This is a genomic window from Pseudomonas sp. FA-1, assembly GCF_056856075.1.
This window is the reverse complement of the sequence record NZ_JBWXTH010000001.1, coordinates 561,104-784,201: the sequence shown is the minus strand read 5'-3', so window position 1 is coordinate 784,201 and position 223,098 is coordinate 561,104. Positions and strand designations below refer to the sequence as shown.

At 63.1% G+C, this 223,098-nt stretch carries 213 protein-coding genes and 1 pseudogene (2 of these 214 only partly in view); 116 read left to right on the top strand and 98 right to left on the bottom strand.

All coding sequences use genetic code 11. From position 1 onward, the window contains the following. The 3 genes from AC1MHZ_RS03630 to prlC form a co-directional block, all read right to left on the bottom strand. Positions 1-638, bottom strand: partial view of a M3 family metallopeptidase gene (locus tag AC1MHZ_RS03630; RefSeq protein WP_368828701.1) — the start only. The gene continues 1,363 nt to the left of window position 1, outside the view; 638 of the gene's 2,001 nt are visible here — the first part of the coding sequence; the start codon lies at positions 636-638; its stop codon lies off the left edge, out of view. A gap of 129 nt (positions 639-767) precedes the next feature. Beyond that, positions 768-1,049, bottom strand: a complete 282-nt coding sequence (locus AC1MHZ_RS03625) for a YheV family putative zinc ribbon protein (protein ID WP_084855206.1) — start codon at positions 1,047-1,049, stop codon at positions 768-770. Continuing rightward, positions 1,046-3,097 carry an oligopeptidase A gene (gene prlC / locus AC1MHZ_RS03620; protein ID WP_482966019.1) on the bottom strand — a complete coding sequence of 684 codons (2,052 nt, stop codon included), beginning with the start codon at positions 3,095-3,097 and terminating at the stop codon, positions 1,046-1,048. Before prlC ends, AC1MHZ_RS03625 begins: the two co-directional genes overlap by 4 nt. Positions 3,098-3,200: 103 nt before the next feature. Between prlC and AC1MHZ_RS03615 the strand changes: the two genes are divergently transcribed. Continuing rightward, complete coding sequence (locus tag AC1MHZ_RS03615; protein ID WP_084855208.1) at positions 3,201-3,743, top strand: gamma carbonic anhydrase family protein; 543 nt, start codon at positions 3,201-3,203, stop codon at positions 3,741-3,743. Positions 3,744-3,794: 51 nt separating this feature from the next. Then, a complete protein-coding gene (locus tag AC1MHZ_RS03610; RefSeq protein ID WP_084855209.1) occupies positions 3,795-4,445 on the top strand; it encodes an HAD family hydrolase in 651 nt (216 codons plus the stop codon). Positions 4,446-4,614: 169 nt separating this feature from the next. Here AC1MHZ_RS03610 and AC1MHZ_RS03605 read toward each other — a convergent pair whose 3' ends face one another. Further along, positions 4,615-5,688 carry an aminopeptidase gene (locus AC1MHZ_RS03605; RefSeq protein ID WP_482966036.1) on the bottom strand — a complete coding sequence of 358 codons (1,074 nt, stop codon included), beginning with the start codon at positions 5,686-5,688 and terminating at the stop codon, positions 4,615-4,617. An 84-nt stretch (positions 5,689-5,772) separates the two neighbouring features. Here AC1MHZ_RS03605 and AC1MHZ_RS03600 point away from each other — a divergent pair, with 84 nt between their 5' ends. Both AC1MHZ_RS03600 and AC1MHZ_RS03595 read left to right on the top strand, forming a co-directional pair. After that, the gene (locus AC1MHZ_RS03600; RefSeq protein ID WP_324818202.1) at positions 5,773-6,186 is read left to right on the top strand and encodes a PA0061/PA0062 family lipoprotein; all 414 of its coding nucleotides are present in this window, start codon (positions 5,773-5,775) and stop codon (positions 6,184-6,186) included. A 77-nt stretch (positions 6,187-6,263) separates the two neighbouring features. Continuing rightward, entirely contained in the window at positions 6,264-6,677 is a 414-nt protein-coding gene (locus tag AC1MHZ_RS03595) for a PA0061/PA0062 family lipoprotein (RefSeq protein WP_084855211.1), read from the top strand. Positions 6,678-6,753: 76 nt separating this feature from the next. Here AC1MHZ_RS03595 and AC1MHZ_RS03590 read toward each other — a convergent pair whose 3' ends face one another. After that, complete coding sequence (locus tag AC1MHZ_RS03590; RefSeq protein ID WP_084855212.1) at positions 6,754-6,987, bottom strand: DUF1161 domain-containing protein; 234 nt, start codon at positions 6,985-6,987, stop codon at positions 6,754-6,756. A 73-nt stretch (positions 6,988-7,060) separates the two neighbouring features. Continuing rightward, complete coding sequence (locus AC1MHZ_RS03585; RefSeq protein WP_084855213.1) at positions 7,061-7,486, bottom strand: OsmC family protein; 426 nt, start codon at positions 7,484-7,486, stop codon at positions 7,061-7,063. 151 nt (positions 7,487-7,637) lie between these two features. Here AC1MHZ_RS03585 and AC1MHZ_RS03580 point away from each other — a divergent pair, with 151 nt between their 5' ends. After that, complete coding sequence (locus AC1MHZ_RS03580; RefSeq protein ID WP_084855214.1) at positions 7,638-8,642, top strand: LLM class flavin-dependent oxidoreductase; 1,005 nt, start codon at positions 7,638-7,640, stop codon at positions 8,640-8,642. 97 nt (positions 8,643-8,739) lie between these two features. Here the strand turns inward: AC1MHZ_RS03580 and AC1MHZ_RS03575 are convergent, their stop codons facing one another. Both AC1MHZ_RS03575 and AC1MHZ_RS03570 read right to left on the bottom strand, forming a co-directional pair. After that, entirely contained in the window at positions 8,740-8,961 is a 222-nt protein-coding gene (locus tag AC1MHZ_RS03575) for a DUF1161 domain-containing protein (RefSeq protein WP_084855215.1), read from the bottom strand. A gap of 106 nt (positions 8,962-9,067) precedes the next feature. Continuing rightward, on the bottom strand, positions 9,068-9,283 hold the full coding sequence (locus tag AC1MHZ_RS03570) for a dodecin (protein ID WP_042121737.1): 216 nt from the start codon (positions 9,281-9,283) through the stop codon (positions 9,068-9,070). A gap of 153 nt (positions 9,284-9,436) precedes the next feature. Here AC1MHZ_RS03570 and AC1MHZ_RS03565 point away from each other — a divergent pair, with 153 nt between their 5' ends. After that, the gene (locus AC1MHZ_RS03565; RefSeq protein ID WP_482966018.1) at positions 9,437-9,760 is read left to right on the top strand and encodes an ElaB/YgaM/YqjD family protein; all 324 of its coding nucleotides are present in this window, start codon (positions 9,437-9,439) and stop codon (positions 9,758-9,760) included. Positions 9,761-9,842: 82 nt separating this feature from the next. Here AC1MHZ_RS03565 and AC1MHZ_RS03560 read toward each other — a convergent pair whose 3' ends face one another. Further along, positions 9,843-10,739 (bottom strand): LysR family transcriptional regulator, encoded by an 897-nt coding sequence (locus AC1MHZ_RS03560; RefSeq protein WP_084855217.1) that lies wholly within the window; start codon positions 10,737-10,739, stop codon positions 9,843-9,845. Between the two features lie 108 nt (positions 10,740-10,847). Here AC1MHZ_RS03560 and trpB point away from each other — a divergent pair, with 108 nt between their 5' ends. Together trpB and trpA are read left to right on the top strand one after the other, a co-directional pair. Further along, positions 10,848-12,065: a tryptophan synthase subunit beta gene (gene trpB / locus AC1MHZ_RS03555; protein WP_196145174.1), complete on the top strand. Its 1,218-nt coding sequence runs from the start codon at positions 10,848-10,850 to the stop codon at positions 12,063-12,065. After that, positions 12,062-12,871 carry a tryptophan synthase subunit alpha gene (gene trpA, locus AC1MHZ_RS03550; protein ID WP_324818218.1) on the top strand — a complete coding sequence of 270 codons (810 nt, stop codon included), beginning with the start codon at positions 12,062-12,064 and terminating at the stop codon, positions 12,869-12,871. Before trpB ends, trpA begins: the two co-directional genes overlap by 4 nt. A gap of 107 nt (positions 12,872-12,978) precedes the next feature. Here the strand turns inward: trpA and AC1MHZ_RS03545 are convergent, their stop codons facing one another. Next, a complete protein-coding gene (locus AC1MHZ_RS03545) occupies positions 12,979-13,311 on the bottom strand; it encodes a DOPA 4,5-dioxygenase family protein (RefSeq protein ID WP_084855220.1) in 333 nt (110 codons plus the stop codon). A 53-nt stretch (positions 13,312-13,364) separates the two neighbouring features. On the opposite strand from AC1MHZ_RS03545, the gene AC1MHZ_RS03540 reads away from it, so the two are divergent. Continuing rightward, on the top strand, positions 13,365-13,982 hold the full coding sequence (locus AC1MHZ_RS03540; protein ID WP_482966017.1) for an NAD(P)-dependent oxidoreductase: 618 nt from the start codon (positions 13,365-13,367) through the stop codon (positions 13,980-13,982). A gap of 43 nt (positions 13,983-14,025) precedes the next feature. Here the strand turns inward: AC1MHZ_RS03540 and AC1MHZ_RS03535 are convergent, their stop codons facing one another. Continuing rightward, the gene (locus tag AC1MHZ_RS03535) at positions 14,026-14,925 is read right to left on the bottom strand and encodes a choline sulfate utilization transcriptional regulator (protein WP_084855222.1); all 900 of its coding nucleotides are present in this window, start codon (positions 14,923-14,925) and stop codon (positions 14,026-14,028) included. 109 nt (positions 14,926-15,034) lie between these two features. On the opposite strand from AC1MHZ_RS03535, the gene betC reads away from it, so the two are divergent. The 3 genes from betC (at position 15,035) to AC1MHZ_RS03520 (ending at position 19,221) form a co-directional block, all read left to right on the top strand. After that, complete coding sequence (gene betC / locus AC1MHZ_RS03530; protein ID WP_084855223.1) at positions 15,035-16,552, top strand: choline-sulfatase; 1,518 nt, start codon at positions 15,035-15,037, stop codon at positions 16,550-16,552. A gap of 14 nt (positions 16,553-16,566) precedes the next feature. Further along, a complete protein-coding gene (gene choX / locus AC1MHZ_RS03525) occupies positions 16,567-17,493 on the top strand; it encodes a choline ABC transporter substrate-binding protein (RefSeq protein WP_482966016.1) in 927 nt (308 codons plus the stop codon). Positions 17,494-17,655: 162 nt separating this feature from the next. Beyond that, positions 17,656-19,221, top strand: a complete 1,566-nt coding sequence (locus AC1MHZ_RS03520) for a SulP family inorganic anion transporter (protein ID WP_482966015.1) — start codon at positions 17,656-17,658, stop codon at positions 19,219-19,221. A gap of 105 nt (positions 19,222-19,326) precedes the next feature. On the opposite strand, the gene aroE is transcribed toward AC1MHZ_RS03520, so the two are convergent. Beyond that, positions 19,327-20,151, bottom strand: a complete 825-nt coding sequence (gene aroE, locus AC1MHZ_RS03515; RefSeq protein WP_480461586.1) for a shikimate dehydrogenase — start codon at positions 20,149-20,151, stop codon at positions 19,327-19,329. Between the two features lie 26 nt (positions 20,152-20,177). Then, a complete protein-coding gene (hemF, locus tag AC1MHZ_RS03510) occupies positions 20,178-21,089 on the bottom strand; it encodes an oxygen-dependent coproporphyrinogen oxidase (RefSeq protein WP_368828708.1) in 912 nt (303 codons plus the stop codon). 136 nt (positions 21,090-21,225) lie between these two features. On the opposite strand from hemF, the gene AC1MHZ_RS03505 reads away from it, so the two are divergent. Beyond that, the gene (locus AC1MHZ_RS03505) at positions 21,226-22,203 is read left to right on the top strand and encodes an NADPH:quinone reductase (RefSeq protein ID WP_324817668.1); all 978 of its coding nucleotides are present in this window, start codon (positions 21,226-21,228) and stop codon (positions 22,201-22,203) included. A 228-nt stretch (positions 22,204-22,431) separates the two neighbouring features. On the opposite strand, the gene tsaC is transcribed toward AC1MHZ_RS03505, so the two are convergent. Both tsaC and dprA read right to left on the bottom strand, forming a co-directional pair. Beyond that, complete coding sequence (gene tsaC, locus AC1MHZ_RS03500) at positions 22,432-22,989, bottom strand: L-threonylcarbamoyladenylate synthase type 1 TsaC (RefSeq protein ID WP_084855230.1); 558 nt, start codon at positions 22,987-22,989, stop codon at positions 22,432-22,434. A 37-nt stretch (positions 22,990-23,026) separates the two neighbouring features. Then, a complete protein-coding gene (gene dprA / locus AC1MHZ_RS03495) occupies positions 23,027-24,124 on the bottom strand; it encodes a DNA-processing protein DprA (RefSeq protein WP_084855231.1) in 1,098 nt (365 codons plus the stop codon). A gap of 208 nt (positions 24,125-24,332) precedes the next feature. Here dprA and def point away from each other — a divergent pair, with 208 nt between their 5' ends. The 5 genes from def to AC1MHZ_RS03470 are packed head-to-tail and all read left to right on the top strand — an operon-like array spanning position 24,333 to position 28,854. Continuing rightward, positions 24,333-24,839 carry a peptide deformylase gene (gene def / locus AC1MHZ_RS03490; RefSeq protein ID WP_016394290.1) on the top strand — a complete coding sequence of 169 codons (507 nt, stop codon included), beginning with the start codon at positions 24,333-24,335 and terminating at the stop codon, positions 24,837-24,839. A 59-nt stretch (positions 24,840-24,898) separates the two neighbouring features. After that, entirely contained in the window at positions 24,899-25,831 is a 933-nt protein-coding gene (gene fmt / locus AC1MHZ_RS03485; protein ID WP_482966014.1) for a methionyl-tRNA formyltransferase, read from the top strand. Continuing rightward, positions 25,828-27,138 (top strand): 16S rRNA (cytosine(967)-C(5))-methyltransferase RsmB, encoded by a 1,311-nt coding sequence (rsmB, locus tag AC1MHZ_RS03480; RefSeq protein WP_482966013.1) that lies wholly within the window; start codon positions 25,828-25,830, stop codon positions 27,136-27,138. Before fmt ends, rsmB begins: the two co-directional genes overlap by 4 nt. A 21-nt stretch (positions 27,139-27,159) precedes the next feature. Then, positions 27,160-28,533: a Trk system potassium transporter TrkA gene (gene trkA, locus AC1MHZ_RS03475; RefSeq protein ID WP_482966012.1), complete on the top strand. Its 1,374-nt coding sequence runs from the start codon at positions 27,160-27,162 to the stop codon at positions 28,531-28,533. Positions 28,534-28,545: 12 nt separating this feature from the next. Further along, the gene (locus tag AC1MHZ_RS03470; RefSeq protein ID WP_084855235.1) at positions 28,546-28,854 is read left to right on the top strand and encodes a tetratricopeptide repeat protein; all 309 of its coding nucleotides are present in this window, start codon (positions 28,546-28,548) and stop codon (positions 28,852-28,854) included. Positions 28,855-28,970: 116 nt separating this feature from the next. Here the strand turns inward: AC1MHZ_RS03470 and AC1MHZ_RS03465 are convergent, their stop codons facing one another. After that, positions 28,971-29,858 (bottom strand): lysophospholipid acyltransferase, encoded by an 888-nt coding sequence (locus AC1MHZ_RS03465; protein WP_084855236.1) that lies wholly within the window; start codon positions 29,856-29,858, stop codon positions 28,971-28,973. 41 nt (positions 29,859-29,899) lie between these two features. After that, positions 29,900-30,451 carry a DNA-3-methyladenine glycosylase I gene (locus tag AC1MHZ_RS03460; protein ID WP_482966011.1) on the bottom strand — a complete coding sequence of 184 codons (552 nt, stop codon included), beginning with the start codon at positions 30,449-30,451 and terminating at the stop codon, positions 29,900-29,902. An 87-nt stretch (positions 30,452-30,538) separates the two neighbouring features. Between AC1MHZ_RS03460 and glyQ the strand changes: the two genes are divergently transcribed. From glyQ to AC1MHZ_RS03440, 4 genes are all read left to right on the top strand, one after another. Continuing rightward, positions 30,539-31,486: a glycine--tRNA ligase subunit alpha gene (gene glyQ, locus AC1MHZ_RS03455; RefSeq protein WP_084855238.1), complete on the top strand. Its 948-nt coding sequence runs from the start codon at positions 30,539-30,541 to the stop codon at positions 31,484-31,486. Continuing rightward, positions 31,483-33,537, top strand: coding sequence for a glycine--tRNA ligase subunit beta (gene glyS, locus AC1MHZ_RS03450; RefSeq protein ID WP_084855239.1), 2,055 nt, complete (start codon positions 31,483-31,485; stop codon positions 33,535-33,537). Before glyQ ends, glyS begins: the two co-directional genes overlap by 4 nt. A gap of 3 nt (positions 33,538-33,540) precedes the next feature. Further along, complete coding sequence (gmhB, locus tag AC1MHZ_RS03445; protein WP_084855240.1) at positions 33,541-34,068, top strand: D-glycero-beta-D-manno-heptose 1,7-bisphosphate 7-phosphatase; 528 nt, start codon at positions 33,541-33,543, stop codon at positions 34,066-34,068. Positions 34,069-34,132: 64 nt separating this feature from the next. Next, positions 34,133-34,903, top strand: a complete 771-nt coding sequence (locus AC1MHZ_RS03440) for a lysophospholipid acyltransferase family protein (RefSeq protein WP_084855241.1) — start codon at positions 34,133-34,135, stop codon at positions 34,901-34,903. Between the two features lie 194 nt (positions 34,904-35,097). On the opposite strand, the gene AC1MHZ_RS03435 is transcribed toward AC1MHZ_RS03440, so the two are convergent. Next, a complete protein-coding gene (locus AC1MHZ_RS03435; RefSeq protein WP_084855242.1) occupies positions 35,098-36,720 on the bottom strand; it encodes an MFS transporter in 1,623 nt (540 codons plus the stop codon). Between the two features lie 96 nt (positions 36,721-36,816). Continuing rightward, positions 36,817-38,466, bottom strand: a complete 1,650-nt coding sequence (locus tag AC1MHZ_RS03430; protein WP_482966010.1) for a GMC family oxidoreductase — start codon at positions 38,464-38,466, stop codon at positions 36,817-36,819. 176 nt (positions 38,467-38,642) lie between these two features. Between AC1MHZ_RS03430 and AC1MHZ_RS03425 the strand changes: the two genes are divergently transcribed. Further along, on the top strand, positions 38,643-39,530 hold the full coding sequence (locus tag AC1MHZ_RS03425) for a LysR family transcriptional regulator (RefSeq protein ID WP_084855244.1): 888 nt from the start codon (positions 38,643-38,645) through the stop codon (positions 39,528-39,530). On the opposite strand, the gene AC1MHZ_RS03420 is transcribed toward AC1MHZ_RS03425, so the two are convergent. From AC1MHZ_RS03420 to AC1MHZ_RS03410, 3 genes are read right to left on the bottom strand one after another with little or no spacing between them, the layout of a single operon-like run. After that, positions 39,519-40,337 (bottom strand): sulfite exporter TauE/SafE family protein, encoded by an 819-nt coding sequence (locus AC1MHZ_RS03420; RefSeq protein ID WP_084855245.1) that lies wholly within the window; start codon positions 40,335-40,337, stop codon positions 39,519-39,521. The two genes, AC1MHZ_RS03425 and AC1MHZ_RS03420, sit on opposite strands and share 12 nt — an antisense overlap. Next, the gene (locus tag AC1MHZ_RS03415; protein WP_482966009.1) at positions 40,334-41,614 is read right to left on the bottom strand and encodes an NAD(P)/FAD-dependent oxidoreductase; all 1,281 of its coding nucleotides are present in this window, start codon (positions 41,612-41,614) and stop codon (positions 40,334-40,336) included. The genes AC1MHZ_RS03420 and AC1MHZ_RS03415 overlap by 4 nt, the downstream gene beginning before the upstream one ends. Positions 41,615-41,653: 39 nt before the next feature. Continuing rightward, on the bottom strand, positions 41,654-42,538 hold the full coding sequence (locus tag AC1MHZ_RS03410) for an MBL fold metallo-hydrolase (protein WP_084855247.1): 885 nt from the start codon (positions 42,536-42,538) through the stop codon (positions 41,654-41,656). Positions 42,539-42,770: 232 nt separating this feature from the next. Between AC1MHZ_RS03410 and AC1MHZ_RS03405 the strand changes: the two genes are divergently transcribed. Beyond that, positions 42,771-44,069, top strand: a complete 1,299-nt coding sequence (locus AC1MHZ_RS03405; protein ID WP_482966008.1) for a sigma-54 interaction domain-containing protein — start codon at positions 42,771-42,773, stop codon at positions 44,067-44,069. Between the two features lie 79 nt (positions 44,070-44,148). Here the strand turns inward: AC1MHZ_RS03405 and gyrB are convergent, their stop codons facing one another. Genes gyrB through dnaA form a run of 4 tightly spaced genes read right to left on the bottom strand, consistent with a single transcriptional unit; the run spans position 44,149 to position 50,372 of the window. Continuing rightward, positions 44,149-46,569 (bottom strand): DNA topoisomerase (ATP-hydrolyzing) subunit B, encoded by a 2,421-nt coding sequence (gyrB, locus tag AC1MHZ_RS03400; protein WP_324815814.1) that lies wholly within the window; start codon positions 46,567-46,569, stop codon positions 44,149-44,151. A 4-nt stretch (positions 46,570-46,573) separates the two neighbouring features. Beyond that, positions 46,574-47,677: a DNA replication/repair protein RecF gene (gene recF, locus AC1MHZ_RS03395; protein ID WP_084855250.1), complete on the bottom strand. Its 1,104-nt coding sequence runs from the start codon at positions 47,675-47,677 to the stop codon at positions 46,574-46,576. A gap of 15 nt (positions 47,678-47,692) precedes the next feature. Then, the gene (dnaN, locus tag AC1MHZ_RS03390; protein WP_084855251.1) at positions 47,693-48,796 is read right to left on the bottom strand and encodes a DNA polymerase III subunit beta; all 1,104 of its coding nucleotides are present in this window, start codon (positions 48,794-48,796) and stop codon (positions 47,693-47,695) included. 40 nt (positions 48,797-48,836) lie between these two features. Further along, entirely contained in the window at positions 48,837-50,372 is a 1,536-nt protein-coding gene (gene dnaA / locus AC1MHZ_RS03385) for a chromosomal replication initiator protein DnaA (protein ID WP_084855252.1), read from the bottom strand. A 577-nt stretch (positions 50,373-50,949) separates the two neighbouring features. On the opposite strand from dnaA, the gene rpmH reads away from it, so the two are divergent. From rpmH to arsJ, 29 genes are all read left to right on the top strand, one after another. Further along, on the top strand, positions 50,950-51,084 hold the full coding sequence (gene rpmH, locus AC1MHZ_RS03380) for a 50S ribosomal protein L34 (RefSeq protein WP_003253163.1): 135 nt from the start codon (positions 50,950-50,952) through the stop codon (positions 51,082-51,084). 13 nt (positions 51,085-51,097) lie between these two features. Further along, on the top strand, positions 51,098-51,502 hold the full coding sequence (rnpA, locus tag AC1MHZ_RS03375) for a ribonuclease P protein component (RefSeq protein ID WP_084855253.1): 405 nt from the start codon (positions 51,098-51,100) through the stop codon (positions 51,500-51,502). Beyond that, positions 51,495-51,740 (top strand): membrane protein insertion efficiency factor YidD, encoded by a 246-nt coding sequence (gene yidD / locus AC1MHZ_RS03370; protein ID WP_084855254.1) that lies wholly within the window; start codon positions 51,495-51,497, stop codon positions 51,738-51,740. Before rnpA ends, yidD begins: the two co-directional genes overlap by 8 nt. Before the next feature lie 2 nt (positions 51,741-51,742). After that, entirely contained in the window at positions 51,743-53,425 is a 1,683-nt protein-coding gene (gene yidC / locus AC1MHZ_RS03365; RefSeq protein WP_084855255.1) for a membrane protein insertase YidC, read from the top strand. Positions 53,426-53,510: 85 nt separating this feature from the next. After that, positions 53,511-54,881 carry a tRNA uridine-5-carboxymethylaminomethyl(34) synthesis GTPase MnmE gene (mnmE, locus tag AC1MHZ_RS03360; RefSeq protein ID WP_084855256.1) on the top strand — a complete coding sequence of 457 codons (1,371 nt, stop codon included), beginning with the start codon at positions 53,511-53,513 and terminating at the stop codon, positions 54,879-54,881. Between the two features lie 527 nt (positions 54,882-55,408). Beyond that, complete coding sequence (mnmG, locus tag AC1MHZ_RS03355) at positions 55,409-57,301, top strand: tRNA uridine-5-carboxymethylaminomethyl(34) synthesis enzyme MnmG (RefSeq protein WP_482966007.1); 1,893 nt, start codon at positions 55,409-55,411, stop codon at positions 57,299-57,301. Continuing rightward, positions 57,298-57,948 carry a 16S rRNA (guanine(527)-N(7))-methyltransferase RsmG gene (gene rsmG / locus AC1MHZ_RS03350; protein ID WP_084855258.1) on the top strand — a complete coding sequence of 217 codons (651 nt, stop codon included), beginning with the start codon at positions 57,298-57,300 and terminating at the stop codon, positions 57,946-57,948. Before mnmG ends, rsmG begins: the two co-directional genes overlap by 4 nt. Positions 57,949-57,966: 18 nt before the next feature. After that, positions 57,967-58,758: a ParA family protein gene (locus AC1MHZ_RS03345; protein WP_084855259.1), complete on the top strand. Its 792-nt coding sequence runs from the start codon at positions 57,967-57,969 to the stop codon at positions 58,756-58,758. Positions 58,759-58,767: 9 nt separating this feature from the next. Beyond that, positions 58,768-59,640 carry a ParB/RepB/Spo0J family partition protein gene (locus AC1MHZ_RS03340; RefSeq protein ID WP_084855260.1) on the top strand — a complete coding sequence of 291 codons (873 nt, stop codon included), beginning with the start codon at positions 58,768-58,770 and terminating at the stop codon, positions 59,638-59,640. 148 nt (positions 59,641-59,788) lie between these two features. Further along, positions 59,789-60,196, top strand: coding sequence for a F0F1 ATP synthase subunit I (locus AC1MHZ_RS03335; RefSeq protein WP_084855261.1), 408 nt, complete (start codon positions 59,789-59,791; stop codon positions 60,194-60,196). 16 nt (positions 60,197-60,212) lie between these two features. Further along, complete coding sequence (gene atpB, locus AC1MHZ_RS03330) at positions 60,213-61,082, top strand: F0F1 ATP synthase subunit A (protein WP_023383137.1); 870 nt, start codon at positions 60,213-60,215, stop codon at positions 61,080-61,082. 143 nt (positions 61,083-61,225) lie between these two features. Continuing rightward, a complete protein-coding gene (atpE, locus tag AC1MHZ_RS03325) occupies positions 61,226-61,483 on the top strand; it encodes a F0F1 ATP synthase subunit C (protein ID WP_003097235.1) in 258 nt (85 codons plus the stop codon). Between the two features lie 57 nt (positions 61,484-61,540). Beyond that, a complete protein-coding gene (locus tag AC1MHZ_RS03320) occupies positions 61,541-62,011 on the top strand; it encodes a F0F1 ATP synthase subunit B (RefSeq protein ID WP_023383136.1) in 471 nt (156 codons plus the stop codon). A 12-nt stretch (positions 62,012-62,023) separates the two neighbouring features. Continuing rightward, on the top strand, positions 62,024-62,560 hold the full coding sequence (locus AC1MHZ_RS03315; RefSeq protein ID WP_043214190.1) for a F0F1 ATP synthase subunit delta: 537 nt from the start codon (positions 62,024-62,026) through the stop codon (positions 62,558-62,560). 21 nt (positions 62,561-62,581) lie between these two features. Then, positions 62,582-64,126, top strand: a complete 1,545-nt coding sequence (gene atpA / locus AC1MHZ_RS03310; RefSeq protein WP_084855262.1) for a F0F1 ATP synthase subunit alpha — start codon at positions 62,582-62,584, stop codon at positions 64,124-64,126. A 48-nt stretch (positions 64,127-64,174) separates the two neighbouring features. Further along, positions 64,175-65,035 carry a F0F1 ATP synthase subunit gamma gene (gene atpG, locus AC1MHZ_RS03305; protein WP_084855263.1) on the top strand — a complete coding sequence of 287 codons (861 nt, stop codon included), beginning with the start codon at positions 64,175-64,177 and terminating at the stop codon, positions 65,033-65,035. A 27-nt stretch (positions 65,036-65,062) separates the two neighbouring features. Next, positions 65,063-66,439: a F0F1 ATP synthase subunit beta gene (gene atpD / locus AC1MHZ_RS03300; protein WP_023383132.1), complete on the top strand. Its 1,377-nt coding sequence runs from the start codon at positions 65,063-65,065 to the stop codon at positions 66,437-66,439. Positions 66,440-66,483: 44 nt separating this feature from the next. Then, positions 66,484-66,909: a F0F1 ATP synthase subunit epsilon gene (locus AC1MHZ_RS03295; RefSeq protein WP_084855264.1), complete on the top strand. Its 426-nt coding sequence runs from the start codon at positions 66,484-66,486 to the stop codon at positions 66,907-66,909. A gap of 113 nt (positions 66,910-67,022) precedes the next feature. After that, positions 67,023-68,390, top strand: coding sequence for a bifunctional UDP-N-acetylglucosamine diphosphorylase/glucosamine-1-phosphate N-acetyltransferase GlmU (gene glmU / locus AC1MHZ_RS03290; RefSeq protein WP_368828722.1), 1,368 nt, complete (start codon positions 67,023-67,025; stop codon positions 68,388-68,390). Positions 68,391-68,565: 175 nt separating this feature from the next. Next, positions 68,566-69,342 (top strand): DeoR/GlpR family DNA-binding transcription regulator, encoded by a 777-nt coding sequence (locus AC1MHZ_RS03285; RefSeq protein WP_084855266.1) that lies wholly within the window; start codon positions 68,566-68,568, stop codon positions 69,340-69,342. 2 nt (positions 69,343-69,344) lie between these two features. Then, a complete protein-coding gene (gene glmS / locus AC1MHZ_RS03280) occupies positions 69,345-71,180 on the top strand; it encodes a glutamine--fructose-6-phosphate transaminase (isomerizing) (RefSeq protein WP_324816325.1) in 1,836 nt (611 codons plus the stop codon). A 714-nt stretch (positions 71,181-71,894) separates the two neighbouring features. Next, complete coding sequence (locus tag AC1MHZ_RS03275) at positions 71,895-73,148, top strand: TolC family protein (RefSeq protein WP_482966006.1); 1,254 nt, start codon at positions 71,895-71,897, stop codon at positions 73,146-73,148. Further along, a complete protein-coding gene (locus tag AC1MHZ_RS03270) occupies positions 73,145-74,608 on the top strand; it encodes an efflux RND transporter periplasmic adaptor subunit (protein WP_084855270.1) in 1,464 nt (487 codons plus the stop codon). The genes AC1MHZ_RS03275 and AC1MHZ_RS03270 overlap by 4 nt, the downstream gene beginning before the upstream one ends. Beyond that, positions 74,605-77,763 carry an efflux RND transporter permease subunit gene (locus AC1MHZ_RS03265; protein WP_084855271.1) on the top strand — a complete coding sequence of 1,053 codons (3,159 nt, stop codon included), beginning with the start codon at positions 74,605-74,607 and terminating at the stop codon, positions 77,761-77,763. Before AC1MHZ_RS03270 ends, AC1MHZ_RS03265 begins: the two co-directional genes overlap by 4 nt. Beyond that, the gene (locus tag AC1MHZ_RS03260) at positions 77,760-78,116 is read left to right on the top strand and encodes a copper-binding protein (protein WP_084855272.1); all 357 of its coding nucleotides are present in this window, start codon (positions 77,760-77,762) and stop codon (positions 78,114-78,116) included. The genes AC1MHZ_RS03265 and AC1MHZ_RS03260 overlap by 4 nt, the downstream gene beginning before the upstream one ends. A 190-nt stretch (positions 78,117-78,306) precedes the next feature. Further along, complete coding sequence (locus tag AC1MHZ_RS03255; protein WP_084855273.1) at positions 78,307-78,663, top strand: metalloregulator ArsR/SmtB family transcription factor; 357 nt, start codon at positions 78,307-78,309, stop codon at positions 78,661-78,663. 138 nt (positions 78,664-78,801) lie between these two features. Next, the gene (gene arsH / locus AC1MHZ_RS03250; protein WP_324816314.1) at positions 78,802-79,518 is read left to right on the top strand and encodes an arsenical resistance protein ArsH; all 717 of its coding nucleotides are present in this window, start codon (positions 78,802-78,804) and stop codon (positions 79,516-79,518) included. A 32-nt stretch (positions 79,519-79,550) separates the two neighbouring features. Further along, the gene (locus AC1MHZ_RS03245) at positions 79,551-80,555 is read left to right on the top strand and encodes an ArsJ-associated glyceraldehyde-3-phosphate dehydrogenase (RefSeq protein ID WP_465001596.1); all 1,005 of its coding nucleotides are present in this window, start codon (positions 79,551-79,553) and stop codon (positions 80,553-80,555) included. A gap of 9 nt (positions 80,556-80,564) precedes the next feature. Then, on the top strand, positions 80,565-81,791 hold the full coding sequence (arsJ, locus tag AC1MHZ_RS03240) for an organoarsenical effux MFS transporter ArsJ (protein ID WP_084855276.1): 1,227 nt from the start codon (positions 80,565-80,567) through the stop codon (positions 81,789-81,791). Between the two features lie 66 nt (positions 81,792-81,857). Here the strand turns inward: arsJ and AC1MHZ_RS03235 are convergent, their stop codons facing one another. The 3 genes from AC1MHZ_RS03235 to lpdA all read right to left on the bottom strand — a co-directional run bounded on the left by AC1MHZ_RS03235 (position 81,858) and on the right by lpdA (position 85,325). Further along, complete coding sequence (locus AC1MHZ_RS03235) at positions 81,858-82,778, bottom strand: alpha/beta hydrolase (RefSeq protein ID WP_324816310.1); 921 nt, start codon at positions 82,776-82,778, stop codon at positions 81,858-81,860. Then, the gene (gene choX, locus AC1MHZ_RS03230; protein ID WP_368828725.1) at positions 82,775-83,713 is read right to left on the bottom strand and encodes a choline ABC transporter substrate-binding protein; all 939 of its coding nucleotides are present in this window, start codon (positions 83,711-83,713) and stop codon (positions 82,775-82,777) included. Before choX (AC1MHZ_RS03230) ends, AC1MHZ_RS03235 begins: the two co-directional genes overlap by 4 nt. 211 nt (positions 83,714-83,924) lie before the next feature. Continuing rightward, complete coding sequence (gene lpdA, locus AC1MHZ_RS03225; RefSeq protein ID WP_084855279.1) at positions 83,925-85,325, bottom strand: dihydrolipoyl dehydrogenase; 1,401 nt, start codon at positions 85,323-85,325, stop codon at positions 83,925-83,927. Between the two features lie 209 nt (positions 85,326-85,534). On the opposite strand from lpdA, the gene cfaB reads away from it, so the two are divergent. After that, positions 85,535-86,719 (top strand): C17 cyclopropane fatty acid synthase CfaB, encoded by a 1,185-nt coding sequence (cfaB, locus tag AC1MHZ_RS03220; protein WP_084855280.1) that lies wholly within the window; start codon positions 85,535-85,537, stop codon positions 86,717-86,719. Position 86,720: 1 nt separating this feature from the next. On the opposite strand, the gene cls is transcribed toward cfaB, so the two are convergent. Further along, positions 86,721-88,160 carry a cardiolipin synthase gene (cls, locus tag AC1MHZ_RS03215; protein WP_324818324.1) on the bottom strand — a complete coding sequence of 480 codons (1,440 nt, stop codon included), beginning with the start codon at positions 88,158-88,160 and terminating at the stop codon, positions 86,721-86,723. A 127-nt stretch (positions 88,161-88,287) separates the two neighbouring features. Here cls and AC1MHZ_RS03210 point away from each other — a divergent pair, with 127 nt between their 5' ends. Further along, positions 88,288-88,815, top strand: coding sequence for a DUF3617 domain-containing protein (locus AC1MHZ_RS03210; RefSeq protein WP_224457461.1), 528 nt, complete (start codon positions 88,288-88,290; stop codon positions 88,813-88,815). Between the two features lie 3 nt (positions 88,816-88,818). Here the strand turns inward: AC1MHZ_RS03210 and folE2 are convergent, their stop codons facing one another. After that, positions 88,819-89,706 carry a GTP cyclohydrolase FolE2 gene (gene folE2, locus AC1MHZ_RS03205; RefSeq protein WP_482966005.1) on the bottom strand — a complete coding sequence of 296 codons (888 nt, stop codon included), beginning with the start codon at positions 89,704-89,706 and terminating at the stop codon, positions 88,819-88,821. Positions 89,707-89,818: 112 nt separating this feature from the next. Between folE2 and zigA the strand changes: the two genes are divergently transcribed. Further along, positions 89,819-91,021 carry a zinc metallochaperone GTPase ZigA gene (gene zigA / locus AC1MHZ_RS03200; protein WP_084855284.1) on the top strand — a complete coding sequence of 401 codons (1,203 nt, stop codon included), beginning with the start codon at positions 89,819-89,821 and terminating at the stop codon, positions 91,019-91,021. Between the two features lie 79 nt (positions 91,022-91,100). Beyond that, complete coding sequence (locus AC1MHZ_RS03195; RefSeq protein ID WP_482966004.1) at positions 91,101-92,069, top strand: CobW family GTP-binding protein; 969 nt, start codon at positions 91,101-91,103, stop codon at positions 92,067-92,069. Here the strand turns inward: AC1MHZ_RS03195 and AC1MHZ_RS03190 are convergent, their stop codons facing one another. Further along, on the bottom strand, positions 92,070-92,462 hold the full coding sequence (locus AC1MHZ_RS03190; protein ID WP_416767482.1) for a DUF3301 domain-containing protein: 393 nt from the start codon (positions 92,460-92,462) through the stop codon (positions 92,070-92,072). 117 nt (positions 92,463-92,579) lie between these two features. On the opposite strand from AC1MHZ_RS03190, the gene pdxY reads away from it, so the two are divergent. Next, the gene (pdxY, locus tag AC1MHZ_RS03185) at positions 92,580-93,452 is read left to right on the top strand and encodes a pyridoxal kinase PdxY (protein ID WP_084855287.1); all 873 of its coding nucleotides are present in this window, start codon (positions 92,580-92,582) and stop codon (positions 93,450-93,452) included. Positions 93,453-93,493: 41 nt separating this feature from the next. Here the strand turns inward: pdxY and AC1MHZ_RS03180 are convergent, their stop codons facing one another. Next, a complete protein-coding gene (locus tag AC1MHZ_RS03180) occupies positions 93,494-93,979 on the bottom strand; it encodes an acyl-CoA thioesterase (RefSeq protein WP_084855288.1) in 486 nt (161 codons plus the stop codon). Between the two features lie 322 nt (positions 93,980-94,301). On the opposite strand from AC1MHZ_RS03180, the gene AC1MHZ_RS03175 reads away from it, so the two are divergent. Beyond that, positions 94,302-96,062, top strand: coding sequence for a cation:proton antiporter (locus AC1MHZ_RS03175; RefSeq protein ID WP_084855289.1), 1,761 nt, complete (start codon positions 94,302-94,304; stop codon positions 96,060-96,062). A 178-nt stretch (positions 96,063-96,240) separates the two neighbouring features. Here AC1MHZ_RS03175 and AC1MHZ_RS03170 read toward each other — a convergent pair whose 3' ends face one another. The 4 genes from AC1MHZ_RS03170 to zwf form a co-directional block, all read right to left on the bottom strand. Continuing rightward, on the bottom strand, positions 96,241-96,648 hold the full coding sequence (locus AC1MHZ_RS03170) for an SMI1/KNR4 family protein (RefSeq protein WP_084855290.1): 408 nt from the start codon (positions 96,646-96,648) through the stop codon (positions 96,241-96,243). A 230-nt stretch (positions 96,649-96,878) separates the two neighbouring features. Further along, positions 96,879-97,727, bottom strand: a complete 849-nt coding sequence (locus AC1MHZ_RS03165) for a Tim44 domain-containing protein (protein ID WP_084855291.1) — start codon at positions 97,725-97,727, stop codon at positions 96,879-96,881. Positions 97,728-97,917: 190 nt separating this feature from the next. After that, positions 97,918-100,104 (bottom strand): DNA helicase II, encoded by a 2,187-nt coding sequence (gene uvrD, locus AC1MHZ_RS03160; protein ID WP_416767480.1) that lies wholly within the window; start codon positions 100,102-100,104, stop codon positions 97,918-97,920. Between the two features lie 86 nt (positions 100,105-100,190). After that, positions 100,191-101,657 (bottom strand): glucose-6-phosphate dehydrogenase, encoded by a 1,467-nt coding sequence (gene zwf / locus AC1MHZ_RS03155; RefSeq protein ID WP_084855419.1) that lies wholly within the window; start codon positions 101,655-101,657, stop codon positions 100,191-100,193. 104 nt (positions 101,658-101,761) lie between these two features. On the opposite strand from zwf, the gene hexR reads away from it, so the two are divergent. Both hexR and AC1MHZ_RS03145 read left to right on the top strand, forming a co-directional pair. After that, positions 101,762-102,628, top strand: coding sequence for a transcriptional regulator HexR (hexR, locus tag AC1MHZ_RS03150; protein ID WP_043209971.1), 867 nt, complete (start codon positions 101,762-101,764; stop codon positions 102,626-102,628). Positions 102,629-102,779: 151 nt separating this feature from the next. Beyond that, positions 102,780-102,998, top strand: coding sequence for a PA3496 family putative envelope integrity protein (locus AC1MHZ_RS03145; RefSeq protein ID WP_084855293.1), 219 nt, complete (start codon positions 102,780-102,782; stop codon positions 102,996-102,998). Here the strand turns inward: AC1MHZ_RS03145 and AC1MHZ_RS03140 are convergent. Then, on the bottom strand, positions 102,940-103,902 hold the full coding sequence (locus tag AC1MHZ_RS03140) for a LysR family transcriptional regulator (RefSeq protein WP_084855294.1): 963 nt from the start codon (positions 103,900-103,902) through the stop codon (positions 102,940-102,942). The genes AC1MHZ_RS03145 and AC1MHZ_RS03140 overlap by 59 nt on opposite strands. 187 nt (positions 103,903-104,089) lie before the next feature. Between AC1MHZ_RS03140 and AC1MHZ_RS03135 the strand changes: the two genes are divergently transcribed. Further along, the gene (locus AC1MHZ_RS03135; RefSeq protein ID WP_070093419.1) at positions 104,090-105,505 is read left to right on the top strand and encodes an acetyl-CoA carboxylase biotin carboxylase subunit; all 1,416 of its coding nucleotides are present in this window, start codon (positions 104,090-104,092) and stop codon (positions 105,503-105,505) included. A gap of 11 nt (positions 105,506-105,516) precedes the next feature. After that, positions 105,517-107,325, top strand: coding sequence for a sodium-extruding oxaloacetate decarboxylase subunit alpha (gene oadA, locus AC1MHZ_RS03130; RefSeq protein WP_482966003.1), 1,809 nt, complete (start codon positions 105,517-105,519; stop codon positions 107,323-107,325). A gap of 189 nt (positions 107,326-107,514) precedes the next feature. Here the strand turns inward: oadA and AC1MHZ_RS03125 are convergent, their stop codons facing one another. From AC1MHZ_RS03125 to AC1MHZ_RS03115, 3 genes are read right to left on the bottom strand one after another with little or no spacing between them, the layout of a single operon-like run. Next, positions 107,515-108,186, bottom strand: a complete 672-nt coding sequence (locus tag AC1MHZ_RS03125) for a GNAT family N-acetyltransferase (RefSeq protein WP_482966002.1) — start codon at positions 108,184-108,186, stop codon at positions 107,515-107,517. Positions 108,187-108,193: 7 nt separating this feature from the next. Next, the gene (locus tag AC1MHZ_RS03120) at positions 108,194-108,640 is read right to left on the bottom strand and encodes a GNAT family N-acetyltransferase (RefSeq protein ID WP_324813466.1); all 447 of its coding nucleotides are present in this window, start codon (positions 108,638-108,640) and stop codon (positions 108,194-108,196) included. Between the two features lie 18 nt (positions 108,641-108,658). Next, the gene (locus AC1MHZ_RS03115) at positions 108,659-109,288 is read right to left on the bottom strand and encodes an FMN-binding negative transcriptional regulator (protein ID WP_324813463.1); all 630 of its coding nucleotides are present in this window, start codon (positions 109,286-109,288) and stop codon (positions 108,659-108,661) included. A gap of 90 nt (positions 109,289-109,378) precedes the next feature. On the opposite strand from AC1MHZ_RS03115, the gene pdxR reads away from it, so the two are divergent. Next, positions 109,379-110,908: a MocR-like pyridoxine biosynthesis transcription factor PdxR gene (gene pdxR / locus AC1MHZ_RS03110; protein WP_368828734.1), complete on the top strand. Its 1,530-nt coding sequence runs from the start codon at positions 109,379-109,381 to the stop codon at positions 110,906-110,908. Positions 110,909-111,009: 101 nt separating this feature from the next. Here the strand turns inward: pdxR and AC1MHZ_RS03105 are convergent, their stop codons facing one another. The 4 genes from AC1MHZ_RS03105 to aspA form a co-directional block, all read right to left on the bottom strand. Beyond that, the gene (locus tag AC1MHZ_RS03105) at positions 111,010-112,113 is read right to left on the bottom strand and encodes a polyamine ABC transporter substrate-binding protein (protein WP_084855300.1); all 1,104 of its coding nucleotides are present in this window, start codon (positions 112,111-112,113) and stop codon (positions 111,010-111,012) included. A gap of 2 nt (positions 112,114-112,115) precedes the next feature. Then, complete coding sequence (locus tag AC1MHZ_RS03100) at positions 112,116-113,156, bottom strand: histone deacetylase family protein (protein WP_084855301.1); 1,041 nt, start codon at positions 113,154-113,156, stop codon at positions 112,116-112,118. Between the two features lie 201 nt (positions 113,157-113,357). Beyond that, complete coding sequence (locus AC1MHZ_RS03095) at positions 113,358-114,350, bottom strand: AraC family transcriptional regulator (RefSeq protein ID WP_482966001.1); 993 nt, start codon at positions 114,348-114,350, stop codon at positions 113,358-113,360. Between the two features lie 176 nt (positions 114,351-114,526). After that, complete coding sequence (gene aspA, locus AC1MHZ_RS03090) at positions 114,527-115,951, bottom strand: aspartate ammonia-lyase (RefSeq protein WP_084855303.1); 1,425 nt, start codon at positions 115,949-115,951, stop codon at positions 114,527-114,529. Positions 115,952-116,131: 180 nt separating this feature from the next. On the opposite strand from aspA, the gene AC1MHZ_RS03085 reads away from it, so the two are divergent. The 5 genes from AC1MHZ_RS03085 (at position 116,132) to AC1MHZ_RS03065 (ending at position 119,753) form a co-directional block, all read left to right on the top strand. Then, a complete protein-coding gene (locus AC1MHZ_RS03085) occupies positions 116,132-117,073 on the top strand; it encodes a LysR substrate-binding domain-containing protein (RefSeq protein WP_224457443.1) in 942 nt (313 codons plus the stop codon). A gap of 171 nt (positions 117,074-117,244) precedes the next feature. Then, positions 117,245-117,736 carry a 5-(carboxyamino)imidazole ribonucleotide mutase gene (gene purE / locus AC1MHZ_RS03080; protein WP_084855305.1) on the top strand — a complete coding sequence of 164 codons (492 nt, stop codon included), beginning with the start codon at positions 117,245-117,247 and terminating at the stop codon, positions 117,734-117,736. Between the two features lie 10 nt (positions 117,737-117,746). Further along, entirely contained in the window at positions 117,747-118,829 is a 1,083-nt protein-coding gene (locus AC1MHZ_RS03075) for a 5-(carboxyamino)imidazole ribonucleotide synthase (protein WP_324813452.1), read from the top strand. A gap of 94 nt (positions 118,830-118,923) precedes the next feature. Beyond that, entirely contained in the window at positions 118,924-119,172 is a 249-nt protein-coding gene (locus tag AC1MHZ_RS03070; protein ID WP_084855307.1) for a GlsB/YeaQ/YmgE family stress response membrane protein, read from the top strand. 47 nt (positions 119,173-119,219) lie between these two features. Further along, entirely contained in the window at positions 119,220-119,753 is a 534-nt protein-coding gene (locus AC1MHZ_RS03065; protein WP_084855308.1) for a DUF3299 domain-containing protein, read from the top strand. Between the two features lie 56 nt (positions 119,754-119,809). Here AC1MHZ_RS03065 and AC1MHZ_RS03060 read toward each other — a convergent pair whose 3' ends face one another. Beyond that, entirely contained in the window at positions 119,810-120,706 is an 897-nt protein-coding gene (locus AC1MHZ_RS03060) for a D-hexose-6-phosphate mutarotase (RefSeq protein ID WP_482966000.1), read from the bottom strand. Between the two features lie 73 nt (positions 120,707-120,779). Beyond that, on the bottom strand, positions 120,780-121,178 hold the full coding sequence (locus tag AC1MHZ_RS03055; RefSeq protein ID WP_016712731.1) for an acyl-CoA thioesterase: 399 nt from the start codon (positions 121,176-121,178) through the stop codon (positions 120,780-120,782). A 362-nt stretch (positions 121,179-121,540) separates the two neighbouring features. Here AC1MHZ_RS03055 and AC1MHZ_RS03050 point away from each other — a divergent pair, with 362 nt between their 5' ends. The 8 genes from AC1MHZ_RS03050 to AC1MHZ_RS03015 all read left to right on the top strand — a co-directional run bounded on the left by AC1MHZ_RS03050 (position 121,541) and on the right by AC1MHZ_RS03015 (position 132,012). Further along, positions 121,541-122,830, top strand: coding sequence for an MFS transporter (locus AC1MHZ_RS03050; protein ID WP_084855310.1), 1,290 nt, complete (start codon positions 121,541-121,543; stop codon positions 122,828-122,830). A 167-nt stretch (positions 122,831-122,997) separates the two neighbouring features. After that, positions 122,998-123,996 (top strand): phosphate ABC transporter substrate-binding protein PstS, encoded by a 999-nt coding sequence (locus AC1MHZ_RS03045; protein ID WP_084855311.1) that lies wholly within the window; start codon positions 122,998-123,000, stop codon positions 123,994-123,996. A gap of 140 nt (positions 123,997-124,136) precedes the next feature. After that, complete coding sequence (locus AC1MHZ_RS03040) at positions 124,137-126,425, top strand: ABC transporter permease subunit (protein WP_482965999.1); 2,289 nt, start codon at positions 124,137-124,139, stop codon at positions 126,423-126,425. A 17-nt stretch (positions 126,426-126,442) separates the two neighbouring features. Next, positions 126,443-128,113 (top strand): phosphate ABC transporter permease PstA, encoded by a 1,671-nt coding sequence (pstA, locus tag AC1MHZ_RS03035; protein WP_482965998.1) that lies wholly within the window; start codon positions 126,443-126,445, stop codon positions 128,111-128,113. A 72-nt stretch (positions 128,114-128,185) separates the two neighbouring features. Further along, entirely contained in the window at positions 128,186-129,019 is an 834-nt protein-coding gene (pstB, locus tag AC1MHZ_RS03030; RefSeq protein WP_084855420.1) for a phosphate ABC transporter ATP-binding protein PstB, read from the top strand. Between the two features lie 91 nt (positions 129,020-129,110). After that, the gene (gene phoU, locus AC1MHZ_RS03025) at positions 129,111-129,881 is read left to right on the top strand and encodes a phosphate signaling complex protein PhoU (RefSeq protein ID WP_084855314.1); all 771 of its coding nucleotides are present in this window, start codon (positions 129,111-129,113) and stop codon (positions 129,879-129,881) included. 164 nt (positions 129,882-130,045) lie between these two features. After that, a complete protein-coding gene (locus AC1MHZ_RS03020) occupies positions 130,046-130,948 on the top strand; it encodes a response regulator (protein ID WP_084855315.1) in 903 nt (300 codons plus the stop codon). A gap of 167 nt (positions 130,949-131,115) precedes the next feature. Then, a complete protein-coding gene (locus AC1MHZ_RS03015) occupies positions 131,116-132,012 on the top strand; it encodes a peptidoglycan DD-metalloendopeptidase family protein (RefSeq protein WP_416767471.1) in 897 nt (298 codons plus the stop codon). Between the two features lie 151 nt (positions 132,013-132,163). Here AC1MHZ_RS03015 and AC1MHZ_RS03010 read toward each other — a convergent pair whose 3' ends face one another. The 3 genes from AC1MHZ_RS03010 to phoB form a co-directional block, all read right to left on the bottom strand. Beyond that, positions 132,164-133,504, bottom strand: coding sequence for a hemolysin family protein (locus tag AC1MHZ_RS03010; RefSeq protein WP_084855317.1), 1,341 nt, complete (start codon positions 133,502-133,504; stop codon positions 132,164-132,166). 140 nt (positions 133,505-133,644) lie between these two features. Continuing rightward, complete coding sequence (gene phoR / locus AC1MHZ_RS03005) at positions 133,645-134,916, bottom strand: phosphate regulon sensor histidine kinase PhoR (RefSeq protein ID WP_253249311.1); 1,272 nt, start codon at positions 134,914-134,916, stop codon at positions 133,645-133,647. Between the two features lie 81 nt (positions 134,917-134,997). After that, a complete protein-coding gene (phoB, locus tag AC1MHZ_RS03000) occupies positions 134,998-135,687 on the bottom strand; it encodes a phosphate regulon transcriptional regulator PhoB (RefSeq protein WP_003253341.1) in 690 nt (229 codons plus the stop codon). Positions 135,688-135,859: 172 nt separating this feature from the next. On the opposite strand from phoB, the gene AC1MHZ_RS02995 reads away from it, so the two are divergent. Continuing rightward, positions 135,860-136,231: a COG4315 family predicted lipoprotein gene (locus AC1MHZ_RS02995; protein WP_084855319.1), complete on the top strand. Its 372-nt coding sequence runs from the start codon at positions 135,860-135,862 to the stop codon at positions 136,229-136,231. Positions 136,232-136,331: 100 nt separating this feature from the next. On the opposite strand, the gene ubiA is transcribed toward AC1MHZ_RS02995, so the two are convergent. Next, positions 136,332-137,222 (bottom strand): 4-hydroxybenzoate octaprenyltransferase, encoded by an 891-nt coding sequence (gene ubiA / locus AC1MHZ_RS02990; RefSeq protein ID WP_084855320.1) that lies wholly within the window; start codon positions 137,220-137,222, stop codon positions 136,332-136,334. Further along, positions 137,222-137,779, bottom strand: coding sequence for a chorismate--pyruvate lyase family protein (locus tag AC1MHZ_RS02985; RefSeq protein WP_084855321.1), 558 nt, complete (start codon positions 137,777-137,779; stop codon positions 137,222-137,224). The genes ubiA and AC1MHZ_RS02985 overlap by 1 nt, the downstream gene beginning before the upstream one ends. A gap of 120 nt (positions 137,780-137,899) precedes the next feature. Between AC1MHZ_RS02985 and AC1MHZ_RS02980 the strand changes: the two genes are divergently transcribed. From AC1MHZ_RS02980 to AC1MHZ_RS02965, 4 genes are all read left to right on the top strand, one after another. After that, the gene (locus tag AC1MHZ_RS02980; protein ID WP_011536423.1) at positions 137,900-138,067 is read left to right on the top strand and encodes a rubredoxin; all 168 of its coding nucleotides are present in this window, start codon (positions 137,900-137,902) and stop codon (positions 138,065-138,067) included. A 31-nt stretch (positions 138,068-138,098) separates the two neighbouring features. After that, positions 138,099-139,247, top strand: a complete 1,149-nt coding sequence (locus AC1MHZ_RS02975; RefSeq protein WP_084855322.1) for an NAD(P)/FAD-dependent oxidoreductase — start codon at positions 138,099-138,101, stop codon at positions 139,245-139,247. Positions 139,248-139,437: 190 nt separating this feature from the next. Continuing rightward, on the top strand, positions 139,438-139,737 hold the full coding sequence (locus tag AC1MHZ_RS02970; protein ID WP_043209915.1) for an HU family DNA-binding protein: 300 nt from the start codon (positions 139,438-139,440) through the stop codon (positions 139,735-139,737). Positions 139,738-139,890: 153 nt separating this feature from the next. Then, entirely contained in the window at positions 139,891-140,268 is a 378-nt protein-coding gene (locus tag AC1MHZ_RS02965; protein WP_084855323.1) for a helicase, read from the top strand. 136 nt (positions 140,269-140,404) lie between these two features. On the opposite strand, the gene AC1MHZ_RS02960 is transcribed toward AC1MHZ_RS02965, so the two are convergent. The 6 genes from AC1MHZ_RS02960 to exbB form a co-directional block, all read right to left on the bottom strand. Further along, positions 140,405-141,808 (bottom strand): aminoacyl-tRNA deacylase and HDOD domain-containing protein, encoded by a 1,404-nt coding sequence (locus AC1MHZ_RS02960; RefSeq protein WP_084855324.1) that lies wholly within the window; start codon positions 141,806-141,808, stop codon positions 140,405-140,407. Between the two features lie 201 nt (positions 141,809-142,009). Then, on the bottom strand, positions 142,010-144,088 hold the full coding sequence (gene recG, locus AC1MHZ_RS02955; protein WP_084855325.1) for an ATP-dependent DNA helicase RecG: 2,079 nt from the start codon (positions 144,086-144,088) through the stop codon (positions 142,010-142,012). Positions 144,089-144,092: 4 nt separating this feature from the next. Then, a complete protein-coding gene (locus AC1MHZ_RS02950; protein WP_084855326.1) occupies positions 144,093-145,019 on the bottom strand; it encodes a hydrogen peroxide-inducible genes activator in 927 nt (308 codons plus the stop codon). Positions 145,020-145,113: 94 nt separating this feature from the next. Continuing rightward, positions 145,114-145,848, bottom strand: a complete 735-nt coding sequence (locus AC1MHZ_RS02945) for an energy transducer TonB (protein WP_084855327.1) — start codon at positions 145,846-145,848, stop codon at positions 145,114-145,116. After that, positions 145,845-146,273, bottom strand: a complete 429-nt coding sequence (gene exbD, locus AC1MHZ_RS02940) for a TonB system transport protein ExbD (RefSeq protein WP_084855328.1) — start codon at positions 146,271-146,273, stop codon at positions 145,845-145,847. The genes AC1MHZ_RS02945 and exbD overlap by 4 nt, the downstream gene beginning before the upstream one ends. Before the next feature lie 3 nt (positions 146,274-146,276). Then, positions 146,277-147,266, bottom strand: a complete 990-nt coding sequence (gene exbB, locus AC1MHZ_RS02935; protein ID WP_482965997.1) for a tonB-system energizer ExbB — start codon at positions 147,264-147,266, stop codon at positions 146,277-146,279. A gap of 190 nt (positions 147,267-147,456) precedes the next feature. On the opposite strand from exbB, the gene AC1MHZ_RS02930 reads away from it, so the two are divergent. Continuing rightward, on the top strand, positions 147,457-148,308 hold the full coding sequence (locus AC1MHZ_RS02930) for an SDR family oxidoreductase (RefSeq protein WP_084855330.1): 852 nt from the start codon (positions 147,457-147,459) through the stop codon (positions 148,306-148,308). Between the two features lie 104 nt (positions 148,309-148,412). Here AC1MHZ_RS02930 and AC1MHZ_RS02925 read toward each other — a convergent pair whose 3' ends face one another. The 5 genes from AC1MHZ_RS02925 to AC1MHZ_RS02905 all read right to left on the bottom strand — a co-directional run bounded on the left by AC1MHZ_RS02925 (position 148,413) and on the right by AC1MHZ_RS02905 (position 153,161). Next, positions 148,413-149,138: a hypothetical protein gene (locus AC1MHZ_RS02925; protein ID WP_084855331.1), complete on the bottom strand. Its 726-nt coding sequence runs from the start codon at positions 149,136-149,138 to the stop codon at positions 148,413-148,415. A gap of 57 nt (positions 149,139-149,195) precedes the next feature. After that, positions 149,196-149,576 carry a RidA family protein gene (locus tag AC1MHZ_RS02920; RefSeq protein WP_043209898.1) on the bottom strand — a complete coding sequence of 127 codons (381 nt, stop codon included), beginning with the start codon at positions 149,574-149,576 and terminating at the stop codon, positions 149,196-149,198. A gap of 21 nt (positions 149,577-149,597) precedes the next feature. After that, a complete protein-coding gene (gene spoT / locus AC1MHZ_RS02915) occupies positions 149,598-151,706 on the bottom strand; it encodes a bifunctional GTP diphosphokinase/guanosine-3',5'-bis pyrophosphate 3'-pyrophosphohydrolase (RefSeq protein ID WP_084855332.1) in 2,109 nt (702 codons plus the stop codon). Positions 151,707-151,765: 59 nt separating this feature from the next. After that, complete coding sequence (gene rpoZ, locus AC1MHZ_RS02910) at positions 151,766-152,029, bottom strand: DNA-directed RNA polymerase subunit omega (RefSeq protein ID WP_008091595.1); 264 nt, start codon at positions 152,027-152,029, stop codon at positions 151,766-151,768. 259 nt (positions 152,030-152,288) lie between these two features. Then, positions 152,289-153,161: a LysR family transcriptional regulator gene (locus AC1MHZ_RS02905; protein WP_084855333.1), complete on the bottom strand. Its 873-nt coding sequence runs from the start codon at positions 153,159-153,161 to the stop codon at positions 152,289-152,291. Between the two features lie 206 nt (positions 153,162-153,367). On the opposite strand from AC1MHZ_RS02905, the gene AC1MHZ_RS02900 reads away from it, so the two are divergent. From AC1MHZ_RS02900 to AC1MHZ_RS02890, 3 genes are all read left to right on the top strand, one after another. Further along, positions 153,368-154,750 carry a glutamine synthetase family protein gene (locus AC1MHZ_RS02900; RefSeq protein WP_084855334.1) on the top strand — a complete coding sequence of 461 codons (1,383 nt, stop codon included), beginning with the start codon at positions 153,368-153,370 and terminating at the stop codon, positions 154,748-154,750. Positions 154,751-154,754: 4 nt separating this feature from the next. After that, entirely contained in the window at positions 154,755-155,510 is a 756-nt protein-coding gene (locus AC1MHZ_RS02895) for a gamma-glutamyl-gamma-aminobutyrate hydrolase family protein (protein WP_482965996.1), read from the top strand. Positions 155,511-155,644: 134 nt separating this feature from the next. Continuing rightward, entirely contained in the window at positions 155,645-157,189 is a 1,545-nt protein-coding gene (locus AC1MHZ_RS02890; RefSeq protein WP_084855336.1) for an APC family permease, read from the top strand. A 119-nt stretch (positions 157,190-157,308) separates the two neighbouring features. On the opposite strand, the gene gmk is transcribed toward AC1MHZ_RS02890, so the two are convergent. Further along, positions 157,309-157,929 carry a guanylate kinase gene (gmk, locus tag AC1MHZ_RS02885; protein WP_084855337.1) on the bottom strand — a complete coding sequence of 207 codons (621 nt, stop codon included), beginning with the start codon at positions 157,927-157,929 and terminating at the stop codon, positions 157,309-157,311. A 13-nt stretch (positions 157,930-157,942) separates the two neighbouring features. Further along, entirely contained in the window at positions 157,943-158,806 is an 864-nt protein-coding gene (locus tag AC1MHZ_RS02880; RefSeq protein WP_084855338.1) for a YicC/YloC family endoribonuclease, read from the bottom strand. A 226-nt stretch (positions 158,807-159,032) separates the two neighbouring features. On the opposite strand from AC1MHZ_RS02880, the gene rph reads away from it, so the two are divergent. Further along, positions 159,033-159,755 carry a ribonuclease PH gene (gene rph / locus AC1MHZ_RS02875; RefSeq protein WP_084855339.1) on the top strand — a complete coding sequence of 241 codons (723 nt, stop codon included), beginning with the start codon at positions 159,033-159,035 and terminating at the stop codon, positions 159,753-159,755. A gap of 25 nt (positions 159,756-159,780) precedes the next feature. Beyond that, the gene (locus tag AC1MHZ_RS02870) at positions 159,781-160,149 is read left to right on the top strand and encodes a DUF4870 domain-containing protein (RefSeq protein ID WP_084855340.1); all 369 of its coding nucleotides are present in this window, start codon (positions 159,781-159,783) and stop codon (positions 160,147-160,149) included. A 102-nt stretch (positions 160,150-160,251) separates the two neighbouring features. Here AC1MHZ_RS02870 and AC1MHZ_RS02865 read toward each other — a convergent pair whose 3' ends face one another. Continuing rightward, positions 160,252-161,031: an exodeoxyribonuclease III gene (locus tag AC1MHZ_RS02865; RefSeq protein ID WP_084855341.1), complete on the bottom strand. Its 780-nt coding sequence runs from the start codon at positions 161,029-161,031 to the stop codon at positions 160,252-160,254. Between the two features lie 80 nt (positions 161,032-161,111). Between AC1MHZ_RS02865 and pyrE the strand changes: the two genes are divergently transcribed. Next, positions 161,112-161,753: an orotate phosphoribosyltransferase gene (pyrE, locus tag AC1MHZ_RS02860; RefSeq protein WP_011536401.1), complete on the top strand. Its 642-nt coding sequence runs from the start codon at positions 161,112-161,114 to the stop codon at positions 161,751-161,753. Positions 161,754-161,906: 153 nt separating this feature from the next. On the opposite strand, the gene argB is transcribed toward pyrE, so the two are convergent. The 4 genes and pseudogenes from argB to coaBC all read right to left on the bottom strand — a co-directional run bounded on the left by argB (position 161,907) and on the right by coaBC (position 166,025). Then, the gene (argB, locus tag AC1MHZ_RS02855; RefSeq protein WP_084855342.1) at positions 161,907-162,812 is read right to left on the bottom strand and encodes an acetylglutamate kinase; all 906 of its coding nucleotides are present in this window, start codon (positions 162,810-162,812) and stop codon (positions 161,907-161,909) included. A gap of 30 nt (positions 162,813-162,842) precedes the next feature. Next, a pseudogene (locus AC1MHZ_RS02850) lies at positions 162,843-164,216 on the bottom strand (phosphomannomutase/phosphoglucomutase); the annotation flags it as partial. 136 nt (positions 164,217-164,352) lie between these two features. Beyond that, positions 164,353-164,808, bottom strand: coding sequence for a dUTP diphosphatase (gene dut / locus AC1MHZ_RS02845; protein ID WP_084855344.1), 456 nt, complete (start codon positions 164,806-164,808; stop codon positions 164,353-164,355). A 5-nt stretch (positions 164,809-164,813) separates the two neighbouring features. Beyond that, on the bottom strand, positions 164,814-166,025 hold the full coding sequence (coaBC, locus tag AC1MHZ_RS02840; RefSeq protein ID WP_482965995.1) for a bifunctional phosphopantothenoylcysteine decarboxylase/phosphopantothenate--cysteine ligase CoaBC: 1,212 nt from the start codon (positions 166,023-166,025) through the stop codon (positions 164,814-164,816). A 125-nt stretch (positions 166,026-166,150) separates the two neighbouring features. On the opposite strand from coaBC, the gene radC reads away from it, so the two are divergent. Continuing rightward, entirely contained in the window at positions 166,151-166,831 is a 681-nt protein-coding gene (radC, locus tag AC1MHZ_RS02835) for a RadC family protein (protein WP_324813896.1), read from the top strand. Positions 166,832-166,924: 93 nt separating this feature from the next. Here the strand turns inward: radC and AC1MHZ_RS02830 are convergent, their stop codons facing one another. Continuing rightward, complete coding sequence (locus AC1MHZ_RS02830) at positions 166,925-168,514, bottom strand: ABC transporter substrate-binding protein (protein WP_084855421.1); 1,590 nt, start codon at positions 168,512-168,514, stop codon at positions 166,925-166,927. 366 nt (positions 168,515-168,880) lie between these two features. Here AC1MHZ_RS02830 and rpmB point away from each other — a divergent pair, with 366 nt between their 5' ends. Both rpmB and rpmG read left to right on the top strand, forming a co-directional pair. Beyond that, on the top strand, positions 168,881-169,117 hold the full coding sequence (gene rpmB, locus AC1MHZ_RS02825; RefSeq protein WP_043212989.1) for a 50S ribosomal protein L28: 237 nt from the start codon (positions 168,881-168,883) through the stop codon (positions 169,115-169,117). Positions 169,118-169,128: 11 nt separating this feature from the next. After that, a complete protein-coding gene (gene rpmG, locus AC1MHZ_RS02820; protein ID WP_003253507.1) occupies positions 169,129-169,284 on the top strand; it encodes a 50S ribosomal protein L33 in 156 nt (51 codons plus the stop codon). A gap of 67 nt (positions 169,285-169,351) precedes the next feature. Here the strand turns inward: rpmG and AC1MHZ_RS02815 are convergent, their stop codons facing one another. After that, on the bottom strand, positions 169,352-169,555 hold the full coding sequence (locus AC1MHZ_RS02815; RefSeq protein WP_084855347.1) for an I78 family peptidase inhibitor: 204 nt from the start codon (positions 169,553-169,555) through the stop codon (positions 169,352-169,354). A gap of 80 nt (positions 169,556-169,635) precedes the next feature. Further along, the gene (locus AC1MHZ_RS02810; protein ID WP_084855348.1) at positions 169,636-169,995 is read right to left on the bottom strand and encodes a cupin domain-containing protein; all 360 of its coding nucleotides are present in this window, start codon (positions 169,993-169,995) and stop codon (positions 169,636-169,638) included. A gap of 196 nt (positions 169,996-170,191) precedes the next feature. On the opposite strand from AC1MHZ_RS02810, the gene AC1MHZ_RS02805 reads away from it, so the two are divergent. Together AC1MHZ_RS02805 and AC1MHZ_RS02800 are read left to right on the top strand one after the other, a co-directional pair. Next, complete coding sequence (locus tag AC1MHZ_RS02805) at positions 170,192-171,685, top strand: aldehyde dehydrogenase (protein ID WP_084855349.1); 1,494 nt, start codon at positions 170,192-170,194, stop codon at positions 171,683-171,685. Positions 171,686-171,815: 130 nt separating this feature from the next. Then, positions 171,816-172,955 carry an MFS transporter gene (locus AC1MHZ_RS02800; protein WP_368828743.1) on the top strand — a complete coding sequence of 380 codons (1,140 nt, stop codon included), beginning with the start codon at positions 171,816-171,818 and terminating at the stop codon, positions 172,953-172,955. Between the two features lie 109 nt (positions 172,956-173,064). Here AC1MHZ_RS02800 and AC1MHZ_RS02795 read toward each other — a convergent pair whose 3' ends face one another. Together AC1MHZ_RS02795 and AC1MHZ_RS02790 are read right to left on the bottom strand one after the other, a co-directional pair. Next, positions 173,065-174,621 carry a phospholipase D family protein gene (locus tag AC1MHZ_RS02795; protein ID WP_084855351.1) on the bottom strand — a complete coding sequence of 519 codons (1,557 nt, stop codon included), beginning with the start codon at positions 174,619-174,621 and terminating at the stop codon, positions 173,065-173,067. Positions 174,622-174,680: 59 nt separating this feature from the next. Beyond that, on the bottom strand, positions 174,681-176,111 hold the full coding sequence (locus AC1MHZ_RS02790) for an aminotransferase-like domain-containing protein (RefSeq protein ID WP_172402958.1): 1,431 nt from the start codon (positions 176,109-176,111) through the stop codon (positions 174,681-174,683). Positions 176,112-176,289: 178 nt separating this feature from the next. Between AC1MHZ_RS02790 and AC1MHZ_RS02785 the strand changes: the two genes are divergently transcribed. Then, on the top strand, positions 176,290-176,520 hold the full coding sequence (locus tag AC1MHZ_RS02785) for a DUF1127 domain-containing protein (RefSeq protein WP_084855353.1): 231 nt from the start codon (positions 176,290-176,292) through the stop codon (positions 176,518-176,520). A gap of 48 nt (positions 176,521-176,568) precedes the next feature. Here AC1MHZ_RS02785 and AC1MHZ_RS02780 read toward each other — a convergent pair whose 3' ends face one another. Continuing rightward, a complete protein-coding gene (locus AC1MHZ_RS02780; protein WP_482965994.1) occupies positions 176,569-177,861 on the bottom strand; it encodes an NAD(P)/FAD-dependent oxidoreductase in 1,293 nt (430 codons plus the stop codon). A gap of 155 nt (positions 177,862-178,016) precedes the next feature. On the opposite strand from AC1MHZ_RS02780, the gene AC1MHZ_RS02775 reads away from it, so the two are divergent. Next, positions 178,017-178,370 carry a YkgJ family cysteine cluster protein gene (locus tag AC1MHZ_RS02775; protein WP_084855422.1) on the top strand — a complete coding sequence of 118 codons (354 nt, stop codon included), beginning with the start codon at positions 178,017-178,019 and terminating at the stop codon, positions 178,368-178,370. 3 nt (positions 178,371-178,373) lie between these two features. Here AC1MHZ_RS02775 and AC1MHZ_RS02770 read toward each other — a convergent pair whose 3' ends face one another. Then, positions 178,374-178,862, bottom strand: a complete 489-nt coding sequence (locus AC1MHZ_RS02770) for an Lrp/AsnC ligand binding domain-containing protein (RefSeq protein WP_084855355.1) — start codon at positions 178,860-178,862, stop codon at positions 178,374-178,376. Positions 178,863-179,016: 154 nt separating this feature from the next. Between AC1MHZ_RS02770 and dadA the strand changes: the two genes are divergently transcribed. The 5 genes from dadA to AC1MHZ_RS02745 all read left to right on the top strand — a co-directional run bounded on the left by dadA (position 179,017) and on the right by AC1MHZ_RS02745 (position 184,753). Then, positions 179,017-180,318, top strand: a complete 1,302-nt coding sequence (gene dadA / locus AC1MHZ_RS02765; RefSeq protein ID WP_084855356.1) for a D-amino acid dehydrogenase — start codon at positions 179,017-179,019, stop codon at positions 180,316-180,318. Positions 180,319-180,439: 121 nt separating this feature from the next. Next, positions 180,440-181,513: an alanine racemase gene (gene alr, locus AC1MHZ_RS02760; RefSeq protein WP_084855357.1), complete on the top strand. Its 1,074-nt coding sequence runs from the start codon at positions 180,440-180,442 to the stop codon at positions 181,511-181,513. A 110-nt stretch (positions 181,514-181,623) separates the two neighbouring features. After that, positions 181,624-182,172, top strand: a complete 549-nt coding sequence (locus tag AC1MHZ_RS02755; RefSeq protein WP_084855358.1) for a cupin domain-containing protein — start codon at positions 181,624-181,626, stop codon at positions 182,170-182,172. A 154-nt stretch (positions 182,173-182,326) separates the two neighbouring features. Then, a complete protein-coding gene (locus tag AC1MHZ_RS02750; protein WP_084855423.1) occupies positions 182,327-182,731 on the top strand; it encodes a c-type cytochrome in 405 nt (134 codons plus the stop codon). Between the two features lie 162 nt (positions 182,732-182,893). Continuing rightward, positions 182,894-184,753: an acetyl-CoA hydrolase/transferase C-terminal domain-containing protein gene (locus tag AC1MHZ_RS02745; RefSeq protein WP_482965993.1), complete on the top strand. Its 1,860-nt coding sequence runs from the start codon at positions 182,894-182,896 to the stop codon at positions 184,751-184,753. A 120-nt stretch (positions 184,754-184,873) separates the two neighbouring features. On the opposite strand, the gene xpt is transcribed toward AC1MHZ_RS02745, so the two are convergent. Together xpt and rep are read right to left on the bottom strand one after the other, a co-directional pair. Next, a complete protein-coding gene (xpt, locus tag AC1MHZ_RS02740; RefSeq protein ID WP_084855360.1) occupies positions 184,874-185,446 on the bottom strand; it encodes a xanthine phosphoribosyltransferase in 573 nt (190 codons plus the stop codon). Positions 185,447-185,518: 72 nt separating this feature from the next. Continuing rightward, positions 185,519-187,528 (bottom strand): DNA helicase Rep, encoded by a 2,010-nt coding sequence (gene rep / locus AC1MHZ_RS02735; protein WP_084855361.1) that lies wholly within the window; start codon positions 187,526-187,528, stop codon positions 185,519-185,521. A gap of 251 nt (positions 187,529-187,779) precedes the next feature. Between rep and AC1MHZ_RS02730 the strand changes: the two genes are divergently transcribed. Beyond that, entirely contained in the window at positions 187,780-189,450 is a 1,671-nt protein-coding gene (locus AC1MHZ_RS02730) for a putative bifunctional diguanylate cyclase/phosphodiesterase (protein WP_368828749.1), read from the top strand. A 57-nt stretch (positions 189,451-189,507) separates the two neighbouring features. Here AC1MHZ_RS02730 and AC1MHZ_RS02725 read toward each other — a convergent pair whose 3' ends face one another. After that, positions 189,508-190,896, bottom strand: a complete 1,389-nt coding sequence (locus AC1MHZ_RS02725) for a NorM family multidrug efflux MATE transporter (protein WP_084855363.1) — start codon at positions 190,894-190,896, stop codon at positions 189,508-189,510. 157 nt (positions 190,897-191,053) lie between these two features. On the opposite strand from AC1MHZ_RS02725, the gene AC1MHZ_RS02720 reads away from it, so the two are divergent. Further along, complete coding sequence (locus AC1MHZ_RS02720) at positions 191,054-192,001, top strand: LysR substrate-binding domain-containing protein (RefSeq protein WP_084855364.1); 948 nt, start codon at positions 191,054-191,056, stop codon at positions 191,999-192,001. A gap of 122 nt (positions 192,002-192,123) precedes the next feature. On the opposite strand, the gene hglS is transcribed toward AC1MHZ_RS02720, so the two are convergent. Then, a complete protein-coding gene (gene hglS, locus AC1MHZ_RS02715; protein WP_465001575.1) occupies positions 192,124-193,509 on the bottom strand; it encodes a 2-oxoadipate dioxygenase/decarboxylase HglS in 1,386 nt (461 codons plus the stop codon). Between the two features lie 177 nt (positions 193,510-193,686). After that, positions 193,687-194,577: a LysR family transcriptional regulator gene (locus AC1MHZ_RS02710; RefSeq protein WP_084855366.1), complete on the bottom strand. Its 891-nt coding sequence runs from the start codon at positions 194,575-194,577 to the stop codon at positions 193,687-193,689. Between the two features lie 136 nt (positions 194,578-194,713). Between AC1MHZ_RS02710 and amaB the strand changes: the two genes are divergently transcribed. Both amaB and amaA read left to right on the top strand, forming a co-directional pair. Next, the gene (amaB, locus tag AC1MHZ_RS02705; protein ID WP_084855367.1) at positions 194,714-196,204 is read left to right on the top strand and encodes an L-piperidine-6-carboxylate dehydrogenase; all 1,491 of its coding nucleotides are present in this window, start codon (positions 194,714-194,716) and stop codon (positions 196,202-196,204) included. Between the two features lie 141 nt (positions 196,205-196,345). Further along, positions 196,346-197,632 carry an L-pipecolate oxidase gene (gene amaA / locus AC1MHZ_RS02700; protein WP_084855368.1) on the top strand — a complete coding sequence of 429 codons (1,287 nt, stop codon included), beginning with the start codon at positions 196,346-196,348 and terminating at the stop codon, positions 197,630-197,632. Between the two features lie 12 nt (positions 197,633-197,644). Here amaA and AC1MHZ_RS02695 read toward each other — a convergent pair whose 3' ends face one another. Next, positions 197,645-199,072, bottom strand: coding sequence for a mechanosensitive ion channel family protein (locus AC1MHZ_RS02695; RefSeq protein ID WP_324818022.1), 1,428 nt, complete (start codon positions 199,070-199,072; stop codon positions 197,645-197,647). 237 nt (positions 199,073-199,309) lie between these two features. On the opposite strand from AC1MHZ_RS02695, the gene ycaC reads away from it, so the two are divergent. From ycaC to AC1MHZ_RS02680, 3 genes are all read left to right on the top strand, one after another. Next, on the top strand, positions 199,310-199,939 hold the full coding sequence (gene ycaC / locus AC1MHZ_RS02690) for an isochorismate family cysteine hydrolase YcaC (protein WP_084855370.1): 630 nt from the start codon (positions 199,310-199,312) through the stop codon (positions 199,937-199,939). Positions 199,940-199,998: 59 nt separating this feature from the next. Then, on the top strand, positions 199,999-200,550 hold the full coding sequence (locus tag AC1MHZ_RS02685; protein WP_084855371.1) for an antibiotic biosynthesis monooxygenase: 552 nt from the start codon (positions 199,999-200,001) through the stop codon (positions 200,548-200,550). A 173-nt stretch (positions 200,551-200,723) separates the two neighbouring features. Then, positions 200,724-202,706, top strand: coding sequence for an amidohydrolase (locus AC1MHZ_RS02680; RefSeq protein ID WP_465001573.1), 1,983 nt, complete (start codon positions 200,724-200,726; stop codon positions 202,704-202,706). A gap of 100 nt (positions 202,707-202,806) precedes the next feature. Here the strand turns inward: AC1MHZ_RS02680 and AC1MHZ_RS02675 are convergent, their stop codons facing one another. Together AC1MHZ_RS02675 and AC1MHZ_RS02670 are read right to left on the bottom strand one after the other, a co-directional pair. Beyond that, the gene (locus AC1MHZ_RS02675; RefSeq protein WP_084855373.1) at positions 202,807-203,718 is read right to left on the bottom strand and encodes a LysR substrate-binding domain-containing protein; all 912 of its coding nucleotides are present in this window, start codon (positions 203,716-203,718) and stop codon (positions 202,807-202,809) included. 203 nt (positions 203,719-203,921) lie between these two features. After that, entirely contained in the window at positions 203,922-204,215 is a 294-nt protein-coding gene (locus tag AC1MHZ_RS02670; RefSeq protein ID WP_084855374.1) for a DUF3077 domain-containing protein, read from the bottom strand. 533 nt (positions 204,216-204,748) lie between these two features. Here AC1MHZ_RS02670 and AC1MHZ_RS02665 point away from each other — a divergent pair. Further along, on the top strand, positions 204,749-205,045 hold the full coding sequence (locus AC1MHZ_RS02665) for a HigA family addiction module antitoxin (RefSeq protein ID WP_216356225.1): 297 nt from the start codon (positions 204,749-204,751) through the stop codon (positions 205,043-205,045). 4 nt (positions 205,046-205,049) lie between these two features. On the opposite strand, the gene AC1MHZ_RS02660 is transcribed toward AC1MHZ_RS02665, so the two are convergent. The 3 genes from AC1MHZ_RS02660 to AC1MHZ_RS02650 form a co-directional block, all read right to left on the bottom strand. Next, a complete protein-coding gene (locus AC1MHZ_RS02660; protein ID WP_084855375.1) occupies positions 205,050-206,834 on the bottom strand; it encodes a monovalent cation:proton antiporter-2 (CPA2) family protein in 1,785 nt (594 codons plus the stop codon). Between the two features lie 395 nt (positions 206,835-207,229). Continuing rightward, entirely contained in the window at positions 207,230-208,717 is a 1,488-nt protein-coding gene (locus AC1MHZ_RS02655) for a YifB family Mg chelatase-like AAA ATPase (RefSeq protein WP_084855376.1), read from the bottom strand. Positions 208,718-208,893: 176 nt separating this feature from the next. Then, on the bottom strand, positions 208,894-209,157 hold the full coding sequence (locus AC1MHZ_RS02650) for an accessory factor UbiK family protein (protein WP_084855377.1): 264 nt from the start codon (positions 209,155-209,157) through the stop codon (positions 208,894-208,896). Positions 209,158-209,523: 366 nt separating this feature from the next. Here AC1MHZ_RS02650 and glnK point away from each other — a divergent pair, with 366 nt between their 5' ends. The 3 genes from glnK (at position 209,524) to sutA (ending at position 212,019) form a co-directional block, all read left to right on the top strand. Next, entirely contained in the window at positions 209,524-209,862 is a 339-nt protein-coding gene (gene glnK, locus AC1MHZ_RS02645) for a P-II family nitrogen regulator (protein WP_002555808.1), read from the top strand. Between the two features lie 43 nt (positions 209,863-209,905). Next, positions 209,906-211,237 carry an ammonium transporter gene (locus AC1MHZ_RS02640; RefSeq protein ID WP_084855378.1) on the top strand — a complete coding sequence of 444 codons (1,332 nt, stop codon included), beginning with the start codon at positions 209,906-209,908 and terminating at the stop codon, positions 211,235-211,237. Positions 211,238-211,692: 455 nt separating this feature from the next. Further along, the gene (gene sutA / locus AC1MHZ_RS02635) at positions 211,693-212,019 is read left to right on the top strand and encodes a transcriptional regulator SutA (RefSeq protein WP_084855379.1); all 327 of its coding nucleotides are present in this window, start codon (positions 211,693-211,695) and stop codon (positions 212,017-212,019) included. Positions 212,020-212,264: 245 nt separating this feature from the next. On the opposite strand, the gene AC1MHZ_RS02630 is transcribed toward sutA, so the two are convergent. The 6 genes from AC1MHZ_RS02630 to lptM are packed head-to-tail and all read right to left on the bottom strand — an operon-like array spanning position 212,265 to position 216,878. Further along, entirely contained in the window at positions 212,265-212,960 is a 696-nt protein-coding gene (locus tag AC1MHZ_RS02630; protein WP_084855380.1) for an HAD family hydrolase, read from the bottom strand. Continuing rightward, positions 212,957-213,856, bottom strand: coding sequence for a tyrosine recombinase XerC (xerC, locus tag AC1MHZ_RS02625; protein WP_084855381.1), 900 nt, complete (start codon positions 213,854-213,856; stop codon positions 212,957-212,959). Before xerC ends, AC1MHZ_RS02630 begins: the two co-directional genes overlap by 4 nt. Then, on the bottom strand, positions 213,856-214,566 hold the full coding sequence (locus AC1MHZ_RS02620; RefSeq protein ID WP_084855382.1) for a DUF484 family protein: 711 nt from the start codon (positions 214,564-214,566) through the stop codon (positions 213,856-213,858). Before AC1MHZ_RS02620 ends, xerC begins: the two co-directional genes overlap by 1 nt. A 13-nt stretch (positions 214,567-214,579) precedes the next feature. Continuing rightward, entirely contained in the window at positions 214,580-215,410 is an 831-nt protein-coding gene (gene dapF, locus AC1MHZ_RS02615; protein ID WP_084855383.1) for a diaminopimelate epimerase, read from the bottom strand. Between the two features lie 4 nt (positions 215,411-215,414). Continuing rightward, positions 215,415-216,662 carry a diaminopimelate decarboxylase gene (gene lysA, locus AC1MHZ_RS02610; protein ID WP_084855384.1) on the bottom strand — a complete coding sequence of 416 codons (1,248 nt, stop codon included), beginning with the start codon at positions 216,660-216,662 and terminating at the stop codon, positions 215,415-215,417. A 9-nt stretch (positions 216,663-216,671) separates the two neighbouring features. Next, positions 216,672-216,878: an LPS translocon maturation chaperone LptM gene (gene lptM, locus AC1MHZ_RS02605; RefSeq protein WP_084855385.1), complete on the bottom strand. Its 207-nt coding sequence runs from the start codon at positions 216,876-216,878 to the stop codon at positions 216,672-216,674. Between the two features lie 269 nt (positions 216,879-217,147). Between lptM and cyaY the strand changes: the two genes are divergently transcribed. The 3 genes from cyaY to rnk all read left to right on the top strand — a co-directional run bounded on the left by cyaY (position 217,148) and on the right by rnk (position 218,247). Next, positions 217,148-217,480: an iron donor protein CyaY gene (gene cyaY / locus AC1MHZ_RS02600; RefSeq protein WP_043213409.1), complete on the top strand. Its 333-nt coding sequence runs from the start codon at positions 217,148-217,150 to the stop codon at positions 217,478-217,480. 1 nt (position 217,481) lies between these two features. Beyond that, positions 217,482-217,703 (top strand): DUF1289 domain-containing protein, encoded by a 222-nt coding sequence (locus AC1MHZ_RS02595; protein WP_084855386.1) that lies wholly within the window; start codon positions 217,482-217,484, stop codon positions 217,701-217,703. A 133-nt stretch (positions 217,704-217,836) separates the two neighbouring features. Next, positions 217,837-218,247 carry a nucleoside diphosphate kinase regulator gene (gene rnk, locus AC1MHZ_RS02590; RefSeq protein WP_084855387.1) on the top strand — a complete coding sequence of 137 codons (411 nt, stop codon included), beginning with the start codon at positions 217,837-217,839 and terminating at the stop codon, positions 218,245-218,247. Positions 218,248-218,280: 33 nt separating this feature from the next. Here rnk and AC1MHZ_RS02585 read toward each other — a convergent pair whose 3' ends face one another. The 3 genes from AC1MHZ_RS02585 to AC1MHZ_RS02575 all read right to left on the bottom strand — a co-directional run bounded on the left by AC1MHZ_RS02585 (position 218,281) and on the right by AC1MHZ_RS02575 (position 222,007). Beyond that, positions 218,281-221,145, bottom strand: a complete 2,865-nt coding sequence (locus tag AC1MHZ_RS02585; RefSeq protein WP_368828753.1) for a class I adenylate cyclase — start codon at positions 221,143-221,145, stop codon at positions 218,281-218,283. 243 nt (positions 221,146-221,388) lie between these two features. Further along, on the bottom strand, positions 221,389-221,634 hold the full coding sequence (locus AC1MHZ_RS02580; RefSeq protein ID WP_084855389.1) for a TIGR02647 family protein: 246 nt from the start codon (positions 221,632-221,634) through the stop codon (positions 221,389-221,391). 64 nt (positions 221,635-221,698) lie between these two features. Next, positions 221,699-222,007, bottom strand: a complete 309-nt coding sequence (locus tag AC1MHZ_RS02575; RefSeq protein ID WP_084855390.1) for a hypothetical protein — start codon at positions 222,005-222,007, stop codon at positions 221,699-221,701. Between the two features lie 147 nt (positions 222,008-222,154). On the opposite strand from AC1MHZ_RS02575, the gene AC1MHZ_RS02570 reads away from it, so the two are divergent. Further along, positions 222,155-222,814, top strand: coding sequence for a glutathione S-transferase (locus AC1MHZ_RS02570; RefSeq protein WP_465001564.1), 660 nt, complete (start codon positions 222,155-222,157; stop codon positions 222,812-222,814). A 37-nt stretch (positions 222,815-222,851) separates the two neighbouring features. On the opposite strand, the gene argH is transcribed toward AC1MHZ_RS02570, so the two are convergent. Then, positions 222,852-223,098 carry the 3' end of an argininosuccinate lyase gene (argH, locus tag AC1MHZ_RS02565; protein WP_482965992.1) on the bottom strand. Its footprint extends 1,148 nt past the window's final position, so the window shows 247 of its 1,395 coding nt (coding positions 1,149-1,395); its start codon lies off the right edge, out of view; its stop codon occupies positions 222,852-222,854.

The following is a 223,098-nucleotide window of genomic DNA, read 5'->3' as shown; positions in this document are numbered from 1 at the left end:
AGAATCTTCCAGCCCTTCAGGCCGGCATCCTTGGCTTGCTGGGCCATGAGGTTGCGCAGTCGCTGGGGCACCCCCTCCAGGCGCGCCTCGTCCTTGATCTGAATGCTCGATCGCTCACTCGTTTCATCGAGCGTCTGATAGAAGCCACCGACTTGTTCGTTGATGTCATCTTCCAGCTGCGCCAGCGTGGCGTTTTGCTGCGCATCCAGATGCACACCGGCCAGGCGGTACTCCAGAAGGATCCTGCGCAGCGTAGCTTTTTCATAGACATCCAGGCTGGGCTGGTCCGTGGCCAAGCGTTCATAGAGCGCATGCAGCGGCTTGTTCCGGCGGTTGTCGATGAACAGACGCTGCGCCTGACCATACCCTTCGCCAAAGGCCGCACTCCACGCATCGCCTTTTACGGTCAATGGCAAAGTGGCAAAGACGACCGCCTGCAGATCGGCTATGACGTTGTCCATCGCCAAGACCAATCCATACCAGCTGGGCTGCTGTTGTTGGCTATCCAGTACGTGCGCCAGACCGGTTTCGTAGGCATCAATCACCGTATCGAGCGCCGACTTCACATGTTCGAGCGTCACGCTGTCGTAATCGATGGGCGAGCGGTTTTCGTTCAACAGGGGGTTGCGGGCTTGCATAGGAGGTTCCTGTTCGGCTGATAGTCAACGCGAGCATGGAACGCAAAGCCCAGAGCAGGTGGCCGCATAACTACCACCTGCCTGTGCAGATACGCGCCACCGCAGCCCAGGCCGGGTGGCGCGACGGCCTCATTCGGCCGGTTTCTTCAGCTTCGGATTGGGGAAGAACTGCACGGTCTGCACCTTGGCCGGTGCCGCCTTGGGCGCCAGGTGGTTGACCCGGGTGCCCAGCTCGGTGGGCACCGACAGGCCCTGTTCGTTCAGGGTGTCGGTGAAGCCGCAGGCCACGCACTCGCGGTGCGGTACGCCGTCCTCGTTCCACATCATCAGCTTGTCGGGTTCGCTGCACGCCGGGCACACAGCCCCGGCGATGAAGCGCTTCTTGGTCTTGGTCACAGGTACCTCGCTCATGCCGCCGCGTCCTCGGTCAGGCCGCTATGGCGCAGCAATGCATCGATGGAAGGCTCGCGACCGCGGAAATCGACGAACAGCACCATCGGCTCGCGGGAACCGCCACGAGCCAGGATCGCCTCGCGGAAGGCGCGGCCGGTCTCGGCGTTGAGCACGCCTTCTTCCTCGAAGCGCGAGAAAGCATCGGCCGAGAGTACTTCGGCCCACTTGTAGCTATAGTAGCCCGCCGCATAACCGCCGGCGAAGATATGGGCGAAGCTGTTGGGGAAACGATTGTAGGCCGGCGGGCGCATCACCGAAACCTCGTCACGCACCCCTTCGAGTACCTGCAGCACGCTGCGGCCGTCGCCATGGTTGGCATGCAGTTCGAAGTCGAACAGCGAGAACTCCAGCTGGCGCACCATCATCATGCCCGACTGGAAGTTCTTGGCCGCCAGCATCTTGTCCAACACGTCCTGGGGCAAAGGCTCGCCGGTCTCGTAGTGGCCGGAAATCAACGCCAGGCCTTCAGGCTCCCAGCACCAGTTCTCCATGAACTGGCTCGGCAGCTCCACTGCATCCCAGGCCACACCGTTGATGCCGGAAACGCCGGCATGCTCGATGCGAGTGAGCAGGTGGTGCAGGCCGTGCCCGAACTCGTGGAACAGGGTGGTGACTTCATCGTGGGTCAGCAGCGCAGGCTTACCGGGTGCGGCTGGGGTGAAGTTGCACACCAGGTTCGCCACCGGGCTTTGCAGGGTGCCGGCTGCCGTGCGCCGACGATCGCGGGCCCCGTCCATCCACGCACCGCCGCGCTTGTTGGCGCGGGCATACAGGTCGAAGAAGAAGCGGCCCACGTGCTGGCCGTTTTCCTTGATCTCGAACAGGCGCACGTCCGGGTGCCAGGTGTCGAAGCCCTTGAGTTCGGCAATCTCGATGCCGTACAGGCGCTGGACGATGGAGAACAGCCCCGACAACACCTTGTCGATCGGGAAGTAGGCCCGCAGGGCCTCTTGCGACACGCTGTAGCGCTGCTCGCGTAGTTTCTCGCCGTAGAAGCCGGCATCCCAGCTCGACAACTGGGGGCAGCCTTGTTCTGCGGCATAGGCCTTGAGCTGCTCCAGGTCCTGGGCGGCGAACGGCTTGCTGCGCTTGGCCAGGTCACGCAGGAAGCTCAACACCTGGTCGCTGGACTCGGCCATCTTGGTAGCCAGGCTCAGTTCGGCGTAGTTCGGGTACCCCAGCAGCTCGGCCAGCTCCTGGCGCAGGTCGAGGATCTCGCTCATCACCGGGCCGTTGTCGAACTGGCCGGCATTCGGGCCCTGGTCCGAGGCGCGGGTGCAGTAGGCGGCGTAGAGCTCTTCGCGCAGGGCGCGGTCGGTGGCGTAGGTCATCACCGCGTAGTAGCTGGGGAATTCCAGGGTGATCAGCCAGCCATCCAGGCCCTTGGCCTGGGCGGCGACGGCCATCTGCGCCTTGGCCGAGTCGGGCAGGCCGTCGAGCTGCGCCTCGTCGCTGACATGCTTGGTCCAGGCCTGGGTGGCATCCAACAACTGGTTGGAGAAACGGCTCCCCAGCTCACTGAGGCGGCTTTGCACCTCGGCGTAGCGTTGTTGCTTCTCGGCCGGCAGGTCGATACCCGACAGGCGGAAGTCACGCAGGGCATGGTCGATGATGGTCTTCTGGGCCGCGTCGAAGCCGGCGGCTTCCGGGCTGTTGGCCAGGGCCTGGTAGGCTTCGAACAGCTGGCGGTTCTGCCCCAGTTCGGTGGAATAGGCGCTCAGGGCCGGCAGGCAGGACTCGTAGGCCTCGCGCAGCTCTTTGCTGTTGCACACCGCATTGAGGTGGCTGACCGGGCTCCAGGCCGCGCCCAGGCGATCGTTGAGTTCATCCATGGCCAGCACCAGGCCGGCCCAAGTCGGATTCTTGCCTTGCTGTTCGAGGATCGTTGCAATGGCTTTGCGGTTGTCGGCCAGGATCTGCTCGATCGCCGGCAGCACATGTTCGGCTCGGATCGCCGAGAAGGGCGGCAGATCGTAGGACTGCAGAAGCGGGTTGTTCGCACTCACGGTTTAGATACCTTGGCAGGAGGAAACACGGGACCATCTTAATTACAATCGACGCCGACCGCAGCAGGCAGCCCGCCTATCGGCATTCAAGAGGGGCGCTATCATGGCCATTCGAAGCTTTCAGCAACACACTCCCAAAGTTGGACCACGGGTTTTCGTCGACCGTTCGGCAGTGGTGCTGGGTGACGTCGAGATCGGCGAGGACAGCTCGGTCTGGCCGCTGACTGTGGTGCGCGGCGACATGCACCGGATCCGCATCGGCGCACGCACCAGCGTGCAGGATGGCAGCGTGCTGCACATCACCCATGCCGGGCCGTTCAACCCGGAGGGCTTCCCGTTGCTGATCGGCGACGACGTGACCATCGGTCACAAAGTCATGTTGCACGGCTGTACACTGGGCAACCGCATTCTGGTCGGCATGGGCAGCATCATCATGGATGGCGCGGTGGTCGAGGACGAAGTGATCATCGGCGCTGGCAGCCTGGTACCGCCGGGCAAGCGCCTGAACAGCGGCTACCTGTACGTGGGCAGCCCAGTGAAGCAGGCACGCCCGCTGACCGACAAGGAACGTGCGTTTTTCCCCTATAGCGCAACCAACTACGTCAAGCTCAAGGACCAGCACCTGGCCGAAGGCTACGACCGATAGCCACACCACGCGCTTGCAGGAGCGCAACGGCTCATAGATACCGAGAACACCATGCACCAGCAGAACATCCTCTTCGACCTCGACGGCACCCTGACCGACCCGCGCCTGGGTATCACCCGTTCGATCCAGTACGCCCTGGCCAAACTGGGTATCGACGAGCCGGACCTGGCCCGCCTCGAGCACTTCATCGGCCCACCCTTGCTGCAGGCCTTCATGCAGTTCTACCACTTCAACGAGGCCAAGGCCTGGGACGCGGTGAACTTCTACCGCGAACGCTTCAGGGTCACCGGCCTGTACGAGAACCTGGTGTTCGACGGTGTGCCGGAGCTGCTCGAGGCTCTGAATGGTCAAGGCCGCACGCTGTACATCGCCACCTCCAAACCCTGGGAGTTCGCCCGCGAGATCGCCCGGCACTTCGCGTTCGATCACCATTTCAAGGTGATCTACGGCAGCGAACTGGATGGCACCCGTACCAATAAGGTCGAGTTGATTCGCCACCTGCTGGACGAGGAAGGACTGGACCCAGCGCAGACCCTGATGATCGGTGATCGCAAGCATGACCTGATCGGCGCGCGCAGCAATGGGCTGCAAGCAGTGGCGGTGGGCTATGGCTTTGGCAGCCGCGAAGAGCTGATGGCCGAGGCGCCGGCATTCCATTTCGACACGTTGGCGCAGTTGCACCAGGCGTTTTTCCAGGCCTGACTCCTGCGCAACCCATCGCTGGCATGCCAGAGACGAGAGCAACTGTCTTGAGTTGCTTGCCCGGTCCTATCGCCGGCAAGCCGGCTCCCACAGGGATTTCGCAAGTCTTGAGCGCGGCGCAATCCTGTGGGAGCCGGCTTGCCGGCGATGGGCCGCAAAGCGGCCCCCTTCACCCCCGACCAGCCAACCGCGCCAACTCAGCCTTGCGCGCCGTAGTCGGCAACCGCCCCAACGCCTCGACCCGCTGATAGAACTCGCCCCAATCGCCGTTCACATCCTCGAACAACGCCGCAAACCCCGGCACCCATTGGTCATACAGGCCGAACGGCAGCAGCTTGGCATTGTTCATAGGCCCATACATCCACGCATCGTAACGCCCATCCCCCTTCCAAGGCCCATCACGCCACTGCCGATACTCACGCCGCAAGCGCTCGAATTCCGCCTGCTTGGCCGCCCGCTTGCCAGCCTCGTTCAACGGTCCGGCATAGATCGCCTGCAAGCGCGAACGGCTGTCCAGCACCAGCCGAACGAACTGCTCGCGCTGGCGCGCCGCGTCATCCCGAATCGCTGGAAGCCCGCGCGCCACGCGCCATTGCCGCGATCCTTCCTGTTCCACGAAGGTGGCGAACGACTCATTGAACTCAGTGTCGTCCTTTACATAGACGCGCTGGTGCGCCAGCTCGTGGAAGATCACCGCGGCCAGGCGTTCATCGCCCCAGGCAACCATCGAGGAAAGGATCGGATCGTCGAACCAGCCCAGAGTCGAATAGGCCTCCACACCCCCGATATACACGTCCATCCCGTCCTGGCGCATCAACGCTGCCGCGCCGCGGGCGGCGCCTTGCCGGTAATAGCCCCGGTAGGCCACGCAACCGGCGATCGGGAAGCAATGGGTGGCCGGCTGCAACGAGAGCTCAGGTGTCGCAAAGACATTCCATACCACGTAGGGCCGCCCTAGATCGGCATAGACCCGATAGCTGCGGTTGTCCGGCAGCTTCAACCGTTCGCTGGCGAACTGCCGGGCCTGTTCGGCATGCTCCAGACGCTGGCGCAATGGACCGCCTAGGGAAGGGTCGTCCAGCAACTGCGCCACAGGCTGTCGCGCCCGCAACAGTTGCCATTGCCCCTCGGCCAACTGACCGTAGTAGCCGAAGCTGGAGCAACCGTTCAGCAGGAAGGCCGCCAGCACGGGAACCAAACGCCAGAAAATGCGGTCGAGAGGCCCATGGCTTGAGCGCTGCAAAAGAAAAAGTCGAAACATCAGGGCTGTCTATCTCGCTCACGGCCAGTGCGGTCCAAGACTATCTCGCCAGGGGGGAGTTTCGCCATGCGTTCACTGATTGCCGTCGGCACGCTCGTGCTGCTGTCCGGTTGCTCCACGCTGCCCGACCCGGACCCCAACCAGGCCTGGATCGACCTTGCCCCCTACGACAACACCTCGCTGCATGCCGTGCAGGTGGACGAACGCGACTGGGCCGACAAGCGCTATTTCGAAGTCCAGCCTGGCAACCATGAGCTCACCGTGCGCTACCAGTTCGCGGTGGCGCCGAGCAATATCGGCCCAGTGGACGAACCGCTGTGGCGCGACTGCCAGCTGAACCTGACGTTCAAGGACTTCAGTGCCGGCCAACGCTACCAGCTGCAGGCCGGCAGCATCGGTTTCCGCCCCTGGGTCAAACTCTATGACCAGCAGCAGAAGCTGGTGGGGCAGGGGATGCCAGCCGGTTGCCAGCGCACCTGAAACCCAAGAGTTTCACGACAACGCGGGCCTGACGGCGCTATGCTTAAAGCCTGTAAACCGCGAGCGGGAGTTTCGCCATGCGCCAGCCCATGATGCTGATCGCCCTCAGTGCACTGGGGGCTTGCGCCAGCCCCTTGCCGCCCGTCGATCCCAAGCAGGCCTGGGTCGACCTCTACACCATCACGCCTGGCAGGACCATCATGGCCGACCGCCTGGACGGCCAGCGGCTGGAGGATGGCCGCTACTTCCAGGTCACCCCAGGTCGGCACGAGCTGGTGGTACGCTTCGACTACGAAGTGTATTCGGGCGGCTTCAGCACCGACCCTACCGAGCGCACTTGCTACCTCACCGTACGCTTCGATGACTTCAAGGCAGGCGAGCGCTATCGCCTGGAGGCGCGGGCACCGGTGATGCAGCCGCAGGTGTTGCTGTTCGATGGCAGCCGCAAGGTGGTGGTGAACGAGCCGAGCCAGGTGTTCTGCATTCCGTGAGCGGCAGCCTTCATGGCCATACCCACTCCCACGAACCAATGGGAGCGGGGTCTACCGCCGATAAAACGGGCTCGGGTCACTGGTCGTTCTTCTGGTAGATGATCTTCTTGGTGCCACCATCGCAGCTGCCGACGATCATGTTCTGATCGCGGACTTCACTGTTGGGCACGATCTCCAGGGTATAGGACGTGACCCCCGCAGCCTGGATCTTCGCCTCGATTTCGGCCTTGAGTTCCTCGCACGGCTTGGGCGCGGCCATGGCTGCCGTAGCCAGCAAGGAGACCAGCACGGCGGTTGCAACGCGGATCATGGAACGGCTCCTGAAAAGGCAGTCGGGCTGCCAACGCCCATTAGACTACAGGAAACCGCTCCTGTTGCGCCGCCTAGGAAAGCAGGGTGGCGTCCAGGGTAATCGTCGCGTTCAGCACCTTCGACACCGGGCAGCCGGCCTTGGCTTTGTTGGCGATTTCCTGGAACTGCGCATCGCTCGCCCCAGGCACTTTGGCCTTGAGGGTCAGGTGCACGGCCGTAATGGCGAAACCGTCCGGCTGCTTGTCCAGGCTGACCTCGGCAATGGTGTCGATACGCTCGGGGGTGAAGCCCGCCTCGCCGAGCATCATCGACAGTGCCATGGAAAAGCAGCCGGCATGGGCCGCGCCGATCAGCTCTTCCGGATTTGTGCCTGGCGAGCCTTCGAAACGGGTGTTGAAGCCATAGGGGTTCTGCTTGAGTGCACCGCTTTCCGTGGAGAGCGATCCCTTGCCATCCTTCAACCCGCCTTGCCAGATCGCCGATGCTGTCTTTTTCATGTTGCCTCCTGTCGTAGGGTGGGTACCTATGGGTTCTGAGGTTCAGGCTTACAGCAAGTTCAGCTGAATCTGACGCCTAGCATTGAAACCCCGAAAAGTGCCCATACAGAGAACCCAAGGCCCCACGGCCAATCTTTCTGCGGAGGCACCCATGACGCACCTGCGTGACCTGAAGATATCCACTCTCGACCTGGTACCGGTACGCGCCGATGGCGGCCCTGCCCAGGCCCTGCGCAACTCCCTGGACCTGGCCCGACATGCCGAGCGGTTCGGCTACAACCGTTTCTGGGTGGCCGAGCACCACAACATGGACGGCATCGCCAGCTCGGCCACGTCCGTACTGATCGGGTACCTGGCAGGTGGCACCTCGCGCATCCGCATCGGCGCCGGCGGTGTGATGCTGCCCAACCATGCGCCCCTGGTGATCGCCGAGCAGTTCGGCACACTGGCAAGCCTCTACCCTGGGCGTATCGACCTGGGCCTGGGTCGCGCACCGGGCTCTGACCAGATGACGGCCCGCGCCTTGCGTCGCGAACGCTCCGGCAGCGCCGACGACTTCCCGGACGACGTCGAAGAGCTGTCCCGCTACCTGGGCCCACGCACGCCGGACCAGAAGGTCATTGCGGTGCCGGGCCACGACACCGACGTGCCGCTCTGGCTGCTCGGCTCCAGCCTGTTCAGCGCCCAGCTGGCGGGCATGCGCGGGTTGCCCTATGCCTTCGCCTCGCATTTCGCCCCGCGCTATATGCACGAGGCGATCCGCATCTACCGCGACCACTTCAAGCCTTCCACGGTACTGGACAAGCCCTACGTGATGCTCGGCGTGCCCATGGTCGTAGCCGAGACCGACGAAAAGGCCGAATACCTGGCGACGTCGGTGTACCAGCGCATCCTGGCATTGATTCGTGGCCAGAGCCTGATGCAGCGCCCACCGGTGCCGAGCATGGACGGCCTGTGGCTGCCCCATGAACGCGATGCGGTGGGCAGCTTCCTGGGCTTGGCGATGATCGGCAGCCCGCAGAAGGTACGGGCCAAGGTCGAGGTGCTGCTGGAGCAGACCGGGGCGGATGAACTGATATTCACCTGCGACCTGTACGAACATGCGGACCGGGTACGGTCGTATGAGCTGTTGGCGCAGGCCTTGAAACACGAGTAGACGGCTGCGCCGTCGATCGCTGGGCAAGCCCGCTCCCAGGGGTCGTATCCTCGAGGAAGCGGGCTTGCCCAGCGATTGGGGCCCCAAGCGCCACCGATCACTCGCGGCGGTACACGATCTCCTTGGTACCGCCCTCGCAACTGCCGATCACCTTTCCACCTCCGGCGCCCTTGTCGACGATCTCCAGCACATAGCCGGTAACGCCCTTGGCCTGGAGCTTGGCATCGATCTCGGCCTTGAGCTCCTCGCACGGCTTGCCCGCCGCCTGCGCGCTGCCCGCCAGCGCCACCAGGCCCATCGCCCACAGCAGTTTCTTCATCGATCGCTTTCCTTGTTCAGATCAAAAAAGTACAGGGCGCCAATCCAGGACTGGCACCCACAAACCTTTACCCCATCTCGCCGGGCCAGGCCAGCCCGGCCTTGTTTCAACTGTTGGCGATACGGAAGCCGACCTTCAGCGTGACCTGGAAGTGCGCCGCCTTGTTGTCGCGGATATGCCCACGGGTATCGACCACCTCGAACCATTCCAGGTGCTTGATGCTCTTGCCGGCTTCGGCCAGGGCATTGTTGATTGCGTCCTCGATGCTGGTGGGCGAGGAACCGACCAGCTCGATCTTCTTGTAGGTGTGGTGATCGGACATGAGCGCTCTCCTTGGTTGGCGTGTGAGATTGAGCCTAGCAGCGCAGGCCCGGTTTACCTGCGAACCATCGCCATGCAGGAAAGTTCGATCGCACTTTCGCTTCGCTGCACAGTCGCACCCCTTACAGCCCAACCACCGCGAAGGAGAGTCATCATGGCCTATAACTCGCTGCGTAAAGCGTCGCTGGAAAGCATGGAAGCGGAGATCGAAAGCCTGCTCAAGACCCTCGAACACCTCAAGCACGATGCTTCGGAAGAGTCGCAGAAATCCATGAAGGCGATTCGCAGCAACGCCGAGAATGCGCTCAAGCATTCGCGCACGCTGCTCGGCGATGCCTATGAGGAAGTGAAGACCCGCACCCGCCAGACCGGCATCGCCACCCGCGACTATGCCCAGGAACCCCCCTGGACCACCGCCGGCGTCGCCATCGGCGCCCTTGGCCTGCTGGCCGCCTGGTTGATGTGCAAGCGCAACTAGTGTCCAGTCTCGGAAATAAGCTGTTCACTTTTGACGGCGTCCTGGGCACCACCAAAAGAGAACGCATTTCCGAGACAGGACACTAGACCGTTTGTCGTTCCAGCTCGTTGCGCAGCCACTGCGCCAACTGCTCGGCGCGCCCGTCCGCGGCGCGCCTGGGCACCCATAGGGCCAATGCCGCGTGCGTCGGCGAGAAGCCCCAGGGTGCGCTCAGGCGCCCGGCCCGCAGGTCGTCCGCCACCAGCGGCTGCGGGGCGATGGCCACGCCCAGGCCAGCCACCGCCGCCTCCAACAAGTAATACAAATGCTCGAACGCCTGACCGAAGGCCAACGCCGCCGGGTCGAGCCCCTGTTGCGCAGCCCAGGTAGGCCAGGCCTGCGGGCGCGAGGTGGTATGCAGCAAGGCCTCGTCGAGCAGGGCCTTGGCCGGCGCCTCGCGCAGCCGTTCGAACCCCGGAAAGTGCGGGCTCAACACCGGGCCGATACGTTCTTCGACCAGCACATGCACCTGCATATCCGCAGGCCACGGCGGCTCGGCGTACACCAGCAATGCATCCAGCCCCGGACGGCGCGGGTCCAAGTCGCCTTCGCCTGCCGACAGGTGCAGGCGCAGCTCCGGCAGGTCCGCCTTCAATCGCCCGAGCCGAGGGATGAACCAGCGCGCCAGCAGGCTGCCGGAACACCCCAGGACGAAGGGCGCCTCGCTGACATCGCGGCTGAGCTCGGCGCACACGCTGCGCAGGCGATCGAACGCATCGGTGCTGGCCTCGCGCAGGCGTACACCGGCATCTGTGAGTTTGACGCCGCGTCCATCTTTGACGAACAGCGCCACGCCAAGGTGCTCTTCGAGCACCTTCAACTGCCGGCTCACGGCCCCGTGAGTCACGTGCAGAAGTTCAGCCGCCTGGCTGACACTGTTGAGCCGGGCAGTGGCCTCGAAGGCACGCAGAGCGTTGAGGGGTGGAAGGTCTTGGCGCATGACGTGTGAGTTTTTCTGACGAGTTGTCGCAATCTTATCGGTTTTCAGCTGGCCGTGTCGTGGTTAGAGTAAAGCCCATCGACCATAGATCACGCCTTGGAGCGCCCCATGACCCAGACCCAATACCGCGCCGGCCCTGATGCCAACGGCCTGTTCGGCTCGTTCGGCGGCCGCTACGTGGCCGAAACCCTGATGCCGCTGGTCCTGGACCTGGCCCGTGAATACGAGGCCGCCAAGGCCGACCCGAAATTCCTCGAAGAGCTGGCCTACTTCCAACGCGACTACATCGGCCGCCCCAACCCGCTGTACTTCGCCGAACGCCTGACCGAACACTGCGGCGGCGCCAAGATCTTCTTCAAGCGTGAAGAGCTCAACCATACCGGCGCGCACAAGGTGAACAACTGCATCGGCCAGGTGCTGCTGGCCAAGCGCATGGGCAAGAAACGCCTGATCGCCGAAACCGGCGCCGGCATGCACGGCGTGGCCACCGCCACCGTCGCGGCGCGCTTCGGTCTGCCCTGCGTGATCTACATGGGCGCCACCGACATCGAGCGCCAGCAGGCCAACGTATTCCGCATGAAGCTGCTGGGCGCCGAGATCGTCCCGGTCACCGCCGGCACCGGCACCCTCAAGGACGCCATGAACGAGGCCCTGCGCGACTGGGTCACCAACGTCGAAGACACCTTCTACCTGATCGGCACCGTGGCCGGCCCGCACCCTTATCCGGCGATGGTCCGCGACTTCCAGTCGATCATCGGCAAGGAAACCCGCGCCCAGCTGCAGGAAAAGGAAGGCCGCCTGCCGGACAGCCTGATTGCCTGCGTCGGCGGTGGCTCCAATGCCATGGGCCTGTTCCACGACTTCCTCGATGACCAGAGCGTCAAGATCATCGGCGTCGAGGCCGGTGGCCACGGCGTGCACACCGACAAACACGCCGCCAGCCTCAACGGTGGCGTGCCGGGCGTACTGCACGGCAACCGCACCTACCTGCTGCAGGACGAGGACGGCCAGATCACCGACGCCCACTCGATCTCGGCAGGCCTGGACTACCCGGGCATCGGCCCGGAGCACGCCTACCTGCACGAAGTGAAGCGCGTCGAGTACGTCAGCATCACCGACGACGAAGCCCTCGAAGCGTTCCACACCAGCTGCCGCCTGGAAGGCATCATCCCGGCACTGGAGAGTTCCCATGCCCTGGCCGAGGCGATCAAGCGCGCACCGAACCTGCCCAAGGACCACCTGATGGTCGTGTGCCTGTCCGGCCGTGGCGACAAGGACATGCAAACCGTGATGAACCATATGGCTGCCCAGGAGAAACAGGCATGAGCCGTCTTGAACAACGTTTCGCCGAACTGAAGGCCGAAGGCCGCTCGGCACTGGTCACCTTCATCACCGCGGGCGACCCGGGCTATGACGCCTCGTTGCAGATCCTCAAAGGCTTGCCGGCAGCCGGTGCCGACGTCATCGAGCTGGGCATGCCATTCACCGACCCGATGGCCGACGGCGTGGCCATCCAGCTGGCGACCCTGCGTGCCCTGGACGCTGGCCAGACGTTGGCCAAGACCCTGCAGATGGTTCGCGAATTCCGTGTAGATAACCAGACCACGCCGATCGTACTGATGGGCTACTACAACCCGATCCACCGCTTCGGCGTGGAGCCGTTCGTGGCACAGGCCAAGGAAGCAGGCGTCGATGGCCTGATCATCGTCGACCTGCCGCCGGAGCATGACGCCGAGCTGGCCACCCCGGCCCAGGCCGCCGGCATTGACTTCATCCGCCTGACCACCCCGACCACCGACGACGCCCGCCTGCCGCGCGTGCTCGAGCGTAGCTCCGGCTTCGTCTACTACGTCTCGGTGGCGGGTGTGACCGGCGCCGGCTCCGCCACCACCGAGCACGTCCAGCAGGCCATCGCCCGCCTGCGTCGCCACACCGACCTGCCGATCAGCGTGGGCTTCGGTATTCGCACGCCTGAACAGGCAGCAGCCATCGCCAAGCTCTCAGATGGTGTGGTGGTGGGCTCGGCGCTGGTGGACAAGATCGCCCAGGCCAAGGATGCCGGGCAGGCCGTGAACGATGTGCTGAGCCTGTGCTCGGCGCTGGCCGAAGGTGTGCGTTCGGCGCGCAGCTGATTGCGAGGGCTACGCCCTCGATCGCGGCACAAGGCCGCTCCTACAGGCGATCACCGCTTCCTGTAGGAACGGCCTTGCGCAGCGAAAGGGCCCGCAAAGCGGCCCCACTATCCCCCAAAGATCGACAGGTCCAAAGGCCGCACGGCCCCCATCCAGATCGCGTGGTCCCGGTGATCCGCCAGCTCATCCCCCGTCAGCGGATGCAGGAACACCACCAACCCCTTGCGGTACAGCGCCAGCCACGGCAACAACACCCCCACCACTTCCGGCCCGAAGGCCAGCTGGCAGCTCCAGTCCGGGTGCGGTCCGACCGGCTTCTGGTGCATGCGCCCCATGGTCACGGGAAACAACCGGGCCGCTTCTTCGCACAACTGCCGGGCCTGCGCCATGGTCGATGCGTCGTAGTACACGTGGGCATGGTAGCCCTTGATCCGTTGCACGATTACTCCTGAAAGGGGTCAAACGATCACTTGCCAGCAGAGGGAGTGATCTGGTGAAAAATGCCGAAACCCCAGTGTTCAAACTGGTCCTGTTCGGGATCGAAAGCAGCCTGGGCAGTGCCTTGGCTGTGGAGCTGCTGTCGCGCCAGCACGAAGTCACGGCCGTGGTCGACGATCTCAACCGCCATGCCCCACGCCCGGGCCTGCATTTCAAGATAGGTGGGCTGGGCAATACCTACCAGGCCGAGCAGAGCACGGCCGGCGGTTCGGCGGTGATCGCCCTGCTGTCGGCGCTGGCCCCTGGCGACCTGCCGGCCCAGCGGCAGATGACCGAGGCCCTGGTGGCCGGCCTGCAGCGCACGACTATACGCCGGCTGATGCTGGTGGGCGATTTCAACGTACTGGATGAGCCAGCCAGGCACAGCGATGAAGCGCGTGAATGCATGGACCACATCGTCGACCTGCTGCAACGCAGTGCACTGCGCTGGACACTGGTGAATGCACCCGACGAGGTGCCAGGGCTGGGCATCGAGCACTTTCGCAACCTCGACGGAACCCTGGAGCCCGGGCTGGCCGGGCCTTTGCAACGATTGGCGCGGGTTGCGGCGGGGATGGTGGATGCGTTGGAGCTGAACCTGCACCAGGGGGAACACCTTAACTTCGTGCCTTGATCTCATCGCCGGCTTGCCGGTGATAGGCTGCACAGCAGCCCAGTCACGCTCCCCGCTCAGCCTCCAGCCAATCCACGAACCGCTGGATCAACGCCCCGCGCCGCTTGCGTGGCGGCAACACCACGTAATACCCGCGCTCAGAGCGCAGGCTGCCTTCCAGCGGTCGACACAGCAATCCCTGGTCCACCAATCCATCCACCAGATGCCGCCAGCCGATCGCCACCCCTTGCCCGGCAATCGCCGCCTGGATCAACAAGGTGTAGTTGTCGAACCGCAACTGCCCAGGCGGAGGCGGGCTGGTCACGCCCAGGCCACGGAACACCCCCGCCCAATCGAACCAACGGCTGGCCTGCTCGCCACGCAGATGGAGCAGGGGCAATCGTTGCAAAGCCACGGCTGACGTGGGTTTGCCATGAATCAGCTTGGGGCTGCAGACCGGAAAAACCTCCTCATCGAACAACCATCTGCTCTCGCCCTGGTGGAAGCGCCCATCGCCAAACAGCACCGCCACGTCGATATCCGGTCGCAGCATGGCCTGGCTGCGCTCGCCCGTCACCAGGCTCACGTCCACCTGGGGGTAGGCCTGGTGGAACCGAGGCAAGCGCGGCATCAGCCAGAAGGCAGCGAAGGCAAAGTCGGTGGCCACCTGCAATACCTCGCGTTGGGCACGCCCACTGGCCTGCCCGATGCCCTCTTCCATGGCCTGCAAGCCTTGATGGACCTGCTCGAACAGCAACTGGCCGGCGTCGGTCAGCTCGATACCCCGGTAGATCCGGTCGAACAAGCGCGTGCCCAACTGCGCCTCCAGGCGCTTGACCTGCTGGCTCACCGCCGGCTGGGTGGTGCCCAGCTCCAGCGCGGCCGCGGTGAAGCTGCGCTGGCGCGCTGCGGCCTCGAAGACACGCAGCGTGTCCAGGGACAGGTCGGCAAGGTGTTCAAACATAAGCGCAACTAATCCCACTCATTGCCCGCCATGGGCTTTACCCATGTTATCCACGGTCGCATCCTGATTCGCAAGCGGTTCCCATAACCTTCAACGATGGAACGCAACCATGAAGCGACCCAACATCCTGTTCATCATGGCCGACCAGATGGCCGCGCCCTTGCTGCCGATCTACAACCCATCACCGATCAGGATGCCGCACCTGAGCCGCCTGGCCGAACAGGCGGTGGTATTCGATGCCGCCTACTGCAACAGCCCGCTGTGCGCACCGTCGCGCTTCACCCTGGTCAGTGGCCAGTTGCCCAGCCGCATCGGCGCCTACGACAACGCGGCGGACTTCCCAGCCGATGTGCCGACCTACGCCCATTACCTGCGCCGCCTGGGCTATCGCACCGCGCTGTCGGGCAAGATGCACTTCTGCGGCCCCGACCAGTTGCATGGCTATGAAGAGCGGCTGACCAGCGACATCTACCCGGCCGACTACGGCTGGGCGGTGAACTGGGACGCACCCGACCAGCGCCCCAGCTGGTACCACAACATGTCGTCGGTGCTGCAGGCAGGCCCTTGCGTGCGTACCAACCAGCTGGATTTCGACGAGGAGGTGGTGTTCAAGGCCCGCCAGTACCTCTACGACCATGTGCGCGAAGGCGATGGCCGGCCATTCTGCCTGACCGTGTCCATGACCCACCCCCACGACCCCTACACCATTCCCAAGCCCTACTGGGATCTCTACGAAGGCGTGGATATTCCCCTGCCGGGCGAGGTCCTGGCCCAGGATGAACAGGACCCCCACTCGCAACGCCTGCTCAAGGTCTACGACCTATGGGACAAACCGCTGCCCGCGCACAAGATCCGCGACGCTCGCCGTGCCTACTTCGGCGCCTGCAGCTATATCGACGACAACATCGGCAAGCTGCTGCAGACCCTCGAGGAATGCGACCTGGCCGACGACACCCTGATCGTCTTCTCGGGCGACCATGGCGACATGCTTGGCGAGCGCGGGCTCTGGTACAAGATGCACTGGTTCGAGATGTCGGCCCGGGTGCCGCTGCTGGTCCACGCGCCCAAGCGCTTCGCCCCGGCACGGGTGAGCGCGGCCGTGTCCACCTGCGACCTGCTGCCGACCCTGGTGGAACTGGCCGGCGGCGAAGTGGAAAAAGACCTGCACCTCGATGGCCGTTCGCTGCTCGGCCACCTGCAGGGGCAGGGCGGGCACGACGAGGTGATCGGGGAGTACATGGCCGAAGGCACGGTCGGCCCGTTGATGATGATCCGCCGTGGCCCCTACAAGTTTGTGTACAGCGAAGACGACCCCTGTTTACTCTATGACCTGAGCCGCGACCCGCATGAGCGGGAGAACCTCACCGGCAGCCCGGACCACCAGGCGCTGCTGCAGGCATTTGTCGATCAAGCCCGCCAACGCTGGGACATTCCCGCCCTGCGCGAGCAAGTACTGGCCAGCCAACGGCGCCGTCGCCTGGTGGCCGAGGCACTGGCCATCGGCAAGCTGAAGAGCTGGGACCACCAACCATGGGTGGATGCCAGCCAACAGTACATGCGCAACCACATCGATCTCGACGACCTCGAGCGCAAGGCACGTTATCCACAGCCCGCACCCCTGGATTGAGTAGAGAGGCCGCCATGAAGAAGTTCTCCACAACCGTGATCGCCCTGGCCTTGGGCCTGGCCGCCATCACGGCCCACGCCGACAGCGATGCCCAATGCACCACCGTGAAGATGGCCGACCCTGGCTGGAGCGATATCGCCACTACCAACGCCATCGCCCGCCTGCTCCTGGAAGGGCTCGGCTACCGAGTGAAGATCGACAACCTGGCCGTGCCGATCATCTATGGTGGCCTCAAGGATGGCCGGGTGGACGCCTTCCTCGGCAACTGGATGCCCGCCCAGCAAGGCTTCCATGACAAGTTCGTCGCCAGCGGCGATGTCCAGCGCCTGGCCCGCAACCTGCAGGGCACCGAGTTCACCCTGGCAGTGCCTGACTACGTCTGGAACGCCGGTGTAAAGGATTTCGCCGATCTGCAGAAACATGCCGACCAGTTCGACCAGAAGCTCTATGGCATCGGCTCAGGCGCGCCGGCCAACCTGTCACTCAAAGAGATCATCGACAAGAATGAGTTCGGCCTGGGTGACTGGAAGCTGGTGGAGTCCAGCGAACAGGCGATGCTCACCCAGGTGCAGCGGGCCACACAGAAACAACAGTTCATCACCTTCCTCGGTTGGACCCCGCACCCGATGAACGTGAAGCTGAAAATGCATTACCTGACCGGCGGGGAGAAGTGGTTCGGCAGCAAAGGTGACGTGTATACCCTGGTGCGCAACGGTTACCCACAGACCTGCCCGAATGCAGCGAAGCTGCTGGGCAACCTGAGCTTCAGCCTGGACATGGAGAACAGCATCATGGCCGAGGTGGTGGATAGAAAGGTCAGCTTCGACGAAGCGGCCAAGGCCTGGGTGAAGGCACATCCGCACGTGCTGGAGGGTTGGTTGGCTGGGGTCACGACCAAGGCGGGAGGAGACGCTTCCCAAGCTGTGAAGGCCAAACTCTGAGGTTCGTCTGTTAGGCTGTGGGGCCGCTTTGCGGCCCTTTCGCGGCGCAAGACCGCTCCTACAGAAACGTACGATCCCCTGTAGGAGCGGCCTTGTGCCGCGAAACGAGGGCACGGCCCTCGCCTGTGATCTCGAATGTCGACCGGACACCAGGAACCACGCATGCCTCGCATCCTCCACCTGCTGCCCTTCCTCTCCTGGCTCCCCCGCCAATCGGGCCGTAGCCTGCGCCAGGACCTGCTGGTCGGCCTGAGCGGCGCGATCCTCGCCTTGCCACAATCGATCGCCTACGCCCTGATCGCCGGCCTGCCGGCCGAGTACGGCCTATATGCCGCCATCGTCCCGGTACTGGTGGCATGCCTGTGGGGTTCCTCCTGGCACCTGATCTGTGGCCCGACCGCCGCCATCTCCATCGTGCTCTACGCCAGCGTCAGTTCGCTGGCCCTGGCCGGCAGCGACGACTACATCACCCTGGTCCTGCTACTGACCTTCCTCGGTGGAGTGTTCCAGTTGCTGCTGGGCCTGCTGCGCTTCGGCGCACTGGTCAATTTCGTCTCCCACTCGGTGGTACTCGGCTTCACGCTGGGCGCTGCGGTGGTCATTGCCCTGGGCCAATTGCCGAACCTGCTGGGCATGGACCTGCCGAGCCAGGCCACGGCGCTGCGCACCCTGCAGGACCTGCTCGCGCACGCCGGCGAGGTCGACTTGCCGTCACTGGCCCTAGGCCTGGCTACATTGCTGGGCGGGATCGCGCTCAAGCTCTGGCGCCCGCGCTGGCCCAGCCTGTTGATCAGCCTGGTGCTGGTGAGCCTGGTCGCCTGGCTGCTGCCCGGCATCTTCGGCCATGTACAGCGGGTACCGGCGTTCATCGGCCAGCTGCCGCCGCTGAGCCCCTTGCCGCTGCTGGACCTCGAATTGATCCTGCGCCTGCTGCCCAGTGCCGTGGCGGTGGGCATGCTGGGGCTGGTCACCAGCCTGTCGATCGCCCGTTCGTTGTCGGCACGCTCCGAACAACTGATCGACGCCGACCAGGAAATCCGCGCCCAGGGCCTGTCGAACATGGTTGGGGCGTTTTTCTCCGGCTACCTGTCCTCAGGCTCCTTCACCCGCTCGGGGCTGAGCTATGACGCCGGCGCCCGCTCACCACTGGCTGGGGTGTTCTCGGCGCTGTGGGTGGCCCTGTTCGCCGTGGCCGGGGCCGGGCTGATCGCCCATCTGCCCATCCCGGCCATGGCCGGCAGCATCCTGCTGATCTGCTGGGGGCTGGTGGACCATCGGGCCATCCGCTCGCTGTTCAGGGTCAGCCGTTCGGAATTCCTGGTCATGGCGCTGACCGCCGCCGCCACGCTGCTGTTGGAGTTGCAGACAGCAATCTACGCCGGCGTGCTGGCCTCGCTGTTCTTCTACCTGAAACGCACCTCGCGGCCGCGGGTGCAACAGAGCCGGGAAGGGGAGACGGATGTACTGAAGGTAGGCGGCTCGATCTTCTTCGGCGCCGCGCATTACCTGCAGGTGCGCCTGCAACGCTGCCAAGGGCCGAATGTGGTCGTCGATGCGCGGCAAATCAACTTCATCGACTATTCCGGGGTGGACATGCTGCACCGGGAGGCGCGACGGCTGAAGCGCAATGGGGGAAGCCTGACCCTGCACCGTGCCCGACCGCAGGTGATCGAAGAGCTGCAGAAACTGGAAGGAGCAACCTTGTGCCCGATCCGGTTCGAGGAGTGAACCCATCACGGGGCAAACCCACTCTCACCAGTAAAAAAGCGGGGCTCCTTGTGGGAGCGGGCTTGTCCCGCGATTGGGCCGCAAGGCGGCCCCCAGTTATCGCCCTCAGCCCCGTGCCAACTGCCGACGCAGCTCATCCAATACCGGCCCAGTATCAGGCCGTACCCCACGCCAGATGAAGAACGCCTCGGCTGCCTGTTCGGCCAGCATGCCCAACCCATCCAGCACCTTGGCCGCACCCAGCTTGCTCGCCCACTGGCAGAACGGTGTCGGCTCTTTGCCATACATCATGTCGTAGCACACGGTGCGCCCGGCCTCGACCAAGCTCTCGGCAATCGGCGGCAACTCGCCGGCCAGGCTCGCCGACGTGGCGTTGATGATCACATCCACCGGCTCTTGCAACCAGGCAAAGCCACTGGCGACCACCGGCCCCAGCTCATCGAATTCACGCGCCAGTTGTTCGGCCTTCTCCACGGTGCGATTGGCGATTACCAGCGATTGCGGCTTGTGCGCCAGGATCGGCTCCAACACGCCTCGCACGGCGCCACCGGCGCCAAGGATGAGGACACGCTTGCCGGCCAGCTCGACCCCGGCGTTGACCGTCAAGTCGCGCACCAGGCCAGCGCCGTCGGTGTTGTCACCCTGCAGAGTACCGTCGGCGAGCTTGGTCAGGGTGTTGACCGCGCCGGCACGCCGGGCCCGTGGCGTCAGGCTGTCGCACAGGCGGTAGGCCTCTTCCTTGAACGGCACGGTCACGTTGGCACCGCTGCCTTGCTTGAAGAACCCACGGGCGCAATCGCTGAAATCATCCAGCGGCGCCAGCAGAGTGCTGTACTCCAAGGCCTGACCGGTCTGGTCGGCGAACAGACGGTGGATCAATGGCGACTTGCTGTGGCCGATGGGGTTGCCGAATACGACGTACTGGTCCATGGGGGTTCCTCGGGGTGGCACAGGGCTTACTGGCCGAGCCAGTCGCGGTCTTGCAGGAAGTACTCGGTCAGGCGCGCTTCCTCGCTGCCCGGCTCGGGCTTCCAATCGTAGCCCCAACGCACCTGCGGTGGCAGCGACATAAGGATCGACTCGGTGCGGCCGCCCGATTGCAGGCCGAACAGGGTGCCACGGTCGTAGACCAGGTTGAACTCCACGTAGCGCCCGCGGCGGAACTCCTGGAATTCACGCTGCTGGGCAGTGTACGGCGTGTCCTTGCGGCGCTGGACGATGGGCAGGTAGGCCTCGATGTAGGCATCGCCGATCGCACGGATGAAGGCGAAGCAGGTGTCGAAGTCCCACTCGTTCAGGTCGTCGAAGAACAACCCGCCGATGCCACGGGGTTCGCCACGGTGCTTGAGGTGGAAGTAGCGGTCGCACCAGGCCTTGTAGCGTGGATAGACGTCGGCACCGAACGGCGCACAAGCCTGCTCGGCGACACGGTGCCAGTGGATGCAATCTTCTTCGTTGCCGTAGTAAGGGGTCAGGTCGAAGCCGCCACCGAACCACCACACCGGCTCCTCGCCTTCCTTCTCGGCGATGAAGAAACGCACGTTGGCATGGGAGGTCGGCACGTGCGGGTTGTGCGGGTGAATCACCAGCGACACGCCCAGGGCCTCGAAGCCACGGCCCGCCAGCTCCGGGCGGTGGGCACTGGCAGACGGCGGCAGGCCGGCACCAAATACGTGGGAGAAGTTGACGCCGCCTTTCTCGATCACCTTGCCTTCGCCGATCACTCGTGTGCGGCCACCGCCACCGGCTTCGCGCACCCACGCGTCCTCGACGAAGCGGGCGCCGCCGTCTTCCGTTTCGAGGGCAGAGCAGATGCGGTCTTGCAGGTCGAGCAGGTAGGCTTTCACGGCCTCGGTGCGGCTGGTCATCGGGTCACCTGGAAGGAACGGAGGAAAATTCGCCGGCTAGCATACCACCGGCAGCCGCCACGCCGCAGTTGACGGCGATCAAGCAAAGGCGTCCGATAAAAGGCCTTTTCCGATCCCGACGACAACGGAGTGTGAGATGGCCAAGCGTATCCAGTTCAGCCAGCACGGCGGCCCGGAAGTCCTGCAACTGGTCGAGTTCGACCCGGCCCCGCCCGGCCCAGGGCAAGTGCGCGTGCGCAACCACGCGATCGGCCTGAACTTCATCGACACCTACTACCGCAGCGGGCTGTATCCGCCACCCTCACTACCCTCGGGCCTGGGTACCGAAGGCGCCGGCGTGGTCGAAGCGGTCGGGAAAGGCGTCGGCCGGCTCAAGGTCGGGGACCGCGTAGCCTATGCCGGCGGCCCACTGGGGGCCTACAGCGACGTGCACACCCTGCCCGAGGCCAACCTGGTCAAGCTGCCGGAGGCGATCAGCTTCGAACAAGCCGCTGCGGTGATGCTCAAGGGCCTGACCACCCAGTACCTGCTCAAGCAGACCTATGCCGTGCAACCCGGTGATTTCGTCCTGTTCCATGCCGCGGCAGGTGGCGTCGGCTCCCTGGCCTGCCAATGGGCCAAGGCCCTCGGCGCCAGGCTGATCGGTACCGTGAGCTCGGCCGAAAAGGCCCAGCGAGCCAAGGCGCTGGGCGCCTGGGCGACCATCGATTACAGCCATGAAGACGTAGCCAAGCGCGTGTTGGAGCTGACCGACGGCCAGAAGTGCGCAGTGGTCTATGACGGCGTGGGCGCCGACACCTGGCTGACCTCGCTGGATTGCCTGCGTCCACGGGGGCTGATGGTGAGCTTCGGCAATGCGTCGGGTGCAGTGACCGGGGTGAACCTGGGCATTCTTTCGCAGAAGGGTTCGCTGTACGTCACCCGGCCTACGCTGGGGACGTATGCCAACAATGCCGAAAACACCCAGGCCATGGCCGACGATCTGTTCGGCATGATCGCCAGCGGCAAGCTGGTTGTGGATATCCAGCAGCGCTATCCGCTGGGCGAAGCGGCCAAGGCACAGGCGGAGCTGTCAGCGCGGCGCACCGTGGGCTCGACGATTCTACTGCCCTGAACCCCGGGGGCCGCTGCCCGGCCCATCGCGGGACAAGCCCACTCCCACAGGGATTTGCGCCAATCCTGCGGATTGCACAGTACCTGTGGGAGACTCTATGGTGCTGGACAAGCTCAAATTGCCTTCGGTTGGAGCGCAGCTCGCGATGCGCCGCGCGGGCGGCGCGCGATCTCACAGGCAGCGAATCAGCTCCAGCGAATGCTTTAAGCCCTCGCCGGGCCTACCGCGTCAACCCGGCCGAACCACTTCTCCGGTGATCAGGTTGCGAATCACACTCGGGTTCTTCCGCCCGCCCAATGCCCCACCGAGCACCAGGTCCAGCTCGCCATGGAAATATTGCTCCACCCGCAACCGGCTCTTGGCCGCCGGGCGCCCCCCGGGGTTGGCAGAGGTGGAGATCAGCGGCCCGACCAGCGCGCACAGCTCGCGTACCAATGGGTGGTCACTGACGCGCAAGGCCACGGTATCGTGCTGGCCCGTCACCCACTCAGGCAACAAGTCCTGGTGCGGCACCAGCCAGGTGTTCGGGCCAGGCCAGGTGCTGCCCATGCGGTCGATCCAGTCCTCGGGGAAGTCCTCGAACAGGAAATCGAACTGGCGGATATTGTCGGCAATCAGGATCAACCCTTTATCCACAGGCCGCGACTTGAGCGCCAGCAGGCGATACACCGCGTCCTCGTTCCAAGGGTCGCAGCCCAGGCCCCAGACCGCTTCCGTCGGGTAGGCAATGACTGCACCCGCCCGAATTTCACGCGCGGCTTGTTGCACACGCCAACTGCTCACCATTTTATCTCTCCGCATTAACGCCTGCTGCGCAGTGTACTTAGCTGCACCTGGCAAACCAACGCCCGGCTTCGTTGCTGACACGCCCTTCGAGTTCCAGTTGCGTAAGACTGGCCAGCACCTGGGCCAGTGGCAGGCCGCTGCTGCTGGCCAGGCCTTCGCTGGTCTGGGGTGCGGCATGGAGCAAGGCGAGCAGGGGATGGACGGGGTTTTCCACAGGTGCCGGTGGCAGATTCTGCCAGCCGCGCAGGCTTTCGAGGATCTGCTCGAGGCTTTCCACCAGCAAGGCACCCTCGCGGATCAACTGGTGGCAGCCTTTGGCGCCTGGGTGATGGATCGACCCCGGTACCGCATACACCTCGCGGCCTTGCTCGGCCGCCAGCCGGGCTGTGATCAACGAACCGCTGGCCAGGCTCGCCTCCACCACCAGCACGCCCAGCGACATGCCGCTGATGATCCGGTTGCGCCGGGGGAAGTTCGCAGGTTGTGGTGCAGCGTCCAGGGGAAATTCGGAAACCACCGCGCTACCTCGGTCGATCATGGCCTTCGCCAACTCCCGGTGACGCTGTGGATAAAGTTTCTGCAGGCCCGTGCCGAGCACGCCAATGGTGTGCCCACCCGCCTCCAGCGCCGCCCGATGAGCGGCACCGTCTATACCCAGCGCGAGCCCGCTGGTGATGGTGAAACCGGCTTGGGCCAGGCAACGGGAGAAGGCCCTGGCCGTGTCCAGCGCCGACGGTGAAGCACGTCTACTGCCCACCACGGCGAGCTGGGGACGCTCCAGCACGGCAGGGTCTCCGGCCACGAAAAGCAGCGGCGGGGCATCGTCCGTTTCGCCAAGCAAGGCGGGGTATCCAGGTGCGTCCCACATCAGCAAATGCTGGCCTGGCCGCTCTAGCCAGGCGATTGCGGCGCTGGCGCCATCGCGCACCTCGGGGCTGCGCCGGGCCTCGGCACACCTGGCGGGCAGCCCCAGCGCGCGCCAGGCACTGGCCGGTGCGCTCAAGGCCGAAGACGCACTGCCGAAGGCTTCGATCAAGGTCTGGAATCGTCGGGGGCCGATGTCGGGAAGCCGATGCAGGCGCAGACGCGCTTCCAGTTCGGCAGGGGAGCAAGGGGCTTGGAACAGGTCGCACATGGCGGATCATCCTTGATCGACGAGGGGTCATCCCAGGCACACAGCCTGTGGATAACTTTGTGAATAATACTTTGACAAGCTGTCCATGAAATGGCGTTCCAGCCGTCCTTTCACACCCTAGCCGAGCTTTGCCAGGTGCCGAATCCCCCGATTCCCTTTATTATGTGTGCTCAGTTTTCAACCGAACGCACAGTGACTGCCTGACCTTATGGCCATCTTGAACATTCTCGAATTCCCGGACCCGCGCCTGCGCACCATCGCCAAACCGGTGACAGAGTTCGACGACGCCCTGCGCCAGTTGATCGACGACATGTTTGAAACCATGTACGAAGCCCCGGGCATCGGCCTGGCCGCCACCCAGGTCAACGTGCACAAGCAGGTCGTGGTCATGGACCTGAGCGAAGACCGCAGCGAGCCGCGCGTCTTCATCAACCCCTCGGTCGAGGAACTGACCCACGACATGGGCCAGTACCAGGAAGGCTGCCTGTCGGTACCGGGCTTCTACGAGAACGTCGATCGCCCGCTGCGTGTGCGGGTCAAGGCCCAGGACCGCGACGGCAAGCCGTTCGAACTGGAATGCGAAGGCCTGCTGGCCGTATGCGTGCAGCACGAATTCGACCACCTCAACGGCAAGCTCTTCGTGGACTACCTGTCCCAGCTCAAACGCGACCGGATCAAGAAGAAGCTGGAAAAGCAGCACCGCCAGCAAGCCTGATCCCTACCTTCCAGAAGGCTTGCCCCGGCAAGCCTTTTTCTTTTTCAAGCGAGAACTCCATGCGCATCGTCTTCGCAGGCACCCCAGAGTTTGCCGCCGAACACCTCAAAGCCCTGCTCGACAGCCCCTATGAGATCGTGGCCGTCTACACCCAACCCGACCGCCCGGCCGGGCGCGGCCAGAAGCTCATGCCGAGCCCGGTCAAGCAATTGGCGGTGGCCCACGATATCCCGGTGTTCCAGCCGCCGACCCTGCGCAATGCCGAGGCCCAGGCCGAGCTCGCCGCACTCGCGCCAGACTTGATGGTGGTGGTCGCCTATGGCCTGATCCTGCCGCAAGCGGTGCTGGATATCCCGCGCCTGGGCTGCATCAACAGCCACGCCTCCCTGCTGCCGCGTTGGCGCGGTGCGGCGCCGATCCAGCGCGCCGTCGAAGCGGGCGACGCCGAAAGCGGCGTGACCGTGATGCGCATGGAGGCGGGCCTGGACACCGGCCCCATGCTGCTCAAAGTGGTCACACCGATCAACGCCGAAGACACCGGTGGCACCCTGCACGACCGCCTCGCCCAGATGGGCCCGGGCGCAGTGGTGCAGGCCATCGCAGGCCTTGCCGACGGCAGCCTGCAAGGCGAAGTGCAGGACGACGCCCTGGCCACCTACGCACACAAGCTCAACAAGGATGAAGCCTGCATCGACTGGAGCCGTCCGGCGGTCGAGCTGGAACGCCTGGTCCGCGCCTTCAACCCGTGGCCGGTGTGCCACAGCACCCTCGATGGGGAAAGTGTGAAGGTCCTGGCTGCGAACTTGTCCACAGGCAAGGGCGCGCCCGGCGAAATCCTCAGCGCCAGCAAGGACGGCCTGGTCGTCGCATGCGGTGAAGGCGCCCTGAGCCTGACCCGTCTGCAATTGCCCGGCGGCAAGGCCCTGGCCTTCAGCGACCTGTTCAACAGCCGCCGCGAGAAATTCGCAAGCCACAAGGTACTCGGCCAATGAACCCACGCCTGGCCGCCGCCCGCGCCCTGGCCGCCGTGCTCAGCGGCAAGGCCTCGCTGAACAGCTCGTTGCCGGCGCAACTGGACAAGGTCGAGGAACGCGACCGTGGCCTGGTCCAGGACCTGGCCTTCGGCACTGCCCGCTGGCAGCCACGTCTGGAGCTGCTGGCCGCCCAGCTACTGCAAAAGCCCTTCAAGGCAGCCGACGCAGACGTGCAGGCGTTGCTGCTGGTCGGCCTGTACCAGCTGTTCTACACCCGTATTCCGGCCCACGCCGCCATCGGCGAAACCGTTGGTTGCGCCGACAAGCTGAAGAAGCCGTGGGCCAAGGGCCTGCTCAATGCCGTGCTGCGCCGCGCCCAACGTGAAGGCGAGCAGATACTCGCGGGCCTCGAACGTGACCCGGTAGTGCGCACCGCCCACCCGCGCTGGCTGCAGAAGTCGCTCAAAGCCTTCTGGCCTGAGCAGTGGGAGGCCATCTGTGCCGCCAACAACGCCCACCCGCCGATGATCCTGCGGGTCAACCGTCGCCACCACAGCCGCGACGCCTACCTGGCACTGCTGGCTGAGGCGGGCGTTGAAGCCAGCGCCTGCCCGTACAGCCGCGACGGTATCCTGCTGGCTGACGCCTGCGACGTGCGTGGTCTGCCAGGCTTCGCCGAAGGCTGGGTCAGCGTCCAGGACGAGGCCGCGCAGCTGGCCGCCGACCTGATGGAGCTAGCGCCCGGCCAACGCGTGCTCGATGCCTGCTGCGCCCCCGGCGGCAAGACCTGCCACCTGCTGGAAGCCGAGGCGAACCTGGGCGAAGTGGTGGCCATCGACCTGGAGGCCAAGCGCCTGGTGCGGGTACGCGCGAACCTCGACCGCCTGCAACTGAACGCCAAGCTGATCGCCTGCGATGCCCGTGACACCGCCAGCTGGTGGGACGGCAAGCCGTTCCAGCGCATCCTGCTCGACGCGCCGTGCTCGGCCACCGGGGTGATCCGCCGTCACCCGGACATCAAGCTGACCCGCCAGGCCGAGGACATCCCGGCCCTGGCCACGCTGCAAGGCGAGCTGCTCGATGCCCTGTGGCCGACGCTGGAAGTGGGCGGCATGCTGCTGTACGCCACCTGTTCCAGCCTGCCGACCGAGAACACCGAAGTGATCGATGCTTTCCTCGCCCGCACCCCGGGCGCCCGTGAGCTGGACCTGGCCACCGAAGCCGGCCTGCGCCAGCCCCACGGCCGCCAGCTGTTGGCTCAGGAAGGCGGCCACGACGGTTTCTACTATGCCAAGCTGATCAAGATCGCCGCCTCGCGCGGATAAAAACAGGTTAGGAGTGAGCGGATGAAGATCATCATCCTCGGAGCAGGGCAGGTAGGCGGCACGCTGGCGGAACACCTCGCCAGCGAAGCCAACGACATCACCGTGGTCGACACCGATGGCGACCGCCTGCGCGACCTGGGCGACCGCCTGGATATCCGCACCGTGCAAGGCCGCGGCTCGCTGCCCACGGTGCTGCGCCAGGCCGGTGCCGACGATGCCGACATGCTGGTGGCGGTGACCAACAGCGACGAGACCAACATGGTCGCCTGCCAGGTGGCCTACTCGCTGTTCCATACCCCGACCAAGATCGCCCGGGTACGTGAATCGGCCTACCTCACCCGCGAAGAGCTGTTCGACAACGACCACATCCCGGTGGACGTGCTGATCAGCCCCGAGCAGGTGGTAACCAACTACATCAAGCGCCTGATCGAGCACCCAGGCTCGCTGCAGGTGATCGACTTCGCCGAAGGCAAGGCACAGCTGGTGGCGGTCAAGGCCTACTACGGCGGCCCGCTGGTGGGCCAGCAGTTGCGCCAGATCCGCGCCCACATGCCCAACGTCGATACCCGCGTGGCGGCGATCTTTCGCCGCGACCGCCCGATCACGCCACGTGGCGACACGGTGATCGAAGCCGACGACGAAGTCTTCTTCATCGCCGCACGCAAGGACATCCGTGCGGTCATGGGTGAGCTACGGCGCATCGACGAAACCAACAAGCGTGTGGTGATCGCCGGTGGTGGACAGATCGGCGAGCGCCTGGCCGAGGCCATCGAGAGCCGCTACCAGGTCAAGATCATCGAGATGAGCCCGGCCCGCTGCCGCCAGCTCTCCGACACCCTGGAAAGCACCGTGGTGCTGCAGGGCAGCGCCTCGGACAAGGACCTGATGCTCGAGGAGAACATCGCCGACGCCGACATCTTCCTGGCCCTGACCAACGACGACGAGGCCAACATCATGTCCTCGCTGCTGGCCAAGCGCCTGGGTGCGCGCAAGGTGATGACCATCATCAACAACCCGGCCTACGTGGACTTGGTCCAGGGTGGCGACATCGACATCGCCATCAGCCCGCAGTTGGCCACCATCGGCACGCTATTGGCACACGTGCGCCGTGGCGATATCGTCAGCGTGCACTCCTTGCGCCGTGGCGCGGCCGAAGCGATCGAGGCGGTGGCCCACGGTGATGCCAAGTCGAGCAAGGTGATCGGCAAGGCGATCGAGAACATCGCCCTGCCACCAGGTACCACCATCGGCGCGATCATCCGCGACGAAGAGGTGCTGATCGCCCACGACGACACGGTGATCGAAGCGGGCGACCATGTGATCCTGTTCGTTGTGGATAAAAAGCATATCCGTGACGTGGAGAAGCTGTTCCACGTGGGCCTGAGCTTCTTCTAAGGAGAAAGCGACATGCGCGAATCACTGGAAAAGATGCTGGCCAAGGGTGTGGATAACGCCCTGCTGCGCTTCGGCCTGGGCAAGGCCTGGCTCGACGAAGGCAACGGTGCCGAGGCGGCGGTGCACCTGGCGCGCTGTGTGGAACACGACCCCAAGTATTCCGCGGCGTGGAAGCTGCTGGGCAAGGCCTATCAGCTGCAGGGTGACCTGGCGGCGGCGCGCAAGGCCTGGGAGGAGGGGATCGTGGCGGCGCAGGCCCACGGGGACAAGCAGGCCGAGAAAGAGATGGCCGTGTTCCTGAAGAAGTTGGACAAGGCCTGAGATTGCCGGGGCTGCGTTGCAGCCCTTTCGCGGCACAAGGCCGCTCTACAGGGGCCCGCGGTTTGCTGTAGGAGCGGCCTTGTGCCGCGAAAGGGGCGCACAGCGCCCCCAAACTCTCAATACCAGCGCGCTTCGCCCGCAGGGCGCTTCTTGAAGCGCTTCATGCTCCACATGTACTGGCTCGGGTACTCGCGCACATAACGCTCCACCACCTTGCTCATGGCCGCCGCCGACACGGTCACATCCTCGCTGTACATCTCCTCGGGCGCCGCCTCCAGGAACACCTTGAAACCCGACCCGTCCGGCAGGCGCAGGGCATGCAGGAACACGCCGACAGCCTTGCCGCCGGCAAGCATGTTCGGCACGAACTTGCTGGTCAGCGCCTGGGTGCCGAGGAACGGCACGAACACGCCCGCCGACTCGGCCGGCTCCGGGTCGGCCGGGATCCCCACCTGGCCGCCACGACGCACTTCCTTGATCACGCTGAGGATGCCTTCCTTGGTCGAAGGCGCCACGCGGTTGCCCATCTGCACCCGCTGCTCGCGCAGCAGGTCATCCACAGCCTTGAGCTTGGGCGGGCGGTAGAAGATGATCGGCTTGCACTGGCTGCAATAGAAGTGGTTCAGCACTTCCCAGTTACCCAGGTGGCTGGTGATCCCCACCACGCCCTTGCCCGAGGCCAGGGCCTGTTCCAGCACCTCCAGACCATGCACTTCCTTGACCAGATCCAGCGAACGCTGCGGCGGCCAGATCCAGGCGCAGGCGCTTTCCACGAAGGACTTGCCGATGTCCATCAGCGCACGGCCCACGAGCTTTTCACGCTCGGCAGCGTCCATCTCCGGGAAGCACTTGGCCAGGTTGATGCGCACCACGTTGCGCGAACCGTTGGGGACCTTCCACATGAGCCAGCCGATCCCCGCGCCGACGCGCTGCACAGCACCCCAAGGCAGCTTGGCGAACAGTCGCAGCACCCCGACCATCAGGGCGCCTTTGAATTTTTCCACAGGCCGATTCCTTATTTCTGCAAGGCGGGCATTGTAACGCTTCAGCGCACCAGAGCGGCGTAGCGATCGCAGTCGGTGGTGTGGTCCATGACCATGCCGGTGGCCTGCATGAAAGCGTAGCAGATGGTGGGGCCCACGAAGGTGAAGCCGGCCTTCTGCAAGGCCTTGCTCATGGCCTTGGCCTCGTCGGTGACCGCCGGCACTTCGCTGCGGCTGGTGAAGTGGTTGACCTTCGGCTCACCGCCCACGAACGACCACAGCCACTGGCTGGGGTTATCCACAGCCAGCCAGGCCTGGGCATTGCGCCGGGCGGCCTTGAGCTTGAGGCGGTTGCGGATGATGCCGGCATCGAGCATCAGCTCCTCGATCCGTTCGTCGCTCATCCGGGCCAGTTGCACCGGGTCGAAGCCGTGCAACACCTGGCGGTAGCGCTCGCGCTTCTTCAATACGGTGATCCATGAGAGCCCGGCCTGGAACCCTTCGAGCAAAAGCACCTCGAAGAGCAACGCCGGGTCTCGCTGCGGCGTTCCCCACTCCTGGTCATGATAGGCCTGGTACAACGGATCGTCGGTACACCAGAAGCAGCGTGGCATAAGGCTCCATTCCATGAGTAGAGGGCGAGGCGAATCAGGTTATACTCCCGCTCTTTACATCCGCATCCCCAGATACAGGTGAATTTCGTGAGCCAGCCTACGCCAGCCGTGCGTACCTTCCAAGACCTGATCCTCGCCCTGCAGCAGTACTGGGCCGAGCAAGGTTGTGTGGTGCTTCAGCCCTACGATATGGAAGTAGGCGCCGGCACTTTCCACACCGCCACTTTCCTGCGTGCCGTCGGCCCGGAAACCTGGAACGCTGCCTATGTGCAGCCCAGCCGTCGCCCAACCGACGGGCGGTATGGCGAAAACCCCAACCGCCTGCAGCACTACTACCAGTTCCAGGTGGTGCTCAAGCCGAACCCGGCCAATTTCCAGGAGCTGTACCTCGGCTCGCTGAAGGCGATCGGCCTGGACCCGCTGGTCCATGACATCCGCTTCGTCGAAGACAACTGGGAATCGCCGACCCTCGGCGCCTGGGGCCTGGGTTGGGAAATCTGGCTCAATGGCATGGAAGTGACCCAGTTCACCTACTTCCAGCAGGTCGGCGGCATCGAGTGCTTCCCGGTCACCGGCGAAATCACCTATGGCCTCGAGCGCCTGGCCATGTACATCCAAGGCGTGGACTCGGTCTATGACCTGGTCTGGGCCGACGGCCCGTTCGGCAAGGTCACCTATGGCGACGTGTTCCACCAGAACGAAGTGGAGCAGTCGACCTACAACTTCGAACACGCCAACGTCGAGAAGCTGTTCGAACTGTTCGATTTCTACGAAAGCGAAGCCAACCGCCTGATCAAGCTGGAGCTGCCGCTGCCGACCTACGAAATGGTCCTGAAGGCATCGCACACCTTCAACCTGCTCGACGCCCGCCGCGCCATCTCGGTGACCGAGCGTCAGCGCTACATCCTGCGCGTGCGTACCCTGGCCCGGGACGTGGCGCAAAGCTACCTGCAAGCCCGCGCACGCCTGGGCTTCCCGATGGCTACCCCTGAACTGCGTGACGAAGTGTTGGCTAAGCTGGAGGCTGCACAATGAGTGCTCAAGATTTCCTGGTTGAACTGGGCACCGAAGAGCTGCCACCCAAGGCCCTCGCCAGCCTCGGCGACGCCTTCCTGGCCGGCATCGAGAAAGGCCTGCAGGCCGCTGGCCTGAACTACACCGGCAAGCAGGTGTATGCCGCTCCCCGCCGCCTGGCCGTGCTGATCCGCCAGCTGGACGTGCAGCAGCCCGATCGCAGCATCAACATCGACGGCCCACCCCGCCAGGCGGCCTTCGACGCCGAAGGCAACCCGACCCAGGCCGCCCTGGGCTTCGCCAAGAAGTGCGGCGTGGAGCTGGCCGAGATCGACCAGAGCGGCGCCAAGCTGCGCTTCTCCCAGCACATCCCAGGCAAGGCCACCGCCAGCCTGCTGCCGACCATCGTCGAAGACTCGCTCAACGACCTGCCGATCCCCAAGCGCATGCACTGGGGCGCCAGCCGTGAAGAGTTCGTGCGCCCGACCCAGTGGCTGGTGATGCTGCTCGGCGACCAGGTCGTCGACTGCACCATCCTGGCCCAGCAGGCCGGTCGCGAATCCCGCGGCCACCGTTTCCACCACCCGGAAAACGTGCTCATCACCACCCCGGCCAACTACGTCGAAGACCTGCGCAAGGCCTACGTCCTGGCTGACTTCGCCGAGCGTCGCGAGCTGATCGCCAAGCGCACCGCGGAACTGGCCATGCAACAGGAAGGCTCGGCCATCGTGCCGCCTGCACTGCTGGATGAAGTGACTGCCCTGGTCGAATGGCCGGTGCCGTTGGTGTGCTCGTTCGAGGAACGTTTCCTGGAGGTACCGCAGGAAGCCCTGATCACCACCATGCAGGACAACCAGAAATACTTCTGCCTGCTGGACAGCGAAGGCAAGCTGCTGCCGCGCTTCATTACCGTGGCCAACGTCGAGAGCCGCGACCCGAAGCAGATCGTGCAGGGCAACGAGAAGGTCGTGCGCCCACGCCTGACAGACGCCGAGTTCTTCTTCAAGCAAGACAAGAAGCAACCGCTGGAAACCTTCAACGAGCGCTTGAAGAACGTGGTGTTCCAGGCCCAGCTGGGTACTGTCTACGACAAGGCCGAGCGGGTTTCCAAGCTGGCTGCGTTCATCGCCCCGCTGATCGGCGGCGACGCCCAGCGCGCCGGTCGTGCCGGCCTGCTGTCCAAGTGCGACCTGGCCACCGAGATGGTCGGCGAGTTCCCTGAGATGCAGGGTGTGGCCGGCTACTACTACGCACTCAACGATGGCGAGCCCGAAGACGTCGCCCTGGCGCTGAACGAGCAGTACATGCCGCGCGGTGCTGGCGCCGAGCTGCCGCAGACCCTGACCGGTGCTGCCGTGGCCATCGCCGACAAGCTCGACACCCTGGTCGGCATCTTCGGCATCGGCATGCTGCCCACCGGCAGCAAGGACCCGTACGCGTTGCGTCGCGCCGCCCTGGGCGTGCTGCGCATCCTGATCGAGAAGCAGCTGGACCTGGACCTGACCACTGCAGTCGAGTTCGCGGTCAAGCAGTACGGCAGCAAGGTCAAGGCCGCGGGCCTGTCCGAGCAGGTACTGGAGTTCGTCTTCGACCGCCTGCGCGCGCGCTACGAGGATGAAGGCATCGACGTCGCCACCTACCTGTCGGTACGTGCCCTGAAACCGGGCTCGGCCCTGGACTTCGACCAGCGCGTACAGGCCGTGCAGGCCTTCCGCAAGCTGCCGGAAGCCGAGGCCCTGGCGGCGGTGAACAAGCGCGTGTCGAACCTGCTGAGCAAGGCCGAAGGCGCGATCGCCGAGCAGGTCGAGCCGAAGTACTTCGACAACGCCAACGAGTTCTCGCTGTATTCGGCCATCCAGCAGGCCGACCAGGCCGTGCAGCCGATGGCCGCCGCGCGCCAGTACAGCGAGTCGCTGGCCCGCCTGGCTGCCCTGCGTGACCCGGTCGACGCCTTCTTCGAGGCGGTGATGGTCAACGCCGAGGATGCCAAGGTACGCGCCAACCGTTATGCCCTGCTCAGCCGCCTGCGCGGCCTGTTCCTGGGCGTGGCCGACATTTCGCTGCTGGGGTAAGCCTTGAAACTGCTGATTCTTGATCGGGACGGCGTGATCAACTACGACTCGGACGCCTATATCAAGTCGCTGGAGGAGTGGGTGCCCATTCCCGGCTCGATCGAGGCCATCGCGCAGTTGAGCAAGGCGGGCTGGACGGTGGCCGTGGCCACCAACCAGTCCGGCATTGCCCGCGGCTACTACCCGCTGGCAACCCTCGAGGCCATGCACGCGCGCCTGCGCGCGCTGGTGGCCGAGCAGGGCGGCGAGGTGGGTTACATCGTGCATTGCCCGCACGGGCCGGATGACGGTTGCGATTGCCGCAAGCCCAAGCCTGGCATGCTGCGGGCGATCGCCGAGCATTACCAGGTGGCCCTGGCCGGCGTGTGGTTTGTCGGCGATAGTAAAGGTGACCTGGAGGCCGCCCTGGCCGTCGATGCACAACCTGTGCTGGTGAAGACCGGCAAAGGTGAGCGAACGCTGGAGAAAGGCGTTCCTCAAGGTACTTTGATTTTCGACGATCTGGCAGCCATCGCCAGAGCCCTAATTTAAGCAGTGCGCCCACCGTGGCGCACTTTTCCTTAGGCGGGCACGCCCCGCAACGGTACATGCCACTATGTCGATCCTGCAGGCGATCAGAATCTTTCTTTTTTACCTGCTGTTGGGCACCAGTTCGCTGCTGTGGTGCTCGCTGAGCTTCTTCGTCGCGCCGTTCCTGCCGTTCCACAAGCGCTATCGGTTCATCAACGTGTACTGGTGCCGCTGCGCCGTGTTCCTGGCGCGAGTGATTCTGGGGATTCGCTACAAGGTCACCGGGGCCGAAAACGTGCCCAAGGAACCCTGCGTGATCCTGTCGAACCATCAGAGCACCTGGGAAACATTCTTCCTGTCGGCCTACTTCTCGCCATTGAGCCAGGTGCTCAAGCGCGAGCTGCTGTACGTGCCGTTCTTCGGTTGGGCCATGGCCATGCTGCGGCCCATCGCCATCGACCGGAAGAACCCCAAGGAAGCCCTGCGCCAAGTCGCCAGCAAGGGCGACGAGCTGCTCAAGCAGGGCGTGTGGGTGCTGATCTTCCCGGAAGGCACCCGCGTACCCCATGGCCAGGTCGGCAAGTTCTCTCGCGGCGGCACCGCACTGGCGGTGAATGCGGGCTTGCCGGTATTGCCGATTGCCCATAACGCCGGCAAGTTCTGGCCACGGGAAGGCTGGGGCAAGCGTCCAGGCACCATCGAGGTGGTGATCGGCGAGCCGATGTACCCGGTCGGTACCGGCCCACGTGCCATCGCCGAGCTCAACGACCGCGCCCAGGCCTGGAACGAAGCAGCCCAGCGGGCCATGGGTTCGCTGCCACCGGTGGCAGAAAATCCTGCACAGCAGAGCGCCTGACGATCTGTGGATAACGTGTGAGCAAGTTTTGGATCAATACCTTGAAAAGTGAGCTAAGTAATTGATTTAGCTGTTTATTTCTTTGTATGACCTTTTTCTGAAAATCGTGCATAAGTTTTTTCGCGGCATAAAAAAACCGGCTTTTACGCCGGTTTTTTTGTACCTGGGATTCAAGCGCCCACACGCGTCAGCTTTCAAACCTTGTCGATATCCACATCCTTGGTCTCCTTCAGGCAGAAGATCCCCACCACCAGGCTCACTCCGGTGATCAAAACTGGATACCACAGCCCATAGAAGATATCCCCGGTATACACCACCAGTGCGAACGACACGGTAGGCAGGAAGCCGCCGAACCAGCCATTGCCGATGTGATACGGCAGCGACATGGAGGTGTAGCGGATGCGGGTCGGGAACAGCTCGACCATCACCGCCGCCAAAGGCCCGTAGGTCATCGTGGCGATAAGGATCATGGCGACGATCAGCACCACCACCATCACTTGGTTGACGCTCGCCGGGTCCGCCTTGGCCGGGTACCCTGCTTCTTCGATGGCCATGCGCATGGCCGCTTCGTCGAAACCATCGATGTGCTGCTCGCCGATACTCACCACCACCGGGTCGCCCGCAGGAGCATCCACCGAGCTGTAGGGCAGGCCCTGCTTGACCAGGAATGTCTTGACCTTGTCGCAGGGGCTGTCGAAGCGTGCCTTGCCGACCGGGTCGAACTGGAAGGTGCAGCCTTGCGGGTCAGCTGTCACGACGATCGGAGCCTGCTGGCTGGCCGCAGCGATCTGCGGGTTGGCGTAATGGCTCAGGGCCTTGAACATCGGGAAATACAGTACGGTGGCCAGCAGCAGGCCGATCATCAGGATCGGCTTGCGGCCCACCCGGTCGGACAACCAACCGAAGAACACGAAGAACGGCGCGCCGATCACCACGCTGATGATCAACAGCGTGTTCGCCTGGGCCGGGTCCATCTTGAGCATCTGGGTCAGGAAGAACAGCACGTAGAACTGCGCGGTATAGAAGGTCACGGCCTGGCCGGCATTGATGCTGAACAGGGCGGTGAGCACCACCTTGAGGTTGGGCCAGGAGGTGAAGGACTCGCGAATCGGCGACTTGCTGACCTTACCCTGGGCCTTCATTTTCACGAAGGCTGGTGACTCTTCCATGCTCATGCGGATCCAGGTGGAGATGGCCAGCAGGACGATCGACAGCAGGAACGGCAAGCGCCAGCCCCAGGTCTCGAACTGGTCGCCACTGACATAGCGGCTGCCCAGCACGACCACCAACGAAAGCAGCAAGCCAAGGGTGGCGGTGGACTGAATGAAACCGGTATGGAAACCCCGCTTGCCGGGCGGGGCGTGCTCGGCCACATAGGTCGCCGCGCCACCGTATTCGCCTCCCAGGGCCAGGCCTTGGAGCATGCGCAGCAGCACCAGGATGATCGGCGCGGCGATGCCGATGCTGGCGTAGGTCGGCAGCAAACCCACGGCGAAGGTAGAAAGCCCCATCAACACGATGGTCACCAGGAAGGTGTACTTGCGCCCGATCATGTCACCCAGCCGACCGAACACCAGCGCACCGAATGGCCGCACCAAAAAGCCTGCGGCGAATGCCATCAAGGCGAAGATGAACGCCGTGGTGTCGTTCACTCCAGCAAAGAACTGCTTGCTGATGACCGCAGCCAGGGCGCCATAGAGAAAAAAGTCATACCACTCGAACACCGTCCCGAGGGATGACGCGAAAATGATCTTGCGTTCCTCACGTCGGCTGACCGTGCTGGCTGCCGTGCCTTGCTCTTGGATGTAATCCGACATCGTTGCTGTCCTCGGCCCGCAGGCCACAGTGATTATTGTTGTTTTCCACTGTCGGCGGCTTCTGACCGCGAGCCGCCGGTGTTGCACGCACCCGGGTCAGGGCGTCGGTATCGCGTTCAGGTCGTTGAGGTTGGTCTGTGTGGGGCTCCCGTTTCGGATCAGTTGCGCCGCCTTCTCGGCGATCATCAGTGTGGGTGAACAGGTATTGCCCGAGACGATCTGCGGCATGATCGAGGCGTCGGCTATGCGCAAGCCCGGGATTCCATGGACGCGCAGCTGGTTATCCACAACGTCCAGCGGGCCTGAGCCCATGCGGCAGGTGCCGACCGGGTGGAAGATGGTGGTGCCGATCCTGCCGGCGGCCTCGTGCAATTGCGCCTCGGTCTGCAGGGCAGGACCTGGCAGGTATTCACGAGGGTCGAACGCCGCCAGGGCAGGGGCCTGTACGATACGCCGCGTGAGGCGGATGGCATCGGCGGCCACACGCAGGTCCTCGGGGTCGCTCAGGTAGTTGGGGTCGATCAGGGGCGCGGCGAGCATGTCGGCAGAGCGGATGTCCACACGGCCACGGCTCGCGGGGCGTAGATTGCACACTGACGCGGTAAACGCGGCAAAACGATGCAACGGCTCGCCGAAGCGCTCCAGCGACAGGGGCTGGACGTGATACTGCAGGTTGGCGGTGGTCTGCTCCGGCCCGGAGCGAACGAACGCACCCAGCTGGCTTGGCGCCATGGCCAACGGGCCACTGCGGTCATAGAGATAGCGCAGGCCCATCTCCATCTTGCCCCACAGGCTGTTGGCCATCTGGTTGAGCGTACGGGTGTTGCGCACCTGGTAGATCAGGCGCAATTGCAGGTGATCCTGCAGGTTGCCACCCACACCGGGCAGCTCATGACGCACGCCGATTCCAAGACCCTCGAGCAGCTTGCGCGGGCCGATGCCTGAACGCTGGAGAATCCCGGGCGAACCCACGGAGCCTGCGCAAAGAATGATCTCCCGCTGCGCCTTGAACGCATGCCAGGCGCCTTGCCAGTGCGCCTTCACGGCCTTGGCGCGGGTGTTGTCCAGGATCACCTGGTCGACCTGCACGCCGGTGAGCACCGTCAGGTTGGGGCGCGCCTGCACTGGCCGCAGGAAGGCCTTGGAAGCATTCCAACGCACGCCACTGCGCTGGTTGACCTGGAAATATCCACAGCCAGCATTGTCACCGGTGTTGAAGTCCGTCACCTTGGCAATGCCGCTCTGCTCGGCGGCGTCGCGGAAGGCATCCAGGATCGGCCAGCTGTAGCGTTGCTGCTCGACCCGCCATTCCCCCTCGCCACCATGGCTGTCGCTGGCGCCGGCGAAATGGCGCTCGCTGGCCTTGAACAATGGCAGTACGTCCTTCCACGCCCAGCCATCGTTGCCTTGCTCGGCCCAGCGGTCGTAGTCGGCGGCCTGGCCGCGCATGTAGATCATGCCGTTGATCGAAGAGCAGCCGCCCAGCACCTTGCCCCGCGGGTAGCCCAGGCTGCGCCCGCCCAGGCCTGGCTGCGCCTCGGTGTTGAAGCACCAGTCGGTACGTGGGTTGCCGATGCAGCGCAGGTAGCCGACGGGAATGTGAATCCAAGGGTAATTGTCAGACCCACCCGCTTCGAGCAGCAGGACGCGACAGGAGGGGTCGGCAGACAAGCGGTTGGCCAGCAGGCAGCCGGCGGGGCCGGCACCGACGACCACATAGTCGAAGACAGAATCGGCTGATGGCATGTGAAACCTCGCGCCTGATTTTTAATCTTGTCGAGGACCATCTTATTGATTAATTTCGCTGACGAAACACGAAATTTCGCGCAGCCGCTGTGCGTTTTAGCGCAACGCCTACCGGAGCCGTAATACCGCCCGCTCACACAGGGGGGCAGTGAAGCCCCAAATTCACAGGGAACAGCATGTTCGACTGGAATGATCTGCGGTACTTCCTCGAGTTGCAGCGCAGCGGCCGGCTGCTGACCGCCGCCAAACGCCTCAACACCACCCACAGCACGGTCGCCCGGCATATCGAGAACATCGAGCAGAGCCTGGGCACCGCGCTGTTCGTCCAGCACGCTCAGGGCTACGAACTCACACCCTCCGGCCAGGCCCTGCTCAAGCATGCCGAAGCCATGGAAAACGTGGCCCTGCTCGCCCAGGAGGAAATCACCCAGGCCATCACGCCGCTGGGCAAGATCCGCCTCGGCGTCACCGAAGGCATCGGCATCATGTTCTTCACCCCGCGCATGAATGCGCTGTTCGAACGCTACCCGGGGCTCGAGGTTGAGTTGGTGGCGGTGCCGCGCTTCGTCAGCATTCTCAACCGGGAGGCGGAAATCAGCATCCACCTGGAACGGCCCAGCGCCGACCTGTTGATCACGCGCAAGCTCACCGACTACCGCCTGGCCCTGTATGCCAGCCAGGCGTACCTGGACCGGGCACCGCCGCTGCGTAACCGTGAAGACCTGGCCCGGCACAGCTGGATCGGTTACGTCGATGACCTGCTGTTCAGCCAGGAACTGCTGTTTCTCAACAGCTTCTGCCGTGCGCCCAACGTGGTATTCCGCAGCACCAGCGTGATCGCCCAGCAACAAGCCGCCCGTGCCGGGCTGGGCATTGCCGTGCTGCCCAACTACATGGCGCGGCATGATCCTGCGCTGGTTCGCGTATTACCCAGCGAAACCATCCAGCGCAGCTACTGGATCTGTACGCGCCGGGAACTGCACAAGTCGGTACGTCTGCGGGTGGTCTGGGACTACCTGCTGGCGCTGTGCAACGCGCAGCAGGCCGAGCTGCTAGCCGACTAGCGCCTTGCCCGCCAGCAACAGCGCCGCGCCGATGCCGGTCACGGCGAACAATTGCTGCAGGCGCGGCCCGGCCAGCTTGCTCGCCAAGGGGCGCGCCAGCAGCAGACCGAGCACGGCACCCACGGCGAACGGCGCGCCTACTGCCCAATGCATGACGCCAGCCAGGCTGGCGCTGGCTACGCTGCCCACGGAGACCAGGGCGATCACGGCCAGCGATGTGGCGACGATGCTCTTCATGTCCAAGTTGGTGTAGCGGTTCAAGGCCGGGATGATGACGAAGCCACCGCCAACACCCAGCAAGCCGGACAGCAGCCCCGCCAGCACGCCAGTGAACGCCAGTGCGCGGGCGCAGGGGAGGGTCCAGCGCAACCGCCCCTGCAGAGGGTTTAGCACGCAGGGCATGATCTGCCGCTCACCGCAGGCTGGTTCGCCGCGCAACTCACGGTTCGCCTTGCGCCAAATACGCAGGCAGGCATAGACCAGCACCCCGGCGAACACGAGCGCGAGCGGGGTGTTCGGCAAGCGATGGGCCAACATCAAGCCGAACGGCGCTGCGACCACGCCGATAGCCGCGATGAACATTGCCGCGCGGTAGCGCACCAGGCCCTGGCGCAACCCCAACACCGCTCCGACCGCCGCCGCCAAACCCACGGCGAGCAAGCCGATGGGAGCCGCTTCGACCATCGACAGCCCCAGGCCGAACACCAGCAAGGGCACGGCGAGGATGCCACCACCGGCTCCCGTCAAGGCCAGTACAGCGCCAATAGAAGCCCCCAACACAGCACCAACAAGTTGCTGTTCGATCACTGCCCAGCCTCGACTACCAAGGGTTGTGGCCGCGCCAACCACTCGCGGCCCTTGAGCATTCCCTTCCAGTACAACGGCGGCAGTATCCGTGCCTTGAGCAACCAGGCCAGGCGCGTGGGCTCGCGCCCGTCAAGCAACCAGCGAGGAAAACTCGGCGCCACCTTGCCGCCGTAGGTGAATTCGGCAAGCACGATCTTGCCTCGCTCGACCGTCAACGGGCAGGAGCCGTAGCCATCGTATTGGGCCAGCGTAGCCAAGCGCCCAAGGGCCACCAGCACGTTATTGGCGACTACCGGTGCCTGCTTGCGCGCGGCCGCGGCGGTCTTGGCGTTGCTGGTATTGGTGACGTCCCCCAGCGCGTGGATATTGGCGAATCGGCGGTGGCGCAAGGTCGCCGGGTCCACCTCCACCCAACCGGCGGCGTCGGCCAGCGGGCTTTGCCGAATGAAGTCCGGCGCGACCTGTGGCGGCACCACATGGAGCATGTCGAAGGCCTCGACCCGGGTTTCGCTGCTACCGTCTGCCAGCGTGCGCACGAAGGTAGCGCGCTTGTTCGGCCCATCCACCGCCACCAGGCGATGGGAATAGTTGAGGTCGACACTGTACTTGTCGATATAGGCCATGAGCGCGGGCACATAGTCGGCAACACCGAACAACACCGCACCAGCGTTGAAGAAGCTGGGCTTGATTGCGCCCAGGTGCCCTTGGCGCAACCAGTGGTCACACGACAAGTACAGCGCCTTCTGTGGCGCACCCGCGCACTTGATTGGCATCGGCGGCTGGGTGAACAGCGCACGGCCTTGCTTGAGCGTTTGCACCAATTGCCAGGTATAAGGCGCCAGGTCGTAGCGGTAATTGGACGTCACGCCGTTGCGGCCCAGGGTTTCGTTCAGCCCTTCGATGGCGCTCCAATCCAGCTTGAGGCCTGAGCAAACCACCAATTGCTCATAGCTGATGGCACGACCATCTTCCAAGGTGACCAACTGCGCGTGGGGGTCGAAGCCTTCGACCCGCGCCTTGATCCAGCGCACCCCACGGGGAATGGTCGAGGCCATGGTGCGAGCCGTGCTCGGCGCCGTGAACACACCGGCACCGACCATGGTCCAGCCAGGCTGGTAATAGTGCACATCGGCTGGATCGACCAGGGCGACGTCCAGGGAAGGGTCACGGGCGATCAGGCTCGAGGCGGTGGCGATACCGGCAGCACCGGCACCGACGATCACCACTTTGTGATGGTCGGCACGGGACGTATCGGCAGGGGACAGCAGGGCAGGCATGGCGGTTTCCTTGAATCTCGTTATGGGTGCAGCGCGGGCTTACAGCGTGTTCAGCGGGATCTTCAAATAGCTCACGCCATTGGCTTCGGGCTCGGGGAACTGCCCGCTGCGCATGTTGATCTGTACCGAAGGCAGGATCAGCACAGGCATGTCGAGGGTCGCGTCACGGGCTTCGCGCATGGAGACGAAACTGTCCTCGCTGACCCCTTCATGGATATGAATATTGCCGGCACGCTGCTCGGCGACAGTGGTCACGTAACGCAGCTCGCGGCCACCTGGCAGGTAGTCGTGGCACATGAACAGGTAGGTCTGGTCGGGGAAGGCCAACAGACGACGGATCGACCGATACAAGGTGCGGGCGCTGGCGCCAGGGAAATCGCAGCGGGCAGTGCCGTAGTCAGGCGTGAACAAGGTATCGCCGACGAACACAGCCGTTTCGCCTGCATCCTCGACCCTATAGCTCAAGCAGGCCGGGGTATGCCCAGGTGTGTGCAGTGCGCGGGCATGCAGGTTGCCGATGCGAAAGCCTTCTTCGTCCTCGAACAACACATCGAACTGGCTGCCGTCACGGGCGAAACCGGGCTCGGCATTGAACAGCGTGCCGAAGGTCTTCTGCACCTGGGTGATCTGCGCACCGATAGCGGTGGTGCCACCGAGCCGGCGCTTCAGGTAGGCCGCGGCAGACAAGTGATCGGCGTGAACGTGCGTTTCAAGAATCCATTGCACCTTGGCCTCGTGCGACTCGACCAGAGCGATCAGGCGGTCGGCCGACTCGGTGCTGGTGCGTCCGGATTTTGGGTCGTAGTCCAGCACGCTGTCGATCAGTGCGCACTGGCGCGTCTCGCCATCCATGACCAGGTAACTGATGGTCGAGGTTGCCTTGTCGAACAAGGCTTCCACATGAAGGTTGTTGCCGATGATCATTTCACTCTCCCATTATCCACCGGGCCTTCTTGAAGGCTTAGGCAGTGCAAAGTGCTTTATCAAGATGCATGCCACAGTTTTCGGTACCTCTTCCCTCCATAAATGCGGGCTTGCCCTGTGATAGAGCCCTATGTGCCTGTCAGACGTGACAGCATCTGGCAGTCGACTGACAGCCAATGGCAGTGTTTGGCAGTCCTTGCTACGCTCGCTTGGTCCTTTATCTGGTGCCGTCATGCAAGCCGCTTCCCATCCCGCGATCCTCGCGCTGGTGTCCTACCTCGAACACGATGTACTACCCAGCATCGTGCTGGACACCGACTACAACATCCTGGCCGCCAATGCCGCATATCGTCGTCAGTTCGCCAGCCAGGACCACGCACCCATCGGCCAGAAATGCCACCGGGTCTCGCACCACTATGCTGTGCCTTGTGATCAGGCTGGCGAGCATTGCCCGTTGCGCAAGTCACTGGACAGCAAGATGCCAGAGCGCGTGCTGCATATTCATCACACCCCCCGAGGCCCTGAGCATGTGGATGTAGAACTGCGCCCGATCCTCGATGACGAGGGCAGGGTGGTGGCGTTCGTCGAGCGTCTGACCCGCGTGACCCTGGCCTCCGCCCAGCCACAAGAGCAAGGGCTGGTCGGTCGGGCTCCTGCGTTCAAATCGGCGGTCGCCAGCCTGCAGCGGGCCGCACCGGCACAGATCCCGGTGCTGCTGCAGGGTGAGTCCGGTACTGGCAAGGAATTGTTCGCACGTGCCTTGCACTTGGGCAGCCCTCGGGCTAATGGTCCACTGGTGGTAGTGGACTGCACCGGTCTGACCGAGTCGTTGTTCGAGAGCGAGCTGTTCGGCTACGAGAAAGGCGCATTTACCGGTGCGACCCAACGCAAGATTGGCTTGGCCGAAGCCGCCCACGGGGGCACGCTGTTTCTCGACGAAATCGGTGAAGTGCCCTTGGCCATGCAGGTCAAACTGTTGCGTCTGATCGAGTCGGGCAGTTTCCGCCCGGTGGGCAGCACGCGAACGGTCCATTCGGATTTCCGCCTGGTTTCGGCGACTCACAAGCCCTTGAAGCAGATGGCTGCGGAAGGCTCCTTCCGTGAAGACCTGTATTACCGCATCAGCGGTTTTCCGATCCGCCTGCCTGCCTTGCGTGAGCGGGTAGAAGATCTGCCCCTGCTGTGTGAAAGCCTGTTGCAACGGATGGCGGGCAAACAGTCGCCACAGATGACCGCCGAAGCCCTGGATCGGCTTAGCCTGCATACCTTTCCGGGGAATATTCGCGAACTGCGCAACATTCTTGAGCGGGCCAGGTTATTTGCCGATGACGGGCTGATCCGCCCGGAGCACCTTCCGGAGGATATCTACCCTATGGTCGAGCCGACCGTTTCACGCGGACGTGGCCGTAAAGAGATGGCCGACCTGATACACGCATTGGAGACCTTCAAAGGGTCTCGAAGTGAACTGGCCGAGCATTTGGGGATGAGTGAACGGACCTTGTACAGGCGCCTGAAAGCGTTGGGTTTATAGAACGTTCCACGTGAAACACTTTCCTCCAGACGAAAAAAAGCCAACCCATAAGGATTGGCTTCTAATTGCTGCTTGCTAATCAGAAGTCCAGGTTGGACACCGACAGCGCATTGCTTTCAATGAAGTCGCGGCGCGGCTCGACCGCATCACCCATCAAGGTGTTGAACAGCTGGTCGGCAGCGATGGCATCTTCGATGGTCACCTTGAGCATACGACGCACGGTTGGGTCCATCGTGGTCTCCCACAGCTGGTCAGGGTTCATCTCGCCCAGACCTTTGTATCGCTGGATGGTGTGACGCTTGGTGGTTTCGTTCATCAGCCAGTCGAGAGCTTCCTTGAACTCGGTGACCGCCTTGCGACGCTCGCCACGCTGAACATAGGCGCCCTCACCCAGCAGGGTCGCCAGCTTGGCGCCCACCGCGACGACCGAGCGGTAGTCGTTGCTTCCGAAGAAGTCGCGGTTGAAGGTGACGTAGCTAGCCAGGCCGTGGGAGGTGACTTCCACTTCCGGCAGCCAGATGTTGCGCTCCTTGTCTTCGCGCAGGCTGGCCTGGTAAGTCAGGCCGGACTTCTGGCTGTTGTTCAGGCGCTCCTGGAATTTGCCCAGCCATGCCTGCATGCCTGCATGATCTGCCAGATGATCGAGGGTCACTTCCGGCAGGTAGATGAAGTGCTCGGTCAGCTCCTCCGGATATAGGCGCGACAGACGCTTGAGCGTTTTCATCACACCACGGAACTCGTTCACCAGCGCTTCGAGTTGCACGCCGGAAACGGCTGGCGCCGACTCGTCCAGGTGCAGACTGGCATCCTCCAAGGCCGATTGGGTCATGTATTCTTCCATGGCCTCGTCGTCCTTGATGTACTGCTCCTGCTTGCCTTTCTTCACCTTGTACAGCGGCGGCTGAGCGATATAGATGTAGCCACGCTCGACCAGCTCCGGCAGCTGACGGAAGAAGAAGGTCAGCAGCAGGGTACGGATGTGCGAACCGTCAACGTCAGCATCGGTCATGATGATGATGTTGTGATAACGCAGCTTGTCGATGTTGTACTCTTCGCGACCGATGCCACAGCCCAGCGCGGTGATCAGCGTGCCCACTTCCTGGGAGGAGATCATCTTGTCGAAACGTGCTTTCTCGACGTTGAGAATCTTGCCCTTGAGCGGCAGGATCGCCTGGGTGCGACGGTTACGGCCTTGCTTGGCCGAGCCACCCGCGGAGTCACCCTCCACCAGGTAGAGTTCGGAAAGGGCAGGGTCCTTTTCCTGGCAATCAGCGAGTTTGCCTGGCAGGCCGGCGATGTCCAACGCACCTTTGCGGCGGGTCATCTCACGTGCCTTTCGCGCCGCTTCACGGGCACGGGCAGCATCGATCATCTTGCCGACCACCGCCTTGGCTTCGTTGGGATTTTCCAACAGGAAGTCGGCGAAGTACTTGTTCATCTCCTGTTCCACGGCGGTCTTCACCTCCGAGGAAACCAGCTTGTCCTTGGTCTGGGAGCTGAACTTCGGATCCGGCACCTTGACCGAAATGATTGCGGTCAGGCCTTCGCGGGCATCGTCACCGGTGGTCGCAACCTTGTTCTTCTTCGCCAGGCCTTCTTGCTCGATGTAGTTGTTCAGGCTACGCGTCAGCGAAGAACGGAAACCGACCAGGTGGGTACCGCCATCGCGCTGCGGAATGTTGTTGGTGAAGCACAGCAGGTTTTCGTTGAAACTGTCGTTCCACTGTAGGGCAACTTCGACACCCACGCCGTCATCACGCTGAACATTGAAGTGGAACACCTGGGAGTTGACCGGGGTCTTGTTGGTATTCAGGTATTCAACGAATGCACGCAGACCACCTTCGTACTTGAAGAACTCTTCCTTGCCGGTGCGTTCGTCCTTGAGCAGGATGCCGACGCCCGAGTTCAAGAATGACAGCTCGCGAATCCGCTTGGCCAGGATGTCCCAGCTGAAGTGGATGTTCTTGAAGGTTTCAGCCGAAGGCTTGAAGTGGATATGGGTGCCGGTGGTTTCGCTATCACCGACAACGGCCATAGGTGCCTGTGGAACTCCATGGACGTAGGTCTGCTCCCAGATCTTGCCGCTGCGGCGTACGGTCAGTACCAGCTTCTCGGACAGCGCGTTCACCACGGATACACCCACACCGTGCAGGCCACCGGAAACCTTGTAGGAGTTGTCATCGAATTTACCGCCTGCGTGCAGGACGGTCATGATGACCTCGGCAGCCGATACGCCTTCTTCCTTGTGAACATCAACAGGAATGCCGCGACCGTTGTCGCGAACACTGATGGATTCGTCTGGGTGAATGATGACAGTGATGTCGTCGCAGTGACCGGCGAGCGCTTCGTCGATCGAGTTATCGACCACTTCGAAGACCATGTGGTGCAGGCCGCTGCCATCATCGGTGTCGCCAATGTACATGCCGGGACGCTTGCGCACGGCATCCAGCCCTTTCAGCACCTTGATGCTGGAGGAGTCGTACGTTTGATTTTCGCTCATGCCTTCACTCCCGATGGTCGTGGGTCTGGGTGATACGGCCTTGTTCCACGTGGAACAAAGCAACTGGCGTTTCCGTCTGCCAGCCTTCCCTCAGTAATTCGTGATCTACACAGGTGATAAAAACCTGGCAGTGTAATTCTTCCAGCAAGCGGCATAGCGCACGGCGATGCTGCTCATCCAACTCGGACGGCAAGTCATCCACGAGATAAATACAATGACCGCGGCGAGCCTGGCTGACGAGGTGGCCTTGGGCAATCCGCAAGGCACACACCACGAGCTTCTGCTGGCCCCGTGAGAGGATGTCGGCGGCGTTGTTCGCACCCAGTCGAAGGCGCAAATCTGCACGCTGTGGGCCGGCCTGGGTATGGCCCATCTGCTGATCCCGAAGAAGAGAAGAGGCGAGTACTTCGTTGAGTTCCCGGTCCTTGTCCCAGCCTCGGTAGTAGCTCAGGGTCAACCCGTCTAGCTCCACCAGTTCGCTCAGGGTTCGCTCGAAGACAGGCTTCAAGGCCTTGATGTAGTTGCGACGGTATTCATCTATCTCCGCGCTGGCCAGGCACAATTCCCGGTCCCAGGCAGCTTGCGAAGCAGCGTCAAGTGTACCATGACGCAACCATGAGTTCCGCTGCCGCAGTGCCTTCTGCAGGCGCTGCCAGGCAGCCATGAACCGAGGTTCCACGTGGAACACTCCCCAATCCAGGAACTGCCGTCGAATCTTAGGGGCGCCTTCAAGCAGACGAAAACTGTCCGGGTTGATCAGCTGCAGCGGCAGCAACTCGGCTAACTGGGCCGTACTGCGCGCATTCTGCCCATCAATACGGATAGTGAATTCTCCCTGGCGATCCCTGGCAATGCCCAGGCTGCTGGTACCACCTTCGACAAGCTGAACCTCTCCAAATACCGTGCAGGTTGGCTGCTCGTATTGAATGACCGGGTTCAAGCGTGTACTGCGGAAGGACCGAGCCAACCCCAACAGGTGCACCGCCTCCAGCACACTGGTCTTGCCGCTGCCGTTGGCGCCGTAGAGGATATTGATGCGAGGAGAGGGAGAGAGAGTCACCGGGTGCAGGTTGCGCACCGCGGTGACCATGATACGTCGAAGGGACATTTGACCTGCTACAGGTTACAGGCGCATCGGCATGACGACGTACGAGGAATCATCGTTGCCGGCTTCCTGGAGCAGGGCGCTGCTGTTGGAGTCGGACAGGATCAGGCGCACCTGCTCCGTGGTCATGACCCCCAGCACGTCCAGCAGGTAGCTGACGTTGAACCCGATCTCCAGCGAACTGCCGGTGTAGTCGACGCTGATTTCTTCTTCCGCTTCTTCCTGCTCAGGGTTGTTGGCCTGGATCTTCAATTGGCCGGAAGCCAGCTGCAGGCGAATGCCCCGGTACTTTTCGTTGGACAGGATCGCGGTGCGGCTGAACGCTTCGCGCAGCGCCTGACGATCACCGATCACCAGCTTGTCGCCACCTTTAGGCAGGACACGCTCGTAGTCCGGGAACTTGCCATCGACCAGCTTCGACGTGAAGGTGAACTCACCGGTAGTCGCGCGAATGTGGTGCTGGCCCAAAACGATGCTGACCATGCCTTCCGGGTCAGTCAGCAGACGCGCCAGTTCCAAGATACCTTTGCGTGGAACGATGACCTGGTGACGTTCGGCCTGGCCGATCGCTGCCTGCATGGAGCACAGCGCCAAGCGGTGACCATCGGTGGCAACGGCGCGCAGAGTGTCGGTCGACACCTCCAGCAGCATACCATTGAGGTAATAGCGCACGTCCTGTTGGGCCATGGCGAAGCTGGTGCGCTCGATCAAGCGGCGCAGCTTGCTTTGCTCCAGGTTGCAGGTCAGCGAGCCAGGGCCTTCCTCGACAGTCGGGAAGTCATTGGCCGGCAGGGTCGACAGTGTAAAACGGCTGCGGCCTGCTTTTACCAACAGCTTCTGCTCGTCGACCTTGATATCGATCAGGACATCGTTGGGCAGGCTCTTGCAGATGTCCATCAGCTTGCGGGCCGGGACAGTGATCTCGCCAGGCTCCGCCGGCTCTTCCAGTTGCACGCGGCCAACCAGTTCGACTTCCAGGTCGGTACCGGTCAACGACAGTTGCTGGCCTTGTACGACCAGCAGCACGTTGGACAGGACCGGCAAGGTCTGGCGGCGCTCGACGACGCCTGCGACCAGTTGCAGGGGTTTCAACAGGGCTTCGCGTTGAATGGTGAAATGCATGGTCTAGTCCCTTGCCTTCAATTAGCTGCTCCGACGCCCATCAGGTCGTCAGCGTACGCAGCAGGTTCTTGTAGTCCTCGCGGATGTCCGCGTCGGATTCCTTCAATTCGTTGATCTTGCGGCAGGCGTGCAACACCGTGGTGTGGTCCCTACCGCCGAACATGTCGCCGATTTCCGGCAAGCTGTGGTTGGTCAGCTCCTTGGACAAGGCCATGGCGACCTGACGTGGGCGAGCGACGGACCGCGAACGCCGCTTGGACAACAGGTCGGCGATCTTGATCTTGTAGTACTCGGCCACGGTACGCTGGATGTTATCCACACTGACCAGCTTGTCCTGAAGCGCCAGCAGGTCCTTGAGCGATTCACGAATCAGCTCGATGGTGATGTCCCGGCCCATGAAGTGCGAATGAGCGATCACCCGTTTCAGTGCGCCTTCCAGCTCACGTACGTTGGAGCGAATGCGCTGGGCGATGAAGAACGCAGCGTCGTGGGGCAGCTCGACCTTGGCTTGGTCGGCCTTCTTCATGAGGATCGCCACGCGGGTTTCCAGCTCGGGAGGCTCGACGGCAACCGTCAGGCCCCAGCCGAAACGTGACTTCAGGCGCTCTTCCAGCCCTTCGATTTCCTTCGGATAGCGGTCACTGGTGAGGATCACCTGCTGACCACCTTCGAGCAGGGCGTTGAAGGTGTGGAAAAACTCTTCCTGGGAGCGCTCCTTGCGGGCAAAGAACTGGATATCGTCGATCAGCAGCGCATCGACGGAGCGATAGAAACGCTTGAACTCGTTGATTGCATTGAGCTGCAGCGCCTTGACCATGTCTGCCACGAACCGCTCGGAATGCAGGTAGACAACCTTGGCATTGGGGTTCTTCTTGAGCAGATGGTTACCCACAGCATGCATGAGGTGGGTTTTACCCAGGCCCACGCCACCATAAAGGAAGAGCGGGTTGTAGCCATGCTTAGGGTTGTCGGCGACCTGCCATGCAGCGGCACGGGCCAGTTGGTTCGATTTACCTTCGACAAAGGTCTCGAAGGTGAAGGTGCGGTTCAGGTAGCTGGTGTGCTTGAGGGCGCCTTCGACCTGAACGGTGCGCTGCTCGGTACGACCGGTGGTAGCCGGCGCCGAGGCGGAATCGCCCATGGCGTCGAAATTGTCACGCGAAGACGGCTCTTCGATCTCGAGGGCAGGGGCAAGCTCCAGCGCAGGCTCGACGACCGGTTCGCTGGCTGCGACGACCTGGGCTGGCTGTTGCACCTGGGTCTGCTGGGCCATGGATGCCGCCACGGCAGCACTGACCGGCGCATTGGGCGCGGCACGCGGCGCGGAGCTGCGGCGGCTACCTATTAATAAGGAAAGGGCAGGCGCGATGCCGCTGCCATGCTCGCCCAACAGTTCGAGCAGGCGGCCCAGGTATTTTTCATTGACCCAATCGAGAACGAAACGGTTGGGCGCATACACGCGCAACTCGTCGCCTTCGGCTTCGACCTGTAGCGGACGGATCCAGGTGTTGAATTGCTGGGCAGGCAGTTCATCGCGTAGAAGCTCCACGCACTGCTGCCAAAGTTCCACTGACACGGATATCCCCTGAGTTGAAAGCCGGATGAGGCAAAAACAAACCGCCATTGTACCGGGAGGTCAGCCACTTATCCACATGTGGCAACGACTTGGGCCCGGACCAACCTCCCAAAACGTCACCCAAATGACCTTCTGCCATGTGAATAAGACCTGTGGATAACCGCGCCTGAGGCCTATGCACAACCCCACCCTCAAGGCTGTTGATAACTTGGCTGTGGGTAACCATGCATTTAATCCACAGCTTTTCCGCGGGCACAGCACAGCGGGAGCACGCCTTACCGACAGGGTTTTGAATCTCTGTACAACGCATGAATTAAGGCCTTGCGGAGGTTATCCACAGCAGGTTATCCACCTAAGCTTTATAAGTTCTTCAGAAAAGCTTTTTATATGTCCTTCTTTTTTCATGTTGTCTTCCCGTGAGGCGTTCGATCAAGCCAAAGGCACGAGCGCCGGGTCGCGCCTTCCATAAGCAAACGTTGGTTGGAAATTGACCTATGGGCTTGCTTTCTCTAGAATCGCCGATCTCTTAAAAAGGGGGCCATTCCGGCCCGTTGTCGACAAACCCAGGTAACACGCCATGAAACGTACTTTCCAACCAAGCACCATCAAGCGCGCCCGCACCCACGGCTTCCGTGCCCGTATGGCTACCAAGAACGGCCGCGCTGTTCTGTCGCGTCGTCGTGCCAAAGGCCGTAAGCGTCTGGCAATTTGATTTTTCGGCACAGGTGGTGAGTCAGGACTTCAGTCGGGACAAGCGACTGCTTACACCCCGGCATTTCAAAGCGGTCTTCGACTCCCCAACCGGCAAGGTTCCAGGGAAAAACCTGCTTATCCTTGCTCGCGAGAACGGCCTCGATCATCCACGCCTTGGCCTGGTGATCGGCAAGAAGAGCGTCAAGCTCGCCGTTCAACGCAATCGCCTCAAGCGCTTGATGCGCGATTCGTTCCGTCTGAACCAGCAAATGCTCGCTGGGCTGGACATCGTGATCGTCGCGCGCAAGGGATTGGGCGAGATTGAAAACCCAGAATTGCACCAACACTTTGGCAAGCTCTGGAAGCGACTGGTACGCAGTCGGCCCTCTCCAGCGGTTAATGCCGATTCCGCAGGGGTAGACAGTCACGATGCGTAAACTGGCACTCGTTCCGATCCAGTTTTACCGTTATGCCATTAGTCCACTGATGGCCAGCCACTGTCGTTTCTACCCCAGTTGCTCCTGTTACGCCTATGAAGCCATTGAAAACCATGGCCTCATGCGTGGTGGGTGGCTGGCCGTTCGTCGCCTGGGGCGTTGTCATCCGTGGAACGACGGTGGTTTCGATCCCGTTCCACCCGCTCCTTCCTCCCGAACTTCTTCGATAGCCGAGTAATCATGGATATTAAACGCACGATCCTGATCGTCGCCCTGGCAATCGTGTCCTACGTCATGGTCCTGAAATGGAACCAGGACTACGGCCAGGCTGCCTTGCCGACTCAGAATACTGCTGCCAGCAATGTTGCCCCGGCGTTGCCGGACACCGTGCCGGCCGGCAATAACGGCGCCAGTGCCGATGTGCCGAGCGCCAATGCTGAATCCAGCCCAGCCGAATTGGCGCCAGTTGCGGTCAGCAAGGACCTGGTACGGATCAAGACCGATGTCCTGGACCTGGCTATCGACCCGGTGGGTGGTGACATCGTCCAGCTGACCCTGCCCAAGTACCCGCGTCGTCAGGACCATCCGGACATTCCGTTCCAGCTGTTCGATAACGGCGGCGAGCGTGTTTACCTGGCACAGAGCGGCCTGACCGGCGCCAACGGCCCGGATGCCCGTGCCACCGGTCGCCCGCTATATGCCTCCGAACGCAAGAGTTACCAGCTGGCCGATGGCCAGGATCAGCTGGTGGTCGACCTGAAGTTCAGCGAGAACGGTGTCAACTACATCAAGCGCTTCAGCTTCAAGCGCGGTGAGTACGACCTGACCGTCAGCTACCTGATCGACAACCAGAGCGCCCAGGCCTGGACCGGCAACCTGTTTGCCCAGCTCAAGCGTGACGCCAGTTCCGACCCTTCGTCGAGCACCGCCACCGGCACCGCCACCTACCTGGGTGCTGCCCTGTGGACAGCTTCGGAGCCGTACAAGAAAGTGTCGATGAAGGACATCGACAAGGGCAGTTTGAAAGAAAATGTGTCCGGCGGCTGGGTTGCCTGGCTGCAGCACTACTTCGTAACCGCCTGGATCCCGAGCAAGTCGGACAACAACGTCGTCCAGACCCGCAAGGACAGCCAGGGCAACTACATCATCGGCTACACCGGCCCGGCATTGAACGTACCTGCCGGCGCCAAGGCCGAAACCAGCGCCATGCTGTACGCCGGTCCGAAGATCCAGTCCAAGCTCAAGGAACTCTCCCCAGGCCTGGAACTGACCGTCGACTATGGCTTCCTGTGGTTTATCGCCCAGCCGATCTTCTGGCTGCTACAACATATCCACAGCCTGCTGGGCAACTGGGGCTGGTCGATCATCGTCCTGACCATGCTGATCAAGGGCCTGTTCTTCCCGCTGTCCGCCGCCAGCTACCGTTCGATGGCGCGCATGCGTGCCGTTGCGCCAAAACTGGCCCAGCTCAAGGAACGCTTCGGTGACGATCGCCAGAAGATGTCCCAGGCGATGATGGAGCTGTACAAGAAAGAGAAGATCAACCCGCTGGGCGGCTGCCTGCCGATCCTGGTGCAGATGCCAGTATTCCTGGCCCTGTACTGGGTGCTGCTGGAAAGCGTCGAGATGCGCCAGGCTCCGTGGATGCTGTGGATCACCGACCTGTCGATCAAGGATCCGTTCTTCATCCTGCCGATCATCATGGGCGCCACCATGTTCATCCAGCAGCGCCTGAACCCGACGCCGCCGGATCCAATGCAGGCGAAGGTCATGAAAATGATGCCGATCATCTTCACCTTCTTCTTCCTGTGGTTCCCTGCAGGCCTAGTGCTGTACTGGGTTGTGAACAACTGCCTGTCCATCGCGCAGCAGTGGTACATCACCCGTAGCATCGAGGCCGCGACCAAGAAAGCCGCTGCTTGACGGACGGCTACGCTGGTCTGTGAATAAAACGCCCCCTTGTGGGGCGTTTTTGCTATCTGTGTATTTTTCCTAGAGGTTTTCGAGCATGAACACTGTGCGTGAAACCATCGCGGCCATCGCCACCGCCCAAGGGCGAGGTGGGGTTGGCATCGTCAGGTTGTCGGGCCCGTTGGCCAGCCAGGCTGGACAGGCCATCACCGGCCGCACGCTGGCGCCACGTCATGCCCATTACGGACCGTTCCGCGACAGCGACGGGCTGGTACTGGACGAAGGCATCGCCTTGTTCTTCCCGGGGCCGAACTCCTTCACCGGCGAGGACGTCCTGGAGCTGCAAGGCCATGGCGGCCCGGTGGTCATGGACATGCTGCTGCAGCGCTGCCTGCAGTTGGGTTGCCGCCTGGCGCGCCCGGGCGAATTCAGCGAGCGGGCATTTCTCAACGACAAGCTCGACCTGGCCCAGGCCGAGGCGATCGCAGACCTGATCGAGGCCAGTTCCACCCAGGCGGCGCGCAATGCATTGCGATCGTTACAGGGCGCATTCTCCAAGCGCGTGCATGCGCTCACCGAAGCCCTGATCGCCCTGCGCATCTACGTAGAGGCGGCTATCGACTTTCCTGAGGAAGAAATCGACTTTCTTGCCGATGGCAATGTGTTGTCCATGCTGGATGCGGTTCGCGGTGAGTTGTCCACAGTCGAGCGCGAAGCTGGGCAGGGCGCCTTGTTGCGCGACGGCATGACCGTAGTCATCGCTGGGCGACCGAATGCTGGCAAATCGAGCCTGCTCAACCAGCTGGCGGGGCGTGAGGCGGCAATCGTCACCGATATCGCCGGCACCACCCGGGATATCCTGCGCGAACATATCCACATTGATGGCATGCCGCTTCATGTGGTCGACACGGCAGGCCTGCGCGACACCGACGACCATGTGGAAAAGATTGGCGTGGAACGGGCGCTCAAGGCCATAGGCGAGGCCGATCGTGTGCTTCTGGTGGTGGACTCCACGGCACCCGAGGCCAGCGATCCATTCGCCCTATGGCCGGAATTCCTCGACCAACGGCCGGATGTCGCCAAGGTGACCCTGATTCGCAACAAGGCCGACCTCAGTGGCGAGCAGGTCGGCTTGGAGCAGTGCGACGATGGCCATGTGACCATCACCTTGAGCGCCCGCGATACTGGCTTGGGGCTGGACTTGCTGCGCGATCACCTCAAGGCCTGCATGGGTTATGAGCAGACCGCCGAAAGCAGCTTCAGCGCCCGACGTCGGCATCTGGAAGCCCTGCGCCAGGCTGGCGCTCACCTCGAGCATGGCCGTGCCCAGCTGACACTGGCGGGCGCCGGGGAACTGCTGGCCGAGGACCTGCGCCAGGCGCAGCAGGCTCTGGGCGAAATCACCGGGGCCTTCAGCTCGGACGACCTGCTGGGGCGGATTTTCTCGAGTTTCTGCATCGGTAAATGATCCACAGCCCGGCAAGGCCCAAGGCCGCTCCTTCTGGAGCGGCTTTTTTTTGCCTGCGATTTGACCATGTGGGCGCTAGGTTCCCCGCGAATCAGCTCAAGGAGACCTTGCTCAATTTCATTCACAGGCCGAATGCTGCCCGCAGGAGCTCTGTGGAAAACTCGCCTTCAGCTCCGTTGATAACCGGCTTTTTTTGCTGAGGACAAACCGGCCTGTGGGTAATCGGCACTTTAATCCACAGGTTAAACGCCGTTATCCAGAACCCTCACCCCCTGTCCAACACAGGGTTATGAATCGTTCTAGGCCTTGCCTCTACTGGGCTACATCAAGTTATCCACATGTGAGTGGCTGCCTAAGAATAAACATAAAAACAAAGCTTTTTTAAATTTTTCCTCTTTGTTTTCTTTTGCCCGCCACTCATCCACAGCCTGGTCAAAATTTGCGCAAAAGGTTTCTTTAAGCGGGGGGAAGTCCCTATACTTGTCCGCTTACCTTCTCTATTCGCAAAAACAGGCACGAGGTGCGTGGTGGATTTCCCTTCCCGTTTTGAAGTGATCGTCATCGGCGGCGGCCATGCCGGTACCGAGGCTGCGCTTGCGTCCGCACGCATGGGTGTGAAAACCCTGCTGCTGACCCATAACGTGGAAACCCTCGGTCACATGAGCTGCAACCCGGCCATCGGTGGCATCGGCAAAAGCCATCTGGTCAAGGAAATCGATGCGCTCGGCGGCGCGATGGCGCTGGCCACCGACAAGAGCGGCATTCAGTTCCGCATCCTGAACAACCGCAAGGGCCCGGCCGTGCGTGCCACCCGTGCACAGGCAGACCGCGCCATCTACAAGGCAGTGGTCCGCGAGATCCTGGAAAACCAGCCGAACCTGTGGATATTCCAGCAGTCCTGTGATGACCTGATCGTCGAGCAGGACCAGGTCAAGGGCGTAGTCACCCAGATGGGCCTGCGTTTCTTCGCCGACGCCGTGGTACTGACCACCGGCACCTTCCTCGGTGGGCTTATCCACATCGGCTTGCAGAACCATTCCGGTGGCCGTGCCGGCGACCCGCCCTCGATTGCCCTGGCCCACCGCATGCGTGAACTTCCGCTGCGCGTCGGTCGCTTGAAAACCGGTACCCCACCGCGTATCGACGGGCGTTCGGTGGATTTCTCGGTAATGAGCGAACAGCCGGGCGACACGCCGATCCCAGTGATGTCGTTCATGGGCAATGCCCAGATGCACCCGCGCCAGGTGAGCTGCTGGATCACCCATACCAACGCGCGCACCCACGAAATCATTGCCTCGAACCTCGACCGCTCGCCCATGTACTCGGGCGTGATCGAAGGTGTCGGGCCGCGCTATTGCCCGTCGATCGAGGACAAGATCCACCGTTTCGCCGACAAGGAAAGCCACCAGGTGTTCATCGAGCCGGAAGGCCTGACCACCCACGAGCTGTACCCCAACGGCATTTCCACGTCGCTGCCGTTCGATGTGCAGCTGGAGCTGGTGCGTTCGATCCGCGGTATGGAAAACGCCCATATCGTGCGCCCGGGCTATGCCATCGAGTACGACTACTTCGACCCGCGTGACCTCAAGTACAACCTGGAGACCAAGGTCATCGGCGGCTTGTTCTTCGCCGGGCAGATCAACGGCACCACCGGTTACGAAGAAGCCGGCGCCCAAGGCCTGCTGGCCGGCACCAACGCTGCCTTGCGCGCGCAGGGGCGCGAAAGCTGGTGCCCACGCCGTGACGAGGCATACATCGGTGTGCTGGTCGACGACCTGATCACCCTGGGTACCCAGGAGCCGTACCGCATGTTCACCTCGCGCGCCGAATATCGGCTGATCCTGCGCGAGGACAACGCCGACCTGCGCCTGACCGAGAAAGGCCGCGAACTCGGGTTGATCGACGATGTGCGCTGGGCAGCCTTCTGCGCCAAGCGCGAAGGCATCGAGCGTGAGGAACAGCGGTTGAAGTCGACCTGGGTGCGCCCGAACACCGAACAAGGCCAGGCCATTGTGGATAAGTTCGGCACGCCGCTGAGCCATGAATACAGCCTGCTCAACCTGCTGGCTCGCCCGGAAATCGACTACGCTGGGCTGGTCGAAGTGACCGGTGGGGAACAAATCGATCCACAGGTGGCCGAACAGGTCGAGATCAAGACCAAGTACGCCGGCTACATCGATCGCCAGCAGGAAGAGATTGCCCGTCTGCGTGCCAGCGAAGACACCCGCCTGCCTGTGGATATCGACTACACCACGATCTCCGGCCTGTCCAAGGAGATCCAGAGCAAGCTCGGCCAGACCCGTCCGCAAACCCTGGGCCAGGCGTCGCGCATCCCTGGCGTGACCCCGGCGGCAATTTCCCTGTTGCTGATTCATCTGAAGAAACGCGGCGCCGGCCGCGAATTGGAGCAAAGCGCTTGAGTTCCCTGGTCACCCCGCAACACGCAGAAGAGTTGTCCACAGGTGCGCGCCAGCTCGGTGTCGAGCTGAGCCCGCAGCAGCACGAGCAGCTGCTGGGTTACCTGGCCCTGCTGATCAAGTGGAACAAGGCCTACAACCTCACCGCCGTACGCGACCCCGACGAGATGGTGTCGCGCCACCTGCTCGACAGCCTGAGCGTGATGTCGTTTATCCACAGCGACACGCAACGTTGGCTCGATGTCGGCAGCGGTGGTGGCATGCCTGGCATCCCGCTGGCGATCCTGCATCCACACAAGCAGGTGACACTGCTCGACAGCAACGGCAAGAAAACCCGCTTCCTCACTCAGGTGAAAATGGAGCTGAAGCTGGACAACCTGGAGGTTATCCACAGCCGGGTCGAGGCGTTCCAGCCCCCGCAGCCGTTCTGCGGGATCATTTCGCGGGCCTTCAGCAGCATGGAGAATTTCACCAACTGGACGCGCCACCTGGGCGACGCGCGGACGCAATGGCTTGCAATGAAGGGGCTGCATCCTGCCGATGAACTGGTAGCATTGCCCGCAGACTTCACAGTGGAAAGCGAGCAGGCCCTGACCGTTCCGGGTTGCCAGGGCCAGCGCCATCTGCTGATACTGCGCCGCAAGGCATGACTGGGAACACACGCAACAATGGCTAAGGTATTCGCAATCGCGAACCAGAAGGGTGGTGTGGGCAAGACCACCACCTGTATCAATCTCGCCGCATCGCTGGCCGCGACCAAGCGCCGCGTGCTGCTGATCGACCTCGATCCGCAGGGCAACGCCACCATGGGCAGCGGTGTGGACAAGCACGAGCTCGAGCATTCGGTCTATGACCTGCTGATCGGGGAGTGCGACCTGGCCCAGGCGATGCATTTCTCCGAGCATGGCGGTTTCCAGCTGTTGCCGGCCAACCGCGACCTGACTGCCGCGGAAGTGGTACTGCTCGAGATGCAGATGAAGGAGAGCCGCCTGCGCAATGCGTTGGCGCCGATTCGCGACAACTACGATTTCATTCTCATCGACTGCCCGCCTTCGCTGTCGATGCTGACCCTCAATGCCCTGGTCGCCTCCGATGGCGTGATCATCCCGATGCAGTGCGAGTACTACGCACTGGAAGGTCTCAGCGACCTTGTGGATAACATCAAGCGTATCGCTGCCCGCCTGAACCCGGAGCTGAAGATCGAGGGCTTGTTGCGGACCATGTACGACCCGCGCCTGAGTCTGAACAACGACGTTTCGGCCCAGCTCAAGGAACATTTCGGCAGCCAGCTGTACGACACGGTCATCCCGCGCAACATCCGCCTGGCCGAGGCGCCGAGTTTCGGCATGCCGGCCCTGGCCTACGACAAACAATCGCGTGGCGCGCTGGCCTACCTGGCCCTGGCCGGGGAACTGGTTCGCCGTCAACGCCGTCAATCACGCACTGCACAAACAACTTAAGGAATCCGCATGGCCGTTAAGAAACGGGGTCTCGGACGTGGGTTGGATGCACTGCTCAGTGGTCCCTCCGTCAGCACGCTCGAAGAGCAGGCTGTGAAGGTCGACCAGAAGGAACTGCAACACCTGCCGGTCGAGCTGATCCAGCGTGGCAAGTACCAGCCACGCCGTGACATGGACCCCGAAGCGCTGGAAGAACTGGCGCACTCCATTCGCAACCAGGGCGTGATGCAACCGATCGTGGTCCGCCCGATCGGCGAGAACCGCTACGAGATCATCGCCGGTGAACGCCGTTGGCGTGCCACCCAGCAGGCTGGCCTGGACACCATCCCGGCCATGGTCCGCGAGGTGCCCGACGAAGCGGCCATCGCCATGGCGCTGATCGAAAACATCCAGCGCGAGGACCTCAACCCTCTGGAAGAGGCCCTGGCGTTGCAGCGCCTGCAGCAGGAGTTCGAGCTGACCCAGCAACAGGTCGCCGATGCCGTGGGCAAGTCGCGGGTCACCGTGGCCAACCTGCTGCGGCTGATCTCGCTGCCCGAGGCGATCAAGACCATGCTCGCCCATGGCGACCTGGAGATGGGCCACGCCCGTGCACTGCTTGGGCTGGAGGAAGATCGCCAGGAAGAGGGGGCGCGGCATGTTGTCGCACGTGGCCTGACCGTACGCCAAACCGAAGCGCTGGTACGCCAGTGGCTCAACGGCAAATCTGATCCGGTCGAACAGGCCAAACCTGATCCGGATATCGCGCGCCTCGAACAGCGTCTGGCAGAGCGCCTGGGCTCGGCCGTGCAGATACGCCATGGCAACAAGGGCAAGGGCCAACTTGTAATTCGCTACAACTCCCTCGATGAGCTGCAAGGCGTGCTTGCTCACATCCGCTGAAACAATTCCCGTTGTAGCGCGCAGTCGGAAATCACTACGAAGAGTTGAATAGGGGTTAAACCACCCCTATACTCTGCGCGCATTTTGTCGGCACAAATTATGCCAAGTCATTGCTGACTTGACGGTCGACTTTCGAGGAGCAGTTGTGATGGAAATCCGCACGCCAAACCGCTTGCCTTTCCATCGCTGGGCGGTTTTTCCGGTGCTGCTGGCTCAATGTATCGTGTTTCTGCTGGCAACTCTGGTGTTGTGGCAGTGGCAAGGCGCGGTCAGCGGTTATTCAGGCCTCTGCGGAGGGTTGATCGCCTGGCTGCCCAATGTGTATTTCGCCTGGAAGGCATTTCGCTATAGCGGGGCCAGGGCAGCGCAGGCCATCGTCAAGTCGTTCTACGCGGGCGAGGCAGGCAAATTGATTTTGACGGCAGTGCTTTTTGCACTGACCTTCGCAGGAGTGAAGCCATTGGCGCCGTTAGCAGTATTCGGCGTCTTCCTGCTGACCCTACTGGTCAGCTGGTTCGCGCCCCTGCTGATGAATAAAAGACTTTCGAGACCTTAGGGCGTTTGAGGCAACCATGGCAGCAGAAACCGCTTCGGGCTATATCCAGCACCACTTGCAGAACCTGACCTACGGTCAACTACCAGACGGCAGCTGGGGCTTCGCCCATTCGGCTGCAGAAGCCAAGGCAATGGGCTTCTGGGCGTTCCACCTGGACACCCTGGGTTGGTCCGTCGCGCTGGGTCTGATCTTCCTGTTCATCTTCCGCATGGCGGCCAAGAAGGCGACTTCCGGCCAGCCTGGCGGCCTGCAGAACTTCGTCGAAGTGCTGGTGGACTTCGTCAACGGCAGCGTGAAGGACTCCTTCCACGGCCGCAGCCCGGTGATCGCCCCGCTGGCGCTGACCATCTTCGTCTGGGTATTCCTGATGAACGCCATCGACCTGGTACCGGTCGACTGGATTCCTCAGCTGGCCATCCTGATCTCCGGCGACCCGCACATCCCGTTCCGTGCCGTATCGACCACCGACCCGAACGCGACCCTGGCCATGGCCTTCTGCGTGTTCGCGCTGATCATCTTCTACAGCATCAAGGTCAAGGGCCTGGGCGGCTTCATCGGTGAGCTGACCCTGCACCCGTTCGGCAGCAAGAACATCTTCGTGCAGATCCTGCTGATCCCGGTGAACTTCCTGCTGGAATTCGTCACCCTGATCGCCAAGCCGATCTCCCTGGCACTGCGTCTGTTCGGCAACATGTACGCCGGCGAGCTGGTGTTCATCCTGATCGCCGTGATGTTCGGCGCCGGCATCCTGTGGCTCAGCGGCCTGGGTGTGGTGCTGCAGTGGGCGTGGGCTGTGTTCCACATCCTGATCATCACCCTGCAAGCCTTCATCTTCATGATGCTTACCATCGTCTACTTGTCGATGGCTCACGAAGATAACCATTAAGACCGCCTCGCGTGTCTGATAGCCTTCCCCGCCTGTTTGGGGGGAAGGCCAAAAACGTCCGCAAGGGCAGCTGTACCAAACGATTTGTTTTACCGCTTCAAACTAAAAACCTAACCAATACGACGTAAAAGTCGGGAGGAAAGATGGAAACTGTAGTTGGTCTGACCGCTATCGCTGTTGCTCTGCTGATCGGCCTGGGTGCTCTGGGTACCGCCATTGGTTTCGGCCTGCTGGGCGGCAAGTTCCTGGAAGGCGCTGCTCGTCAGCCTGAGATGGTTCCGATGCTGCAGGTCAAGATGTTCATCGTCGCCGGTCTGCTCGACGCCGTAACCATGATCGGTGTTGGTATCGCTCTGTTCTTCACCTTCGCGAACCCCTTCGTTGGTCAGATCGCCGGCTAATCACTCGTTCCCACGAGTTGATTGGTGTGATGGACAAAGACCGAGCGAGGTGTTGGCGTGAACATTAATGCAACCCTGATTGGCCAATCCGTTGCTTTCCTGATTTTTGTGCTCTTCTGCATGAAGTACGTATGGCCTCCGGTCATCACTGCCCTGCAAGAGCGCCAAAAGAAGATTGCCGACGGCTTGGACGCTGCCAACCGCGCAGCTCGCGACCTGGAGCTGGCCCAAGAGAAAGCGGGTCAGCAACTGCGTGAAGCAAAGGCACAGGCAGCCGAAATCATTGAGCAAAGCAAGAAACGCGCTGCTCAGCTTGTCGAGGAAGCCCGTGAACAGGCTCGCGTCGAAGCTGACCGTGTGAAGGCTCAGGCTCAAGCCGAGATCGAACAGGAACTCAACAGCGTCAAAGACGCCCTGCGTGCCCAAGTGGGTGCCCTGGCCGTTGGCGGTGCTGAAAAGATCCTTGGCGCCACAATCGATCAAAACGCGCATGCGGAGCTGGTTAACAAACTGGCCGCTGAAATTTAAGCGAGGGCGATCATGGCAGAACTGACCACGTTGGCCCGACCTTACGCTAAGGCTGCCTTTGAGCATGCCCAGGCCCATCAGCAACTGGCCAATTGGTCAGCCATGCTCGGCCTGGCTGCTGCGGTGTCGGAAGACGACACCATGCAGCGCCTGCTCAAGGCCCCGCGACTGACAAGCGCAGAAAAGGCCGCCGCATTCATTGAAGTCTGCGGTGACAAGTTCGATGCACAGGCACAGAATTTCATTCATGTTGCCGCGGAAAACGACCGTCTCCTGCTTCTGCCGGAGATTGCGGCTCTGTTCGACCTGTACAAGGCCGAGCAAGAGAAGTCCGTGGACGTGGAAGTCACCAGTGCTTTTGCGTTGAACCAAGAACAGCAAGACAAACTCGCCAAGGTTCTCAGTGCACGGCTCAGCCGGGAAGTGCGCCTGCACGCGTCGGAGGATGCCAGCCTGATCGGCGGCGTCGTCATCCGCGCCGGCGACCTGGTAATCGATGGCTCGGTTCGCGGCAAGATCGCGAAACTGGCCGAAGCATTGAAATCTTGAGTTTGAAGGGGCAGCAGAGCAATGCAGCAACTCAATCCTTCCGAAATTAGTGAAATCATCAAGGGTCGCATCGAGAAGCTCGATGTCGGCTCCCAAGCCCGTAACGAAGGTACCGTCGTAAGCGTTTCCGACGGTATCGTGCGGATCCACGGTCTGGCCGACGTCATGTACGGCGAAATGATCGAGTTCCCGGGCGGCGTATACGGTATGGCACTGAACCTGGAGCAAGACTCCGTAGGTGCGGTGGTACTGGGTGCGTACACCTCCCTCGCCGAGGGCATGAGCGCCAAGTGCACCGGTCGCATCCTCGAAGTGCCGGTCGGCAAGGGCCTGCTGGGCCGCGTTGTTGACGCGCTGGGCAACCCGATCGATGGTAAAGGTCCTCTGACCACCACCGAAACCGACGCGGTCGAAAAGGTCGCTCCGGGCGTTATCTGGCGTAAGTCGGTAGACCAGCCTGTACAGACCGGCTACAAGTCGGTCGACGCCATGATCCCGGTTGGCCGTGGCCAGCGCGAGCTGATCATCGGTGACCGTCAGATCGGTAAGACCGCCATGGCGGTCGACGCGATCATCAACCAGAAAGACAGCGGCATCTTCTGCGTCTACGTGGCCGTCGGCCAGAAGCAGTCGACCATCGCCAACGTCGTTCGCAAGCTGGAAGAAGCCGGCGCCCTGGCCAACACCATCGTTGTTGCCGCCAGCGCCTCGGAATCCGCCGCACTGCAGTTCCTGGCTCCGTACGCCGGCTGCACCATGGGCGAATACTTCCGTGACCGCGGTGAAGACGCACTGATCGTTTACGATGACCTGTCCAAGCAGGCCGTTGCCTACCGTCAGATCTCCCTGCTGCTGCGCCGTCCTCCAGGACGTGAAGCTTATCCAGGCGACGTGTTCTATCTCCACTCCCGTCTGCTGGAGCGTGCATCGCGCGTTTCCGAAGAGTACGTCGAGAAGTTCACCAACGGTGCCGTAACTGGCAAGACCGGTTCCCTGACCGCTCTGCCGATCATCGAAACCCAGGCTGGCGACGTTTCCGCGTTCGTTCCGACCAACGTGATCTCGATCACCGACGGTCAGATCTTCCTGGAATCGGCCATGTTCAACTCGGGCATCCGCCCTGCAGTGAACGCCGGTGTTTCGGTATCCCGCGTAGGTGGTGCCGCTCAGACCAAGATCATCAAGAAGCTGTCCGGTGGTATCCGTACCGCTCTGGCTCAGTACCGTGAACTGGCGGCATTCGCCCAGTTCGCTTCTGACTTGGACGAGGCTACCCGCAAGCAGCTGGAGCATGGTCAGCGCGTTACCGAGCTGATGAAGCAGAAGCAGTACGCTCCGATGTCCATCGCGGACATGGCGCTGTCGCTGTACGCCGCTGAGCGTGGCTTCCTGACCGACGTAGAAGTCTCCAAGGTCGGTAGCTTCGAGCAAGCACTGATCGCCTACTTCCACCGTGATCACGCCGAACTGATGGCGAAGATCAACGTGAAGGGTGACTTCAACGACGAAATCGACGCTGGTATCAAAGCCGGTATCGAGAAGTTCAAGGCCACCCAGACCTGGTAAGCCGCAGCGGGGGCCCTGGCCCCCGCTTGCTAACCTGATAGGTGATACATGGCAGGCGCAAAAGAGATTCGCAGTAAGATTGCGAGCATCAAAAGCACGCAAAAAATTACCAGCGCCATGGAGAAAGTGGCGGTCAGCAAGATGCGCAAGGCTCAACTGCGCATGGCTGCTAGCCGTCCTTACGCGGAGCGTATCCGCCAGGTGATCGGTCATCTGGCCAACGCCAACCCGGAATACCGCCACCCGTTCATGATCGAGCGCCCTGTAAAGCGTGCCGGTTATATCGTGGTGAGCAGTGACCGTGGTCTGTGCGGTGGCTTGAACACCAACCTGTTCAAGGCCCTGGTCAAGGACATGAACGAAAACCGCGAACAGGGCGTGGAAATCGACCTGTGCGTGATCGGCAGCAAGGGTGCGGCTTTCTTCCGCAACTTTGGCGGCAACGTCGTAGCCGCGATCAGCCACTTGGGCGAAGAGCCATCGATCAACGATCTGATCGGCTCCGTCAAGGTGATGCTGGACGCCTACCTGGACGGCCGTATCGATCGCCTTTCGGTGGTTTCGAACAAGTTCATCAACACCATGACCCAAAAGCCGACGGTCGAGCAATTGGTACCGTTGGTGGCAACCCCGGATCAGGAACTCAAGCATCACTGGGACTACCTGTACGAACCCGACGCAAAAGAGCTGCTGGACGGCTTGATGGTGCGTTACGTGGAGTCGCAGGTGTACCAGGCGGTGGTCGAGAACAACGCTGCTGAACAAGCGGCCCGGATGATCGCCATGAAGAACGCCACAGACAACGCCGGTGACCTGATCAGCGAACTCCAGCTGATCTACAACAAGGCGCGTCAGGCTGCGATCACCCAGGAGATCTCGGAAATCGTCGGCGGCGCTGCCGCGGTTTAACGGTTCAAATATTCAGAGGATCCAGCTATGAGTAGCGGACGTATCGTTCAAATCATCGGCGCCGTCATCGACGTGGAATTCCCACGTGACGTCGTGCCGAGTGTTTACAACGCGCTGAAAGTACAAGGCGCGGAAACCACCCTGGAAGTTCAGCAGCAGCTGGGCGACGGCGTGGTTCGTACCATTGCGATGGGCTCCACCGAAGGCCTGAAGCGCGGTCTGGATGTCGTCGACACCGGCGCTGCCATTTCCGTTCCGGTTGGTAAGGCCACTCTGGGCCGTATCATGGACGTTCTGGGCAACCCGATCGACGAAGCTGGCCCGATCGGCGAAGAAGAGCGTCGTGGCATCCACCAGAAAGCCCCTTCGTTCGCTGACCAGGCAGGCGGCAACGACCTGCTGGAAACCGGCATCAAGGTTATCGACCTGGTCTGCCCGTTCGCCAAGGGTGGTAAGGTTGGTCTGTTCGGTGGCGCCGGCGTCGGCAAGACCGTGAACATGATGGAACTGATCCGTAACATCGCCATCGAGCACAGCGGTTACTCCGTGTTCGCCGGTGTGGGTGAGCGTACTCGTGAGGGTAACGACTTCTACCACGAGATGAAGGACTCCAACGTTCTCGACAAGGTAGCGCTGGTCTACGGTCAGATGAACGAGCCACCAGGAAACCGTCTGCGCGTAGCGCTGACCGGCCTGACCATGGCTGAGAAGTTCCGTGACGAAGGTAACGACGTTCTGCTGTTCGTCGACAACATCTATCGTTACACCCTGGCCGGTACCGAAGTATCCGCACTGCTGGGCCGTATGCCTTCGGCAGTAGGTTACCAGCCGACCCTGGCCGAAGAGATGGGCGTTCTGCAAGAGCGTATTACTTCGACCAAAGAAGGTTCGATCACCTCGATCCAGGCCGTTTACGTTCCTGCGGACGACTTGACCGACCCATCGCCTGCCACCACCTTCGCCCACCTGGACGCCACCGTCGTTCTGTCCCGTGACATCGCCTCCCTGGGTATCTACCCAGCGGTCGATCCACTGGACTCGACTTCGCGCCAGCTGGACCCGAACGTGATCGGCAACGAGCACTACGAAACTGCCCGTCAGGTCCAGTATGTTCTGCAGCGCTACAAAGAGCTGAAGGACATCATCGCGATCCTGGGTATGGACGAACTGTCCGAAGCCGACAAGCAACTGGTAGCCCGTGCTCGTAAGATCCAGCGCTTCCTGTCGCAGCCGTTCTTCGTGGCCGAAGTCTTCACCGGTTCGCCAGGCAAGTACGTTTCCCTGAAAGACACCATCGCTGGCTTCAGCGGCATCCTCAAAGGTGACTACGACCACCTGCCAGAACAAGCGTTCTACATGGTCGGCAGCATCGACGAAGCGATCGAGAAAGCCAAGAAACTGTAATCCCGGCGCCCCGCAAGGGGCGCTAATCAGGTTGAGGCAAGCAGATGGCTATGACAGTCCATTGCGATATCGTCAGCGCGGAAGGAGAAATCTTCTCCGGTCTGGTCGAGATGGTGGTTGCGCACGGCAACCTGGGCGATCTGGGTATCGCTCCAGGCCACGCGCCGCTGATCACCAATCTGAAGCCAGGTCCGATCACGCTGACCAAGCAGGGTGGCGATCGCGAGGTGTTCTACATCTCCGGTGGTTTCCTGGAAGTGCAGCCGAACATGGTCAAGGTACTCGCCGACACCGTGCAGCGTGCAGCCGACCTGGACGAAGCCTCCGCTCAGGAAGCCGTCAAGGCTGCTGAGAAGGCCCTGCATGAGAAAGGCGCGGATTTCGACTACAGTGCCGCATCCGCACGTCTGGCCGAGGCCGCAGCCCAGCTGCGTACCGTCCAGCAGATCCGCAAGAAGTTCGGCGGCTGATACCGCAGGCTTCATGCAGATTGAGAAAAAGGGTAGCCATCGGCTACCCTTTTTCTTTTTTAATCCCCATTACACGGTCATGCCACTGACCGCCCAGGATTGGTAGCCAGTCAATGTCTCTCGATATCGTTATTCTCGCCGCCGGCCAAGGCACCCGCATGCGCTCGGCGTTGCCCAAGGTACTGCACCCGGTCGCCGGCAACTCCATGCTGGGCCATGTTATCCACAGCGCTCGCCAGCTGCAGCCCAAGGGTATCCATGTGGTCATCGGCCATGGGGCGGAACAGGTACGCGAGCGCCTGGCTGCAGACGATCTGAACTTCGTCATGCAGGACAAACAATTGGGTACCGGCCATGCTGTGGCCCAGGCGCTGCCGGCGATTACCGCAGACACCGTGCTGGTGCTCTACGGTGATGTACCGCTGATCGAGGTAGAAACCCTGCAGCGCTTGCTGGCCAAGGTCAGCGACAGCCAATTGGGCTTGTTGACCGTCAACCTCGAGGACCCGACGGGTTACGGCCGTATCGTTCGCGATGAGCAGGGCCAGGTAGCGGCGATCGTCGAGCACAAGGATGCCAGCGAGGCGCAAAGGGCGATCAAGGAAGGCAACACTGGCATCCTCGCCATGCCGGCGGCGCGCCTGGCTGACTGGATGGGGCGCCTGTCCAACAACAATGCCCAGGGCGAGTACTACCTCACCGACGTGATCGCGATGGCCGTGGCCGATGGCCTGGTGGTCGCCACCGAGCAGCCCCATGACCCGATGGAAGTGCAGGGCGCCAACGACCGTCGCCAGCTGTCCGAACTGGAACGGCACTATCAACTGCGCGAAGGCCGTCGCCTGATGGCCCAGGGCGTGACCTTGCGTGACCCGTCGCGCTTCGATGTGCGGGGTGAAGTGACCGTTGGGCGCGATGTGTTGATCGATATCAACGTGATCCTCGAAGGCAAGGTGGTGATCGAGGACGACGTCCAGATCGGCCCGAACTGCGTCATCAAGAACAGCACCCTGCGCAAGGGTGCGATCATCAAGGCCAACAGCCACCTTGAAGGCGCTGTGATGGGTGAGGGCAGCGATGCCGGCCCATTCGCCCGGTTGCGCCCTGGCAGCGTGCTGGAGGCCAAGGCCCATGTGGGTAACTTTGTCGAACTGAAGAACGCCCACCTGGGCGAGGGCGCCAAGGCTGGTCATCTGACTTATCTGGGCGACGCTGAGGTCGGCGCGCGCACCAACATCGGCGCAGGCACCATTACCTGCAACTACGATGGCGCCAACAAGTTCAAGACCGTGATGGGCGACGACGTGTTCATCGGTTCGAACAATTCGCTGGTCGCGCCTGTGGAAATACAGGCCGGCGCCACCACGGCTGCCGGTTCGACCATCACCCAGGCCGTTGAAGCCGGTCAGTTGGCAGTCGGCCGGGCACGGCAGCGCAACATCGACGGCTGGAAGCGACCGGAGAAAATCAAGAAGGACTGATTTATCCACAATCGGTTATGCACAGGCCGGCTTATGTGAATAAGCCGGCTTTTTTGTACCTGTGCATACAGCTTGTGGGTGTGGGTTACCCACGAAGAACACAACGGCTTGACGAAATGTCTGTCTTAGGTTTTGATTGCAACCATTATCTTTCGAATCGAAACTTAAGCCCGAAATGTCGAAACGAAACACCCCCCAGCGGCGACACAACATCCTGGCTTTGCTCAACGAGCAGGGCGAGGTGAGCGTGGACGCCTTGGCCAAGCGTTTCGAAACCTCAGAGGTGACCATCCGCAAGGACCTGGCCGCGCTCGAAGCCAACGGCCTGCTGCTACGCCGCTATGGCGGCGCCATCCCCGTCCCCCAGGAGATGTTGGTGGAAACAGTGCAGCCGGTGTCGAGCCACAAGCAGGCGATCGCCAAGGCAGCGGTAGGGCGCATCCGCGAACACGCGCGCATCATCATCGACAGCGGCAGCACCACGGCCGCCATGATTCCCCAACTGGGCCGCCAGCCCGGCCTGGTGGTGATGACCAACTCCCTGAACGTCGCCCGCGCCATCAGCGAACTCGAGCACGAACCGGTGCTGCTGATGACCGGCGGCACCTGGGATCCCCATTCCGAATCCTTCCAGGGCCAGGTCGCCGAGCAGGTACTACGCTCTTACGACTTCGACCAACTGTTCATCGGTGCCGACGGCATCGACCTGGCCCGTGGTACCACCACCTTCAACGAGTTGCTCGGCCTGAGCCGGGTGATGGCAGAGGTGGCCCGGGAAGTGATCGTCATGGTCGAGTCGGACAAGGTAGGGCGCAAGATTCCCAACCTCGAGCTGCCCTGGGGCAGCATCAACACCCTCATTACAGACGATCGCCTGCCGATGGAGGCACGCGAACAGATTCAAGCCCGCGGCATCAACCTGATCTGCGCCGCGATCAGCCAGGAGCAATAATCATGTGTGGAATCGTCGGGGCCGTAGCCGAACGTAATATCACCGCCATCCTCATTGAAGGCCTCAAGCGCCTTGAATACCGTGGATATGACAGCGCTGGCCTGGCGGTCTTCACCCAGGCCGGTGAGCTCGAACGCCGTCGTCGCATTGGCAAGGTCAGCGAACTGGAGGCCGCCGTGGCAGCCGAGCCACTGGCCGGCCAGTTGGGCATCGCCCACACCCGTTGGGCCACTCACGGTGCGCCAAGCGAAACCAACGCCCACCCGCACTTCTCCAGCGATGATGTGGCGGTGGTGCACAACGGCATCATCGAGAACCACGAAGCCCTGCGTGAAGAGCTCAAGGACCTGGGTTATGTCTTCGCTTCGCAAACCGACACCGAAGTCATCGTCCACCTGATCCACCATACCCTCAAGACCGTCCCCGACCTCACCGACGCCCTCAAGGCCGCCGTCAAGCGCCTGCATGGCGCCTACGGCCTAGCGCTGATCAGCAAGCAGCAGCCGGACCGCCTGGTCGCCGCGCGCAGCGGCAGCCCGCTGGTGATCGGCTTGGGCCTGGGCGAAAACTTCCTGGCGTCCGATCAGCTGGCGTTGCGCCAGGTCACCGACCGCTTCATGTACCTCGAGGAAGGCGACATCGCCGAGATCCGCCGTGACCAGGTGAGCATCTGGGACCAAGCCGGGCACAAGGTGCAGCGCGAGGCCGTGCAGTACCACGAAGGCGCCGAAGCAGCCGACAAAGGCGCCTATCGCCACTTCATGCTCAAGGAGATCCACGAGCAGCCGAACGTGGTCCAACGCACCCTGGAAGGCCGTCTGGGCAAGGACCATGTCATGGTCCAGGCCTTCGGCCCACAGGCTGCCGAGCTGTTCGCCAAGGTGCGTAACGTGCAGATCGTCGCCTGCGGCACCAGCTATCACGCCGGCATGGTCGCCCGTTACTGGCTGGAAGAACTGGCCGGCATTCCTTGCCAGGTGGAAGTGGCCAGCGAATTCCGCTACCGCAAGGTGGTGGTGCAGCCGGACACTCTGTTCGTCTCCATCTCCCAGTCCGGCGAAACCGCCGACACCCTGGCGGCGCTGCGCAACGCCAAGGAGCTGGGCTTCCTGGGCAGCCTTGCCATCTGCAACGTGGGTATCAGTTCGCTGGTGCGCGAATCCGACCTGACCCTGCTGACCCTGGCGGGCCCTGAAATTGGCGTGGCCTCGACCAAAGCCTTCACCACTCAGCTGGTTTCGCTGATGTTGCTGACCCTGGCCTTGGGCCAGGTGCGCGGTACCCTGCAAGCCGGGGTCGAGGCCGAACTGGTGGAAGAACTGCGCCGCCTGCCGACCCGCCTGGGCGAAGCCCTGGCGATGGACGGCATCGTCGAGAAAACCGCCGAACTGTTCGCCGACAAGCACCACACCCTGTTCCTCGGCCGTGGCGCCCAGTACCCGGTGGCCATGGAAGGTGCGCTCAAGCTCAAGGAGATCTCCTACATCCACGCCGAATCCTATCCGGCCGGCGAGCTCAAGCACGGCCCGTTGGCCCTGGTGGACAGCGATATGCCGGTGGTCACCGTGGCGCCGAACAACGAACTGCTGGAGAAGCTCAAGTCCAACCTGCAGGAGGTGCGTGCCCGTGGTGGCGAGCTGGTGGTGTTCGCCGACGAACAGGCCGGCATGACCAACGGCGAAGGCACCCATGTGATCAAGGTGCCGCACATCATCGACGCGCTGGCGCCGATCCTGTACACCATCCCGTTGCAGCTGCTGTCGTACTACGTGGCGGTGCTCAAGGGCACTGACGTCGACCAGCCGCGTAACCTGGCGAAATCGGTGACGGTGGAGTAAGGCGGTTTCATATTCATGGGGCTGGATTGAGACAATAACGTCTGTCACTGAACAACAAGAACTGTCACAGCAGCCACGGGAGCCCTCAGGGGCTCCCTGTCCCCCTATTTGCGTATCCTGTGCTTCTGCAAATTCAACCAGATGATTCGCTTAGCTCTTTGTCTGATCCCAGCTGAAGAGGCCCACCCTGGCGCAGAGCGCTTAGGCTCGATCGGATCTGCCTCGACCCAGTGTTAATGCTGTTCTAACCAAATTCACCTACACTCGCTCACATGACTCGCATGCTGAGACTACTCACCGTCCTGATGCTCATTTTGGCGCTTCCCCTCAACGGGATGGCGGGGGTCGAGTCGTCCATCGAGCCTTGCCCGATGGAGGCCATTGGCATGGATATGATGGCGGGTATGGACCATGACTGCTGTCAGGACCAGGAGCTGGAGACGTCCAAACCACACGCATCCAAAGCGTGCAAGGTCGGCCAGGAATGTAGAACGGCGAGCGCACTGCAAGTCAGTCTTCTGGAGCCCGCGCTAACTTTTTCCACGCCACGACCAGCAGATACCTACGCCGTTAGCCTGGTAACACGGGCGCCCCCTGATCATTGGCGTCCTCCCCGCACCTGATTTCTTCGTAAACCTCACACACCATTGTTCTGCCCGGGCGGGTGGATGATGGCATGCGCGTGTGCGCTGGTTTTTTCGAGGAATCATGTTCATGACTCCCCTCCATTTCCATCCAGGACGAACGCTAACGGTCGCCCTGGTAAGCCTGCTGCCGACGCTATCGGGGCAGGCAGCTCCGCTTTCGCTGGACGATGCGCTGCAACTGGCCGAGCGAAATGCCCCCTCATTGCAAGCACGTCAGGAGCAGGTATCGGCGGCCCGCAGCGCGGTCGTTCCAGCGGGTGAACTGCCCGACCCGCGGCTTAATCTCGGGGTGCAGAACCTACCGGTAGACGGCAGTGATCGCTGGAGTACCAGCCGGGACTTCATGACCATGCAAACGGTCGGTCTTTCCCAGGACGTGCCTAACCGTGACAAACGCAAGGCGCGGGTTGAGACAGCCAGAGCTGCAGTTGAGCGAGCTGATGCCCAAGCAGTCTTCGAGCGACAGAAAGTCCGCGCGGCGACGGCGTTGGCATGGATCTCGGCCTATACAGTGCAACGGAAGCTGGAGCAGTTCGACGCGTTATATAAAGAAAATCGCCTGTTAGCTTCAGCTGTGAAGGCTCGATTGGCCGCAGGAGGAGGAGCGGCAGCCGATGCGCTTGCACCGAACCAGGAGGCAGCGCAGCTGGACGAACGTAGAGACTTGCTGCTGAGCCAGGCAGCCCAGGCGCGGGCTGCCCTTAAACGCTGGATTGGACAGGACGGGGATGTGCAAGCACCGGCATTTCCTCAATGGACAGTGAATGCTTCTGAGTACCTTCATGCGCTCCATGCCCATCCGGAACTGGCAACTTACGGAGCCATGACACGGGAAGCGCAAGCCCAGGTACAGCAGGCACTGGCCGAGAAAAAGACGGACTGGGGGTGGCAGGTGGATTATCAGCGCCGTGGGCCGGACTTCAGCAACATGGTGAGTGTGCAATTCAGTTTCCAGTTGCCGTTGTTCGCAGGTTCGCGACAGGACCCGATGATCGCCGCGCGGCGAGCGCAAGTGCGCCAGTTGGAGGATGAGCAGGATGCAGCCCTACGTGAACATACCGCGCAGCTGGAAGCGGACCTGGCGGAGTATCAGCGCCTGCAGCGAGCGGTGGTGCGCAGTCGCGAAACGCTGCTGCCGTTAGCCGAAGAGCGTGTGCGCTTGGCGCTGTCCGATTATCGGGCCGGCAAATCGGCGTTGAGTGAAGTGCTCGCCGCACGGCGTCAGCGGCTGGAAGCACGGTTACAGGAAATTGACTTGCAAGGGCAGTTGGCCGCGACAGCAGCGCGGTTGCACTTCGCATATGGAGAGGTGCAAGCATGAAAAACACGTCTGTCGGCCTGGCAGTGGTAGTCGCACTGGCCGTCGGTGGCGGTGCGGGCTATTGGTTGGCGCAACGGGGCCAGGGCACCACGACTCCGACCGTAGGAGAGCAGAAGGTTCTCTACTGGTATGACCCGATGTATCCACAGCAGCACTTTTCTGCGCCGGGCAAGTCGCCGTTCATGGATATGCCGCTGGTGGCGAAATACGCTGATAGTGCTGCGGACGACGCCGTGCCTGCTGTGCAGATCGCACCGGGCATACAGCAGAACCTTGGTGTACGGTTGGCAACAGTCACTCCAGGTCGGCTCGAGCGTACGCTGCAGGTCAGTGGTGTGTTGGCCTTCGATGAACGCGACTTCAGCGTGCTGCAGGCGCGCACTGCAGGATTCGTCGAACGTACCTATGGGCGAGCCACAGGTGATGTCGTGCCCAAAGGGGCCCCACTGGCGGATGTGCTGGCACCGGAATGGGCAGGCCTACAGGAAGAATTTCTGGCGCTGTACCGCTCGGGTGATAGGCAGCTGCAGGCCGCAGCCCATCAGCGCCTGTTGTTGGCAGGGATGCCTGCCGAACTGATTGACCGGGTATCACGAAGTGGCAAGGTGCAGAGCCTGGTGACGCTGGTTGCGCCTAGCGCTGGTGTGATCCAAGCGCTGGATCTGCGTCCTGGCATGACCGTGACACCAGGCGCGACCCTGGCACGGATCAATGGTGTGGCCAATGTCTGGCTTGAGGCTGCCGTACCCGAGGCGCAGGCACAAGGCTTGCGCGAGGGGCAGACAGTGCAGGCATACCTGGCGGCCTATCCCGGTCAAGCGGTGCCGGGCAAGCTGACGGCGGTGTTGGCTGACGCCGATGTGCAGAGCCGTACTCTGCGCTTACGCATCGAGCTTCCCAATACCGATGGGCGGCTGCGTCCAGGTATGACTGCGCAAGTCGCCTTGTACCTGGCCGGGCAAACCGATGACAGTCTGTTGCTGCCTGCCGAGGCCGTGATCCACACCGGCAAACGTGATCTGGTAATGCTTGCCGAAGATCAAGGCCGCTTTCGTCCGGTGGAAGTGGTGCTAGGCCAGGAGAGCGGTGGCCAGGTTGTTGTGCTGCAAGGGCTGCAGGCAGGTCAGCGGGTGGTAGCGTCCGGTCAGTTCCTGATCGATTCCGAAGCCAGTCTCAAAGGCATCGAAGCCGCGACTGCGCCGGATACCCCGCCTGTTCCGGCCCCGCCGGCATTGCATGAGGCAGATGGGCGTATCGTGCAGATCGAAGGCAATCGGTTGACCATAGCCCATGGTCCCTTCCTCACACTGGGCATGCCTGGAATGACCATGACTTTCCCGGTGGTCGATCCGGCTCTGGTTGGCGGATTGAAAGTGGGTCAGCGCATCCGCTTCGGTATTCGCGAGCGCGACGAGGGCATGGTGATCGAGCAGATCAACGCGCTGGAGAGCCAGCCATGATCGCGAAACTGATTCTCTGGTCGGTGGCCAATCGCATCCTGGTGCTGCTTGCCACGCTGTTTCTGGTGGCCTGGGGCATATTCTCGCTGCGCAGCCTGCCGATCGACGCTTTGCCTGACTTGTCGGACGTGCAGGTGATCATCCGCACCTCCTACCCCGGACAGGCGCCACAGATCGTCGAAAACCAGGTGACCTATCCGCTGACCACTACCATGCTCTCGGTGCCTGGCGCCAAGACCGTCCGCGGCTTTTCCGCCTTTGGTGACAGCTTCGTCTATGTGCTGTTCGAGGACGGTACCGACCTGTATTGGGCGCGGTCCCGGGTCCTTGAGTACCTAAGCCAGGTGCAGTCGCGTCTGCCAGTGTCGGCCAAGCCGGTGCTCGGGCCGGACGCCACTGGGGTGGGCTGGATCTATCAGTACGCGCTGGTCGACCGCACGGGCGGCCATGACCTGGCGCAACTGCGTAGCCTGCAGGACTGGTTCCTGCGCTTCGAGCTCAAGACCCTGCCGGATGTCGCCGAAGTTGCGAGCATTGGTGGCATGGTGAGGCAGTACCAAGTGGTACTTGATCCGTTGCGTATGGCCAGTCGAGGTATCACCCAAGGTGAGGTAACGGACGCAATTGCCAAGGCCAACCAGGAGACCGGTGGTGGCGTGCTTGAACAGGGCGAAGCGGAGTTCATGGTACGTGCGTCGGGCTACCTGCAGTCGCTGAACGATTTCCGCGCCATTCCCCTGCGCCTGGCCGCTAAGGGTGTACCGGTGACACTTGGGGATGTAGCTACAGTGCAGCTTGGCCCTGAAGCTCGTCGTGGTATCGGCGAACTGGATGGCCAGGGCGAGGCCGTGGGTGGGGTTGTGATCCTGCGCAGTGGCAAGAATGCACAAGAGGCCATTGTCCACATCAAGGACAAGCTGGCGACGCTCGAAAAGAGCTTGCCCGCGGGAGTGGATATTGTCACCACCTATGATCGGAGCCAGCTGATCGAGCGTGCTGTGGACAACCTCAGCGACAAGCTGCTCGAGGAATTCATCGTGGTTGCGCTGGTATGCGCGGCCTTCCTCTGGCACCTGCGGTCATCGCTGGTGGCGATCGTCTCGTTGCCGGTGGGGGTATTGATCGCGCTGATCGTCATGCGGCATCAGGGAATCAACGCCAACATCATGTCGCTCGGTGGGATCGCCATCGCCATCGGGGCAATGGTCGATGCAGCCGTGGTGATGATCGAAAACGCACACAAGCGTGTCGAGGCCTGGCATGCACGCAACCCTGGGGTGCCGCTGCGGGGTGAGCAGCATTGGAAAGTCATGACGCAAGCCGCCGTCGAGGTGGGACCAGCGTTGTTCTTCAGCCTGATGATCATCACCTTGTCGTTCGTACCGGTATTTACCTTGCAGGCCCAGGAGGGACGACTGTTCGCACCCTTGGCATTTACCAAGACCTATGCCATGGCTGCTGCAGCAGGGCTGGCGGTGACCTTGGTGCCCGTGCTGATGGGCTACTGGATTCGTGGCCCACTGCCGGCAGAGGCGCGCAACCCGCTCAACCGTGGACTGATCCGTTTGTACCGCCCGGCACTGGAGGTGGTGCTGCGCCGCCCCTGGATGACGTTGATTGGCGCGCTGGCAATCTTGTCCAGCAGCCTGTGGCCGTTCAGTCAGTTGGGTGGGGAGTTCCTCCCACCGCTGGATGAGGGGGACTTGCTGTACATGCCTTCGGCCCTACCGGGCCTGTCTGCACAAAAGGCCGCGCAGTTGCTACACCGCACCGACCGTTTGATCCGAACCGTGCCCGAGGTCGCCAGTGTGTTCGGCAAGGCTGGCCGGGCTGAATCAGCGACCGACCCGGCGCCGTTGGAGATGTTCGAGACCATTGTGCGGCTCAAGCCGAAGGATCAGTGGCGTCCAGGCATGACCACCGACAAATTGATCGAGGTGCTTGACCGTACAGTGCGGGTACCAGGCCTGACCAATATCTGGATTCCACCGATCCGCAACCGTATCGACATGCTGGCCACCGGTATCAAGAGCCCGATCGGCGTGAAAGTCGCTGGCAGTGACCTGGCGCAAATCGACCGCGTAACCCTGGCCATCGAGCGAGCTGCCAAAACCGTGCCCGGTGTGACGTCTGCACTTGCCGAACGTTTGACCGGAGGGCGCTACATCGATCTCGATATCGACCGCCAGGCCGCAGCGCGTTATGGCCTGAACATCGCCGATGTGCAGGCCATCGTTGCAGGTGCCATTGGCGGCGAGACCATCGGCGAGACGGTCGAGGGGCTGGCTCGTTACCCAATCAGCGTGCGCTACCCCCGGGAGTGGCGCGATTCGGTCGATGCCTTGCGCCAATTGCCGATCTACACGGCGCAAGGCGGGCAGATAACCCTCGGTACCGTGGCGCGCGTGCGCATCGCCGATGGCCCTCCGATGCTCAAGAGCGAGAACGCGCGCCCCTCGGGCTGGGTGTACATCGACGTACGTGGTCGTGATCTGTCGTCTGTGGTTACCGACCTACGCCGAATGGTGGATCGCGAAGTGAAGCTCGACCCGGGCATGAGCCTGAGCTACTCCGGCCAGTTCGAATACCTGGAGCGCGCCAATGCCCGCCTGGCATGGGTGGTACCGGCGACCTTGGCGATCATTTTCGTTCTGCTCTATCTGACCTTCGGTCGTCTCGGCGAAGCGCTGCTGATCATGGGCACCTTGCCTTTCGCTCTCACCGGCGGCGTGTGGTTGTTGTACCTGATGGGCTTCAACCTGTCGGTGGCCACCGGCGTTGGCTTCATCGCCTTGGCCGGAGTCGCTGCGGAGTTTGGCGTGATTATGCTGATCTATCTGAACAATGCTTGGGCTGAACGCCAGGCAAATGGCGAGTACACACCTTTGGCGCTGCTAGAGGCGATCCGCGAGGGAGCGGTACAGCGTATCCGCCCCAAGGCGATGACCGTTGCGGTGATCGTCGCGGGGCTTTTACCGATTCTATGGAGTGACGGTACCGGCAGCGAAGTGATGAGCCGCATCGCTGTGCCAATGGTGGGCGGCATGCTGACGGCCCCCTTGCTCTCTTTGTTCGTTATTCCCGCGGCGTACTGGCTGATCCGACGCCGAAATCTCGCAATAACCCATGATCCCAAACCAGGAGAAACCCGATGAAAAACGTCTACCTCAGCGCTGCGCTGCTATTTGCTTTCGCGGCTGGCGCGCAGGCCCAGAACGGTATGGCCGGCATGGATATGAAGGACATGCCGATGGACGGGATGGATAAGAAGGCCACCCAGGCGGCGCCTGTGGCTCACGCAGAGGGAACGATCAAGGCCATCGATACCGAGCGAGGCACAGTCACCTTGGCACATGGGCCGGTGGCGGCATTGAAATGGCCGGCGATGACCATGGGGTTCAAAGCCTCCGCGCAGCAGCTTGAAGGGTTAGGAGTTGGAGACAAGGTTGGCTTCGACTTCCGCATGGAGGGTAATGCCGTGACGATCGTAGACATCCGCAAGCAGTAACTTCTGCATCAATGGCAGGTTAACGCGACGCGATGGCAGCTCCGTCGTCCCCCAGGACGCCTACCTGGCGGGACGACAGTGCTTTGTCGATCAAATGTGGCATCCGTTGCGCCGCCGATCTTCGCGGGCTTTCCTATACATATGAAAAAACGTATATTCGGGAAAACATATGTATTCAGAGCATCCCGTAATGACTGACTCACTGACACCTACCACGGTCTTCAAATGCCTCGCCGACGAGAACCGCGTGCGGATGATGCTGCTGATTGCGCGCGAGGAAGAGCTGTGCGTCTGTGAATTGATCTGTGCCCTGGAAGAAAGCCAACCCAAGGTTTCCCGCCACCTCGCACAACTTCGCACCTGCGGCTTGCTGGCAGACCGCCGCCAAGGCCAGTGGGTCTACTATCGGCTGCATCCACAGCTGCCCGTCTGGGTTCGGGACGTCCTGACGGTGACGCTGGAGGCCAATCGCGAATGGCTGGGCTCCATCTCCAGGCGATTGGACCTGATGGGGGATCGTCCTCAGCGCGTCGCCACTTGCTGCTGACCATCGTCAAGAAATCAATGTTTGCTGCTGTCACTGCAACACAGGGGGAAGTCTGCGTAAGGATTCCCCTGGTTGCCTGATGGCCCAACCGTCACTGATTCGATCAACCCTATGGAACCCTCCCCCAGGAGTGATTGCATGACCGAACACCACATCCCCAACATCGACAGCAAACTCGTTGACCTGCCGACGGCCGACAAGCTGGCAATTGAACAGGTGTCCACTCACAAGCCACGCATCCTCCTTCTATACGGATCGACCCGCGAACGCTCGTTCAGCCGTCTGCTGACAGAGGAAGCCGCACGCCTGCTGGAGCACTTCGGTGCGCAGACTCGGATCTTCAACCCGTCTGGCCTGCCTTTGGCGGACGACGCTCCGGACGACCATCCGATGGTCAAGGAGCTGCGTGACCTGGTGCTCTGGTCCGAAGGCATGGTCTGGTGTTCACCTGAACGCCACGGCGCAATGACCGGCGTGTTCAAGTCGCAGATCGACTGGATTCCGTTGAGCATGGGCGCCGTGCGGCCGACCCAGGGCAAGACCCTGGCAGTGATGCAGGTGTGCGGCGGTTCGCAGTCGTTCAACGTCGTCAACCAACTACGTGTGCTGGGCCGTTGGATGCGCATGTTCACTATCCCTAACCAGTCGTCAGTGCCCAAGGCCTACCTGGAGTTTGACGAAGCGGGCCGCATGAAGCCGTCTCCGTATTACGACCGCGTCGTCGATGTCATGGAAGAACTCGTGAAATTCACCCTGCTGTTGCGCGACCGCGCCGACTATCTGGTCGACCGATACTCCGAACGCAAGGAATCGGCACAAGAGCTGTCGAAGCGCGTTAATCAACGATCCATATGAACGCTCGCTAATCGCATCTTGAGAACAAGAACATGGCTATCAAAGTAGGTATCAACGGATTTGGGCGTATCGGTCGCTTAGCGCTTCGCGCGTCTTGGGAGTGGCCAGAATTCGAGTTCGTGCAGATCAATGATCCGGCTGGAGATGCCGAGACCCACGCCCACCTGATCAACTTCGACTCGGTCCACGGGCGCTGGCACCGTGAAGCACGTGCGCAAGGCGACTCGGTGGTGATCGACGGCAAGCGCATCAAGATCACCGCGCACAAGATGATCGCTGATACCGACTGGTCGGGTTGTGACCTGGTCATCGAGGCCAGCGGCAAGATGAAATCGGTGGCCGTGCTCCAGGCCTACCTGGACCAGGGCGTTAAACGCGTGGTGGTTTGTGCGCCGGTGAAGGAAAAGGGCGCGTTGAATGTGGTGATGGGGGTCAACCAACACCTGTTCGAGCCGGCGCAGCACCGGATCGTTACCGCTGCGTCCTGCACCACCAACTGCCTGGCGCCAGTGGTCAAGGTCATTCACGAGAATCTGGGCATCCGCCACGGCTCGATCACCACTATCCACGACCTGACCAATACCCAGAGCATTCTGGATACGCCACATAAGGATCTGCGTCGCGCCCGGGCCTCAGGCATGAGCCTGATCCCTACCACCACAGGTTCAGCCACCGCGATCGCCGAGATCTTCCCCGAGCTACGCGGCAAACTGAACGGTCATGCCGTGCGCGTACCGTTGGCCAACGCCTCGCTGACCGACTGCGTGTTCGAAGTGGAGCGCGCGACCACCATCGAAGAGGTCAACGCCCTGCTCAAAGCGGCAGCCGAAGGCCCCTTGAAGAACATCCTGGGCTACGAGGAACGTCCACTGGTGTCCATCGACTATCGCACCGATCCACGGTCCTCCATCATTGATGCGCTGTCGACGCTGGTGGTGAACGGCTCCCAGGTGAAGATCTACGCCTGGTACGACAACGAATGGGGCTATGCCAACCGTGCAGCGGAGTTGGCTCGACTGGTCGGTATGGCGGAGTAAGCAGCGATCATGAAGGCGTTGTCAGCCCTGTCTTCGGAAGTGCGTCAGTACCTGCTCGTTACCGGCAACTATTGGGCCTTCACCCTCACCGACGGTGCATTGCGCATGTTGGTGGTATTGCACTTCCATACCTTGGGCTACACGCCGCTGCAGATCGCGGCGCTGTTCCTGTTCTATGAGATTTTCGGTGTGATCACCAACTTGGTGGGCGGCTACCTCGGCGCCCGCCTGGGGCTAAATCGCACCATGAACATCGGCCTTGGCATGCAGGTCGTCGCCCTACTAATGCTCACGGCACCAGCAGCCTCGCTGACGGTGCCGTGGGTAATGGCCGCCCAGGCGCTGTCCGGTATCGCCAAGGACCTGAACAAGATGAGCGCCAAGAGCTCCATCAAGCTCCTGGTGCCGGACAGCCAGCAAGGCACCCTCTACAAATGGGTAGCCATCCTGACGGGCTCGAAAAACGCGCTCAAAGGCGTGGGCTTCTTCCTCGGGGGAGCACTGCTTGCGCTGCTCGGTTTCACCCAGGCGGTACTGGCCATGGCGGCGGTGCTGGCCCTGATCTGGATCGGCAGTCTGATCCTACTGAAAAAGGACTTGGGCAAGGCCAAGGCCAAGCCGAAGTTCCGCGACATGTTGTCCAAGAGCCGGGCCATTAATATCCTCTCGGCTGCACGGCTGTTTTTGTTCGGTGCGCGGGATGTTTGGTTCGTCGTGGCACTGCCGGTTTACCTGAGCACTGCGTTTGGCTGGGATTTCTGGCTGGTCGGTGGTTTTTTGGCTGTCTGGATCATCGGCTATGGCATTGTGCAGTCGTTTGCCCCTTCTATTACCGGCAAGAAACGTGGCCACGTGCCCGACGGCCGAGCGGCCTTTATGTGGGCGCTCGCCTTGGCTGGTTTGCCTGCGCTGATCGCCTTGGGTCTGATTGCCGGCGGGTCGGCTCCGGTGATACTGCTCGGCGGGCTGATGCTTTTTGGCGTGTTGTTTGCGGTGAACTCATCGCTGCACAGCTATTTGATTGTCAGCTATGCCAAGGAAGATGGGGTGTCGTTGGATGTGGGGTTCTACTATATGTCTAACGCGTTGGGGCGGCTGATCGGCACGCTCCTGTCGGGCTGGGTGTTCCAGGCTCACGGGCTGCTGGCCTGCCTCTGGATCTCCACAGCCTTTGTTCTCCTGGCTGCGCTGATTTCAATCGCATTGCCAAGGCATACCAGCCTGGTCACAGGCTAGCGAGTCAGGTTTCACGGATGTCGAGGCCCCCAATAAATAGTAGGCCACCACTCGGTATCGCGACGGTTAAGTCATCCTACCTGCCAGCATCTCGAACAACGCCTCGTACAAGCGATCCACTTCCGGCAAACCCCTTGCCCGCAAGCACCCATGTACCAGGCCGTGGCCTGGAAAATAATCCACAGCCACCCCATCGCCACGTAGCCGCTCGGCATACAGTCGCCCATCGTCACGCAGTGGATCGAACTCGGCGACGCTGATAAAGGCTGGCGCCACCCCGTGCAAATCGCGCGCGCGCAATGGCAATGCCAGAGAACTCCCGGTGGGTTCGGGCAGGTATGCGTCCAGGCACGCCTGCAGGTCCTCGCTGGACAACAGCGGGGCGTCCGCACACGCATGACGGGAGACGGTGTTTTCGTCTCCTAGGGCCGGGTAGATCAATACCTGGGCGCAGGGCTGCTGCTCATCGGCATCCCGTAACGCCAGGCACAGGGCCGCGGCAAGGTTGCCACCGGCGCTGTCGCCGACCACAGCCATGCGCGCGCAGTCCACAGGCTCGCCGACAAGGCCATTACGCAGTGCATGCCAGGCCGCGAGGCTGTCCTCCAGTGCGGCGGGGAAGGGATGTTCCGGTGCTAGCCGGTAATCCACCGCGACTACGAGCAAACCCAGCCGTGTGACCAGTTCTGCACAGAAGAACGCGTGCGAATCGAGGCCGCCGAGCATCCAGCCGCCTCCATGCAGGAACAGCACGGTGGGCCAACCGCCCGGCGGCGCCGGGCGGGCTGGGTAGAACAACCGCAACGGTGGCAACTGGGCACGCTTCAGGTCGCGTACCTGCACGCCCGCCGGGGCTGGTGGGGTGAAGGCCGCTGCCATGCGCGAATAGGCCGCGCGTTGAGCGGCGAGCGACGAGTCGGCCACGGCGAAGGCGCGGGTGCGCTCGATGAAGGCCGTCATGCCGGCCGACAGGGGGTATGGGGTCATTGCTGGCTGGCGACCAGCGTCGCGTCGGCAGGTTTGCCATCGAAGGTGGTCACCCCGGCGAGCCAGGTCGATACCTGCTCAGGGTGGGCCTTGAGCCAGGCGCGGGCGGCCTCCAGCGGCGCGGTGCGGTCCAGGATGGGTTCCATCACCTGGCTGACGCCCTCGCTGGTGAAGCGCAGATTGTGCAGCAGCTTGGCAACGTTGCCGCACTGCTGCTGGTAGCCGGCGGCGGTCATGATCGAGACCGTGGCGGAACCTTCGTTTGGGCCGAACGCATCGTCGCTGCCGGAGAGGTATTTCATGTCGATCTGCAGGTTCATCGGGTGTGGTTTCCAGCCGGCGAACACCACCCATTTCTGCTGATTGACGGCGCGCTTTACCGCCGTGAGCATGCCGGCCTCGCTGGACTCCACGCCCTGGAAGCCTTTGAGGCCGAACTTGTCCTGGTCGATCATCTGCTGGGTGATGCGGTTCATGCCGCTGCCCGGTTCGATCAGGTAGATCCGGTTGTTCAGCTTGTCACGGAACCTGGCGATATCGGCGAAGGTCTTCAGGCCTGCGTCATAAGCGTAGGCGGGGACGGCATAGGTGGACTGCGCATCGCTCAAGGTGGCTGGGCTGATGACGTCGATCTGCTGCTTGTCGAGGTAGGGCTTGGCTACCGATTGCATGGTCGGCTGCCAATAGCCGAGGAAGATGTCGAGGCGTTTCTCGGCCATGCCGGCGAGGATGATCTGCTGCGAGGCGCTGGTCTGCTTGACCTTGTAGCCCAGGCTGTCGAGCAGGGCCTCGGCCACTGCGCTGCTGGCGACCACATCGGTCCAGTTCACCGAGCCCATGCGCACATTCTGGCAGGCGGCCGGCTCGGCGGCCCAGGTACCGCTGGCAACGCTCAACAACGCAGCGCAGGTGGCCGCTGTGATCGATCGCTTCATGACTTCTCCCTCGGGACGTTATCGTTGTTATGTCGTGGGGCCCCGCGCAGCGGTGGCTGTCGCTCACGTTACGGGCAGCCTGAAATAAAAAATCGCACTGTGGCGACTCGCAGTTGCACGGTGGCGACCCTGGAAACCTTAGCCGAGCAGGAAAAAAAGAAAGGGCGAACACCTGTGTTCGCCCTTTTGATGCAACCTCGTTTCGATGCGATCAGATTTGCATGGCCATGCCATCCACGTTCATCGCAGCCTGGCGCAGTGCCTCGGAGCGGGTCGGGTGAGGGTGGCAGGTGAGGGCGATGTCCTCGGCCGAGGCGGAGAACTCCATGGCCACGCAGAACTCGCCGATCATCTCGCTCACGCTTGGGCCCACCAGGTGCACGCCCAGCACCTCGTCGGTATTGGCATCGGCGATGACCTTGGCGAAACCTTCGGTTTCATGGTTGATCTTGGCGCGGCTGTTGGCGGTGAAGGGGAACTTGCCGACCTTGTAGGCGCGGCCTTCGGCCTTGAGCTGTTCTTCGGTCTTGCCGACGCTGGCCAGTTCCGGGCGGGTATAGATGACGCCTGGGATCAGGTTGTAGTTGACCTCGTGGGCCTTGCCGGCGATACGCTCGATGCAGGAGACCGCCTCGTCCTCGGCCTTGTGCGCCAGCATCGGGCCGGACGTGACATCGCCGATCACCCAGATGCCTGGCACCGAGGAGCGGTGATGCTCGTTGGCCAGCATGCCGCGCTTGTCGGTTTCAAGGCCGACGCTTTCCAGGTTCAGGCCCTTGGTGTAAGGGCGCCGGCCGATAGCCACCAGCACGTAGTCGGCCTGCAGGGTTTCGGCCGCGCCGCCGGCTGCAGGTTCCAGCGTGAGGCTGACGCTGTCGGCCGATGGGGTGGCCTGGGTCACCTTGCTGCCGAGCTTGAAGGCCATGCCTTGCTTGGCCAGGGCTTTTTGCAGCGTCTTGGCGGTTTCCTCGTCGATACCGGGGCAGATACGGTCCAGGTATTCGATCACGGTCACTTCGGCACCCAGGCGGCGCCACACCGAGCCCAGTTCCAGGCCGATCACGCCGGCACCGATCACCACCAGATGCTTGGGTACCTGGGGCAGCGACAGGGCGCCGGTGGAGTCGATGATGCGCTGGTTATCGATGGTCACGCCCGGCAGCGGGGTGGGTTCGGAGCCGGTGGCGATGACGATGTCCTTGGCCTGCAACGTAGTCTCGCTGCCGTCCTCGGCCTTGACGATGACCTTGCCGACGCCGTCGAGGCGGCCCCAGCCCTTGACCCAGTCGACCTTGTTCTTGCGGAACAGGTATTCGATGCCCTTGGTCAGGCCGGTCACGCTTTCGTCCTTCTGCTTCATCATCTGGGCCAGGTTGAGCGTCGGCTTGACCTCGATTCCCAGGTGGGCGAACTCCTCGCCGGTGGCCGCTTCGTAGAGCTCCGACGCATGCAGGAGCGCCTTGGATGGCATGCAGCCGACATTCAAGCAGGTGCCGCCGAGGGTCGAGCGACCCTCCACGCAGGCGACGCTCATGCCCAGCTGACCGGCGCGGATCGCTGCGTTGTAGCCACCGGGGCCGCCGCCAATGATCACCACATCATAGGATTTCATGGGTTTACTCCAGGAGTGAAGAAGCGCAAGAGGGCCACAAGATTAGTCTGCACGAGGAAAGTTGTATACAAAAATGCCTTCAATTTGTTTCGGATGCTTCTAGACCAAGGTCTGCATTCACGGAAACTTCCCACGAATGAACTACCCTGTTCCCGGTGACGTCCCAATTAGAGGCGCGACGTCTGGAAAAATGAAAGGGAGGGTCATTCATGCTTGCGCAACTTCCACCTGCGTTGCAGAGCTTGCACTTGCCTTTGCGTCTGAAGCTGTGGGACGGCAACCAGTTCGACCTGGGGCCGAGCCCGCAGGTCACCATCCTGGTCAAGGAGCCTCAGCTGATCTCCCAGCTGACCCATCCGAGCCTGGATGAACTGGGTGCCGCCTTTGTCGAAGGCAAGCTTGAGCTCGAAGGCGATATCGGGGAAGTCATCCGGGTCTGCGACGAGCTCAGCGAAGCCTTGCTGGAGGACGAAGACGAAACACCCCCTGAGCGTACCGCGCATGACAAGGACACGGACGCTAAAGCCATTTCCTACCACTATGACTTGTCCAACGAGTTCTACCAGCTCTGGCTCGACCAGGACATGGCCTATTCCTGTGCCTACTTCCGCGAACCGGACAACACCCTCGACGAGGCCCAGCAGAACAAGTTCGACCACCTGTGCCGCAAACTGCGCCTGCAGGCCGGTGACTACCTGCTCGACGTGGGCTGCGGTTGGGGTGGGCTGGCACGGTTCGCCGCGCGGGAGTACGGTGCCAAGGTGTTCGGCATCACCCTGAGCAAGGAGCAGCTGAAACTGGGCCGCCAACGGGTCAAGGAAGAAGGGTTGGCCGATCAGGTCGACCTGCAGATCCTCGACTACCGCGACCTGCCCCAGGATGGCCGGTTCGACAAGGTGGTGAGTGTCGGTATGTTTGAGCACGTCGGCCATGCCAACCTCGAGCTGTATTGCCAGAAGCTGTTCGGTGCCGTGCGCGAAGGCGGCCTGGTGATGAACCATGGCATCACGGCCAAGCACGTGGATGGGCGCCCGGTAGGGCGGGGGGCGGGCGAGTTCATCGACCGCTATGTCTTCCCCCATGGCGAGCTGCCGCACGTGTCGATGATCAGTGCGCGTATCTGCGAAGCGGGGCTTGAAATCGTTGACGTGGAAAGCCTGCGCCTGCACTACGCCAAGACCCTCAACCACTGGAGCGAGAACCTGGAGAACCAGCTGCACAAGGCAGCTGCCCTGGTACCGGAGAAGACCTTGCGCATCTGGCGCCTGTACCTGGCCGGCTGTGCCTATGCCTTCTCCAAGGGCTGGATCAACCTGCACCAGATCCTCGCGGTCAAGCCTTATGCAGACGGGCACCACGACCTGCCTTGGACCCGCGAAGACCTCTACCGTTAACTCAAAGGATCGGCGATATCAGCCGCGCGATACGCATCCCGAGCCGTTGCAGGCGATGCGTATCGCGGCTGTCGTCAGCACTGATCTCCCTGGCCTCTTCGAAATCCTTCAGCAACATGGCCTCGACCTGGTCGGCGAAGGTGCGGTCCACGGTCAGCAGTGTGATCTCGAAATTCAACCGGAATGAACGGTTATCCAGGTTGGCACTGCCGATCGCACTGACCTCGTCATCCACCAGCACCACCTTCTGGTGCAGGAACCCTGGCTGGTAGCGGAACATTCTTACACCAGCACGTACCGCCTCGAACGCGAACAGGCTGGAGGCAGCGTAGACGATACGGTGGTCCGGCCGTGCCGGAATGAGGATGCGCACATCGACCCCGCGCAGCACCGCCAGGCGCAGTGCCGCGAATACCGCTTCGTCGGGGATGAAGTAGGGGCTGGTGATCCATACCCGGCGGGTGGCTGAGTGGATAGCTTCGAGGAAGAACAGCGCACAGGTTTCCTGGGCGTCGGCCGGGCCGCTGGCCAATGCCTGACACAGCACGCCGTTTTCCGGGTAGGTGTCGGGCAGGATCAGTGGCGGCAATTCACGCGTGGCCCAATACCAGTCCTCGGCAAACGACTCCTGCAGGCAGGCCAGCACCGGGCCGCTGACCTGGACATGGGTGTCGCGCCAAGGCGATAGCCGGGGATGTTCGCCGAGGTATTCGTCACCGACGTTGTGTCCACCCAGAAAGCCCAGCAAGCCATCGACCACCACGATCTTGCGGTGGTTGCGGAAATTGACCTGGAAGCGGTTGAACCAGCCACGGCGCGTGGCGAAGGCATGGATCTGCACCCCTCCATCGCGCAGGGCCTGGCTATAGCTGGCCGGCAGCGCATGGCTGCCCACCCGGTCGTACAGCACATAGACGCGCACCCCCTCGGCGGCCTTGCGCAGCAATAGCTGTTGCAGCTTTCGGCCGAGGGTGTCGTCATGGATGATGAAGAACTGTACCAGGACCGCCTGGCGTGCCTCGGCAATGGCGGCGAAGATCGCGTCGAAGGTGGCCTTGCCGTTGATCAGCAGCTTCACCTCGTTGTTCGCCAGGCAGGGCATGGGCCCGAGCTTGGGCATCGCGCGTAGGGCGGCATAGCTCAGCGACTCGCGCGCGGTCAGCGCTTCCTCAACCCAGGGCCGCCAATTGAGGTTGGCCATGGCCACGTGCATTTCCTGGTTGGCCTGGCGCCTGGCCTGGATGTAGGCATAGAAGGAGCGAGCACCGAAGACCAGGTAGGGAATCAGCGTGAGGTAAGGGATGAAGAACAGCGACATGGCCCAGGCGATCGCGCCCTGGGCGGTGCGTACGGTGAATACGGCATGCAGCGCGGCGACGATGCCGAGCAGATGAATCAGGCCGAGTACATAGCCGAAGAAATAGGGGCTGTGGTAGTCCATACGCATCCTGCTTGCTGAGAGCACTGGGATAACAGAGCATGTTCCAGGCCCGCCTTGCAACCCGGAAGCCGAAATGGCGTCTAAGGCTCAACCGGCCAGTAGCCGGTCTTTCGAGGAGCATTCATCCATGAAGATTCGTCTGCCATTGTTGGCCCTGGCATTGGGCCTGGGTGCGCCATTGGTGCAAGCGCAGATGCTGCAACCGGGCTTGTGGGAACTGACCACCAGTAACATGCAGGTCGATGGCAAGCCGTTACCCAATATGGAGTTCATGCTCGGGCAGCTGAAGAACTTGCCACCGGAGCAGCGAGCCATGATGGAAGGGGTATTGGCCAAGCAGGGGATCACCCTGGCGGGAAAAGGCGTGCGTTCGTGCCTCACGCCTGAGCAGGTCAAGACTGATGACATCCCCTTGCAGGACCCTCAGTCCGGCTGCACCCAGAAGATCACCGAGCGTACGGGCAACGTATGGAAGTTCCAGTTCAGCTGCCCACGAGCCCAAGGTAACGGTCAGGCAACCTTCCTCAGCGATCGAGAATTCCTGACCCAGGTCAGCGGTACCTTCAATGCCTCAGGTGTACAGCAGCAGGGCAGCATGAACACCCGGGCCGTTTGGCTGGGCAGTGATTGTGGTGCGGTAAAGCCACGCACCTGAGCATCACCAGCGGTATTGGCTGGCAGCAACCGCATCGTGGGCATGCAGGCTTTCTGCATGTTCCACACGCAGGCTGAAGCCAGCCGTCCATTCCACTCCACGCAACGCCTGGTGCAGCCGTCGCGCGGCGTCCTCGCAGAACATCAAGTTCTGGCCATTGGCCAAGGCGAATGCCTGTTCATCGGCGCGCTTTACCGCGGTCTGCACGGCTGTGCCCAAGGCTGCCTCGATGGTGTCGATCAGTTCGGTAATCGGCAGTTGAGCTAGGTTATCCCGTAGTTGAACGCGGACATGTGCTTGGCTGCGCTGGCTGTGTGGCGTGGCGACGATGCCCTGGTTGCTGCCCAGCCATTCCAACATTGCGGCTTGGTCGGGCATTTGCGTGGGGAAGTCGGTGAGAAATTGCTGTTGAATCAGCTGCCGGGAAAGCGCGGCGGAGCAAGGGCAAGTGGATGAATACGGCACCACAACGGATAGTTCCACGTGGAACATTTCATATTCGACCTTCGCATCGAGGGTAACGGGATAGCTCTTCCAACCCGCCAAGGGGCTGACCAAGGCTGGCCGTTTCAGTAGCTGATCGAACCGTAGGCTCACGTAGGCTGCAGAAGACAACCCCTCATGGGTCGAGAGGAAGTCGGCCAGTAATCGGCGTAACGACAACGGATTCAGCTCGGCCTGCTCGAGGGCTTCCAGCGCCAGGTACAGGCGCGACATATGTATCCCCCGTGAAACACCATCTTCCAGATTGACGCCGACGTCTGCTTGCCCGCAGAGAACGCGGCCTTCATAGCGCAACGGCAACGCGATGCCCTGCATGCCGACCCAGTTCAGGGGAAGGGTATGAGGTTGGGTCTGGGTGGCGATATCGGGAAGGGTCAGGCTGGTCATCTTGGCGATCCTGGTGAATGCAGCAGCGGCGCACGGGCTTGGCGAAATTGTATTGTTATAATATAACGTATGCAATGCATCGCTTCGAATGCCTTTGCCCGATGAGGTTCCCATGCCCAACCGTCTCCCTGTCACCGTGCTGTCCGGCTTCCTGGGCGCCGGCAAGAGCACCTTGCTCAACCATGTACTGCGCAATCGCGAAAACCTACGGGTGGCCGTGATCGTCAATGACATGAGCGAAATCAACATCGACGCCAGCGAAGTACAGCGCAACGTCAGCCTCAACCGGGCGCAAGAGAAGCTGGTGGAAATGAGCAATGGCTGTATCTGCTGCACCTTGCGCGAGGACTTGCTCGAGGAAGTGGCGAAGCTGGCGCGGGAAGGGCGTTTCGATTACCTGTTGATTGAGTCCACCGGTATTTCCGAACCCCTCCCGGTGGCCGAAACGTTCACTTTCCGTGACGAGCAGGGGCGCAGCTTGTCCGACATGGCGCGCCTGGACACCATGGTCACGGTCGTCGACGGCCTCAACTTCCTGCGTGACTACCAGGCCGCCGACAGCCTGGCCAGCCGCGGCGAAACCCTGGGCGAGGAGGATGAGCGATCGATCACCGACCTGCTGGTCGAACAGGTGGAATTCGCCGATGTGCTGCTGCTCAGCAAGATCGACCTGATCAGCCAGCATGAACGTGAAGAGCTGATGGCTATCCTGCGCAGCCTCAATGCCCGGGCGCAGATCATCCCCATGGTCATGGGCCAGGTGCCTCTGGAGCGCATCCTCGACACCGGCCTGTTCGACTTCGAACAGGCGGCCCAGGCCTCTGGCTGGCTACAGGAATTGCGTGGCGAGCACGTGCCGGAAACCGAGGAATACGGGATTGCAGCCACCACTTGGCAAGCTCGTCGGCCTTTTCACCCTGAGCGCTTCCACGACTTTATCCACAGGGAGTGGACCAATGGCCGCTTGCTGCGTTCGAAGGGGTTCTTCTGGCTGGCCAGCAAGTTCCAGGAGGCAGGCAGTTGGTCACAGGCCGGTGGCATGATGCGCCATGGCATGGCAGGACGCTGGTGGCGCTTCGTTCCACGAGAGCACTGGCCACAGGACGAGGAGAGTACTGCCGCGATCCTCAAGCATTGGGCAGTCGAAAGCGGTGATTGCCGGCAAGAGCTGGTATTCATCGGGCAGAACGTCGACTTCAAACAGTTATCCACAGAACTGGAAGCGTGTTTGTTGACCGACGAGGAAATGGCGTTGGGCGAAATGGCCTGGCTTCGTTTCAACGACCCTTTCGGGCCTTGGTATGAGGTGGCTTGAGCCTGTGGATATCGAGGACGCTTGACGGGCTTGACCGAAGGGGCATAGTGGGGCGACCGCTTTTTCCAGGCACTTTCCCATGCTGCAGAACATCCCTACCCACGTGATCGCAGGCCCATTGGGCGCGGGCAAGACCAGCCTGATACGTCAGCTGTTGGCCCAGCGCCCGTCGAATGAACGATGGGCGGTCCTGGTCAACGAGTTCGGCCTGGTGGGCCTGGATGCGGCGCTTTTGAGCCGTGACAACGAGGGTATTGCCATTGGTGAAGTCGCCGGTGGCTGCTTGTGTTGCGTCAATGGCATGCCGTTCCAAGTCGGCCTGGGGCGTTTGCTGCGCAAGGCCAGGCCCGACCGCTTGTTCATCGAACCGTCCGGGCTTGGCCACCCGGTGCAGTTGCTTGACCAGCTCCGGCAGGCCCCGTGGTCAGGTGTGCTGGCAGTGCAGCCGCTGCTGATGGTCCTGGATACCCAGGCCTTGGCACGTGGCGAGCCATTGCCGGAAGCACAACAGACGGCCTTGGCGGCAGCCGGAGTGCTGGTCCTCAACAAATCGGCGTCTGTGGATGAACAAAACCGCCTGTTGATAAGTGCTCGACTGCCCCATTTGCCAGCCTATTGGACAGAGCATGGGGCATTTGCGTTGGATCATCTACCGAGCAGCGCTCTTGCACTAACAGAATCTGTGGATAAATCACCGGTGGATGAACCTGCGCCCGCCTTGAACGTGCTTTGGCCCGATCCACGGCAACCTATCTGTCTCGCTCAGGCCGGGGAGGGGGGATGGAGTATTGGTTGGCGCTGGCACCCTACGCAGCGTTTCGACTCGGGCCGCTTGGAGCGGTTTCTGCAAGCCTGGCGGTGGCGACGGGCCAAAGGTGTTATCCACAGCGCGATTGGCTGGCAGTCGTTCAACGCCCTCAACGGCGAGGAACTGAGCTGGCAGGCGAGCGAATGGCGCAAGGACACGCGGCTGGAACTGATCTTCGACCAGCCCCAGCCGCTGGACACCTTGAAGGCCGCGTTGGCTGCCTGCTGCCTGGATGACTGATCAGTTATGCCAGCGGTTGTGTTCCTGGCGCCACTGCTGCATTTCGATGACGTTGTCCGACCTGGGTGGCGACTTGATCTCGAACGGGTAGGGTGCCAGTTCGATCTGCAGGGTGTGGGCGCCGAATTGGGTGACGGTACCCGGATGGCGTTGCTCGCCGGTGACGGTGAATTCGAACCCATAGATACGAGCCAGGCGCTTGCGCCCGTTGGCGTCGCGTACGAACCCGATGCGCTTGAGCGCGACGTTATCGTCGAGCAACTCGAGGTCGAGCTTGGCGCAATGCTGCTTGACCCGCGCGAGCGCCTTCTCGCGTAGCCCGTGGTTGTGCCATAACCAGGCGCCGGCGGCGGCTACCACCATCAGGACGAACAGGTTCTCCAGGGTCAACATTTGCTTATGCTCCAAACAGGTCGGTCCAGCTTAACTGTGTCCCTGGCCTGTCGTACAGGTGGCAATCGGGTTCATACTGCGCGCCGCATACTTTTGAAACAGCTTTGGAAAATTCGCATGAAACGTACACCGCATCTGCTTGCCATCCAGTCCCACGTGGTCTTCGGCCATGCCGGAAACAGCGCGGCGGTGTTCCCCATGCAACGGGTCGGCGTGAATGTCTGGCCACTCAATACCGTGCAGTTCTCCAACCATACCCAGTATGGCCAGTGGGCCGGCGAAGTGCTTGCTCCAGCGCAAATACCTGCGTTGGTGGAAGGCATCTCCAACATCGGCGAGCTGGGCCACTGCGACGCGGTGTTGTCCGGATACTTGGGCAGTGCCGAACAAGGGCGTGCGATCCTGGCGGGTGTGCAGCGGATCAAGGCGGTGAACCCCAGGGCGCTGTACCTGTGTGACCCGGTCATGGGCCATGCGGAAAAAGGCTGCATCGTCCCAGAGGAGGTGAGCGAGTTCCTCCTCGACGAGGCCGCTTCGGTGGCGGACATCCTCTGCCCGAACCAGCTCGAGCTGGACAGCTTCTGTGGCCGCAGGGCCCAGTCCCTGGAAGATTGCGTGGCCATGGCTCGCGGCCTGCTCGAACGTGGGCCGAAGGTGGTGCTGGTCAAGCACCTGGCCTACCCGGGGCGCGCGGAGGATAGCTTCGAGATGCTGCTGGTTACCGGCGAAGGCTGCTGGCATCTGTGCCGCCCGCTGCTGGCCTTTCCGCGCCAGCCGGTAGGCGTGGGTGACCTGACCTCGGGGCTGTTCCTGGCTAGGGTATTGCTGGGCGAGAGCTGGGTCCAGGCCTTCGAGTTCACCGCTGCGGCTGTGCATGAGGTGCTGCTGGAAACCCAGGCCTGCGCCAGCTACGAACTGCAGCTGGTGCGGGCTCAGGATCGTATCGCCCACCCGCGCGTGCGCTTCGAGGCGCAACGTTTGGCGATCTAGGTCTCTCCAGCTGCTGCTTGTCCTTGCAGATTCGGCAGGGATTAGATGGAGTCGGTCTTGAGGTTCTGGTAGCGCTGCTCCAGTTCCTGGCGGATCTGCCGGCGTTGCTGGCCCTGCAGGAAGCGGCGTTTTTCCTCGCTGGTTTGCGGCTGGCGTGGTGGTACCTGTACCGGGCGGCGGTTGTCGTCGACCGCGACCATGGTGAAGAAACAGCTGTTGGAGTGGCGCACGGAGCGCTCGCGGATGTTCTCGGTCACCACCTTGATGCCCACTTCCATCGAGGTATTGCCGGTGTAGTTGACCGAGGCGAGGAACGTCACCAGCTCGCCGACATGCACGGGCTCGCGGAAGATCACCTGGTCTACGGACAACGTCACCACATAGGTGCCGGCATAGCGGCTGGCGCAGGCGTAGGCGACTTCGTCGAGGTACTTGAGCAGAGTGCCGCCATGTACGTTGCCCGAGAAATTGGCCATGTCCGGGGTCATCAGGACAGTCATCGTCAACTGGGCGTTTCCAGGTTCCATAGTGTGCTCACGGGTTGGTTGCGCTGAAACGGGGCGGGTATCTGCAGACACTTCTGTTTCCCCTCAATGTGGTTTCACATTCTGGTACGGGACGTCGGCCGAAGCGCCATCGTCACGCGAATCATGCCATCGCTGGCGACGAAATCGCCGATCTGTTTCTGCATATTGCATTGGCTTTCCGCACACAGGCGCGATGTTAACCTGAGCGAGCCCATGCAACTTGGGCTTTCCTGCATTGAAACAGTATGTACTTGCTGCTCGCTCGGGTTTGCCTCGGCAGAGGAGCGGTCTGCCCCGGCAACGAGAAAAGGAGTCCCTCGCCATGCATGCCATCAGCTTCATTCAGGACCTGGCCGTGATCATGCTGGTGGCCGGGGTAGTCACCATTCTTTTCCACCGTTTCAAGCAACCTGTCGTGTTGGGCTACATCGTCGCCGGCTTCATCATCGGCCCGCACACACCACCTTTCGGCCTGATCCACGATGAAGACACCATCAAGACCCTGGCTGAACTCGGGGTGATTTTCCTGATGTTCTGCCTGGGCCTGGAATTCAGCTTGCGCAAGCTGTTCAAGGTCGGCGCCACGGCGTTCATCGCGGCCTTCCTGGAAATCGTCCTGATGATCTGGATCGGCTTCGAGATCGGCCGCTGGTTTGGCTGGAACACCATGGACTCGCTGTTCCTGGGCGCGATCCTGGCTATTTCCTCGACCACCATCATCGTCAAGGCGCTCAACGACCTGAAGATGAAGCACGAGCGCTTCGCTCAATTGATCTTCGGTGTGCTGATCGTGGAGGACATCCTTGGCATCGGCATCATTGCCCTGCTATCAGGTATCGCGGTCAGCGGCACGGTCAGTTCGGGCGAGGTGTTTTCTACAGTGGGCAAGCTGTCGCTGTTCATGATCGTCGCCCTGGTCATCGGCATCCTGCTGGTGCCACGGCTGCTGGCCTACGTGGCGAAGTTCGAAAGCAACGAGATGCTGCTGATCACCGTGTTGGGCCTGTGCTTCGGCTTCTGCCTGTTGGTGGTCAAGCTCGAGTACAGCATGGTCCTGGGGGCGTTCCTGATCGGCGCGATCATGGCCGAGTCCCGGCAATTGCTGAAGATCGAGCGCCTGATCGAACCGGTACGCGACCTGTTCAGTGCCATCTTCTTCGTGGCCATCGGCCTGATGATCGACCCGCGCGTGCTGGTCGACTACGCCTGGCCGATTGCGGTAATCACCCTGGCGGTGGTGCTGGGCAAAATGCTGTCATGCGGCATGGGTGCTTTTATCGCCGGCAACGACGGGCGAACCTCGTTGCGCGTGGGGATGGGCCTTTCGCAGATCGGCGAATTCTCCTTCATCATCGCGGCCCTGGGCATGACTTTGCAGGTCACCAGTGACTTCCTTTACCCGGTTGCGGTGGCTGTTTCGGCAATTACGACGCTACTCACGCCCTACCTGATTCGCGCCGCCGATCCCTTGTCGCTGAAGCTCGGCAAGGTGGTGCCCGCTCGGCTGGCACGGGTGTTGTCGCTTTACGGTGAATGGCTGCGCAGCATCCAGCCTCATGGGGAAGGCGCCATGGTGGCTGCGATGATCCGGCGCATCCTGTTGCAGGTGGGTGTGAACCTGGCGTTGGTGATCGCGATCTTCTTCAGTGGCGGTTATTTCGCTGAGCGTATCGGCACCTGGCTCATGGAATGGGTCGGTGATATCAGCCGGCAGAAGGCGTTGATCTGGGGCGCCGCGCTGTTGTTGTCGCTGCCGTTCCTGATTGCTGCCTACCGCAAGCTCAAGGCGCTTTCGATGTTGCTGGCCGAACTGGGCGTAAAGCCAGAGATGGCCGGGCGGCATACCCAGCGTGTGAGACGAGTGATTGCCGAGGTGATTCCGTTGTTGTCGCTGTTGGTGATCTTCCTGCTGCTGTCCGCGCTTTCGGCGAGCATCCTGCCGACCAACGAGCTCTTGCTGGTGATCGCAGTGGTAGCGGCAGTCGTGGTGGCGTTGCTGTGGCGTTGGTTCATCCGGGTTCATTCCCGCATGCAGATCGCCCTGCTGGAAACGCTGGACAACAATCGTGACCAAACCCATTGAGGGGGAGGGCTTTCTGCGCTTGATTTGATCGAAGTCCGAGGGGATGGAGCGGTAGCGACGCGGCCAAGCGCAGAAAGCCAGGCGATTCTACGTGGAGTGGTGGCTAAGAGCCATGCTTGGCATGTAGGCAAAGCCTACAAAGACTGTAGGCTTTTGCTGGCCATGTGCAGCGCAGGTGTCAGCTTTCCAGCCAGACATCCCTGGCCCAATGCCAGACAGACTCCCAGTTGTCTTCGGCGATGGCTTCTTCATCGCCATCCCACAGGACCACGGTACCGTCTTCCTCGACACAGTAGTAGTTGTCGCCGTCCTGGCACAGGGGGATCAGGTCTCGGGGCACGCCCGCATCCCAGGCGTTTGCAGCAACGTCAGGCAGGTACGTGTGTGACTGCGGATCGGTGACGGTGACAGGTTCCAGGCTGCCATAGACCACATCGCTGACGGTCAGCAGAAATTCCTTGAACACGAAGGGAATATTGATGAACAGCTGCTCTTCGATCTCTACCAGCAAGTCCTCGTCTGGCAGCTCCAGCGGCACGGGGACTGGCTCATTGGCTTCCCGGAGTTGTTCGATCACTTCTTCCACGGCTTACATCCTCTGACCTTGATGACAACGCTGCGCGTTATACCCTAGTAGGCCAGTCTGCCAAAAGCAAAAACCCCGGGCAGGGGCGGAAACAAAAAGCTTGGGGCCGCTTTGCGGCCCTATCGCGGGACAAGCCCGCTCCTACAAGAACGGTGCAACACCGAACGCCTGGAGCGGGCTTGTCCCGCGATAGGGCTGCAAGGCAGCCCCAATATTTGCCAGACGAAGAATCAGCCGTTCTGGCGGATACCGGCGAGCAGCCAAGGCTGGTTCTCGCCCTGTGCACGCTCCATATGCCAGCTTTCGCTGAACGCTTCGCCCTGGTCGAAGCGCGAGGTCTTCGAAACGCCGTGGAAGGTCAGGGTCGCGATGGTCTTGTCGGCGCGGTCATCGACGCCTTCGAGCTGCACATCGAGGTTGTCGATGTAGGTGGATTGGAAGCCATCACCCAGGTCGGCACGCTCGCGCTTGAGGAACTCGAGCATCTGCGGGGTGACGAACTCGGCAATCTTGTCCATCTCGTTGGCATCCCAGTGCTGCTGCAGCGACATGAAGTGGCTGCGTGCGGCGCTCAGGAAGTTCTGCTCGTTGAACCAGGCCGGTGCGTTGATCACCGGTGCGGCGGCAGGCGCTGCGGCGCCACCGAAGACCGACGGTTGGGCTGGCTGGGCATGGCTTTCACGCTGGTAGGGTGCGTGGCCGGCGGCCGCGTGCTGCGGCTGCTGCTGACGACGACGCGCGGCGATGAAGCGGAACACCAGGAAGGCGATCAGGCCCATGATCAGGAAGTCGAGGATCTGCATGCCCTGGAAGCCGTCGCCCATGAACATGGAGGCCAGCAGGCCGCCCGCGGCGATACCGGCCAATGGGCCCAGCCAGCGCGAAGCACCGCTGGCGGCGGCCGGAGCGCGGCCAGGGGCGGTCGGCGCGGCGGCCGGCGTGGTTGGCGTAGCCTGGCGGGTCTGGTGGATAGGCGCGGAGCCCGAGCTCTTGCCGCCGCCGAAACGCTTGGCGTTGGCATCCAGGCTCAGCGTCAGGCCGACGCACAGCGCCAGTACGATGCTAAGAAAACGTTGCATAGATGGGATTTCCCCTGTGGGTGGATTGCACGCGCGTCATGTTGCACAGGTTGTTGTGCACATGACCAGCGCCATAATGTTTCCATCTTTTGCCTGATGGGCCTGTACCCAAGCCCATTCAGTGCATAGGACCTTTCGTCAGTGGACGAAAGAAAAGTCTACAAGCGACTGGAAGCCCTTGCGTCCGGTATCAGATCGCTTCCAGTTTGGCGTAACCCAGCATCAGCCACTTGCTGCCCTCGACGAAGTTGACCTGCACCCGTGCCTGGGCACCCGAGCCTTCGAAATTGAGGATCACGCCCTCACCGAACACCGAATGCTGCACCCGCTGGCCCAGGGTGAAGGCCGTTTGTGGAATGTTGGCGTTGGCGAACAGGCTGCTTGAGCTGGTCTGGTTACCGCCGAAGGGGCGGCTGACGCTATTGGACAGGCGCACTTCCTGTACCAGCCCTGCCGGAATTTCCCGTACGAAACGCGACACCTTGTTATAGGTTTCGCTGCCATACAGGCGACGAGTTTCGGCGTAGGTCATGATCAGCTGGCGCATGGCCCGTGTGATGCCCACGTAAGCCAGGCGACGTTCCTCTTCCAGGCGGCCGGGCTCTTCCAGGCTCATCTTGTGAGGGAACAGGCCTTCTTCCATGCCTACCAGGAACACATAGGGGAACTCCAGGCCCTTGGCGCTGTGCAGGGTCATCAACTGCACGCTGTCTTCATGTTCGTCCGCCTGGGCATCGCCGGCTTCCAGGGAAGCATGGCCGAGGAAGGCCGACAGCGGCGAAAGGTCGGCATCCTCTTCGCTGGTCTCGAAGTTGCGCGCGGCGCTGACCAGTTCCTCGAGGTTTTCTACCCGGGCCTGGCCTTTTTCGCCTTTTTCTTCCTGGTGATAGATGATCAGGCCGGACTGCTCGATGACGGTCTGGGTCATCAGGTGCAGCGGCATGTCCAGGGTCTTGGCAGCCAGGTTTTCCATCAGTTCGATGAAGGCGCCCAAGGCGCTTGCCGCGCGGCCTTTCAAGGCTTTGGCGGCGAGCAGCTGGCACATCGCCTCCCACATCGAAAGCTGGCTGTGACGAGCGTGGTCACGGATGGCTTCGACGGTTTTCTCGCCGATGCCACGCGGCGGCACGTTGATCACCCGCTCGAGGGCGGCATCGTTGCCGCGGCCCTCGAGCAGGCGCAGGTACGCCATGGCATTCTTGATTTCGGCGCGCTCGAAGAACCGTTGGCCACCGTAGATGCGATAGGGAATGCGTTCGCGCAGCAGGGCTTCTTCCAGTACCCGCGACTGGGCGTTGGAGCGATACAGGATGGCGATGTCGTTGCGCGCATTGCCTTGCCTGATCAGGCTCTCGATCGTCTCGACCACATAGCGTGCTTCGTCGTGTTCGTTATAGGCGGCGTACAAAGTCAGCGGCTCGCCTTCGCCCATGTCGGTCCACAGTTCCTTGCCCAGGCGCCCGCTGTTGTTGGCGATCAGGGCGTTGGCCGCCTTGAGGATGCCACCGGTGGAACGGTAGTTCTGCTCCAGGCGGATCAGCTCGGCATCAGGAAAATCGGCCGTGTACTGGTGAATGTTCTCGATCTTGGCTCCGCGCCAGCCATAGATCGACTGGTCATCGTCGCCCACGGCCATCAAGCTGCCGCCGTTCTGGCCAGCCAGTAGGCGCAGCCAGGCGTACTGCACGGCGTTGGTGTCCTGGAATTCGTCCACCAGCAAGTGGCGGAAGCGTCGTTGGTAGTGCTCGAGCAGCCCAGGGTGGTCGCGCCACAGGTCCAGGGCGCGCAGCAGCAACTCGGAGAAATCGATGACCCCGGCACGTTCACAGGCTTGCTCGTAGGCTTCGTAAATACTGCGCATGGTGCCCAGGAACAGGTCGCCGCCGGCCTGGATATGCTGCGGGCGCAGGCCTTCGTCCTTCTGCCCGTTGATGAACCACTGGGCCTGGCGGGCCGGCCAGCGCTGCTCGTCGAGGCCAAGCTCGCGAATCACCCGCTTGACCAGGCGCTGCTGGTCGTCGCTGTCGAGAATCTGGAAGTTCTGCACCAGGCGCGCTTCCTGCCAATGCGCACGCAACAGGCGGTGCGCAAGGCCGTGGAAGGTCCCGACCCACATGCCCGCGGGGTTGATGCCCAGCAGTTGCTCGATCCGCTGGCGCATTTCGGCGGCGGCCTTGTTGGTGAACGTCACCGACAGGATCGAATGCGGCGAAGCCTGCTCGACCTGGATCAGCCAGGCGATGCGGTGCACCAGCACGCGGGTTTTACCGGAACCGGCGCCAGCAAGCACCAGCTGACGCCCAAGCGTGGCCGCGACGGCCTGGCGTTGGGCATCATTGAGGGAGTTCAACAGGAGGGAGAGGTCGTCTGTGTGCATCCGGCCATTCTAGGGCCAAGCCGGTTAAGGGACAAACACCTACTGTATGAATATTCACCTTCTGGTGTTGTCGCTCATCGGGTCGCTCATGACGCCCGGTCGGCGGTTGGGCTTCGATACCACTGGTTGCCATGCCTGGCCAGCAAACTGTTGGCCTGCTCTGGCCCGTTGCTTCCGGCAGCGTAGTGGCGAGGAGGCTGGAAGTGCTCCTCCCAGCCCTTGAGGATCGGGTCGATCCAGGCCCAGGCGGCTTCCACTTCGTCACGTCGCATGAACAGCGTCGAGTCCCCTTCGAGCACGTCCAGCAACAAACGCTCGTAGGCTTCCCAGCGGCGGGTCTGGCCGAACACCTGGGCCAGGTTCAGGTCCAGCTCGACCGGCGCCAGGCGCATGCCTTTGCCCGGGCTCTTGGTCATCATGCGCAGGCTGATGCGCTCCTCGGGCTGCAGCTGGATCAGCAGCTGGTTGACCTGGCCGCCGTTGAACAACTCGTGTGGCACCGGTTTGAATTGGATGACGATCTGCGATGAGCGCCGCGCCATGCGCTTGCCGGTACGTAGGTAGAAGGGCACGCCGGCCCAGCGCCAGTTGTCGATATGCGCGTGCACGGCGACGAAGGTCTCGGTGTCGCTGTCGTTGTCCACATCCTTTTCGAAGTAGTAGGCCGGCACTTCCTGGCCGCCGATGTGTCCGGCGCCATACTGGCCGCGCACGGTCTTGTCCTGCACGTCCTGGCCGGTTATCGGCTTGAGCGCCCGCAGGATCTTCACCTTTTCATCACGCACCGCCTCGGCGTCGAATTGGGCCGGTGGCTCCATGGCTACCAGGCACAACAGCTGCAACAGGTGGTTCTGCAGCATGTCACGGGTCGCTCCCGCGCGGTCGTAGTAGGCGCCGCGGTTCTCCACGCCCAGGGTTTCGCACACGCTGATTTGTACATGGTCGACCTGGCTATTGCGCCAAACCGGCTCCAGCAGTGCATTGGCAAAACGCAGTGCCATGAGGTTCTGGACTGTTTCCTTGCCCAGGTAGTGGTCGATGCGAAACACCTGGGTCTCGTCGAATACCGCACCAATGGCTTCGTTGATCGCCGTGGCCGACTCCAGCGAGTGGCCGATGGGCTTCTCCAGCACGATGCGTGCTTCGCTGTCGGCAAGGCCGGCGATGCGCAGGTGGTTGGCGATGGGCACGAACAGGTTGGGTGCGGTGGCCAGGTAGTAGATGCGGGCCAGCCCTCCAGGCTCGCCCAGGTAGCGTGCAAGGCGCACGAAATCGGCGCTTTGCAGGGCATCCATGGCGAAGTAGTCCAGGCGCGCACAGAAGCGCCGCCAGACATCTTCCTCGAAATCGTTGCGGGCGATCTGGGCCCGACAGTTACGTTCGGCGAGCTTGAGATACTCGTCCCGTGGCAGGTTGCGCCGGGCCAGGGCGATGATCCTCACGGCGTTGTGCAGGCGGCTCTCGCGATACAGGTGATAGAGCGCCGGCAGCAGTTTGTGCAGGGCCAGGTCGCCCGTACCACCGAATACCAGGATGTCGCAAGGAATAGTCAAAACCACCACTCTCCACGTTCGTTTAGCTGGGCGGGTCGCGGGTCTTGTAGTATAACTACAAGAAAGCTACATCCCGGCCAGCCGATCATAACCGAGTCCAGCCTGTGAATCTGTTGCAACATATCGCCCAATCGCGCCATTTGCTGCGCAAATCGGAACTGAAAGTGGCCGACCATGTGCTGCTCGATCCGGCTGCCGTCATGCACAGCTCCATGGCCGACCTGGCTCACAGCGTTGGGATCAGCGAGCCGACCATCGTACGTTTTTGCCGGGCGATCGGTTGTTCGGGCTTCCAGGACCTCAAGCTCAAGCTGGCGCAGAGCCTGGCTGCTGGCGCCAGTTTCGGGCAGTTCGCGATCCATGAGGACGACTCGGTCGCCGACTACAGCCTGAAGATCTTCGATACCACGCTACATACCTTGATGGAGGTGCGCGAACACCTCAATCCCCAGGCCTTGCAACAGGCGGTAACCGCCATGGCCCAGGCCCAGCGCGTGGAGTTCTATGGCTTTGGTGCATCCGGTGCGGTGGCGGCCGATGCCCAGCACAAGTTCTTCCGCCTGCTGCTCAGTGCCGCGGCCTATTCCGATCCGCACATGCAGGCCATGTCTGCGGTGACGCTCAAGCCTGGCGATGTGGCGGTGTGCATTTCCCAATCGGGCCGCTCCAAGGACCTGCTGATCACGGCCAACCTGGTGCGTGAAAGCGGGGCCAACCTGATCACCCTGTGCCCGAGCCAGACGCCGTTGGCTGAATTGTCCACCGTCAACCTGGCCATCGATGTGCATGAAGATACCGAGATCTACACCCCGCTGACCTCGCGTATCGCTCATCTGGTGGTGATCGACGTGCTGGCGATGGGCGTGGCCATGGCCCGCGGGCCGAGCCTGGTCAACCACCTCAAGAGCGTCAAGCGCAGCCTGCGCAGCCTGCGGCTGTCGCCCAAGTCGATCAAGGCTACCGACGACTGATCGCTGTAGCCTGTGCTGGCGCTTTCGCGGATAAACCCGCGAAAAGGCAGTATAGGCAGTGAAAATTCACGATTCTGTCATCGAACCACCGCAAAACCGTAAACCCGAAAGACCAGTCTGAAACTCCCGCATCCTTTCTGGGAGACAGGCAATGGCACGTGATCATGACGGTTCGTACCAACCCAGCGCCAAGGCTCGCAAGCAGCAGGAAAAGGACCAGCGCCGCATGGAGTTCCGCCGCGCGATCGAAAGCTACTGCGACCAGCGCCAACTGCTTCGCGAGATCACCGATTACCCTGACCTGCAAGACATCACGGTATGGCAGGTATCGGCGGCATCTTCCCCGAAAATCGCTCCACAAGCCCGCTGATCTTCGCCCGTTCATTGCGGATGAACGCCAGGAACGCCAACGCCACCGGCGACTGACGCTTGGCCTTGGACTGCACCACGCACCAGCTGCGATACAGGGGTAGTTCTTCGACCGGCAACTCTTTCAACACGCCGGTGGCCAGCTCCATGTTCACCGCGTGGCGAGTCAGCAGGGCGACGCCCAGGCCTGCGATCACGCACTCGCGCTGGGCGTCGGCGGAGGCGACTTCCAGGGTCTGGGTGAAATGCACACGCTTATCCTTGAAGTATTCTTCGCAGGCCTTGCGCGTGCCCGAGCCCTGCTCGCGAACCAGCAGCGTGTGAGGCTCCAGGTCCTGCAGGCGGAGTTTTTCCAGCTTGCACAGCGGATGGTCCGGCGGTGCCACGGCAACGATAGGGTTGTTCAGGAACGGCATGAATTCCAGGCCCATGTCCTGGGGCACCATCGACATGATGATCAGGTCGTCGCGGTTGTCCGAGAGGCGCCGGATCGCTTGGGCGCGGTTGACCACCGTCAGGGTCAGGTTGACCTCTGGGTGGCGCTGCTTGAACGCGGCGAACAGGTGCGGCACGAAGTACTTGGCGCTGGATTCGATCGCCAGCTTGAGTTGCCCCTGCAGCGAGCCCTGCATGTCCGACAGCTGCATATCGAGGTTTTCCAGGCGCCCGAAGATGTCCCGGCTGGCGCGTTGCAGGGCTTCGGCCGCCTCGGTGAGGTACAGCTTCTTGCCGACATATTCGAACAACGGCTGGCCGACCAGCTCTTCAAGCTGGCGGATCTGTAGACTTACGGCGGGTTGCGTCAACGCCATCTCTTCGGCCGCCCGGCTGTAGGAGCGCAGGTCGCACACTTCGTTGAAGATCTGCAACTGCCTTAAAGTCATGCGCATCAATGACTTACGCATTTTCCCCCGCCTCCGCGCAATACCTTGTTACGGCACTATAAGCTTTTGCTAATGCCGACCCTAACAAATATTGATTTTTGTTTATCAACCTACAGCGCTAGGGTGAATGTGCGACTGGCCAGCAGCGTCTGGTCACGCCGACCGGCAGTACCGGCTCGTGTGTTCCATCGGCTTTGGGAAGACTCCAGTGATAAAAAAAATCCTGATCGCCAACCGGGGTGAAATCGCAGTTCGGATCGTGCGTGCGTGCGCCGAGATGGGCATTCGCTCCGTGGCGATCTATTCCGACGCCGACCGTCATGCCTTGCACGTCAAGCGCGCCGACGAGGCCTACAGCATCGGTGCCGAGCCTTTGGCCGGCTACCTGAACCCGCGCAAGCTGGTGAACCTCGCTGTGGAGACCGGCTGCGACGCCTTGCACCCAGGTTACGGTTTCCTTTCGGAAAATGCTGAGCTGGCGGAAATCTGCGCCGAGCGTGGCATCAAGTTCATCGGGCCTGCCGCTGATGTCATTCGCCGCATGGGCGACAAGACCGAAGCGCGCCGCACCATGATCCAGGCCGGTGTCCCGGTCACCCCGGGTACCGAAGGCAACGTCGCCGATATCCATGAGGCCCTGGCCGAGGGCGACCGCATCGGTTACCCGGTAATGCTCAAGGCTACGTCCGGTGGCGGCGGTCGTGGTATCCGTCGCTGCAACAGCCGCGAGGAACTGGAGCAGGCCTTCCCCCGCGTGATTTCCGAAGCGACCAAGGCTTTCGGTTCGGCGGAAGTGTTCCTGGAGAAGTGCATCGTCAACCCCAAGCACATCGAGGCGCAGATCCTGGGTGACAGCTTCGGCAATGTGGTGCACCTGTTCGAGCGCGACTGCTCGATCCAGCGCCGTAACCAGAAGCTCATCGAGATCGCCCCAAGCCCCCAGCTGACCCCGGAGCAGCGTGCCTACATCGGCGACCTGGCTGTGCGCGCAGCCAAGGCAGTGAACTACGAGAACGCCGGTACCGTGGAGTTCCTGCTCGCCGATGGCGAGGTGTACTTCATGGAGATGAACACCCGTGTGCAGGTGGAACACACCATCACCGAGGAAATCACCGGCATCGACATCGTTCGCGAACAGATCCGCATCGCCTCGGGCCTGCCCCTGTCGGTCAAGCAGGAAGACATCCAGCATCGCGGCTATGCATTGCAGTTCCGTATCAACGCCGAAGACCCGAAGAACAACTTCCTGCCCAGCTTCGGCAAGATCACCCGTTACTACGCGCCCGGCGGCCCAGGCGTGCGTACCGATACCGCGATCTACACCGGCTACACGATCCCGCCGTTCTACGACTCCATGTGCCTGAAACTGGTGGTCTGGGCGCTGACCTGGGAAGAAGCCATGGACCGCGGCCTGCGGGCCCTGGACGACATGCGCGTGCAAGGCGTCAAGACCACCGCCGCGTATTACCAGGAGATCCTGCGCAATCCGGAATTCCGTAGCGGCCAGTTCAACACCAGCTTCGTGGAAAGCCACCCGGAACTGACCAACTACTCGATCAAGCGCAAACCCGAAGAGCTGGCCCTGGCCATCGCCGCCGCCATTGCTGCACACGCAGGCCTGTGAGGAACCGAATAATGTCCAAGAAAATCTTTGTCACCGACACAATCCTGCGCGACGCCCACCAGTCCCTGCTGGCCACCCGCATGCGCACCGAAGACATGCTGCCGATCTGCGACAAGCTCGACAAAGTCGGCTACTGGTCGCTGGAAGTCTGGGGTGGCGCCACTTTCGATGCCTGCGTGCGCTTCCTCAAGGAAGACCCATGGGAACGCCTGCGCAAGCTGCGCGCCGCGCTGCCCAACACCCGCCTGCAGATGCTGCTGCGCGGCCAGAACCTGCTGGGCTACCGTCACTACAGCGATGACGTGGTCAAGGCCTTCGTCGCCAAGGCTGCGGTCAATGGCATCGACGTGTTCCGTATCTTCGACGCCATGAACGATGTGCGTAACCTGCGCGTGGCCATCGAGGCGGTCAAGGCTGCAGGCAAGCACGCCCAGGGCACCATCGCCTACACCACCAGCCCCGTGCACACCATCGATGCCTTCGTGGCCCAGGCCAAGCAGATGGAAGCCATGGGTTGCGACTCGGTGGCGATCAAGGACATGGCCGGCCTGCTGACCCCCTACGCTACCGGCGAGTTGGTCAAGGCGCTGAAGGCCGAGCAGTCGCTGCCGGTGTTCATCCACTCCCACGATACCGCGGGCCTGGCTGCCATGTGCCAGCTCAAGGCGGTGGAAAACGGTGCCGACCACATCGACACCGCTATCTCCAGCTTCGCCTGGGGTACCAGCCACCCGGGCACCGAGTCGATGGTCGCCGCCCTCAAGGGCACCGAGTTCGATACCGGTCTGGACCTGGAGCTGCTGCAGGAAATTGGCCTGTATTTCTATGCCGTACGCAAGAAGTACCACCAGTTCGAAAGCGAGTTCACCGCCGTGGATACCCGCGTGCAGGTCAACCAGGTCCCGGGCGGCATGATTTCCAACCTGGCCAACCAGCTCAAGGAGCAGGGCGCGCTCAACCGCATGAACGAAGTGCTGGCGGAAATTCCGCGGGTGCGCGAAGACCTCGGCTTCCCGCCGCTGGTCACCCCGACCTCGCAGATCGTCGGTACCCAGGCGTTCTTCAACGTGCTCGCCGGCGAGCGCTACAAGACCATCACCAACGAGGTGAAGCTGTACCTGCAAGGTGGCTATGGCAAGGCGCCGGGCGTGGTCAACGAGCAGCTTCGCCGCCAGGCGATCGGTAGCGAAGAGGTGATCGACGTGCGTCCGGCCGACTTGCTCAAGCCGGAGATGGCCAAGCTGCGTGCCGAGATCGGCAACCTGGCCCGCTGCGAGGAAGATGTGCTGACCTTCGCCATGTTCCCGGACATCGGCCGCAAATTCCTCGAGGAGCGTGAAGCCGGCACCTTGGTTCCTGAAGCCCTGCTGCCGATTCCAGAAGCGGGCGCTGTGGCCGACCCGGGCGGCGAAGGTGTGCCGACCGAGTTCGTCATCGACGTGCACGGCGAGACCTACCGCGTCGACATCACCGGCGTGGGTGTCAAGGCCGAGGGTAAGCGCCACTTCTACCTGTCCATCGACGGCATGCCGGAAGAAGTGGTCTTCGAACCGTTGAACGAGTTCGTCAGCGGTGGCGGCAGCAAGCGCAAGCAGGCCAGCGGCCCAGGCCACGTAAGCACCACCATGCCGGGCAACATCGTCGATGTGCTGGTCAAGGAAGGTGACACGGTCAAGGCCGGTCAGCCGGTGCTGATCACCGAAGCCATGAAGATGGAGACCGAGGTCCAGGCGCCGATCGCCGGCAAGGTCACCGCCATCCACGTGGCCAAGGGCGATCGTGTCACGCCGGGCGAGATCCTGATCGAGATCGAAGGCTGATCGAAGCCTTCGACGACAAGCGGTTTACCTCATGGGGAGCGATATGCTCCCCTTTTTTTGTGCTGCCTCTTGTACGCAATCGCGGGGCAAGCCCGCTCCCACAGGCTGGACTGCTCCCGGTACCACTTTCTTGGGGCCGTCGACCTTGTGGGAGCGGGCTTGTCCCGCGATTGCGTCAGTTCTGGCGACTCAGTCCGTGCGGCAAGCCTCCAAAGTCTTCAATTGCCCGCCAGGCCGCTGATTCTCCTCGCTCAACCAGCGCTCGAACCCCGCTGCCACCGCCGGCCATTCCTCGTCGGTAATCGAATACCAGGCAGTATCGCGATTGTGGTCCTTGACCACCATGTGATTGCGGAACACCCCTTCGAAGACGAAGCCGAAACGCTCGGCTGCACGCTTGGAGCGGGCGTTGGCGTTGTTGCATTTCCATTCCAGGCGACGATTGCCCAGGGCGAAGCCGAGCTTGCCCAGCAGGTAGACCGCTTCGGTACCTTTCGGGGTGCGCTGCATGGCAGCGCCGAAGGCGATATGGCCGATCTCGATGCGGCCATGGTCGGGAACGATGGACATCAGGCTGAGAATACCCTGCACCTGGCCGTTGGCCCGGTCGATGACGCTGTAGAACAGCGGGTCGTGGCCTGTTGCATTGCCTTGCAGCCACCGATCGAAGGCCTCGCGTTCGCTGAAGGGGCCATAGGGCAGGTAATCCCACAGGGCAGGGTCGGAGCCTGGGCCCTGCAAGACCGTCCACAGGTCATCGCCATGGCGCGCCGGATCGAGTCTCTCCAGGCGGATGAACCGGCCTTCGATGGGCTCGGCCTTGGGTGTTGCGGCGGGCTTGAAGTTCAGTGCGTCGCGCATGGTCGGCCTACAGTGGTTTACGGAATTGGATGAAACCTGGCCGTTCGGCGACCTGTTCGTACAGGCCGATCGCGGTGGCGTTGGTTTCGTGGGTCAGCCAGTGCACCTTGATGCAGCCGGCGGCCTTGGCGGTGGCATAGACATGCTCGATCAGTTGCCGGCCGATACCCAGGCCGCGCTGCTGGCCCTCCACGTACAGGTCCTGCAGGTAGCATGAGTTTTCGATGCTCCAGTTGGACCGATGATAGATCCAGTTGACCATCCCCACTGCCTTGCCATCGACCCAAGCCAGGGCCGCATGGGTAGGCTCGTTCGGGTCGAGCAAGCGTTGCCAGGTGCTGGCGCTGACGGCTTCCGGCAGTTCGGTTTCATAGAACCGCAGGTAGGCCTGCCACAGGGCGAGCCAGGCAGCATGGTCGGTGGCGCTTACTGGGCGCAGGACAATCTCGGACATGGTGGTTTTCCTTTTCCTTCAGAGTGAATGCATGTGTGCGGCAAGCTGGTTGTCCAGGTGATCCGCGCTGGCGGCCAGGCCTTCGCGTACGCCTCGGATATCCTCGGCCGAGCGGTTCTGGCTGAGCTTGCGCGCGCCTTGCAGGCGGGTGATGGGCACGCGAATGCCGACGATGGCGCGAAGCATGCCGTCTAGGTAGTCGCGCGGGGCATCGCTCACCTTCCAAGGCTCGGCGCGCCCTTGTTCGTGACGATCGCTCAGGCGGCTGACAAGCTCGAGCAGGCGAGGGGCGTCGTGGAACGCCTCGACCGGGCCATAGGCATGGACGGCCAGGTAGTTCCATGTCGGCACCACCTTGTGATGCTCGGCTTTGCTCGGGTAGTAGGACGGGCTGACGTAGGCATCTGCGCCGGCGAATACCAGCAAGGCTTCACCGCCCTGGGCCAAGGCCTGCCATTGAGGGTTGGCCCGGGCCAGGTGGGCATAGACGGTCCCATATTCGCCTTCATGAGGTGCGAGCAAAACCGGCAGGTGGGTCGCCAGCAGGCCTTGTTCGCCATGGCTGACCAGTACGGCGAGGCGGGTGTCGAGCATCTGCTGGTGCAGGCGCTCGAGATCATGTTCCTGATGGGGCTTGGCGTTGTACATGGCGCAGGTCCTTGTTCGATGGCTCCATCCTAGGCAGGCTATTGGTACCAGGTAAGAGCCAATAGCAGCTGTTTTGATAGGTCCAATACCATGCATGAACGCCCCTTTGCGTTGCCCTTCGACCCTGCCGGTATCGTGCTGGACCGCCGTCGTGGGCTCAGCCAACAGCTCTACCAGGCGCTGCGGGCAAGGGTGTTGGATGGTCGCCTGGGCAGCGGTACGCGTCTGCCGGCGACGCGTGACCTGGCTGTGATGCTGTCGCTTTCACGCAACAGTGTGGTGCGTGCCTATGACCAGCTATACGCCGAAGGCTATATCGAAAGCCGGGTCGGCGATGGCACCTATGTCAGCCAGCTTCCGAAACTATCCACACAAATGTCCACAGGGTTATCCCAGGGTTTATCAACAGGTTTATCCACAATTTGCGTATCTGATACTGAGGATTTATCCAGCTCAGGTCGCTCTGGAAGCGCCATGGAGCGCCTGAAAACCCATCATCTTCCGCCGCCACGTACAGGTGCGCCGCGCGCATTTCGCGTTGGAGTTCCGGCGTTCGACCTGTTTCCTTTCCAGCTCTGGGCCAGGCTGCAAGCGGGTTTCTGGCGAAAACCGGATGCCGCACTGTTGGGCTATGGCGACCCTGCGGGTGAACCGCTGCTCAGGGGGCTCATCGCCGCCTACCTACGTCGCTCGCGCGGGCTTGCTTGCACGGCTGAACAAATTGTGATCACCAGTGGTGCGCAAGAAGCCATAAGCCTTTGTGCACAGTTGCTGTTGCAGCCGGGCGACGAGGTAGCTGTGGAAAACCCTGGATACCGCGCGGCAGGTCATACCTTTGCCTTGGCCGGAGCCTGCGTGCGAGGCGTACCTGTGGATGAGGAAGGCCTGGACTGCGAACGCCTGGCGCAGTTGGCCGAGTGCCGGCTGGCCTACGTCACACCGGCGCACCAGTACCCCACCGGTGTCACCATGAGCCTGGCCAGGCGGCTGTCGCTGCTGGACTGGGCCGAGCAGCGCAACGGTTGGGTGATCGAGGATGACTACGATGGCGAGTACCGCTACAGCGGCGCGCCTCTGGCGCCCCTGGCTGCCCTGGACCGGCAGGGGCGGGTTCTATATGTCGGTACCTTTGGCAAGATCGCCTTTCCTGCCCTGCGCCTGGGTTACCTGGTGCTTCCGCAGCGGCTGGTGCAGCCTTTCAGCCAGGGGCGAGCACTGGCGGTGCGGCATTCGGAGATAGGTAACCAGCACGTCATGGCGCAGTTCATGGCCCAAGGGCATTTCCAACGGCACATCCGGCGCATGCGCAAGGCAGCGCTGGCACGGCGCAATGTGCTCAAGGCGGGTTGGCCTACCGGTGTGCCAGGGTTGGGCGATATGCCGGAAGTGGCAGCGGGGCTGCATGTGAGGGTGGCTGTGGATAACTATGCGAGAGAGCAGGAACTGGTGGCGTTGGCCGAGGCGGTTGGCGTGGAGGTCAATCCGCTGAGCAGCTACTGGCTCGAAGACAGCGAGGTGCCTGTGGATAAACGAGCGGGGCTGGTGCTGGGGTTTGCGGCTGTGCCGGAGGCGCAGATCGCGGATGCGTTGATGCGGGTGCGCAAGGCATGGAGAACATGAGCGCCCGAAATCGCCGGCAAGCCGGCTCCCACAGGTCTGGCGGTGTCTCTGAAAACGCGCAGAACAGGTGGGAGCCGGCTTGCCGGCGATCGGGCCTCGGGTCAGGTCCCGGACTTGATCCGTGTCCAGGCCCGGGTCCGTGCCCGCTCGGCGTCGCGCTGCAAGGGCTTCAAGGTATACAGCTTGGCCATTGCCTCGGCGGTCGGGTACAGGTTGGGGTTGTTGCGGATCGCCGGGCTGACCTTGTCGGTGGCGTCCTTGTTCGGGTTGGGGTAGCCGACGAAATCGCTGATCGGTGCGATCACTTCCGGCCTCAGCAGGTAGTTGATGAAGGCATGGGCGTCTTCCGGGTTGGCGGCATTCTTCGGAATGGCCAGCATGTCGAACCAGATCGGCGCGCCTTCCTTGGGCAGGCGCATGTCCACCACCACGCCGTTCTTGGCGTCGCGAGCGCGGTTGGCCGCCTGGGAGAAGCTCCCCGAATAGCCCACGGCCACGCAGATATCGCCGTTGGCGATGTCCGCCATGTACTTGGAGGAGTGGAAGTAGGTGATATGCGGGCGGATCTTGAGCATCAGCGCCTGGGCTTTCTTGTAGTCGGCCGGCTTCTCACTGTTGGGCGGCAGCCCAAGGTACTGCAGGGCCAGCGGCAAGATCTCCGACGGCGAATCGAGCAAGGCCACGCCGCACTGCTTGAGCTTGGCGATGTTCTCTTCCTTGAAGATCAGGTCCCAGCTGTCCACCGGGGCATCGTCACCCAGCGCGGCCTTGACCTTGTCCGGGTTGAAGCCGATCAGTACGGTGCCGTACATGTAGGGCACGGCATGCTTGTTACCGGGGTCGTTGGCCTCGATCAGCTTCATCAGTGCCGGGTCCAGGTGCTGCCAGTTGGGTAGTTTGCTGCGGTCCAGGGGCTGGAACACCCCGGCCTCGATCTGCTTGGCCAGGAACACGTTCGACGGGACCACCACGTCATAGCCGGAGTTGCCCGTGAGCAGCTTGGCTTCCAGGGCTTCGTTGGTGTCGAAGATGTCGTAGATCAGCTTGACGCCGCTGTCCTGCTGAAAGTCCGTCAGGGTTTGCGGCGTGATGTAGTCGAACCAGTTGTACACCCGCAGGGTGCGCTGTTCGGCTTGGGCCGGCAGGCCGCCGGCCAAAAGGCCGGCGGCGATGAGCGGGGCGAGCAGACGCGTGAGACGGGCCATGGTCAGGCTCCTGGCTGGGTGCGCTGGAAGCCTTCCAGCACGTTGACGGCATTGATACCGATTTCTTCCACAGCGTAGCCGCCTTCCATGACGAACAGGGTCGGTTTGCCCAGGCGGCCGATGCGTTCGCCCATGGCCAGGTAGTCGGGGCTGTCGAGCTTGAACTGGGAAATCGGGTCGTCCTTGAAGGTGTCCACGCCCAGGGAAACCACCACCACGTCCGGGGCGTAGGCGGCGATGCGTTGGCAGGCGTCTTCCAGCGCCTGGCTCCAGGCTGCCCAGTCACTGCCGGCGGGCAGGGGGTAGTTGATGTTGCAGCCTTCCCCGGCGCCTTCGCCGGTTTCGTCGGCATAGCCGAGGAAGAACGGGAATTCGTCCTGGGGATCGCCGTGGATCGAGGCGAAGAACACGTCGCTGCGCTGGTAGAAGATGTCCTGGGTGCCGTTGCCATGGTGGTAATCGACGTCCAGGATGGCGACCTTGCGGTGGCCTTGGTCGAGGAATGCCTGGGTCGCGATGGCGGCGTTGTTCAGGTAGCAATAACCGCCCATGACCTCGGCGGCGGCGTGGTGCCCTGGTGGGCGGCACAGGGCGAAGGCCGAGTGTGCCCCTTGCTGGATCGCCGCTTGGGCGGTAAGGGCAACCTGGGCTGCGCTGTAGGCGGCTTGCCAGGTACCGGCGGTGATCGGTGCGCCGGCATCGAAGCTGTAGTAGCCCAGCTCGCCGTGCAGCCCGGTTGGCTTGACCTTGCGCAGTGTGCGCGCCGGCCAGGTGAACGGCAGCAGGTCGCCTTCCTGGCCCAGTTCGGCCCAGCGCGCCCAGGCGCCTTCGAAGAAGTCCAGGTAGTCGGCGCCATGCACCCGCAGCAGCGGGGCGCGGCCGAAGTCGCGTGGGCCTTCGATGGGGCCGAGGTTGCGCTTCTTTACTTGGTCCAGGACATGGTCGGCGCGCGAAGGCATCTCGAAGCAGGGCATCAGCTTGCCGTCGATCAGCTCGCAGCGGCCGTGGTGCAGGCGGTGGTCATCGGAATAGATCGTCAGCACGTTGTTGTTCTCCGGTTTTTACTGGCGTGCCTCATTGTGTGAGGGGGCGTGGCCGGGGAGAACGACGGAAACGGCCAAAAGGGGATCGATGTGGCCAAAGGCGGTGTGCGGTTTTCAAGGCCCAATCGCCAGCAAGCCGACTCCCACCAGTTCTGCGCTGTACCTGTGGGAGCCGGCAAGCCAGCGATTGGGTCAATGCAGTCAGCCGCGAAAATGACTGGGCGCTACGCCGCTCCAGCGTTGGAAGGCATGCCGAAAACTCGCCGTCTCGCTGAACCCCAGGGTTTCGGCGATGCGATAGATCGGCATCTGGTCCTCGGCCAGCAACTGCTTGGCCCGCTCGAAGCGCAACTCATCGAGCAGTTGCTGATAGCTGCACCCCAGCGCCTGCAGGTGCCGGCGCAAGGTGCGCGAAGAGCAGTTCATCTGCCGCGCCAGGCCTTCGAGCCCTGGCGCGGTGTCCAGTTGCTGGACCAGCAGTTGGCGAATGCGCCCCAGCCAGGCCTGGCGCCCGGTGAATTCCAGGTTGAGCTGCCGGCAGCGTTCCGCCATGGCTTTGTGGGTGATGGGGTCAGCCAGCGGCAGGGGCATGTCCAGCCAGCGGCGCTCGAAGGCGAATGCGTTGTCGCTGGCCTCGAAGCCCAGCGGGCACTGGAAGGCGTCTCCATACAGGTGATGGTACCCGGGCCTGGGGTACTCGAAGCGTGCCGCCAGCAGCGGTAGGGGTTTGCCCAGCAGGTCATCGCAGATGACCTTCAAGGAAACCAGGCAGAACTCCACGTTGAAGGCTGCCAGTTCCGGGCTGTCCCGGTAGTCGCTGGCGCTGAACCAGACCCGCTGGCCGTCATCCACCAAGCGCAGCTGGAAGGCTGTGCCCAACAACGCCGGGTAGCGGAGCGCCAGGCGCAGGGCGTCACCCAAAGTGGCACTGGAGAGCAGGGCGTAACCGAGCATCCCGTAGCACGACACATGCATGCGCCGGCCCAGCTCCAGGCCGATCTCCTCGCGCAAGGCCACGGCGTTGGCGCACACCTGCAATTCCTGCTGGGTGGTGATGCGCGCATCGGCATGGCCCAGATCCGCCAGCGCGATGCCGCTGCCGGCCAGCAACCGCGAGGCATCGCAGCCTTCTTCCTGGAAGACCTTGAGAATCAGCGAAACCGCGTTGAGGGTGGTGAGGTGGCTGTGCAGCATGCTCGGTATCCCGTTGGGCTGGGAGGCATTATGGAGCAAGTTGTGTGCCGGGCGGGACGACCCTGCGACCCTGTGAAGGGCGGGCATAAAAAAAAGGGCCCAAAGCGTTGCTCGGGCCCTTGAAAGGTTGAGAGGTGTCTAGTCCCTCGACCTGGTGAGACGTTTCAAGCCGTCGGTTACGCCTTCAGCGGAACCAGACGTGGGGCGATCATGTTCTCTGGACGCAGGATGTCGTTGAGCATCGCTTCGTCCAGCAGCTGTTCCTCGCGCACCAGTTCCAGCACGCCGCGGCCGGTTTCCAGGGCGACGCGGGCGATACGGGTGGCATTTTCGTAGCCGATGTACGGGTTCAGGGCGGTGACCAGGCCGATCGAGTGCTCGACCAGTTCACGGCAGCGCTGTTCGTTGGCAGTGATGCCGACGATGCAGTGCTCGCGCAGCATGTCCATGGCGCGCTGGAGCAGGCGGATGGAGTCGAAGATCTTGTAGGCGATCAGCGGTTCCATGACGTTGAGCTGCAGCTGGCCGCCTTCGGCGGCGACGGTCAGGGCCAGGTCGTTGCCCATGATGGCGAAGGCGACCTGGTTGACGGCTTCCGGGATAACCGGGTTGACCTTGCCTGGCATGATCGAGCTGCCTGGCTGGCGAGCCGGCAGGTTGATCTCGTTGATGCCGGTGCGTGGGCCGCTGGACAGCAGGCGCAGGTCGTTGCAGATCTTCGACAGCTTGACCGCGGTACGCTTGAGCATGCCGGAGAACAGTACGAAGGCGCCCATGTCGGAGGTCGCTTCGATCAGGTCGGCAGCCGGGACCAGTGGCTGGCCACTGATGGTCGCCAGGCGCTGCACGGCCAGGGCTTGGTAGCCTGGGTCGGCGTTGATGCCGGTACCGATCGCGGTACCGCCCAGGTTGATCTCGGTCAAAAGCTCAGGCGCCAGGGAACGCAGACGGTTCAAGTCTTCGGTCATGGTGGTGGCGAAGGCGCGGAATTCCTGGCCCAGGGTCATCGGCACGGCGTCCTGCAGCTGGGTGCGGCCCATCTTCAGTACGTGGTCGAATTCCTTGCCTTTTGCGGCGAAGGCCTGGATCAGGCTGTCGAGGCTGGCCAGCAGGGCATCGTGGCCCAGCAGCAGGCCCAGACGGATGGCCGTCGGGTAGGCGTCGTTGGTCGACTGCGCCATGTTCACGTCGTTGTTCGGGTGCAGGTACTGGTACTCACCCTTCTTGTGGCCCATGGCCTCCAGCGCGACGTTGGCGATGACCTCGTTGGCGTTCATGTTGGTAGAAGTACCAGCACCGCCCTGGATCATGTCCACCACGAACTGGTCGTGGTATTCGCCGCGGATCAGGCGGGCGCAGGCCTCGCTGATGGCAGCGTGCTTGGCATCGCTCAGGTGGCCCAGCTCACGGTTGGCGTCGGCAGCGGCCTGCTTGACCATGGCCAGGGCCACGACCAACTTCGGGTAGTGCGACAGCGGAACGCCGGAGAGGTGGAAGTTGTTGGCAGCGCGCAGGGTCTGGATGCCGTAGTAGGCATCGGCAGGGACTTCAAGGGTACCAAGCAGGTCTTTTTCGACGCGGAACGATGCAGCGGAGGACATGACGGATATCATCTCGATTTAAACCCGGCACCAGCCGGAATGGCGCCAATCCTAGGCCTGGGCGGATTTTGCGGCCAATGCTGTTGCACGCTAACCTATGCACAAACGGCATACCGATTCATGTGACGCCAATTGACAATCGAGCGTGTCCCATTTTGGTGCACGCTGGGAGATCGCTTCATGAACCTCGAAAGCAAGTGGCTGGAGGACTTCAGCGCCCTGGCCGCTACCCGCAGTTTTTCCCAGGCGGCGGAACGCCGTTTCGTGACCCAGCCAGCGTTCAGCCGGCGGATCCGCAGCCTTGAGGCTGCCTTGGGCCTGACCTTGGTGAATCGTTCCCGCACGCCTATCGAACTGACCGAAGCCGGGCAGCTATTTCTCGTCACGGCGCGCACCGTTGTCGACCAGTTGAGCGAAGTTCTGCGGCATTTGCATCACCTGGAAGGTGGGCAGGGCGAAGTGGTGCAGGTGGCGGCGGCACACTCCCTGGCGTCGGGGTTCTTCCCACGCTGGGTCGCCCAGTTGCGCAACGATGGCTTGAACATCGCCACCCGTTTGGTCGCCACCAACGTAGGTGATGCGGTGCATGCATTGCGCGAAGGCGGTTGCGACCTGATGCTGGCCTTCTATGACCCGGACGCCGCCCTGCAGATGGATGCCGAGATCTTCCCGTCGCTGCACATGGGCACCACGGAAATGTTGCCGGTGTGTGCAGTGGGTGCCGACGGCAAGCCGTTGTTCGATCTCGAGGGTGAAAGCAGCGTGCCGTTGCTGGCCTACAGTGCCGGTGCCTTCCTCGGACGTTCGGTGAACCTGCTGCTGCGCCAGCGCAACCTGCGCTATACCACGGTCTATGAAACCGCCATGGCCGACAGTCTCAAGAGCATGGCCCTCGAGGGCATGGGCATCGCCTGGGTACCGCGGCTGTCGATGCGCGGCGAGCTGGAGCGTGGAGAACTGGCGATCTGTGGGGGCAGCCAGTGGCACGTACCACTGGAAATCCGCCTGTACCGCTGCGCCCTGGTGCGCAAGGCCAACGTACGCTTGCTGTGGCGCAAGCTCGAGGGCGGCACGGCAGCTGTGTCAGTTGACTCAAAAGTCAGCCAAACCCCCGAAAAATAAGGCCGACAGTTGGTCGCCGGGGTGCCTTTACGGCACTGCCTTACGGTATACTGCGCGGCCCCTGGACCGGATCGATCCGGTCATTGATCAGCAAACAAGCCACGCCGGTCGTCCCGCGTGGCTTGTTGTTTTTTGACGCGCCCGCGGGCGCACAAGCGAAGAGGCTCGACGATGAGTGCACTGGTTGGCGTGATCATGGGCTCCAAGTCCGATTGGTCCACCCTTAGCCACACCGCCGATATGCTGGAAAAACTCGGCATTCCCTACGAGGTGAAGGTGGTTTCCGCCCACCGTACCCCGGATCTGCTCTTCCAGTACGCCGAGGAGGCCGAAGGCCGCGGCATCGAGGTGATCATCGCCGGTGCCGGTGGCGCTGCCCACCTGCCAGGCATGTGCGCCGCCAAGACCCACCTGCCGGTGCTGGGCGTGCCGGTGCAGTCGTCGATGCTGTCGGGTGTCGATTCGCTGCTGTCGATCGTGCAGATGCCGGCAGGCGTGCCGGTCGCCACCCTGGCCATCGGCAAGGCCGGCGCGATCAACGCGGCATTGCTGTCGGCCAGTATCCTGGGCGCCAAATACCCGCCGTACCACGCGGCACTCAAGCAGTTCCGCACGGAGCAGACCGAAACCGTCCTGGACAACCCGGACCCGCGCCAGGCCTGAGGCTATCAACATGAAGATCGGTGTAATCGGTGGCGGCCAGCTGGGCCGCATGCTGGCCTTGGCGGGAACGCCGCTGGGCATGAACTTCGCTTTCCTCGACCCCGCTCCGGACGCCTGCGCGGCGCCCTTGGGCGAGCACCTGCGTGCCGACTACGGCGACCAGGAGCACTTGCGCCAGCTGGCTGACGAAGTCGACCTGGTGACCTTCGAGTTCGAGAGCGTCCCGGCCGAGACCGTGGCCTTCCTCTCGCAGTTCGTCCCGGTCTACCCGAGCGCCGAAGCGCTGCGCATCGCCCGTGACCGCCTGTTCGAGAAGAGCATGTTCCGCGACCTGGGCATCCCGACGCCGGCCTTCGCCGACATCCTCTCCCAGGAAGACCTGGACGCCGCCGTGGCCAGCATCGGCCTGCCAGCGGTGCTCAAGACCCGTACCCTGGGCTACGACGGCAAGGGCCAGAAGGTCCTGCGCACTGCCGACGACGTGGTGGGCACCTTTGCCGAACTGGGCAGCGTGCCGTGCCTGCTCGAAGGCTTCGTGCCATTCACCGGCGAAGTTTCGCTGGTGGCCGTGCGTGGCCGCGATGGCGAAACCCGCTTCTACCCGCTGGTGCACAACACCCATGAAAGCGGCATCCTGCGCCTGTCGGTGGCCAGCCAGGCGCACCCGCTGCAGGCCCTGGCCGAAGACTATGTCGGGCGCGTGCTGCAGAAGCTGGACTACGTGGGCGTGATGGCCTTCGAGTTCTTCGAGGTCGACGGCGGCCTGAAGGCCAACGAGATCGCGCCACGGGTGCACAACTCCGGGCACTGGACCATCGAAGGCGCCGAGTGCAGCCAGTTCGAGAACCACCTGCGCGCCGTTGCCGGCCTGCCGCTGGGCTCCACCGCCAAGGTTGGCGAGAGCGCCATGCTCAACTTCATCGGTGAAGTGCCGGCGGTGGACAAGGTCGTGGCCATCGAGGGCTGCCACCTGCACCACTACGGCAAGGCGTTCAAGGTCGGTCGCAAGGTTGGCCATGCCACCCTGCGCTGCGCCGACATGGCCACGCTCAAAGGCAAGATCGCCGAAGTCGAAGCGCTGATCGCCGGCTGATTGAACCTCTGCCCCGGCAGACCCTCTGAAATGGCAACAAGCCAAAGCGCTGTCTAGGCTTTGGCTTGTTCCATTTCATTGCAGAGGGATCGCCATGGGTATCATCGGAACCATCTTCATCGGCCTCATCGTCGGCCTGCTGGCCCGCTTCCTCAAGCCTGGGGACGACAGCATGGGCTGGATCATGACCATCCTCCTGGGCATCGCCGGCTCCCTGGTCGCCACCTACGGCGGGCAGGCCCTGGGTATCTACCAGGCGGGCCAGGCCGCCGGTTTCGTTGGCGCCCTGATCGGCGCCATCGTCCTATTGGTGATCTACGGATTCATCAAGAAACGCGGGTGACTGGTTTAGAATGCCCGGCAATTCACCCGAGTTGCCGAGCATTCTCCATGCGTGCGTTTTTCCTTGCTTCCCTGTTATTGGCCAGCACCCTGGCCCATGCCGAATTGCCCGAGACCGACTGGCTGGAACTGATGCCCAAATCGGACCAGAAGGCGCTCGAGCAGATGCCCGAAATCGACCACAACTCCCCCGAGGCCATGGGTACCTTCACCGACAAGGGTGGGCTCAAGCAGGCCAAGGGTTTGCCGGCGGTGATGTACTCGACCAAGACCGTGGCGGCCATGAACGGCAGGCAGATCCGCCTGGGCGGGTATCCGGTTCCGTTGGAGAGCGATGCCAAGGGCAACAGCACACTGTTCTTCCTGGTGCCATACCCCGGCGCCTGCATTCATGTGCCACCGCCGCCACCGAACCAGCTGGTGCTGGTGCGCTATCCCAAGGGGCTGAAGATCGACGACATCTACACGCCGTTGTGGGTCAGTGGGACGCTGAAGGTGGAAAAGGTCAGCAATGATCTGGCGGATGCGGCCTATGCGATGGATGCGGGGAAGGTGAGGGTGGTAGAAGACGCCGACCTCTGATTTTTTTTCCGGCCCAATCGCCGGCAAGCCGGCGATTGGGTAGCGCAGAGGCCCCGCTACAAGGCCTCGCTGCCGATGGTGACGCTCAGCACGTGACTTGCCCCGGGCGCCAGGGTCACCACGTCATCCCACACGTTCGCCGTCTCGATGCACAGCATCCGCTGCCAGCCATCATCCGCCATGTCTGGCAACGCCTTCGCGCGGTCGGCCCAGGGGTTCCAGATCACCGCAGAACGCGAACCGGCGCTGTGCAAGGTGATGCGGCGGTTCCAGTGCGGGTCGACGATCTTCAGCACGGCAGGCACCTGCAGGTAGATGCGGTCGGTTTCCCCGGCAAAATCCAGCGCGCCATGTTGCTGGCGCAGCGCCCAATCGGCCAAGGTTTCGATATAGCCCAGGCTCTCCACGCCTTCGACGCGTGCCTGGCGCACATCGCTCACTGCGAAGTAGCTGTGCAGCGCTTGGCTGAGGGTGACGCTGCCATTGCCCATGTTCTGGCTGCGCAGGGTCATCTTCAGTTGAGTGCCCATTTCGATCAGCAGCTTGAGCTCGACGTCGTGGGGCCAGCCGGGCAGGTCGCCCTGGGCCTCGGGCAGGCTGAACTCGATGCGCAGGCCTTCGTCCGCTTCCTCGATACCCAGCAGCTGCCAGTCACGGGTGCGGGCCAGGCCATGGGCGGGTGCCTGTTCGCCTTGGTACATGGCCTGGACGGCCTGAGGGTTGCGCTGCAGGTTGCCGAACCAGGGCCAGCACACCGGCACGCCGGCGCGTACCGACTTGCCCTGGCGGAAGATGGCCTGGTCGCTGAGCCACAGCAGCGGCGGCTCGCCCATTCGCTGATAGCTCAGGACCTGGGCGCCCTGTTGGGCGATCAGCAGTTCTGCATGCGCGCTGGTGATGCGCCAGCAGTTGAGCTCGCCGTGTTGTTCCGTTTCGACCTGGAAGGTAGCCATTGCGCTTGTCTCGTTGGGATGCAAATGAGGCCTTGGACCTCATGCCTTGCAACGAGTTTAACGCGCCTGTGGCTCAGCGACGAGGGACGGAGCGGGTGCGGCCACTGCCATCGATGGCGACGAACACGAAGACGGCTTCGGTGACCTTGCGCCATTCGCTGGACAGCGGGTCGTCGCTCCACACTTCCACCATCATCCGGATGGAGCTGCGGCCGATTTCCAGGGTCTGGGTATAGAAGGACAGCTGCGCGCCCACGGCGACCGGTACCAGGAACGCCATGCGATCGATGGCCACGGTGGCGACACGGCCACCAGCGACACGGCTGGCCATGGCCGTGCCGGCCAGGTCCATCTGGGCTACCAGCCAGCCGCCGAAGATATCGCCGAAACCGTTGGTTTCGCGCGGCAGGGCGGTAATCTGCAGGGCCAGGTCGCCCTGTGGGATGGGATCTTCTTGTTCGAGCTCAATCATGCGGTGGGGGCCTCGGACCCGTGACGCTTCGTTGGTTGGCGCAAAGAACGGACGCCGGGAAAACGATTCAGCTGAAACCATACTACGCTGATTTCGCTTCGGTGGGCGGCCAAAGGGAAACTCTGCGAAACCGCCTGAAACACTTGACCGGCGTTTTCGCACAACATCCCATTAGAGGCGCAACCTTTTCCTACGAGCGGCCAGTATATAGACCTGAACAGCCAGCGACGACCGTGCATTCATGAATATCTGTATGGATTTTGTACCGCTATGAGTCACCTGCGGCAATTTGTTATCTTCGCCGGCGACATCCTCCAGAAGCCGCATGACAAACGGCCTGCACGACAATAAAGAGAAAAGCCATGACCTCCGTGCCGAGCAGTATCGAGCAGCCTTCGCGGCCGCTGACCCGCAGCGACTATAAAACCCTTTCCCTGTCCGCCCTTGGCGGAGCGTTGGAGTTCTACGACTTCATCATCTTCGTTTTTTTCGCCACGGTGGTCGGCAAACTGTTCTTCCCCGTCGACATGCCTGAGTGGCTGCGCCTGATGCAGACCTTCGGCATCTTCGCCGCCGGCTACCTGGCCCGGCCGCTGGGCGGCATCATCATGGCGCATTTCGGCGACCTGCTCGGGCGCAAGAAGATGTTCACCCTGAGCATCTTCATGATGGCGGTGCCGACCCTGGTCATGGGCTTGCTGCCGACCTATGCACAGATCGGCCTGTGGGCGCCGATCCTGCTGTTGGCGATGCGCGTGGTCCAGGGCGCCGCGATCGGTGGCGAGGTGCCAGGAGCCTGGGTATTCGTGTCCGAGCACGTGCCGGCCCGTAACACCGGCTATGCCTGCGGCACGCTGACTGCCGGCCTGACCTCGGGCATCCTGCTCGGTTCGTTGGTGGCCACTTTGATCAACACCCTCTACAGCCCCGATGAAGTGGCGGCCTACGCTTGGCGTATTCCTTTCCTGTTGGGCGGCGTGTTCGGGCTGGTAGCGGTGTACCTGCGGCGCTGGCTACATGAAACCCCGGTATTCGCCGAGATGCAGCAACGCAAGGCCCTGGCCGAAGAACTGCCGTTGCGCGCGGTGCTGCGCGACCACCGCGGCGCGATCATCCTGTCGATGCTGTTGACCTGGTTGCTGTCGGCGGCCATCGTCGTGATCATCCTCATGACCCCGGCGCTGCTGCAGAGTCTTTACCAGGTCAGCCCCACCGATTCATTGAAAGCCAACAGCCTGGCCATCGTGCTGCTGAGCTTCGGCTGCGTCGCAGCCGGCAGCCTGGCCGACCGTTTCGGTGCCGGGCGGGTGTTCGTGGTGGGCAGCCTGCTGTTGCTCGTGTCTTCGTGGGTGTTCTTCCACAGCCTGCCGAGCCGGCCTGACCTGCTGTTCCCGTTGTATGCGATCACCGGCCTGTGCGTGGGGATCGTCGGCGCGGTGCCCTACGTCATGGTCAAGGCGTTCCCGCCGGTGGTGCGGTTCAGTGGGCTGTCGTTCTCTTACAACCTGGCCTACGCGATCTTTGGCGGGTTGACGCCGATGGTGGTCACGGCGCTGCTGAAGTTCAGCCCGATGGCGCCGGCCTATTATGTGGCCGGGCTGTGCGCCGTTGGCCTGTTGGTGGGGGTGTACTTGTTGGCGACCAAGCGCTGACCGGGCCTGAACAACCGCTCTCTGCAACATCCTGCAAAGGCCATCCCGGTTTCCGGTGATGGCCTTTCATCCAATTGTCACATTCGAGTCATAGAGTGTTCATGCGGCCTGCAGATACTTGGGCCCGTTCCATCTCACACCCCAAATATTCCTGCTAGGAGTTAGGCATGAAACTGAAGCGTTTGATGGCGGCCCTCACGTTCGCCGCCGCTGGCGTCGCTACCGCCAATGCGGTTGCCGCCGTCGATCCTGCAATCCCGACCTACACCAAGACCACTGGCGTATCGGGCAACCTCTCCAGCGTCGGTTCCGATACCCTGGCGAACCTGATGACTCTGTGGGCCGAGGCCTACAAGAAGGAATATCCGAACGTAAACATCCAGATCCAGGCTGCCGGTTCCTCCACTGCGCCACCCGCGCTGACCGAAGGTACCGCCAACCTAGGCCCGATGAGCCGCAAGATGAAGGATGTCGAGCTGCAGGCCTTCGAGCAGAAGTACGGCTACAAGCCGACCGCCATCCCGGTTGCTGTCGACGCCCTGGCCGTGTTCGTGCACAAGGACAACCCGATCAAGGGCCTGACCATGGCCCAGGTCGATGCGATCTTCTCCTCCACCCGTCTGTGCGGCGGCAAGGCCGACGTGAAGACCTGGGGCGACATCGGCGTGACCGGCGACCTGGCCAACAAGCCAATCCAGCTGTTCGGCCGCAACTCGGTATCCGGTACCTACGGCTATTTCAAGGAAGAAGCCCTGTGCAAAGGCGACTTCAAGCCTAACGTCAACGAACAGCCTGGCTCGGCCTCGGTCGTGCAGTCGATCAGCAGCTCGCTGAACGGCATCGGCTACTCGGGTATTGGCTACAAGACCGCCAGCGTCAAGACCGTACCGTTGGCCAAGAAGGAAGGTGGCGCGTTCGTCGAAGATAACGAAGCCAACGCCCTGAACGGCACCTACCCGCTGTCGCGCTTCCTGTACGTCTACGTCAACAAGGCCCCGAACAAGCCTCTGGCCCCGCTGGAAGCCGAGTTCGTCAAGCTGGTGCTGTCGCAGGCTGGCCAGCAGGTCGTGGTGAAGGACGGCTACATCCCGCTGCCAGCCAAGGTGGTCGACAAGACCCTGGCTGACCTGGGCCTGTCCCACGCCGATAACGTTGCAAAAAAGTAAGTAACTGAGGAAGGGGCCGGTGCTTGATGCCCGGCCTTTTCCACGAATTCCCAGTCCGAAGCCAGGGCTCCTGAGCGGCGGGCTTTTTTGCGTCACTGCATTGTCATGTTTTTGTCATACGGGACCGCTAGGGTGTGCGCATGAATGATCTGGCCAACTCCACAATGACCCAAAATTCTCCCCCCGTGCGGATTGACTTCAATACGCCCGAGCTGCAACGCAAGCGGCGCCTGCGTGCGCTGAAGGACCGCCTGACCCGCTGGTACGTACTGGTGGGCGGGCTTGCCGTGCTGGCAGCCATCACCCTGATCTTCTTCTACCTGGCCTATGTGGTGCTGCCACTGTTCCAGGGCGCCACGCTTTCCAGCAAGAAGGCCCTGGAGCCGACCTGGCTGCAACAGGACGCCGGCAAGCCGCTGATGATCGCCCTCGAGGAGCAGAACCTCGTGGGCATGCGCGTTTCCGACAAGGGCCAGGCGCTGTTCTTCGATACCAAGACCGGTGCCGAGGTCAAGCGCATCGACCTGCCGCTGCCGGCGGGTGTCCAGGTAGCCTCGATCAGCGCCGACCAGCCGGGCAGCCCGGTGGTCGTGCTGGGCCTGTCCAATGGCCAGGCGCTGGTGTTCAACCACAGCTACAAGATCACCTACCCGGACAACAAGAAGACCATCACCCCGGCCATCGACTTCCCGTATGGCCAGCAAGCGTTCACACTGGACGACCAAGGCCGTGCCCTCGAACACGTCAGCGTCAACGTCAACGGTGACACCCTGCTGCTGGCCGGTTCTACCGGTTCGCACTTGCAGGTGGTCGAGCTGACTCGCGAAGAGAACATGATGACCGGCGAGGTCACCAGCGAGCAGACCCGCATCGACCTGCCGCAGATGACCGAGACGGTCAAGGCGATCTTCATCGACCCGCGCCAGCAGTGGCTGTACGTGGTCAACGGCCGCGCCATCGCCGATGTCTTCAGCCTGCGCGAGAAGAGCCTGAACGGGCGTTACAAACTGTCCGAGGACGGCGATACCGAAATCACTGCCAGCGCCCAGCTGGTCGGCGGTATCTCGCTGATCTTCGGTGATTCCAAGGGCGGCCTGAGCCAGTGGTTCATGGCCCGTGACCCGGATGGCGAGTCGCGCTTCAAGTTGATCCGCAGCTTCCAGATGGGCAAGGCGCCGGTCGTACAGATCGATGCCGAAGAGCGTCGCAAGGGCTTCATCGCCCTGGACAGCGCAGGTCAGCTGGGCGTGTTCCACAGCACCGCGCACCGTACCCTGCTGGTCGAGCCGGCTGCCGAAGGTGCCGGTATCCTGGCCCTGTCGCCACGCGCCAACCGCATCATCATCGAACAGGGTGGCAAGCTGCTGCCGCTGAGCCTGAAGAACCCGCACCCTGAAGTATCCTTCAGCGCTCTGTGGGGCAAGGTCTGGTACGAAAACTACGACGAGCCGAAGTACGTCTGGCAGTCCACCGCGTCCAATACCGACTTCGAGCCCAAGCTGAGCCTGTCGCCGCTGACCTTCGGTACCCTGAAAGCAGCCTTCTACGCGATGATCCTCGCCGCGCCGCTGGCCATCGCCGCAGCCATCTACACCGCCTACTTCATGGCCCCGGGCATGCGCCGCAAGGTCAAGCCGGTGATCGAACTGATGGAAGCGATGCCGACGGTGATCCTGGGCTTCTTCGCCGGCCTGTTCCTGGCGCCATACCTTGAAGGCCATCTGCCGGGCGTGTTCAGCCTGCTGCTGATCCTGCCGATCGGTATCCTCGTCGCCGGCTTCTCCTGGAGCCGCCTGCCCGAGTCGATCCGCCTGCGCATCCCGGATGGCTGGGAAGCGGCGATCCTGATCCCGGTGATCCTGTTGATCGGCTGGTTCGCCCTGTACATGAGCCCGTTCCTCGAGACCTGGTTCTTCGGCGGCGACATGCGCCTGTGGATCACCAACGATCTGCGTATCACCTACGACCAGCGCAACGCCCTGGTAGTCGGTATCGCCATGGGCTTCGCGGTCATCCCGAACATCTACTCGATCGCCGAGGATGCCGTGTTCAGCGTGCCACGTAGCCTGACCCTGGGGTCCCTGGCCTTGGGCGCGACGCCCTGGCAGACCCTGACCCGCGTGGTCATCCTCACCGCCAGCCCAGGTATCTTCTCGGCGTTGATGATCGGTATGGGCCGTGCGGTGGGCGAGACCATGATCGTGCTCATGGCCACCGGCAACACCCCGGTCATGGAGCTGAACCTGTTCGAAGGCATGCGCACCCTGGCCGCCAACGTGGCCGTGGAAATGCCCGAATCGGAAGTCGGCGGCAGCCACTATCGTGTGCTGTTCCTCGCCGCCCTCGTGCTGCTGATGTTCACCTTCATCATGAACACCTTGGCCGAGCTGATTCGCCAGCGTCTGCGCAAGAAATACTCGTCGCTTTGATAGAAAGGTAGAGATCCGTGAAAAAGGATTCCCTCAAAGGCTGGTTCAAGAGCGGCGCCCCCGGCGTCTGGATCAGCGGTGGCGCGGTCGCCATGGCGGTGATCATGACCGTCGGCCTGCTTGCCGTGATCGCCGTCCGCGGCCTGGGCCACTTCTGGCCGGCCGACCTGATCCAGGCCACCTACAAGGTGCCCGGCCAGGGTGACCATGTGATCATCGGTGAGGTGGTGCAGAAGGAAGAAGTGCCACGCGCCCGCCTCAAGGGTGCCGGCCTGCCGGTGCCGGAGGAAGGCCCGGAGTTCATGACCCGCGAGCTGGTCAAGGTCGGTAACCGCGACCTCAACGGCAGCGACTTCACCTGGCTGGTCGGCGAGTGGCTGGTCGACCAGCAGAAGCCTGGCGACCTGATCGCCCTGGAACGTCGTGAGTGGGGCAATTTCTACGGCTACCTGGTGAGCGTCAAGGAAGAAGGCCGCGTGGTCGCCGAAGGTGCGGGTGCCTGGGCCGAGCTGCAGGCGCGCCTCAAGCGTGCCGACCAGCTGGCCTCCGAGCTGCAGACCCTCGAGAAGAAGGACATCGGCGCCATCAACCATGGCCTGGAGCGCCTGCGCTTGCAGACCCGCAAACTGGAGCTCGACGGCAAGCTGGACGCCGCGGCCCAGGCCGATATCGAAGCCGATCGCGCCGAGCTGAACAACCGCTACAAGGCCATCGAAGAGCGCCTGACCGGCCTGCACCAGGCCTTCTCCCGCGACAGCCTGGTGGCCCGCGACGGCAATGGCCGCGAAGTGGAGATCAACCTGAGCAAGGTGGTCCACGCGTACCAGCCCAACGGCATGTCGGTCATGACCAAGATGGGCGTGTATTTCAGCAAGGTCTGGGAGTTCCTCAGCGACGACCCACGTGAAGCCAACACCGAGGGCGGTATCTTCCCGGCCATCTTCGGCACCGTGATGATGACCCTGATCATGGCCGTGATCGTCACCCCGTTCGGCGTGCTGGCGGCGGTCTACCTGCGCGAATACGCCAAGCAGGGCCCGGTGACGCGCCTGATCCGCATCGCCGTGAACAACCTCGCTGGCGTACCGGCGATCGTCTACGGTGTGTTCGGCCTGGGCTTCTTCGTCTATGTGCTGGGCGGCTCGATCGACCGGCTGTTCTTCCCCGAGGCGCTGCCAGCCCCGACCTTGGGCACCCCGGGCCTGCTGTGGGCCTCGCTGACCCTGGCATTGCTGGCCGTGCCGGTGGTGATCGTGGCTACCGAGGAAGGTCTGGCGCGGATCCCGCGTACCGTGCGCGAAGGCTCCCTGGCCCTGGGGGCGACCAAGGCCGAGACCCTGTGGAAGATCGTCCTGCCGATGGCAAGCCCGGCCATGATGACCGGCATGATCCTCGCCGTGGCCCGTGCCGCGGGGGAAGTGGCACCGCTGATGCTGGTCGGTGTGGTGAAACTGGCACCGTCGTTGCCGGTGGACGGCAACTACCCGTACCTGCACCTGGACCAGAAAATCATGCACCTGGGCTTCCATATCTACGACGTCGGCTTCCAGAGCCCCAACGTCGAGGCCGCGCGGCCGCTGGTGTATGCCACCGCGCTGCTGCTGGTGCTGGTGATCGCCACCCTCAACCTCTCGGCGGTGTGGATCCGTAACCACCTGCGCGAGAAGTACAAGGCCCTCGACAGCTGATCCTGATTGCAAGCGTGCCGCCCGTGAGCCGGGCGGCCCTTTGAAACGAATTGATAGCGTATGGAGTTGACCATGCAGCAAGAATCCCACGCCCACGGCATCGACATGTCCGCCCTGGGCCGCGACAAGCAGAGCCTGCGCCTGGCTGAAGAAACCGTGGCCATCGAAGTACCCGGCCTGTCCCTGTTCTATGGCGACAAGCAAGCCCTGTTCGACGTGCAGATGAACATCCCCAAGCAGCGCGTGACCGCCTTCATCGGCCCGTCCGGCTGCGGCAAGTCGACCCTGCTGCGCACCTTCAACCGCATGAATGACCTGGTCGACGGTTGCCGCGTGGAAGGCGCCATCAACCTGTATGGCCACAACATCTACCGCAAGGGCGAGGATGTGGCCGAGCTGCGCCGCAGGGTCGGTATGGTGTTCCAGAAGCCCAACCCGTTCCCCAAGACCATCTATGAAAACGTGGTCTACGGTCTGCGTATCCAGGGCATCAACAAGAAGCGCGTGCTCGACGAGGCGGTCGAATGGGCCCTGAAGGGCGCCGCGCTGTGGGACGAGGTCAAGGACCGCCTGCACGATTCGGCCCTGGGCCTGTCCGGTGGCCAGCAGCAGCGCCTGGTCATCGCCCGCACCATCGCCGTGGAGCCCGAGGTCCTGCTGCTCGACGAACCATGCTCGGCACTGGACCCGATCTCGACCCTGAAGGTCGAGGAGCTGATCTACGAGCTCAAGTCCAAGTACACCATCGTCATCGTGACCCACAACATGCAGCAGGCGGCGCGTGTCTCGGACTACACCGCGTTCATGTACATGGGCAAGCTGGTCGAATTCGGTGATACCGACACCCTGTTCACCAATCCGGCGAAGAAGCAGACCGAAGACTACATCACCGGTCGCTACGGCTAATCCCCGGCTCCCACAGGATGTGTGCTGCTGTGCGGCACCCGGGAACGATACGAATTACTTGAAGCTTGCAGCTTCTTCGCGGAGCGAAACGATGATCAACAAAGAGAGCCTCACCCATCACATCTCCCAGCAGTTCAACGCCGAGCTCGAAGAGGTGCGCAGCCACCTCCTGGCGATGGGCGGCCTGGTCGAGAAGCAGGTCAACGACGCGGTCACCGCGCTGATCGAGGCCGATTCGGGCCTGGCCCAGCAGGTCCGTGAAGTCGACGAACAGATCAACCAGATGGAGCGCAACATCGACGAGGAATGCGTGCGTATCCTCGCCCGCCGCCAGCCGGCGGCCTCCGACCTGCGCCTGATCATCAGCATCTCCAAGTCGGTGATCGACCTGGAGCGCATCGGCGACGAATCCACCAAGATCGCCCGCCGCGCCATCCAGCTGTGCGAGGAGGGCGAGTCGCCCCGTGGTTATGTCGAGGTGCGCCACATCGGCGACCAGGTGCGCAACATGGTGCGTGATGCACTGGATGCCTTCGCCCGCTTCGATGCCGACCTTGCGCTGTCGGTGGCCCAGTACGACAAGACCATCGACCGCGAATACAAGACCGCGCTGCGCGAGCTGGTCACCTACATGATGGAAGACCCGCGTTCGATCTCCCGCGTACTGAGCGTGATCTGGGCCTTGCGTTCGCTGGAGCGCATCGGCGACCACGCGCGCAACATCTCCGAGCTGGTGATCTACCTCGTGCGCGGCACCGACGTACGCCACATGGGCCTCAAGCGCATGAAGGCCGAAGTGCAGGGCGAAGCGGCGGACGATGCCGAAATCGCTAATGTTCCGGCGCAATCGGACGATAAGTAAGGTTGCTCCCGAGCATCGACGCCCGGCCTAGGCCGGGCGTTTTCGTTTGCGGTCGGGCAGCCGGCAGGCACCCGCGAACGATGAGAGAAGTCCCGGCGTGACCCATGGTTTGGCAAATGGCCATCAGTCGGCGGTAAGCTAGTCGGGGTTCAAGAGGAGTATCGATGAGTAAGGTCAACGTGCTGGTCGTGGATGATGCGCCGTTCATTCGCGACCTGGTGAGGAAGTGTCTGCGCAATGCCTTCCCGGGCATCGCCATCGAGGACGCGGTCAATGGTCGCAAAGCCATGACGCTGCTGGGCAAGGAGCGCTTCGACCTGGTCTTGTGCGACTGGGAAATGCCGGAAATGTCCGGCCTGGAACTGCTCACCTGGTGCCGCCAGCAGGCCGAGCTCAAGGACCTGCAGTTCATCATGGTGACCAGCCGTGGCGACAAGGAGAACGTGATCCAGGCCATCCAGGCCGGTGTATCCGATTTCGTGGGCAAGCCGTTCACCAATGAGCAATTGCTGACCAAGGTGAAGAAGGCCCTGACCAAGCTGGGCAAACTCGAAGGCCTGATGAACAGTGCGCCGGCTCGCATCAACTCGGCATTCGCCAATGATTCGTTGAGCGCACTCACCGGCGGGCGGGCCGAGACGGTCAAGGCCCCCGTGGCGGCAGTCGCGGCGCCCAGCAAGCCGTTGATCAGCGCACCGGCGCCCAAGAGTGCGGCGGCAGCGGCCCAGAGTGGGCGTGGCCAGGGCCAGCTGCGGCTTTCCAGCGGTACCCAGGCTTGCGTGATCAAGGCCTTGAGCCTCAAGGAAGCCTTGCTGGTGGTACGCCGCGGCACGACCTTGCCGCAGGTGCTCGAAGGCGCAGTGCTGGACCTGGAGCAGGGCGAAAATGCCGAGGTGGCACGCCTCAATGGCTACCTGCACGCCGTGGCTGCCCTGGAGCCCAAGCCCGACAGCGACTGGCTGCAACTGACCTTCAAATTCGTCGACCAGGATGCACAGAAGCTCGACTACCTGTCGCGGCTGATCGCCCGCGGCACCGCCCAGAAGCACTTCACCCCTGGCGCCTGAGCTATCGTAATCGCGGGACACACCGCTCTCACAGGCACACTGCGACCCTGTAGGAGCGGGCTTGTCCCGCGATGAAGACAGCCGACCAATTCCCGACCAACTGCAACACCCCGCCTGAAAGTGGCTGCTAGGCTTCGATTCATAACAACTATCAAAAAGCCACTATCATGCCCGCCCGCCTGCTGCTGTTCTGTGCCTTGCTCACGGCCTCAGCGTCGAGCCTGGGCATGACCCTCTACAAAACCACCGATGCCTTTGGCGTGGTGTCCTATTCCGAAAGCCCGCTGCCTGGCGCCAGGCCGTTCGTACTGCGCGAACCCATGATCGAGCGCCTGGACAGCCAGGTACGCTTGCGCGCCGTGGAGGTTGCCGGTGGTACCCGCTTCTTCGCGCGCAACGAGTTGTTCGCCCCGGTGGAGGTCGAGCTTCGCCTGTATCGCCTGGTCGATGCCCAGGGTGGCAATGCGCCCCGGATCATCCGGCGTGTGGTGCCGCCGCGTTCGAGCCAGGCGCTGACCGTGGTGACCGCCGTGCCGGGCGGGCGCCTGCGTTATGAGACGAAATTCCGCCATGCCTTGGGCGACCCGAGCAAGCGACCCCAGGCCTTCCGCTATCCGTTCCCCTGGCGCGGTGGCCCGTTCCGCTTGAGCCAGGGGCCCAACGGGCGTTTCAGCCATTTCGGGCCCAAGGGGCGCTACGCGATGGACATCGCCATGCCCGAAGGCACGCCGATCGTCGCGGCGCGCGAGGGCGTGGTGGTGAAGGTGGAGAACCGCCAGCATGGTCGCGGCAACAACCCGGCGGGCAACTTCGTCAGGATTCTGCATGCGGACGGCACCATGGGGGTGTACTTGCACCTGATGCGCGGGTCGGTGGTGGTCAGCGAAGGGCAGCGGGTGGCCCAGGGCGCGCTGCTGGCCAAGTCGGGAAATACCGGCAACAGCAGCGGGCCGCACCTGCATTTCGTGGTGCAGCGCAATGTGGGGCTGGCGCTGGAGTCGATTCCCTACCGATTCAACCGGCCGATTGGCGGGTTGCCGGATTTCACGGCAGGGAACCCGTGATTCGTATTGCCCGAGCCGATGCCCTGTAGGAGCGGGCTTGTCCCGCGATCAAGGGCGAAGCCCTTGCCATACAACCGCGGCGGCAGGACCGGCCCAATCGCGGGACAAGCCCGCTCCTACAGGGTTCAGTGGTGTACCTGGGACAGAGCGCTCAATCGAGCTTGAGCACCTTGGCCAGCACGATCTTCGGCCCCTTCATTTTCTTGATGATGATGCGCAAGCCTTCGACTTCCAGCACTTCCTCTTCCTCCGGCACGCGCTTGAGCGTTTCGTATACCAGCCCTGCCAGGGTTTCGGCCTCGATGTGGTCCAGGTCAACGCCCAGCAGGCGCTCGACCTTGAACAGCGGCGTATCGCCACGTACCAGCAGCTTGCCGGGCTGATAGGCGAGGATGCCGCGCTCGGTCTTGCGGTGTTCGTCCTGGATGTCGCCCACCAGCACTTCCAGCACGTCCTCCATGGTCAGGTAGCCGATCACCTTGCCGTCGGCCTCCTCGACCAGCACGAAGTGCGCGCCGCCCTTGCGGAACTGCTCCAGCAACTGGGCCAGCGGCATGTGCCGGGACACCCGCTCCAGGGGGCGTGCCAGCTCGTCGAGGTCGATGGTCGCGGGCAGGTGGTCGAGTTCGGCCAGCTCCAGCAGCAGGTCCTTGATGTGCAGCAGGCCGGTGAACTCCTCGCGCTCGGCGTCGTAGACCGGGTAGCGGCTGAACTTGTGGCGGCGCACTAGCGCCAGGATCTCCTTGAGCGGGGCATGGGCATCGATGCTGACCATGTCCTCGCGGGAGTTGGCCCAGTCGACCACTTCCAGCTCGCCCATCTCCACGGCCGAGGCCAGCACACGCATGCCCTGGTCGCTCGGGTCCTGGCCGCGGCTGGAGTGCAGGATCAGCTTGAGCTCTTCGCGGCTGTAGTGGTGCTCATGGTGTGGGCCGGGCTCGCCCTGGCCAGCGATGCGCAGGATGGTGTTGGCGCTGGCGTTGAGCAGGTAGATGGCCGGGTACATGAGCCAGTAGAACAGGTACAGCGGTACGGCCGTCCACAGCGACAGCAGTTCGGGCTTGCGGATCGCCCACGACTTGGGTGCCAGCTCGCCGACCACGATGTGCAGGTAGGAGATCACGAAGAAGGCGACGAAGAAGGAGATCGCCTTGACCAGCTCCGGCGTGTCGACGCCCACAGCGGCCAGCACCGGCTCGAGCAGGTGGGCGAAGGCCGGCTCGCCGACCCAGCCCAGGCCCAGGGACGCCAGGGTGATACCCAGCTGGCAGGCTGACAGATAGGCGTCCAATTGATTGTGGACCTTGCGCAGGATGCTGCCCCGCCAGCCATGCAGCTCGGCGATGGACTCGACGCGGGTAGCGCGCAGCTTGACCATGGCGAACTCGGCGGCCACGAAGAAGCCGTTGAGCAGCACCAGGAGGAAGGCGAAGAGAATCATGCCGAAATCGGCAAAGAGAGAGATGAAGCTGAAACCAGGGGAAGGGTCCATGATGGAGTTTTTACGGGGTCCGTCTTGGTAATGGTGAGAAAAAAAGTGCCAGCGATGGCTGGCACAGGGGATCCAATGTAGCGGCTGGAGCTGCAAAAGCAAAGGGTAGTGGTCTTGTTGGGGCTGCGAGGCAGCCCCTCTCAGTGCTTACCGTTGGCCAATTGCGCCGGCGCGAAATGACACGTGAAGGTACTGCCATGCCCCGGCACGCTGCTGATCTCAAGGCGTGCACGATGGCGCAGCAGCACGTGCTTGACGATGGCCAGGCCCAGCCCGGTGCCGCCGGTGTTGGAGGCGCGGCTGGAGTCGACCCGGTAGAAGCGTTCGGTCAGGCGCGGCAGGTGCTTGGCATCGATGCCGATCCCTGAGTCCTGCACGGACAGGTGGGCGCCTTGGTCGTCGGCCCACCAACGAACCCGGATGGTGCCTTCGTCCTGGGTGTACTTCACTGCGTTGAACACCAGGTTGGAAAAGGCACTGCGCAGTTCCGACTCGCTGCCCTTCAAACGCACCCCAGGCGCGGCGTCCAGCGTGATGCGCTGGTTGCGCGGGCCGGAGAGCGCCTGGGCATCGCTGGTGATCGATTGCAACAGGGCGTCGACCGCCACCGGCTGGTTGTCCGAGGGGTAATCGGTCGCCTCGAGCTTGGCCAGCAGCAACAGGTCGTTGAGCAGCGTCTGCATGCGCGAACCTTGCTGGCTCATCTGCTGCAATGCCCGGTTCCAGCGTGGGTTCACGTCCTCGACGTTGTCGAGCAAGGTCTCCAGGTAACCGGTGATCACCGTCAACGGCGTGCGCAATTCGTGGGAGACGTTGGCGACGAAGTCCTTGCGCATCTGTTCGAGCTGGTGGATACGGGTGACATCGCGTACCAGCATCAGGTGCTCGTTGTTGCCGTAGCGGGTGATGTGCAGTTGCACGCGCAGACGATCATTGATCGGCGACGGGATTTCCAGCGGCTCGAGGTAGTTCTCGGCCTCGAAGTATTCCTTGAAGCGCGGGTGGCGTACCAGGTTGGTGACCGGCTGGCCCCCGTCCTGCGGGGTCTTGAAGCCCAGCAAGGTCTCGGCGGCGCGGTTCCACCATTCCAGGTTGCCTTCGCTGTCGAGCATGATCACCGCGTCGCGCAGCGCCGCGGTGGACTCCTGGACGCGGTCGATCACTGCCTGCAGGCGGCCACGCACGCGCTGGTCGCGGCGCTGCAGGTGGTAGATGCTGTCGAACACTTCGCCCCACAGGCCGTAGCCGTCGGGCGGGGCTTCATCGGGCTGATGGTTGCGCAGCCAATCGTGCAGGCGCAGCAGTTGCTTGAGGGTCCAGCCCAGGTAGAGCGCAAGGCCGATGGCCAGGCTCCACCCGTAGTAGCCGCTGACCAGCCCGCCGACCAGGCAGACGGTGATCAGCAGCAGCATGTGGCGAATCAGGGTCGCGTGCCAGTTCTGGTTCAATTGACGGTCCTTGTACAGCGGCTTGCGGCGTGGCTTCGGGCTGGATCAGCTCTTGGTAGAGAAGCGGTAGCCGGTGCCCCGGACGGTTTGTACCAGATTTTCGTAGGCTTCACCCAATGCCTTGCGCAGGCGACGGATATGCACGTCGACCGTGCGTTCCTCGACATAGACGTTGCCGCCCCAGACCTGGTCGAGCAGTTGGCCGCGGGTATAGGCGCGTTCCTGGTGGGTCATGAAGAACTGCAGCAGGCGGTACTCGGTGGGGCCCATCTCGGCCGGCTTGCCGTCGATGGTGACGCGGTGGCTGATCGGGTCGAGCAGCAGGCCGCCGACTTCGATCGGCGCTTCGCTGTCGCTCGGGCCGGTGCGGCGCAGCACGGCCTTGAGCCGGGCCACCAGTTCGCGCGGCGAGAACGGCTTGGTGATGTAGTCGTCGGCGCCGACTTCAAGGCCTTGGATCTTGTTGTCCTCTTCACCTTTGGCGGTGAGCATGATGATCGGGATATCGCCGGTCAGCTCGTCTCGCTTGAGGCGCCGCGCCAGTTCGATGCCCGAGGTGCCGGGCAGCATCCAGTCGAGCAGGATCAGGTCCGGCTTGCGGTCGACAATGATGGCGTGGGCTTGCTGGGAGTTCTCCGCTTCCAGGCAGTCATAGCCGGCCATTTCCAATGCAACGGCGATCATCTCGCGAATGGGCGCTTCGTCGTCGACGATCAGAATGTTTCTGCCAACCATGCTTGATACCTCTCCCAGGAACTGTGTCTGGCCCGCATTAGATAACGGAATTATTGCAGCTGTGTGACAGGCCATTGGCGTTTATGGCGACATTCCATGACTGGACTAGGCTTGAAAGGGCCGCCGAGGCGGTGTTTCAGCTCCCACTCCCCCCGAAACGATGGTGATTCCAATGACACGATATACGCTGAGCTGGATGGCCCTTTTCGCTGCGCTGGCGCTACCGGGGGTGGCGTCTGCCCACCACGCGATGGAGAAGGATGGCATGTGGGTCGATCATGCCGGCATGACCCTCTACACATTCGACAAGGATGCCGACGGCAAGTCCATGTGCAACGGCGAATGCGCCAAGAACTGGCCGCCGCTGCTGGTCAAGCCCGACGACGAAGCCGCCAAGGACAAATGGACCCAGGTCACCCGTGACGACGGGGCCAAGCAGTGGGCCTATGACGGCAAGCCGCTGTACACCTTCATCAAGGACAAGAAGGCCGGGGACAAGACCGGCGATGGCGTGAAGGACGTCTGGCATATCGCCAAGCCTTGAGGCTGCGCCCAATTGCCGGCGAGCCGGCTCCCACATGTTGTTGGCACTGAGCCCTGGTGGGGGCCGGCGATTGGGCTGCAAGGCAGCCCCCTGAGCCCCTTCAGCGCAACGCGTAATCCAGCACCACGCCGATGAAGATCAGCATCCCCGCCCAGTGATTGTGCAGGAACGCCTTGAAGCACGACTCCCGGTCCAGCCTGCGCGTCGACCAGTACTCCCAGGCAAAGCACGCCGCAGCCGTCAGCAAGCCCAGGTGGAACCAGCCGCCCATGTCGAAATGGCTGCCGGCGAGCAGCAGGCACCCCAGCGAGAGCATCTGCAGTGTCAGGATGATCGTCCGGTCGGCCTCGCCGAACAGGATCGCCGTGGACTTCACGCCGATCTTCAGGTCATCGTCGCGGTCGACCATGGCGTAGTAGGTGTCGTAGCCCACGGTCCACAGCAGGTTGGCGATGTACAGCAGCCAGGCGCTGGCCGGCAGCTCGCCACCTGCGGCGGTGAAGGCCATGGGGATGCCCCAGGAATAAGCAGCGCCCAGCACCACCTGGGGGTAATAGGTGTAGCGCTTCATGAACGGGTAGCAGAATGCCAGGGCTACTGCACCGAACGACAACCACACGGTCCTTGCATTGGTGCACAGCACCAGCAGGAAGCTCACGCCGACCAGGATGGCGAACAGCATCAGCGCTTCGCGGGGCTTCACCCGGCCACTGGCCAGCGGTCGGTCAGCCGTACGCTTGACGTGGCCGTCCACCTTGCGGTCGGCGAAGTCATTGATGCAGCAACCGGCTGCGCGCATCAGCACCACGCCCAGGCCGAAGATCAGTACGTTGGCCAGGGTCGGCGAGCCGTTGCCGGCGATCCATACCGCCGACAAGGTCGGCCACAGCAGCAGGTAGATGCCGATCGGGCGGTCCATGCGGCTGAGCTGGATGAAGTCCCAGGCCCGAGGGTGCAGGCGGTTGAACGACTTGAGCAAGTGCAGGTACATCAGCGGTTTTCCTCCTTGGCCACGCGCCACAGCTCTGGCAGGAACACCTCGGCCACCAGGACGTCGAGGTTGTCACGTTCGAAGCGCGAGCGCCGCCCCCACAAATCGTCATGGACCACGTCGAGCGGCAACCAACCCCGTGGATAGCGGCAAACCTCGATAGGATGACGAATGAACGCCTGGTCGCAGAACAGCAGTTCGCCCAACGAGCGGCTGCCCAGCGTCTCCAGGTCCAGGCCGCCCCGTTCCAGGGCGCTACGGCTGGCCACGCTGCGGGCGAATACCCATGGTTGGCCATGCCCGCGCAGGTACACCTCGCGCACCCAACCTTCGGCACCTGGCGCGAGGCCCAGCGCTTGGCATTCATCATCACGCAGCGGTTGCCAGCCTTCGAACAGCGGGTCGACGGCGAAATGGCTTTGGGACAGATGGATCAGCCGGCGGGTCAGGGAGCCTTCATCGAACAGCCAGCCGAGGGTCGGCTGGTCGACATCGGTTGCCAGCTGTGAATACGGCAGCCACGCGACAGCGGCTGCTTGCGGGGATTCGTACGACACGTCGATATGCTTGTTACAGCCAGAGAGGCCGCGAGCTTAGCATGATTGCCCCGACTGCTTGCATAATGGCGGCCGCCCCTACAGGCAGTCAGCCCATTAAAGACGAGGAAAACCAACCCCATGAAAAAGTGGCAATGTATTGTCTGCGGCCTGATCTACGACGAAGCCGAGGGCTGGCCGGACGACGGCATCGCCCCAGGCACCCGTTGGGAAGACGTGCCGGAAGACTGGCTGTGCCCCGACTGCGGTGTCGGCAAGAGCGACTTCGAAATGATCGCCATCGGCTGATCGCAACCCATTCAACGAGAGGAAGCACGACATGACGTCCCCTGTGGTGATCATTGGTACCGGCCTGGCCGGTTACAACCTGGCCCGCGAGTTTCGCAAGCTCGACGACCAGACGCCGCTGCTGCTGATCACCGCCGACGACGGTCGTTCCTACTCCAAGCCCATGCTCTCCACGGGCTTTGCCAAGCACAAGGATGCCGACGGCCTGTGCATGGCCGAGCCGGGCGCCATGGCCGAGCAGCTCAAGGCCGAGATCCGCACGCACACCCGCATCAGCGGCATCGACCCGGGGCACAAGCGCCTGTGGATTGGCGAGGAAGCGGTCGAGTACCGTGACCTGGTGCTCGCCTGGGGTGCACAGACGGTGCAGGTGCCGATCGAAGGCGATGGCGGCGACCTGGTGTTTCCCATCAATGACCTGGAAGACTACGCGCGCTTTCGTGCCGCAGCGGCAGGCAAGCGCCGTGTGCTGATCCTCGGGGCCGGCCTGATCGGTTGCGAATTCGCCAACGACATGAGCCTGGGCGGCTACGAAATCGATGTGGTCGCGCCTTGCGAACAGGTGATGCCGACCCTGCTGCATCCCGCCGCGGCCAGCGCTGTGCAGGCCGGCCTGGAAGGCCTGGGCGTGCGCTTCCACCTGGGGCCCGTATTGACCCGGCTGCAACATGCTGACGACGGCCTCGAGGCGCATCTGTCCGATGGCAGCGTGATCGCCTGCGACCTGGTGGTGTCGGCCATCGGCCTGCGTCCACGCACCGACCTGGCTGCCGCTGCTGGCCTGCAGGTCAATCGTGGCGTGGTGGTGGATCGCCAGTTGCGTACCTCCCACGGCAATATCTTCGCCCTGGGTGACTGCGCCGAGGTCGATGGGGTCAACCTGCTGTATGTCATGCCGCTGATGACCTGCGCGCGTGCCCTGGCTCAAACCCTGGTCGGCAACCCCACCGCCGTGGCCTACGGGCCCATGCCGGTCACGGTCAAGACCCCGGCCTGCCCGCTGGTGGTTTCGCCGCCACCGCCGGGCCATGAAGGTGTCTGGCAGGTGGAGGGGCAGGGCGCCGACCTCAAGGTGCTCTGCCATGCGGGCGACGGGAAACTGCTGGGTTACGCGTTGACCGGCACGGCGGTGATGGAGAAGCTGGCGCTGAATCGGCAGTTGCCACCCTTGATGGCATAAATAGCGGGTGCTCTGTCGGGTATGGCCTGTCCTTGGCGCGACAATGGCCGCCCTGGCACTGGCGCGCCTTCGGTGGGCGTGCCATCCTCACTTCCGTCTGCCGCAGATTAGAGCCTGCGGTGCCTTTGAACGCTGCTTCACACGGCAGCACGGCAATAACAACAAGAAATCCCGTCCAAGAGGCTTCACTATGCGTAAACCAGAACTCGCCGCTGTTATCGCCGAAAAGGCCGATCTGACCAAGGAAAAGGCCAACCAGGTCTTGAATGCCATCCTCGACAGCATCACCGGTGCGCTGGACAAGGACACCGTCACCCTGGTCGGTTTCGGTACCTTTGAAAAACGTCATCGTGGTGCTCGCACCGGCAAGAACCCGCAGACCGGCCAGCCGGTCAAGATCAAGGCCAGCAATACCGTCGCTTTCAAGCCTGGCAAGAACCTGCGCGACAGCGTCAACCAACCTGCCAAGCCAGCAAAGAAAGGCAAGTGATCGGTTTTCGATAATCACGTTATCCGAACGGGCGCCCTGGGCGCCCGTTGTGCATTCTGGGAAACGGAAAAGCCCGAAACAGCAGAGTTGCATTCCACGTCCGATAAAAGGATAAACTGCGCGGCTCAGTCACTTTTTAGTCGAGGCGTGTAGATGAAGTTTCGCTTCCTGCTCTGGGCCATGGGGCTGCTGATGGCTCGGGCCAGCCGCAACAACCCGGCGTTTCAGCAACAATTGCGGGACAAGGACCTGGTCTTCCAGATGCAGACCCTCGACGGCAAGGTGGGCCGGCACTTCATCGTCAGTGGCGAGCGCATCAGCAGCAAGGGCGGCCTCCATCCCCAGCCGGCCTTCGCCATCGCCTTCAAGGACGCGGCCTACGGCTTCAACACTCTGCAGGCTGGCAACAAGCAGCTGGCCTTCATGCAAGGGATCCAGGACAAGAGCATCCAGATCAAGGGCAACCCGGCACTGGTCATCTGGTTCCAGGGCCTGATGAAATACCTGAAGCCGAAGAAAAAAGGCCGATAGGGCGCCTGCTCGGGCCCAATCTGCCGGCAAGCCGGCTCCCACAGGTAGGCGGCGTCTCTGAAAACAGCGCAGGGCAGGTGGGAGCCGGCTTGCCGGCGATGGGGCGCAGCAGGCGATACAGGTCTACCCGCGCGGCTCAATGCGGCGCGTGGAACTGCGAAGCCAGCTCGCGCAGCAGCGTCTCGGCCTCCAGCACCTTGGTCACTGCATCCTCCGCTTTCTCCCGGGTCAGGCTCAGGCGTTCGAGCAAGGCGTCCGGAATCTCTTCCTGGGGCCCGGTGCCGATGCCACGGGCACGTAACAGGCGTACCGCCAGGCATACCAAGTTGGGGAAGGCTGCATATTCGCCGTCATAGCTCGGGTCGTGCTGGAAGCGCAGCGCGGCGGAGAGCTCTTCCGGCATGTCCCACAGCTTCATCAACCAGGCGCCGATCTGTTCACGACTGATGCCCAGCAGGTGTTGTTCCACGAAGGTGTGGCACAGGTGTGGGTTGACCTCGAGGTGGCGGCAGATCAGTGAAAAGTGCGGCGGGAAGACGTGGGCCAGCAACAGGTAGCCGAAGTTGTGCAGCAGGCCAGCCAGGTAGGTCAGGCCTGCCTCGGGGCGCTCGGCACGGGGCATGGCGCGGGTCAGGCCTTCGATCACCGCGGCGGTGTAGATCGACTGTTGCCAGTACGGCGTGGCTTCCTGCGGGTGGTCCTTGGGCAGGCTCAAGGTCTTGCCCAGCGCCAGGCCCAGGGCCAGGTTGATCACCAGGTCGAAGCCCAGCACACGGACGATGGCGTCTTCCACCGAGCGGATCTTGCCGGGAGACGCGTAGTAGGGCGATGCCGCCCAGCTGACCACCTGGGCCGCCAGGGCCGGGTCGGTTTCCACCACACCGGTGATGTCGTCGATGCTGGCATTGGGGTCGACGCGCAGTTTGATGATCTTCTGCGCCGTGTCGGCCAGCGGCGGGATCTCGATGGTCTGTTCCAGGCGTTGCTGGATACGGCGAGCGGTAAAGGCCTGGACGGCGCGGCTGATTTCCTTGGAGTCGTCGTCGGGGCGGTCCAAATTCGGGCGAATGGCCTCGATCTGTTCCCCGAAATGGCCGGCGCTTGCCTTGGCCAGCATGCGCTTGAAGTCTTCACGTGGGATCTCAAGCAGCAGGCCGCGCTCGCCGGACTGGATCAGCAGGTTGTCGGCCTGCAGCAGGCTGGCTTCGTAGAGGCACGGGTAGCTGGTCAGGGCCGGGATCCCGGGCAGGGTCTTGAGGGCGTGTTTGTCGAGCATATGCTTGAGGCGCGCCACCGGCACGGCTACCAGCTTGCGCCCGGTCAGCTCGGTCAGGCGGTTGAGGTCCAGCAGTTGGTCCTGCGGGAACAGCACCATCAGGGCGCCGACCTCGTCGTCTAGGAGAATCGCCTGGACACGTGCGCTGGCCGGCAGTTGCGTATGCTCGGGTACTTCGCGGTAGGGCACGCCAAGCTTGTCGAGCAGCAGCCGGATGACAGACGGTGCGTGTGGGGTTGCGGTGTCCAGGGCAACTTCAGTCATGGTCTGTGTCCACGGTTTTCTTTAAACGCGAAGTATAACCAGCCTGGGCCGGGGCTGGATCCATTCTGTTTCAGAACGAATAGGGTTCCCCTTGTGGGAGCGGGCTTGTCCCGCGATTGCGATGTTGGCTCACTGCCGCAATCGCGGGGCAAGCCCGCTCCTACAGGAAGGCGGACAACATCAGAACGAGCCGGCTTGCCGTCAAACCTGCCCGTACTGCTGGCCATGGCGCAACCAGCGGTCGAGCAGCGGGCTGACGTGGTCCGGCCAGCGTGCCAGCAGCGCCTGGGCGGCATCGCGCACTGCCGGGAGCAGGTCGGCGTCGCGCATCAGGTCGGCCACCTTGAACTGGAGCAGGCCGGTCTGGCGGGTTCCCAGCATTTCCCCGGGCCCGCGTAACTCCAGGTCTTTTTCGGCAATCACGAATCCGTCGTTGGTTTCGCGCATGATGCCCAGCCGTTCGCGGCCGATCTGCGACAAAGGCGGATGGTAGAGCAGCACGCAATGGCTGACGGCGCTGCCCCGACCCACACGGCCGCGCAACTGGTGCAACTGGGCCAGACCCAGGCGCTCGGGGTTCTCGATGATCATCAGGCTGGCGTTGGGCACGTCCACCCCCACCTCGATGACCGTGGTGGCGACCAGCAGCTGGAGGTTGCCGGCCTTGAATTCAGCCATCACTGCGGCTTTCTCGGCCGGTTTCATGCGCCCGTGGATCAGGCCCACGCGCAGCTCGCCCAGCGCGCTGCCGAGCTCCTCGAAGGTGCTTTCGGCCGCCTGGCAGGTCAGCTCCTCGGACTCCTCGATCAAGGTACACACCCAGTACGCCTGGCGCCCTTCGGCGCAGGCGGCGCGTACCCGCTCGACCACCTCGAAGCGGCGGCTGTCGGCCACCAGCACGGTATTGACCGGGGTACGGCCAGGCGGCAGCTCGTCGAGCACCGAGGTGTCCAGGTCGGCGTAGGCACTCATGGCCAACGTGCGCGGGATCGGCGTGGCGGTCATGATCAACTGGTGTGGGCACAGCTGGCCGGCCACGCCTTTCTGGCGCAGGGCCAGGCGCTGCTGGACGCCGAAACGGTGCTGTTCGTCGATGATCGCCAGGGCCAGGTGGCGGAACTTCACTTCCTCCTGGAACAGGGCATGGGTGCCCACTACCATCGGCACGCCGCTGGCGATCTGCTCCAGGGCGCTGGCGCGGGCCTTGCCCTTGAGCTTGCCGGCCAGCCAGGCCACTTCGATGCCCAGGGGCTCGAGCCAGCGCTTGAAGGTCAGGTAATGCTGTTCGGCGAGGATCTCCGTGGGCGCCATGAGCGCCACCTGGTAGCCGGCCTCCAGGGCCTGGAGCGCGGCGAGGGCGGCGACGACCGTCTTGCCAGCCCCGACATCGCCCTGGACCAGGCGCATCATCGGCTCAGGCTGACTGAGGTCGTAGGCGATCTCGTTGGCGACCCGTTGCTGGGCGCCGGTGGGGTTGAACCCCAGGTTGGCCAGGTACTGAGCCGGCAGGCGACTGGCCTTGGGCAAGACCGGGGCGCGCAGGGTGCGCAGGCTTTCACGCAGGCGTTGCTGAGAAAGCTGGTGGGTCAGCAGCTCTTCGAACGCCAGGCGGTGCTGGGCCCAGTGCTGACCCTCGGCGAGCTCCTCCAGGTCGGCGTCGGCCGGAGGGTTGTGCAGGTAGCGGATGGCATCGTCCAGCGGCGCCAATTGGTAGTCCCGGGCCAGTTCCGCAGGCAGCCAGTCGGGCAGGCTGCGCGGACCGAGCATGGCCAGGCTCTGCTGGCAGAGCAGACGCAGGCGTTGCTGGGTCAGGCCTTCGGTGGTGGGGTAGATCGGCGTCAGGGTCTGCTCCACCGGTGGTGCCGGTTCGCTGCCATTGAGCGCGCGGTATTCCGGGTGGTAGATCTCCAGCCCCGAGGCACCGGGGCGGGCCTCGCCGTAGCAGCGCAGGTGGGTGCCGCGCTTGAGGCCTTCCTTCTGGGCATTGCTGAAATGGTAGAAACGCAGGCTCAGCACGCCGGTGCCGTCACCCAGCCGCACCACCAGGCTGCGGCGCTTGCCCATGGTCACGTCGGCACCGCTGACCACGCCCTCGATCACCGCGTCCTGGCCCGGGCGCAAGGCACCGATGGGCACTACGCGGGTACGGTCCTGGTAGCGCAGGGGCAGGTGGAACAGCAGGTCCTGCAGGTTCTCCAGGCCAACCTTGGCCAGTTTCTCGGCCATGGCATCGCCCACGCCCTTGAGGGCGGTGACCGGGACGTTCGACAGCTCGGTCATGGGCTCAGGCCGATTTGTCCGCGGGCGGCTTGGCGACCGAGCAGAGGCGGATCGAGTCGGCGAGGATCTCGATGGCCTTCGGCCTCGGGAAGCTGGCGCGCCAGGCGATGGCCACGGTGCGGAACGGCGAGGGCGGCGTCAGTGGGCGCACTTCGATCACACCAGGGGCGTAATGGTGGCTATGGACAGCCGATAGCGGCAGGATCGACACACCCAGGCCCGAGGCGACCATGTGGCGGATGGTTTCCAGCGAACTGGACTCGACCGTGGTGTGCTTGGAGCCTTCGCCGCCCTTATTGATGGTTGGGCAGGCCTCGAGCACCTGGTCGCGGAAACAGTGGCCTTCGCCTAGCAGCAGCAGGCTCTTGTCGTTGAGCATGGCCGTGTCGATGGTCTTCTTGGCGGTCCAGGGGTGGTCGGCTGGCATCAGCGCGTAGAAGGGCTCGTCGTACAGTGGCAGGGTCAGCACGTCGGCCTCGTTGAACGGCAGGGCGATGATCACTGCATCCAGTTCGCCGTTGCGCAGTTTCTCGCGCAGTACGTGGGTGAAATTTTCCTCGATGTACAGCGGCATCTGCGGGGCGACCCGGTGCAGCTGGGGAATGAGGTGGGGGAACAGATAGGGGCCGACGGTATAGATGGCCCCGACCTTCAGCGGCGCGGTCAGCTGGTTCTTGCCGGCCTGGGCCAGCTCACGGATGCCCTGGGCCTGTTCCAGCACCTTCTGGGCCTGGGCGACGATGCTTTCGCCGACCGGGGTCAGGCGCACCGCGCTCTTGCTGCGTTCGAAGATCAGTACACCGAGCTCGTCCTCGAGCTTCTTCACCCCGACCGACAGGGTCGGCTGGCTGACATGGCAACGCTCGGCGGCGTGGCCGAAATGCTGCTCCTGGGCGAGTGTGACGATGTAGCGTAATTCTGTGAGGGTCATAACGTGCGTCCATGAAGTTGCGGCCCCAGCATAGCGGCTGCAATCGATAGACGCACGTTATCAGACTTGCCGTTTTGTGACAGAAGCAAACGCCTCAGCGGCGGTCCAGCGAGTAGACGAACGGCGCTACCACCTCGATCTGGCCATTGTTCAGCAGCTCCTTCGGCGGCTTGGGTACAGGCTGCGCCCGGCGGATCATCTCCAGGGTCGCCCGGTCCAGCGCCGCGCTGCCCGAACCACCGGCGAGGGCGAACGACAGTACCTTGCCATCGGCATCGACCACGAAACGCAGCCGGTTGATGCCTTGCAGGCCGCGACGGCGTGCGTCTTCCGGGTAGCGCTTGTACTTGGCCAGGTGGCGCAGCAGGTCGCTCTGCCAGGTCGGCAAGGCTTTGCTGTTGGCCGCGACGCTCGGTGCCGGTGCTGCCGACTTCTGCGGTGGCGTGTTGCTTGGCGGCGTATCGACGACTTCTTCCTTGGCCGGCGGCAGGTCCTTCGGCGGCTCAGGCTTCTTCTCGGGCTTGGGCGGCTGCGGCTTGGCCTTCGGCTTGGGCGGCTTGGGAACGGCGATCTTCGGCTTGGGCGCTTCCACCAGCTTGGGCAGCGGTGGCTCTTCGACCGGGGCCGGAGGCTTCGGCGCAGCCTTGGGCGGTGGCGGTGGGGCTGGCGCAGGAAGTGGCGCCAGCTCGACCATCATGGCTGCCGGCGGCAACTCGATGGCCTGGGGTACCGACCAGTTCAGCATCAGCAGTACCGCCAGGGCGTGCACGCCCAGCACGATCGCCAGGCTGACGCCGTAGCGCGCCAGGTTGGACCGTGTGTTCGTCATTGCTTGGCTGCCGTTTCGAGGCCGACCAGGCCGACCTTGAGGTAGCCGGCCGCGCGCATGGTGTTCATCACATCCATCAGGTCGCCGTAGTCAACACCCTTGTCGGCCTGGAAGAAGATGGTGGTTTCCTTGTCGCCCTTGGTCTTGGCGTCGAGCATCGCACCCAGCTGGTCACGCTGGGCCACCTCGTCATCGCCGACGAACAGCTTCTTGTCGGTCTTGACGCTGACGAACACCGGCTTCTCGGGCCTTGGTGCCGGCTTGGCGCTGGAGGCAGGCAGGTCGACCTTGATATCGACAGTGGCCAGTGGTGCCGCGACCATGAAGATGATCAGCAGCACCAGCATCACGTCGATGAAGGGTGTGACGTTGATTTCGTGGTTTTCGGCGAGGTCGTCGCCACCTTCGTTGAGATGCAGGCCCATGGCTTACCCCACTTTGACCACGTGCGGGGCGACGCGCTCGCTGCCCTGGTGGTCCAGGTCGCGGCTGACCAGCAGCAGGACCTGCGCCGAAGCGTCGGAGACCTGGGCCTTGTAGCCGGCGATGGAGCGGGCGAAGACGTTGTAGATGACCACGGCAGGAATCGCCGCGACCAAGCCCAGGGCAGTGGCCAGCAGGGCTTCGGCGATGCCGGGGGCGACCACGGCCAGGTTGGTGGTCTGGGTCTTGGCGATGCCGATGAAGCTGTTCATGATGCCCCACACGGTGCCGAACAGGCCCACGAAGGGTGCGGTGGAGCCGATGGTGGCAAGCATGCCGGTGCCGCTGCTCATGCTACGGCCGCTGGCGGCGACCAGACGCTCCAGGCGGAAGCTCACGCGTTCCTTGATGCCTTCCTTTTCGCGAGCATTGGCCGACAGGCGCATTTCATCCAGGGCATCATGGACCAGGGTGTGGGCCAGGGTGCCTGGCTTGTTGGCGGCGTCGCTGGCTTCCTTGAGGCTGGCGGCCTTCTTCAGGAGTGCGATTTCACCGCGCAGGCGACGCTTGGCGCCCATCAGCTCGAAGCCCTTGGCGATCCAGATGGTCCAGGTGATCAGCGAGGCGATGGCCAGGCCGATCATCACGGCTTTGACGACCACGTCGGCGTTCTTGTACATGCCCCATGGAGACAGGTCGTGGGCCATGCCCAGGGAGGTGTCCTCGACCAGGGACTGGACGTTCTCGTCGCCTGCAGCTTGGGCGCCGGCCGGTGCGGCAGCGGCGTTGGCGGCGTCGGCTGGCGCCTTGGCATCGGCTGCCGGCGCCTGCATGGGAGCCGCAGGGGCTGCGGCGGCTGCCGGGGCGTTGGTGGCGGGTGCGACAGGCTCATCGGCCATGGCGGTCGGGGCCAGCACCAGGCTGAGCGTCAGCGCGGCGATGGCGCGCCAGGCGCGCGACGTGGTTGGCGAAGCGGAGGGTTGAGTACGTGTCATGCTGGCCGGACCTGATGAAGAAAAAGATTGATGTTCCCCACGGCCTCGAGACAGGCCGAGAACAGACAGGGCGCCATTATTGCAAGTAATTCTTGTTAGCAGAAGTAATAAAGTTGCCTTTTTTAACCAACGTCTAGCCGCCCATCGATTAATCCGGCTAGCCTGAACCTTTGGCCTTGGGAGTTTGGAGATGTCGGAACCATCCGTGTTGATCGTAGGCTGTGGCGATGTAGGTGGCCGTCTGGCGCGACAACTGCTTGCCCAGGGTTGGCAGGTCAGCGGCTTGCGGCGTTCTGTCGAGCACCTTCCGGCTGGCGTATGGCCGATCGCCGCCGACCTGGCCGAGCCGACGATTCCAGCGGCCTGGCCGGCACGGTCGCCGGACTACCTGGTGTATTGCGTGGCGGCCAGCCAGCACGACGAGGCGGGCTACCGACAGGCCTATGTCGAGGGGTTGCGCCATGTGCTGGGTTGGTTGGCGGAGCGTGGACAGCGGCCGCGACGAGTGCTGTTCGTGTCCAGCAGCAGCGTGTATGGCCAGGCCGATGGCGAATGGATCGACGAGCGCGCGGTCACTGAGCCCCAGGGCTATTCGGGGCGGGTAATGCTGGAGGCGGAGCAATTGGCACTGCACAGTGGGCTGCCGGCCTCCATCGTGCGCCTGACCGGCATCTATGGCCCGGGGCGCGAATGGTTGCTCAGTCAGGTACGCCAAGGTTACCGCGTGGCCGAGGAGCCACCACTGTACGGTAATCGCATCCATGCCGAGGATGCCGCAGGGTTGATCGCGTTCCTGCTGCAGGCCGATGCGCAGGGTGTGGCGCTGGATGACTGCTATATCGGCGTGGACGACGACCCGGCGCCGCTGGCCGATGTGGTGGCCTGGTTGCGCCAGTACATGGGGGTCACCGAGTGGTCGGACGAGCAGCGGGTGCGCCGCACCGGCAGCAAGCGGTGCAGCAATGCGCGGGCCAGGGCGTTGGGCTGGATGCCGCAGTACCCGAGCTACAAGGACGGCTATGCGGCCATCCTGAAGGGGTAGGCTTCAGTGCCCAATCGCCGGCAAGCCGGCTCCCACAGAGGTGATGCCTGCCGCACCTGTGGGAGCCGGCTTGCCGGCGATTGGGTCATCGAAACCGATAAAGGTCAGTCGCGCTCCAGCACCCATTGCCGAGCACCTGGCGCCAGTTGCGGCTTCTCGTCAGGTTGCGCGCGGTTGACGGCCTGGAGGATCTCCAGCGTGTCGTCATCGCGCTTGAAAATCCAGGGTGCCCCGCGCCGGTCGCGCTCCAGCCACAGGCTGTCGTTGTCGCCGCCCATGTCGGCGCAATCGCCGGCCAGGCACAGGGCGTAGCGGTCGAGGTTGGGCAGGCCGGTCACCCTGCCGTTCTCGGCAAAGCGCACCACCGCCCCCTTGCCGGGGCCTTCAATGATCTTCCAGTCGCCGCCCAGGTAAGCCTTGTACAGAGCCTTTTCAAAACTGCCGCCCAGCGGGGCGTTGGCGGGTGCGGCCTTGACCCGTACGAACGTTTGCTTTTCGCCGGCCTGCGAGGTGGTGCGCAGGGTATCGCCGTCCAGGTTCAATTGCTCGGTCTGACCGCCAGAGAAGCTGGCTTGCCATTGGTCTTCCTTGGCACTGAGGTAGCCGTCGACCGCCTCGAAGCCATTGCTGTAGCTGGCCTGCTGGTTGGCGACGTCGATCTTCCATTCGAGTACCGGCCCGTGCTCGCTCAGGGCCTGGTGCAGGCTGCCGCCATCGGCGGCATCGATGGCGTCCTGATTGATCCAGGTGCCGTTGTAGTCTTCGGGCTTGTGGCTGGCACAGCCGCCCAGAAGCAGGGCTGCCAGTGCAAGGGAAAGGGCGTGGCGCATGGTGCTGGAACCTTGGGGAAGGGAAGGTGACGGGCGGGCAGCCCGTCACCACGGGCATCACTCGATGACCAGGATCGCGTCCATCTCGACCTGCGAGCCTTTCGGCAGCGCGGCAACGCCGATGGCGGCACGGGCCGGGTAGGGCTGTTCGAAGTAACGGCCCATGATCTCGTTGACCTTGGCGAAGTGGCTCAGGTCGGTGAGGAAGATGTTCAGCTTGACGATGTCCTTGAACGAACCACCGGCAGCCTCGGCCACGGCCTTGAGGTTTTCGAAGACCTGGACGGTCTGGGCTTCGAAGCCTTCGACCAGTTCCATGGTCTTCGGATCCAGCGGGATCTGGCCGGACATGTACACGGTGTTGCCGGCCTTGATCGCCTGGGAGTAGGTGCCGATAGCGGCTGGGGCCTTGTCGCTGTTGATGACGGTCTTGGTCATGATGACTCCTTGGTTGACGGACTACGTACGCATGCGGGTGATGCGGACCACGCCGGTCAGGGTACGCAACTTCTTGATCACGCGGGCCAGGTGCACGCGGTCGCGCACGCTGACCACCAGTTGGACCACGCTGATACGGCCGTCGCGTTCGTCCATGCTGATTTTTTCGATATTGCCGTCGGCGGCGTTGACGCTGCTGGCCAGCAGCGCGATCAGGCCACGCTGGTGCTCCAGCTCGACGCGCAGCTCGACATTGAATTCGCCGGTGATGTCCTTGGCCCAGGAGAGCTGCACGCACTTCTCCGGGTTGTGGCGGATTTCACTGATGTTACGGCAGTTTTCCAGGTGCACGACCATGCCCTTGCCTGCCGAGAGGTGGCCGACGATCGGGTCGCCTGGGATCGGCGTGCAGCACTTGGCGTAGCTGAGCACCAGGCCTTCGGTACCACGGATGGCCAGCGGGCCCTCGGGGGCCGGCAATTGTTCGCCCTCGGCGGACAACAGGCGGCGGGCGACCACATAGGCCATGCGGTTGCCCAGGCCGATGTCTTCGAGCAGGTCTTCGATCAGCTCCAGGCGGTACTCGGCGAGGATGGCCTGGATGCGCTCCGGGGGGATTTGCTCCAGGCTGCTGTCGAAGCCGGTGAGCACCTTGTTCAGCAGGCGCTCGCCCAGGCTGATGGATTCGGAGCGGCGTTGCTGCTTGAGGGCGTGGCGAATGTGCGTGCGTGCCTTGCCGGTGACCACGAAGTTGAGCCAGGCCGGGTTCGGCCGTGCGCCCGGGGCACTGACGATCTCCACGGTCGAGCCGCTCTGCAGCGGCTCGGACAGAGGCGCCAGGCGGCGGTTGATACGGCAGGCGATGCAGCTGTTGCCCACATCAGTATGCACCGCGTAGGCGAAGTCGACGGCGGTGGAGCCTTTGGGCAGCTCCATGATCCGGCCTTTGGGCGTGAAGACGTAGACCTCGTCCGGGAACAGGTCGATCTTCACGCTTTCGATGAACTCCAGGGAGTTGCCGGCGCGTTGCTGCAGCTCGAGGATACCCTTGACCCACTGGCGGGCGCGGGCGTGGTTGCCCTTGGGCTGCTCGTCCTCGTTGGACTTGTACAGCCAATGGGCGGCGATGCCATTGTTGGCCATCTCTTCCATTTCGCGGGTGCGAATCTGGATCTCGATGGGCACGCCATGCATGCCGAACAGCGTGGTGTGCAGCGACTGGTAGCCGTTGGCCTTGGGAATCGCGATGTAGTCCTTGAAGCGACCAGGCAATGGCTTGTACAAGTTGTGCACGGCGCCAAGCACGCGGTAGCAGGTGTCGACCTTGTCGACGATGATGCGGAAGGCGTACACGTCCATGATCTCGTTGAAGGCGCGGCGCTTGCCGCGCATCTTCTTGTAGATGCCATAGAGGTGTTTCTGCCGACCGCTGACCTCACCCTCGATGCCGTCTGCCGCCAGGCAGTTGGCCAGGGAATGCTCGATCTTGGCGACGATTTCCTTGCGGTTGCCACGGGCGCTCTTGACTGCGCGGTGGATCAGCGAGGAGCGCATCGGGTGCATGGCCTTGAAGCCGAGGTCCTCGAACTCCACGCGCACGTTGTGCATGCCCAGGCGGTTGGCGATGGGGGCGTAGATCTCGAGGGTTTCCTTGGCGATGCGTCGGCGTTTTTCGCCCGAAAGCACTTCCAGGGTGCGCATGTTGTGCAAGCGGTCGGCCAGCTTGACCAGGATCACGCGGATGTCGCGGGCCATGGCCATGGCCATCTTCTGGAAGTTCTCGGCCTGGGCCTCGGCCTTGGTCTCGAAGTTCATCTGGGTCAGCTTGCTGACCCCGTCGACCAGCTCGGCGACCGTCTCGCCGAACTGCTGGCAGAGGGCTTCCTTGGCGATGCCGGTGTCTTCGATCACATCGTGCAGCATGGCGGCCATCAGGCTCTGATGGTCCATGTGCATGTCGGCCAGGATACTGGCCACGGCCAGCGGGTGGGTCACGTAGGGCTCGCCGCTGCGGCGGCGTTGGCCATCGTGCGCCTGTTCGGCGTAGAAGTAGGCCCGGCGGACCAGGTTGACCTGGTCGGGGCCGAGATAGGTCGACAGCCGTTCGGCGAGGGCTTCTATACCCGGCATGGGGTCACCTCCTGCCGAGGAAGAATGCCTTGTGCCGCGCGACGTCGACCGGGCATGAATCAGACAGCCTCGTTGTTTTCGTCCTCGAACGCGGCGAAGACCGGATCTTCGGTGACGATCTCTTCGGCGGCGATGAACTCAGGGGTGACGATACCTTCGGCGATTTCGCGCAGGGCGACGACGGTCGGCTTGTCGTTTTCCCATGCTACCCGCGGCTCTTTGCCGCCGGTGGCCAGTTGACGGGCGCGCTTGGTCGAGAGCATGACCAGCTCAAAGCGGTTATCCACGTGTTCCAGGCAGTCTTCAACAGTTACGCGGGCCATGGTCTTCCTCAGTAGCAAATGCGGTAGGCGTGCAGCCCAGATTGGGCAGGCGGACTCGATAGTTTAAAAAATCACCAGCCAATAGGGAAGGGTTGTTTTGTCGAGTGGTCACCTTCAAGCCCTGTGTTGCCTTCATTCGCGGCTGAAGCCCACACAGGGGCAGCATTGTCCTCAGGCTCATCACTGCACCCAGTGGGAGCGGCTTCAGCCGCGAAAGGGCCGGAACAGACACCCTCGATACCTGAGCCCGACGATAACCTCAGAGCATCGCGTCACGCAATCGTGGGGTCAGCTCCTCGAACAGCGTCTGCACCGAGCGTAGCGCCCGGCAATCCGGGCGGGTCAGCAGCCACAGCTGGGTATCGCAGCCCGGCAGGGGGCCGCTCAAGGCCTCGACTTCCGGCAGGGCGTCGACCATGTAGTCGGGCAGCGCCGCCACGCCCAGGCCGGTGCTCACCAGTTGGGCGATGGTCGACATGCTGCTGCACTGGTAGCGCGGGTTAAGCCCCGGATATTGCTGGTTGCGCCAGACCACCGTGGGGTGATCCTGCATGGAGTCGTCCGGGGCGATCCACGGCACGTTGTTGTGCGACTCGGCCAGGCGTTCGCGCCACTGCGGCTGGCCGCAGACCACATAGGACGTGGAGCCCAGGCAGCGGCCGACCAGGTGTTCCGGCGGCGTGTTGGTCAGGCGCAGGGCGATGTCGGCATCGCGCCGGCTGAGGTTGGCGAAGGTATTGGAGGTGCCCATCTCCAGTGACAGGGCCGGGTAGTTCGACATGAAGTCGGCCAGCGCCGGCAGCAGCAGGCTGTGCATCACCGCCTCGGTACAGGTCAGGCGGACGGTGCCGCTGACCACCTGTTCACCGCTGGTCAGGGCGATACGCGCGGCATCGAGGGCCTGTTCGGCACGCTCGGCCTGTTCGGCCAGGGCCTGGGCGGTATCGGTAGGCAGGTAGCCTTTGCGGCTCTTGACGAACAGCGCCGTGCCCAGCGCCGACTCCAGCCGGCGGATGGAGCGGAACACGGTCGAGACGTCGACCTTCAGCAGCTCGGCGGCCTTGGCCAGCGAGCGACCGCGCTCCAGGGCGAGCACCAGGGAGAGGTCCGCATGGGTAATCTGGTATTGCATCGATGCACGCTCTGTTTGCCGTAATGCCAATGTCTGTTGCGTAGGTGCCATTTTATAGTGGAACGGCACCCGGTAATCAATGCGCCGGATCCGCACCCTATCCCCACGATGGGACAGTGAAAAGAACAACAGTACAACCATCGCCGCCCGCAAGGCGCCAGCCGTATCCCTCCACATCGCCGCCCCGAATCAAAGGATGTACAGCCATGACGTCGGTCACTCCGTGCGCCAGTTCTGCCAGCGAGATGAATGAATTCCTAGAGGCTCATCCGGATACGCAGTTCGTCGATCTGCTGATCTCCGACATGAACGGGGTGGTCCGTGGCAAGCGCATCGAGCGCGCGAGCCTGCACAAGGTATACGAGAAAGGCATCAACCTGCCGGCGTCGCTGTTCGCCCTGGATATCAACGGCTCCACCGTCGAGAGCACCGGCCTTGGCCTGGACATCGGCGATGCCGACCGTATCTGCCGTCCGATCCCGGGCACGCTGTCCGACGAGCCCTGGCAGAAGCGCCCCACCGCCCAGTTGCTGATGACCATGCACGAGCTGGACGGTGCGCCGTTCTTCGCCGACCCGCGCGAGGTGCTGCGCCAGGTGGTCGGCAAGTTCGACGCATTGGGCCTGGATATCTGCGCGGCGTTCGAGCTGGAGTTCTACCTGATCGACCAGGACAACCTCAATGGCCGCCCACAGCCGCCACGCTCGCCGATTTCCGGCAAGCGCCCGCAGTCGACCCAGGTGTATCTGATCGATGACCTGGACGAATACGCCGACTGCCTGCAGGACATGCTCGAGGCTGCCAAGGAACAGGGCATTCCTGCCGATGCCATCGTCAAGGAAAGTGCCCCGGCGCAGTTCGAGGTCAACCTGCATCACGTCGCCGACCCGCTCAAGGCCTGCGACTATGCGATTCTGCTCAAGCGCCTGATCAAGAACATCGCCTACGACCATGAAATGGACACCACCTTCATGGCCAAGCCCTACCCGGGCCAGGCGGGCAATGGCCTGCACGTGCATATCTCGCTGCTGGACAAGAAGACCGGCAAGAACATCTTCGCCAGCGCAGACCCGCTGCAAAGCGAGGCGCTGCGCCACGCCATCGGTGGCGTGCTGGAGACCATGCCGGCATCCATGGCTTTCCTCTGCCCGAACATCAACTCCTATCGCCGCTTCGGTGCGCAGTTCTATGTGCCCAATGCGCCGAGCTGGGGCCTGGACAACCGCACCGTGGCCCTGCGCGTGCCGACCGACAGCAGCGAGAACGTGCGCATCGAGCATCGCGTGGCCGGTGCCGATGCCAACCCGTACCTGATGCTTGCCGCGATCCTGGCCGGCATTCACCACGGCCTGACCAACAAGGTCGAGCCGGGCGAGCCGATCGAAGGCAACTCCTACGAGCAGCTCGAGCAAAGCCTGCCGAACAACCTGCGCGATGCACTGCGCGCACTGGATGACAGCGAAGTCCTCAACCAATACATCAGCCCGGACTACATCGACATCTTCGTGGCCTGCAAGGAAAGCGAGCTGGCCGAGTTCGAAGTGTCGATTTCCGACCTCGAGTACAACTGGTACCTGCACACGGTGTGAACCCATGAGCGCAAATGCGGTCCCTCTGATCGGTGTCAGCGCCTGCCGCCAGCAGGTGGGGAAGAACTCGTCGCACACGGTGGGCGACAAGTATGTCGAGGCGGCCGGCTTTGCCGGGCTTCCGCTGATCCTGCCGGCGCGCGACGGGGGCAGTAACCCCCAGGCGCTGGTGGCGCGGCTCGATGGCATTCTTTTTACCGGCTCGCCTTCAAATGTCGAGCCGCATCATTACAATGGCGCCCCCAGCGTGGAAGGCACTCGGCACGACCTCGCGCGTGACCGCCTGACTTTGCCTTTGCTGCAGGCGGCCATTGCTGCCGGCGTGCCGGTGTTCTGCATTTGCCGTGGCTTCCAGGAACTGAACGTGGCCCTTGGCGGTTCGCTGCACCAGCGTGTGCAGGAACTGCCCGGCTACCTGGACCACCGAGAACCTGAGGATGCACCCCTTGAGGTGCAGTACGGCCCTCGACATCCCGTGGCCATCGAGCCGGGCGGGTTGTTCGAGGGTTTGGGCCTGGCTGCGCAGTTCGAGGTCAACTCGCTGCACAGCCAGGGCATCGATCGCCTGGCCCCAGGGCTGCGTGTCGAGGCGCGGGCCCCGGATGGCCTGATCGAAGCGGTGTCGATGCCTGGCGCTTCGGGCTTCGTGCTCGGGGTGCAGTGGCACCCGGAATGGCGTTTCGCCGAAAACCCGGTCTCCCGGCGCCTTTTCCAGGCGTTCCGCGAGGCCTGCATCGCCCATGCTGCACGGGAGGGTTAACGGCAGAAGCATTCTGACGTCATTACCCGAAGGTCTCGGATGACCCGTTCCCCTGCAACAGCTTTCAATGAGTGAAACGCGGGCCTTGTTCGCAAGGCCCGTGAAAACAATACCAATAGTTACGGCAAATACTCATGAGCGAATACACTGAAGCCGGCCGCCCACCCGACGTGGCGACCGACGCAGGCAACACCCAGCGCGCCAGCAAGGGCCTTGCAAAGGGCCGCCTGGGCCTGCTGGCCAGCGTGGTGCTGGGCATTTCCACCATCGCGCCGGTCTATACCCTGACCGGCGCCCTCGGGCCGACCGTACGTGAGGTGGGCGCCCACCTGCCGGCAGTGTTCATCGTGGGCTTCTTGCCCATGCTGCTGGTGGCCCTTGGTTACCGCGAGCTCAACGCCGCCGAGCCTGACAGCGGCACGTCATTCACCTGGTCGGCACGTGCCTTCGGGCCGATGATCGGCTGGATCGGTGGCTGGGGGCTGGTCGTCGCGACCACCATCGTGCTGTCCAACCTGGCGGGCGTGGCCGTCGATTTCTTCTATCTGTTCCTCGGTCAGATCACTGGGCAACAGGCGTTGGCCGCGTTGGCGGACAACCTGTTGATCAACGTGGTGACCTGTTGCGTGTTCATTGCCCTGGCCGTGTGGATCTGCTGCCGAGGCATGGGCACCACCATGACCGTGCAGTACGGCCTGGTCGCCTTGCAGTTGCTGGTGCTGATCGGCTTTGCCTTCGCCGCCTTCGGCGAGACCACTGCGCCGCCACCGCTGGCCTTCGACCTGTCTTGGTTCAACCCGTTCGGCGTCGAGTCGTTCTCGGCGTTCGCCGCTGGTCTGTCGCTGTCGATCTTCATCTTCTGGGGGTGGGATGTCTGCCTGACGGTCAGCGAGGAGTCGATCGGCAGTGACGAGGTGCCTGGAAAGGCCGCCACCTGGACCGTGCTGCTGATCCTCGGCCTTTACCTGGTCACCGCCATCGCCACCCTGCAATTCGCCGGGATCAGCGATGTCGGCCTGGGCCTTGGCAACCCGCGCATCCAGGAGAACGTCTTCGCCCACCTGGCCGGCCCGGTCATGGGGCCGCTGGCGATCCTGATGTCCATCGCGGTACTGGCCAGCACCGCCGCCTCCTTGCAGTCGACCTTCGTCTCGCCGGCTCGCACGCTGCTTGCCATGGGCTACTACGGCGCCGTGCCGCAACGTTTCGCCAGTGTCTGCCCGCGCTCGCAGACCCCGCGTTACGCCACCATCTGTGCCGGTGTCGCCGCGGCGGTGTTCTACGTGACCATGCGTACCCTCAGCGAGAACGTGCTGGCCGACACCATCACGGCCCTGGGCATGATGATCTGCTTCTACTATTCGCTGACGGCCTTCGCCTGCGTCTGGTACTTCCGCGACAGCCTGTTCGACAGCGTGCGCCACTTCTTCATGCGTGGCCTGTGCCCGCTGGTGGGTGGGGTGATCCTGTCGGTGATCTTCGTGCGCACCGCGATCGACAGTGCCTCACCGGACTTCGGCAGCGGCTCGCATGTTGGCGGGTTGGGGCTGGTGTTCGTGATCGCGGCGATCATCTCGGCGCTGGGGATCGTGCTGATGGTGCTGTCGCGCTGGCGCGCGCCGGCCTATTTCCTGGGAGCCACCTTGCAGCAGCAGGCCAAGCTTCGATTGCAGGAGTGATGAAAAAGGGCTGCCTTGCAGCTCAATCGCGGGCCAAGCCCGCTCCCACAGGATTCGTCAACGGCTTTGTGGGAGCGGGCTTGGCCCGCGATTGGGGCGCAAAGCGGCCCCTTTTGCTTTCAGCCGATCAGTTGCTTGAGCAGTGCTTCATGACGCTGTTGCTGTTTCTTCAGAAGCAGGCGGTTGGCAACGAACACTGCCTTCAACTCCTTCAGCGCCACGTCGAAATCATCATTGATGATGACGTAGTCGTACTCGTCGTAGTGCTGCATCTCGCTGACCGCTTCCTTCATGCGGCCTTCGATGATGGCCTCGCTGTCTTGGCCACGGTTGTCCAGGCGCTGGCGCAGGGCCTGCTGGCTCGGCGGCAGGATGAACACCGACAGCGCCTCGGGCATCAGCTTGCGCACCTGCTGTGCGCCTTGCCAGTCGATTTCCAGGATCAGGTCGTAGCCTTGTTCGAGGGTTTGCTGCAACGCGCTGCGTGAGGTGCCGTAGAAGTTGCCGAAGACTTCGGCGTGCTCGAGGAAGTCGCCTTGCTCGATCAGGGCCTTGAACGCCTCGTGCTGGACGAAGTGATAGTTCACCCCGTGCTGCTCGCCCGGGCGCATGGCGCGGGTGGTGTGGGAGACCGAGACGCGGATTTTCGGGTCGTCCTTGGTCAATGCGGTGACCAGGCTGGTCTTGCCGGCACCGGAAGGGGCCGAGACGATATAGAGGGTGCCGCTGCTGTGGTTCATGGTAGGGGTGGCCTTACTCGATGTTCTGTACTTGTTCACGCATCTGTTCGATCAATACCTTGAGGTTGACCGCCGCCTGGGTGCTGCGTGGGTCGAACGCCTTGGAGCCCAGGGTGTTGGCCTCGCGGTTGAGTTCCTGCATCAGGAAGTCCAGGCGCCTGCCGGCGGCGCCGCCGGACTTGAGCACCCGGCGCACTTCGGTGATATGAGTGCTGAGGCGGTCCAGTTCCTCGGCGACGTCGCTCTTCTGCGCTAGCAGGACCATCTCCTGCTCCAGGCGCTGCGGGTCGAGCTCGGCCTGCAGGTCGGCGAAGCGGTCGAGGATACGCTGGCGTTGAGCGGCCAGCATCTGCGGCACCAGGGCGCGTAGGGTGGTGACTTCGGTAGCCATGCTGTCCAGGCGTTCGTTGATCAGCCGGGCCAGCTCGAGGCCTTCGCGCTGGCGCCCGGCCTTGAGCTCGGCCAAGGCTTCGTCGAACAGGGCCATGGCTTCGGCGTTGAGAGCCTGGGGATCGCTGGCATCGCCCACCAGCACGCCCGGCCAGGCCAAGACTTCCAAAGGGTTGAGCGGTGCCGGTTGCTTGATCAGCCCGGCGACGGTTTCCGCAGCGGCCACCAGCTGTGCGGCACGCTCGCGGTCGACCTGCAAGGGCTTGCCGGTGCTGTCTTCGCTCAAGCGCAGGGTGCACTCCACCTTGCCCCGCGACAGGCCCTGGCGCAGGCCTTCGCGCACGGCGCCTTCCAGGTCGCGCAGGGCCTCGGGCAGGCGCAGGTGGGGCTCCAGGTAGCGGTGGTTGACCGAGCGGAGCTCCCAGGCCAGGGTGCCTTGGCTGCCGGCGCGCTCGACTCGAGCAAAAGCGGTCATGCTGTGCACCATGGAGAGTACCTCGCGAAATCTGAATGAACGGGGAAGCCTTTCGGCTGCAAGGCGCGGGATTGTAACGCAGTGCGGCGTGGGCGCCCAATCCACCCATGTTACAGACAGCCTGGCGCCGGTGTAGGGAAAGACGACAGGCTGCCGGGCCGCGACAATAGGCATGTCCTCCTGGGGCGCCGGGCCTTATAATGCTCCGCAGATTCAAGTCCCGGTACAGGTATCCCAGATGAAACGTCCAAGTGGTCGCGCCGCCGATCAGCTCCGCTCGATCCGCATCACCCGCAACTACACCAAGCACGCCGAGGGGTCGGTACTGGTCGAGTTCGGCGACACCAAGGTCGTCTGCACGGTCAGCGTCGAGAATGGTGTTCCCCGCTTCCTCAAGGGTCAGGGCCAAGGCTGGCTGACCGCCGAATACGGCATGCTGCCGCGCTCCACCGGCGAGCGTAACCAGCGCGAGGCGAGCCGTGGCAAGCAGGGTGGCCGCACCCTGGAAATCCAGCGCCTGATCGGCCGCTCGCTGCGCGCCGCGCTGGATATGAGCAAGCTGGGCGATATCACCCTGTACGTCGACTGCGACGTGATCCAGGCCGACGGCGGTACCCGTACCGCTTCGATCACCGGCGCCATGGTCGCCCTGTGCGACGCCCTGGCCGTGATCAAGAAACGCGGCGGCCTCAAGGGCGGCAACCCGCTCAAGCACATGATCGCTGCCGTGTCCGTGGGCATGTACCAGGGCGAAGCGGTGCTCGACCTGGACTACCTGGAAGACTCCGCCGCCGAGACCGACCTGAACGTGGTCATGACCAGCGCCGGAGGCTTCATCGAAGTGCAGGGCACCGCAGAAGGCGCTCCGTTCCAGCCGGAAGACTTCAACGCCATGTTGGCCCTGGCCCAGAAGGGCATGAACGAAATCTTCGAACTGCAAAAGGCCTCGCTGGCCGATTGATCGCTACGCCAAGGAGGTGTGGAACATGAACGAACCTGATCTGCCGATCACGCCGCCCAATGCCGAAATCCGGCAATGGGCGATGTTCTGCCACCTCTCGGCGCTGCTTGGCTTGGTGGTGCCGCTCGGGCACCTGCTGGGCCCATTGGTGATGTGGATCTGGAAGCGTGAACTGGACCCGTTCATCGATGCCCAGGGCAAGGAGGCGCTGAACTTCCAGATCAGCGTGACCATCGCTGGGTTCATCTGCTTCCTGCTGATGTTCGTGCTGGTGGGGATCGTGCTGTTCGCCATCCTGGCGGTGGCGGTGCTGGTCCTGGCCATTGTTGCGGGGGTCAAGGCCAATGAAGGCAAGCCCTACCGTTATCCGCTGATCTGGCGGCCGATCAAGTAAGGCTGGTTGTTCCAATCGCCGGCAAGCCGGCTCCCACAGGGGCCTGCACAATTCCTGTGGGGCCGGCTTGCCGGCGATTGGGCTGCAGGGCAGCCCCAACGGTCAGATGGTCAACGTCCAGTCGTAGTCCACGATCAGCGGTGCATGCTGGGAGAAGCGAGGCTGGCGCGGCAGGCGTGCATTGCGTACGAAGCGGCGCAGGCCCGGGGTGAGGATCTGGTAGTCGAACCGGTAGCCCAGGTTGAGCATCTCGGCCTGTTCATTGTCCGGCCACCAGCTGTACTGGTCGCCTTCACGGCTGACTTCGCGCAGGGCATCGACATAGCCCATGTCGCCGACGATCGCGTCCATCCAGGCGCGCTCCGGCGCCAGGAAGCCCGGCGATTGCTGGCTGTCGCGCCAGTTCTTGATGTCCAGCTTCTGCTGCGCCACGTACAACGAGCCACAATAGATGTACTCGCGACGCTTGCGGCGCTGCTTGTCCAGGTACTTGGCGAAGTCGTCCATCAACTTGAACTTCTGGTTCAAGTCTTCGTCGCCGTTCATGCCCGAAGGCAGCAGCAGGCTGGCAATACTGACTTTGTCGAAATCTGCTTGCAGGTAACGCCCGTAGCGGTCGGCTGTCTCGAAGCCCAGGCCGGTGATGACTGCCTTGGGCTGCATCCGCGAATACAGTGCCACGCCACCTTGGGCTGGCACCTCCGCGTCGCAGGCGTAAAGGAAATAGCCATCGAGCTGGAAAGCTGGGTCGTCGAGTTCAAAGGCCGAGGCGCGGGTATCCTGAAGGCAGATGACGTCGGCATTCTGGGCTTGCAGCCAGCTGAGCAGTCCACGCTCGGCCGCAGCCTGAATGCCATTTACGTTCACACTGATGATCCGCATAAATGGCCCCAAAAATCTCGTGCGTGTATGATACCCGAGCTCAACTCATTTAGCTAAATCCGTGGTATTCGGGACTCTTCATGCAGCCGTATCAGCGCGACTTCATTCGTTTTGCCATCGATCGCGGGGTTCTGCGCTTCGGTGAGTTCACCCTGAAATCGGGGCGTACCAGCCCGTACTTCTTCAATGCCGGCCTGTTCAATACAGGTTCGGCCCTGGCCCAACTGGGGCGTTGCTATGCGGCGGCCATCGTCGACAGCAAGATCCCGTTCGACGTGCTGTTCGGCCCGGCCTACAAGGGTATCCCCCTGGCGGCGGCGACCGCCGTGGCCCTGGCCGAGCAGCACCAGCTCGACGTGCCTTGGTGCTTCAACCGCAAGGAAGCCAAGGACCACGGCGAAGGCGGCAGCCTGGTCGGCGCCCCGCTGGCCGGTGACGTGCTGATCATCGACGACGTGATCACCGCCGGTACTGCCATCCGCGAGGTCATGCAGATCATCAATGCCCAGCAGGCCAAGGCCGCAGGCGTGCTGATCGCGCTGAACCGCGAAGAGCGCGGCAATGGCGAGCTGTCGGCGATCCAGGAAGTCGAGCGCGACTTCGGCATCCCGGTGGTCAGCATCGTGTCGCTGACCCAGGTGCTGGAGTTCCTGGCCGACGACCCGCAGCTCAAGCAGCACCTGCCGGCTGTCGAGGCCTATCGGGCGCAGTACGGGATCTGATCCGGATCAATGCAAGCAAAAAAGGCGACCCTCGAGGTCGCCTTTTTTGTAGCCGTTGTGCGTACCGGCCTCATCGCCGGCAAGGCGGCTCCCACAAGGATTGCACTGCCCCCTGTGGGAGCCGGCTTGCCGGCGATGGGGGCTGCTGACGACTCAGGAACGCTTGGTGTTGGTGATCAGGGTACCGACACCGCTGTCGGTGAAGATCTCCAGCAGCACGGCGTTCGGTACGCGCCCATCGATGATGTGCGAGCTGTTCACGCCGCCTTGCACCGCTTCCAGGGCGCACTTGATCTTCGGCAGCATGCCGCCGTAGATGGTGCCGTCGGCGATCAGTTCGTTGACCTGCTCGGTGGTCAGGCCCGTCAGCACCGTGCCTTGCTTGTCCATCAGGCCGGCGATGTTGGTGAGCAGCATCAGCTTCTCGGCCTTCAGCGCCTCGGCCACCTTGCCGGCCACCAGGTCGGCATTGATGTTGTACGATTCGCCGTTCTTGCCCACGCCGATCGGGGCGATCACCGGAATGAAGTCGCCCTTGACCAGCATATTGAGCAGGTCGGTGTTGACGCTTTCCACTTCACCCACATGACCGATGTCGATGATTTCCGGCTGGGTCATCTCCGGGGTCTGGCGGCTGACGGTGAGCTTCTTGGCTCGGATCAGTTCCGCATCCTTGCCGGTCAGGCCAATGGCGCTACCGCCATGGCGGTTGATCAGGTTGACGATGTCCTTGTTGACCTGGCCGCCCAGCACCATTTCCACCACGTCCATGGTCGCCGAGTCGGTGACGCGCATGCCATCGATGAAATGGCTTTCGATCGACAGGCGCTTGAGCAGGTCGCCGATCTGCGGGCCGCCGCCGTGCACGACCACCGGGTTGATGCCCACGGCCTTCATCAGCACGATGTCACGGGCAAAGCCGGTCTTGAGCTCTTCGCTCTCCATCGCGTTGCCGCCGTACTTGATCACCAGGGTCTTGCCGACAAAGCGGCGAATGTAGGGCAGTGCTTCGGACAAAACCTCGGCTACATGGGAAGCGGCATCGCGATCGAGGGTCATGCAGGGCTCCAGGTAAGGAACGGATAGTCGTCAGAACGGCAGTTGCAGGCCTGGTTCGACCCGCAGCAACTGCTCGCGGAATACAGCCTTGATACGTTGCAGTTCGGCGTCGCTGTCGGCCTCGAAGCGCAGCACCAGCACCGGCGTGGTGTTGGAGGCGCGGACCAGGCCCCAGCCATGGGCGTAGTCGACCCGAACACCGTCGATGGTGGTGAGGTTGGCATCGCCCCAGGCAGCGTCGCGTTGCAGTGCATCAATGATGCTGAATTTACTCTCGTCGGTCACATCAATATTGATTTCCGGCGTGGAAATATCGTTCGGGAACGCAGCGAACAGGCTTTCAGCGTCCTGGCCGGCCTTGCTGAGGATCTCCAGCAGGCGCGCGGCGCTGTAGATGCCGTCGTCGAAACCGTACCAGCGTTCCTTGATGAAGATATGCCCGCTCATCTCGCCGGCCAGCAGCGAGCCGGTCTGCTTCATTTTCTTCTTGATCAACGAATGACCGGTCTTCCACATCAGGGCGCGGCCACCGTGTTGTTCGATCAGCGGGGTCAGACGGCGGGTGCACTTGACGTCGAAGATGATCTCGGCGCCTGGGTTGCGCGACAGCACGTCCTGGGCGAAGAGCATCAGCAGGCGGTCGGGGTAGACGATGTTGCCGGTATTGGTCACCACGCCCACGCGATCGCCGTCACCGTCGAAGGCAAGGCCGATGTCGGCACCGGTTTCCTTGACCTTGGCGATCAGGTCCTCGAGGTTCTCGGGCTTGCCCGGGTCCGGGTGGTGGTTGGGGAAGTTGCCGTCGACCTCGCAGAACAGCGGGATGACCTCGCAGCCCAGGGCTTCGATCAGCTGCGGGGCGATGACGCCGGCGGCGCCGTTGCCGCAATCGACCACGACCTTGAGCTTCTTGGCCAGTTTCACGTCGCCGGTGATCTGCTGGAAGTAGCGCTGGAGGATCTCGACCTTCTCGACGCGGCCTTCGCCACGGGTGAGGTCATTGGTCTTGAGGCGGGTCAGCAGGGCCTGGATCTGCTCGTTGGCCAGGGTGTCGCCGGCGATGACGATCTTGAAACCGTTGTAGTCAGGCGGATTGTGGCTGCCGGTGAGCATCACGCCGGACTTGCCGGCCAGTACATTGGCGGCGTAGTACAGCGCCGGGGTCGGCACCAGGCCGACGTCGCTGACCTGGCAGCCGGCATCGGCCAGGCCCTTGATCAGCTGTTCCACCAGCATCGGGCCGGACAGGCGGCCGTCGCGGCCAACCGAGACCTGGGGTTCGCCCTGGGCCAGGCTCTGGGCGCCGATGGCGCGGCCGATCCAGTAGGCGGTCTCGCCCGTCAAGGTCTTGCCGACCACACCGCGGATGTCATAGGCGCGGAAGATGCTCTCGGGCAGTGCGGGTACCAGGTGGGCCATGTCGTTCATCTCTGGGGGTGCTCCAATAATCAAAGGCTTCTGGGCAGGCGCAAACTGAACGCTTGGACGGTGCATTTGCCAGAGAGTTCGCCATCCATGGCCCAACGGTCGGTCTATCGGCTCAGTGGCTACCGGAATGGCCGAAGCCGCCTGCGCCGCGCTGGCTCTCGTCGAACGACTCGACGATGTCGAAATGCGCCTGCACCACCGGTACCAGCACCAGCTGGGCGATGCGCTCGCCGATGGCGATGGTGAAGGGCGTCTGGCCGCGGTTCCAGCAGGAGACCATCAGCTCGCCCTGGTAGTCCGAGTCGATCAGGCCGACCAGGTTGCCCAGCACGATGCCATGCTTGTGGCCCAGGCCCGAGCGCGGAAGGATCATGGCGGCCAGGCCCGGGTCGCCGATATAGACCGACAGGCCGGTTGGGATCAGCAGGGTCTGGCCCGGCTCCAGGACGGTGTCTTCCTTGAGCATGGCGCGCAGGTCCAGGCCGGCGGAGCCGGGTGTGGCGTACTGCGGCAGCGGGAATTCGTTGCCCAGGCGAGGGTCGAGGATCTTGGCTTGAAGAGCGTGCATGTAACTTATTGAACCTGGTTGAGCCGTTCGGCGATGAAGGCGACCAACTGACGAGCGATCTTGCCCTTGCTGGTCTGCGCGAAGAGGGTCTGGTGCTGCTGGCGGTCGATCACGGTCAGGGCGTTTTCCTCGCTGTTGAAGCCGATGCTGGGGTTGGCCACATCATTGGCGACGATCAGGTCGAGGTTCTTGTCCTTGAGCTTGCGCGTGGCGTAATCGAGCAGGTGTTCGGTTTCGGCGGCGAAGCCGACGCTGAACGGGCGGTCGGCACGGCCGGCGATGGTCGCAAGGATATCCGGATTGCGCACCATCTGCAGCAGCATGCCATCACCGGTCGTAGGATCTTTCTTGAGTTTTTGCGGGGCGACGACTTCCGGGCGGTAGTCCGCGACCGCGGCCGAGGCGATGAACAGATCGCACGGCATGGCCGCCTCGCACGCCGCGAGCATGTCCCGTGCGCTGACCACGTCGATCCGGTTGACCCGGTCGGGGGTCGGCAGGTGCACAGGACCCGTGACGAGGGTCACCCGAGCGCCGGCTTCGGCGGCCGCCTCGGCCAGGGCGAAGCCCATCTTCCCCGAACTATGATTGGTGATGTAACGCACCGGGTCGATGTTTTCCTGGGTGGGGCCGGCGGTGATCAGCACGTATTTGCCGGTCAGTGCCTGGCGTTTGAAGCTCTCGGCTGCGCACCAGGCAAGGTCCGTGGCCTCGAGCATGCGCCCCAGCCCCACGTCGCCGCAGGCCTGGCTGCCGGAGGCCGGGCCGAACACCTGGATACCGCGGCTCTTGAGCAGTTCGAGGTTGGCCTGGGTGGCCGGGTCGCGCCACATGGCCTGGTTCATCGCCGGGGCGACGGCCACGGTGGCATCGGTGGCCAGCACCAGGGTGGTCAGCAGGTCGTCGGCCATGCCTTGGGCCAGGCGTGCCATGAGGTCGGCGGTGGCCGGGGCGATCAATACCAGGTCGGCCCACTTGGCCAGTTCGATGTGCCCCATGGCCGCTTCGGCCGCGGGGTCGAGCAGATCCATGTGCACCGGGTGGCCGGACAGCGCCTGCAGGGTCAGCGGGGTGATGAACTCGGCACCACCTCGGGTCATGACGACGCGCACCTGCGCGCCGTGTTCCAGGAGTCGGCGAATCAGCTCGGCGCTCTTGTAGGCGGCGATGCCGCCACCCACGCCGAGAACGATGCGCTTGCGATACAGCCGCTGCATAGGCTTGCCTTTTTCCAGTGAAAGCGGGCGGCGACGACAACTGCCTGCGGCAGAACGTCGCATCTACGGAGCGGGATAGATTAACACAGGGCCGAAACGGGCCGCAGTAACACGCAAGGAGGGGTATGAACATCAGGGAGTGGCCGGCGGATGAACGGCCGCGGGAGAAGCTGTTGCAACGCGGTGCGGCCGTGCTGTCCGATGCCGAATTGCTCGCTGTATTGCTGGGCTCGGGTGTAGCCGGGCGCAACGTGCTGGACCTTGCGCGCGGGCTGTTGGCGCACTTTGGCGGGCTCAGGCAGTTTCTCGAGGCCGGCCGCGAAGCCGTACTGCGAGAGCCAGGCATGGGGCCGGTGAAATACGCGCAGTTGCAAGCCTTGCTGGAGATCGGCAGGCGTTATCTGGGTGAGTCCATCGAGCGTGAGCCGGCCCTGGAGAGCCCGGCGTCTGTGCGGCGCTACCTCAAATCCATGCTGCGCCATGAGGTCAGCGAGGTATTCGGCTGCCTGTTTCTGGACACCAAGCACAGGCCTATTGCGTTCGAGATCCTGTTCAGAGGGACGGTCAACCGAGCGGACGTCTACCCCCGTGAAGTGGTGCGGCGCTCATTGCTGCACAATGCGGCGGCGTTGATCTTGTGCCACAACCATCCTTCGGGCAACAGCGAGCCGAGCCAGGATGACGTGCACCTGACGGTTTCGCTGAAGCGGGGGCTGGCGTTGATCGATGTGCGGGTGTTGGATCACATCATCATTGGCGACGGGGAGCCGCTGTCGATGGTCGAGCAGGGGTGGCTCGTAACCTAGCTATCCCCAGCCGCCCCTTGCCTCGCGGTGGGCAGTAGAGCCCTGGGGCCGCGTTGCGGCCCTTTCGCGGCGCAAGGCCGCTCCTACAGGGCTTTAGCGATTGACGGAGACCTTGCTGAAGTCCAGCCGCCCGAACGGGCTTACCTGGTACCCCTCCACCCCCTGGCGCAGCAACGTGGCCGCAGTCGGGTGGGCCAGCGGCAACCAGAGGGCCTGCTGGTGGATCAGCGTCTGCGCCTGCTGATACAGGCGGCTGCGCACGCTCTGGTCGTTGGTGGTGCGTCCGGCGCTGATCAACTGATCCAGGCGGTTGTCGCAAAAGCGCGCGAAGTTGGTCCCCGACTTTACCGCCGCGCAGGAAAACTGCGGGCTGAGGAAGTTGTCCGGGTCGCCGTTGTCGCCTGCCCAGCCCATGAACAGCAGATCATGCTCGCCAGCCTTGGCCCGGCGGATCAGCTCGCCCCACTCGATGACCTTGATCTCGGCCTTGATGCCGATCTTGGCAAGGTCAGCCTGGAGCATCTGCGCGCCCAGGTTCGGGTTTGGGTTGAGCAGACTGCCCGAGGGGCGGGTCCAGATCGTCGTGGCGAAGCCGTCTGCCAGCCCGGCCTTGGCCAGCAGCGCCTTGGCCTTTTTCAGGTCCAGGGTGTAGCCGGGCAGGTCCTTGGCGTAGCTCCAGGTATTAGGTGGGTAGGGGCCGTTGGCTGCGGTGGCGGTGCCCTCGAACACCGCCTTGAGGTATGCGGGCTTGTCGAAGGCAAGGTTGATCGCTTGGCGCACCTCGGGCTTGTCCAGTGGCGGATGCTGGCTGTTGAGCGCGACGAAGGCGGTCATGAAGGCTGGGGTGGAGGCGACCTTGAGGCTACCGTCCTTGCCGGCTTCGGCGATATCCAGCGGCTTGGGCGACAGGGCCACTTGGCATTCGCCACGCTTGATTTTCTGCAGGCGTACGTTGGCGTCTGGTGTGATGGCGTAGATCAACGGGTCGATGGTTGGCTTGCCAGCAAAGTAGTCGGGGTTGGCGCGGTAGCGCACCACGGCGTCCTTCTGGAAGCGCTGGAACACGAACGGCCCGGTGCCCACCGGTTGGCTGTTGAGCTTCTCCGGCGTGCCAGCCTTGAGCAGCTTGTCGGCGTACTCGGCGGAGTAGATCGAGGCGAAGCCCATGCTCAAGGTGGCCAGGAAGGTGGCGTCCGGGTGGGTCAGGGTGAAGCGCACGGTGTGCGGCTCCGGTGCCTCGATCAGCTTGATCAGGCTGCCCAGTTGCAGCGACTGGGCGTGCGGGTAGCCGCCCGCAGCGGTCTTGTGCCAGGCATGGGCAGGGTAGAGCATGCGCTGGAAGCTGAACAGCACGTCGTCGGCATCCAACGTGCGGCTGGGCTTGAACCAGGGCGTGGTATGGAACTTCACGTCGTTGCGCAGCCTGAAGTCGTAGACCGTGCCGTCATCGGACACCGTCCAGCTTTCGGCCAGGCTGGGCACCACCTTGCCCAGGCTGGCATCGAACTCCACCAGGCGGTTCATCAGCACGTCTGCCGAGGCATTGGTGGTTGTCAACGAATTGTACTGGACCACGTCGAAACCTTCGGGGCTGGCCTCGGTACAGACGGCAAGCGGCGCTGCCTGGGCGAGGCCCGTGGCGAACAGGGAAGCGAACAACAACGAAAGGGCGGCGGCACGCATGGTGGCTCCTTGGCTGGCCAGATGGCCCATTTTATCTATCTATGCAGTCGGAAACGTCCTACCCTAGTGTGCGCATCGCTAAATGACCACCCTCTTTTTCATGGGTACGGCGACGAGCGGTCGACAGCGCGCAGGGCTTGTCGCTATGCTGGCCTGGCGCGCTCGGCCCGTTCAGGAAACGCATCTTCTGTTGTTGTGGCCGAGTCTTTCTGGTATAAAGCAGCGCTCTTTTCTAGGGGCACGGTCTGTCGCGCAAGCGGATCCGGTCGATAAGACCCCCGGAAACACGGCGCCTGGCGCCATAGACTGAGAGATTAAGCGGCCAACCCATGCCGGGTTGGGCATGTGGTTTTAGAGGGCTGAGGCATGTCGAGAGTCTGTCAAGTTACCGGTAAGGGTCCGGTAACCGGGAACAACATTTCCCACGCAAACAACAAAACCCGTCGTCGTTTCCTGCCGAACCTGCAGCACCACCGTTTCTGGGTTGAATCCGAGAAGCGTTTCGTGCGTCTGCGCGTTTCCGCCAAGGGCATGCGTATCATCGACAAGCGCGGTATCGATGCCGTCCTGGCCGACATCCGTCGCGCTGGCGCCAAGGTTTAAGGGAGAACATCATGCGTGAATTGATCCGTCTGGTTTCGAGTGCCGGTACCGGCCACTTCTACACCACCGACAAGAACAAGCGCACCACCCCGGACAAGATCGAGATCAAGAAATACGATCCGGTCGTTCGCAAGCACGTGGTGTACAAGGAAGCCAAGATCAAGTAATTGATCGGCGACCTAAAAAAACCCGCTTCCGTGAGGAAGCGGGTTTTTTTATGCCCGGCGTTCAGCTTCAGTTGAACGCGAAGCCCGAAACCGCGCCGCTTGCATCGACGCGTACATGCACGCGTTCGGGGTCGAACTCACGCGTGGACATTTCATTGGGGCCTACCACGCGTGTGCGACCGGTGACCTGGGTGATGGCAGTTTTGATCGACCCTTCATAGGGAATGCCGACCAGGTGTTGCAGCGCTTGCACGACTTCTTCATTGGTCATGGGGATACTCCTTGGTTGATGGATTGCCCGGATGGGCCGGGCCATCCTCTCGCCAGGGGAGCCTGCGCCTGCGTTAACTATTACTTTTGTTCGAACATGACGTAGATCTTGCGGCAAGGCTCGAGGACTTCCCAGGTACCCTTGAAGCCTGCAGGGATCACGAAACGATCACCGGTACGCAGGGTCTTGGCATTGCCGTCCTGGTCGCGCAGCACCGAGACACCCTGGGTGATTTCACAGTACTCATGCTCGGTGTAGTTCACCGTCCATTGGCCGACCGCACCTTCCCATACACCGGCGGCGAACTGGCCGCAGGGGCTTGAGTAGTGGTTGTAGACTGCCTGGTCGGGTTCGCCCTTGAGAATTTTCTCCGCCGCTGGGCGATAGCGTTCTGCCTCGGTGAGCATCTGGGCGAAATCGATGATGCTGCTGATGGTCATGGTGAAGTCCTCCTGTTGTTTAATAAAATGCACATCAGTAGGCTTTTAGGCCTTTCGTGTCAAATATATTGATAGTTTCACCCGGCTGGTTTAGGGTGTCGGGTGCCAGTATGCGCTTGTCGCCCTGTCAGAATTTTCGACAACGTCGTGATGTCCTCAGTACGGCGTTGCACCTTAACAAGAGGAGGAGTTTCGTATGACCACCCTGACTCGTGCGGATTGGGAACAGCGTGCCCAACAACTGAAGATCGAAGGTCGCGCCTTCATCAACGGCGAATACACCGACGCCGCATCCGGTGAAACCTTCGACTGCCTGAGCCCGGTGGACGGACGCTTCCTGGCCAAGGTCGCCAGCTGCGACCTGGCCGACGCCAACCGTGCCGTCGAGAATGCCCGCGCTGTGTTCGAATCCGGCGTCTGGTCGCGCCTGGCCCCGGCCAAGCGCAAGGCCACCTTGATCCGTTTCGCAGGCCTGCTGCGCGAGCACGTCGAAGAGCTGGCCCTGCTGGAAACCCTGGACATGGGCAAGCCGATCGGTGACTCCTCCACCATCGATATCCCAGGTGCCGCCAACGCCATCCACTGGACCGCCGAAGCCATCGACAAGGTCTACGACGAAGTCGCCCCGACCCCGCACGACCAGCTCGGCTTGGTCACCCGCGAGCCGGTGGGTGTGGTGGGTGCCATCGTGCCGTGGAACTTCCCGCTGCTGATGGCTTGCTGGAAGCTCGGCCCGGCCCTGGCCACCGGTAACTCCATTGTGCTCAAACCGTCGGAAAAGTCACCGCTGACCGCCATCCGCATCGCCCAGCTGGCCATCGAAGCCGGTATTCCGGCTGGTGTGCTGAACGTGCTGCCTGGCTACGGCCACACCGTGGGCAAGGCTCTGGCCCTGCATATGGACGTCGACACCCTGGTGTTCACCGGCTCCACCAAGATCGCCAAGCAGTTGATGGTCTATGCGGGCGAGTCGAACATGAAGCGTGTCTGGCTGGAAGCCGGCGGCAAGAGCCCGAACATTGTGTTCGCCGACGCGCCTGACCTGAAGGCTGCCGCCGAGGCCGCTGCCAGCGCCATCGCCTTCAACCAGGGCGAAGTCTGCACTGCCGGCTCCCGCCTGCTGGTCGAGCGCTCGATCAAGGACCAGTTCCTGCCGATGGTGGTCGAGGCCCTGAAGGCCTGGAAGCCGGGCAACCCGCTGGATCCCGCGACCACTGTCGGTGCGTTGGTCGATACCCAGCAGATGAATACCGTGCTGTCCTACATCGAGGCCGGCCACCAGGATGGCGCCAAGCTGCTGGCTGGCGGCAAGCGCACTCTGGAGGAAACCGGCGGCACCTATGTCGAGCCGACCATCTTCGACGGCGTGACCAACGCCATGAAGATCGCCAAGGAAGAGATCTTCGGCCCCGTGCTGTCGGTGATCACCTTCGACACCGCAGAAGAGGCCGTGGCCATCGCCAACGACACGCCATACGGCCTGGCTGCCGGCATCTGGACCTCGGACATTTCCAAGGCCCATCAGACCGCCCGCGCTGTGCGCGCTGGCAGCGTGTGGGTCAACCAGTACGATGGCGGCGACATGACCGCGCCGTTCGGCGGCTTCAAGCAGTCGGGCAATGGCCGTGACAAGTCGCTGCACGCACTGGAGAAGTACACCGAGCTGAAGGCGACCTGGATCAAGCTGTAATTCAGCGCGGACGCTTCGCGGGTAAACCCGCTCCCACAGGTTTCATATCGCCCTTAACAATGGCGTAGTACCTGTGGGAGCGGGTTTACCCGCGAATGGGGTTCTGAAAACTGGGCCTAGGAGGGCTGCCATGCGTTGGGGAACCTACTTTGCCGTACTGGCCTCGGTACTCAGCGTTGGGCTCGCGCTCGGCGTGAGCATGCCGTTGGTGTCCCTGCGCCTGGAGGGCTGGGGCTACGGTGGGTTCGCCATCGGCGTGATGGCGGCGATGCCAGCTTTCGGCGTGCTGCTCGGTGCCAGCCTGGCCAGTCGCCTGGCCGGGTGGGTCGGCGTGCCGGCTGCCATGCGCCTGTGCCTGTGGGGCGGCGCCTTGTCGATCGGCCTGGTGGCGCTGTTGCCCAGCTATCCGTTGTGGCTGGCGCTGCGCCTGGCGATCGGCATGGCCCTGACCGTGGTATTCATCCTTGGCGAAAGCTGGATCAACCAGCTGGTGATCGAGCAGTGGCGGGGACGGCTGGTGGCGCTGTATGGCAGCAGCTACGCGTTGAGCCAGCTGGCCGGGCCTCTGGTGCTGGGGCTGCTGGGCTCGGGCGACGATTTCGGCTTCTGGGTCGCGACGGTCTTGCTGCTGTGTGCGCCGTTGCTGCTGTTGAGGCGCGGTGGTGCGCCGAGCACCGAAGCGTGCAGCGTCACCTTTGGCGACCTGTTCGGTTTCTGTCGGCGCCTGCCGGTGATCGCCTGGGCCATTGCCCTGTTCGCTGCGTTCGAGGCGATGATCCTGACTCTGTTGCCGGTGTACTGCCTGCAGCAAGGGTTCACGGCGGAGGTGGCATTGTTCATGGTCAGTACCGTGGTGGTGGGCGATGCGGTGCTGCAGCTGCCGATCGGTGCCCTGGCCGACTGCATGTCGCGCCGGACCCTGTTCAGTGGCTGTGCCCTGGCCTTGCTCGTTTCCAGCCTGGCGATTCCGCTGGCCTTGCACACGCCTGCGATCTGGCCGGTATGGGTGCTGTTCGGCGCCAGTGCCGGTGGCCTGTTCACCTTGTCGCTGGTGTTGATCGGCGAGCGTTACCGGGACGATGAGCTGGTGCGCGCCAATGCGCATGTGGCGCAGCTCTGGGGGATCGGTTGCCTGTTGGGGCCGCTCATCGCAGGGGCTGGCAGCCAGTGGATCAGCGGGCATGCGCTGCCTTGGCTGATGGCGGCGGGGGCGGCAGGGCTGGTGGTGTTGACCCGCCGGCGGGATGCCTTCGAGCCTGCTTCGGCCTGATAAGGAATTTGCGCCCATTCGCGGGTAAACCGGCTCCCACACGTTATGCAGGGCTCTCAATGACAGCGCTGTACCTGTGGGAGCGGGTTTACCCGCGAATGGCGGCGGCTCACAGCATTTTCTCCAGCCCCACCGCCTTGCTGATCCAAGCATTGAAGCGCCGCCACAGGCCGCCAGGCTCAGACGTCAGCATGCGCCGCTTGCCGTTGTCCTCGGTCACCCACACCAGTTGGTCCCCCACCAGCTTTGGCTGATAGCTCAACGCTGGCGCCATGCCTTCGACAGCCATTTCCCGGGTGTATTCGGCCAGTTCCGGGCTGTCCACCAATACGCCGACCTCGGTGTTCCAAAGCACGGAGCGCGGGTCGAAATTGAACGAGCCGATGAAGGTCTTGCGCCGGTCGAAGACGATTGCCTTGCTGTGCAGGCTGGAGTCGGAGCTGCCGCGAAAGCTCAGGCTGCGATAGGCACTGGGGTCGCCTGGCTGGCGGCGCAGCTCGTACAGCTGCACGCCGTGTTCGAGCAGGGCACGGCGGTAGGGGGCGTAGCCGCCATGCACCGCCGGCACGTCGGTGGCTTCCAGGGAGTTGGTCAGCAGCTTGATCGAGGTGCCCGCATCGGCTCGGCTGGTGAGGTACAGCAGGCCGGACTCCCCCGGCACGAAATACGCGGACACCAGGATCAGTTCGTGCTGTACCTTGGCCAACTCCGGTGCCAGCTGCTGGGTCATCAGCAGGTGCGGGTCCGGCTCGTCCTGAGCCAGAACCTTGCTCGGCGAGTCCCACAGGGCCTGGCTGTGGGCCCAGATCAGCTCGTTGCGCCAGGTGTCCAGGCGTGGGCGGGACTGGTAGGCCATCAGTCGGTCGTACAACGCTTTGTGTTTGACCCGTGCCTGGGCCAGGGAGATTTCCAGGCGTTTGCGGCTGGCGCGCAGATCGGCGGCGTCTGGTTGGCGCCAGAGGAAGTCGCCGATCGGCCGGCTCAGGGCGCTGTTCCAGTACTGGTCGAAGCTGTGCCCGAGCTGCTCGGCCACCGGGCCCACGCCGAGCAGGTCGATATCGGTGAAGTTCAGGTTGGGCTCGGCATCGAAATATTCGTCGCCGATGTTGCGCCCACCGACGATGGCCATGCTGTTGTCCACCAGGAACAGCTTGTTGTGCATGCGCCGATGCTGGCGCGACAGGTTGAACAGCCGGCCCACGGCGCGGGTGGCCCCCGTGCTGCGTCCCAGGTGCAGGGGGTTGAATACGCGGATATGGATGTTCGGGTGGGCGGCCAGGGTGCCCATCAGCGTGTCCAGGCCGTCGCTGGTGGTGTCGTCGAGCAGGATGCGTACCCGCACACCGCGGTCGGCGGCACGCAGCAGTTCATGCACCAGGGCGCGGGTGCTCAGGCCGTCATGGACGATGTAGTACTGCAGGTCGATGCTCGCCTGAGCGTTGCGAATCAGCTCGGCGCGGGCACGAAAGGCCTCGTTGCTGTTGGGTAGCAGGCGAAAGCCTGAGCGCCCCTCGTAAGGCGCTGCCTGGCGCTGCACCGAGCGGCCGAAGGCCGAATCGCTGGCCGGCAGCGCCTGGCTGACCTGGCGTGGTGTGCCGACGCTGGCGCAGCCCGACAGGCCAAGCAACAGCGCCAGCAAGAGAGGCAGAGCTCGCTGGAGTCTCAAGGGTAGAACGTCCTGTACAGCAAAGGCCTATGGGTTGGACCGTGGGGGGCGGCGCAAAGTTACGCTGGGCTTTCGTCCGCTTCCAGTAGACGAAGGGCGGTTTCGCCCACCTTGCGCACAGCGTCTTCGATCCGCGGCGTGGGCCGTGCGGCAAAGTTCATGCGCAGGCAGTGCCGGTACTTGCCCGACGCCGAGAAGATGCTGCCAACCGCAATCTGCACCCCCTGCTCCAGTAAAGCCCGGTTCAGGCGTAGCGTGTCGAAACTTTCCGGCAATTCGACCCACAGCATGAAGCCGCCCTGGGGCCGGCTGGCGCGGGTGCCTGCGGGGAAGTAGCGGGTGACCCAGTCGCTCATCTGGTCGCGGCCACGCTGGTACTGGCTGCGCATGCGTCTTACGTGGGGGTGGTAGTGCCCGGCCTCGATGAAGTCGGCGATGGCCAGCTGCGGCTGACAGGCCGTGCTGCCAGTGCTGATGTACTTCATGTGCAACACCCGCTCCAGGTAGCGCCCGGGTGCCACCCAGCCAACCCGCAGCCCCGGCGCCAGGGTCTTGGAGAAGGAACTGCACAGCAGCACGCGGCCGTCTTCGTCGAACGACTTGATGGTCCGCGGGCGAGGGTAGGTGTAGGCCAGGTCGCCGTAGACATCGTCCTCGAGGATCGCCACGTCATAGCGCTGGGCGAGGTTCAGCAGGGCTTTCTTGCGCGCCTCCGGCATGATGTAGCCCAGGGGGTTGTTGCAGCTGGGAGTGAGCTGGATGAGCTTGATCGGCCATTGCTCCAGCGCCAGTTCCAGGGCCTCCAGGCTGATGCCCTGGAGCGGGTCGGTAGGGATCTCCAGGGCCTTCATGCCCAGGCCCTTGAGGGTCTGCATGGCGCCATGGAAGCTGGGCGACTCCACCGCAACGATATCGCCTGGCTCGCACACGGCGCGGATACTGGTAGACAGCGCCTCATGACATCCCGTGGTTACCACCAGGTCGGCCGAGCCCAGACGGCAGCCGGAATCCAGCATCAGCCGTGCGATCTGCTCGCGCAGGGCGAGGTTGCCGTGGATGTTGTCGTAGTACAGCCCTGGCATGTCCTGGCGCCGGCTGAGCTGGGCGAGGCTGCGCAGCAGGGGTTTCAAGGTCGGGCTGTCGATGTCGGGCATGCCGCGACCCAGCTGCATGACATTCTTCTGCGGTGTGCTGCGCACCAGTTCCAGCACCTGCTCCCACTGGGAGATATCCACCGGCCGCTGGGCCGGGCGGCTGACGGCGGGAAGGGCAGGAAGGCTGCGGTCTTCGGCGACAAAATAGCCGGACTTGGGCCGCGGCGAGACCAGGCCATTGTCCTCGAGCAGGCGATAGGCCTGCTGCACCGTGCTCAGGCTGACCCCATGTTCCAGGCTCAACGCACGCACCGAGGGCAGGCGCTGGCCGGGGCGGTACAGGCCTTGTTCTATACGGGCGCCGAGCAGTTCGGCGAGGTTGAGGTAGAGCGTCACGGCATACTCCTGCGTCAAGTGGGCATGCAGACCAGTACAGATCGGCTGAAAATACAGCATTCAGCGCCCGCTCAGCCAATTCTGTATGGAAATAATAAATTCGTATTGGATCTGTATGGCCTTGGGTGCCGACGGGCATGCTTCGCTTACAGTATCAACTGATCGGGAGAGGGCAGCGATGGACGGCATGAGCGATGTGCGCTTGCAACTGTTGGCCAAGGAACTGGACGCCGGGCAGCGGGACAAGGTCTATGGCGCACCGGCGGGCCTGGGCCGGTGGGGTTTGATGGTGCATCGCTGGCGCACCCGCAGGCACTTGTTGCAGCTCGACGATGCCCAGCTTTGGGATATCGGGCTCAGTCGGGCGCAGGCGCGGGAGGAAGGACGCAAACCCTTCTGGAAACGTTGAACACGGTCTCCTGTAGGAGCGGGGCAAGCCCGCTCCTACAAAGGGGTGTCAGGCCAGCTCTTTCAGTCGATGCCAGAGCATCCCCAGGGCCAACAGCGGCGAGCGCAGCAGCTTGCCGCCGGGGAAGGTGATATGCGGCACCTTGGCGAACAGGTCGAAGCGCCCGCTGTGCTGGCCGCTGATGGCCTCGCCCAGCAGGCGCGCGGCCAGGTGGGTGGCGTTCACGCCATGGCCGGAATAGGCCTGGGCGTAATAGACGTTCGGCTGGCTGGCCAGGCGGCCGATCTGGGGCAGGCGGTTGGCACCGATGCCGATCATGCCGCCCCATTGGTAGTCGATACGCACGTCGGTCAGCTGAGGGAATACTTTGAGCATCTTGGGCCGCATATAGGCGGCGATGTCCTGCGGATCGCGGCCGGAATAATGGCAGGCGCCGCCGAACAACAGGCGGTGGTCAGCAGAGAGCCGGTAATAGTCCAGGGCCACGCGCTGGTCGCACACGGCCATGTTCTGCGGCAGCAACTGGCGGGCACGCTCCTCGCCCAACGGCTCGGTGGCGATGATGTAGCTGCCGGCGGGCAGCACCTTGCCCCCGAGTTCGCGGTTCAGGTCGTTGTGATAGGCGTTGCAGCACAGTACCAAGGTCTTGGCACGTACGCGGCCCTGGGCGGTATGCACGGTCACTTCGGGGCCGTAGTCGATGCGAACGACTTCCGATTGTTCGTACAGGCCCACGCCCAGGCGGCTGGCCACGGCGGCTTCGCCGAGTGCGAGGTTCAGCGGGTGCAGGTGCCCCGAGCCCATGTCGATCAAGCCGCCGACATAGCGGTCGGAGCCGACCACGCTGTGGATATCGTCCTTCTGCACCAGGCGTAGTTCATGGCGATAGCCCAGGCTGCGCAGTTCTTCGGCGTCTTCGGCAAAGCCTTGCAGTTCGCCCGGCTTGTTGGCCAGGTCGCAGTAACCCCAGGTCAGGTCGCACGCGATGGCATGGCGCTCGATGCGCTCGCGGACGATGTCCACAGCCTCCAGGCCCATGAGCTTCATGCTGCGCACGCCATCCTCGCCGATGACCGGCAGGAACTGCTCCAGCCCATGGCCGACCCCGCGGATCAACTGTCCACCGTTACGCCCGCTGGCGCCCCAGCCAATCTTGCGCGCTTCCAGCAGGATCACCGAAAGCCCGCGCTCGGCCAGCTCGATGGCGGTATTGAGGCCGGAATAACCGCCGCCGACGATGCAGACGTCGGTGCGATGGTCGCCTTGCAGGAAGGCGTGGTCAGGGTGGGGCGCGCTGCTGGCGGCATAGTAGGAGGCGGCGTGCTGCGCGCTGTGGATCATCGGGCTGGGTCCTGGGGCAGGTGGGCTAGGCGAGGAGGATAAGCCGGGGCTCTGGGGTGGGCAACCGGCCAACCCAGGTTGACGCGGCACAAGGCCGCTCCTACCGAAGGGCGGCGCTATATAATCTGGTTAATTTCCCAGCTTTGTACCCGAACATGTCCTGCAACAGCCACAAGATCCATTTCCTGCGCGAACTGATCCCATCCTTCGAATGCGAACCTGGCTGCCATGACTGCTGCGGCCCGGTCACCACTTCGGCCGAAGAGATGGCCCGCCTGCCGCGTAAACCCCGCGCCGAGCAGGATGCTGCGCTGGAGCGCCTGGACTGTGTGCACCTGGGCCCCAACGGCTGCACGGTCTACGAAGAGCGCCCGATGATCTGCCGCCTGTTCGGCACCACGCCACGCCTGGCCTGCCCGCGGGGGCGGGGGCCCGAACAGATGATCGAACCCGAGGCCGAGCAACTGGTGCATCAGTTCATCGCCAGCACCCGCCAGGTGCTGGTCTGAACCTTATTCCGGAATCGGCAGGCAGAGGCTTTCCTTCACCTCTTCCATGACGATGTAGCTCTTGGACTCGCGCACATGCGGCAGCTTGAGCAGGATGTCGCCAAGCAGTTTGCGATAGGAGGCCATTTCCGAGATACGCGCCTTCACCAGGTAATCGAAGTCGCCGGAGACCAGGTGGCACTCCAGCACGTGGGGCAGTTTGAGCACCGCGCGGCGGAACTCCTCGAAGGTGTCGCCGGACTTGTAGTCCAGGCTGATCTCGACGAACACCAGCAGGCTGCCCTTTAGGTGTTGTGGATTGAGCCGGGCGTTGTAGCCCATGATGATTCCCTCGCGCTCCAGACGGCGAACCCGCTCGGTGCAAGGCGTGGTGGAAAGGCCGACCTTTTCGCCCAGTTCGGTGAACGAGATGCGCCCGTCGTTCTGCAGGATGCGCAGGATATTGCGGTCGATCTTGTCCAGTTCGCGTTTGCTCTGGTGCTGGGTTCTCATAGGGGATGCCCCTCCGTGAAAGGCGATTTTGCCGAGAATTCTCGCCAAATATAGGCTTTTATATAGTGAAATGCACTGGCTATTCCTCCATATACTGCGCCCATCCAGCCATTTCAACAAAAGTCTGCGGTTGACCGCGTGCGAGGGATAAACAATGCGAGTTCTGGTACTTGGTAGCGGTGTGATCGGAACCGCCAGTGCCTACTATCTGGCCCGGCAAGGTTTCGAAGTGACGGTGGTCGACCGCCAACCAGCGGTGGCCATGGAAACCAGCTTCGCCAACGCCGGCCAGATCTCGCCCGGCTATGCCTCGCCCTGGGCCGCCCCTGGCGTGCCGCTGAAGGCCATCAAGTGGCTGCTCGAGCGCCACGCCCCCCTTGCTATCAAGCTTACCGGCGATGTCGACCAGTACCTGTGGATGGCGCAGATGCTGCGCAACTGCACGGCCAACCGCTACGCGGTGAACAAGGAGCGCATGGTGCGTTTGTCCGAGTACAGCCGCGACTGCCTCGACGAACTGCGCGCCGAAACCGGTATCGCCTACGAAAACCGCTCCCTGGGCACCACCCAACTGTTCCGTACCCAGGCGCAGGTGGATGCCGCCGCCAAGGATATCGCCGTGCTCGAACAGTCCGGCGTGCCCTACGAGCTGCTCGACCGCGATGGCATCGCCCGCGTCGAACCTGCCCTGGCCGGGGTGAAGAACATCCTGGCCGGAGCCCTACGCCTGCCCAACGACCAGACCGGCGACTGCCAGCTGTTCACCACCAAACTGGCCGAAATGGCGGTCAAGCTGGGCGTGGAGTTCCGCTTCGACCAGAACATCCAGCGCCTGGACTTCGCTGGTGACCGCATCAACGGTGTATGGATCGACGGCAAGCTGGAAACCGCCGACCGCTACGTGCTGGCCCTGGGCAGCTACTCGCCGCAGATGCTCAAGCCGCTGGGTATCAAGGCGCCGGTTTACCCGCTCAAGGGATACTCGTTGACCGTGCCGATCACCAATGCCGACATGGCGCCGACCTCGACCATTCTGGATGAAACCTACAAGGTCGCCATCACCCGGTTCGACAACCGAATCCGCGTGGGCGGCATGGCCGAGATCGCCGGCTTCGACCTTTCGCTGAACCCGCGCCGGCGCGAAACGCTGGAGATGATCGTCAATGACCTCTATCCTCGCGGCGGCGACCTGAGCCAGGCCAGTTTCTGGACCGGTCTGCGCCCGGCCACCCCAGACGGCACCCCGATCGTGGGCGCCACCCCGTACCGCAACCTGTTCCTGAACACCGGTCACGGTACCTTGGGCTGGACCATGGCCTGTGGCTCCGGTCGCCTGCTGGCCGATCTGATCGCGCGCAAGAAGCCGCAGATCAGTGCCGAAGGCCTCGACATTTCCCGTTACGGCAACAACCGGGAAGTGGCCAAGCACGGCCAGGCTGAGCCTGTGCATCAGTAATTGGCCTGCTTCACCGGCCCTGTCACCGGCAAGCCGCTCCCACGCCAACCCTGTGTGGGAGCCGGTTTGCCGGTGACAGGGAAAAACCGATTTCAACCTGAACCACCATAAGGCTGCCGCCATGCGTCCCGCCCGTGCCCTCATCGACCTCCAAGCCCTTCGCCACAACTATCGCCTGGCCCGTGAACTGTCCGGTGCCAAGGCCCTGGCCGTGATCAAGGCCGATGCCTATGGGCATGGCGCAGTGCGTTGTGCCCTGGCCCTGGAAACCGAAGCCGATGGCTTTGCGGTGGCCTGCATCGAGGAAGCGCTCGAGCTGCGTGCCGCCGGGATCAAGGCGCCGGTGCTGCTGCTAGAAGGTTTCTTCGAAGCCAGCGAGCTGGCGCTGATCGCCGAGCACGACCTGTGGTGCGTGGTGCAGTCGCTGTGGCAGTTGGAGGCGATCGAGCAGACAACCGTCCACAAGCCATTGACTGTCTGGCTGAAGATGGACACCGGCATGCATCGTGTCGGCCTGCACCCGAAGGACTACCAGGAGGCCTACCAGCGCCTGCTGGCCAGCGGCAAGGTCGCACGCATCGTGCTCATGAGCCACTTCGCCCGGGCCGATGAACTGGACGCGGACGCCACGTCGCAGCAGGTGGCGGTGTTCGAAGCCGCCCGTCAGGGCCTGGCCGCCGAATGCAGCCTGCGCAATTCGCCCGCGGTCCTGGGCTGGCCCCAGGTACCGAGCGACTGGGTACGCCCGGGCATCATGCTCTACGGTGCCACGCCCTTCGAAGTCTCCCAGCCCCAGGCCGAGCGCCTGCAACCGGTGATGACCCTGCAATCGCGCGTCATCGGCGTGCGTGAACTGCCGGCCGGCGAGCCGGTGGGCTACGGCGCCAAGTTCATCACCCCACGACCGACCCGGGTCGGCGTGGTCGCCATGGGCTATGCCGATGGCTACCCACGCCAGGCGCCCACCGGCACCCCGGTGATGGTCGCCGGCAAGCGCAGCCAACTGATCGGGCGGGTGTCCATGGACATGCTCTGCATCGACCTGACCGACGTGCCCGAGGCGACCCTCGGCAGCCCGGTGGAGCTGTGGGGCAAGCAGGTGCTGGCCAGCGAGGTGGCGGCCCAGGCGGGCATGATCCCGTATCAGATCTTCTGCAACCTCAAGCGCGTACCGCTGGACTATATCGGCGAATAAGCGGCCGAAGCGGACAGGCTGCGGGGTAAAGTGTTGTAAATACTGAACGGCATCGCCATCATATCGTTCACACTTTGCTCCCACCTCGACCGTTTCAGGAGGCTCCAGCTTTGGACGTCGGTGAACGACTGCAAGCCATCCGCAAGCTCAAGGGCCTGTCCCAGCGTGAACTCGCCAAGCGCGCGGGCGTTACCAACAGCACCATCTCGATGATCGAGAAGAACAGCGTGAGCCCGTCGATCAGCTCCCTGCGCAAGGTGCTCAGTGGCATTCCCATGTCGATGGTGGAATTCTTTTCTGTCGAGCTCGCCCCCGAAAGCCCCACCCAGATCGTCTACAAGGCCCACGAGCTGATCGACATCTCCGACGGTGCGGTGACCATGAAGCTGGTGGGCAAGTCGCACCCCAACCGGGCCATCGCCTTCCTCAATGAGGTGTACCCGCCTGGCGCCGACACCGGTGAGGAAATGCTCACCCATGACGGCGAGGAAACCGGCATCCTGCTGGAAGGGCGCCTGGAGCTGGTGGTCGGTACCGAGACCTTCGTCCTCGAAGCAGGCGACAGCTATTACTTCGAAAGCACCCGGCCGCACCGTTTTCGCAACCCCTTCGACGAGCCTGCCCGGCTGATCAGCGCAGCGACACCATCGAACTTTTGATCCAGCGCAGTGCATTGTTGCGGCAATATCCCTTTCCCTTGTGGGGTCGTTTCACGGGCCCTGGGTTCCCGCTATACTTTCAAACGCTCGCAGATCCGTGGCCGCGGGCGTGATTAGCCACCATGAGGGTGTTCGCGTGAACCAAATCAAGAAGATGCTGGCCGTACCAGCAGCCGTATTCGCCCTTTGGGCAATGAGCGCAACCGCTGCGACCAACGACGACCTTGCCAAGCGCCTCGAGCCGGTCGGCCAGGTGTGCGTCCAGGGCCAGGAATGCAAAGGCATGGCCGTGGCTGCCACTGCAGGGGGCGGCGGCGCCAAGACACCGGACGAGATCATCGCCAAGCACTGCAACGCCTGCCATGGCAGCGGCCTGCTCGGCGCACCGAAGATCGGCGACACCGCCGCCTGGAAGGAACGCGCGGACCACCAAGGCGGCCTCGACGGCATCCTGGCCAAGGCCATCACCGGCATCAACGCCATGCCGCCGAAAGGCACCTGCGCCGACTGCTCCGATGAAGAGCTCAAGGGCGCCATCAAGAAAATGTCGGGGCTTTGAGCCGAGCCTGATATTCGCAAGCCCGCCTTTCATGGCGGGCTTTGTATTCTAGGGCTCGCCGGCCCAATCGCGGGCTTGTCCCGCGATGGGCCGGCATGTTCAGCAACCTGTCCAAAGCCCATGTCCAATCCCTGTATGCACGGATGTTCACAGGAGGCTCAGATGACGCAATGCGTTTCCATCGACCAGGCGGTAGAACAGGTCCTCGCCCGCCTGCCAGCCCATATCCACATGGGCCTGCCGCTGGGCCTGGGCAAGCCCAATGCCTTCGTCAACGCGCTCTACGCCCGGATACGCGAATGCCCCGAGCGCCAGCTGACGATCTATACCGCTCTCAGCCTCGGCCGACCGCCGCTGGGCGATGGGTTGCAGCGGCGCTTCCTGGAGCCGTTCATCGAGCGGGTCTTCGCCGACTACGAAGAGCTCGACTACCTCGCCGACCTGCGCAACGACACCCTGCCTGCGAACATCCGCATCGAGCAGTTCTTCCTGCAGCCGGGCAGCCTGCTGCACAGCGAAGCGGCGCAGCAGGATTACGTCAGCAGCAACTACAGCCATGCGGCGCGCGACATCAACGCCAAGGGTTTGAACCTGGTCGCCCAATTGGTGGCCACCACGCCCGAGCGCCCCGGCCAGCTCAGCCTGGCCTGCAACCCGGACATCACCCTTGACTTGCTGCCGATGTTGGCCCGCCGCCGTGCGGCGGGCGAAACCATCCTGCTGCTCGGCCAGGCGCACACCGAGCTACCTTACATGCCTGGCGATGCCGAGCTTGGCGAGGACGACTTCGACCTGTTGATCGAGGCGCCCGAGCGGCGGCGGTTGTTCTCCACGCCGAACATGCCGGTATCGACCCAGGACCACTGCATCGGCCTGCATGCCAGTGCCCTGGTACGCGATGGCGGCACCCTGCAGATCGGCATCGGCGCCATGGGCGATGCGGTGGCTGCCGCGCTGCTGGCCCGCCAGGGGGACAACGCCGGTTATCGTGCAGTGCTCCAGGCGTTGGACGTCACCTCTTGGCAGGCTCTGATAGACCGTGAGGGAGGCCTGGATGCCTTCGCCGAGGGGCTCTACGGTTGCAGCGAAATGTTCGTCAATGGCCTGCTGGCGCTGGTCGAGGCAGGGGTGATCCGGCGCCCGGCCGATGAGCGCGGGGTCCTGGTGCACGGCGGGTTCTTCCTGGGCCCGCAGGCGTTCTACCAGCGCTTGCGGGAAATGTCCCTCGAGCAACGTAGGCGCTTCGCCATGACCGGCATCGGCTTCATCAACGAGCTGTATGGCCAGGAAGCGCTCAAGCGCCGTCAGCGCTGCGATGCCCGCTTCGTCAACACGGTGTTCGGCATGACCTTGCTGGGGGCTGGCGTGGCCGATCAGCTCGAGGACGGTCGGGTGCTCAGCGGCGTAGGCGGGCAATACAACTTCGTCGCCCAGGGCCATGCCTTGGAAGGCGGGCGCTCGATCCTGCTGCTGCGCAGCTGGCGCGAGGCAGGTGGCGAGGTCACTTCCAATCTATTCTGGAGCTACGGCCATTGCACCATCCCTCGGCATCTGCGCGACATCGTGGTGACCGAGTACGGCATCGCCGACCTGCGCGGGCAGACCGACAGCGAGGTGATCGCCAGGTTGCTGGCGATCAGCGACTCACGCTTCCAGCCGCAATTGATGGAGCAGGCCAAGGCAGCGGGCAAGCTGCCGAAAAACTTCCAGCTGGATGCGTGCTTCACCGACAACACGCCCGAGCGCCTGGAGAAGATCCGCGAGCAACATGGGCGGTTGTTCCCGGAGTATCCACTGGGGTGCGACTTCACGGCCGAAGAGCGGGATTTGCTACGAGCGCTGAACTGGCTCAAGAGCAAGTTCAAGCTGAGCGAGGTGCTGGAGCTGGGCAAGGCCGCGTTGGACGCGCCCGCACCGGAAGCCTACGCGGCGCAGCTGGCGCGCATGGGGTTGGAGCAGCCGCAGGGGCTCAAGGAAGAGTTGTACCAGCGGCTGTTGCTGGCAGGGTTGGCGGCAACCTGATGAATGGCCGGGGCTGCTGTGCAGCCCTTTCGCGGCACAAGGCCGCTCCTACAGGGAACGCGATCTTCTGTAGGAGCGACCTTGTGCCGCGAAAGGGCCGCATAGCGGCCCCTAGGGTCATCACTCGATGAACGTGACCACGCCACCTTCCAGCGACTTCACCCGGGCCAGCGACTCGACGCGATAGCCCTGGCGATCCAGTTCGGCACGGCCGCCCTGGAACGATTTCTCGATCACGATGCCCAGGCCAGCAACGGTGGCGCCGGCTTGCTTGATGATCGAGATCAGCGCCTGGGAGGCTTTGCCATTGGCCAGGAAGTCGTCGATCACCAGCACGCGGTCGCTGCTGTTGAGATGGCGTGGCGAGATGGCCACGGTGTTCTCGGTCTGTTTGGTGAAGGAGTACACCGAGGCGGTCAGCAGGTTCTCGGTCAGGGTCAGCGACTGGTGCTTGCGGGCGAAGATCACCGGCACGCCCAGTTTCAGGCCGGTCATCACCGCCGGGGCGATACCGGACGCTTCGATGGTGACGATCTTGGTCACGCCCGAATCGGCGAACAGGCGGGCGAACTCGTCACCGATCAGCTGCATCAGCGCCGGGTCGATCTGATGGTTGAGAAACGCGTCGACTTTGAGAACCTGGTCGGAAAGCACGATGCCTTCTTCGCGAATCTTCTGCTGCAGTGCTTCCACTGTGGTATTCCTCGATGTAGCAAAGGTGGCCGCAGCCAGGGCCGCGACAAAGGTTTAAAGAGTAAGGGTTGGTCAGCGTTTGAGCATTGCCCGGATGTCGGCCAGTGCGTTGTTGCCGCGAGCGGCCTTCACCTCGACTGGCGCATCGTCCAGGCCTTCCCAGGCCAGGTCGTCCGGCGGCAGTTCGTCGAGGAACCGGCTGGGCGTGCAGTCGATGATTTCGCCGTACTGCTTGCGCTTGGCGGCGAAGGTGAACGCCAGGGTCTGGCGCGCGCGGGTAATGCCCACGTAGGCCAGGCGCCGCTCTTCCTCGATGGTGTCGGCCTCGATGCTGGAGCGGTGCGGGAGGATTTCCTCCTCCATGCCCATGATGAACACGTAAGGGAACTCCAGGCCCTTGGAGGCATGCAGGGTCATCAACTGCACACCTTCGGCGTTTTCTTCCTCTTCCTGCTGGCGCTCGAGCATGTCGCGCAGCACCAGCTTGCCGATGGCGTCCTCGATGGTCATGTCACCCTCTTCGTCCTTCTCGAGGGTGTTCTTCAGGGCATCGATCAGGAACCAGACGTTGCTGATACGAAACTCTGCGGCTTTGTCGCTGGCGGTGTTCTGGCGGATCCAGTTCTCGTAGTCGATGTCGCGGACCATGTCGTGCAGGGCGGCGATCGGGTCTTCCAGGGCCACGCGCTGGCGCACCCCGTCGAGCCAATGCTTGAAGCGCTGCAGGCGCTCGGTATAGCGGGCATCGAGGTGCTCGCCCAGGCCCAGTTCCTCGCTGGCGGCATACATCGACACGCCACGCTCGGTGGCATAGTTGCCGAGCTTTTCCAGGGTCGTGGAGCCGATCTCCCGGCGCGGCACGTTGATCACCCGCAGGTACGCGTTGTCGTCGTCCGGGTTGACCAGCAGGCGCAGGTAGGCCATGAGGTCCTTGACTTCCTGGCGACCGAAGAAGCTGTTGCCGCCGGAGAGGCGGTAGGGCACCTGGTGGTGCTGGAGCTTGAGCTCGATCAGCTTGGCTTGGTAGTTGCCTCGGTAGAGGATCGCGAAGTCGCTGTAGGGCCGGTCGGTGCGCAGGTGCAGGGTGAGGATCTCCATGGCCACACGCTCGGCCTCGGCTTCCTCGTTCTTGCAGCGGATCACGCGGATCTCGTCACCAACGCCCATTTCGCTCCACAACTGCTTTTCGAAGGCGTGGGGGTTGTTGGCGATCAGTACGTTGGCGCAGCGCAGGATGCGGCTGGTGGAGCGGTAGTTCTGCTCCAGCATCACCACCTTCAGGGAGGGGTAGTCCTCCTTGAGCAGCATGAGGTTTTCCGGGCGGGCGCCGCGCCAGGCATAGATCGACTGGTCATCGTCGCCCACCACGGTGAACTGGTTGCGCATGCCGATCAGCATCTTCACCAGCAGGTACTGGCTGGCGTTGGTGTCCTGGTACTCGTCCACCAGCAGGTAGCGCACGCGGTTCTGCCAGCGCTCCAGGACGTCCTTGTGTTCCTCGAACAGCTTCACCGGCAGCAGGATGAGGTCGTCGAAGTCCACCGCGTTGTACGCCTTGAGCGTACGCTGGTAATGGGTGTAGACGATGGCGGCGGTCTGCTCGCGTGGGTTGCGCGCCTTTTCCAGGGCCTCGGCCGGCAGGATCAGGTCGTTCTTCCAGGCACCGATCATGTTCTTGATCTCGTCGATGCCGTCGTCGCCGGAGTATTCCTTCTGCATGATGTCCGACAGCAATGCCTTGATGTCGGTCTCGTCGAAGATCGAGAAGCCAGGCTTGTAGCCCAGGCGTTCGTGCTCCTTGCGGATGATGTTCAGGCCCAGGTTGTGGAAGGTGCACACGGTCAGGCCGCGGCCTTCGCCGGGGCGCAGCAGGGTGCCGACCCGCTCCTTCATCTCGCGCGCCGCCTTGTTGGTGAAGGTCATGGCCACGATGTACTGGGCACGGATGCCACAGTTCTGGATGAGGTGGGCGATCTTGCGTGTGATCACGCTGGTCTTGCCGGAGCCTGCACCGGCGAGCACCAATAGAGGGCCGCCGACGTAGTCACAGGCTTCCTGTTGCCGGGGATTGAGTCGGGACATGCTAGAAACCGGGGGTCACCAGAAAATAGCCGCGCATTCTAGCAGGCATGGGGCGGTTGTGGCGCGACCGTCTGACAGTGTGACGCAGTGCATGAATCAGATTTGCCGCTTTCGTCGGTTTCGCGCAGGATGCACGACATAATGCGTCGGGGTGCTGGCCAAGGAATGGCACCTGGAGTAAAAATCATTTTCACTCATGAGGTGGGGATGCCTGCGCTCGCCGTTCTACCGTCCAAGCCTGAGGAGCCCGCTTGTCCACGCCTGTCGAACCGTTGCGTTTGCTGCTGTTGGCCGATGAGCCGGAATGGGCCGCCCTGCTGCGCGAGTGCTTGCAGCCGTTGGCGGGCAGCGCGGTATTGCTGACCGCACCGAACTGGGAGTCGGTCGACAGCCTGTTCGCCCATGATCGCCAGGCTGTAGTGCTGGCCACCCCAGCCCTGCAGCCGGCACCAGGCCGCTGCGACCTGCCGACCATCCTGCTGCTCGACCACGAGCCCGAGACGCCGCCGGCAGCGGTCAGCGACTGGCTGGTGCGCGGGCAATTGAACAGCGATGCCCTGCGCCGCTCCCTGCGGCATGTTCGCGAACGAGGTGTGCTGGTGGCTACGCTGCAGCGCCTGGCCGAGCAGGACCCGTTGACCGGCATCGCCAATCGCCAGGGCTTCCAGGCCCTGTTGACCGCGCGCCTGGCGCAGAACGAAGGCCGTGGTGTCGCCCTCGGCCACCTGGATCTGGACAACTTCCGCCACGTCAACGATGCCCTTGGCCACCAGGGCGGCGACCGGCTGATCCTGCAGGTGGTTGCACGCCTGAAACAGCAATTGGAGGCTGGCGACCAGCTGGCCCGCCTGGGCAGCGACGAGTTCGCCTTGCTGATCGACACTCGGCGCGATGCCAACCGCGCCGAATGGGTGGCCGAACGCATCGTCGAGGCCTTGGCCGAGCCCTATTGGATCGACGGCGAAAGCCTGCTGCTCGGTTGCAGCCTGGGCCTGGCCCACGCCCGCGCCCAGGCCGGCGCCGACCCGCTGATGTGGCATGCCCATATCGCCATGCGCCAGGCCAAGGGCAGCCAGGGGTGTACCTTTCATGTATTCAACGAACGGATCAACCGCAACGCACGCAGCCTGGCCGACCTGGAAGGCGAGCTGCGCCGAGCGCTGCGCCGCGACGAACTGGAGCTGCATTACCAGCCGCGGCTGAGCCTTGCCGACGGGCGGATCGTCGGGCTCGAGGCCCTGGTACGCTGGCGCCACGCCGAGCGCGGGCTGTTGCCACCGAGCGAGTTCGTGCCCCTGGCCGAACAGAGCGGCTTGATCGTACCGCTGGGCTACTGGGTGATTTCCCGCGCCCTGCGCGATATGCAGGCCCTGAGCGAAGACGGCCTGGCGCCGCTGCACATGGCGGTGAACCTGAGTTTCCGCCAGTTCCAGGACAGCCAGCTGCTGGCCACCTTGAGCCGCCTGATCATCGAGCATGGCGTCGACGCACGTTGGCTGGAATTCGAACTCACCGAAACCGCGGTGATGCGCCGCAACGAGTTGGTACAGCAGACCATGGACGCCCTGGGGCGCCTGGGGGTGCGCTTCTCGCTGGACGACTTCGGCACGGGCTTTTCATCGTTCGTGCACCTGAACAGCCTGCCGATCACCTTGCTCAAGGTCGATCGGAGCTTCGTCGCCGGTATGGAGCTGCGCGAGGAGAACCGCAAGCTGGTACATGCCATGATCAACCTGGCGCATAACCTCAACCTGGAGGTGGTCGCCGAAGGGGTGGAAACGCAGGAACAGTTGGCGTTGCTGCAAGGGTTTGGCTGTGATCAGGTGCAGGGCTTCCTGGTCAGCAAACCGTTGCCGGTGGACGAGCTGGTGAACTACCTGCAGCGGGCAACGGGGCCGCAGGCCTGTAACGTTCGCGGCTAAACCCGCTCCCACGAGGCTATCGAGAACCTGTGGGAGCGGGCTCGTCCCGCGATCTGCTCAGGCGGAGGCCACAGCCCCCTCACGCCGTTGCGCCTTGCCCAGCAACCGCCGGGTCCGCCATTCGAAGCCGATGGTCAGTGCCACTGCCGCGCAGGCCAGGCCCAATGCCAAGCCCCACCACACACCCACCGCACCGCCACCGAGGGTGAAGGTGAACAGCCAGGCGCTGGGCGCGCCCACCAGCCAGTAGCAGCACAGGCCGATGAGGAAGGTGGTCTTGGCGTCCTTCAGGCCACGGATCGAGCCCATGGCGATGGTTTGCATGCCATCGAACAGTTCGAACCAGGCCGCCACCATCAACAGGCTCACGGCCAGCTGGAAGATCGCCGCGAAGGCTGGGTCGTTCCGGTCGATGAACAACGCCACCAGTGCCTCAGGCAGCAGCCAGAACAGCGCCGCGAAGGCGAACATGATCATTGCCCCAAAGCCGATTCCCACCCGCCCGGCACTTCGTGCTGCCAACAGGTTGCCTGCACCGTAGTACAAGCCCACACGCATGGTCACGGCATAGGAAAGCCCCGTCGGCACCATGAACGCCGTGGAGACGATCTGCAGGGCGATCTGGTGCGCCGCCAGCTCTGTGCTGCCCAGCACACCCATGCACAGGGCGGCGAAGGCGAACAGGCCGACCTCCACCATGTAGGTGCCGCCGATCGGCAGGCCCAGGCGCCACAGCTCGCGCAGCGCCGGCAGCGAAGGCCGCGACAGGCCCTTGCGCAGCGGGTAGTCGGCATAGGCCTTGTGCCAGCGGATATACAGCGCCAAGGCGATGGCCATGCCCATGGACACCACGGCGGTGACCAGGCCGATGCCCATCAGGCCCAGCTTGGGCAGGCCGAACATGCCTTCGATCAAGGCGTGGTTGAACAGGTAGTTGAGCACCGTACCCACCAGGCTGATCACCATCACCGGCGTCGAACGGCCCAGGGCGCTGGTGAAGCCGCGCAGGGCCATGAACGTCAGGTAGCCGGGCAGGGCCAGAGGCAGCAGGGTGAGGAACTCCATGGCCGAGGCGACGTTCTCCGGCTTCTGGCCGAACAGCAGCAGGGCCGGCTCCAGGTTCCACAGCACCAGCCCGGCCCCCAAGGCCAGGCCCCAGGCCAGCCACAGCCCGTTCTGCGCCAGCCGGGTCGCGCCGGGCACATCGCCTGCGCCCTGGCGAATGGCGACCAGTGTGCCGACTGCGGCAATCACACCCAGGCAGAAGATCGACACGAACGAATAGCTGGCCGCGCCCAGGCCGCCACCGGCCAGGGCCTGGGGGCTGATGCGGGCCATCATCAGGGTGTCGGTCAGCACCATCAGCATGTGCGCCAACTGCGAGGCGATCAGCGGGCCGGCCAGGCGCAGCAGAGCCTTGAGTTCGGTGGTGGGCGCGACATGCATGGAGGTGTCCTTTTTCCGGGTCCTGTTGAGCGAGGCATCGATTCTGAGGCTTCGGTCAACTTTGCACAAAAGGATAAAAGCGATCGTTGGCATGAGTTGAACTCATGTATGTATGATCCATTGCATTCCATTGGTGTTCCCGCAGGGCAGGTGCGAAATGTCCCGTCAGCTTCCCCCGCTGTATGCGTTGCGCGCATTCGAAGCCGCTGCCCGGCTGAGCTCGTTCACCCGGGCCGGCGAGGAGCTGTCCATTACCCAGAGTGCGGTCAGCCGGCACATCCGTACCCTGGAGGAGCACTTCGCCTGCCGCCTGTTCGTACGCAACGGGCGCAGCCTGCAGCTCACCGAGGCGGCGCGGGTACTGCTGCCAGGTGTGCGCGATGGCTTCAGCGCGCTGGAGCGGGCCTGCGATACCTTGCGCGGCGAGGACGACATCCTGCGCATGAAGGCCCCTTCGACCCTGACCATGCGTTGGCTGTTGGCGCGCCTGAGCCAGTTCCGCCACCAGCAGCCGGGCAACGAAGTGCAGCTGACCAGTGCCTGGATGGATGTGGACCACGTGGACTTCAACCAGGAGCCCTTCGATTGCGCGGTATTGCTCAGCGACGGGGTGTTCCCGGCCGACTGGGAAGTGCGGCGGCTGTTCTCGGAGTTGTTGATCCCGGTGGGGGCGCCCGACCTGCTCAAGGACGGGCCCTGGGACGAACGGCGCCTGGCGGGTATCGAGTTGCTGCATCCCACGCCCGATAAGCGCGACTGGCGTGCCTGGCTGGCGCGCATGGGGCTTGCCGACAAGGTCTCGCTCAAAGGCGGGCAGGTGTTCGATACCTTGGAGTTGGGCATGATCGCGGCGGCACGTGGCTATGGCATTTCCATGGGCGACTTGCTGATGGTCGCCGAAGATGTCGCCCAGGGGCGGTTGAGCCTGCCGTGGCCGACGGCTGTGCCCAGTGGCATGGATTACTACTTGGTGTGGCCTCGGACGCGGCCGGGTGGGGAGCGTTTGCGGCGCTTGAGTCAGTTCTTGCAGGAGGAGGCGGCTGCGATGAACCTGCCGGATGTGCGCATTCTTGAGGCACCCGTGGCGGCTCCATTTACGCCGTAGCACCTGGGGCTGCTTCGCAGCCCTTTCGCGGCACAAGGCCGCTCCTACCGAAGCACCGTGAACATCTGTAGGAGCGGCCTTGTGCCGCGAAAAGGGCGCAAAGCGCCGCAAACGTGTTCAGATCACTTGAAGTCCAGGTTCAGCGCCTGGGCGCAGGCCTGCAGCGAGCGCCGCTCGCTTTGGGCATACAAGGCCAGTTCATCCTGCACCTTCATCTGCAGCGCTGCCTCGAAGGCTTCGCGGTTGGCATTGCTGCCATAGTCGGCCTGGGCATCGTCGCCCAGGTTGGACTGGAAGATCCCCGCCGCGCTCACCGGCAAGAAGTCTTCGTACACCAAGGCTTCGTAATGCACATGACCTGCGTCGATCAGCCCTTGCAGCGTGGTCGGCCGGCCCTGCTGGTCGCGGGCGGCCAGGCCCTTCTCGGTGGCGAAGTAGCGGAAATAGGCCAACCCCTGCTCGCGCATCTGCGCCAGGTCGTCCGGGAACTCGGCAAACTGCGCCTTGAGCAGCGCCATGTAGCGCTCGGCATTGGCTTCGGCTGGCACGCCGCCCAGGGCGTCGCGGGTTGCATCGAGCAGGCGGTCGTAGAGCTGGCGGCCTTTCGGCGTCAGCGCCGCGCCGCGTTGTTCGATCTCGCCGAAGCGCGCGGTATGACTGCCCTGCGCATCGCTGAAGGCTACCTTTTCCTGCAAGGCCTTGAAGCTGGTCTGGCGCAGCAGGATCGGATGACGGCGGGTGGGCGGGCCTTCGACCACCGCCTTGGGCGGGATGCCCTTGGCCGGCATGCCCAGCTGGATGGCGTCGATGTCCAGGGTGCGCGGGGTCAGGTGGTTGATGTGCGGGCCTTTGAAGGCCACCACATCGGCGATCAGGCGATGCTGATCGTGCAACCGCTGGTATTGCTCGGCGGTCACCGTCGCGTCCTGGTGCCAGCGGAAGGTGTGCAGCGCTTCCTGGACGAAGGCCTCGGCATCGGCAGCGCCCAAGCCACCGTCGCGCTCGCATTGGGCGATCAGTTCAAGGGCCTGTGGAGTGAAGATCTTGCGCTTGGCCAGGATGCCCTGGGCCAGCTCGCGCAGTTGCGGGTTGTCGATCAGCTCCAGGCGCAGCAGGGACGTGAACACGCGGAACGGGCTGATGTGCAGCGACTGTTCATGCACAGCGCGGAAGGCGGTGGAATGCACCGGCACGCCGGCCGAGCTCAGGTCGTAGTAGCCCACCGGCTCCATACCCATGACCGCGAACAGCCGGGCGATGGTCGCCAGCTCCTCGGCGGTGCCGACGCGGATGGCGCCATGGCGCTCCTGGTCGAGGCGCTCGATCTCACCGGTCCAGCGCAGGGCCTCGGCGACCGTGGGCTGCTGGGTCATCACCTGCTGGTTGATTTCGCTCACCAGCTCCAGCAGCGTGCCGTACAGGGGCACTTCCTGTTTGTACATGAGCGACATGGCGGCAGAGAACTGCGCGCGGATGCTGTCGGGGCTGACGAAATCATGGGCGGGCATCGCTAGCTTCCTGGAGGTGAGTGGATACCCGTACATGAAAGCGGGGAATGCACCTCCCCCACAAGCGAAAAAAAGTGCAGGTGTCATTCCTTTTGCGATTGATGATCGCGAGTGTTGCGCCATCCCTGTAGAGGCGGGCTTGCCCCGCGACGGCCCGCAAAGCGGGCCCGATAACAGTCAGCCCTGCAATTGCTCCCGAACCCACTCCACTAATGCCCGCACCTTCGGCACCTCCGCCGCATGTTCGGCAAAGGCCAGGTAATGGGCCCCGGGGCTCTTCATCGCATAGTCCCAGGCCACCACCAGGCTGCCCTCGGCCAGCTCCTTGCTCACCAGGTAGCGCGGTACCAGCGCCACGCCACAACCGGCCTGGGCCGCACTCAGTGCCATGTAGAATGTGTCGAAGCGCGGCCCGTGGTAGCTGTTGTCGGTGTGCAGGCGCTGCTCCAGGAACCATTCATGCCAGGCCTCTGGCCGCGAGGTGCTTTGCAGCAGCACCAGTTCGGCCACTTCGCTGGCATCGTGCAAGGCTCGCCCCTGCAGCAGCTCGGGTGCACACACCGGCACCACCTCCTCGCCGAACAGTTCCACGCAGGTGGCGCCCGGCCAGGTGCCCTGGCCATAGAAGAACACCGCGTCGGCCGAGCCCTGAAGCAGGGCGAAAGGCTCCATTTCGTTGCGGATGTCGAGGTGGATGTTGGGGTGGCGCTTGCCAAATCCCTTCAAGTGCGGGATCAACCAACGCACACCGAAACTCGGCTGGGTGGCTACCTTCAAGACTTCGGTCTGCTCGCCGTAGGTCAGTACGTAGCGACTGGACATGTCCACCTGGGTAAGGATCTTGTTGACCTCGGCCAGGTACAGCGAGCCCGCGGGCGTCAGTTGCAGGCGCCGACGAATGCGCAGGAACAGGTGGTGACGGAGCATTTCCTCGAGCTGTGCCACCTGCTTGCTGACCGCGCTCTGGGTCAGGTGCAGTTCCTCGGCGGCACGGGTGAAGCTCAGGTGACGGGCAGCGGCCTCGAAGCACTGCAGGGCGGTCATCGATGGCACCAGGCGTTTGGACATAGCGGTCTCTACGGCGGATTGTTCATTACCTGGCGGAATGATATACGGAATAAAGGTCGTTTGTTGCGCCAGTGTCATCGGATTAATACTGATCCACATCAGGTTTTCAACCCTCCACCTTCTGTAGGAGAAGCACATGGTCGCTGGATTGCTCGAGCGCCTTGGCGTTGCCGCCGAGGCTTACACCCAGGGTGACTACCCTGTTCACACGCCGATCGACGGCAGCCAGATCGCCTCGGTGAAGCTGCTCGACAAGGCCCAGACCACCGCGCGTATCGACCAGGCGCAAAAAGCCTTCGAGGCCTGGCGCAACGTGCCGGCCCCGCGCCGCGGCGAGCTGGTGCGCCTGTTCGGCGAAGTGCTGCGTGCCCACAAGGCCGAGCTGGGCGAGCTGGTGTCCATCGAGGCCGGTAAGATCACCCAGGAAGGCCTGGGCGAAGTCCAGGAAATGATCGATATCTGCGACTTCGCCGTCGGCCTGTCGCGCCAGCTGTATGGCCTGACCATCGCCTCCGAGCGCCCGGGCCACCACATGCGTGAGTCCTGGCACCCGCTGGGCGTGGTCGGCGTGATCAGTGCCTTCAACTTCCCGGTTGCGGTCTGGGCGTGGAACACCGCGTTGGCCCTGGTGTGCGGCAACGCCGTGGTATGGAAACCGTCCGAGAAGACCCCGCTGACCGCCCTGGCCTGCCAGGCGTTGTTCGAAAAAGCCTTGAATGCCTTTGGTGATGCGCCGCAGGGCCTGAGCCAGCTGGTGATCGGCGGCCGTGAAGCCGGCGAAGCCCTGGTGGACGACCCGCGCGTACCGCTGGTGAGCGCCACCGGCAGCACCCGCATGGGGCGCGAAGTCGGCCCGCGCGTCGCGGCCCGCTTCGGGCGCAGCATCCTCGAGCTGGGTGGCAACAACGCCATGATCCTGGCCCCGAGCGCCGACCTGGACCTGGCCGTGCGCGGCATCCTGTTCTCGGCGGTCGGTACCGCCGGCCAACGCTGCACCACCCTGCGCCGCTTGATCGTGCACCGCTCCATCAAGGATGAAGTGGTTGCCCGTGTCAAAGCCGCCTACGGCAAGGTACGCATCGGTGACCCACGCAAGGACAACCTGGTCGGCCCGCTGATCGACAAGCAGTCCTTCGACGCCATGCAAGGCGCGCTGGCCAAGGCGCGCGACGAAGGCGGGCAGGTATTCGGCGGCGAGCGCCAGCTGGCCAGCGAATACCCGAACGCCTACTACGTTTCGCCGGCCATCGCCGAGATGCCGGGCCAGAGCGACGTGGTACGCCACGAGACCTTCGCCCCGATCCTCTACGTGCTGGCCTATGACGACTTCGAAGAGGCCCTGCGCCTGAACAACGAAGTGCCACAAGGCCTGTCCTCGTGCATCTTCACCACTGACATCCGCGAGGCCGAACGCTTCCAGAGCGCTTCGGGCAGCGACTGCGGCATCGCCAACGTCAACATCGGCACCAGCGGTGCGGAGATCGGTGGCGCCTTCGGCGGCGAGAAGGAAACCGGCGGTGGCCGTGAGTCCGGCTCGGATGCCTGGAAGGGCTACATGCGTCGGCAGACCAACACCGTGAACTACTCACGCGAGCTGCCGCTGGCGCAGGGGATCGTGTTCGACTGATGATCGCACGCGGGGGCTCTGCCCCCGTATCGCGGGACAAGCCCGCTCCCACAGGGTTCAGCGCAATCCTGTGGGAGCGGGCTTGTCCCGCGATGGGTCGCAATGCGGCCCCAACAAGAACAACATTGCTGGAGCCGGGCCATGTCCGAACTGCGTCAAGAATGTCTGTGGGAATTCGTCACCAAGCCAACCGTCGCCACCCAGGCCCTGGCCGGTGAGCACAAGGCCGATGTCTGCGTGATCGGCGGTGGCATCACGGGCCTGTCGGCGGCGATCCACCTGCTCGAGCAAGGCAAATCGGTGATCCTGCTGGAGGCCTGGAAGATCGGCCATGGTGGCTCGGGACGCAACGTCGGCCTGGTCAACGCCGGCACCTGGATCCGCCCCGACGACGTCGAGGCGACCCTTGGCCTGCAGCAGGGCAGCCGCCTGAACAAGGTGCTTGGCGAAGCTCCGGGCGAAGTGTTCGCCATGATCGAGCGCCTGGGCATCGACTGCCAGGCCCAGCACAAGGGCACCCTGCACATGGCGCACAATGCTACCGGCATCGCTGACCTGGAGGCCCGCCATGCCCAGTGGAGCCGACGCGGCGCCGACGTCGAGCTGTTGACCGGCGCGCGTTGCCAGGAATATTGCGGCACCGACAAGATTTCCGCCGCGCTGCTCGACCGCCGCGCCGGCACCATCAACCCCATGGGGTACACCCAAGGCCTGGCCGCTGCCGTGGCACGCCTGGGCGGCCAATTGTTCCAACAGTCCTCGGTCCAGGGCCTGGAGCGCGACGGCGATGGCTGGCGGGTGAATACCGCCCGTGGCTCTGTGCGTGCCGACAAGGTGGTGATTTCCACTGGCGCGTACACCGAAGGCGAGTGGAGCAACCTGCAGAAGCACTTCTTCCGGGGCTATTACTACCAGGTCGCGTCCAAGCCCTTGCAAGGCGCGGCGGCGGACAAGGTCCTGCCCCACGGCCAAGGCTCCTGGGACACCCGTACCGTGCTCAGCAGCATTCGCCGCGACGACCAGGGCCGCCTGTTGCTGGGCAGCTTGGGCCGAGTCGACAACAAGCCGGCCTGGTTCGTGCGCAGCTGGGCCGACCGCATCCAGAGCCATTACTACCCGGAATTGGGCAAGGTCGAATGGGAAATGCATTGGACCGGCTGCATCGACTTCACCCCCGATCACCTGATGCGCCTGTTCGAACCGGCCCCTGGGTTGGTGGCGGTGACCGGCTACAACGGCCGCGGCAACACCACCGGCACGGTGATCGGCCGGGCGTTTGCCGAATTCCTGCTCAAGGATGACCCAGACAGCCTGCCGATCCCGTTCTCGCCGATGAAGCCGGTGAGTGCCCCCTCGTTACGTACCGCGTTCTATGAGTCCGGATTCGCGCTGTATCACGCGGGCCAGTGCCTGCGGGTAGTGCTGTAGGAGCGTGGAGGCTTACTTGTGCAACCAGCTCAGGAAGCCGCCTTTCTTCACTTCAGGCGGCTTCTGCAGCAACAGTGATTCCCGGCTCTGGCGGCGGAACCGCTGCAGTTTGGTCAGTGCCGACTGCACCTCGCCACGCTTGATCAGGCAGCTGCGTACCTGCTCCTTGTCGATGCGATAGAGCAGGCAGCCGGTCAGCGTGCGGAACTCGGCGAAGGACGCCTCGTCGTCGGTCAACCCTTCGATCCCCAACACCTCGCCCGGCCCCATGCGCCCGGCCTCGACCAGCCGCTCGCCATCGCGGATCGACGCCGAGACCACGCCACTGCCGATCACCAGCACATGGTCGGAGTGCTCGCCCACGCCGAGGATCACCTGGTCCGCCAGGTATTCCACTGCTGTCATGCGCTGGCTCAGGGCATCGCGCTCTTCGCCGGTCAACGAGCGGAACACCCGCACCTCGTCCAGCAGGTCGCGCTGGCGACTTCGTGGTGGCAGGGCCAGATCGACGTTCCACATCACGCCGCTGGCCTCCAGGTGGCGGTGGGCCAGGTCGAACAGCTGGTTACGCACCTCGGTCTTGCGTTCCATGCTGGCGACGAAGCCGCTGGCCTCGTACTCCACGGATTCGAGGGTCGAAGCCTTCACCGCGACCTTGGGCTTGGGCGTGGCCAGCAACGCGCTGGTGCCCTGCAGCGCCTTTTCCAAAGCATCGAATACCCGTTTGGGCCGCACCTTGGCCGGTACCACCACACTGATCGATACCCCGTGCACATCCGCCGGGCGGCTGAAATTGAGCAGCCTGGCTTTCGCCACCACCGAATTGGGCACCACGGCCAGGCTACCGGTGCCGGTGAGCAGCCGCGTGGCGCGCCAGTCGATGTCCAATACCTTGCCTTCGGTGCCGTCGATGGAGATCGAGTCACCGATCTGGTAGGGCCGCGTGGTGTTCAGCACGATGCCGGAGAACACGTCCGCCAAGGTGCTCTGCAACGCCAGGCCGATGACGATGGCCATGACGCCGGAGGTGGCCAGCAACCCTTTGACCGGCAGTTGCATTACGTAGGCTGCCGCGGCCACCACCGCTGCGAGAAAGATCAGCGCGCCCAGCACGTCCTGCAGTAGACGCCCACCATGGCCGCCTCGCGCCACCAGCAGCAGGCCGAACACCACCGTGACCGTACGCGCGCCGAACAGCCACCAGGCGATTTCCAGCAGGGTGGCGATCAGGTTGCGCGGCACATCGTCCGGCCAGGGCGCAGGTTGCAACGGGCTCAGGCCGGCGGTGAGCAAGACCCAGCTGAACAGCAGGAAGATCACCAGCCGGGCAGCGATGCGACAGGCCCGGCGCTCGACCGGGATCAGCTGCCAGAGCAGCAGGTCCAAGAGCACCAGGCAGGCGCCGAGTAGCAGCGGTGAGGACTGGATGAAGGCCAGCATGATGGTCTCGGTTCAAGGACGGATGGGGGAAGTAAAGAGCACGTTGGGCAGGCAGGCAATGGATGACGTCGCCGCCCCATTCGCGGGTTTACCCGCGAGTCGAGCCGACACGGTTTTCGTTCTGAAAATAGAACGCAACAGCCAATTTTCACTATCTAGTGCTTCAAAGGTGATGTTTTTAATCTGTGCCCATGCAGTCAAGGCAACATCCCAACCCAATCTGAAGGAGCACAGACCATGACCCCATTCACCTACAACCGTCTGGACAAGAACAACGCTGCCGTTCTGCTGGTCGACCACCAGACTGGCCTGCTCTCGCTGGTACGCGACATCGAGCCGGATCGCTTCAAGAACAACGTGCTCGCCCTGGCTGATCTGGCCAAGTATTTCAACCTGCCGACCATCCTCACCACCAGCTTCGAGCAAGGCCCCAACGGCCCGCTGGTGCCAGAGCTCAAGGCCATGTTCCCGGACGCGCCCTACATCGCCCGCCCTGGCCAGATCAACGCCTGGGACAACGAAGACTTCGTCAAGGCCGTGAAGGCCACCGGCAAGAAGCAACTGATCATCGCCGGCGTAGTGACCGAAGTGTGCGTGGCCTTCCCGGCGCTGTCGGCCCTGGAAGAAGAGTTCGAAGTGTTCGTGGTGACCGATGCCTCCGGCACCTTCAACGAGATGACCCGCGACGCCGCCCACGACCGCATGAGCCGCGCAGGTGCGCAACTGATGACCTGGTTCGGCGTGGCCTGTGAGCTGCACCGCGACTGGCGCAACGACATCGAAGGCCTGGGTACCCTGTTCTCCAACCACATCCCGGACTACCGCAACCTGATGACCAGCTACAGCACCCTGGTTGCTGGCAAGTAAACCTCCTGACCAGGCGCCGGATGCCGGCGCCTGGCTTCACCTTGCCTAGGGGAAGATCGATGGACAACCGTACTGTGGTGACGCTGGTCATCCAGCACAGAGTGCGTAGCGATGCGCTGGCACGTTATGAAGACTGGCTGCGGCACACCGTCGGCGTCGCCCGCCAGCAGCCGGGTCATCTGGATGTGAATGTGATCCGCCCTGACAACGGCAGCCGCCAGTTCACCACCGTGGTGCGTTTCGCCGAGGCCAACCAATTGCAGGCCTGGGTCGATTCCGCCGAACGCCAGGCACTGGTCAACGAGGTGCTGCCGCTGCTGGAGGAAGGCGACCAGACCCAGGTCCATGATGATCCGGAGTTCTGGTTCACCCCACCCGCCAGCGGAGCGTCCCAACCGCCACGCTGGAAGCAGGCACTGCTGACGTACCTGGTGATCTGCCCCATGACGCTGGTCATCCCGCAGCTGCTGGCGCCGCTCTTCGCGCGCTTCCCGCAACTGGGCGGCGCGATCGCCGGCAACCTCATCGTCAACCTGTTCGTCATCCTGCCCGTGGTGTTCTACATCATGCCTTGGGTAACCCGCCGCTGCGCCAATTGGTTGCGCGGCTGAGCCAAGCCTTTGATGTAGCTGTGGGCGCGGGTTCACCCCGAAAGAGGCTACGCCAGACAGCACAAACGTTGAACAGGGCTAATCTTTCACAGCCCACCGCACTTGCATCCAGGCCCTGATCGGCCCCAGCCGGCATGCGCCCGGTTGCGCCTGCCGCCCAGACGGAGAAGACCATGTCCAAGGACCACAACGACACGACCCGTCGCCAGTTCCTCGCCGCCAGCACCGTGCTGGGTGCCGCCGGCGCGCTCTGGTCCGCATTGCCCTTCACCGGCGCCGCCGGTTCCGTTCACGCATCCATCCAAGGAGGTTCCATGACGGCCGACCTGATTCTGTTCAACGGCAAACTGCATACCGTTGACCGCGAGAAGCCCACTGCGACCGCAGTCGCCATCAAGGACGGCCGCTTCATCGCTGTGGGCAGCGACGCCGAGGCCATGGCCCACAAGGGCAACACCACCCAAGTCATCGACCTCAGGCAGCGCACGGTGATCCCCGGCCTGAACGACTCGCACCTGCATCTGATCCGCGGTGGTTTGAACTACAACCTGGAGCTGCGCTGGGAGGGTGTGCCGTCGGTAGCCGACGCCCTGCGCATGCTCAAGGACCAGGCCGCGCGTACACCCACCCCACAGTGGGTGCGTGTGGTCGGTGGCTGGAATGAATTCCAGTTCGCCGAAAAACGCATGCCGACCCTGGAAGAGATCAACCAGGCCGCGCCCGACACCCCGGTGTTCCTGCTGCACCTCTACGACCGCGCGTTGCTCAACCGAGCCGCCCTCAAGGCCGTGGGCTACACCAAGGACACCCCCAATCCGCCAGGCGGCGAGATCCAGCGCGACAAGTTCGGCAACCCGACCGGCATGCTCATTGCCCGCCCGAACGCGATGATCCTCTACGCCACCCTGGCCAAGGGGCCGAAGCTGCCGCTGGAATACCAAGTCAATTCCACCCGCCAGTTCATGCGCGAGCTCAACCGCCTGGGCTTGACCAGTGCCATCGATGCCGGCGGCGGCTACCAGAACTACCCGGACGACTATCAGGTCATCCAGCAGCTGGCCGACAATAACCAGCTGACCGTCCGCATCGCCTACAACCTGTTTACCCAGAAGCCCAAGCAGGAACTGGCCGACTTCAAGAGCTGGACCTCTAGCGTCAAGCTGCATGGCGGCAACGACTTCCTGCGCCACAACGGCGCCGGCGAAATGCTGGTGTTCTCGGCTGCCGACTTCGAAGACTTCCTCGAGCCGCGTCCTGACCTGCCGCAAACCATGGAACAAGAGCTCGAGCCGGTGGTGCGCCATCTGGTGGAGCAGCGCTGGCCGTTCCGCCTGCATGCCACCTACAACGAGTCGATCTCGCGCATGCTCGATGTGTTCGAGAAGGTCAACCGTGACATCCCGTTCAACGGCCTGCCATGGTTCTTCGACCACGCCGAGACCATCACGGCGCAGAACATCGAGCGAGTGCGGGCACTTGGCGGTGGTATCGCCATCCAGGACCGCATGGCCTTCCAAGGTGAATACTTCGTCGACCGCTATGGCGCCAAGGCTGCCGAGCAGACGCCGCCGATCAAGCGAATGCTCGACATGGGCGTGCCGGTGGGGGCCGGTACCGACGCTACCCGTGTGTCCAGCTACAACCCATGGACTTCGTTATATTGGCTGGTCAGCGGCAAGACCGTCGGTGGCATGGCGCTGTACCCCGAAGGCCTCGACCGCGACACCGCCCTGCAACTGTTCACCCAGGGCAGCGCCTGGTTCTCCAGCGAGCAGGGCAAGAAGGGCCAGATCAAAGTAGGGCAGCTGGCCGACCTGGCGGCGCTGTCGCTGGACTTCTTCAGTGTCGAGGAGGAAGCGATCAAGGGGATCGAGTCGGTGCTGACCATCGTCGACGGCAAGGTGGTATATGGCGCGGCGGAGTTCGACAGGCTCGGCCCCCCGCAGGTGCCGGTGCTGCCGGAGTGGTCGCCGGTGACCAAGGTGCCAGGGCATTGGCGAGTCGGTACGCCGTCGTTGGCGGCGGTGGCCCACCAGTGCGTCGGGCCTTGCGGGGTGCATGCGCACAGCCATGAGAAGGCGCGGCATTCGAATGTACCGGTGAACGACTTCCAAGGTTTCTGGGGCGCACTGGGCTGCTCGTGCTTCGCGTTTTGAGCGCACATGCCCAGTGACGCGGCCTTGCGTCGCGAAAAGGTTGAAAGCAGCCCCAAGACAACACTGCAACACAGGCCGGGGCTGCTTCGCCATCTCGATATCAAGCCATGTCGCTGACGGCGAACTCCTCGGCCAAATGATCGATCAACGCCCGCACCGACGGCAGCAACCCCCGTCGCGAAGGGAAGATCGCATGCACGATACCGCAGCGCGGGTGCCAACCCGGGATCAACTCCACCAACCGGCCCGCTGCCAGGTCGTCGCGCACCGCCACCCGCGGCAAGTGCGCGATACCTACCCCGGTCACTACGAAATGGCGCAAGGCGAACAGGTCGTCAGTCACTACGCGGGGCGTGTGGGGGATGACGATGCTGCGACTGGCGTCCTCGTCGTGGAACAGTTCCCAGCGGTATTCACGCTGGGCGCTGCCCCAGTGCAGGCTCGGCAGCTGGCCGAGCATCAGGGGGTCAAAGCCGTCAGGCAGTTGCTCCTGGAACTGCGGCTGGCCGACCAGGCACTGGGTGCTGTTGCTCAGCACCTTCATCACCATGTCGGTGTTTTCCAGCGGCGGGAAGCGTACACGCAAGGCGATGTCGAAGCCCTCGTGCAGCAGGTCGACCCGGCGGTTGGTGCTCTCGATGAACAGTTCCACCTGCGGGTACTTGATCATGTAGCGGGTCAGCATCGGCCCGACCCAGGAGTTGAGCAGGGTGGTCGGACAGCTGATGCGTACCAGCCCGCGAGGTTCGCTGCGGTTGCGCTCGATGATCTCCGCCGCCCCCTCGGCCTCCACGCGCATGGCCAGGCAGCGCTGGTAGTAGGCCTGGCCGATCTCGGTCAGCGAGCAGTGCCGGCTGGTGCGCTGCAGCAGGCGCACGCCCAGGCGCTCTTCCAGGTCGGCGATGCGCCGGCTGAGCTTGGACTTGGGAATGTCCAGCGCCCGGCCAGCCGGGGCGAAGCCGCCGTGCTCGACTACCTGGGTGAAGTAGTAGAGGGAATTGAGGTCTTCCAATGATCGTCTCCGGATGCGTGGCTGCCTGTACTGGCCTCTTCGCGGCTAAAGCTGCTCCGTTGTGGGGCGGCACCAGATGCGAAAGGGCTGGCGTAGATAGTACAAAAGCAATCGTCCATGAAACAGAACGCCAGCTGAATCGCGTCGGCTGCGGTTAATATCAGGCAACTCGATGGGTGGTTGCCTGGGGGGGTGGCAATACCTCAATTCACGGGCTGCAATTCGATCCCATCCAGTAGCGCCTCAATCAACCCCTCTGCCATTTCGACCGCATTCAGGGTGCTCCAGAACAGGCTCTTGCCGGTTTCGTCCAGGTGTTCCAAAGCCTTGTAGCCACAGTCGTAGGCACCTCGCAGGTACTGTGCGACGTGTACAAGGGCGTCATGGGCGGATACATCCGGATTTACCGTGAACAATGGTGGATGGCCGGCGTCGCAGCGGCTGAAGGCGCGTTGTGTGGTGTTGGGGAGGGGTGGATCGGGGACGATCTTTTTCATTGCAGTGTGCTCTCTAGGTTGTACTGCAACCATCCGTTTCCACGCGAAGGGTGGCAGTTGTACGCGGGGTGGAAAACCGGTGAGAGGCAACCCGGTAGGCCATACGGCCTCCCGCGCACAACTGCCATTGAAGACAGCACCTCAGACCTAGACGGGTTTCCACGCCCGATCGCTGAACCGACAGCGACCCGGCAAGCCTAGAGAGCAGGCTTTCCCCGGACAATCAGACGGGCGTCGACACGGTGTGTACGATAAATCCCCACGCTGCACGCATACGTAGGAAATGGCTCGCGATGAAGTAGGGCGTTGCTGAGACGACCGTGTTTAAGAACGGTGCACGGCTAGTGCAGTCAAGCCTTCTTTCCGGAGGCTATATCAGACCGTCTAGTAGCGATGGCCTGCGAAGAGGGCGGCTGGATTTGCTTGGAATTAATTTGAGAAATTACTTACGCACAGATCGGAGCACCTGAAGTCGCCAAACCGGGCGGTCAGGAACAAACTGCGGCACCCGGAAATCCTTCAGGAGCACGACTATGTGGCTTCCCAATGCCATGTTCGATCCACCCCACCCAGGGGAGTCTCTCCGTGAGGACGTATTACCTGCTATTGGCATGAGCGTATCGGGGCTGGCGCGCCACCTCGGCTATTCGCGTGGGCAATTGTCCACCGTGCTCAATGGACGCGCCGCCATATCCGCCGACCTTGCTTATCGTCTTGAGCTGGCGGGCCTTGGTGATGCCCGCCAGTACCTTGCGGAACAGGCAGCTTATGATCTCTGGCAGGCTGCGCACCGTGAGCACCCCCAGATAGTACGGTTAGTGTTTGCCTGATCGCTCAATCAGTATCCGATTCAAACAACCGCTCCAACTCCAACCGCGCCTCCTTGGCCGTCTGCATCACCTTGGCCCGGTCATCGCGTACCTGCCCTTGGGCGACCAGCACCTCTTCGTCATGCTGGGCGAACCGTTCGATCCGGTCGGCTGCCTGTTCGTCGCTCAAGCCCAACCCGACCAATGCCCGGCGGCTCATCTCCAGGCTGGAGTAGAACGTCTCGCGGATCGGCTCGGCGCCTACATCCACCAACTTGTGCACATGCTGGCGGTTGCGTGCGCGGGCCAACACCTTCAGGTGCGGGTACAGGCGCTTGACCCGCTCCGCCGTGCGGGTGGTGACGTCGGGGTCGTCGGTGGTGATGATGAAATATTCCGCCTCGCCGACCTTGGCAGCATGCAGTACTTCCGAGCGCAGCGGGTCGCCGTAGAACACCGGGGCCTGCTCGAACATGCGGGTCATCTCGATGGCGTCCACAGACGTTTCCAGGGCGATGAAGGGGATTTTCTGGGCGCGCAGGATGCGCGAAACGATCTGGCCCATGCGGCCCATGCCGACGATCACCACCCGTGGCGTGTCGGTCTGGATCTGCTTGTACTGTTCGGGCACTTCACGCGTGGCTTGCGGGCGCTTGAGGGCGCGGGCGCAACCGAGCATCAGTAGGGGCGTGATGGCCATCGACAGGGTGATGGTCATCAACAGCAGGTCGTAGGTCTGGGTGTCGAGCAGGCCCTGGTCCTTGCCCAGCTTGAACACCACGAAGGCGAACTCACCGCCCGCCGCCAGTACCATGCCCAGGCGAAGAGCACTGGTGCTGCTCAGGCCTGCGACGCGGCCGACGCCGATCAACAGCGCCAACTTCACCGCGACCAGGAGCAGGGTCAGGCCCAGCAGCACGAAGGGCATCTCCAGCAGCAAGCCCAGGTTGGCGCCCATGCCTACGCTGATGAAGAACAGGCCCAGCAGCAGGCCCTTGAACGGTTCGATCTGCGACTCCAGCTCATGGCGGTATTCGGAATCCGCCAGCAGCAGGCCGGCGAGGAAGGCGCCCAGGGCCATGGAAATGCCGGCTTCCTCCATCAGCCAGGCGGTGCCGATCACCACCAACAGTGCAGTGGCGGTCGAGACCTCAGGGATGCCTGTACGGGCTACGGTGCGGAACACCGGGCGCAGCAGGTAACGGCCGCCGACGATGACGATGGCGATGCTGGCGAACACCTTCAGGCCATGTTCCAGGCTGTCGCCCTGGCTGGTGTCCGGGCCGCTGGCGGCCAGCAGAGGGACGAGGGCGATGAGCGGGATCGCTGCGATGTCCTGCATCAGCAGGATGGCGAATGCCAGGCGCCCGTGAGGGGCGTTGAGCTGCTTGGTTTCCGCCAGGCTCTGCAGGCCCAAGGCGGTGGACGACAATGCCAGGCCCAGGCCGAGCACGATCGCTGCCGGCAGCGACTGGCCGAAGCCGAACAGGGCGATGGCGCCGATGACCGCGCCGGTCAGCAACACCTGGGCGGTGCCGACACCAAACACCGATTTGCGCATCAGCCACAGGCGTTTCGGCGACAGCTCCAGGCCGATGATGAACAGCAGCAGAACTACACCCAACTCGGAAATATGCGCGACGCTTTCGGTATCGCGGATCAGCCCCAGGGCTTGTGGGCCGATGGCCACGCCAGCGAGCAGGTAGCCGATCACTGCGCCCAGTTGCAGACGCTTGGCCAGCGGGACTGCCAGGACAGCGGCGAGCAGGAAGATCACTGCGGTTTGTAGAAGGCTGCCTTCGTGGGGCATTGCTCGGGCTCCTTGAGCGGCTTGTGGGGGATTGGCGCAGCGGTATCAGCTTACGCCAGGGTAAGCGAGGGGCGCATTTTCGTCCTGGGATCGAAACAGGACAATCCGGGTTTCCCGAGAAGCAGCGTTCTGTCATTGGTACCTTTGCAGGACAAGCCCACAGGGATTTCGCAAGTCTTGAGAGCGGCGCAATCTCGGTGGGAGCTGGCGACAGCCTGCGATGGGCTGCAAAACAGCCCCAAGCCTTCAAACGGTGGAGCTCTTCAGACTCAAGGGGCCGCTTTGCGGCCCATCGCAGGCTCCGCCAGCTCCTACACGTCATCGCCACCTTGAGCACGGCGGCAAACCTGTGGGAGCGGGCTTGCCCCGCGATGGAGTTGCATGCACTGCCGTGATCAGGAACCAGGCCGATACTGCAGCGCTTCGGCCAGGTGCGCACGGCCAATGCGCTCCACCTGCTCAAGGTCAGCCAGCGTGCGGGCCACCTTGAGCAGGCGATGGGCTGCGCGCAACGACAAGGTCAAACGCTCGCAGGCACCCTCCAGCCAGGCCTGGTCGGCAGGCTCCAGCACGCAATGGCGGCGCAGGCCATTGAGGTCGAGAAAGGCATTGGCGCACCCTTGACGGCGTTGCTGCAGCTCGCGGGCCTCGGCCACCAGGCGGGCGACGCTGGCGCTGGAATCGCCGCTGGGGTCGTTGGTCAGCACCGTGCTTTCCCGTGCCACGGTCAGATGCAGGTCGATGCGGTCGAGCAGGGGGCCGGAAAGCTTGTTGCGGTAGCGCTGGATCTGTTCGGTGCTGCAGCGGCAGCGCCCGGTAGGGTCGCCCAGGTAGCCGCACGGGCAGGGATTCATCGCAGCCACCAACTGGAAGCGCGCCGGGAAGCGGACCCGGTCCTTGGCCCGCGCCACCACGATCTCGCCGGACTCCAAGGGTTCGCGAAGTACTTCGAGTACACGCCGCTCAAACTCTGGCAGTTCATCCAGAAACAGCACGCCATGGTGCGCCAGGGTGATCTCTCCTGGTTGCGGCCGGCTACCCCCGCCCACCAGGGCCGGTCCTGACGCTGAGTGATGAGGGTGTCGGAAAGGCCTCTGTGGCCAGCAGTCCAGCGGCTTATGGCCGCTGACCGACTGGATCGCCGCCACTTCCAGGGCTTCGCGTTCATCCAGTGGGGGAAGCAACCCGGGCAGGCGGCTGGCGAGCAATGTCTTGCCGGTACCTGGCGGGCCTGTAAAAAGCAGGTTATGGGCTCCCGCCGCCGCCACCAACAGCGCACGCTTGGCTGCGGCCTGGCCTTGTACTTCGCTGAGATCGGGATAGGGCCGGCTGCGCAGCAGCAAACCGTTGGCCGCGTAAGGTGGCAGGGGCACCTGGCCGTTGAGGTGGGCGACCAGCTCCAGTAGATGGCCCACCGCATAGACCACCAGGCCGCTCGCCAGGCTCGCCTCTTCCGCATTCTCCTTCGGCACGACCAACGCTCGCCCGGCCTCCCGGGCCGCCAGCGCCGCCGGCAAGACGCCCTGTACCGGGCGCAACCCACCCGACAAGGCCAGCTCACCGATGCACTCGATCTCGCTCAAAGCCGCCACTGGTACCTGGCCATTGGCCGCGAGGATGCCCAGGGCGATGGCCAGGTCGTAACGGCCGCCGTCCTTGGGCAGGTCGGCGGGCGCGAGGTTCTGGGTGATGCGTCGGTTGGGGTAGTCCAACCCGGAATTGACGATGGCGCTGCGCACCCGGTCCTTGCTTTCCTTGACCGTGGCTTCGGGCAGCCCGACCAGGGTCAGGGTTGGGAGGCCGTTGGCCAGGTGGGTTTCGACGCTGACAGCGGGCGCCAGTACTCCGACCTGGGCGCGGCTGTGGACGAGGGCGAGGGACATGGACACTCCGTGGTCGCTTGTGGGGAACCGCTTCCTGCGGTTTGGCAAGCATAGAGCGCCTGGGGAAAGGCTATCGGGAAAGAGTGCGTCGGGGTTTTGCAGCGAACCGGGTCAAGGCCAGGGGCCGCTGTACGGCCCTTCGCGGGTGAGCCCGCACCCATAGGGAGCGGCGGTCGTTATTCCTGGGCAGGCGGCGCGACCCGAGCCTCCAGCTCGGCCAGTTGCTTCTCCAGCGCCTCTAGGCGGGCGCGGGTGCGCGCCAGGACGACCATCTGGCTGTCGAATTCGTCCCGGCTGACCAGGTCCAGCTTGCTGAAGGCACCTTGCATCAGGACCTTGAACTGGCTTTCCAGTTCGGCGCGGGGTTGGGCGGTGTCGCCGCTGAACAGGCGGGAGGCCTGGTCGCTCAGGGCGTCGAGGAAGGCTTTTGGCGCGAGCATGTTGGGCTGTCCGCTGAATCAATGAGAAGGCGGGCAGTGTAACACGCGCCCCGGCGGGGCTCGCGCTGCACAGGTTTTGCGCAATACGCCAGGCCAGCATGCACCATAATTGTGCGCGTTTTGCCTGATAGCGATTGGCCCAGCACTCGGATTTACAGTAACTCTTTGTTTTTTATGGCTTTGTTCGAGCTGGCAAGGTTTCTGCTAAGACCTCTGCGAGCCATGCACTGATGCAGTTCCTTGAACCAGGCAGCGCGCATGCGATGCCAGATGCCGCCGACGGCGCGTTACAAAGCCAGGCGCTGCGCTTAGACTTGAGACGGGTTTGTTTTCCTGGGGCAAGTCCACCAAATCGGGAGAAGTTTCATGAAGCTAGTCACTGCCATCATCAAGCCGTTCAAGCTGGACGACGTGCGCGAGTCGCTGTCGGAAATCGGCGTGCAGGGCATCACCGTGACCGAAGTCAAAGGCTTCGGTCGGCAGAAAGGCCATACCGAGCTGTACCGCGGTGCCGAGTACGTGGTCGATTTCCTGCCCAAGGTGAAGATCGACGTCGCCATCGACGACAAGGATCTTGACCGGGTCATCGAAGCCATCACCAAGGCGGCCAACACCGGCAAGATCGGTGACGGCAAGATCTTCGTGGTCAATCTGGAGCAGGCCATTCGCATCCGTACCGGCGAAACCGATACCGACGCGATCTAAGCACCACAGCCTCACCAAACCCAACGCCCCAGGAGAAAACAACATGACTCTGCGCAAGATCGCAGGGCTAGGAGCCCTATTGTCCCTCGTAATGCCCGGCCTGGCCCTGGCAGAGGACGCTGCCCCGGCGCTGAACTCCGGTGACACCGCCTGGATGCTCACCGCCACGGCGCTGGTGCTGTTCATGACCATTCCGGGCCTGGCGCTGTTCTACGGCGGCATGGTGCGCTCGAAGAACGTGCTGTCGGTGATGATGCAATGCTTCGCCATCACCGGCCTGATGAGCATTCTCTGGGTCATCTATGGCTACAGCCTGGCATTCGATACCTCCGGTATGGAAAAAGGCGTGGTCAACCTCAATTCCTTCGTCGGCGGCTTTTCCAAGGCGTTCCTCAGCGGTGTCACGCCTCAGAGCCTGACCTCGGCTGCCGCGCTGTTCCCCGAAGCGGTGTTCATCACCTTCCAGATGACCTTCGCCATCATCACCCCGGCGCTGATCGTCGGTGCTTTCGCCGAGCGCATGAAGTTCTCTGCGATGCTGGTGTTCATGGGCGTGTGGTTCACCTTGGTCTACGCACCGATCGCCCATATGGTCTGGAGCGGTGACGGTGCACTGATGTGGGACTGGGGCGTACTGGACTTCGCCGGTGGCACCGTGGTGCACATCAACGCTGGTATCGCAGGCCTGGTCTGCTGCCTGGTGCTGGGCAAGCGCAAGGGCTACCCGACCACGCCGATGGCCCCGCACAACCTGGGCTATACCCTGATGGGCGCCGCGATGCTGTGGATCGGCTGGTTCGGTTTCAACGCAGGTTCCGCCGCCGCCGCCAACGGCACCGCCGGCATGGCCATGCTGGTCACCCAGATCGCCACCGCCGCCGCGGCACTGGGCTGGATGTTCGCCGAATGGATCGGCCACGGCAAACCGAGTGCCCTGGGCATCGCCTCGGGTGTGGTCGCCGGCCTTGTGGCCATCACGCCGGCTGCCGGTACCGTTGGCCCGATGGGCGCGCTGGTGATCGGCCTGGCTTCGGGCGTGATCTGCTATTTCTGCGCCACCAGCCTCAAGCGCAAGCTCGGCTACGACGACTCTCTGGATGCCTTCGGCGTGCATGGGGTCGGCGGTATCGTCGGTGCCATCCTCACCGGCGTATTCGCAGCGCCTGCCCTGGGCGGCTTTGGTGCGGTCGAAGACATCGGCGCGCAGGTCTGGGTGCAGACCAAGGGCGTGCTGTTCACCGTGGTCTACACCGCCATTGCCACCTACGTGATCCTCAAGGTGCTCGATGGCTTGATGGGGCTGCGAGTCAATGACGAAGAAGAGTCGGTCGGCCTCGACCTGGCTCAGCACAACGAACGCGGCTACAACCTGTAACCGCAACGCGGTAGAAAATCGCCCGGTTCGCCGGGCTTTTTTTTGCCTGGAATTCGCTGTTTAGCGTAGGGCAAACGGTTTACCCGGCACGTTCGTGACATTCGTAAAAAACTTACAGGTTGCCAGGCGTTCAGGGAGCTTTGCTTTTTTCACGAGCGCGCTAGAATGCGCGCCGAAGGGTGTTCGATGAGCTGTCCACACTCTTCTCAACCCTTTGCTAGGCTTGCAATAGCGCATGGCCAGCAGGTAATTGCCGGCGCTTTTTTCCGGCCGATGGCTCGATGATTTTTCAGGCACTGCCAGGAGCAGGGCCTGCAGGGCGGCAGTCTCCCATCAGGAGATGGATGCCCGGGCAGTGGCCAACCCACGGCCAGTTGAATTTTCACTGGTGGACGCCGGTCTACGGCTCCATTGGTCTATAACTAACCTGCTTTTCGCAAGTCATGAGGTAGAACATGAGCGACGACGATCTGGAAAATGACGACCTCGAAGTAGGCGACGAAGACGAGGCCGATGAGGGCCTTGAAGCTGCAGCCGACGACGGCGTGGAAGATGCCGGCGAAGACGACAGCCCCGCACCTGCCGCCAAGGGCAAATCCAAGGCAGCGGTCTCGGTAGACGAGATGCCGAGCATGGAGGCCAAGCAGAAGGAGCGCGATGCGCTGGCCAAGGCCATGGAAGAATTCCTTGCACGTGGTGGCAAGGTTCAAGAGGTCGAAGCCAACGTGGTCGCCGATCCGCCCAAGAAGCCGGACAACAAGTACGGCAGCCGCCCTATCTGAGTGGCTGGATGCAAGAAAGCCCGCCGTCGCTGCGGGCTTTTTTGTGGCTGGCGATCCGGTGGGGCCGGCAATGATTCTGTGGAGATTACCTAGCCCTTCGGGCTGAGCTGTCGCGCAGCGTACACGTGGTTAGTGCTGCCCCTGTGGGAGCGGCCTTGTGCCGCGGTCAAGGCGAAGCCCTTGCCAGGCGACGGTGATATCGGGTCGGGCCTAATCGGGGGACAAGCCCGCTCCCACAGATCCGTTCACCGCCAGCGGGTCAGGATGTCCGGCAACTGGGAAAGCCGTTGGATCTCGGCATCCGGCGCCTGCTCGCCCGCCCAGGCCTTGCCCTGGGGGTTGAACCACACCGCCCGTAGCCCTGCGCGCTGGGCGCCGGCGATGTCATCACCGGGGTGGTCGCCGATGTGCACAGCCGCACTGGCCTCCACCTCGCCACGGCGCAGGGCTTCAAGAAACGGTGCCGGGTCCGGCTTGCCGATGCCCAGGTCCTCGGCGCACAAGGCGAACCGGAAATAGTCCGCCAGCCCCAGGCGACGCACATCGGCGTTGCCATTGGTGACCACGCCGAGGATGTACTGGTGACGCAGAATCTCCAGCACCGGTTGCACCTCGGGGAATACCTCGACCTGGTGACGGGCATGGAGGAACACCTCGAACCCTTCGTTGGCCAGTTCCTGGGCCTGTTTTGCGCTGTAGCCGACTTCTTCCAGGGCATGGAACAGCACTCGGCGGCGCAGGGCGCTGATCCGGTGCTTGAGGCCAGGCTCGGCCTGTACCAGGCGCTCACGGATGGCGAACAGGTGTTCGACCGGGATCGGCCCCAAGCTCGGGGCGTTGGCCTCGAGCCAGTCGCGCAGGACGATCTCGGCGCTGGCGATCACCGGTGCGGTGTCCCACAGGGTGTCGTCCAGGTCGAAGGTGATCAGCTTGATGCTCATGAGTCTGTGCCTTTGCTGCGTTTGGCCCGAGGATGGGCGCTGTCGTACACCGCGGCCAGGTGCTGGAAGTCCAGGTGGGTGTAGATCTGCGTGGTGCTGATGTCGGCGTGGCCGAGCATCTCCTGCACGGCGCGCAGGTCCTGGGACGATTCCAGCAGGTGGCTGGCGAAGGAATGGCGAAGCATGTGCGGGTGCAGGTGCTGGCCGAGTTCGCGCTCGCCGGCAGTCTTGACCCGTATTTGAATGGCGCGTGGGCCGAGGCGGTTGCCCTGGCGGGTGACGAACACGGCATTGTCCCGCGGGGCGCTGATGCCGCGCAGCTTGAACCACTCCTGCAGGGCCTCGCGGGCCTTGCGGCCGACCGGCAGGACGCGGGCCTTGCCGCCCTTGCCCAGGACCTGGACCAACCCGCCGGCCAGGTCCAGGTGGTCCATGTCGAGGTTGGTCAGCTCCGACAGGCGCAGCCCGGACGAATAGAACAGCTCGAGGATGGCCTGGTCGCGTCGGGCGATGAAGTCGTCATCGACGCCGCCATCGAGCAGTTGCAGTGCGCGGTCGGTATCCAGGGTCTTGGGCAGGCGCCGTTCGCCTTTGGGTGGCGATAGGCCGTTGGCTGGATCGTGCTGGCACAGGCCTTCGCGGTTGAGGTAGCGGTACAGGCCCCGCACTGCCGAGAGCAGGCGTGCCAGGCTGCGCGACGACTGGCCGTGGTGGTGCTGGCGTGCGACCAGCTGGCGCAGTTGCTGTACCTGCAGCGCCTCCCAGCCGTCGATGCCTTGGCTGTTGCAATATTCGATGACCTTCTGCAGGTCGCGACGGTAGGCCAGCAGGGTGTGGTCGGACACCTGGCGCTCGTTGCGCAGGTGTGCGCAATAAGCCTCCAGCTGGCGCTCCATCAGCGCACCGGTCGCAGGGTCTGGGTGAAGCGTGGGACGACACGGCCGAGCACTTCGGCGATGTAGCCGAGGAACAGGGTGCCGACGCTGCTCTTGTAGTGTTGCGGGTCGCGGCTGCCGATTGCGAGCACGCCATGCAGCCCCTGGTATTCCAGGGCGGCCACGGCACTGGAGCCGACTTCCTTGCGTTGCTCCTCGCCGAACAGGAAGGCCAGCTCGTGCTCGCGCAGGTTGCCGCTGACCGTCTTGCCACTGCCCAGGAGCGCGCCGATGGCCTGCTGGGCCTCGCCACTACTGGCCCAGCGACCGACCGGGGCGGCCGTTTCGCCGAACAGGATCAGGCTGACGAAGGGCACCTGGAATTCCTGGCGCAGGCTGTCCTCGACCGCCATCACCACTTCCTCCAGGCTGCCCGCGTCGAGCAGGTCGAGGATCAGCCGTCGGGTCTTGTCGAACAGCCGGTCGTTGTCCCGGGCCACGTCCATCAACTGCGACAGGCGATGGCGCATCTCGATGTTGCGGTCGCGCAGCAGCTTGAGCTGGCGTTCCACCAGCGACACGCTGTCACCGCGCTGGTGCGGGATGCGCTGTTCGACCAGCAACTCGTCGTGTTCGGCGAAGAAGGTCGGGTGGGCGCGCAGGTAGGCGACCACGGCCTCGGCATCGAGGTCCTGGGCCTGCTTGGGTGCAGCCTGGGGCTGATCGGTCATGGCGGTTACTCGCTTAAAGACGAACCTGTCCTTCGTAGACGCGCACGGCGGGGCCGGTCATCAGTACGGGCTTGCCGGGGCCGGCCCATTCGATGTTCAGGCGCCCGCCCGGCAGGTCGATGGTCACCGGCGAATCCATCCAGCCTTGGCTGATGGCGGCCACGGCAGCGGCGCAGGCGCCGGTACCGCAGGCCTGGGTCTCGCCGGCGCCACGTTCCCACACGCGCAGGTTGGCGCGGTGGCGGTCGATGACCTGGATGAAGCCGGCGTTGACCCGCTGCGGGAAGCGCGGGTGGTGTTCGATCTTCGGCCCGAGTTCATGCACCGGCGCAGTGCGCACGTCGTCGACACGCAGCACCGAATGGGGGTTGCCCATGGAAACGGCGGCGATCGAATGGACCTGGCCGTCGACTTCCAACGGGTAGCTCAGGGCCTGTTTATCGGCGACGAAGGGTATTTCAGCCGGGACGAAGCGCGGAGGGCCCATGTCGACGCACACCTGGCCATCGTTGCGCACGTCCAGCTCGATGATGCCGCCCTTGGTTTCCACGCGGATACGCTTCTTGGCGGTCAGGCGCTTGTCCAGTACGAAGCGGGCGAAGCAGCGCGCACCGTTGCCGCACTGTTCGACTTCGGAGCCATCAGCGTTGAAGATCCGGTAGCGGAAATCCACGTCCGGGTTGCTGGGGGCCTCGACGATCAGCAGCTGGTCGAAGCCCACGCCAGTGTGGCGGTCGCCCCACTGCTTGGCGTGCTTGGGCTGGATATGCGCGTGCTGGCTGACCAGGTCCAGGACCATGAAGTCGTTGCCCAGCCCATGCATCTTGGTGAAACGCAGCAGCATGGGGTCACTCCGGGAGCAGGCTTTCGCCGGCGAACAGTTCGGCGATGGTTTCCCGGCGACGGACCTCGAAGGCCTGGTCGCCGTCGACCAGCACTTCGGCACAGCGGCCACGGGTGTTGTAGTTCGAGCTCATGACAAAACCATAGGCGCCCGCGGACTGGACAGCCAGCAGGTCGCCTTCGGCCAGGTTCAGCACGCGGTCCTTGGCCAGGAAGTCACCGGTCTCGCAGATCGGGCCGACCAGGTCGTAGCTGCGGCCTTCGCCCTGGCGTGGCTTGACCGCGCTGACACCCATCCAGGCCTGGTAAAGGGCTGGGCGGATCAGGTCGTTCATCGCCGCATCGATGATGGCGAAGTCCTTGTGTTCGGTGTGCTTGAGGTATTCGACCTGGGTCAGCAGCACGCCGGCATTGGCGACGATGTAGCGGCCAGGTTCGAACACCAGGGCCAGGTCGCGCTCGCCTACGCGCTCGCGGATCGCCTTGATGTAGTCGGCCACCAGCGGCGGCTGTTCGTCGCGGTAGCGCACGCCGACGCCGCCACCCAGGTCCAGGTGACGCAGGTGGATGCCGCACTCGGCCAGGCGGTCGACCAGCACCAGCAGGCGGTCGAGGGCATCGAGGAACGGCTCGACGGTGGTCAGCTGCGAACCGATATGGCAGTCGACACCGACCACATCCAGGTTGGGCAACTGCGCGGCGCGTACGTAGATGGCCTCGGCGTCGGCAATGGCGATGCCGAACTTGTTCTCTTTCAGGCCGGTGGAGATGTACGGGTGGGTACCGGCATCGACGTCCGGGTTCACTCGCAGCGACACCGGTGCGACCTTGCCCATCTCGGCCGCCACGACCTGCAGGCGTTCGAGCTCGTCGGTGGACTCGACGTTGAAGCAGTGCACACCCACTTCCAGGGCGCGGCGCATGTCGTCGCGGGTCTTGCCGACGCCGGAGAACACCACGCGGTCGGCACGCCCGCCGGCGGCCAGCACACGCTCCAGCTCACCGCCGGAGACGATGTCGAAGCCCGCGCCCAGGCGCGCCAGGACGTTCAGCACGCCCAGGTTGGAGTTGGCCTTGACCGCGAAGCACACCAGGTGCTCGACACCTTGCAGGGCGTCGGTGTAGCTGCGGTACTGGGCTTCGATGTGGGCACGCGAGTAGACGTAGGTGGGGGTGCCGAAACGTTCGGCGATGGCCGACAAGGCCACGCCTTCCGCGAACAGCTCACCGTCGCGGTAGTTGAAAGCGTCCATTGGATTTCCTTACTGCTCGGGCTGCGGCTCTTGCTGGGCGGGTTCGGCGGCATCGACCGGTGCAGCCGGCTCGGCAGCTTGATGCTGGTGCGACTTGTGGCTGTCCTTGCCGTCCTTGCCTTCTTCAGGCAGGTACAGAGGGCCCTTCTGACCGCAGGCCGAAACGAGGCAGGCAACCGCGACCAGCGCCGCGAGGGAGGAAATCAGGCGCTTCATTGGCGAATCCTTTGAAATATGCAGTATTACGCCCGAGTATACCGAGCGCCTGCGGGCTTGCCTATGCAAGGACCGGTCCGCCTGGCGGACATACAGCCTGCATGCTGTTGGCGGGTGAACTCGTTCCGACTGGGCCGAACGCTGGGCTGCGGGAGCGGTTCTACCTACGAACGGAGCGCCGCCGACACAGATGCTAACCTTTGCATTCGCCGGCAAGCGCCCGTATCTTGCCCGGCTTGCCGTAAGCAGCCAATTTCGAGGTTCCTGCAATGAGTTTGAGCGAAGCGCGTTTCCACGACCTGGTCGACGCGACCCAACAGGCCCTGGAAGACCTGTTCGATGAAAGCGGGCTGGATGTGGACATGGAGAACTCCGCCGGGGTGCTCACCATCAAGTTCGACAGTGGCAGCCAGCTGATCTTCAGCCGTCAGGAGCCGCTGCGCCAGCTGTGGCTGGCCGACCGCTCGGGGGGCTTCCACTTCGACTATGACGAAGAGAGCGGCAAATGGGTCTGCGAGAAGAGCGAGGAACTGCTGGGCGAGATGCTCGAGCGCATTGTCTGGGAGCGCGCCGGCGAGAAGCTGGACTTCGACGAGATCTGAGATGAGCGAGCAACCCCGGCCGCCCAAGCCGCTGTACAGCAACGTAAGCCCGGCGGTGCCTTCGCCGTGTGTCAGCGTTTGCCGGCTCGACGAGCGCAGGGTCTGCACCGGTTGTTTCCGTCATGTGGAACACATCCGTGAATGGCGCTCGGCAGACGACGAACGGCGCCGCCAGATCTGCCGCGAAGCCCAGGTGCTGCGGGCGCAGCACAGCACCCAATGATGCCATGGGCTTGAGTATTTGCCCGGCTGTGGTAGTGTCAGGTTTGCGTCGTTGACGCCAAAAGCATTCACAAACCCCGCCCTTGGGCGGGGTTTTGCTTTATCTGCCTGTTAAAAAGGAGTCTGACTGGATCATGAGCACCAAGCCTTCCCTCATCCTCACCCGATTGGACGTACAGCGTCTGGAGCGTCTGATCGACAGCCTCGACGAAAGTACGCCGGGTGTGCTCGCCTTGCAGGACGAGCTGGACCGCGCCGAGCAGGTGGTGGGTCACGAGGAGGTCCCAGCCGGGGTGGTGACCATGAACTCGCGCGTGCACTGCCGCGAGGAAGCCAGCGGCAAGGACTATCACCTGACCCTGGTGTACCCGAAGGATGCCGGCGGCGAAGGCAAGGTGTCGATCCTCGCACCGATCGGCTGCGCGCTGCTGGGGTTGTCGGTGGGCGAGCAGATCGACTGGCCGGCGCCGGGCGGCAAGACACTCAAGCTGACGTTGCTGGAGGTCGAGTACCAGCCGGAAGCGGCGGGTGATTTCGACCTTTGAAAGGTAGGGTAGGGGCCGCTTTGCGGCCCGATCTCAAGGCTCCCGCACCGCCTGCAACTCCTCCAGCCCTTCATTCAACGCCTTCTCCAGCTCGGTCTTGTAGCGCAGGTACAGCGCAGTCGAACCCTGCTCATCTTCCAACAGCTCGGACAGGTCCAGGTCGGTGATATAGCAGCGGTAGCTGCCCGCACTGCGGCGCTGGCCAAGAATCTGGCGGGCGACCACGGCATAGAGCTGGTCGCCATGCTCCAGCTGGGAAAACTCCAGCTGGTCGCAGTAGAGCGTCACATGCACCTCGTCATCCGCACCGGCCTGCAGGATCGCCTGGACTTCATAGCCACCTCGGCCACCCTCTTCGTTCGGCACAGGCCGCGGTTCCAGGCTACGCGCCTTGCCGTTGCCCGACGGCAGCAGCTGGTAGTAGAAGATCTCCAGCGACGCCTGCTGCAGGCTCTCCAGCGGCAGCTGGGCGTCGCGGCGAACCACCACCGAGCGCAAGAAACGTTGCAACGGTAGCAGCAGGTGCGCCTCGTCCTGCAAAGGCAGGCGCTGTTGCCACAGCGCGTTGTATTCATCGAGCACATACAGGTCGGCCCAGCCCTCGAACAGGCGGTAGAACACCTGGATGCAATGGGGGCGTCCCTGTTCCAGCAGCAATGGCAGGTCATGATCCTGCAAGGCATTGGCATCCAGGTGCAGGGGGCTGTAGGCGCCACGCTCCTCGCCCAGGCACGCCAACACCGCCTCGTGGTCAGGGAGCGTGGCGAGGGTGACCTGGCCGGGCTCGAGCTCCAGCACATGGGTATGCTGCGCAACCTGCAACAGGTAACGGTGGTTCAGGCCCTGGTCGAGCAACTGTTGTACGGTGGCGAAGATGCCCTCGACCCGTTGGGTGATGGCCTGGGCGCGGTTGTGGCAGAAGCAGCGCACCCGCAGGCGCGGGCGATGACGGCGCTGGCCGAGGCTGTTGAGGTAGTCGCGCAGACAGCGCACCAGGGCGTGTTCGCCGTCGTAGCGGTGCACCAGCACTTCGTTCCAGCTGTTGAGGGTGACCTGGTCCAGGGTCAGCACCAGGTTCTCGCGCACGCCCGCGTAGCTCAGCGAGTCCGTGCGTTCGGTGGTCATCAGGATGTTCAGGTCGCGATGCTGGCGCAACGGGTCGATGCCGACATTGATCAGCAGCAGGATCTCGTCGGCCACGCTCGGTTGCAGCAGGCGGATCTCGCTGACGGTTTCCAGTGGCAGTGCGATCGTCTGTTGCAGGGCGCCCAGCAGATTGAACAGCTCGAACTCGGTCAGGTCACTGCTTCCAGGGTGCAGCGCCAGGCGTGTGCTGCTGTCGATCACGCCATTGCGATGGGCCCAGGTGAGCAGCTCGAGCAGCTCGCGGCAGCGTTTGATGGGGCTGAAATGCTCCCATTCGTGCACGCCCAGGTTGCCGTTGTACAAGCCCCAGTGGCAGGTGCCGGGCTCCTTTCGGTTGGGCGATTGCACTAGCGTCAGGGTGTCCTCGGCCAGGTCCGGTGCGATGCCCGGGTTGATCACCTCGATCTTGCCGGCGCGGCGCTCGAAGGCTGCATACAAGCGGCGGCCCAGGACGTTGAGGTCGCGTTGGTCGGCCCGGGTGCTGGCGTTCTGGCCGCGGGCGAACTGGGTGAGGAATCGGTAGCTGTGGTTGAGCTCGGCTACCAGCTCACGGCGTTCGACGGCGACTTGGCGCACCTTCCACTGGGCACGGCTGTCGAGCATCGCCAGTTGGCGTTCGTCCCAGCCCCATTCCCCGGCCAGGCGTTGCAGCAACTGGCGTTGCCAGCCACCGGCACGGGCGCGGCCGTGCTCGCTGAGCTTCTTGTTGACCTTCAGGTACAGGCTGCGCCGTACCAGTTCGAGGCGTGCGGTTTCGCCACGGCCTTGCAGGTAATGTTCGATACGCCGATAGACCATTACGTACGGGTCCAGAGCGTCCAGGTCCAGTTGGTTGGCGAATACCGCCTGCTTGTAGTCCAGGCTCAGGCAGTGCACGCCAGGGTGCTCGCTGGCGTAGGCCTCGGTCAGCAGGAGCTTGAGCAATGATTTGTAAGGTGAGTCGATGCCCTTGAACAGCTGCCACAGCCCGGCACCGACGAACTCGCCGGGCGGGATGTGCGCCAGGTGGCCGAGGTCGAGGTCGTCCTCGGCACGGATGAAGCGCTTGGACAGCAGCGTCTGGGTGTAGGCCTGGTAGTTGTGCTCTTCGTACACCGGCACCAACCACCATAAGGGTGTGCGCCCGCCCAGCCAGATGGCGGTGCGGTAGAACTCGTCCAGCAGCAGATAGTGCTGGGTGGTGCCGCAGTCATCCGAGCTCAGCTGGCCATTGCGCTCGCCATCGACGAACCCCTGGGGTTCTATGAGAAAGAAGTGCGCTTCCGCGCCTTGGCTGGCCGCCCAGGCCTCGAGCAACTGGCATTTGCGCCGCAGTTCGGCCAGTTCAAGTTCGCTAAGCCCCGGGGCATGGCATACCCATACATCCATGTCGCTTTGCTCGGCCTGGGCCAGCGTGCCCAGGCTGCCCATCAGGAACAGGCCGTGGATGGACTGCGGCACATTGCCCCGGCGAGCCTTGTGGGTGAAGGAGCGCGCCAGGCGCTGGGCCTCGGCCAGCAACTGCGGGCCTGGCTCGAAGCCGGACAGGCCGGCGGGGGTGTTGCCCGAGACGTAGCCTGGCAACAGCGGGTGATTGACGTGGAACAGCAGCGGCAACAGGGTCAGCACGTGTTGCTGGCGTGCCGAAAGGCCTTCCCGTGCCCGCTCCAGGCGCCCCTGGTTGACGTGCAGGAAGCGCGCACGCAGTTTCGCCAGTTCCTTGCGGTCGATGCCTTGGTCGAGGTCGGGGCGGATTTCGTGGGGGCGGTTCATTGCGTACTCAGGGCTTCCAGGCGCTGCGCCGAGTTTAGCCTGAGTATTGCAGTCGGATAAGCGATAAGTGGCTTTTTGACGTCATTTTCCTGCTGCTACCGCCCCCTCTGTGGGAGCGGGCTTGCCCCGCGATCAAGGGCGAAGCCCTTGCCATGCAACTACGATGGCAGGGCTGGCCCAATCGCGGGACAAGCCCGCTCCCACAGGGGAGGAGGCGTGGTATTCCTGAGGCGCGGGTTTGGCTCAGGCCGGTTGTGCCGCCTTGAGGATGGTCAGCACTTGCTGGACACTCTGGGCGGCATCGAGCCCCAGGCTGGTCAGGTAGCCACCGTCGGGCTGGTCGGTGAGTTGCTTTTCGTACAGGCGCCGGGCGGCAGCCACCAGGGCAGGGGAGGCATTACTGTGGACCTTGATGCCTTCCTGGTGGGAGTCCAGGTTGAACAGGGCGAGGACTTCCAGTTCGGCGATCAGTTCGGGGGTGAAGGACATGGCGACTCCTGACTTCCAGACAAGGACGGAGGCACCGTGGTCGGTGCCTGATCCTGGAGTGTAGTCAGGCTTCGTCGTTGTCGCCTTGATCTGCTTCAGGTGGAAGCTCGGGGAGGGCACGCAGGGCGTTCTCGTACCACTCGCCGTTGAACGGACGATCTTCATCGAGCATGGCATCGATCTCGATGGCCAGCACATGGGCCATGAGGTTGAGGATGTCCTCGCGCTCGTAGCCGACCAGGGTCAGTTTATTGAAGGTAGCCTTGGCCGCTGGCGGCTCGCCGCTTTCGATCTGGTTCTCGATGGCCTGGGTCAGGGTCGCCTCGACGAAGGCTTCCTCTTCATTGTTGTCGATGTCGCTGGGCTCGCTCATGGCTGTGCTCCTAGGGTGGGATGCACAGTGTGCCATGCCCGCGTCGGCGATGCCTGGCCATCGACCTGGCGGATGATGCTGGCCAGCCGCAGACGATGGGGCTATAAACAGCCGGCTCATCCCACTACGGCCTGGAGGCTGCACCCAATGCTCAAGCTACATGGATTTGCCGTCAGCAATTACTACAACATGGTCAAGCTGGCCCTGCTGGAAAAAGGCTTGCCCTTCGAAGAAGTACTGCTCTTCCCCAGCCAGACGCCGCAGTCCCTGGCCATCAGCCCGCGGGGCAAGGTGCCGGTGCTGGAGACCGAACACGGCTTTCTCAGCGAGACCAGCGTGATTCTCGACTACATCGAGCAAACCCAGGGCGGCAAGCCGCTGCTGCCGGCCGATGCCTTCGCCCAGGCCAAGGTGCGTGAGCTGCTCAAGGAAATCGAGCTGTACATCGAACTGCCGGCGCGCACCTGCTACCCGGAAGCCTTCTTCGGCATGGCGGTTGAACCGGTGGTCAAGGAGCGTGCCCGCGCCGACTTGCTGGCAGGGTTCGCCACGCTCAAGCGCAATGGCCGTTTCGCTCCCTATGTGGCGGGCGAACAGATGACCTTGGCCGACCTGATGTTCTGCTTCTCGGTGGACCTGGCCTGTGCCGTGGGCAAAAAAGTGCTGAACATCGACTTCCTGGCGGATTTCCCGCAGGCCGAGGCGTTGATGAAGACATTCGCGGACAATCCGCACGTGGCGCAGATCGCGGCAGACAAGGACGCGGCGATGCCGGCGTTCCTGGAGATGGTTCGCGGCAAGCGTTGAGATGAGAAGGGGGCCGCCAGGCGGCCCCAAGGGTGACTTAGCGCGAAGCCAGCAGCGCCTTGCCGCGTGCCACGGCTGCACGCACCTGGGCCGGTGCGGTGCCGCCGATGTGATTGCGCGCATTGATCGACCCTTCCAGGGTCAGCACGGCAAACACATCCTGCTCGATCTGGTCGCTGAACTGGCGCAACTCGTCCAGGCTCATCTCGGCCAGGTCCTTGCCGGTCTCCACGCCGTATTTCACCGCGTGGCCGACGATCTCGTGGCAGTCGCGGAACGGCAGG

What these genes read in the sequence shown, in the direction of transcription:
- AC1MHZ_RS03625 (WP_084855206.1), bottom strand. Translation starts at nt 1,049, where the DNA reads ATGAGCGAGGTACCTGTGACCAAGACCAAGAAGCGCTTCATCGCCGGG.
- AC1MHZ_RS03615 (WP_084855208.1), top strand. Translation starts at nt 3,201, where the DNA reads ATGGCCATTCGAAGCTTTCAGCAACACACTCCCAAAGTTGGACCACGG.
- AC1MHZ_RS03610 (WP_084855209.1), top strand. Translation starts at nt 3,795, where the DNA reads ATGCACCAGCAGAACATCCTCTTCGACCTCGACGGCACCCTGACCGAC.
- AC1MHZ_RS03600 (WP_324818202.1), top strand. Translation starts at nt 5,773, where the DNA reads ATGCGTTCACTGATTGCCGTCGGCACGCTCGTGCTGCTGTCCGGTTGC.
- AC1MHZ_RS03595 (WP_084855211.1), top strand. Translation starts at nt 6,264, where the DNA reads ATGCGCCAGCCCATGATGCTGATCGCCCTCAGTGCACTGGGGGCTTGC.
- AC1MHZ_RS03590 (WP_084855212.1), bottom strand. Translation starts at nt 6,987, where the DNA reads ATGATCCGCGTTGCAACCGCCGTGCTGGTCTCCTTGCTGGCTACGGCA.
- AC1MHZ_RS03585 (WP_084855213.1), bottom strand. Translation starts at nt 7,486, where the DNA reads ATGAAAAAGACAGCATCGGCGATCTGGCAAGGCGGGTTGAAGGATGGC.
- AC1MHZ_RS03580 (WP_084855214.1), top strand. Translation starts at nt 7,638, where the DNA reads ATGACGCACCTGCGTGACCTGAAGATATCCACTCTCGACCTGGTACCG.
- AC1MHZ_RS03575 (WP_084855215.1), bottom strand. Translation starts at nt 8,961, where the DNA reads ATGAAGAAACTGCTGTGGGCGATGGGCCTGGTGGCGCTGGCGGGCAGC.
- AC1MHZ_RS03570 (WP_042121737.1), bottom strand. Translation starts at nt 9,283, where the DNA reads ATGTCCGATCACCACACCTACAAGAAGATCGAGCTGGTCGGTTCCTCG.
- AC1MHZ_RS03565 (WP_482966018.1), top strand. Translation starts at nt 9,437, where the DNA reads ATGGCCTATAACTCGCTGCGTAAAGCGTCGCTGGAAAGCATGGAAGCG.
- AC1MHZ_RS03560 (WP_084855217.1), bottom strand. Translation starts at nt 10,739, where the DNA reads ATGCGCCAAGACCTTCCACCCCTCAACGCTCTGCGTGCCTTCGAGGCC.
- trpB (WP_196145174.1), top strand. Translation starts at nt 10,848, where the DNA reads ATGACCCAGACCCAATACCGCGCCGGCCCTGATGCCAACGGCCTGTTC.
- trpA (WP_324818218.1), top strand. Translation starts at nt 12,062, where the DNA reads ATGAGCCGTCTTGAACAACGTTTCGCCGAACTGAAGGCCGAAGGCCGC.
- AC1MHZ_RS03535 (WP_084855222.1), bottom strand. Translation starts at nt 14,925, where the DNA reads ATGTTTGAACACCTTGCCGACCTGTCCCTGGACACGCTGCGTGTCTTC.
- betC (WP_084855223.1), top strand. Translation starts at nt 15,035, where the DNA reads ATGAAGCGACCCAACATCCTGTTCATCATGGCCGACCAGATGGCCGCG.
- choX (WP_482966016.1), top strand. Translation starts at nt 16,567, where the DNA reads ATGAAGAAGTTCTCCACAACCGTGATCGCCCTGGCCTTGGGCCTGGCC.
- AC1MHZ_RS03520 (WP_482966015.1), top strand. Translation starts at nt 17,656, where the DNA reads ATGCCTCGCATCCTCCACCTGCTGCCCTTCCTCTCCTGGCTCCCCCGC.
- aroE (WP_480461586.1), bottom strand. Translation starts at nt 20,151, where the DNA reads ATGGACCAGTACGTCGTATTCGGCAACCCCATCGGCCACAGCAAGTCG.
- hemF (WP_368828708.1), bottom strand. Translation starts at nt 21,089, where the DNA reads ATGACCAGCCGCACCGAGGCCGTGAAAGCCTACCTGCTCGACCTGCAA.
- AC1MHZ_RS03505 (WP_324817668.1), top strand. Translation starts at nt 21,226, where the DNA reads ATGGCCAAGCGTATCCAGTTCAGCCAGCACGGCGGCCCGGAAGTCCTG.
- tsaC (WP_084855230.1), bottom strand. Translation starts at nt 22,989, where the DNA reads ATGGTGAGCAGTTGGCGTGTGCAACAAGCCGCGCGTGAAATTCGGGCG.
- dprA (WP_084855231.1), bottom strand. Translation starts at nt 24,124, where the DNA reads ATGTGCGACCTGTTCCAAGCCCCTTGCTCCCCTGCCGAACTGGAAGCG.
- def (WP_016394290.1), top strand. Translation starts at nt 24,333, where the DNA reads ATGGCCATCTTGAACATTCTCGAATTCCCGGACCCGCGCCTGCGCACC.
- fmt (WP_482966014.1), top strand. Translation starts at nt 24,899, where the DNA reads ATGCGCATCGTCTTCGCAGGCACCCCAGAGTTTGCCGCCGAACACCTC.
- rsmB (WP_482966013.1), top strand. Translation starts at nt 25,828, where the DNA reads ATGAACCCACGCCTGGCCGCCGCCCGCGCCCTGGCCGCCGTGCTCAGC.
- trkA (WP_482966012.1), top strand. Translation starts at nt 27,160, where the DNA reads ATGAAGATCATCATCCTCGGAGCAGGGCAGGTAGGCGGCACGCTGGCG.
- AC1MHZ_RS03470 (WP_084855235.1), top strand. Translation starts at nt 28,546, where the DNA reads ATGCGCGAATCACTGGAAAAGATGCTGGCCAAGGGTGTGGATAACGCC.
- AC1MHZ_RS03460 (WP_482966011.1), bottom strand. Translation starts at nt 30,451, where the DNA reads ATGCCACGCTGCTTCTGGTGTACCGACGATCCGTTGTACCAGGCCTAT.
- glyS (WP_084855239.1), top strand. Translation starts at nt 31,483, where the DNA reads ATGAGTGCTCAAGATTTCCTGGTTGAACTGGGCACCGAAGAGCTGCCA.
- AC1MHZ_RS03440 (WP_084855241.1), top strand. Translation starts at nt 34,133, where the DNA reads ATGTCGATCCTGCAGGCGATCAGAATCTTTCTTTTTTACCTGCTGTTG.
- AC1MHZ_RS03435 (WP_084855242.1), bottom strand. Translation starts at nt 36,720, where the DNA reads ATGTCGGATTACATCCAAGAGCAAGGCACGGCAGCCAGCACGGTCAGC.
- AC1MHZ_RS03430 (WP_482966010.1), bottom strand. Translation starts at nt 38,466, where the DNA reads ATGCCATCAGCCGATTCTGTCTTCGACTATGTGGTCGTCGGTGCCGGC.
- AC1MHZ_RS03425 (WP_084855244.1), top strand. Translation starts at nt 38,643, where the DNA reads ATGTTCGACTGGAATGATCTGCGGTACTTCCTCGAGTTGCAGCGCAGC.
- AC1MHZ_RS03415 (WP_482966009.1), bottom strand. Translation starts at nt 41,614, where the DNA reads ATGCCTGCCCTGCTGTCCCCTGCCGATACGTCCCGTGCCGACCATCAC.
- AC1MHZ_RS03410 (WP_084855247.1), bottom strand. Translation starts at nt 42,538, where the DNA reads ATGATCATCGGCAACAACCTTCATGTGGAAGCCTTGTTCGACAAGGCA.
- AC1MHZ_RS03405 (WP_482966008.1), top strand. Translation starts at nt 42,771, where the DNA reads ATGCAAGCCGCTTCCCATCCCGCGATCCTCGCGCTGGTGTCCTACCTC.
- gyrB (WP_324815814.1), bottom strand. Translation starts at nt 46,569, where the DNA reads ATGAGCGAAAATCAAACGTACGACTCCTCCAGCATCAAGGTGCTGAAA.
- recF (WP_084855250.1), bottom strand. Translation starts at nt 47,677, where the DNA reads ATGTCCCTTCGACGTATCATGGTCACCGCGGTGCGCAACCTGCACCCG.
- dnaN (WP_084855251.1), bottom strand. Translation starts at nt 48,796, where the DNA reads ATGCATTTCACCATTCAACGCGAAGCCCTGTTGAAACCCCTGCAACTG.
- rpmH (WP_003253163.1), top strand. Translation starts at nt 50,950, where the DNA reads ATGAAACGTACTTTCCAACCAAGCACCATCAAGCGCGCCCGCACCCAC.
- yidD (WP_084855254.1), top strand. Translation starts at nt 51,495, where the DNA reads ATGCGTAAACTGGCACTCGTTCCGATCCAGTTTTACCGTTATGCCATT.
- yidC (WP_084855255.1), top strand. Translation starts at nt 51,743, where the DNA reads ATGGATATTAAACGCACGATCCTGATCGTCGCCCTGGCAATCGTGTCC.
- mnmE (WP_084855256.1), top strand. Translation starts at nt 53,511, where the DNA reads ATGAACACTGTGCGTGAAACCATCGCGGCCATCGCCACCGCCCAAGGG.
- AC1MHZ_RS03345 (WP_084855259.1), top strand. Translation starts at nt 57,967, where the DNA reads ATGGCTAAGGTATTCGCAATCGCGAACCAGAAGGGTGGTGTGGGCAAG.
- AC1MHZ_RS03340 (WP_084855260.1), top strand. Translation starts at nt 58,768, where the DNA reads ATGGCCGTTAAGAAACGGGGTCTCGGACGTGGGTTGGATGCACTGCTC.
- AC1MHZ_RS03335 (WP_084855261.1), top strand. Translation starts at nt 59,789, where the DNA reads ATGGAAATCCGCACGCCAAACCGCTTGCCTTTCCATCGCTGGGCGGTT.
- atpB (WP_023383137.1), top strand. Translation starts at nt 60,213, where the DNA reads ATGGCAGCAGAAACCGCTTCGGGCTATATCCAGCACCACTTGCAGAAC.
- atpE (WP_003097235.1), top strand. Translation starts at nt 61,226, where the DNA reads ATGGAAACTGTAGTTGGTCTGACCGCTATCGCTGTTGCTCTGCTGATC.
- AC1MHZ_RS03315 (WP_043214190.1), top strand. Translation starts at nt 62,024, where the DNA reads ATGGCAGAACTGACCACGTTGGCCCGACCTTACGCTAAGGCTGCCTTT.
- atpA (WP_084855262.1), top strand. Translation starts at nt 62,582, where the DNA reads ATGCAGCAACTCAATCCTTCCGAAATTAGTGAAATCATCAAGGGTCGC.
- atpG (WP_084855263.1), top strand. Translation starts at nt 64,175, where the DNA reads ATGGCAGGCGCAAAAGAGATTCGCAGTAAGATTGCGAGCATCAAAAGC.
- atpD (WP_023383132.1), top strand. Translation starts at nt 65,063, where the DNA reads ATGAGTAGCGGACGTATCGTTCAAATCATCGGCGCCGTCATCGACGTG.
- AC1MHZ_RS03295 (WP_084855264.1), top strand. Translation starts at nt 66,484, where the DNA reads ATGGCTATGACAGTCCATTGCGATATCGTCAGCGCGGAAGGAGAAATC.
- glmU (WP_368828722.1), top strand. Translation starts at nt 67,023, where the DNA reads ATGTCTCTCGATATCGTTATTCTCGCCGCCGGCCAAGGCACCCGCATG.
- AC1MHZ_RS03285 (WP_084855266.1), top strand. Translation starts at nt 68,566, where the DNA reads ATGTCGAAACGAAACACCCCCCAGCGGCGACACAACATCCTGGCTTTG.
- glmS (WP_324816325.1), top strand. Translation starts at nt 69,345, where the DNA reads ATGTGTGGAATCGTCGGGGCCGTAGCCGAACGTAATATCACCGCCATC.
- AC1MHZ_RS03275 (WP_482966006.1), top strand. Translation starts at nt 71,895, where the DNA reads ATGACTCCCCTCCATTTCCATCCAGGACGAACGCTAACGGTCGCCCTG.
- AC1MHZ_RS03270 (WP_084855270.1), top strand. Translation starts at nt 73,145, where the DNA reads ATGAAAAACACGTCTGTCGGCCTGGCAGTGGTAGTCGCACTGGCCGTC.
- AC1MHZ_RS03265 (WP_084855271.1), top strand. Translation starts at nt 74,605, where the DNA reads ATGATCGCGAAACTGATTCTCTGGTCGGTGGCCAATCGCATCCTGGTG.
- AC1MHZ_RS03260 (WP_084855272.1), top strand. Translation starts at nt 77,760, where the DNA reads ATGAAAAACGTCTACCTCAGCGCTGCGCTGCTATTTGCTTTCGCGGCT.
- AC1MHZ_RS03255 (WP_084855273.1), top strand. Translation starts at nt 78,307, where the DNA reads ATGACTGACTCACTGACACCTACCACGGTCTTCAAATGCCTCGCCGAC.
- arsH (WP_324816314.1), top strand. Translation starts at nt 78,802, where the DNA reads ATGACCGAACACCACATCCCCAACATCGACAGCAAACTCGTTGACCTG.
- AC1MHZ_RS03245 (WP_465001596.1), top strand. Translation starts at nt 79,551, where the DNA reads ATGGCTATCAAAGTAGGTATCAACGGATTTGGGCGTATCGGTCGCTTA.
- arsJ (WP_084855276.1), top strand. Translation starts at nt 80,565, where the DNA reads ATGAAGGCGTTGTCAGCCCTGTCTTCGGAAGTGCGTCAGTACCTGCTC.
- AC1MHZ_RS03235 (WP_324816310.1), bottom strand. Translation starts at nt 82,778, where the DNA reads ATGACCCCATACCCCCTGTCGGCCGGCATGACGGCCTTCATCGAGCGC.
- choX (WP_368828725.1), bottom strand. Translation starts at nt 83,713, where the DNA reads ATGAAGCGATCGATCACAGCGGCCACCTGCGCTGCGTTGTTGAGCGTT.
- lpdA (WP_084855279.1), bottom strand. Translation starts at nt 85,325, where the DNA reads ATGAAATCCTATGATGTGGTGATCATTGGCGGCGGCCCCGGTGGCTAC.
- cfaB (WP_084855280.1), top strand. Translation starts at nt 85,535, where the DNA reads ATGCTTGCGCAACTTCCACCTGCGTTGCAGAGCTTGCACTTGCCTTTG.
- cls (WP_324818324.1), bottom strand. Translation starts at nt 88,160, where the DNA reads ATGGACTACCACAGCCCCTATTTCTTCGGCTATGTACTCGGCCTGATT.
- AC1MHZ_RS03210 (WP_224457461.1), top strand. Translation starts at nt 88,288, where the DNA reads ATGAAGATTCGTCTGCCATTGTTGGCCCTGGCATTGGGCCTGGGTGCG.
- folE2 (WP_482966005.1), bottom strand. Translation starts at nt 89,706, where the DNA reads ATGACCAGCCTGACCCTTCCCGATATCGCCACCCAGACCCAACCTCAT.
- zigA (WP_084855284.1), top strand. Translation starts at nt 89,819, where the DNA reads ATGCCCAACCGTCTCCCTGTCACCGTGCTGTCCGGCTTCCTGGGCGCC.
- AC1MHZ_RS03195 (WP_482966004.1), top strand. Translation starts at nt 91,101, where the DNA reads ATGCTGCAGAACATCCCTACCCACGTGATCGCAGGCCCATTGGGCGCG.
- AC1MHZ_RS03190 (WP_416767482.1), bottom strand. Translation starts at nt 92,462, where the DNA reads ATGTTGACCCTGGAGAACCTGTTCGTCCTGATGGTGGTAGCCGCCGCC.
- pdxY (WP_084855287.1), top strand. Translation starts at nt 92,580, where the DNA reads ATGAAACGTACACCGCATCTGCTTGCCATCCAGTCCCACGTGGTCTTC.
- AC1MHZ_RS03180 (WP_084855288.1), bottom strand. Translation starts at nt 93,979, where the DNA reads ATGGAACCTGGAAACGCCCAGTTGACGATGACTGTCCTGATGACCCCG.
- AC1MHZ_RS03175 (WP_084855289.1), top strand. Translation starts at nt 94,302, where the DNA reads ATGCATGCCATCAGCTTCATTCAGGACCTGGCCGTGATCATGCTGGTG.
- AC1MHZ_RS03165 (WP_084855291.1), bottom strand. Translation starts at nt 97,727, where the DNA reads ATGCAACGTTTTCTTAGCATCGTACTGGCGCTGTGCGTCGGCCTGACG.
- uvrD (WP_416767480.1), bottom strand. Translation starts at nt 100,104, where the DNA reads ATGCACACAGACGACCTCTCCCTCCTGTTGAACTCCCTCAATGATGCC.
- AC1MHZ_RS03145 (WP_084855293.1), top strand. Translation starts at nt 102,780, where the DNA reads ATGGCACGTGATCATGACGGTTCGTACCAACCCAGCGCCAAGGCTCGC.
- AC1MHZ_RS03140 (WP_084855294.1), bottom strand. Translation starts at nt 103,902, where the DNA reads ATGCGTAAGTCATTGATGCGCATGACTTTAAGGCAGTTGCAGATCTTC.
- oadA (WP_482966003.1), top strand. Translation starts at nt 105,517, where the DNA reads ATGTCCAAGAAAATCTTTGTCACCGACACAATCCTGCGCGACGCCCAC.
- AC1MHZ_RS03125 (WP_482966002.1), bottom strand. Translation starts at nt 108,186, where the DNA reads ATGCGCGACGCACTGAACTTCAAGCCCGCCGCAACACCCAAGGCCGAG.
- AC1MHZ_RS03120 (WP_324813466.1), bottom strand. Translation starts at nt 108,640, where the DNA reads ATGTCCGAGATTGTCCTGCGCCCAGTAAGCGCCACCGACCATGCTGCC.
- AC1MHZ_RS03115 (WP_324813463.1), bottom strand. Translation starts at nt 109,288, where the DNA reads ATGTACAACGCCAAGCCCCATCAGGAACATGATCTCGAGCGCCTGCAC.
- pdxR (WP_368828734.1), top strand. Translation starts at nt 109,379, where the DNA reads ATGCATGAACGCCCCTTTGCGTTGCCCTTCGACCCTGCCGGTATCGTG.
- AC1MHZ_RS03105 (WP_084855300.1), bottom strand. Translation starts at nt 112,113, where the DNA reads ATGGCCCGTCTCACGCGTCTGCTCGCCCCGCTCATCGCCGCCGGCCTT.
- AC1MHZ_RS03095 (WP_482966001.1), bottom strand. Translation starts at nt 114,350, where the DNA reads ATGCTGCACAGCCACCTCACCACCCTCAACGCGGTTTCGCTGATTCTC.
- aspA (WP_084855303.1), bottom strand. Translation starts at nt 115,951, where the DNA reads ATGTCCTCCGCTGCATCGTTCCGCGTCGAAAAAGACCTGCTTGGTACC.
- AC1MHZ_RS03085 (WP_224457443.1), top strand. Translation starts at nt 116,132, where the DNA reads ATGAACCTCGAAAGCAAGTGGCTGGAGGACTTCAGCGCCCTGGCCGCT.
- purE (WP_084855305.1), top strand. Translation starts at nt 117,245, where the DNA reads ATGAGTGCACTGGTTGGCGTGATCATGGGCTCCAAGTCCGATTGGTCC.
- AC1MHZ_RS03075 (WP_324813452.1), top strand. Translation starts at nt 117,747, where the DNA reads ATGAAGATCGGTGTAATCGGTGGCGGCCAGCTGGGCCGCATGCTGGCC.
- AC1MHZ_RS03070 (WP_084855307.1), top strand. Translation starts at nt 118,924, where the DNA reads ATGGGTATCATCGGAACCATCTTCATCGGCCTCATCGTCGGCCTGCTG.
- AC1MHZ_RS03065 (WP_084855308.1), top strand. Translation starts at nt 119,220, where the DNA reads ATGCGTGCGTTTTTCCTTGCTTCCCTGTTATTGGCCAGCACCCTGGCC.
- AC1MHZ_RS03060 (WP_482966000.1), bottom strand. Translation starts at nt 120,706, where the DNA reads ATGGCTACCTTCCAGGTCGAAACGGAACAACACGGCGAGCTCAACTGC.
- AC1MHZ_RS03055 (WP_016712731.1), bottom strand. Translation starts at nt 121,178, where the DNA reads ATGATTGAGCTCGAACAAGAAGATCCCATCCCACAGGGCGACCTGGCC.
- AC1MHZ_RS03050 (WP_084855310.1), top strand. Translation starts at nt 121,541, where the DNA reads ATGACCTCCGTGCCGAGCAGTATCGAGCAGCCTTCGCGGCCGCTGACC.
- AC1MHZ_RS03045 (WP_084855311.1), top strand. Translation starts at nt 122,998, where the DNA reads ATGAAACTGAAGCGTTTGATGGCGGCCCTCACGTTCGCCGCCGCTGGC.
- AC1MHZ_RS03040 (WP_482965999.1), top strand. Translation starts at nt 124,137, where the DNA reads ATGAATGATCTGGCCAACTCCACAATGACCCAAAATTCTCCCCCCGTG.
- pstB (WP_084855420.1), top strand. Translation starts at nt 128,186, where the DNA reads ATGCAGCAAGAATCCCACGCCCACGGCATCGACATGTCCGCCCTGGGC.
- phoU (WP_084855314.1), top strand. Translation starts at nt 129,111, where the DNA reads ATGATCAACAAAGAGAGCCTCACCCATCACATCTCCCAGCAGTTCAAC.
- AC1MHZ_RS03020 (WP_084855315.1), top strand. Translation starts at nt 130,046, where the DNA reads ATGAGTAAGGTCAACGTGCTGGTCGTGGATGATGCGCCGTTCATTCGC.
- AC1MHZ_RS03015 (WP_416767471.1), top strand. Translation starts at nt 131,116, where the DNA reads ATGCCCGCCCGCCTGCTGCTGTTCTGTGCCTTGCTCACGGCCTCAGCG.
- AC1MHZ_RS03010 (WP_084855317.1), bottom strand. Translation starts at nt 133,504, where the DNA reads ATGGACCCTTCCCCTGGTTTCAGCTTCATCTCTCTCTTTGCCGATTTC.
- phoR (WP_253249311.1), bottom strand. Translation starts at nt 134,916, where the DNA reads ATGCTGCTGCTGATCACCGTCTGCCTGGTCGGCGGGCTGGTCAGCGGC.
- phoB (WP_003253341.1), bottom strand. Translation starts at nt 135,687, where the DNA reads ATGGTTGGCAGAAACATTCTGATCGTCGACGACGAAGCGCCCATTCGC.
- AC1MHZ_RS02995 (WP_084855319.1), top strand. Translation starts at nt 135,860, where the DNA reads ATGACACGATATACGCTGAGCTGGATGGCCCTTTTCGCTGCGCTGGCG.
- ubiA (WP_084855320.1), bottom strand. Translation starts at nt 137,222, where the DNA reads ATGTACCTGCACTTGCTCAAGTCGTTCAACCGCCTGCACCCTCGGGCC.
- AC1MHZ_RS02980 (WP_011536423.1), top strand. Translation starts at nt 137,900, where the DNA reads ATGAAAAAGTGGCAATGTATTGTCTGCGGCCTGATCTACGACGAAGCC.
- AC1MHZ_RS02975 (WP_084855322.1), top strand. Translation starts at nt 138,099, where the DNA reads ATGACGTCCCCTGTGGTGATCATTGGTACCGGCCTGGCCGGTTACAAC.
- AC1MHZ_RS02970 (WP_043209915.1), top strand. Translation starts at nt 139,438, where the DNA reads ATGCGTAAACCAGAACTCGCCGCTGTTATCGCCGAAAAGGCCGATCTG.
- AC1MHZ_RS02965 (WP_084855323.1), top strand. Translation starts at nt 139,891, where the DNA reads ATGAAGTTTCGCTTCCTGCTCTGGGCCATGGGGCTGCTGATGGCTCGG.
- AC1MHZ_RS02960 (WP_084855324.1), bottom strand. Translation starts at nt 141,808, where the DNA reads ATGACTGAAGTTGCCCTGGACACCGCAACCCCACACGCACCGTCTGTC.
- recG (WP_084855325.1), bottom strand. Translation starts at nt 144,088, where the DNA reads ATGACCGAGCTGTCGAACGTCCCGGTCACCGCCCTCAAGGGCGTGGGC.
- AC1MHZ_RS02950 (WP_084855326.1), bottom strand. Translation starts at nt 145,019, where the DNA reads ATGACCCTCACAGAATTACGCTACATCGTCACACTCGCCCAGGAGCAG.
- AC1MHZ_RS02945 (WP_084855327.1), bottom strand. Translation starts at nt 145,848, where the DNA reads ATGACGAACACACGGTCCAACCTGGCGCGCTACGGCGTCAGCCTGGCG.
- exbD (WP_084855328.1), bottom strand. Translation starts at nt 146,273, where the DNA reads ATGGGCCTGCATCTCAACGAAGGTGGCGACGACCTCGCCGAAAACCAC.
- exbB (WP_482965997.1), bottom strand. Translation starts at nt 147,266, where the DNA reads ATGACACGTACTCAACCCTCCGCTTCGCCAACCACGTCGCGCGCCTGG.
- AC1MHZ_RS02930 (WP_084855330.1), top strand. Translation starts at nt 147,457, where the DNA reads ATGTCGGAACCATCCGTGTTGATCGTAGGCTGTGGCGATGTAGGTGGC.
- AC1MHZ_RS02925 (WP_084855331.1), bottom strand. Translation starts at nt 149,138, where the DNA reads ATGCGCCACGCCCTTTCCCTTGCACTGGCAGCCCTGCTTCTGGGCGGC.
- AC1MHZ_RS02920 (WP_043209898.1), bottom strand. Translation starts at nt 149,576, where the DNA reads ATGACCAAGACCGTCATCAACAGCGACAAGGCCCCAGCCGCTATCGGC.
- spoT (WP_084855332.1), bottom strand. Translation starts at nt 151,706, where the DNA reads ATGCCGGGTATAGAAGCCCTCGCCGAACGGCTGTCGACCTATCTCGGC.
- rpoZ (WP_008091595.1), bottom strand. Translation starts at nt 152,029, where the DNA reads ATGGCCCGCGTAACTGTTGAAGACTGCCTGGAACACGTGGATAACCGC.
- AC1MHZ_RS02905 (WP_084855333.1), bottom strand. Translation starts at nt 153,161, where the DNA reads ATGCAATACCAGATTACCCATGCGGACCTCTCCCTGGTGCTCGCCCTG.
- AC1MHZ_RS02900 (WP_084855334.1), top strand. Translation starts at nt 153,368, where the DNA reads ATGACGTCGGTCACTCCGTGCGCCAGTTCTGCCAGCGAGATGAATGAA.
- AC1MHZ_RS02895 (WP_482965996.1), top strand. Translation starts at nt 154,755, where the DNA reads ATGAGCGCAAATGCGGTCCCTCTGATCGGTGTCAGCGCCTGCCGCCAG.
- AC1MHZ_RS02890 (WP_084855336.1), top strand. Translation starts at nt 155,645, where the DNA reads ATGAGCGAATACACTGAAGCCGGCCGCCCACCCGACGTGGCGACCGAC.
- gmk (WP_084855337.1), bottom strand. Translation starts at nt 157,929, where the DNA reads ATGAACCACAGCAGCGGCACCCTCTATATCGTCTCGGCCCCTTCCGGT.
- AC1MHZ_RS02880 (WP_084855338.1), bottom strand. Translation starts at nt 158,806, where the DNA reads ATGGTGCACAGCATGACCGCTTTTGCTCGAGTCGAGCGCGCCGGCAGC.
- rph (WP_084855339.1), top strand. Translation starts at nt 159,033, where the DNA reads ATGAAACGTCCAAGTGGTCGCGCCGCCGATCAGCTCCGCTCGATCCGC.
- AC1MHZ_RS02870 (WP_084855340.1), top strand. Translation starts at nt 159,781, where the DNA reads ATGAACGAACCTGATCTGCCGATCACGCCGCCCAATGCCGAAATCCGG.
- AC1MHZ_RS02865 (WP_084855341.1), bottom strand. Translation starts at nt 161,031, where the DNA reads ATGCGGATCATCAGTGTGAACGTAAATGGCATTCAGGCTGCGGCCGAG.
- pyrE (WP_011536401.1), top strand. Translation starts at nt 161,112, where the DNA reads ATGCAGCCGTATCAGCGCGACTTCATTCGTTTTGCCATCGATCGCGGG.
- argB (WP_084855342.1), bottom strand. Translation starts at nt 162,812, where the DNA reads ATGACCCTCGATCGCGATGCCGCTTCCCATGTAGCCGAGGTTTTGTCC.
- dut (WP_084855344.1), bottom strand. Translation starts at nt 164,808, where the DNA reads ATGCACGCTCTTCAAGCCAAGATCCTCGACCCTCGCCTGGGCAACGAA.
- coaBC (WP_482965995.1), bottom strand. Translation starts at nt 166,025, where the DNA reads ATGCAGCGGCTGTATCGCAAGCGCATCGTTCTCGGCGTGGGTGGCGGC.
- radC (WP_324813896.1), top strand. Translation starts at nt 166,151, where the DNA reads ATGAACATCAGGGAGTGGCCGGCGGATGAACGGCCGCGGGAGAAGCTG.
- AC1MHZ_RS02830 (WP_084855421.1), bottom strand. Translation starts at nt 168,514, where the DNA reads ATGCGTGCCGCCGCCCTTTCGTTGTTGTTCGCTTCCCTGTTCGCCACG.
- rpmB (WP_043212989.1), top strand. Translation starts at nt 168,881, where the DNA reads ATGTCGAGAGTCTGTCAAGTTACCGGTAAGGGTCCGGTAACCGGGAAC.
- rpmG (WP_003253507.1), top strand. Translation starts at nt 169,129, where the DNA reads ATGCGTGAATTGATCCGTCTGGTTTCGAGTGCCGGTACCGGCCACTTC.
- AC1MHZ_RS02815 (WP_084855347.1), bottom strand. Translation starts at nt 169,555, where the DNA reads ATGACCAATGAAGAAGTCGTGCAAGCGCTGCAACACCTGGTCGGCATT.
- AC1MHZ_RS02810 (WP_084855348.1), bottom strand. Translation starts at nt 169,995, where the DNA reads ATGACCATCAGCAGCATCATCGATTTCGCCCAGATGCTCACCGAGGCA.
- AC1MHZ_RS02805 (WP_084855349.1), top strand. Translation starts at nt 170,192, where the DNA reads ATGACCACCCTGACTCGTGCGGATTGGGAACAGCGTGCCCAACAACTG.
- AC1MHZ_RS02800 (WP_368828743.1), top strand. Translation starts at nt 171,816, where the DNA reads ATGCGTTGGGGAACCTACTTTGCCGTACTGGCCTCGGTACTCAGCGTT.
- AC1MHZ_RS02785 (WP_084855353.1), top strand. Translation starts at nt 176,290, where the DNA reads ATGGACGGCATGAGCGATGTGCGCTTGCAACTGTTGGCCAAGGAACTG.
- AC1MHZ_RS02780 (WP_482965994.1), bottom strand. Translation starts at nt 177,861, where the DNA reads ATGATCCACAGCGCGCAGCACGCCGCCTCCTACTATGCCGCCAGCAGC.
- AC1MHZ_RS02775 (WP_084855422.1), top strand. Translation starts at nt 178,017, where the DNA reads ATGTCCTGCAACAGCCACAAGATCCATTTCCTGCGCGAACTGATCCCA.
- AC1MHZ_RS02770 (WP_084855355.1), bottom strand. Translation starts at nt 178,862, where the DNA reads ATGAGAACCCAGCACCAGAGCAAACGCGAACTGGACAAGATCGACCGC.
- dadA (WP_084855356.1), top strand. Translation starts at nt 179,017, where the DNA reads ATGCGAGTTCTGGTACTTGGTAGCGGTGTGATCGGAACCGCCAGTGCC.
- alr (WP_084855357.1), top strand. Translation starts at nt 180,440, where the DNA reads ATGCGTCCCGCCCGTGCCCTCATCGACCTCCAAGCCCTTCGCCACAAC.
- AC1MHZ_RS02750 (WP_084855423.1), top strand. Translation starts at nt 182,327, where the DNA reads ATGCTGGCCGTACCAGCAGCCGTATTCGCCCTTTGGGCAATGAGCGCA.
- AC1MHZ_RS02745 (WP_482965993.1), top strand. Translation starts at nt 182,894, where the DNA reads ATGACGCAATGCGTTTCCATCGACCAGGCGGTAGAACAGGTCCTCGCC.
- rep (WP_084855361.1), bottom strand. Translation starts at nt 187,528, where the DNA reads ATGTCCCGACTCAATCCCCGGCAACAGGAAGCCTGTGACTACGTCGGC.
- AC1MHZ_RS02725 (WP_084855363.1), bottom strand. Translation starts at nt 190,896, where the DNA reads ATGCATGTCGCGCCCACCACCGAACTCAAGGCTCTGCTGCGCCTGGCC.
- AC1MHZ_RS02720 (WP_084855364.1), top strand. Translation starts at nt 191,054, where the DNA reads ATGTCCCGTCAGCTTCCCCCGCTGTATGCGTTGCGCGCATTCGAAGCC.
- hglS (WP_465001575.1), bottom strand. Translation starts at nt 193,509, where the DNA reads ATGCCCGCCCATGATTTCGTCAGCCCCGACAGCATCCGCGCGCAGTTC.
- AC1MHZ_RS02710 (WP_084855366.1), bottom strand. Translation starts at nt 194,577, where the DNA reads ATGTCCAAACGCCTGGTGCCATCGATGACCGCCCTGCAGTGCTTCGAG.
- amaB (WP_084855367.1), top strand. Translation starts at nt 194,714, where the DNA reads ATGGTCGCTGGATTGCTCGAGCGCCTTGGCGTTGCCGCCGAGGCTTAC.
- amaA (WP_084855368.1), top strand. Translation starts at nt 196,346, where the DNA reads ATGTCCGAACTGCGTCAAGAATGTCTGTGGGAATTCGTCACCAAGCCA.
- AC1MHZ_RS02695 (WP_324818022.1), bottom strand. Translation starts at nt 199,072, where the DNA reads ATGCTGGCCTTCATCCAGTCCTCACCGCTGCTACTCGGCGCCTGCCTG.
- ycaC (WP_084855370.1), top strand. Translation starts at nt 199,310, where the DNA reads ATGACCCCATTCACCTACAACCGTCTGGACAAGAACAACGCTGCCGTT.
- AC1MHZ_RS02685 (WP_084855371.1), top strand. Translation starts at nt 199,999, where the DNA reads ATGGACAACCGTACTGTGGTGACGCTGGTCATCCAGCACAGAGTGCGT.
- AC1MHZ_RS02680 (WP_465001573.1), top strand. Translation starts at nt 200,724, where the DNA reads ATGTCCAAGGACCACAACGACACGACCCGTCGCCAGTTCCTCGCCGCC.
- AC1MHZ_RS02670 (WP_084855374.1), bottom strand. Translation starts at nt 204,215, where the DNA reads ATGAAAAAGATCGTCCCCGATCCACCCCTCCCCAACACCACACAACGC.
- AC1MHZ_RS02665 (WP_216356225.1), top strand. Translation starts at nt 204,749, where the DNA reads ATGTGGCTTCCCAATGCCATGTTCGATCCACCCCACCCAGGGGAGTCT.
- AC1MHZ_RS02660 (WP_084855375.1), bottom strand. Translation starts at nt 206,834, where the DNA reads ATGCCCCACGAAGGCAGCCTTCTACAAACCGCAGTGATCTTCCTGCTC.
- AC1MHZ_RS02655 (WP_084855376.1), bottom strand. Translation starts at nt 208,717, where the DNA reads ATGTCCCTCGCCCTCGTCCACAGCCGCGCCCAGGTCGGAGTACTGGCG.
- AC1MHZ_RS02650 (WP_084855377.1), bottom strand. Translation starts at nt 209,157, where the DNA reads ATGCTCGCGCCAAAAGCCTTCCTCGACGCCCTGAGCGACCAGGCCTCC.
- glnK (WP_002555808.1), top strand. Translation starts at nt 209,524, where the DNA reads ATGAAGCTAGTCACTGCCATCATCAAGCCGTTCAAGCTGGACGACGTG.
- AC1MHZ_RS02640 (WP_084855378.1), top strand. Translation starts at nt 209,906, where the DNA reads ATGACTCTGCGCAAGATCGCAGGGCTAGGAGCCCTATTGTCCCTCGTA.
- sutA (WP_084855379.1), top strand. Translation starts at nt 211,693, where the DNA reads ATGAGCGACGACGATCTGGAAAATGACGACCTCGAAGTAGGCGACGAA.
- AC1MHZ_RS02630 (WP_084855380.1), bottom strand. Translation starts at nt 212,960, where the DNA reads ATGAGCATCAAGCTGATCACCTTCGACCTGGACGACACCCTGTGGGAC.
- xerC (WP_084855381.1), bottom strand. Translation starts at nt 213,856, where the DNA reads ATGGAGCGCCAGCTGGAGGCTTATTGCGCACACCTGCGCAACGAGCGC.
- AC1MHZ_RS02620 (WP_084855382.1), bottom strand. Translation starts at nt 214,566, where the DNA reads ATGACCGATCAGCCCCAGGCTGCACCCAAGCAGGCCCAGGACCTCGAT.
- dapF (WP_084855383.1), bottom strand. Translation starts at nt 215,410, where the DNA reads ATGCTGCTGCGTTTCACCAAGATGCATGGGCTGGGCAACGACTTCATG.
- lysA (WP_084855384.1), bottom strand. Translation starts at nt 216,662, where the DNA reads ATGGACGCTTTCAACTACCGCGACGGTGAGCTGTTCGCGGAAGGCGTG.
- lptM (WP_084855385.1), bottom strand. Translation starts at nt 216,878, where the DNA reads ATGAAGCGCCTGATTTCCTCCCTCGCGGCGCTGGTCGCGGTTGCCTGC.
- cyaY (WP_043213409.1), top strand. Translation starts at nt 217,148, where the DNA reads ATGAGTTTGAGCGAAGCGCGTTTCCACGACCTGGTCGACGCGACCCAA.
- AC1MHZ_RS02595 (WP_084855386.1), top strand. Translation starts at nt 217,482, where the DNA reads ATGAGCGAGCAACCCCGGCCGCCCAAGCCGCTGTACAGCAACGTAAGC.
- rnk (WP_084855387.1), top strand. Translation starts at nt 217,837, where the DNA reads ATGAGCACCAAGCCTTCCCTCATCCTCACCCGATTGGACGTACAGCGT.
- AC1MHZ_RS02585 (WP_368828753.1), bottom strand. Translation starts at nt 221,145, where the DNA reads ATGAACCGCCCCCACGAAATCCGCCCCGACCTCGACCAAGGCATCGAC.
- AC1MHZ_RS02580 (WP_084855389.1), bottom strand. Translation starts at nt 221,634, where the DNA reads ATGTCCTTCACCCCCGAACTGATCGCCGAACTGGAAGTCCTCGCCCTG.
- AC1MHZ_RS02575 (WP_084855390.1), bottom strand. Translation starts at nt 222,007, where the DNA reads ATGAGCGAGCCCAGCGACATCGACAACAATGAAGAGGAAGCCTTCGTC.
- AC1MHZ_RS02570 (WP_465001564.1), top strand. Translation starts at nt 222,155, where the DNA reads ATGCTCAAGCTACATGGATTTGCCGTCAGCAATTACTACAACATGGTC.